Source organism: Flavobacterium granuli (assembly GCF_031456055.1).
Lineage (GTDB): Bacteria > Bacteroidota > Bacteroidia > Flavobacteriales > Flavobacteriaceae > Flavobacterium > Flavobacterium granuli_A.
Genome location: NZ_JAVDTX010000001.1, coordinates 461,370 through 692,055, shown reverse-complemented (window position 1 = coordinate 692,055; position 230,686 = coordinate 461,370). Strand labels below are relative to the sequence as shown.

Annotated in this window: 186 protein-coding genes and 5 tRNA genes (2 of these 191 only partly in view); 111 read left to right on the top strand and 80 right to left on the bottom strand. The window is 34.7% G+C overall.

The genetic code is table 11. The features are described 5' to 3' along the window. Window positions 1–977 carry the 3' portion of a molybdopterin molybdotransferase MoeA gene (locus tag J2W95_RS02975; RefSeq protein ID WP_310003797.1) on the top strand. 193 nt of this gene lie to the left of the window's left edge, so 977 of the gene's 1,170 nt are visible here — the last part of the coding sequence; its start codon lies off the left edge, out of view; its stop codon occupies window positions 975–977. Between the two features lie 58 nt (window positions 978–1,035). On the opposite strand, the gene J2W95_RS02970 is transcribed toward J2W95_RS02975, so the two are convergent. From J2W95_RS02970 to J2W95_RS02955, 4 genes are all read right to left on the bottom strand, one after another. Then, complete coding sequence (locus J2W95_RS02970) at window positions 1,036–1,467, bottom strand: putative quinol monooxygenase (protein WP_310003795.1); 432 nt, start codon at window positions 1,465–1,467, stop codon at window positions 1,036–1,038. 64 nt (window positions 1,468–1,531) lie between these two features. Beyond that, on the bottom strand, window positions 1,532–1,990 hold the full coding sequence (locus tag J2W95_RS02965) for a VOC family protein (RefSeq protein WP_310003794.1): 459 nt from the start codon (window positions 1,988–1,990) through the stop codon (window positions 1,532–1,534). A 91-nt stretch (window positions 1,991–2,081) separates the two neighbouring features. After that, window positions 2,082–2,495: a VOC family protein gene (locus J2W95_RS02960; RefSeq protein ID WP_310003792.1), complete on the bottom strand. Its 414-nt coding sequence runs from the start codon at window positions 2,493–2,495 to the stop codon at window positions 2,082–2,084. Between the two features lie 38 nt (window positions 2,496–2,533). Further along, window positions 2,534–3,631 carry an AI-2E family transporter gene (locus J2W95_RS02955; RefSeq protein ID WP_310003790.1) on the bottom strand — a complete coding sequence of 366 codons (1,098 nt, stop codon included), beginning with the start codon at window positions 3,629–3,631 and terminating at the stop codon, window positions 2,534–2,536. A gap of 271 nt (window positions 3,632–3,902) precedes the next feature. On the opposite strand from J2W95_RS02955, the gene glgA reads away from it, so the two are divergent. Then, window positions 3,903–5,129: a glycogen synthase gene (gene glgA / locus J2W95_RS02950; protein WP_310003788.1), complete on the top strand. Its 1,227-nt coding sequence runs from the start codon at window positions 3,903–3,905 to the stop codon at window positions 5,127–5,129. A gap of 64 nt (window positions 5,130–5,193) precedes the next feature. Here the strand turns inward: glgA and J2W95_RS02945 are convergent, their stop codons facing one another. Next, on the bottom strand, window positions 5,194–6,009 hold the full coding sequence (locus tag J2W95_RS02945; RefSeq protein WP_310003786.1) for a DUF5995 family protein: 816 nt from the start codon (window positions 6,007–6,009) through the stop codon (window positions 5,194–5,196). Between the two features lie 182 nt (window positions 6,010–6,191). On the opposite strand from J2W95_RS02945, the gene J2W95_RS02940 reads away from it, so the two are divergent. From J2W95_RS02940 to J2W95_RS02895, 10 genes are all read left to right on the top strand, one after another. Next, entirely contained in the window at window positions 6,192–6,521 is a 330-nt protein-coding gene (locus J2W95_RS02940) for a winged helix-turn-helix domain-containing protein (RefSeq protein WP_310003784.1), read from the top strand. Between the two features lie 9 nt (window positions 6,522–6,530). Further along, window positions 6,531–7,100: a molybdenum cofactor guanylyltransferase gene (mobA, locus tag J2W95_RS02935; protein WP_310003781.1), complete on the top strand. Its 570-nt coding sequence runs from the start codon at window positions 6,531–6,533 to the stop codon at window positions 7,098–7,100. Beyond that, window positions 7,097–7,339, top strand: a complete 243-nt coding sequence (locus J2W95_RS02930) for a MoaD/ThiS family protein (protein WP_310003780.1) — start codon at window positions 7,097–7,099, stop codon at window positions 7,337–7,339. Before mobA ends, J2W95_RS02930 begins: the two co-directional genes overlap by 4 nt. 28 nt (window positions 7,340–7,367) lie before the next feature. Continuing rightward, a complete protein-coding gene (locus tag J2W95_RS02925) occupies window positions 7,368–8,435 on the top strand; it encodes a ThiF family adenylyltransferase (protein WP_310003778.1) in 1,068 nt (355 codons plus the stop codon). Between the two features lie 31 nt (window positions 8,436–8,466). Continuing rightward, window positions 8,467–8,913, top strand: a complete 447-nt coding sequence (locus tag J2W95_RS02920; RefSeq protein WP_310003776.1) for a molybdenum cofactor biosynthesis protein MoaE — start codon at window positions 8,467–8,469, stop codon at window positions 8,911–8,913. A 73-nt stretch (window positions 8,914–8,986) separates the two neighbouring features. Then, a complete protein-coding gene (moaCB, locus tag J2W95_RS02915) occupies window positions 8,987–9,901 on the top strand; it encodes a bifunctional molybdenum cofactor biosynthesis protein MoaC/MoaB (RefSeq protein WP_310003774.1) in 915 nt (304 codons plus the stop codon). After that, a complete protein-coding gene (gene moaA, locus J2W95_RS02910; protein WP_310003772.1) occupies window positions 9,891–10,898 on the top strand; it encodes a GTP 3',8-cyclase MoaA in 1,008 nt (335 codons plus the stop codon). Before moaCB ends, moaA begins: the two co-directional genes overlap by 11 nt. Window positions 10,899–11,070: 172 nt before the next feature. Continuing rightward, window positions 11,071–12,054 (top strand): tRNA modification radical SAM protein MnmL/YtqA, encoded by a 984-nt coding sequence (mnmL, locus tag J2W95_RS02905; RefSeq protein WP_310003770.1) that lies wholly within the window; start codon window positions 11,071–11,073, stop codon window positions 12,052–12,054. A 297-nt stretch (window positions 12,055–12,351) separates the two neighbouring features. Then, window positions 12,352–13,878: an ArnT family glycosyltransferase gene (locus J2W95_RS02900; RefSeq protein WP_310003767.1), complete on the top strand. Its 1,527-nt coding sequence runs from the start codon at window positions 12,352–12,354 to the stop codon at window positions 13,876–13,878. A 105-nt stretch (window positions 13,879–13,983) separates the two neighbouring features. Then, the gene (locus tag J2W95_RS02895; RefSeq protein ID WP_310003765.1) at window positions 13,984–14,472 is read left to right on the top strand and encodes an SRPBCC family protein; all 489 of its coding nucleotides are present in this window, start codon (window positions 13,984–13,986) and stop codon (window positions 14,470–14,472) included. Between the two features lie 101 nt (window positions 14,473–14,573). Here the strand turns inward: J2W95_RS02895 and J2W95_RS02890 are convergent, their stop codons facing one another. Next, window positions 14,574–15,425, bottom strand: a complete 852-nt coding sequence (locus tag J2W95_RS02890; RefSeq protein WP_310003763.1) for an AraC family transcriptional regulator — start codon at window positions 15,423–15,425, stop codon at window positions 14,574–14,576. 137 nt (window positions 15,426–15,562) lie between these two features. Here J2W95_RS02890 and J2W95_RS02885 point away from each other — a divergent pair, with 137 nt between their 5' ends. Beyond that, the gene (locus J2W95_RS02885; RefSeq protein WP_310003761.1) at window positions 15,563–16,522 is read left to right on the top strand and encodes a phytanoyl-CoA dioxygenase family protein; all 960 of its coding nucleotides are present in this window, start codon (window positions 15,563–15,565) and stop codon (window positions 16,520–16,522) included. A 168-nt stretch (window positions 16,523–16,690) separates the two neighbouring features. On the opposite strand, the gene nadB is transcribed toward J2W95_RS02885, so the two are convergent. Both nadB and nadA read right to left on the bottom strand, forming a co-directional pair. Then, a complete protein-coding gene (gene nadB / locus J2W95_RS02880; RefSeq protein ID WP_310003758.1) occupies window positions 16,691–18,232 on the bottom strand; it encodes an L-aspartate oxidase in 1,542 nt (513 codons plus the stop codon). A 3-nt stretch (window positions 18,233–18,235) separates the two neighbouring features. Further along, window positions 18,236–19,162 (bottom strand): quinolinate synthase NadA, encoded by a 927-nt coding sequence (gene nadA / locus J2W95_RS02875; protein WP_310003756.1) that lies wholly within the window; start codon window positions 19,160–19,162, stop codon window positions 18,236–18,238. A 258-nt stretch (window positions 19,163–19,420) separates the two neighbouring features. On the opposite strand from nadA, the gene J2W95_RS02870 reads away from it, so the two are divergent. After that, on the top strand, window positions 19,421–21,247 hold the full coding sequence (locus tag J2W95_RS02870; protein WP_310003754.1) for a hypothetical protein: 1,827 nt from the start codon (window positions 19,421–19,423) through the stop codon (window positions 21,245–21,247). Window positions 21,248–21,310: 63 nt separating this feature from the next. On the opposite strand, the gene J2W95_RS02865 is transcribed toward J2W95_RS02870, so the two are convergent. The 9 genes from J2W95_RS02865 to ric form a co-directional block, all read right to left on the bottom strand. Then, window positions 21,311–22,054, bottom strand: coding sequence for a DUF3667 domain-containing protein (locus tag J2W95_RS02865; protein ID WP_310003752.1), 744 nt, complete (start codon window positions 22,052–22,054; stop codon window positions 21,311–21,313). Between the two features lie 159 nt (window positions 22,055–22,213). Further along, window positions 22,214–22,648 (bottom strand): RrF2 family transcriptional regulator, encoded by a 435-nt coding sequence (locus J2W95_RS02860; RefSeq protein ID WP_310003750.1) that lies wholly within the window; start codon window positions 22,646–22,648, stop codon window positions 22,214–22,216. Between the two features lie 246 nt (window positions 22,649–22,894). Continuing rightward, entirely contained in the window at window positions 22,895–23,344 is a 450-nt protein-coding gene (locus J2W95_RS02855) for a CopD family protein (RefSeq protein WP_310003748.1), read from the bottom strand. Next, window positions 23,341–24,552, bottom strand: coding sequence for a hypothetical protein (locus J2W95_RS02850; protein ID WP_310003746.1), 1,212 nt, complete (start codon window positions 24,550–24,552; stop codon window positions 23,341–23,343). Before J2W95_RS02850 ends, J2W95_RS02855 begins: the two co-directional genes overlap by 4 nt. After that, a complete protein-coding gene (locus J2W95_RS02845; RefSeq protein WP_310003744.1) occupies window positions 24,552–25,016 on the bottom strand; it encodes a hemerythrin domain-containing protein in 465 nt (154 codons plus the stop codon). The genes J2W95_RS02850 and J2W95_RS02845 overlap by 1 nt, the downstream gene beginning before the upstream one ends. Window positions 25,017–25,071: 55 nt before the next feature. Beyond that, the gene (locus J2W95_RS02840; protein ID WP_310003742.1) at window positions 25,072–25,788 is read right to left on the bottom strand and encodes an anaerobic ribonucleoside-triphosphate reductase activating protein; all 717 of its coding nucleotides are present in this window, start codon (window positions 25,786–25,788) and stop codon (window positions 25,072–25,074) included. Continuing rightward, window positions 25,742–25,909 carry an anaerobic ribonucleoside-triphosphate reductase gene (gene nrdD / locus J2W95_RS02835; protein WP_116763518.1) on the bottom strand — a complete coding sequence of 56 codons (168 nt, stop codon included), beginning with the start codon at window positions 25,907–25,909 and terminating at the stop codon, window positions 25,742–25,744. The genes J2W95_RS02840 and nrdD overlap by 47 nt, the downstream gene beginning before the upstream one ends. Window positions 25,910–25,962: 53 nt before the next feature. After that, window positions 25,963–28,068 (bottom strand): ribonucleoside triphosphate reductase, encoded by a 2,106-nt coding sequence (locus tag J2W95_RS02830; RefSeq protein WP_310003738.1) that lies wholly within the window; start codon window positions 28,066–28,068, stop codon window positions 25,963–25,965. Between the two features lie 29 nt (window positions 28,069–28,097). Further along, complete coding sequence (gene ric / locus J2W95_RS02825) at window positions 28,098–28,829, bottom strand: iron-sulfur cluster repair di-iron protein (protein WP_310003736.1); 732 nt, start codon at window positions 28,827–28,829, stop codon at window positions 28,098–28,100. 432 nt (window positions 28,830–29,261) lie between these two features. Between ric and J2W95_RS02820 the strand changes: the two genes are divergently transcribed. The 15 genes from J2W95_RS02820 (at window position 29,262) to J2W95_RS02750 (ending at window position 45,660) form a co-directional block, all read left to right on the top strand. Next, window positions 29,262–29,693 carry a c-type cytochrome gene (locus tag J2W95_RS02820; protein WP_310003734.1) on the top strand — a complete coding sequence of 144 codons (432 nt, stop codon included), beginning with the start codon at window positions 29,262–29,264 and terminating at the stop codon, window positions 29,691–29,693. A gap of 15 nt (window positions 29,694–29,708) precedes the next feature. Continuing rightward, on the top strand, window positions 29,709–31,049 hold the full coding sequence (locus J2W95_RS02815) for a cbb3-type cytochrome c oxidase subunit I (RefSeq protein WP_310003732.1): 1,341 nt from the start codon (window positions 29,709–29,711) through the stop codon (window positions 31,047–31,049). Window positions 31,050–31,155: 106 nt separating this feature from the next. Continuing rightward, entirely contained in the window at window positions 31,156–31,947 is a 792-nt protein-coding gene (locus J2W95_RS02810; RefSeq protein WP_310003729.1) for a CbbQ/NirQ/NorQ/GpvN family protein, read from the top strand. Between the two features lie 86 nt (window positions 31,948–32,033). Beyond that, window positions 32,034–33,809, top strand: a complete 1,776-nt coding sequence (locus J2W95_RS02805) for a nitric oxide reductase activation protein NorD (RefSeq protein ID WP_310003727.1) — start codon at window positions 32,034–32,036, stop codon at window positions 33,807–33,809. Between the two features lie 42 nt (window positions 33,810–33,851). Then, a complete protein-coding gene (locus tag J2W95_RS02800; protein ID WP_310003725.1) occupies window positions 33,852–34,817 on the top strand; it encodes a DUF438 domain-containing protein in 966 nt (321 codons plus the stop codon). A gap of 162 nt (window positions 34,818–34,979) precedes the next feature. After that, complete coding sequence (locus J2W95_RS02795) at window positions 34,980–35,561, top strand: cytochrome c oxidase subunit 3 (RefSeq protein ID WP_310003723.1); 582 nt, start codon at window positions 34,980–34,982, stop codon at window positions 35,559–35,561. Between the two features lie 12 nt (window positions 35,562–35,573). Next, window positions 35,574–35,816 carry a cytochrome C oxidase subunit IV family protein gene (locus tag J2W95_RS02790; RefSeq protein WP_310003721.1) on the top strand — a complete coding sequence of 81 codons (243 nt, stop codon included), beginning with the start codon at window positions 35,574–35,576 and terminating at the stop codon, window positions 35,814–35,816. Window positions 35,817–36,096: 280 nt separating this feature from the next. Further along, window positions 36,097–37,587 carry a copper-containing nitrite reductase gene (gene nirK / locus J2W95_RS02785; protein WP_310003719.1) on the top strand — a complete coding sequence of 497 codons (1,491 nt, stop codon included), beginning with the start codon at window positions 36,097–36,099 and terminating at the stop codon, window positions 37,585–37,587. Window positions 37,588–37,633: 46 nt separating this feature from the next. Next, window positions 37,634–38,011 carry a c-type cytochrome gene (locus J2W95_RS02780; RefSeq protein ID WP_310003717.1) on the top strand — a complete coding sequence of 126 codons (378 nt, stop codon included), beginning with the start codon at window positions 37,634–37,636 and terminating at the stop codon, window positions 38,009–38,011. Window positions 38,012–38,037: 26 nt separating this feature from the next. Beyond that, the gene (locus J2W95_RS02775; protein WP_310003714.1) at window positions 38,038–38,805 is read left to right on the top strand and encodes a formylglycine-generating enzyme family protein; all 768 of its coding nucleotides are present in this window, start codon (window positions 38,038–38,040) and stop codon (window positions 38,803–38,805) included. Between the two features lie 32 nt (window positions 38,806–38,837). Then, window positions 38,838–39,479: an SCO family protein gene (locus J2W95_RS02770; RefSeq protein WP_310003712.1), complete on the top strand. Its 642-nt coding sequence runs from the start codon at window positions 38,838–38,840 to the stop codon at window positions 39,477–39,479. 21 nt (window positions 39,480–39,500) lie between these two features. Continuing rightward, window positions 39,501–40,775 (top strand): alginate export family protein, encoded by a 1,275-nt coding sequence (locus J2W95_RS02765; protein WP_310003710.1) that lies wholly within the window; start codon window positions 39,501–39,503, stop codon window positions 40,773–40,775. A 191-nt stretch (window positions 40,776–40,966) separates the two neighbouring features. Beyond that, the gene (locus J2W95_RS02760; RefSeq protein ID WP_310003708.1) at window positions 40,967–42,586 is read left to right on the top strand and encodes an LVIVD repeat-containing protein; all 1,620 of its coding nucleotides are present in this window, start codon (window positions 40,967–40,969) and stop codon (window positions 42,584–42,586) included. A gap of 241 nt (window positions 42,587–42,827) precedes the next feature. Beyond that, window positions 42,828–43,853 carry a 2-hydroxyacid dehydrogenase gene (locus J2W95_RS02755; protein ID WP_310003706.1) on the top strand — a complete coding sequence of 342 codons (1,026 nt, stop codon included), beginning with the start codon at window positions 42,828–42,830 and terminating at the stop codon, window positions 43,851–43,853. 19 nt (window positions 43,854–43,872) lie between these two features. Continuing rightward, window positions 43,873–45,660: a DUF885 domain-containing protein gene (locus tag J2W95_RS02750; RefSeq protein WP_310003704.1), complete on the top strand. Its 1,788-nt coding sequence runs from the start codon at window positions 43,873–43,875 to the stop codon at window positions 45,658–45,660. Window positions 45,661–45,833: 173 nt separating this feature from the next. Here the strand turns inward: J2W95_RS02750 and J2W95_RS02745 are convergent, their stop codons facing one another. From J2W95_RS02745 to lysS, 3 genes are all read right to left on the bottom strand, one after another. Beyond that, window positions 45,834–46,436, bottom strand: a complete 603-nt coding sequence (locus tag J2W95_RS02745; protein WP_310003701.1) for a hypothetical protein — start codon at window positions 46,434–46,436, stop codon at window positions 45,834–45,836. Next, window positions 46,429–46,977 carry a hypothetical protein gene (locus tag J2W95_RS02740; protein WP_310003699.1) on the bottom strand — a complete coding sequence of 183 codons (549 nt, stop codon included), beginning with the start codon at window positions 46,975–46,977 and terminating at the stop codon, window positions 46,429–46,431. The genes J2W95_RS02745 and J2W95_RS02740 overlap by 8 nt, the downstream gene beginning before the upstream one ends. Before the next feature lie 184 nt (window positions 46,978–47,161). After that, entirely contained in the window at window positions 47,162–48,859 is a 1,698-nt protein-coding gene (gene lysS / locus J2W95_RS02735) for a lysine--tRNA ligase (protein WP_310003696.1), read from the bottom strand. A gap of 322 nt (window positions 48,860–49,181) precedes the next feature. Between lysS and J2W95_RS02730 the strand changes: the two genes are divergently transcribed. Further along, complete coding sequence (locus J2W95_RS02730; protein ID WP_310003692.1) at window positions 49,182–49,922, top strand: hypothetical protein; 741 nt, start codon at window positions 49,182–49,184, stop codon at window positions 49,920–49,922. A gap of 88 nt (window positions 49,923–50,010) precedes the next feature. On the opposite strand, the gene J2W95_RS02725 is transcribed toward J2W95_RS02730, so the two are convergent. Beyond that, window positions 50,011–51,021, bottom strand: coding sequence for a hypothetical protein (locus J2W95_RS02725; RefSeq protein WP_310003690.1), 1,011 nt, complete (start codon window positions 51,019–51,021; stop codon window positions 50,011–50,013). A gap of 14 nt (window positions 51,022–51,035) precedes the next feature. Beyond that, a complete protein-coding gene (locus J2W95_RS02720) occupies window positions 51,036–52,268 on the bottom strand; it encodes a hypothetical protein (protein ID WP_310003688.1) in 1,233 nt (410 codons plus the stop codon). Window positions 52,269–52,607: 339 nt separating this feature from the next. On the opposite strand from J2W95_RS02720, the gene lipB reads away from it, so the two are divergent. Continuing rightward, window positions 52,608–53,309 carry a lipoyl(octanoyl) transferase LipB gene (gene lipB / locus J2W95_RS02715; RefSeq protein WP_310003686.1) on the top strand — a complete coding sequence of 234 codons (702 nt, stop codon included), beginning with the start codon at window positions 52,608–52,610 and terminating at the stop codon, window positions 53,307–53,309. 18 nt (window positions 53,310–53,327) lie between these two features. Here the strand turns inward: lipB and J2W95_RS02710 are convergent, their stop codons facing one another. Continuing rightward, a complete protein-coding gene (locus J2W95_RS02710; protein WP_310003684.1) occupies window positions 53,328–53,987 on the bottom strand; it encodes a ribonuclease HII in 660 nt (219 codons plus the stop codon). A 428-nt stretch (window positions 53,988–54,415) separates the two neighbouring features. On the opposite strand from J2W95_RS02710, the gene J2W95_RS02705 reads away from it, so the two are divergent. The 5 genes from J2W95_RS02705 to J2W95_RS02685 all read left to right on the top strand — a co-directional run bounded on the left by J2W95_RS02705 (window position 54,416) and on the right by J2W95_RS02685 (window position 60,102). After that, window positions 54,416–56,371, top strand: coding sequence for a putative porin (locus tag J2W95_RS02705; RefSeq protein WP_310003682.1), 1,956 nt, complete (start codon window positions 54,416–54,418; stop codon window positions 56,369–56,371). Window positions 56,372–56,488: 117 nt separating this feature from the next. After that, window positions 56,489–57,850, top strand: a complete 1,362-nt coding sequence (locus J2W95_RS02700; protein ID WP_310003680.1) for a pyridoxal-phosphate dependent enzyme — start codon at window positions 56,489–56,491, stop codon at window positions 57,848–57,850. A gap of 70 nt (window positions 57,851–57,920) precedes the next feature. Next, a complete protein-coding gene (locus tag J2W95_RS02695; RefSeq protein WP_310004262.1) occupies window positions 57,921–58,403 on the top strand; it encodes a 3'-5' exonuclease in 483 nt (160 codons plus the stop codon). 107 nt (window positions 58,404–58,510) lie between these two features. Further along, a complete protein-coding gene (locus tag J2W95_RS02690; protein WP_310003677.1) occupies window positions 58,511–59,782 on the top strand; it encodes a DUF2851 family protein in 1,272 nt (423 codons plus the stop codon). Window positions 59,783–59,874: 92 nt separating this feature from the next. Next, on the top strand, window positions 59,875–60,102 hold the full coding sequence (locus J2W95_RS02685) for a PspC domain-containing protein (protein WP_310003675.1): 228 nt from the start codon (window positions 59,875–59,877) through the stop codon (window positions 60,100–60,102). 75 nt (window positions 60,103–60,177) lie between these two features. On the opposite strand, the gene J2W95_RS02680 is transcribed toward J2W95_RS02685, so the two are convergent. After that, window positions 60,178–61,629 (bottom strand): amino acid permease, encoded by a 1,452-nt coding sequence (locus J2W95_RS02680; RefSeq protein ID WP_310003672.1) that lies wholly within the window; start codon window positions 61,627–61,629, stop codon window positions 60,178–60,180. Window positions 61,630–61,885: 256 nt separating this feature from the next. Here J2W95_RS02680 and J2W95_RS02675 point away from each other — a divergent pair, with 256 nt between their 5' ends. From J2W95_RS02675 to J2W95_RS02580, 20 genes are all read left to right on the top strand, one after another. Next, window positions 61,886–62,770, top strand: coding sequence for a ComEA family DNA-binding protein (locus J2W95_RS02675; protein WP_310003670.1), 885 nt, complete (start codon window positions 61,886–61,888; stop codon window positions 62,768–62,770). 17 nt (window positions 62,771–62,787) lie between these two features. Next, complete coding sequence (locus tag J2W95_RS02670) at window positions 62,788–63,927, top strand: acyl-CoA dehydrogenase family protein (protein ID WP_310004260.1); 1,140 nt, start codon at window positions 62,788–62,790, stop codon at window positions 63,925–63,927. Window positions 63,928–64,121: 194 nt separating this feature from the next. Further along, window positions 64,122–64,319: a 30S ribosomal protein S21 gene (gene rpsU / locus J2W95_RS02665; RefSeq protein ID WP_024982054.1), complete on the top strand. Its 198-nt coding sequence runs from the start codon at window positions 64,122–64,124 to the stop codon at window positions 64,317–64,319. A gap of 70 nt (window positions 64,320–64,389) precedes the next feature. After that, window positions 64,390–65,289, top strand: a complete 900-nt coding sequence (locus J2W95_RS02660; RefSeq protein WP_310003666.1) for a tyrosine-type recombinase/integrase — start codon at window positions 64,390–64,392, stop codon at window positions 65,287–65,289. A 33-nt stretch (window positions 65,290–65,322) separates the two neighbouring features. Continuing rightward, window positions 65,323–65,625, top strand: coding sequence for a ribosome hibernation-promoting factor, HPF/YfiA family (gene hpf, locus J2W95_RS02655; protein WP_310003664.1), 303 nt, complete (start codon window positions 65,323–65,325; stop codon window positions 65,623–65,625). 91 nt (window positions 65,626–65,716) lie between these two features. After that, window positions 65,717–65,790, top strand: a tRNA-Thr gene (locus J2W95_RS02650). Window positions 65,791–65,820: 30 nt separating this feature from the next. Beyond that, window positions 65,821–65,901 (top strand) — tRNA-Tyr (locus J2W95_RS02645). Window positions 65,902–65,967: 66 nt separating this feature from the next. Next, window positions 65,968–66,039 (top strand) — tRNA-Thr (locus tag J2W95_RS02640). Between the two features lie 54 nt (window positions 66,040–66,093). Beyond that, the gene (gene tuf / locus J2W95_RS02635; protein WP_310003662.1) at window positions 66,094–67,281 is read left to right on the top strand and encodes an elongation factor Tu; all 1,188 of its coding nucleotides are present in this window, start codon (window positions 66,094–66,096) and stop codon (window positions 67,279–67,281) included. 56 nt (window positions 67,282–67,337) lie between these two features. Continuing rightward, window positions 67,338–67,408: transfer RNA gene (locus J2W95_RS02630), tRNA-Trp, on the top strand. Between the two features lie 18 nt (window positions 67,409–67,426). Further along, window positions 67,427–67,624: a preprotein translocase subunit SecE gene (secE, locus tag J2W95_RS02625; RefSeq protein ID WP_077370842.1), complete on the top strand. Its 198-nt coding sequence runs from the start codon at window positions 67,427–67,429 to the stop codon at window positions 67,622–67,624. A 9-nt stretch (window positions 67,625–67,633) separates the two neighbouring features. Beyond that, window positions 67,634–68,185, top strand: coding sequence for a transcription termination/antitermination protein NusG (nusG, locus tag J2W95_RS02620; RefSeq protein ID WP_077370832.1), 552 nt, complete (start codon window positions 67,634–67,636; stop codon window positions 68,183–68,185). A gap of 66 nt (window positions 68,186–68,251) precedes the next feature. After that, window positions 68,252–68,689, top strand: coding sequence for a 50S ribosomal protein L11 (rplK, locus tag J2W95_RS02615; protein ID WP_035639405.1), 438 nt, complete (start codon window positions 68,252–68,254; stop codon window positions 68,687–68,689). A 13-nt stretch (window positions 68,690–68,702) separates the two neighbouring features. Continuing rightward, entirely contained in the window at window positions 68,703–69,392 is a 690-nt protein-coding gene (rplA, locus tag J2W95_RS02610; protein ID WP_072944426.1) for a 50S ribosomal protein L1, read from the top strand. A 22-nt stretch (window positions 69,393–69,414) separates the two neighbouring features. Then, on the top strand, window positions 69,415–69,915 hold the full coding sequence (gene rplJ / locus J2W95_RS02605) for a 50S ribosomal protein L10 (RefSeq protein WP_310003655.1): 501 nt from the start codon (window positions 69,415–69,417) through the stop codon (window positions 69,913–69,915). A 93-nt stretch (window positions 69,916–70,008) separates the two neighbouring features. Continuing rightward, a complete protein-coding gene (gene rplL, locus J2W95_RS02600; protein ID WP_077370834.1) occupies window positions 70,009–70,377 on the top strand; it encodes a 50S ribosomal protein L7/L12 in 369 nt (122 codons plus the stop codon). 276 nt (window positions 70,378–70,653) lie between these two features. Then, a complete protein-coding gene (rpoB, locus tag J2W95_RS02595; protein WP_310003652.1) occupies window positions 70,654–74,466 on the top strand; it encodes a DNA-directed RNA polymerase subunit beta in 3,813 nt (1,270 codons plus the stop codon). A 247-nt stretch (window positions 74,467–74,713) separates the two neighbouring features. Continuing rightward, window positions 74,714–79,024, top strand: coding sequence for a DNA-directed RNA polymerase subunit beta' (rpoC, locus tag J2W95_RS02590; protein WP_310003650.1), 4,311 nt, complete (start codon window positions 74,714–74,716; stop codon window positions 79,022–79,024). A 65-nt stretch (window positions 79,025–79,089) separates the two neighbouring features. Then, window positions 79,090–79,401 (top strand): DUF3467 domain-containing protein, encoded by a 312-nt coding sequence (locus J2W95_RS02585; RefSeq protein WP_310003648.1) that lies wholly within the window; start codon window positions 79,090–79,092, stop codon window positions 79,399–79,401. A 260-nt stretch (window positions 79,402–79,661) separates the two neighbouring features. Further along, on the top strand, window positions 79,662–80,036 hold the full coding sequence (locus J2W95_RS02580) for a hypothetical protein (RefSeq protein ID WP_310003646.1): 375 nt from the start codon (window positions 79,662–79,664) through the stop codon (window positions 80,034–80,036). 81 nt (window positions 80,037–80,117) lie between these two features. On the opposite strand, the gene J2W95_RS02575 is transcribed toward J2W95_RS02580, so the two are convergent. Then, window positions 80,118–81,707 carry a peptide chain release factor 3 gene (locus J2W95_RS02575; RefSeq protein ID WP_310003644.1) on the bottom strand — a complete coding sequence of 530 codons (1,590 nt, stop codon included), beginning with the start codon at window positions 81,705–81,707 and terminating at the stop codon, window positions 80,118–80,120. A gap of 342 nt (window positions 81,708–82,049) precedes the next feature. Here J2W95_RS02575 and J2W95_RS02570 point away from each other — a divergent pair, with 342 nt between their 5' ends. The 4 genes from J2W95_RS02570 to J2W95_RS02555 all read left to right on the top strand — a co-directional run bounded on the left by J2W95_RS02570 (window position 82,050) and on the right by J2W95_RS02555 (window position 89,963). Next, complete coding sequence (locus J2W95_RS02570) at window positions 82,050–83,480, top strand: peptidylprolyl isomerase (protein WP_310003642.1); 1,431 nt, start codon at window positions 82,050–82,052, stop codon at window positions 83,478–83,480. A 79-nt stretch (window positions 83,481–83,559) separates the two neighbouring features. After that, complete coding sequence (locus tag J2W95_RS02565; RefSeq protein WP_310003639.1) at window positions 83,560–84,513, top strand: AAA family ATPase; 954 nt, start codon at window positions 83,560–83,562, stop codon at window positions 84,511–84,513. 288 nt (window positions 84,514–84,801) lie between these two features. Further along, complete coding sequence (locus J2W95_RS02560; RefSeq protein ID WP_310003637.1) at window positions 84,802–87,573, top strand: bifunctional aconitate hydratase 2/2-methylisocitrate dehydratase; 2,772 nt, start codon at window positions 84,802–84,804, stop codon at window positions 87,571–87,573. Window positions 87,574–87,695: 122 nt separating this feature from the next. After that, window positions 87,696–89,963: an aconitate hydratase gene (locus J2W95_RS02555; RefSeq protein WP_310003636.1), complete on the top strand. Its 2,268-nt coding sequence runs from the start codon at window positions 87,696–87,698 to the stop codon at window positions 89,961–89,963. Window positions 89,964–90,031: 68 nt separating this feature from the next. Here the strand turns inward: J2W95_RS02555 and J2W95_RS02550 are convergent, their stop codons facing one another. Further along, the gene (locus J2W95_RS02550; RefSeq protein WP_310003634.1) at window positions 90,032–91,384 is read right to left on the bottom strand and encodes a Kelch repeat-containing protein; all 1,353 of its coding nucleotides are present in this window, start codon (window positions 91,382–91,384) and stop codon (window positions 90,032–90,034) included. Between the two features lie 211 nt (window positions 91,385–91,595). Between J2W95_RS02550 and trhA the strand changes: the two genes are divergently transcribed. The 3 genes from trhA to J2W95_RS02535 all read left to right on the top strand — a co-directional run bounded on the left by trhA (window position 91,596) and on the right by J2W95_RS02535 (window position 95,432). Then, window positions 91,596–92,228, top strand: a complete 633-nt coding sequence (trhA, locus tag J2W95_RS02545; RefSeq protein WP_310003632.1) for a PAQR family membrane homeostasis protein TrhA — start codon at window positions 91,596–91,598, stop codon at window positions 92,226–92,228. 217 nt (window positions 92,229–92,445) lie between these two features. Continuing rightward, on the top strand, window positions 92,446–93,879 hold the full coding sequence (locus J2W95_RS02540; RefSeq protein ID WP_310003630.1) for a C40 family peptidase: 1,434 nt from the start codon (window positions 92,446–92,448) through the stop codon (window positions 93,877–93,879). Between the two features lie 146 nt (window positions 93,880–94,025). Further along, the gene (locus J2W95_RS02535; protein ID WP_310003628.1) at window positions 94,026–95,432 is read left to right on the top strand and encodes an APC family permease; all 1,407 of its coding nucleotides are present in this window, start codon (window positions 94,026–94,028) and stop codon (window positions 95,430–95,432) included. Window positions 95,433–95,627: 195 nt separating this feature from the next. On the opposite strand, the gene ald is transcribed toward J2W95_RS02535, so the two are convergent. Continuing rightward, window positions 95,628–96,752, bottom strand: coding sequence for an alanine dehydrogenase (gene ald / locus J2W95_RS02530; protein WP_310003626.1), 1,125 nt, complete (start codon window positions 96,750–96,752; stop codon window positions 95,628–95,630). 212 nt (window positions 96,753–96,964) lie between these two features. Between ald and J2W95_RS02525 the strand changes: the two genes are divergently transcribed. Then, window positions 96,965–97,423 carry an Lrp/AsnC family transcriptional regulator gene (locus J2W95_RS02525; RefSeq protein ID WP_077370209.1) on the top strand — a complete coding sequence of 153 codons (459 nt, stop codon included), beginning with the start codon at window positions 96,965–96,967 and terminating at the stop codon, window positions 97,421–97,423. Between the two features lie 171 nt (window positions 97,424–97,594). On the opposite strand, the gene J2W95_RS02520 is transcribed toward J2W95_RS02525, so the two are convergent. Continuing rightward, window positions 97,595–99,043 (bottom strand): glyceraldehyde-3-phosphate dehydrogenase, encoded by a 1,449-nt coding sequence (locus J2W95_RS02520; protein ID WP_310003621.1) that lies wholly within the window; start codon window positions 99,041–99,043, stop codon window positions 97,595–97,597. Window positions 99,044–99,199: 156 nt separating this feature from the next. Next, window positions 99,200–100,600: a trypsin-like peptidase domain-containing protein gene (locus tag J2W95_RS02515; protein WP_310003619.1), complete on the bottom strand. Its 1,401-nt coding sequence runs from the start codon at window positions 100,598–100,600 to the stop codon at window positions 99,200–99,202. Between the two features lie 140 nt (window positions 100,601–100,740). Here J2W95_RS02515 and dapF point away from each other — a divergent pair, with 140 nt between their 5' ends. From dapF to J2W95_RS02490, 5 genes are all read left to right on the top strand, one after another. Beyond that, on the top strand, window positions 100,741–101,523 hold the full coding sequence (gene dapF, locus J2W95_RS02510) for a diaminopimelate epimerase (protein ID WP_310003617.1): 783 nt from the start codon (window positions 100,741–100,743) through the stop codon (window positions 101,521–101,523). Between the two features lie 78 nt (window positions 101,524–101,601). Beyond that, a complete protein-coding gene (locus tag J2W95_RS02505; RefSeq protein WP_310003615.1) occupies window positions 101,602–101,955 on the top strand; it encodes a four helix bundle protein in 354 nt (117 codons plus the stop codon). Between the two features lie 21 nt (window positions 101,956–101,976). Next, the gene (locus J2W95_RS02500; RefSeq protein ID WP_310003612.1) at window positions 101,977–102,531 is read left to right on the top strand and encodes a GNAT family N-acetyltransferase; all 555 of its coding nucleotides are present in this window, start codon (window positions 101,977–101,979) and stop codon (window positions 102,529–102,531) included. Window positions 102,532–102,547: 16 nt separating this feature from the next. Beyond that, window positions 102,548–103,588, top strand: a complete 1,041-nt coding sequence (mltG, locus tag J2W95_RS02495) for an endolytic transglycosylase MltG (RefSeq protein WP_310003611.1) — start codon at window positions 102,548–102,550, stop codon at window positions 103,586–103,588. Window positions 103,589–104,012: 424 nt separating this feature from the next. Continuing rightward, entirely contained in the window at window positions 104,013–104,648 is a 636-nt protein-coding gene (locus tag J2W95_RS02490; RefSeq protein WP_310003608.1) for a peptidoglycan-binding protein LysM, read from the top strand. Window positions 104,649–104,725: 77 nt separating this feature from the next. Here the strand turns inward: J2W95_RS02490 and J2W95_RS02485 are convergent, their stop codons facing one another. The 7 genes from J2W95_RS02485 to J2W95_RS02455 form a co-directional block, all read right to left on the bottom strand. After that, window positions 104,726–105,262, bottom strand: coding sequence for a hypothetical protein (locus tag J2W95_RS02485; RefSeq protein WP_310003606.1), 537 nt, complete (start codon window positions 105,260–105,262; stop codon window positions 104,726–104,728). Window positions 105,263–105,816: 554 nt separating this feature from the next. Beyond that, entirely contained in the window at window positions 105,817–107,943 is a 2,127-nt protein-coding gene (scpA, locus tag J2W95_RS02480) for a methylmalonyl-CoA mutase (protein WP_310003603.1), read from the bottom strand. An 80-nt stretch (window positions 107,944–108,023) separates the two neighbouring features. Next, on the bottom strand, window positions 108,024–109,388 hold the full coding sequence (locus J2W95_RS02475) for a methylmalonyl-CoA mutase subunit beta (RefSeq protein WP_310003601.1): 1,365 nt from the start codon (window positions 109,386–109,388) through the stop codon (window positions 108,024–108,026). A gap of 35 nt (window positions 109,389–109,423) precedes the next feature. Continuing rightward, on the bottom strand, window positions 109,424–109,747 hold the full coding sequence (locus tag J2W95_RS02470; protein ID WP_310003599.1) for an FtsB family cell division protein: 324 nt from the start codon (window positions 109,745–109,747) through the stop codon (window positions 109,424–109,426). A 124-nt stretch (window positions 109,748–109,871) separates the two neighbouring features. Beyond that, on the bottom strand, window positions 109,872–110,480 hold the full coding sequence (gene udk / locus J2W95_RS02465) for a uridine kinase (RefSeq protein ID WP_310003597.1): 609 nt from the start codon (window positions 110,478–110,480) through the stop codon (window positions 109,872–109,874). Between the two features lie 225 nt (window positions 110,481–110,705). After that, entirely contained in the window at window positions 110,706–117,155 is a 6,450-nt protein-coding gene (locus J2W95_RS02460; RefSeq protein ID WP_310003595.1) for an Ig-like domain-containing protein, read from the bottom strand. 852 nt (window positions 117,156–118,007) lie between these two features. Beyond that, the gene (locus tag J2W95_RS02455) at window positions 118,008–118,502 is read right to left on the bottom strand and encodes a hypothetical protein (RefSeq protein ID WP_310003592.1); all 495 of its coding nucleotides are present in this window, start codon (window positions 118,500–118,502) and stop codon (window positions 118,008–118,010) included. Between the two features lie 893 nt (window positions 118,503–119,395). Here J2W95_RS02455 and J2W95_RS02450 point away from each other — a divergent pair. After that, window positions 119,396–128,746, top strand: coding sequence for an HYR domain-containing protein (locus J2W95_RS02450; RefSeq protein WP_310003590.1), 9,351 nt, complete (start codon window positions 119,396–119,398; stop codon window positions 128,744–128,746). Window positions 128,747–128,895: 149 nt separating this feature from the next. On the opposite strand, the gene J2W95_RS02445 is transcribed toward J2W95_RS02450, so the two are convergent. Next, window positions 128,896–128,970, bottom strand: a tRNA-Pro gene (locus J2W95_RS02445). A gap of 149 nt (window positions 128,971–129,119) precedes the next feature. Between J2W95_RS02445 and trxB the strand changes: the two genes are divergently transcribed. After that, entirely contained in the window at window positions 129,120–130,067 is a 948-nt protein-coding gene (gene trxB, locus J2W95_RS02440; protein WP_116795889.1) for a thioredoxin-disulfide reductase, read from the top strand. 97 nt (window positions 130,068–130,164) lie between these two features. Here the strand turns inward: trxB and J2W95_RS02435 are convergent, their stop codons facing one another. From J2W95_RS02435 to J2W95_RS02415, 5 genes are all read right to left on the bottom strand, one after another. Further along, window positions 130,165–130,998: a GIN domain-containing protein gene (locus J2W95_RS02435; RefSeq protein ID WP_310003587.1), complete on the bottom strand. Its 834-nt coding sequence runs from the start codon at window positions 130,996–130,998 to the stop codon at window positions 130,165–130,167. A gap of 83 nt (window positions 130,999–131,081) precedes the next feature. Next, entirely contained in the window at window positions 131,082–131,822 is a 741-nt protein-coding gene (locus J2W95_RS02430) for a head GIN domain-containing protein (protein WP_310003584.1), read from the bottom strand. A gap of 2 nt (window positions 131,823–131,824) precedes the next feature. Then, on the bottom strand, window positions 131,825–133,552 hold the full coding sequence (locus J2W95_RS02425) for a PspC domain-containing protein (protein WP_310003581.1): 1,728 nt from the start codon (window positions 133,550–133,552) through the stop codon (window positions 131,825–131,827). Window positions 133,553–133,557: 5 nt separating this feature from the next. Then, window positions 133,558–133,887, bottom strand: coding sequence for a PadR family transcriptional regulator (locus J2W95_RS02420; RefSeq protein WP_035640831.1), 330 nt, complete (start codon window positions 133,885–133,887; stop codon window positions 133,558–133,560). A gap of 134 nt (window positions 133,888–134,021) precedes the next feature. After that, window positions 134,022–134,477 carry a DUF4870 domain-containing protein gene (locus tag J2W95_RS02415; RefSeq protein WP_310003577.1) on the bottom strand — a complete coding sequence of 152 codons (456 nt, stop codon included), beginning with the start codon at window positions 134,475–134,477 and terminating at the stop codon, window positions 134,022–134,024. Window positions 134,478–134,938: 461 nt separating this feature from the next. Here J2W95_RS02415 and J2W95_RS02410 point away from each other — a divergent pair, with 461 nt between their 5' ends. The 10 genes from J2W95_RS02410 (at window position 134,939) to J2W95_RS02365 (ending at window position 143,711) form a co-directional block, all read left to right on the top strand. Further along, window positions 134,939–135,391 carry a DUF4442 domain-containing protein gene (locus J2W95_RS02410; RefSeq protein ID WP_310003575.1) on the top strand — a complete coding sequence of 151 codons (453 nt, stop codon included), beginning with the start codon at window positions 134,939–134,941 and terminating at the stop codon, window positions 135,389–135,391. A gap of 319 nt (window positions 135,392–135,710) precedes the next feature. Next, on the top strand, window positions 135,711–136,286 hold the full coding sequence (locus J2W95_RS02405; RefSeq protein WP_409025108.1) for a nucleotide exchange factor GrpE: 576 nt from the start codon (window positions 135,711–135,713) through the stop codon (window positions 136,284–136,286). Between the two features lie 81 nt (window positions 136,287–136,367). Further along, window positions 136,368–137,477, top strand: coding sequence for a molecular chaperone DnaJ (gene dnaJ, locus J2W95_RS02400; protein ID WP_310003572.1), 1,110 nt, complete (start codon window positions 136,368–136,370; stop codon window positions 137,475–137,477). A 119-nt stretch (window positions 137,478–137,596) separates the two neighbouring features. Continuing rightward, window positions 137,597–138,514 (top strand): ABC transporter ATP-binding protein, encoded by a 918-nt coding sequence (locus J2W95_RS02395; RefSeq protein WP_310003570.1) that lies wholly within the window; start codon window positions 137,597–137,599, stop codon window positions 138,512–138,514. Window positions 138,515–138,620: 106 nt separating this feature from the next. Further along, window positions 138,621–139,937: an ABC transporter permease gene (locus J2W95_RS02390; RefSeq protein ID WP_310003568.1), complete on the top strand. Its 1,317-nt coding sequence runs from the start codon at window positions 138,621–138,623 to the stop codon at window positions 139,935–139,937. A 48-nt stretch (window positions 139,938–139,985) separates the two neighbouring features. Further along, on the top strand, window positions 139,986–141,149 hold the full coding sequence (locus J2W95_RS02385; RefSeq protein ID WP_310003566.1) for a sigma-54-dependent transcriptional regulator: 1,164 nt from the start codon (window positions 139,986–139,988) through the stop codon (window positions 141,147–141,149). A gap of 63 nt (window positions 141,150–141,212) precedes the next feature. Continuing rightward, window positions 141,213–141,932, top strand: coding sequence for a DEAD/DEAH box helicase (locus J2W95_RS02380; RefSeq protein ID WP_310003564.1), 720 nt, complete (start codon window positions 141,213–141,215; stop codon window positions 141,930–141,932). Between the two features lie 109 nt (window positions 141,933–142,041). Then, a complete protein-coding gene (locus tag J2W95_RS02375) occupies window positions 142,042–142,260 on the top strand; it encodes a putative signal transducing protein (protein ID WP_310003562.1) in 219 nt (72 codons plus the stop codon). A 111-nt stretch (window positions 142,261–142,371) separates the two neighbouring features. Beyond that, window positions 142,372–143,184 (top strand): Cof-type HAD-IIB family hydrolase, encoded by an 813-nt coding sequence (locus tag J2W95_RS02370; protein ID WP_310003561.1) that lies wholly within the window; start codon window positions 142,372–142,374, stop codon window positions 143,182–143,184. Next, entirely contained in the window at window positions 143,184–143,711 is a 528-nt protein-coding gene (locus J2W95_RS02365; RefSeq protein ID WP_310003559.1) for a GNAT family N-acetyltransferase, read from the top strand. The genes J2W95_RS02370 and J2W95_RS02365 overlap by 1 nt, the downstream gene beginning before the upstream one ends. A 71-nt stretch (window positions 143,712–143,782) precedes the next feature. Here J2W95_RS02365 and J2W95_RS02360 read toward each other — a convergent pair whose 3' ends face one another. Continuing rightward, window positions 143,783–144,304: a hypothetical protein gene (locus J2W95_RS02360; protein WP_310003557.1), complete on the bottom strand. Its 522-nt coding sequence runs from the start codon at window positions 144,302–144,304 to the stop codon at window positions 143,783–143,785. A gap of 507 nt (window positions 144,305–144,811) precedes the next feature. Here J2W95_RS02360 and mtaB point away from each other — a divergent pair. Further along, window positions 144,812–146,140 carry a tRNA (N(6)-L-threonylcarbamoyladenosine(37)-C(2))-methylthiotransferase MtaB gene (mtaB, locus tag J2W95_RS02355; protein WP_310003555.1) on the top strand — a complete coding sequence of 443 codons (1,329 nt, stop codon included), beginning with the start codon at window positions 144,812–144,814 and terminating at the stop codon, window positions 146,138–146,140. A 141-nt stretch (window positions 146,141–146,281) separates the two neighbouring features. Here mtaB and J2W95_RS02350 read toward each other — a convergent pair whose 3' ends face one another. Then, the gene (locus J2W95_RS02350; RefSeq protein WP_310003553.1) at window positions 146,282–147,112 is read right to left on the bottom strand and encodes a DUF6929 family protein; all 831 of its coding nucleotides are present in this window, start codon (window positions 147,110–147,112) and stop codon (window positions 146,282–146,284) included. Between the two features lie 451 nt (window positions 147,113–147,563). On the opposite strand from J2W95_RS02350, the gene J2W95_RS02345 reads away from it, so the two are divergent. Together J2W95_RS02345 and J2W95_RS02340 are read left to right on the top strand one after the other, a co-directional pair. Then, window positions 147,564–149,018 carry a PhoX family protein gene (locus J2W95_RS02345; protein WP_310003551.1) on the top strand — a complete coding sequence of 485 codons (1,455 nt, stop codon included), beginning with the start codon at window positions 147,564–147,566 and terminating at the stop codon, window positions 149,016–149,018. Window positions 149,019–149,103: 85 nt separating this feature from the next. Beyond that, entirely contained in the window at window positions 149,104–150,867 is a 1,764-nt protein-coding gene (locus tag J2W95_RS02340) for a cytochrome-c peroxidase (RefSeq protein ID WP_310003549.1), read from the top strand. A gap of 54 nt (window positions 150,868–150,921) precedes the next feature. On the opposite strand, the gene J2W95_RS02335 is transcribed toward J2W95_RS02340, so the two are convergent. Then, entirely contained in the window at window positions 150,922–151,431 is a 510-nt protein-coding gene (locus tag J2W95_RS02335; protein WP_310003548.1) for a hypothetical protein, read from the bottom strand. 223 nt (window positions 151,432–151,654) lie between these two features. Between J2W95_RS02335 and J2W95_RS02330 the strand changes: the two genes are divergently transcribed. Both J2W95_RS02330 and J2W95_RS02325 read left to right on the top strand, forming a co-directional pair. Continuing rightward, window positions 151,655–153,064 carry an MATE family efflux transporter gene (locus J2W95_RS02330; RefSeq protein ID WP_310003546.1) on the top strand — a complete coding sequence of 470 codons (1,410 nt, stop codon included), beginning with the start codon at window positions 151,655–151,657 and terminating at the stop codon, window positions 153,062–153,064. A 65-nt stretch (window positions 153,065–153,129) separates the two neighbouring features. After that, window positions 153,130–153,360, top strand: a complete 231-nt coding sequence (locus J2W95_RS02325; protein ID WP_310003542.1) for a hypothetical protein — start codon at window positions 153,130–153,132, stop codon at window positions 153,358–153,360. A gap of 122 nt (window positions 153,361–153,482) precedes the next feature. On the opposite strand, the gene meaB is transcribed toward J2W95_RS02325, so the two are convergent. Continuing rightward, window positions 153,483–154,571, bottom strand: a complete 1,089-nt coding sequence (gene meaB, locus J2W95_RS02320) for a methylmalonyl Co-A mutase-associated GTPase MeaB (protein ID WP_310003538.1) — start codon at window positions 154,569–154,571, stop codon at window positions 153,483–153,485. Window positions 154,572–154,731: 160 nt separating this feature from the next. On the opposite strand from meaB, the gene J2W95_RS02315 reads away from it, so the two are divergent. Together J2W95_RS02315 and J2W95_RS02310 are read left to right on the top strand one after the other, a co-directional pair. Continuing rightward, entirely contained in the window at window positions 154,732–155,643 is a 912-nt protein-coding gene (locus J2W95_RS02315; protein ID WP_310003537.1) for an AEC family transporter, read from the top strand. Window positions 155,644–155,730: 87 nt separating this feature from the next. After that, complete coding sequence (locus J2W95_RS02310; RefSeq protein ID WP_310003535.1) at window positions 155,731–156,369, top strand: peroxiredoxin; 639 nt, start codon at window positions 155,731–155,733, stop codon at window positions 156,367–156,369. Window positions 156,370–156,443: 74 nt separating this feature from the next. Here the strand turns inward: J2W95_RS02310 and nudK are convergent, their stop codons facing one another. The 10 genes from nudK to J2W95_RS02260 form a co-directional block, all read right to left on the bottom strand. Beyond that, window positions 156,444–157,025 (bottom strand): GDP-mannose pyrophosphatase NudK, encoded by a 582-nt coding sequence (gene nudK / locus J2W95_RS02305; RefSeq protein WP_310003533.1) that lies wholly within the window; start codon window positions 157,023–157,025, stop codon window positions 156,444–156,446. A 57-nt stretch (window positions 157,026–157,082) separates the two neighbouring features. Beyond that, window positions 157,083–158,354: an adenylosuccinate synthase gene (locus J2W95_RS02300; RefSeq protein ID WP_310003531.1), complete on the bottom strand. Its 1,272-nt coding sequence runs from the start codon at window positions 158,352–158,354 to the stop codon at window positions 157,083–157,085. 18 nt (window positions 158,355–158,372) lie between these two features. Next, a complete protein-coding gene (locus tag J2W95_RS02295; protein WP_035637971.1) occupies window positions 158,373–158,852 on the bottom strand; it encodes a Fur family transcriptional regulator in 480 nt (159 codons plus the stop codon). Between the two features lie 343 nt (window positions 158,853–159,195). Then, window positions 159,196–161,415, bottom strand: a complete 2,220-nt coding sequence (locus tag J2W95_RS02290; RefSeq protein WP_310003528.1) for a RelA/SpoT family protein — start codon at window positions 161,413–161,415, stop codon at window positions 159,196–159,198. Window positions 161,416–161,545: 130 nt separating this feature from the next. Next, window positions 161,546–163,096 carry a serine hydrolase gene (locus tag J2W95_RS02285; protein WP_310003526.1) on the bottom strand — a complete coding sequence of 517 codons (1,551 nt, stop codon included), beginning with the start codon at window positions 163,094–163,096 and terminating at the stop codon, window positions 161,546–161,548. Between the two features lie 40 nt (window positions 163,097–163,136). After that, window positions 163,137–164,687 (bottom strand): serine hydrolase, encoded by a 1,551-nt coding sequence (locus J2W95_RS02280; protein WP_310003524.1) that lies wholly within the window; start codon window positions 164,685–164,687, stop codon window positions 163,137–163,139. Between the two features lie 55 nt (window positions 164,688–164,742). Further along, entirely contained in the window at window positions 164,743–166,293 is a 1,551-nt protein-coding gene (locus J2W95_RS02275) for a serine hydrolase (RefSeq protein ID WP_310003522.1), read from the bottom strand. A 105-nt stretch (window positions 166,294–166,398) separates the two neighbouring features. Then, window positions 166,399–167,736, bottom strand: coding sequence for a S41 family peptidase (locus tag J2W95_RS02270; RefSeq protein ID WP_310003520.1), 1,338 nt, complete (start codon window positions 167,734–167,736; stop codon window positions 166,399–166,401). 10 nt (window positions 167,737–167,746) lie between these two features. Then, on the bottom strand, window positions 167,747–168,175 hold the full coding sequence (locus J2W95_RS02265; protein ID WP_310003518.1) for a MarR family winged helix-turn-helix transcriptional regulator: 429 nt from the start codon (window positions 168,173–168,175) through the stop codon (window positions 167,747–167,749). A gap of 160 nt (window positions 168,176–168,335) precedes the next feature. Further along, entirely contained in the window at window positions 168,336–169,121 is a 786-nt protein-coding gene (locus J2W95_RS02260) for a TrmH family RNA methyltransferase (protein ID WP_310003517.1), read from the bottom strand. A 167-nt stretch (window positions 169,122–169,288) separates the two neighbouring features. Here J2W95_RS02260 and J2W95_RS02255 point away from each other — a divergent pair, with 167 nt between their 5' ends. The 5 genes from J2W95_RS02255 to J2W95_RS02235 all read left to right on the top strand — a co-directional run bounded on the left by J2W95_RS02255 (window position 169,289) and on the right by J2W95_RS02235 (window position 174,321). After that, window positions 169,289–169,894: a trimeric intracellular cation channel family protein gene (locus J2W95_RS02255; protein ID WP_310003515.1), complete on the top strand. Its 606-nt coding sequence runs from the start codon at window positions 169,289–169,291 to the stop codon at window positions 169,892–169,894. Window positions 169,895–169,981: 87 nt separating this feature from the next. Continuing rightward, window positions 169,982–170,959, top strand: coding sequence for a GNAT family N-acetyltransferase (locus J2W95_RS02250; protein WP_310003513.1), 978 nt, complete (start codon window positions 169,982–169,984; stop codon window positions 170,957–170,959). Window positions 170,960–170,992: 33 nt separating this feature from the next. Then, window positions 170,993–172,075, top strand: a complete 1,083-nt coding sequence (locus J2W95_RS02245; RefSeq protein WP_310003511.1) for a DegT/DnrJ/EryC1/StrS family aminotransferase — start codon at window positions 170,993–170,995, stop codon at window positions 172,073–172,075. 4 nt (window positions 172,076–172,079) lie between these two features. Next, a complete protein-coding gene (locus tag J2W95_RS02240; protein ID WP_310003509.1) occupies window positions 172,080–173,567 on the top strand; it encodes an oligosaccharide flippase family protein in 1,488 nt (495 codons plus the stop codon). Next, window positions 173,560–174,321, top strand: a complete 762-nt coding sequence (locus J2W95_RS02235) for an acyltransferase (RefSeq protein WP_310003507.1) — start codon at window positions 173,560–173,562, stop codon at window positions 174,319–174,321. Before J2W95_RS02240 ends, J2W95_RS02235 begins: the two co-directional genes overlap by 8 nt. A 14-nt stretch (window positions 174,322–174,335) precedes the next feature. Here the strand turns inward: J2W95_RS02235 and J2W95_RS02230 are convergent, their stop codons facing one another. Then, complete coding sequence (locus tag J2W95_RS02230; protein ID WP_310003505.1) at window positions 174,336–175,238, bottom strand: glycosyltransferase; 903 nt, start codon at window positions 175,236–175,238, stop codon at window positions 174,336–174,338. A gap of 52 nt (window positions 175,239–175,290) precedes the next feature. Here J2W95_RS02230 and J2W95_RS02225 point away from each other — a divergent pair, with 52 nt between their 5' ends. From J2W95_RS02225 to J2W95_RS02215, 3 genes are read left to right on the top strand one after another with little or no spacing between them, the layout of a single operon-like run. Next, window positions 175,291–176,388, top strand: a complete 1,098-nt coding sequence (locus J2W95_RS02225) for a glycosyltransferase (RefSeq protein ID WP_310003503.1) — start codon at window positions 175,291–175,293, stop codon at window positions 176,386–176,388. Between the two features lie 2 nt (window positions 176,389–176,390). After that, window positions 176,391–176,795 carry a sugar 3,4-ketoisomerase gene (locus J2W95_RS02220; RefSeq protein ID WP_310003501.1) on the top strand — a complete coding sequence of 135 codons (405 nt, stop codon included), beginning with the start codon at window positions 176,391–176,393 and terminating at the stop codon, window positions 176,793–176,795. Continuing rightward, window positions 176,792–177,886 carry a glycosyltransferase family 4 protein gene (locus J2W95_RS02215; RefSeq protein WP_310003499.1) on the top strand — a complete coding sequence of 365 codons (1,095 nt, stop codon included), beginning with the start codon at window positions 176,792–176,794 and terminating at the stop codon, window positions 177,884–177,886. Before J2W95_RS02220 ends, J2W95_RS02215 begins: the two co-directional genes overlap by 4 nt. On the opposite strand, the gene J2W95_RS02210 is transcribed toward J2W95_RS02215, so the two are convergent. After that, on the bottom strand, window positions 177,887–178,774 hold the full coding sequence (locus J2W95_RS02210; RefSeq protein ID WP_310003496.1) for a glycosyltransferase family 2 protein: 888 nt from the start codon (window positions 178,772–178,774) through the stop codon (window positions 177,887–177,889). It lies immediately after the preceding gene. Further along, on the bottom strand, window positions 178,774–179,457 hold the full coding sequence (locus J2W95_RS02205) for a cell division ATP-binding protein FtsE (RefSeq protein ID WP_310003494.1): 684 nt from the start codon (window positions 179,455–179,457) through the stop codon (window positions 178,774–178,776). The genes J2W95_RS02210 and J2W95_RS02205 overlap by 1 nt, the downstream gene beginning before the upstream one ends. Before the next feature lie 429 nt (window positions 179,458–179,886). Between J2W95_RS02205 and J2W95_RS02200 the strand changes: the two genes are divergently transcribed. The 3 genes from J2W95_RS02200 to J2W95_RS02190 are packed head-to-tail and all read left to right on the top strand — an operon-like array spanning window position 179,887 to window position 185,637. Next, window positions 179,887–182,901, top strand: a complete 3,015-nt coding sequence (locus J2W95_RS02200) for a tetratricopeptide repeat protein (RefSeq protein WP_310003493.1) — start codon at window positions 179,887–179,889, stop codon at window positions 182,899–182,901. Window positions 182,902–182,910: 9 nt separating this feature from the next. Then, window positions 182,911–183,774, top strand: a complete 864-nt coding sequence (locus tag J2W95_RS02195; protein ID WP_310003491.1) for a PhzF family phenazine biosynthesis protein — start codon at window positions 182,911–182,913, stop codon at window positions 183,772–183,774. Between the two features lie 51 nt (window positions 183,775–183,825). Beyond that, window positions 183,826–185,637 (top strand): TonB-dependent receptor, encoded by a 1,812-nt coding sequence (locus tag J2W95_RS02190; RefSeq protein WP_310003489.1) that lies wholly within the window; start codon window positions 183,826–183,828, stop codon window positions 185,635–185,637. A 105-nt stretch (window positions 185,638–185,742) separates the two neighbouring features. Here J2W95_RS02190 and J2W95_RS02185 read toward each other — a convergent pair whose 3' ends face one another. Continuing rightward, complete coding sequence (locus J2W95_RS02185) at window positions 185,743–186,288, bottom strand: DUF2911 domain-containing protein (protein ID WP_310003487.1); 546 nt, start codon at window positions 186,286–186,288, stop codon at window positions 185,743–185,745. Window positions 186,289–186,483: 195 nt separating this feature from the next. Between J2W95_RS02185 and J2W95_RS02180 the strand changes: the two genes are divergently transcribed. The 8 genes from J2W95_RS02180 (at window position 186,484) to secDF (ending at window position 200,450) form a co-directional block, all read left to right on the top strand. Then, window positions 186,484–186,933 carry a hypothetical protein gene (locus tag J2W95_RS02180; RefSeq protein WP_310003485.1) on the top strand — a complete coding sequence of 150 codons (450 nt, stop codon included), beginning with the start codon at window positions 186,484–186,486 and terminating at the stop codon, window positions 186,931–186,933. Window positions 186,934–187,022: 89 nt separating this feature from the next. Then, entirely contained in the window at window positions 187,023–188,648 is a 1,626-nt protein-coding gene (locus J2W95_RS02175; RefSeq protein WP_310003484.1) for an amidohydrolase, read from the top strand. A gap of 258 nt (window positions 188,649–188,906) precedes the next feature. Then, complete coding sequence (locus J2W95_RS02170; protein WP_310003483.1) at window positions 188,907–189,176, top strand: hypothetical protein; 270 nt, start codon at window positions 188,907–188,909, stop codon at window positions 189,174–189,176. Between the two features lie 3 nt (window positions 189,177–189,179). Beyond that, window positions 189,180–190,577, top strand: coding sequence for an amidase family protein (locus tag J2W95_RS02165; protein WP_310003481.1), 1,398 nt, complete (start codon window positions 189,180–189,182; stop codon window positions 190,575–190,577). After that, window positions 190,577–193,909 carry a bifunctional amidotransferase subunit GatB/aspartate--tRNA ligase AspS gene (gatB/aspS, locus tag J2W95_RS02160; RefSeq protein ID WP_310003479.1) on the top strand — a complete coding sequence of 1,111 codons (3,333 nt, stop codon included), beginning with the start codon at window positions 190,577–190,579 and terminating at the stop codon, window positions 193,907–193,909. Before J2W95_RS02165 ends, gatB/aspS begins: the two co-directional genes overlap by 1 nt. A 405-nt stretch (window positions 193,910–194,314) precedes the next feature. After that, complete coding sequence (gyrB, locus tag J2W95_RS02155) at window positions 194,315–196,258, top strand: DNA topoisomerase (ATP-hydrolyzing) subunit B (protein WP_310003477.1); 1,944 nt, start codon at window positions 194,315–194,317, stop codon at window positions 196,256–196,258. Window positions 196,259–196,318: 60 nt separating this feature from the next. Then, window positions 196,319–197,254 (top strand): malate dehydrogenase, encoded by a 936-nt coding sequence (locus J2W95_RS02150; protein WP_310003475.1) that lies wholly within the window; start codon window positions 196,319–196,321, stop codon window positions 197,252–197,254. 226 nt (window positions 197,255–197,480) lie between these two features. Then, window positions 197,481–200,450 (top strand): protein translocase subunit SecDF, encoded by a 2,970-nt coding sequence (gene secDF, locus J2W95_RS02145; protein WP_310003473.1) that lies wholly within the window; start codon window positions 197,481–197,483, stop codon window positions 200,448–200,450. 96 nt (window positions 200,451–200,546) lie between these two features. Here secDF and J2W95_RS02140 read toward each other — a convergent pair whose 3' ends face one another. Then, window positions 200,547–201,440, bottom strand: a complete 894-nt coding sequence (locus J2W95_RS02140; protein WP_310003471.1) for a LysR family transcriptional regulator — start codon at window positions 201,438–201,440, stop codon at window positions 200,547–200,549. A gap of 102 nt (window positions 201,441–201,542) precedes the next feature. On the opposite strand from J2W95_RS02140, the gene J2W95_RS02135 reads away from it, so the two are divergent. Together J2W95_RS02135 and J2W95_RS02130 are read left to right on the top strand one after the other, a co-directional pair. Beyond that, entirely contained in the window at window positions 201,543–202,136 is a 594-nt protein-coding gene (locus J2W95_RS02135; RefSeq protein WP_310003469.1) for an NAD(P)H-dependent oxidoreductase, read from the top strand. A gap of 2 nt (window positions 202,137–202,138) precedes the next feature. Beyond that, window positions 202,139–202,429 carry a putative quinol monooxygenase gene (locus tag J2W95_RS02130; RefSeq protein WP_310003466.1) on the top strand — a complete coding sequence of 97 codons (291 nt, stop codon included), beginning with the start codon at window positions 202,139–202,141 and terminating at the stop codon, window positions 202,427–202,429. A 58-nt stretch (window positions 202,430–202,487) separates the two neighbouring features. Here the strand turns inward: J2W95_RS02130 and lgt are convergent, their stop codons facing one another. The 6 genes from lgt to J2W95_RS02100 all read right to left on the bottom strand — a co-directional run bounded on the left by lgt (window position 202,488) and on the right by J2W95_RS02100 (window position 207,837). Then, entirely contained in the window at window positions 202,488–203,417 is a 930-nt protein-coding gene (lgt, locus tag J2W95_RS02125) for a prolipoprotein diacylglyceryl transferase (RefSeq protein ID WP_310003464.1), read from the bottom strand. A 77-nt stretch (window positions 203,418–203,494) separates the two neighbouring features. Then, a complete protein-coding gene (yidD, locus tag J2W95_RS02120; protein WP_310003463.1) occupies window positions 203,495–203,743 on the bottom strand; it encodes a membrane protein insertion efficiency factor YidD in 249 nt (82 codons plus the stop codon). Window positions 203,744–203,792: 49 nt separating this feature from the next. After that, window positions 203,793–205,271 (bottom strand): cysteine--tRNA ligase, encoded by a 1,479-nt coding sequence (gene cysS / locus J2W95_RS02115; protein ID WP_310003461.1) that lies wholly within the window; start codon window positions 205,269–205,271, stop codon window positions 203,793–203,795. 64 nt (window positions 205,272–205,335) lie between these two features. Further along, window positions 205,336–205,731: a four helix bundle protein gene (locus J2W95_RS02110; RefSeq protein WP_310003459.1), complete on the bottom strand. Its 396-nt coding sequence runs from the start codon at window positions 205,729–205,731 to the stop codon at window positions 205,336–205,338. 47 nt (window positions 205,732–205,778) lie between these two features. After that, on the bottom strand, window positions 205,779–206,450 hold the full coding sequence (gene folE / locus J2W95_RS02105) for a GTP cyclohydrolase I FolE (RefSeq protein ID WP_116795821.1): 672 nt from the start codon (window positions 206,448–206,450) through the stop codon (window positions 205,779–205,781). A 190-nt stretch (window positions 206,451–206,640) separates the two neighbouring features. Continuing rightward, complete coding sequence (locus tag J2W95_RS02100) at window positions 206,641–207,837, bottom strand: pyridoxal phosphate-dependent aminotransferase (RefSeq protein ID WP_310003457.1); 1,197 nt, start codon at window positions 207,835–207,837, stop codon at window positions 206,641–206,643. Between the two features lie 125 nt (window positions 207,838–207,962). Between J2W95_RS02100 and J2W95_RS02095 the strand changes: the two genes are divergently transcribed. Continuing rightward, on the top strand, window positions 207,963–209,294 hold the full coding sequence (locus J2W95_RS02095; RefSeq protein WP_310003456.1) for a PDZ domain-containing protein: 1,332 nt from the start codon (window positions 207,963–207,965) through the stop codon (window positions 209,292–209,294). A gap of 42 nt (window positions 209,295–209,336) precedes the next feature. On the opposite strand, the gene J2W95_RS02090 is transcribed toward J2W95_RS02095, so the two are convergent. Next, window positions 209,337–209,726 carry a DUF1573 domain-containing protein gene (locus tag J2W95_RS02090; RefSeq protein WP_310003454.1) on the bottom strand — a complete coding sequence of 130 codons (390 nt, stop codon included), beginning with the start codon at window positions 209,724–209,726 and terminating at the stop codon, window positions 209,337–209,339. 162 nt (window positions 209,727–209,888) lie between these two features. On the opposite strand from J2W95_RS02090, the gene J2W95_RS02085 reads away from it, so the two are divergent. Further along, complete coding sequence (locus tag J2W95_RS02085) at window positions 209,889–212,522, top strand: valine--tRNA ligase (RefSeq protein ID WP_310003451.1); 2,634 nt, start codon at window positions 209,889–209,891, stop codon at window positions 212,520–212,522. Between the two features lie 68 nt (window positions 212,523–212,590). On the opposite strand, the gene J2W95_RS02080 is transcribed toward J2W95_RS02085, so the two are convergent. From J2W95_RS02080 to J2W95_RS02025, 12 genes are all read right to left on the bottom strand, one after another. Next, window positions 212,591–213,916, bottom strand: a complete 1,326-nt coding sequence (locus tag J2W95_RS02080) for an APC family permease (RefSeq protein ID WP_310003448.1) — start codon at window positions 213,914–213,916, stop codon at window positions 212,591–212,593. A gap of 208 nt (window positions 213,917–214,124) precedes the next feature. Then, complete coding sequence (locus tag J2W95_RS02075; RefSeq protein ID WP_310003445.1) at window positions 214,125–216,425, bottom strand: TonB-dependent siderophore receptor; 2,301 nt, start codon at window positions 216,423–216,425, stop codon at window positions 214,125–214,127. Between the two features lie 392 nt (window positions 216,426–216,817). Beyond that, the gene (locus J2W95_RS02070; RefSeq protein WP_310003443.1) at window positions 216,818–217,813 is read right to left on the bottom strand and encodes an FAD:protein FMN transferase; all 996 of its coding nucleotides are present in this window, start codon (window positions 217,811–217,813) and stop codon (window positions 216,818–216,820) included. 96 nt (window positions 217,814–217,909) lie between these two features. After that, window positions 217,910–220,105, bottom strand: a complete 2,196-nt coding sequence (locus tag J2W95_RS02065; protein ID WP_310003441.1) for a PepSY domain-containing protein — start codon at window positions 220,103–220,105, stop codon at window positions 217,910–217,912. Between the two features lie 96 nt (window positions 220,106–220,201). Then, entirely contained in the window at window positions 220,202–220,684 is a 483-nt protein-coding gene (locus J2W95_RS02060) for a DUF2271 domain-containing protein (protein ID WP_310003439.1), read from the bottom strand. Window positions 220,685–220,737: 53 nt separating this feature from the next. Further along, window positions 220,738–222,255 (bottom strand): ankyrin repeat domain-containing protein, encoded by a 1,518-nt coding sequence (locus J2W95_RS02055; protein WP_310003438.1) that lies wholly within the window; start codon window positions 222,253–222,255, stop codon window positions 220,738–220,740. Between the two features lie 435 nt (window positions 222,256–222,690). Continuing rightward, window positions 222,691–223,821: a PepSY-associated TM helix domain-containing protein gene (locus tag J2W95_RS02050; protein WP_310003436.1), complete on the bottom strand. Its 1,131-nt coding sequence runs from the start codon at window positions 223,819–223,821 to the stop codon at window positions 222,691–222,693. 60 nt (window positions 223,822–223,881) lie between these two features. Further along, window positions 223,882–226,251, bottom strand: coding sequence for a TonB-dependent siderophore receptor (locus J2W95_RS02045; protein ID WP_310003434.1), 2,370 nt, complete (start codon window positions 226,249–226,251; stop codon window positions 223,882–223,884). Window positions 226,252–226,460: 209 nt separating this feature from the next. Next, the gene (locus J2W95_RS02040) at window positions 226,461–226,949 is read right to left on the bottom strand and encodes a DUF6265 family protein (protein ID WP_310003432.1); all 489 of its coding nucleotides are present in this window, start codon (window positions 226,947–226,949) and stop codon (window positions 226,461–226,463) included. A 253-nt stretch (window positions 226,950–227,202) separates the two neighbouring features. Continuing rightward, window positions 227,203–229,503, bottom strand: coding sequence for a type IA DNA topoisomerase (locus J2W95_RS02035; protein WP_310003429.1), 2,301 nt, complete (start codon window positions 229,501–229,503; stop codon window positions 227,203–227,205). 115 nt (window positions 229,504–229,618) lie between these two features. Continuing rightward, entirely contained in the window at window positions 229,619–229,810 is a 192-nt protein-coding gene (locus tag J2W95_RS02030; protein WP_310003427.1) for a hypothetical protein, read from the bottom strand. Window positions 229,811–230,100: 290 nt separating this feature from the next. Next, window positions 230,101–230,686 carry the 3' end of an amidohydrolase family protein gene (locus J2W95_RS02025; RefSeq protein ID WP_310003426.1) on the bottom strand. The gene runs 665 nt beyond the window's last position, so the window shows 586 of its 1,251 coding nt (coding positions 666–1,251); its start codon lies off the right edge, out of view; its stop codon occupies window positions 230,101–230,103.

Genomic DNA, 230,686 nt, shown 5'->3' with positions numbered 1-230,686 from the left:
AAATTGTAGGTGAAATAAAAGCGGGAGATTCTCATTTGGTAGATTTGATTCCTGGACAGGCGGTGAAGATTTTTACTGGTGCTGCCATACCGGATTCGGCACAAGCAGTAATCCAGATTGAATTAGTAGCTGCAAACGGAACGCAATTATTACTGGACGAATTGGTAGAACCAGAAACTAATGTTAGACCCATTGGAGAGCAAATTTTGGCTGGAGATTTGGCACTCGAAAAAGGAACTTTACTCAATTCAGCAGCAATCGGTTTTTTGGCGGGACTTGGTTTTACTCACGTAACGGTTTATAAGAAACCAAATATTGGAATTGTAGTCACTGGTAATGAGCTGACCAAACCTGGTACACCACTCGAACACGGAAAAGTTTATGAAAGCAACGGAATAATGTTGCAGTCTGCATTGATTGATGCTTATTATGATGCGGTGACCTTATATGAAGTCAATGATGATTTTGAAAACACCAAAAATATACTCCAAGATGCAATAACAAACAACGATATGATTTTGGTTTCTGGTGGAATATCTGTTGGAGATTATGATTTTGTGGCAAGGGCTTTAAAAGAACTTCACGTGCAAATATTATTTCATAAAGTCAATCAAAAGCCTGGAAAACCATTGTTTGCAGGTAAGTTACACAATAAAATGATTTTCGCATTACCAGGAAATCCTGCTGCTTGTCTAACTTGTTTTTATGTGTATGTTTTGCCCACATTGGCAATTATGTCGGGTGCAGAGGCTAATTACAAACAAGCTGTTTTGTTTTCTTTGGCACATGATTACGAAGTAAAAAATACCCGTTGTCAATTTTTGAAAGCGAGTATTAGTAATGGAGAAGCACAAATCTTGTCACATCAAAATTCGTCAATGCTTAATTCTTTTTCAGTCTCAAATGGATTGATTTATGTGCCTCACGGGCATTATGAATTAAAAAAAGGTGATGCCGTTGAGGTGTATTTGTTGTAGTTTTCTTGTGTTATGAGTGTTTTTAATTGAATGCAAATAACCAAGCAATTAGAAAATATTACATACCCTCTTTCTTGGCAGAGCCAATTAAACTAACATCGGTAAGTTCCAAAGATTTAACCATATCTTTAACTGTTTCTTTGTATTTCTTAAAATGTATAGTTTCTATATGTGATTTGTAAGCGGCTGTGTCAGCATATATTTCAAGTATTGTAATCTGTGAAGTGTCATTCTTGTCGGCAACAGCGTAATAGGTTAGAACACCAGGTTCAACACGAACAGCAGTCGTCATTTGTTCTTTTAACGCAGCATTATATTTGTCCAATTGTAATGGGTCAACTTTAATTTTTGCCAAGCGAACCATTTGAACTTTTTCCTGAGCCATAGTATTAGTACTAAATAAAAAGGTTAGTATAAATAAGAAAACTGTCGTACTGAGTAGTTTAATTTTGGCAAATTGCATTTTGTTAACTGGTTCAAGTATTTTCATTTTTTTTTATGTTTAAATTGAAAAAATCATCACCATTTATGGAGACAGATCTCTTAGGTCACTTTTACTTCTGTGCAACACTATTTACTTCAATCCAATAGCCATTTGGGTCCTGGAGATATATTTGTTTGATGCCGTCTGCACGAACGGTTATTTTATTTAGGTTGCCTTCCCAGTCATTATATTTTATTTTTAGTTTGTCCAATTTACTAACAAAAGAATCGAAGTTTGGAGTTGTCATTCCAAGATGTATTGCTTTGTTAATTGTCACACTTTCTTTTACGATTGAGATTAGGTGCAATTCCTTATCTTCTCCTAATGAAAACCAGCGGATTCCTTCCTTTTTAGTCCTGTTGGTGATTTCTTGTAGGCCAAGTGTGTTTTTGTAAAAATCACAGGTAGAGTCGAGATCTTTGACTGAAAATGACACATGATTAAAAGAAAAATTAAACGAAGTGTTATCCTGAGCCTGAATGGAAGTGGTAAAGGAAAGTACAATAATGAAAAGGAATATTTTACGCATGGTTATCTATTTGTTGGTTTAATGGTTACTCTTTTTATGGGGGTTGTTAATTTTTAAATTGGTTACTTATACTTATTTTGTTCTTTTGCTATTAACTGTCACTTGGTTCCCAAAGCTCTATCTTGTTTCCTTCAGGATCCATAATATGTACAAATTTTCCGTAGTCATACGATTCAATTTCATCAAGTATAGTCACGCCATTATCTCTTAACTTTTTGACAAGTTCTTCAATGTTCTGAACCCGATAGTTAATCATAAACTCTTTTTTGGATGGAGAAAAATAGTCATCTCCTTTTTTGAAAGGACTCCATTGAAGAGCATTTATCTCGTCAGGTTTGTTAATGTTTCTGGATTCAAAAGTCGAACCGTAGTCATTAATTTCTAGTCCTAGGTTTTGTTCATACCATTTTCTGGTCTGTTCTGGATTATCTGAAAAAAAGAAAATACCTCCAATTCCTGTTACTTTTGGGGTTGTGTTTTCGGTTTTGTTATTGTGATCTTCCATATTGTTTGTCTTTAGCGTTATAGACTGAATTATTATAATTATGCTTCTATGGTTTCTTCTTCTGTCATCTCTTTTATGTCTATCCAAGAGAGGAAAAATTTATAACCCAAAGTCAAGATAACCGCGCCGAGGAATAACCCAATGAATCCGTTGTATATGAATCCTCCAATGGCGCCAAGGAATATCACTAGCATTGGTGCTGGTGGATTGCCTCTTCCTAGGAAAATAGGTTTTAGAATATTGTCTGAAATCAAAGTGATGCCTATCCAGATAGCGAGTAGCGTTGCCGATGTGGTATCTGTGACTGAGTACATATAAATTACGACCGGAATGGCGATGGGGCCAATCCCGATTTGTATAATGGCAAGGACAAGACAGATAATGGTGAAGATTCCTGCGAAGGGAACTCCAGCAATGAAAAATCCAATACCTACCATCATCGATTGAATTAAGGCCACTCCCAAAAATCCTTTTACAACATTCCGGATGGTGGCAACGGTGATCAAAGCGTAGTGTTCGCCATTTTTACCTATTAATTTGGTGAAGATGTTTTTGGAAACCGTTGTAAGTGGATTGGAATATAGCAATAATCCCATTGCAATGATAATGGAGACTATGAATTGCAAAATTCCTTTGCCAATGCCAGCCAATGCCAATAAGAACCATTCGCCAATTGCTTTAAAATGATCGGAATATTTCATTATGACTTTGGAAACATCCTCAGAGGCCGTTTGCCATATTTCTAATATTGGTTTTGTAAAAGTTGGCCAGGTTTTGGTGTTTTCTCCCGGTGGTGGAATCAAATGTCCGTTTGCTTGATAGGTTTCGGTGAAGTTGTGGATTTCGTCGTACAAAGATTTGGTTACCAATATGCTAGGAACTACCAATATACTTATAACTGCCAAAGCCAAAAGAACGGTGGCCAGAATCTTTTTGCCTCTGAAAATTTTTACCATTGATTCGTAAACTGGGCTCAATGACACTGAAATAACAATAGCCCATACTATGATCAAAATAAAGGGTTTTAGGATGTCATAACACCAGCCAATTAGTAAAAACAATACGCCGAGGCGGATTAGGATGTCGGCAATTTTTTCGAAATTCAAACTGTTCAAATTTAGTTTGTTTTGATTCATACTCATTTTTTTTGATGAATAAAAAGACAATTGGTTTTGTTATGCTAATCTAGTTAAAATGTAGTAATTATTATTATTAAATAATGATGTCTTTTGTGGAAAGTTTAATTTTTTTTGAATCTTGATGAAAAAATGTTTTTAAAATAATGGTAGGTTTCCGTACGAATTAAATTGCGGTTTTGTATTTTTACTAAATTGATATTTTGATGCAGTTCAATATTTTAATGAGATGAAACTTGTATCGAATACTATGAATTAAAAAAAGTAGCAAATGAAAATAGCACTTTATACCAATGAATTTCCCCCAAACATTTATGGCGGAGCAGGAGTACATATTGATTTTTTAAGCCATGAATTGGCCAAATTGGCTCAAATCGAAGTTCGATGTTTTGGAGATCAAAAAGAAACTAAAAATTCCATGCATGTTGAAGGCATTAATTCCTGTTTGACAAAAATGGTGGATTCAGAAAACGAGCACATTAAGATGTTTCATAATTTAAGCAGAAATGTCGAAATGGCCCAGGCAACTCCAAAGGCAGATATTGTTCATTGCCATACTTGGTACACGCATTTGGCTGGTGTTTTTACCAGAGAATTGTTGCAGGTGCCGTTGATATTGACGACTCATAGTTTGGAAACGCACCGTCCTTGGAAAGTAGAACAACTTGGGAATGGTTATTTTATGTCCCGATGGATTGAAACCAACGCCTATAAATCTGCCGATGGTATTATTGCCGTAAGCGAACAAATGAAAACCGATGTGGTTGAAGCTTATGGTGTGGATCCTAAAAAAGTGACAGTAATTCACAACGGAATCGACCCTGAATTTTACAAGCCTACTTTTGATAATGATTTATTGAGAGAGTATGGAATCGACCCGAATATTCCATTTGTACTTTTTGTTGGCCGAATTACGCGTCAAAAAGGAATTTCGCAATTAATAGAAGCGGCCCAATATTTTAATGAAGAGTGCCAGATAGTGCTTTGCGCAGGCGCTCCAGACACTGAGGAAATTGCTCTTGAAACTTCAACACTTATCGACGAACTGAAAACTAAAAGAAAAGGAGTGATTTTGATTTCGGAGATGTTGCCACGCGACAAAGTCAAAGTACTGTACAGTCACGCCAGAGTTTTTGCTTGTCCTTCATTGTACGAGCCTTTCGGAATTATCAATCTCGAAGCCATGTCTTGTGAAACGCCTGTTGTGGGTAGTCATGTGGGCGGAATTCCTGAGATTATTGTCGAAGGCGAAACTGGGTATTTGATACCGCTAGAGAGTGTTTCAAGAACAAACTTCAATCCACTGGATCCAACTGCTTTCCAAAAATCATTTGCGGCTAAAGTAAATGCATTATTGAATAATGAAGAATTAGCAACCACAATGGGTAAAGCGGGTAGAGTGCGAGTTTTGAAAAAATTCAGCTGGGAGTCTATCGCCAAAACAACCTTTAATTATTATCAGGAAGTTATAACCAGATTTGAAAAAGAGCAGGCTTAAAACTAAAACATAAAGTAAAAAAGCAATCTTCTTTAGTAAGGAGATTGCTTTTTTGTTTCGTATACTAACTCTGTAAGACACATTCAGGAGTTATAATGGTTTTAGTTGTTGGGAGGTATTCTACTTTGCCTAATTCGATAATTTTTTGAGCCACAGTTCCTTTCTCAAATAATCGAATGAGCTTGAAAATACTGCTTACAAAATAACCCGGATTCGAAACCAATCGAGCTATTTTGGTAACTTTGATATCCCTTTCCTGTATGGAGGCTTCTCTTTGATTTTCTGGAAGAAGTACAAATTCAGTAGCATATTTCCATGCGCCATCTCTAGCAGTTTTCATACTAAAATCAATAAAGAAATTGTCTATTTTGCCAGATAATTTCAAGATATAGGTCAGTGTTGGCCAAATTTCAACTAAGCATTTTTCAACTCCTTCTACTAGATTGCTTAAAATTTCATTGATTTTATTATAGTCAGAATGTAAATCAAAAATGCTTTCTGGAGTACTGACTTGTGCGCAGGCGATTCCTAAATCTAAATTCACATGAGCGTTGATTCCCAGTAGTAAATGCTGTGCAACAATTGGCCAGTATTCTTCTCCTTTCGTAAAAGAAAACTCCCAGCATTCGGAGGGCTTTTCTTTGGTTTTAAATTGATAATAAGCTTTTAAATATCGATTGGCAAAAATCACATCTATTTTTTCCATTCGTTCGCTATCTTCAAACAGACCGTTTTCGATACCGTGTTTTATTTGCAACGTAACTTCTCTATATAAAGTGGTAAACAAGCCTATAGCACATTGTTCGAGTTTTGATGTTTCAATTATTTCATCCAAAAACTGAATGACTTCTTCAATAGTTGTGGCTTGTTTCATATTCATTTTTAATTGGTTATGGTTGTAAAGGAAGAGCGAATATAATTATTTTTATTATTTAGATGGATTTTTTGAAGTAATTATCTTGCTATTTTTTATAACAAAAAATATGCTGCGAAGTTGTTTTTTTATTTTTTTGAAATATTCATTTCGTTATATTTGTAAAAGTATAACGAAAAAGACCTGTTTTGAAAATCAAAAGTAAAATTTGGATTGAAACCGACGAGGGAATTCTCATCAGCGAAGGGCGTATTCAATTGCTAAAGTTGATAGAGTCAACAGGTTCGCTCAATAAGGCGGCCAAGGAAATGAATATTTCGTATCAAAAAGCCTGGAAATTAATAGACGCTTCAAACAAGGCTTCCGCAGAACCCTTAATTGCTACCCAAGTTGGTGGGAATAAAGGAGGAGGGACCGTTGTGACTCCGTATGGTAAATCGCTTATTGAGTCTTTTGAAAAAATCAATGTTGCCTGTTGGGAGTTTTTGGATTTGGAACTTAAAAAACACTCCTTATAAATCAAACTTATGGAAAATCAGATAACGGCAATAGTGTTGGCTGGCGGTAAAAGTCAACGAATGGGAGCTGAAAAAGGCTTGTTGGATTTGAACGGAAAGACGTTCATTCAGCATATTTGCGATGCTTTACTGCCAATTGTGGGCTCCAATATTTTGATAGTTTCGAGCAATAAAGAATATGATGTTTTGGGTTTTTCCAGAGTGGAAGACATAATCGAAAATAAAGGGCCAGTCGGTGGTCTTTACACTGGATTGAAAGAATCTAAAACCAAAGTTAATCTGGTTTTGAGTGTTGATGTACCTTTAGTTTCGACTGAATTACTGCAATGGTTGATAGAAAACCACGATGAAACTGATATGGTTACCCAAACGAAAAGTGGTGATAAACCTAGTCCGCTTATTGGGATTTACGACCGCTCGATGCGAATTGTTTTTGGCGAACATCTAGCCGGAAACCAATTGAAACTGCGAAAAGTGATTGAGGATGTCAAACACAAAACAATTGATGTTCCTGAAAAATGGACCAATCAAGTGCAGAATATAAACACACAAGAAGAATATCAAAATTTAATCAAATGACCATAACGCTAAAATATTTTGGTTCACTGGCTGATATCACTCAATTGAAAGAGGAGCAATTCACTTTCGATCAAGAGACGATTTCGGTTTCGGCATTAAAATCAAAAATAGAGAGTAGTTATCAAAATATGCAAAACACAAGCTACACCATTGCGGTTAACCAAACGATGAGCGATTTGCAAACGAAGATAAAAGATCAGGATGTAATTGCTTTTTTGCCACCATTTGCAGGAGGTTAGAAATAAGCATAATTCAGTTTTATAAAAAATGACAAATTCAAAACGCTATTCCAGACAAATCATTCTCCCAGAAGTAGGAAAAATGGGTCAGCAAAAATTACTGAATGCACGTGTCTTGGTAATTGGTGCTGGAGGTTTGGGCTGCCCGGTTCTGCAAAATTTAGCTTCTGCAGGAGTTGGCAATATCGGAATAGTAGATGGAGACGTGGTCGATGAAACTAATTTGCACAGGCAATTGTTATATAGCTTAAAAGATTGCGGAAACAGCAAAGCAGAGACAGCGAAGAAAGTCATTTTAGAATTGAATCCAGAAATTAATGTAACAGCTTTTTCAGAATTTTTCACTGCCAAAAATGCAACTCAGATAGTTGATGGATATCAAATCATCGTCGATTGCACAGATGCGATTGCTGTTCGTTATTTGATTAATGACATATCGGTTGCCAAAAGCATTCCGATGGTGTATGCCTCAATTCATAAATTTGAAGGTCAGGTTTCGGTATTCAATTATGAAAATGGCCCAAGTTATCGTTGTTTGTTTCCAGAGCAAGAAGGATTGAAAGCGGTTCCCAATTGCGCCGATTCTGGGGTTTTGGGAGTTTTGCCCAACACCATTGGAACGTTTCAAGCTACCGAAGTTCTCAAAATAATATTGGAAATCGGAACGGTATTGTCAGGAAAATTATTGATTTATGATGCTTTGAATTTTCAAACGCAGATCATCAGTTTTGCCAAGAATCCGAAGGCCATTGAAAAAGGTATAATAAATGGGAGATTGCTTCCAAATGGTAAAAAATCAGTGGAGGACTTAACTCCAGAAGGGTTTTTAGAAAAATGCAACCAATTAGGAATTGTTGTTATCGACGTTCGAGAATTGGATGAAACACCTGAGTTTAAAGGAGAAAATGTCATTCGAATTCCTTTGAGTATGTTGGAAGATTATAGAAAAAAATTGAATAAAAATCAGGAGATAGTTTTGTTTTGCCAAACGGGGCAACGCAGTTTAGCGGCCATGAATTATTTGCAAAAATCAGGATTTGTTGGAGTTTTTCATTTAGGAAAAGGAATCGAATCTTTGAAGAATCAATTGCAATAGCATTTTAGAAAATAAAAAATATACAATAAGTATGTCAACAGATAAACCCAAAAAAAGTTCTTTTATTCAGGGGCAAATAACATCAGAGTTCATTGGGAATTCGATTGCCAAGCATCAAAGTAAAACAACAATAGGTGCCCATAATATTTTCCTGGGTCAAGTTCGCGCCGATGTGATTGAAGGTAAAACAGTCGCCGCCATTGAGTACGCCGCTTACGAAGAAATGGCTGAACAAACGTTTTATGAAATTCGAGAAGCGGCTTTCGCCAAATATGAGCTTTCTTGTTTGCATATTTATCACAGTTTGGGAACGGTAAAAACAGGCGAAATATGTTTGTTTGTCTTTGTCTCGGCTCCAAGACGAAAAGTGGTTTACGAAGCTTTGGAGTTTTTGGTGGAAGAAATAAAAGAAAAAACTGCCATCTTCGGAAAAGAAATTTTTGAAGACGACAGTTATACTTGGAAAAAGAATACATAAAACTAGAAGCAAATTGAACAAAAAATTATCCGTAGAAATCTGTTTACTCTGTGGTCTATAAAATAAAAATCAAATGGTAGATATCACTCATAAAATAATCACACAACGCACGGCGACTGCCCAAGCAATCGTAAAAGTAGGTTCACCGGAAACAATGCAGGCCATTTTGAATAAAACTGTTCCAAAAGGCGATGTGTTGGAAGTTGCACGAACAGCGGGTTTGTTTGCCGTAAAAAACACTTCAAATTCCATTCCGGATTGTCATCCCATGCCGATTGAGTTCACGGGAATTGAATACGAACTACTAGAAGATTCAGTGCTGATAAAAGTAACTGTCAAAGCGATTTACAGGACAGGAGTGGAGGTTGAGGCTATGCACGGCGCTTCGATTGTGGCCTTGACTATGTATGATATGCTAAAGCCAATTGACAAGAAAGTCGAAATTTCGACCATAAAGCTGCTTCACAAAAAAGGAGGAAAATCTGATTATGGGGTTAAGGAAGATCTCGATTTATCTGTGGCGGTAATCGTTTGTTCAGACAGTGTTTCCAGCGGAAAAAAAGAAGATCGAGCCGGAAAAGTAATTTCGGATAAAGTCAAAAAACTTGGTTTAAGCGTTTCGAGTTATTCAGTAATTCCAGATGAGGTTGCCGATATTCAAGAAACGATAAACAAACTATGTTCAAGTAACAAAGATTTGATTATCCTCACTGGCGGAACAGGCCTATCCAATCGCGATGTAACTCCCGAAGCCATTATCCCAATGCTTGACCGACGCATTCCGGGAATTGAAGAAGCCATTCGCTCTTATGGGCAGGATAGAACGCCTTATGCGATGTTGTCGCGAAGCGTGGTCGGTTTCAAAGGCGATACACTGATTATGGCTTTGCCGGGTTCAACAGCTGGAGCCAGCGAATCTATGGATGCCGTATTCCCGTCTATATTGCATTTGTTCAAAATATTAAATGGTTTCAACCATGGAAAATAAAACAAATCCAATGCAGGACAGCCACGGCAGAGCGCACAATTACCTCCGCATTTCAATTACGGAACACTGTAATTTGAGATGCACTTATTGTATGCCGGCCGAGGGGATTGCGCTTACACCAAGGGCACATCTGATGACTGCAGACGAAATTGTTACCATCGCCAAAACTTTCGTAAAACTCGGAGTGACCAAAATCCGATTGACAGGTGGCGAGCCTTTGGTACGAAAAGATGCTAAAAGCATCATCGAACAATTAGGTAAATTGGGAGTCGAACTGACATTGACGACCAACGGAATCCTGGTTCACGAATTCATAGATACGTTCAAGGAAGCCGGAATCACCACTTTGAACGTGAGTATCGACAGTTTGAAAAAAGACAAATTCAACCAAATTACCCGCCGTAATTATTTTGAGAAACTGATTGAAAATCTCGATCTGCTTGAGAAAAATAATTTCAAGGTAAAACTGAATGTGGTCGTTATCAAAGGATTTAATGACAACGAAATTGTTGATTTCATCGAGTTGACCAAAGACCGAAATATTCAGATTCGGTTTATTGAGTTCATGCCTTTTGACGGCAATCAATGGAACAAAGAAAAATTGGTGAGTTATGCTGAAATCCTCGGGCAAGTAAATACTTTTTATAGTGAACAAAAAGTAGAACGCGCCCAAGATAAACCGAATGATACAGCCAAAAATCACAAGATTGACGGCTATCAGGGAAGTTTTTCGGTAATCAGTTCCGTGACCAATCCATTTTGCAGTACTTGTAATCGCATCCGCCTAACCGCCGACGGTAAACTGAAAAATTGTTTGTTCTCGAATACCGAAACTTCTTTACTTGACACCTTGCGTGCAGGAGATTCAATCGAACCGCTTATTTTTCAAAACATAAAATCAAAATTCGCCATGCGTGGCGGTATGGATGATGATGCTAAATTCCAGAATCCGCTTATTTTTTCTCAAAATCGGAGTATGATTAAGATTGGGGGTTAAGTGAAGTAAAATTATTTCACGAAGATTCGCTAAGAAAAAACACAGAGATTCACGAAGAATATTATTTTTTTACTGAACCTTTGCGATTCTTTGCGTGTCTTTTGCGAACTTTCGCGAAACAAATCTTTAAAGTGCTTAGAACCGATTATAAAATCCCTGATAAAAGTCATTGTTGGCACTATATAATAGTGAATACCTTTGCAAAATGAATGCAAAAACAGAATCCAACAGAAAAGGGTATAATAATTACGGCACACATCTTCGCGAAAAATACAACGGAAAAAAAGTTTTCAAAGTAATAGTCGATGGCAATTTTAGTTGTCCCAACCGCGACGGACTCAAAGGCTACGGAGGTTGTACCTATTGTAATACAGATTCGTTCACGCCAGATATTTCAAGAAAAGCACCCACGATAGAGGATCAATTGCTTCAAGGAATGGAGCGCGCCAAAAAATCATACAAAGCTGATAAGTTTATTGTCTATTTTCAGCCCAATACCAACACTTATGCTCCTGTCGATTATCTAAAAGTAATCTACGACCGGGCTTTGTCTTTCAATCCCGAAGAGGTAGTTGGATTTTCGGTTGGGACGCGTCCAGACTGTATTGATGCCGAAAAAGTGGCTTTGCTCGAAAGCTACTGCGACCGCTTCGACGTTGACCTCGAAATGGGAATGGAGTCCATGTACGACGAAACTTTAGAAAAAATAAACCGTGGTTGTACCCACGCCGAGTTCGTATCCGCAGTAGAATTATTAAAGGACAGCCCGATTGATTTATGCGTGCACACTGTTTTCGGATTTCCTTGGGAAACCCGAGAAATGATGCTCAATTACGTCAATGAAATCAATCGTTTAACGCAAATAAAATTCGTAAAATTCCATCATCTGCACATCGTCGAAGGTTCGATCATGGGTGTACATTACAAGCGAAACCCGTTCCCGCTTTTCACTTTGGAACAATACACCGACTTGCTTTGCGATCTCATTCCGCTCCTGCGTCCCGACATCGTCATTCAGCGCCTCTTCGGAATCTCCGATTGGGACTTGCTCATCGCCCCAAACTGGGGACTCAAAAAAACCGAAATCCAACATTATATCGACTCCACAATCGAAAAAAGAGGGGTTATCCAAGGTTCAAAATACAATAGTATATGAAATATATTCGTCATTAGGGCGTGCCACCATAAAGGAGCGGGGCCAAATCATCGTGACGGTGATTTGGCCCCGCTCCTTTATGCTGTCGGGCTATACGCGCTACTTCGGTAGCTAGCTGCTATCCCTCACGCAGTTTTACAAGATGTTTTGGGAAAATGAGATACAAATCCTTTTCATAAGATGCTCTTATTGGTTGAGTTAAATCTATTATATTTACTGTAGAATTAGCAAAAATCGGTTTAATTAAAGGTTTTTTGTAGAACCTACAGTAATGATAATACTAACGAACTGCATCCAATGAACAAAAAAACTTTACTATTACTCGGATTTATCATACTGAAATTTGTTCTGCAATATTCATTGATAAGCGCCGACTACGACTTACAGCGGGATGAATATTTGCACCTCGATCAAGCCCGCCATTTGGCTTGGGGATATCAATCGGTACCACCATTTACGTCTTGGATTTCGTATCTTATTTATCTTTTGGGGAATTCGGTTTTTTGGGTCAAATTTTTTCCTGCATTGTTCGGTGCCTTGACAATCGTGGTTGTTTGGAAAGCAATCGAAGAAATGAAAGGCAGTTTGTTTGCCTTGGTTTTGGGAGGAACTTGCGTGTTTTTTTCGGCACTTTTAAGACTGAATACTTTATACCAACCCAACTCTTTTGATGTGTTGTGTTGGACAACTTTTTATTTTGTTTTAATCAAATACATTAATACCGAAAACATCAAATGGCTTTTCGTTGGAGCAACCGTATTTGCTTTTGGTTTTCTGAATAAATACAATATCAGTTTTCTTATTATTGGATTGATACCTGCTTTTGTTGCGACCAAACAACGTAAAATCTTTACCCAACCTAAATTGTATGTTGCGCTTGTTTTAGGATTGTTATTAATCTTACCAAATCTTTTATGGCAATACAATAACAAATTTCCGGTGATTCATCATTTAAAGGAATTGGCCGATACACAATTGGTCAATGTGGATAGGTTTGAATTTTTAAAGTCACAATTACTATTTTTTATAGGTTCTTTTTTTGTTATTCTATCCGGATGGTTAGCTTTGTTATTGTACAAACCGTTTCAGAAGTACAGACTTTTCTTTTGGAGCATAATTTTTACGCTTGTTGTTTTTATGTATTTCAAAGCCAAAGATTATTATGCTATTGGACTTTATCCTATTTACATTTCCTTTGGTTCCGTTTATTTGGCAGAGCAATTAAAAGAAGGTTGGAAAAGATACTTGCAACCAGTTTTAATCCTATTGCCAATATTGCTTTTTATTCCGATGTACAAAGCTTTTTTTCCAAACAAAAGCCCTGAATACATAGTAAATCATGCAAAAGCATATCAAAAATTTGGCTTGCTTCGATGGGAAGACGGCAAGGATCATTTGTTGCCACAAGATTTTGCCGATATGCTGGGCTGGAAAGAATTGGCTATAAAAGTAGATTCTGTTGCAGCAACACTGCCAGATTTGGAACACACATTAATTCTTTGTGACAATTATGGACAAGCCGGCGCCATCAATTATTATACAACCAATAAGAAAGTGGTTGCCCATTCTTTTAATGCCGATTATATAAATTGGCTTCCTTTGGACAAAGAAATTAAAGATGTGATTTTGGTAAAAGAGGATGACGATGATGACAAAGGTAGATCAAGAGAAATTCCAATATTCGACACTGTGTATTTGGCAGGCAAAAGAATTAATAAATATGCCAGAGAGCCCGAAATTTCCATTTATGTTTTGCGAGGAGCAAAAATAGATATCAGCAAAAGGATAAAGGTCGAAATGGAAGAGAAGAAAAATTATAAATAAAAAATATTCGATTGAAATCAATCTGTTAAAATGTTCTTAGGTTGTGTAACTATTTGATAATTAGTATTTAAATTTATTGTCCGAAATTTTTAAAATCATTTACCAATGGAGACAACAGATTTTATCACAACCATATTAGTTGACCAAACTCCCGAAGAGGCATTCAATGCCATCACTAATGTTCGTGGATGGTGGTCCGAAGAAATTGAAGGCAGTACAGAGAAACTTGATGATGAATTTACATACCATTATGAAGATGTTCATTATTGCCAAATCAAATTGACTGAAGTCATTCCAAACAAAAAAGTGGTTTGGTTTGTGAAGTACAACTATTTTAAGTTTACCAAAGATAGAAGTGAGTGGACAGGGACGAAAATGAGTTTTGAAATTTCTGAAAAAGACAATAAAACAGAGATTCGTGTTACGCATCATGGGTTGGTTCCAGAATTTGAGTGTTACAATATTTGCAGTAATGCCTGGACCCAATACATTCAACAAAGTTTAAAGAACTTAATTACTACTGGAAAAGGGCAACCAAATGCCACTGGAAAACCAACAACAGAAGATGAAAAGAAATTTAGTGCTACGAAGTAATTAGCTATAGGCAAATTTTTCAACGAGTATGAAAAATAGGAAGCTCTGAACTATAAATATTTCAGGGCTTTTTTGTTTTATAAACTGTCTGTAATAATTACCTAATTCGCCGGAACAAGAATTGTTTTTTTGAATGATGAAGGAGTTTGTCCAACCAATGATTTAAAAAGTTTATTAAAGTATGACATACTTTCAAACCCAACGGCATATCCTACTTCTGATACATTATGATCTTTTAAAAGTAAAGTTTTGGCTTGAGTAATTCGGTATTGATTTACAAATTCAGTGAATGTCATGTTCGTCTGCTTTTTGAAATAACGGCAAAAAGCAGCTGTACTCAAATTTGTAATAGAGGCAATGTCATTAACATCTGGTTTTTTGTCATAATTCTTATGAATGTAATCGTATATGGTTCCCATTCTGATTTTATCATTCATGAACATCTTTATTCTCGTGTCTTCGGTATTCAATTGATGCACTTCAGAAGATCCAGCCATTATGTTCAATATTTCAAAAAGGACCAGTAAAGAATTGAAATTATTCTGAGACTGCATTTCTTTGAGTTTGGCTACCACTTGTTCTTTTGTCTTTCCATAAAAAGACAGACCTAAATAGGCTTTGTCAAAAAGAGTACGGATGTCAGTAAACTCGGCGGTAGGGACAATCAGATTTGATAAAAAATCTTCTTTGAGCTGAACTACAATTTGTTTGTACTCCGTTTGCAATCCATAGTCGAAATTTAGATGAGGAACATTAGAGCCAATTAACACGAGATCACTTTCTACAAAACTTGAAATGTTTTTGCCGACATGACGAATACCCGCAATAGCTTCAACATAGACCAATTCGAACTCTGGGTGATAATGCCAGAAAAAAAAATTCCGTAAACTAGGTGTAAAAACACGAAATGATTTTCCTGGTTGGATTGTAATTTCTTCTTTCTTTATTTTCATTGTAGCTTCACGTTAACTATATGTTGGTGTAAAATTAGTTAAAAATGTCAATATAGAGCGCATATCGATCATTTTAGAATTTATTCACTGCCGATATTACGCTGAACTTTGCTTTATCAATTTTAAATAATAAAAAAATGGAAACAATGACAATGAATAATGGGTTGAATGAAGCACATAAAGAAATTCCTGGAAACCCATCAGTTGCAACAAGCAGTAAAGTAAAATTAAGCGATCGTAGTAATGGCGAAAAACTGCGCGTATTAACGGAAGAAGAATGGACTTTCTGGATTCATAATGGCTATGTAGTGGTTAAAAATGCAGTGCCAAGGGAGCAAGCAGAAAAGCTGGCTGATTATCTATGGGAATATGAAGGGAAAAAGGCTAATGATCCTGAAACTTGGTATAAGCCTACACTTTCAATGAAAATGTCAGAACTCAACAATACTGGGATGGTAGAGATATATAATCATCAGTATTTGTGGGACAACCGTCAATTTCCTAAAGTTCATCAGGCTTTTGCTGATATCTGGGGAACCGAAAAATTGTGGGTCACTATTGATCGTGCCAACCTTAACTTACCTATTCGACCAGGTCATGAATATAAAGGTTTTATTCATTGGGATTATGATCCAGAAACGAAACCACAAAATGTTCAGGGTGTATTGGCATTGGCAGATCAAAATGACGAAAACATGGGAGGTTTTCAATGTATTCCAGAACTCTTTAGAACTTATGATACCTGGAAATTAACACAACCTGAAGATCGTGATCATTTCAAACCTGATACGACTGGTTTTGAAATGGTAAAAGTCAAAATGAATGCAGGTGATCTGTTGATTTTCAATAGCTCACAACCTCATGGTATTAGGCCAAATAATAGCGAAAATACAGTTCGTATTGCTCAATATATTGCTATGATACCCGCTGAAGAAGACAATGAAGAAATGCGTGAATGGAGAATAAATGCATGGAAAAATAAACACGTGCCAGAAGGTTATGCTTTTCCAGGTGATCCTTTGAAACGAGAGAGTAAACAACCAGTTGCGGAGCTTTCGGAACTTGGAGAAAAACTTCTTGGACTTAAAAAATGGTAAAATTTCTGATTTCAGTCAACTTCAAAATTATTTATAACTCAATATAGTTTTTGCAATAGTTAATAGATAGCTATTGCTTTACTATTTGTCATTGAATAGCAAATTAAAAGCTAAAAAGTCCCTAAACATAAACTGTCAAGGGACTTTTTAAAATTTATTTTTAAACGTTTATTGTTTAATATCCTTAGATTCAAATTTCACAAATCCACCAGCATTGCCATTACGGTCAATCGATTGCTGAACAATAAGGTTTCCAATATCAATCATATTATTCAATTCGTATAAATCGGTGCAAGGAAGATAATTTTGTATCTTCTCGTCAATTTCGTTTTGGAGGTTTTTGAGTGCTTCTTTTGCTTTCAATAAATCTGAATCAAATCGAACGATTCCTGCGTTCTGACGCATCAACAATTGTAGTTTAGCCTTGGTTTGGGCAACGTATTCAGGATCGATTTTTGTTTTGTTTTGGAACGGCCAAGCTGGTATGGTACTAGTAGTTTTTGGTTCAATAAAAGGATTTTCTGCCAAGTAATGATATATTTTATCCGAATATACCAAAGCTTCCAAAAGTGAGTTTGAAGCCAGTCTGTTGGCGCCGTGCAAACCTGTTCTAGAACATTCGCCACAAGCAAATAAATTTTCTATGGATGTTTTTCCGTTGATGTCAACTGCTATTCCGCCACACAAATAATGTTGGGCAGGAACAACAGGAATCCAATCTTTTTCAAGATCAATACCAATATTTTTACAGTGTTGATAGATCATTGGAAAATGATTTTTGAACCCTTCCATGTCTAAATCCGTGCAATCCAAATACACACATTCGTCACCCGATTTTTTGAGTTCCAAATCAATGCTCTGCGAAACAATATCTCTTGATGCTAAATCGCCTCTTGAGTCATAATTGAGCATGAAAAATTCTCCTTTTTTGGTTCTCAAACGAGCTCCAAAACCACGAACAGCCTCGGATATTAAAAATTTGGAACCAACACTTTTGTCAAATAAAGCCGTTGGGTGAAATTGGATAAATTCCATATCCTGAATGGTAGCATTGGCACGATAAGCCATCGCAATTCCATCTCCAGTGGCAATAATTGGGTTAGTAGTGTGTCCGTATATATGTCCAATACCGCCAGTGGCCAGTAATGTAAAATCGGATTGGTAGGTGATTACCTCGTTTGTTTTTTCGTCAAGGGCATAGGCGCCTATGCAACGATTTTCGTTTGTAATTAATTCTAATGCAAAGTGATGATCAAGAACTGTAATGTTTTCTTTTTGCATTACCTGTTCCAAAATGGCACGTTGGATCTCATGACCAGTTTGGTCTTTATGATGTACCACTCTATTTTCAGAATGGCCTCCTTCTTTACCTAAATCAAAAGTTCCTTTGGCATTTTTATCAAATTGAGCGCCCCATTCAACAAGTTCTTTCAATCGTTTGGGACCTTCGGTAACAACCATTTTAACTACGGTTTCGTCGCATAATCCATCACCGCAAATCAAAGTATCTTCAATGTGTTTTTGATACGAATCTTCGGTTTTATCGGTAACAATAGCGATACCTCCTTGTGCGTATTTGGTATTGGATTCGTCTGCGGTTGCTTTAGTGATAATGGTAACAGTTCTCTCAGGAAAACGATTGGCCATTTTGAGTGCAAAAGTTAAGCCTGCCACTCCGGAACCTATAATTAAATAGTTGGTTGTAATCATTGATTATGATAATTCGAGCATGCGTTCGATGGGGATTAGTGCTTTTTCTCTAATGTCGTCTGGAACATTGATTTCCGGAGTTTCATTCAGCAAGCAATCATATACTTTTTGAAGAGTGTTCATTTTCATATACCCACATTCGCTGCAAGCACAAGTGTTATCCTCGTTTGAAGGTGCCGGTATCAGTATTTTATTAGGAACCTCTTGTTTCATTTTGTGCAAAATACCCGCTTCGGTGGCAACAATAAATTTGTTACTTGGACTGGTTTTTACATGATTGATCATTCCTGCGGTAGAACCAATGTAGTTGGCCGTTTTTAGGATATGTGTTTCAGATTCTGGGTGCGCAATGATTTCGGCATCTGGATTTTGTTTGTACAAAGCCACAAGTTTGTCCAATGAAAAAGCTTCGTGAACCACACAAGAACCATCCCAAAGCAGCATTTCTCTACCCGTTTGTTCCATTACATATTTTCCTAAATTTTTATCGGGAGCAAAAATGATGGGTTTGTCTAATGGGATCGATTGTACAATTTTAACAGCATTTGAAGAGGTAACTACAATGTCTGTCAATGCTTTCACTTCGGCAGAACAGTTTACGTAAGTGATTACGATATGATCGGGATGTGCTTCTGTAAATTCTTTGAATGAATCTGCAGGGCAAGACTCGGCTAGTGAACAGCCGGCTTTCAAATCTGGCAAAATTACTTTTTTGGTGGGGTTTAATATTTTGGCAGTTTCGGCCATAAAATGAACTCCTGCGAAAAGGATAATATCGGCATCTACTTTCATTGCTTCTTGGGATAGACCCAAACTGTCTCCTACATAATCTGCCACATCTTGAATATCGGATTCTTGATAATAATGCGCTAAGATTACCGCATTTTTCTCTTTTTTTAATTCCAATATACGTTCTTTAAGACTTTTCATTTTTTAAAAACTTTAATGGTGTTTTTTTAATTGAAGATTAATTTCTATGCAAATATAAGGTAAAACTTTGAAGCTACACGTTTCTGAAAGCTTTCTAAAAGTCTCAAAAATAATGTTTTTGTTAAAAAACTGGCCTTGTGGTTTTTGCAACCTGCAAATTTAACGGAATATGTTTCATAGGAATATGATATTTATCAGGTTTTGAGCGAATTAGTATAGTGATCTTTGCATAAAGTTTTTAAACCAATTATTAAGCTTATGACTACTGCTAAAAAACAACTACACACTTTCCATATTCCAGTGATGGGATTGGCTTATACTATTGACAGTCCGATACGTGTGGCTCAATATGGAATTTCATCTGTCGTATCTATCATTGATGATGATTTGATTGAAAGAATGAACGCTTTTTACAGCGAAAAATTCAAAATGCCGTATCAGGAAATCACAGAAAAGATCCATGATTATCGTGCAGAACGTGTTACATCTTATTTGAATTTGATGGACACTATCGTGAAAGATAAATTCGAAAAATTCAAAGCTGAATTGACAGAAAGCAAACAAGCTTTGGATAATTATATCGCGATGTTACCAAATAAATCCGAAATAAAAAAAGGACTTCAAGATTTAATCGACAACGGAATCGCATTTAAAGATACTATCAAAAATTATCTTGAAGAGAATCTTTCTCCTGGTGAAATTGATGTTAATATCATGACGAAAGTCGATAAAGACAATTTTGTTAAAAACGAACAATTACCAGTTGAGTTTAATGATGCTCATGCTTCTCTTCGTGGTTTTGCAAACAGTAATTTGTCATCATCAGTAGTACTTTCTGCAGGGATGAATCCTAGACTGTATGCTTATTTTGAAAATTTCCCTGTTTTTTATCCGGATGCCAATAATAAATTGCAAAAGAAAATTATCTTGAAAGTAAGTGATTTTCGCTCGGCAATGATACAAGGAAACTTCTTAGCCAAAAAAGGGCTTTGGGTTTCTGAATATAGAATCGAATCAGGTCTAAACTGTGGAGGACACGCCTTTGCTACCGATGGATATTTGTTGGGACCTATTTTGGAAGAATTCAAACAAAAGAAAGAGCAATTAATCCAATCAGCACATGAGTTGATGATAAAAGCTTTGGAAATAAAAGGATTGCCAGTTCCTGAAACACCATTTGAATTAAAAATTACTGTTCAAGGTGGTATCGGAACTGCCGAAGAACATGACTTTTTGTTAGAACACTATCAAGTGGATTCTGTGGGTTGGGGTTCACCATTTTTATTGGTTCCCGAAGCTACTTCTGTAGATGCCGAAACTAGAGCATTATTGGAAAAAGCCAAAGAAGACGATTTTTATTTGAGCCATATTTCGCCTCTTGGAATTCCTTTCAATGCGGTGAAAGGAACCACGAATGAGTATTACAAGCAAAAACGTATCGAGGAAGAAAAAGCGGGAAGTTCTTGCCCTAAAAAATTCTTGGCTTTGAGTAAAGAATATGGACCAAAAGGAATGTGTCCAGCTTCTAAAAGTTATCAAGATTTAAAATTGGAAGAGTTGGATGCCATAAAGGATACATTGACCAATGAAGCTTTTGATAGAAGAAAAAATAGCATTACCGAGAAATCTTGTCTTTGCGTAGGTTTGGCGAATGCCTCATATCTTGAAAATAACATAAAAATAAAAGGGCAGCCTCAAGGAGTTGTTATTTGTCCAGGTCCAAATTTGGCTTATTTCGATAAAGAAGTTTCACTTTCTGATATGGTAAAACACATTTATGGGAATGCTTCCGTTCTTGGAAACAAAGAGCGTCCAAATGTAATTATCAATGAATTGAAAATGTACATGGATTATTTGAAAAAAGAAATCAATGAATTTTCAGAACAAATCACTGCGCCTCAAGCCAAAAAACTGAAAACTTTCAAAAGTAATCTGAATGAGGGAATCGAATATTATCAATCATTAATTGCTTCGAATAATTGGTTTGTGAAAGGTAAGCAAAACATCGAAAAACAATTGAAACAATATAAAGATGAACTGATTGATCTTTGTATTCCTGAACAAGTAGTAGCAGTAGCGGTTTAAAAACTATTTGAAATTAAAAAAAAGGCTTGATGAAAATCAAGTCTTTTTTTTATGGATTTTAGTTTAAACCTTACCCATAATGAATAGTACACAGATAGCAATAAAAAAAACAATAAACCAGAATATGATATGGGTTAATAGTGTTAAAAAGAACGTTTTAGTTTTTGACAAATGATTAAAAAACTGCACATTGGTCCAAAAATACAAGACAAAATCTATGAGAACTATTATTTTGGTTATTGTATTGATTGCTGGAGTTCCACTATAATAATAGAATACCGGGATAAATAATAAGGAAATATATAATTTTTGTGCAGCCTTGTAAGTGTTGAGGATAAAATATTCAAAAAAGTTATAGCCTTGTTTTCTAAAAGTAATAACAGTGCCGATAGTATGTATGGGTATAAACGCTATCGTGATCCAAGCAAAATGGGATTGTATCCATTCCCCAATTTTTACAGGATCAATATGGACATTGGGGTCGACTGGGGCATTTGTTTTTACAATTAACTCAATGTGAAGCAAATGAATTAAAGCCACATAAGCTGTTGCCAATACCATCACCAGCGAAAGGGGTTTGAAATGTTTTACCCTTTTTCCCTCTATAAATTCTCGAATCGAATGACCTGGTCTGGTGAAAAGTTGCTTGCCTGTGTAAGTTATTCCATTGTCAAAATGGAATAATCCATGCTGAATATCATGCCATAAAAAGTGTAAGTTTATAGGATGAGTCTCTGCAGTTTGTCCGCAGTTACTACAATAATGACCCTTATATGTTTGATGGCAGTTTTTGCAAATGGTAGTCATTTTTTTTGTTTTTTAGCTTTTGTAAAAAAATGGAAGCAAAATTTTTATCAAGTAAATATACTAGATTTTTACATAGTTTTAAAAAAGTAAGGATAACTGACAGTAAATTAGTTTATAAGGGATGTTTTTCGTGTTATGGAACTCGATAATTACGATCTATCAATATCTTAAAAAAGTATCCCCAGTCTTAATTCCCAAAGCCAATTCCTCGAGATTGGTGTTTTCGAGCATAAAGGCCAATTCGTTTCGGATAGACTTGAACTTTTCATGCATGGGACAGGGATGATCTTCGGAGCAATGGGCGAGACCCAAACCACAACCAGTAAAAACACGGTCGCCCTCCAGAGCATTCACTATTTGTGCGAGTTTGATTTCTTTCATTGTCTCCCTTGGAATTTCGAAACCACCACCAACACCTTTTATGGAATTTATAATGTTGTCTTTCGATAAAATTTGAAGAATTTTGGCAGTAAAAGCCTCAGGGGAATCAATCTTTTTGGCAATGTCTTTGAGTCCGACTCTTTTGTTCTGATAAGATTCAGAAGCGATAAAAATGGTGGCTCTAATGCCGTATTCACAAGTTTTTGAAAACATAATTCGTTTTTTACAAATTTAAGGAATAAGTTTTATTCTATTAATATGAATGACTTTAAATGTCTGTGTTTTTAATCAAATTTTTCTTTTTTTGGGCGTGTCCCTCCGTAAAAACTACGGGTCGGGTTTTACGTTCCCGCTTTTTTTTATCCCATAAAAAAATGGTATAAAAAAAGAGCTCCACTTCAATCCCTCACGCAAGCAACAGCTGAAAAAAAATTATCGTAACCAAAGAACTTTGCAAAATCAAAACCCTCCAAAACGCACAAAAGATCCAAAAACAAGCATCAAAACTCCAATCAAAGTAACAGATATAATATGGAAAGTCATTTCGGGAAGTTTACCGGGATTGTTTTTAAGTTTTGGCAATACGCGGAATTGAGCGCTCAATGCAAAAAGCACGGTCAGCAAAAGCAAAAGCAATTTTGTTGAAACCACTTTTTCGATTGGCGTTTCAAAATGAAACCAATATTCAATGCTAACACCATATTTATAAGCCATCATAATTCCGGTAACTACTAGCAAAACCAATGCAGTCATTCCAACCGGTTCGTATTTTCGCTCATAGTCGAGGATTATATTTTGATTTTTTTCCCTAAGAGCCTGTGGCAAATGGCCAAAGACAAGCAATACATGTCCTCCAACCCAAATGCTCGCACACAAAAGATGAATGATTAACAATAAATGATGGCTCATATAATTTTTGATTTAAGTTTAGAAATACCAATTGTCAATAGCAAAAGTCCCGTTGGTAAAAAGATGCTTGACAGAAATAAATTTAAATAATAATCTGGGAATGATCCTTTGTTCAAAAATAGCCAAATCCCCTGAAGGAACAAAAGGATTTCGGTAGCCACAAATCCTAATAAAAACAAGAGTGTTCCCCATTTTTGAATCACGCTTTTCGAGTCTATAAAACCATTTTGAAAAGCAAAACCAAACAAAAAACCAGTAATAATTCCTAACATCGTCAAATGGATGTATCCAATCACAAAATTCCGAATCTGATGTGAAACATGTGCTAACTCAGGAACTAAAACAACCAACTGAATAACTATTTTTAAGGCTAATGAAAAGAAAGCAAATTGGTAAACCGTTTTTTCCAATGAAGAAAGCGGAGCAAAAAACGCTTGAAATTGAGGTTGAATAAGCTGAATAAAAAGCACGGCCGAAAGCAATTGAATTACAACCCCAACTGCATTTATCCAATAAAAAATTGCATTTTGAAGATACCAGCTCACCGGTAATGCCAATGTCAATACCGTTCCTATAACAAATAAATTATAGAACATGTTGAATTTTTTCTCATTGATATTTAACTTGACTTGTTTGAAAAACAGAGCTAAAATCGCAAATAGAAACCATCCGTTAAATTGAAAGTGAAGGAAAAACTGAATCGCAATTTGATAAAATGCACTTGCTTTTCCCAATAATCCTACTGCAGGCCCAAGGCACCAAACTCCCAATGTGGAGAACATCATAAAAAACAAAGACGTTCGCAACATTTTTTTTTCAGGGAAAGTGGCAGGTTTGGCATCTTTCCAAATTAAGTAGCAGAAATAGTAACTGCAAAAAATATGTAAAGTCGAAAAGAGTATAGACACAAAAGCGTATCCCTGTGCTGGAAAATCGATCATCATCCCGACTACGGCCAGTTGGGTCACCCAAAACAATCGGTTGTAAATAGTTTTTTGTTGCGCTTCTTTTGGAATAAAAAAATGAAAAATCAAACAGTACAACATCAAATATACCCAACCCAACATCGCAACGTGCGAATGTCCATGCATCAAAAACTGAAAGTTGACTCCTTCAATCGGGGCGACATACATCCATCGAAGCAACAGTCCCATTAGCGAAGCAATGAAAAAATTAACGAAACAAATTAATATCCAATATTTCCTCATTAGCTCCAAAAATTAGCATCTTCATTTTCTAAAAAAGCTTCTTTTGAATGAACTTCTTCAATTGTTTCCAATTGTGCTTTTGTAGCCGATTTTTGAATTTCGGCAAATAAAATACGTTCCTCAAAACGAATATGTGCTTCAAGTTCTTTCTCGATGGATTTTAAATTTGTTTCCAAATCTGATGTGGCTTTGAATAAATCATTTAAACGTTTGTGTTCTTTCAATGCTTGTTGAATGTGTTCATTATCTGCATCCAGAATAGAGAAAATGTATTTTTCTTCCAATTCAAAATGCGTTTGCAGATGGCTTTGATAAAACCAATTTACATATTCCTTGATTCGTTTCAGTTCGATGTTTTTCGCCATTCCGGTTTTAATTTTCCAACAGAGAAGTAAACCATGGTGGTGATCGTGACTAAATGCTTTTAACTCAGGAGCTCTTTTTAATGGCGTAGTTGGTTTCATTTGATTAAAATTTATGCATTTAATAGTTTCAAAATAATGCATTTGGTTTTAGGAACTATCCTCTAAAATGCACTTTTATTTTTTCTGTCGAAAGATTTTCGTTTTCCAATTCCTTGAATGAATGCCCCAGTTTTTCTATGGTTGGAACTCCATTCACAAAATGTTGGATATAATAATTTCCGATATAACCGATTTTCTCCAAATAGGAAATCATCTGTTGAATATCATTTTTCTTTAATAATTCAGAATGCACCGTTGTGCGAACTTCAAATTGAATTTTGCTTTGGAGCAATAAATGTAATGACTTTTCGAAGGGAATAAAAAGTTTTGACTGGGTTATCTTCTCGAAATTCGTTGGCATTGCCTTAAAATCCAGTGCCACATAATCGATAAGTTCTTTCGTGATAAGTTCTTCCAATACTTTGGGTTGGGAACCATTGGTGTCAATTTTAACTAAAAAGCCCATTTTTTTGACTTCGGCAATAAATAAAATACTCTTTTTATGAAGTAAACATTCGCCTCCGCTAAAAACAACAGCATCCAGCAAATGGCTTCTGCCTTTCAAAAATTGAAGGACATTTTCAAATGAGATGATTCCTTTCCCAAAAACTATTTCGGGATTGTAACAATAAAGACAACGCATATTACAGCCTGCAAACCAAAGTATGCAAGCTGATTTATGCGGGTAATCCAATAATGTAAATGGGGTTAAGCTATAAATTGGCTTAACAGCACTTTCCTTCAGTAAAATGAGTTCGTTGTTTGTGTTCACCTTTTTTTCCTATGTTAAAACTTTCCACGGGTCTGTGATAGCCCATTACTCTTGTGTACACCAAACATTTGGTGCGCAATTCTTGATTTTGTTCCAGAATCTGGTTTGTCGTTAGTTTCATATATTTCGGATTTTTAGTTATTAATTATTTGAACTTTTCGGTTAAATGAATTTCTAAGATTCTATAAATTTCGCTTTCTCTTCAATTATAATTTCGTCGCATTTCGGGCAATATTCGTGTTCTCCGTTTAAATAACCGTGCACTGGACATACGCTAAATACTGGTGTAACGGTAATGTATGGCAGTCTGAAATTGGTGATCACTTTTTTGACGAACTGTTTGCAGGCTTCTGGAGAGCTTATTTTTTCGCTCATATACAAGTGTAAGACAGTTCCTCCCGTGTATTTGCATTGCAATTGATCCTGAAGCATTAAGGCTTCAAATGGATCTTGTGTGAAATCCACTGGGATTTGTGAGCTGTTTGTGTAATAAACATTTTCATCTTGTCCAGCTTGTATTATGTCATCAAAACGTTTTCTGTCTTCTTTTGCAAAACGGTATGTAGTTCCTTCGGCTGGTGTTGCTTCCAGATTGTAAAGATTTCCAGTTTCTTCTTGGAATTCTTTCATTCTGTTTCGAATATGATCCAAGATTTCAGAAGCAAATTCAATACCGGTTTCTGAGGTTACATTGTCATCGTCATTGCTGAAATTTTCAATCATTTCATTCATTCCGTTCACGCCGATAGTCGAAAAGTGGTTTCTGAAATGTTGTAGATAACGTTTGGTGTACGGATACAATCCACGGTCATACATATCTTGAATAAATACTCTTTTTTTCTCCAAAGTCGATTTTGCGATATATAAAAGAGTATCTAGCTCACTATATAATTTTCCTTTATTTCCTTTATTCAAATAGCCCAATCGAGCCATGTTGATGGTTACCACACCAATGCTTCCAGTCATCTCGGCACTTCCAAAAAGTCCATTACCGCGTTTCAATAATTCTCGTAAATCCAATTGCAGACGACAGCACATACTGCGAACCGCATTAGGTTTATAGGCATTCTCGTTTTCAACCTGATTGCCGTTTTCGTCCAAAACATATTGGCTTCCGATGAAATTCTGGAAATAAGAAGAACCTATTTTGGCGGTGTTTTCAAAAAGCAAATCGGTATTTTCTCCATCCCAATTAAATTCTTCGGTGATGTTAACCGTTGGAATTGGAAAGGTGAATGGCTGTCCGTTGGCATCGCCTTCAGTCATTACAGTATAATATGCCTTGTTTATGAGATTCATTTCTTTTTGGAAATGCTCATAACGAAGGTCGGTTACTTTAGATACCCCTCTTTTTTTAGCTCTGACCAATAAATCGGAAGTAATGCAGTCTTCGAAGATATGATGATCATTTTTGGTTGGAATTTGTGTTTTTAAATCCTCTGGCGCAATCCAGTCCAAAGTGATATTGGTAAATGGCGATTGACCCCATCGTGCTGGAACATTCAGGTTATAAACAAAGCTTCTTACCGCTTTTAGAACATCGTCAAAACTTAAATTATCCTTGAAAACGTAAGGTGCCAAATAGGTATCGAAAGAACTGAAAGCCTGGGCTCCTGCCCATTCGCTTTGTAGAATTCCCAAGAAATTAGCCATTTGACCAAGTGCTTCTCTAAAATGAGAAGGCGCCTTACTTTCCACACGGCCTCTCACACCATTGAAACCTTCGTTGAGCAACACGCGCAAACTCCAGCCTGCACAGTAACCAGTTAGACAATCCAAATCGTGAATGTGGATATCGCCATTTCGGTGCGCAAAGCCTTCTTCTTTGGTATACACTTTATCCAACCAATAATTAGCAATAATCTTTCCTGCCACATTGTTTACCAATCCCGCATTAGAATAAGAAGTATTGGCATTGGCATTGATGCGCCAGTCAGTTTGTTCTATGTATTCTTCAATTGTCTGCGTACTGTCTACATAAGTGGTGTCATCATTTAGGCCTTCAATATGCTCGCGCTGCAATTTTCGGGTGTGACGATACAACATGAAAGAACGCATTACGTCAAAGTATTCCTTTTCGTAAAGTTTCTTTTCAATCATGTCCTGAATCTCCTCAACTGACCATACTTCCTGCTCTTCCAGCTGAATAATAATACTTTGAAAAACACTTTCATCAACAACTACCGAGACACTTTTGAAACTTTTTTCAATTGCATCTTTGATTTTATAAGTTTCAAATGGTCTGTACTTTCCATTTCTTTTGATAACATAATTCCCCATAGTTGTTGATTTTTGTGTTTTTACATTGTTTATAATTGTGCCGAAAATTCTTTTTCGAGCGTAGTTGCTTTTGGAAACAAAATGTTGTTTTCCAAATGGATGTGTTTGTGCAAATCCTGTTCAAATTCCTGTAACATAGCAAATGTTACTTTATAAGTATTGCATCCATCTGCAGGTGGTGTGTAATTGTTGCTTAATGAAGCTATTGTTCTAAAACGTTCACCTTCGGCATCATGTTCGTGCATCATCATTGCAATCGGGTTTTCTACCGTTCCAAAATGTGGTTGCTCAATTACGCCATCAGTGATAGTGGCATTGACCATTTTTTTGACAAAAGGGAACAAAATCAGCTCTTCTTTTTTCATATGTTGTGCCAATTCTCCTGCACATCCTTTGAAAAGTTCGTTTATTTCCAATAATTCTGGATGATTGGCTCCATGCACTCTGCTTAATTTGTCCAAAAATTGAAGCAATACGGGTGTTTTTTCCACTACATAACGGTGGTGCGTTTTCTCTATATAATCGGCTAATAAATCGATTGGCCATGAATTAAAATCAATTCCAGAATCACTTTTTAATGCTAATACTGTTTCAATTTCTTTTAATAAATCATTAGAATTTACTGCTTTTTTCTCGCAAGCTTCTTCAATACTTCTATTGCCATTGCAACAAAAATCAATACCATATTTTGAAAATAAAGCTGCTGTTCTAAAGTCTTTTGCTACGTATTCACCTATTGTAATTTTCTCTAAAGTTTCCATAATGTTGTTTTTAATAATTAAAATTTAGAATACAAATTTAAGTGGTTTTTTAATAAAAGACAAGTTTATCCTTAATTAAATATGTTATTTTTTTATTTGTGTAAATATTTGAATAAGAAATGAATGAGGCTTGGTGGGTCTGCTGTTTTTGTCTTTGTAATTTTACGATTAATTGAAAAGTAGGAACATGATATAAATCATATTTCAGGTATGACTTAAGAACATTCTATTGTTGAAAACTTATCGAGTTATCAATTTTCATAGTTCACTTATATATAGTATAGGTCGAAAAATATTTAATGTTTTATTTGAAAAAAATGATCAAAAATTACATAAAAGACAAAAACATCTTTTATATTTGCATTTAAATAAAAGACAAACTTGTCCTTTATTTAAAAATGAAATTTATTAACTAACAAAAATCAGATTATTATGCTTTCAAAATCACAAGCACGAGCATTTTTTCTGGGAGGAACTTTGGTCACCTTTTTAATCTTTATAGGATTGACTATTTATTCGTTTATGCCCAGAAATGATCAAACCAACTACAAGGCTATTGACAAACAAATAGTGAGAGGAAAAGAAATTTGGGAACAGAACAATTGTATGGGATGTCATTCCATTATGGGCGAAGGAGGCTATTATGCTCCAGAACTGACAAAAGTACTCGACCGCAGAGGCGAAGGCTATGTCAAGGCTGCGTTGATGTCACCAATTCCCTGGGCACCAAACGGACGAAAAATGGTCGCCTATAATATGAGCGAGCAAGATGCAGATGCGATGGTTGCCTACTTCAAATGGATCGGAAAAATCGATCTGAATGGGTTTGACCGTATCGTTTCGCCATTAGCTAAAGAAGAATAATTAAATTATACAAAAATGAAATATAAATCACAAAAAGTAGCCTATTGGTTTTTTGCACTGTGCATGCTATTGTTCTCACTGCAGATTGTCTATGGTTTTATCATGGGTTTTGACCGAATAGGTATCCAAGGATTACACGATATTATCCCTTTTAACGTTGCCCGAGCGGTGCATACCAATTTGTTGGTCGTTTGGCTGCTGACAGGTTTTATGGGAGCCGCCTATTACATTATCCCCGAAGAAGCGCAACGCGAACTGATAAGCGTAAAATGGGCTTATGTACAATTAATTTCCCTTGCCGTTGTTGGAGTTGTAGCCATTATAGGCTTCCACTTGAACCACTGGGAAGGAAGAAAATTTCTTGAAATCCCGAGAGAACTGGATTTTCTGGTAGTTATCAATGTATTGCTGTTCTTAGGATTGATTTTAGGAACGCTTTACAAAGGAAAACGCAGAACGACAACGGCTTTGGTACTGACAATGGGATTGCTATTTGCGGCCTTGTTATATCTTCCAGGAATGATTTGGTTTGACAGTCAGGTAATGGACTCGTTCTTCCGTTGGTGGGTAGTTCACTTGTGGGTTGAAGGTGTTTGGGAGTTAATTATGGGAGGTATTCTTTCATATTTATTGATCAAATTGACTGGTGTTGACAGAGAAGTAATCGAAAAATGGTTATACGTAATCGTTGGATTGACATTCCTTTCAGGAGTTTTAGGAACAGGACACCATTATTATTATATAGGAGTAAATAAAATTTGGTTAATCGTAGGCGGTATTTTCTCTGCGTTGGAGCCATTGGCTTTCTTGGCAATGGCATTGTTTGCTGTCAATATGTACCGCAAAGGCGAAAAAAGCCATCCTAATAAAATCGCTTTATTCTGGACAATCGGTTCTTCGATAGTGTCATTTGTTGGAGCAGGATTACTAGGATTCGCACACACTTTACCACAAACTAATCTTTATACTCACGGAACTTTAGTAACTGCGATGCACGGACACTACGCTTTCTGGGGTGCTTATGCAATGATTGTTTTGGCAATAATCAGCTATGCATTGCCGAATTTAACTGGACGAAAAAGATACCAAAGTGCAACAGGAATGGCCGCTTTCTGGCTATCCAACATCGGAATGTTAGGAATGACAGTTGCTTTTGGAGTAGCCGGAGTGGTGCAGGTTTATTTGGAACGAAAAATGAAAATGGAATTTATGGTCGTGCAAAACGAAATCAGTATTCACTTTGTGGTATTGTTGATCTGCGCCACGATGTTCGCCACAGGAATAGGTATGTTCATATTTGATTTCTTTAAATATGGACGACCAACCGACGAAGCTTTAGAAATAAAAAAAAACTAACCGAGCCCTTTTTTTAAACCGGAACGTTTAGACAACAGTTTTTGAATTTCCATTTCCATAAAAACTATTGTTTTACGTTTCGGTTTTTTTCAAAAAATCTAAAAATATGTTAGTAGATACTTTAATACCCGTACCCTATTACCACGCCGTAGGCAAAGAAATAGAAGTCTTTGAACATTCCTATAAAAATAAAATTCCCTTTTTGTTGAAAGGTCCTACTGGAACAGGGAAATCCCGTTTCGTGGAGTATATGGCGCATCAATTGGAAAGAAATCTTATTACGATCAGTTGTCATGAAGAAACATCTTCAACGGATTTAATTGGCCGATTTATCATCAAAGGAGCAGAAACAGTTTGGCTTGACGGACCGTTGACCACTGCCGTAAAAGAAGGTGCGATGATCTATCTAGATGAGGTTGCAGAAGCCCGTCCCGATGTGATTGTGGCGATTCACTCCCTGACCGATCACCGACGTATACTGTATATTGATAAGTTGGGCGAAACCATCAAAGCGCACGAAAATTTTATGTTGGTTGCTTCTTTTAATCCTGGCTACCAAAGAGGTTTTAAGGAATTGAAACCTTCCACACGCCAACGATTTATAGCTTTTTCTTTTGATTATCCAGAACCAAAAATTGAAACTGAAGTTTTGGTTAAAGAGACCAATATTGACCATGACACAGCCAAAAAACTTGTAGCTATTGGTAATAAAATTAGAAATTTAACCGAATTGGGATTGACCGAAACGGTTTCAACAAGACTTTTAGTTGATGCCGCCAAAATCATCCACAGCGGTTTACCAAAACGATTGGCCGTTCACGTGGCCGTTGTAGAACCGCTGACTGATGATCTGCAAACAATCGAAGCACTGAAAGATTTGTGCAATTTGATGATATAAGAAAATAGTTGTCAGTTATCAGTTTGCAGTTATCAGTTAGCTCTGAGACTGAATTCTGAAATCTGAAAACTGTAAACTGAAAAATTATGGGTTTCGAGATAGATGAATACTTAGTTGGGAAGTTTTTCAAGCATTTAAAAAGCCGAAAAAAAATAAATCCCGAAATTGAAGCCAGAACGGTTACGCTTGCTGATATAAAACCGCGTCTGACTATTATGGCGCGTGCTTTGACTGGAAATCCAATCGAGATATTTCCTGCCGAAAGGGAAGGAGGATACAAAAACAATAATTTTTTCCTTCCGATTTCGTTTGCCGAATTCCCTACTCTGGAAGAGAATCTTACTTTTTATCATTTTCGAATGTTGTATCTCAGCGTGCAACAGCGCTTAAATTACAATTGGACTTCCGAAGATGTTGAACCGGAATTATCTTTTTCACAGCAAAAAGCATTGGAAACATCCGATGATGTTCTTGCCATTTTGTTTAAAGAGTTTTCTATTGGCGAACCTTTTTTGGCAAATGCAAAAAATCATTTTATCCAAAAATCTGATGCTAAAAAAGGCCCTGACTTCTCTTGGCTTTTTGGCAAATGGATGAAAAATGAACCGCAAATCGATAGTGACAATGTGTTGCAAAACTTCTCGGACAAGACCAAAAAACCAAATGAGATTCAGCCTTTAACAACGCTTAAAGCAAAAGCCGTTGAGGAAGTAATCACAGTCGAACTCGACAAAAAGCAACAGGAGGATTATGTGATGCTGCATAATTTTGAAAAAGTGGAAACCGCCGAAGAATTCAACGGAAACTGGCGAGATTTTGACGGTTCGGATGAATTGGAAGACCATCAAGACGCGTTGGAAGAGTTGAATATGAAATACACCGTTCGCGTTGACGATACGGCACATTCCGTTTACCAATCCGATTTTATGGAAAACACCACCATTTCCGAAAGTGCTTCTGTGGATGACAAAGGTTTTCATCACAGTTATGATGAATGGGACTGCAGTAAAAACAGCTACAAAGAAAATTTTTGTAAAGTCTATCCAAAGTTGCAATTAAAAACTGATCCTGATTATTACAAAAAAACAATAACAAAAAATGCATCTACGTTGATGGGATTGCGCAAAATGCTGACGAATGTCGACAACAAAATGCTGCAGCAAAAAAGACAAACCCAAGGCGATGAATTTGACATCGATGCGATAACCGATTTGTATGTCGATGTGCATTCCCGCAGAACGCCTTCGGATAAAATTTATGTTTCGAATCGGAAAAAGGAAAAAGATTTGTCGATTCTGATTCTGCTTGATATAAGCCTTTCAAGCGACGGGTATGCTGCCGGAAATCGAGTGATTGATGTGGAGAAAGAAGTTTCCATTTTGTTTGGGGAAATTCTTAACGAGTTCAATATTGATTTTTCGATTGACAGCTTTTATTCCAAAACCAGAAATTATTCGACTTACCTAACCATCAAAGATTTTGATGAAAATTGGAATGTTGCCAAACATAAAGTAGGCGCAGTGGAACCAAGTGGTTACACAAGAATTGGAGCAGCACTGCGGCACGCAGGAGTTCGCCTCGACAAACGAAGCACAAAAAACAAATGGGTGATCCTCATTTCGGACGGAAAACCCAACGATTACGATAAATACGAAGGGAAATATGGAGTGAATGATGTGAAGCAAGCCCTTCGCGAACTCAATTCGAAAAACATCAATTCCTATGCATTGGCCATCGAGGCCGAAGCCAAATATTATTTGCCTCAAATGTTTGGGCAAAACCACTATCAAATTTTGACCACTCCTGTTAAGTTGCTGCAATCGTTAGTGAAATTATACGAAAAGATAAAACACCAGAAATAAGAATGAATAAGCCATTTTTAATGGTTTTAAAATTTAATTGAAATGACAGAAACAATTCAAATACCCGAATTACAAGAAGGTCATCCAGTTTGGAATTACTTTCAGGAAAAAGAATTAATAGTGTCTCTTTTAGAAGAGATAAAAAATGTTGACCCATCGATTGATTTGCCAAAATACACCAACATATTCAATCAATTGCTTACAATAGAGAAACGATTTGCCCGCAAAGAAAATCAGCTTTTTCCTTTTTTGGAAAAGAAAGGCTGGGTTGGACCATCTCAGGGAATGTGGTCGTTTCATGACAATTTGAGAGAGCAATTTCGCTTGATTCAGTATTATCTCAAAATGGATAACCCCAATAATGCTGCAACAAACACTCCATTTTTAGTGGATGGAATTTACAGATTAATGGGAGTTGAAGAAAGCGTTTTGTTCCCAAATGCATTGGACATCCTTACCGAAAATGATTGGATAGAAATGCGAAAAGGGGAAGAAGAAATCGGTTGGATGCTGTCCCAAACGCCACCGCCTTTCCCAAAAGTTGAATACATACATCCGAGCGAGGATTTCACCATTAGGGAAATGCCTTTTTCATTAGAAAACACTTCTCATTTTGATGAAGGATACATGACGGTGGATCAGGTGAACTTGCTTTTCAGAACGATGCCGTTGGATTTGACTTATGTGGACGAAAACGACAGAGTGATTTTTTATAATAGGGGTGAAGAGCGCGTGTTTCCTAGAAGTGCCGGAATTATTGGCCGTGAAGTTAAATTTTGTCATCCTCCAAAAAGCGTGGGAACGGTTCTCAAAATCTTGGAAGAATTCAGAAAAGGAACCCAAAACGAATCTTCTTTTTGGATCAACTACAAAGAACGCCTGATTTACATCCGTTATTTCGCAGTAAGGGATGCCGATAAAAATTACAAAGGCGTGATCGAAATGTCTCAGGATATTACGGATATCAAGAAAATTGAGGGCGAAAAACGATTGTTGGATTGGGAGTAAATAGAATTAAGATTGCAGATTTCAGATTTTGGAGCGGAAAAATTTTGCTTTTTTGCCATAATATAAAAAGAAAGCAATAATAATCAAACATAAGTTTTCAACATCTAAAATGTCTTGCTTCATAAATCTAAAATCTGCAATCTGCAATCTAAAATTTAAAAAATGGAAACTCTAAAAATAAATTATAAAAGTATCTACTATCCGCCGGGAGGAATCCTGATGTGGATTATCATTTTTCTCGAACTCATTACTTTCGGAATGGCGTTAGTTGCATTCGTGTATTACGGAAGTGAAAACACAGAAGTATTTCACCAATCCAGAATGGAATTGAATACAGCGTTTGGCGCCGTAAATACTGTTTTCTTATTGACAAGCGGACTTTTTATGGCCAATGCAGTGCATCTGTTTAAAGAAAACGAAGTCAAGAAATCATCGGTATATTTTAAATTGGCTATGTTGGGAGGATTTCTATTCTTGGCACTCAAAAGCGTTGAATATTACCATAAAATAGAAAGTGGCATTTCATTGGACACCAATATGTTTTACACTTTTTATTGGCTGTTGACAGGATTTCACGTAATCCATGTGATTATGGGATTGGTTATTCTGGCTTGGACAAACTACGGAATGAAAAAGAAAAACTCTGATACCGCTGTTGAAGACGTCGAAGCCTGTGCTGCTTTTTGGCACATGTGTGATTTGATTTGGCTGTTGTTGTTTCCAATTCTTTATTTATTGTTTTAATAATATAGACCGATGAAAAAATCACTCATTTTAATTTATGGATTGTTGCTAATTGCAACTATGGCGACATCTTTTATTGCCAATTCTTCTGTTTTTCGTGAAAGTGTAGTTGCTTTGATAATGATTTTGGCCACATTTAAATTTCTTTTGGTTGCTTTCCAATTTATGGAATTAAAAAAGGCTCATTCGTTTTGGAAAATCAGTTTGGCGCTTACTTTGGGACTGATTGTGATTTTGATTATCGGGATAAAATAAAGGTATATATGAAGCACTAGGATTCTAAGATGACGAAGCAATATTTTGTAGTATAATTAATCGTATAAGTATTGAAGAAAGATTTAAATGTTTTATATTTGAGATTGAATATCAGTTATTTATAGTCTTTAAAAATTCAAAAGACATAATTCTTAAAAAATAGTTAAGAAACATGATATTTATCAGTATTTTTTAAGAGCTCATATTTTAATTTTACAGGACAATTAAAAAAGATAAAAATATCCTTTATATAAAAAACCACTTTTAAAACGAACCAATTATGAAAAAACCATTCCATTTTAGCAAGCCTTATAAAATTATTGCTTTTGCATTATTTGTGGCTGTTACTATTTTTTCTTGTGCCAAAAAAGAAGAAGCACATGATGCCGATTATTACGAGAACATTAAAATGGTAGGCCAAAAAGAAGCCGAATTGACTGCTCCGCCACTTGTTCCAAAACCAGTTGGAGATCGTCCACCAATGAAACTAGTTGTGAATATGGAAATCAAAGAGCAGGAAGGTGAAATGGTCGATGGAGTAAAATACACCTATTGGACATTTGGAGGGTCAGTTCCCGGAAGTTTCATCAGAACTAGGGCTGGTGATGAAGTGGAATTTCATTTGAAAAACCACCCAGATAACAAAATGCCCCACAATATCGATTTGCATGCGGTAACAGGACCAGGAGGTGGAGCGACATCATCTTTGGTAGCGCCAGGACACGAAAAAGTATTTAATTTCAAAACTTTAAATCCAGGTTTATACGTATATCATTGTGCTACCGCTCCAGTTGGAATGCACATTGCAAACGGAATGTATGGTTTGATTTTGGTTGAACCAGAAGGAGGATTACCTCCAGTGGATAAAGAATACTACATCATGCAAGGGGATTTTTATACCAAAGGAGCATACGGAGAACAAGGTTCCCAACCGTTTGACATGAATAAAGCAATTAAAGAACAACCTGATTATGTGGTTTTCAACGGAAAAGTTGGTGCTGTGGCTGGAGATAAAGCGATCACTGCAAAAGTGGGGGAAACAGTGCGTATCTATATGGGTAACGGTGGACCAAACTTGGTTTCTTCATTCCACGTAATTGGTGAGATTTTTGATAAAGTCCATATTGAAGGAGGTGACATGATTAACAAAAATGTTCAAACAACTTTGATTCCTGCAGGTGGTTCAGCCATAGTAGAGTTTAAAGTGGATGTTCCTGGCACTTTTATTTTGGTGGATCACTCTATCTTTAGAGCATTCAACAAAGGGGCTCTTGGAATGTTGAAAGTAGAAGGAGAAGAAAACAAAAAAGTATATTCTGGTACAACTCAAGAAGGAATTTATTTGCCTGAAGGAGGAACTATTCAAAACATGCCAAAAGAGAACGGCGTAGTAAAAAGTACGGTTGCCAAAACGGTTCCAGAATCGATTAAATCAGGTAAGGAATTATACGGAAGAACCTGTTTTGCCTGTCACCAATCAGAAGGACAAGGGGTTCCAAACGCTTTCCCTCCATTGGCGAAGTCAGATTTCTTGAATGCTAACCCAGATAGAGCCATTGGTGCTGTATTACACGGATTAAGCGGAGAAGTTACCGTAAACGGCAAGAAATTTAACAACGTGATGACCAGTCAAAATTTGACAGACGACGAAGTTGCTGATGTATTGACTTATGTTTATAACAGTTGGGGTAATAATAAAACTGTCGTAACGCCAGCTATGGTAAAAGCAGTTAGAGCAAAACCAGCTCCAAAAGCAACAGCAAGTCATTAATATTAGAATAAAAACAATAAATAATAATCAATAATTTAAAATAATAATGAAAAAGTATATTCTTTGCATCGCAATGATTGGATTAGGTTTGAAAGGCTTTAGTCAAGATGTAAATAAAGGAAAAAGTGTTTATACAAAAACTTGTATCGCTTGTCACCAAGCTACAGGTGCAGGAATTCCGGGAGCATTTCCTCCATTGGCAAAATCGGATTATTTGAATGCAGATGTGAATCGTGCCATTAAGCAAGTAATCAAAGGGTCAAATATTCCAATGACCGTAAATGGAAAAAAATATACTACGGCTATGCCTCCTCAGGCTTTGAGTGATCAACAAGTTGCTGACGTGCTTACTTATGTTTATGCAAATTGGGGAAATACCAAAAAAGTAGTGACACTAGCAATGGTGAAAGCCCAAAGAAAATAATAATTACTAAAGCAAAAAGAACAGTAATGTTTACACAAATAAAAATAACGACTTTCTTTTTATTATTTATAAGCAGTGTTCTTTGTGCTCAAGAAGTTAAGATGGCATCTATTAATGGGGGGACTTTTGTCCCCCTTTATGGTGCTACCAACAAAAAGCCAGTCAAAGTTGAGCTTTTTAAATTGGATGTTTATCCGGTTACCAATGCGCAATATCTTGTTTTTGTAAAAAAGTATCCAGCATACAGCCGTTCGAAAATGAAAGGCCTTTTTGCTGATAAAAGTTATTTGTCCCAATGGGAAAGTGATTTCAGTTACGGAAAAAATAATCTAAGCGATGCTCCCATAACCAATGTTTCTTGGTTTGCAGCTAAAAAATATTGCGAGTGCCAAGGTAAACGTTTACCATCGATGGACGAATGGGAATATGTGGCTATGGCCGATGAAAAAAGAGTAGATGCCCGTACCAAAGAAGAATTTAATAAATACATCATGTCTTGGTATGAAAAGCCAAAAGCCTATGCGAATCCGATAGGAAAGACCTTCAAAAATTATTGGGGTGTTTATGATATGCATGGACTCGTTTGGGAATGGACTTCTGATTTCAACAGCATTTTTCTTTCGGGCGAATCCAGAAAAGATAAGGACACCGATAAGAATCTCTTTTGCGGAAGCGGATCAGTAAATGCCACCGATTTAATGAATTATGCCGCTTTTATGCGCTATGCTTTTAGAGGTAGCCTGAAAGCCAACTATACTACAAAAAACTTAGGTTTTCGATGTGCCAAAGATTAATGGCAGTTTAAGCCTTACCAAAATTTAAAAACATGAAATCAAAATTCAACCAAAACCAAAAAGAGATCCTGAAAAAAGGATGGTCTTATTTACTTGTTTTGCCAGTATTTGTTTTGCTTTTTGCTCTCCAAGGATGCAATAAAAAAGAAGCTGTAGATAAGGACAAACCAATTTCGGAATTGTCTATTTATAATTTGCCTTCCAAATGGACCAATCAAAATGGTCAGCATATTGAAATGGTAGATTTGAGAGGTAAAGTGCTTGTAATGGTCATGATTTATACTTCCTGCAAATCTGCTTGTCCTAGACTGGTGGCAGATATGCGTAATATTGAATCTCGTTTGCCGGATAATATTAAGGAAAATGTAAAATTGGTATTGGTGAGCATTGATCCTGAAGTGGATACTCCAAAACGACTCAAAGCCTTTTCAATTGAAAATAAAATGGAAGGAGACCAATGGGAGTTTTTGAGATCTACAGAAGAAAATACAAGAGAATTTGCAGCAGTTTTGGCTGTGAATTATAAAAAAATATCTCCGATGGATTTTTCACATTCCAACATCATAAGTGTTTTTAACGCCGAAGGAGAATTAGCTTATCAGCAAGAAGGATTGGGAGTAAACTCAGACGCAACCATCAAAAAAATAACCGAAGAAGCGGTTAAATTAAACTAACCTAACCCAAAAAAATACCAAATGAAAATATTTAAATTAACGGCATTGGCAGTTTTGCTAATGGCCAGTGGGAATATTTTTGCCCAAGAATTTGATGCCAATTTGCAAATTAGGCCCCGTTACGAATTCAGAAATGGTTATAAAGCACCAATTCCTTACGGAGAAACGCCAGGTCAGTTCATATCAGGCAGGACACGTTTGAACTTGAACTTCAAGCAAGAGAAATTTGTTACAAAACTTACAATACAAAATGTCCGTGTTTGGGGCGATGTTGCGACAAATACCAAATCGGATGTGAACGGAATCCAATTGTATGAAGCTTGGGCACAATACAATTTTAATGAAAATTGGAGCTCCCGTTTGGGACGTCAAGTGATTTCGTATGACAATCAGCGTATCCTTGGTGAAGTTGATTGGGCTCAACAAGGACAAAGTCATGATGCAGTTATGGTTACCTATAAAACTAAAAAAAGTCAATTAGATCTAGCATTTGCCTATAATGCCAATGGAGAAACAGACATCGCAACACCTTATACGGTTCCTAATTACAAAACGATGCAATATGCTTGGTATCATACTGAGTTGGGTAAAATAAATATGAGTTTACTGTTTTTAAACACGGGTTACGAAAATAAACTTGTTGCTCCAATTCCAACACCAACACCAGAATTAAAAGTAGATTATATGCAGACTTTTGGAACGTATATGAATACCAAAGGAAAATCATGGGATGGGAATCTATGGTTCTATGGTCAAACAGGGAAAAGCGCGACTAATACAGTAAGTGCTTTTGATGCCGCAATTAATTTTAATTTTGTATTAACTGATAAATTCAAAGTGGGTTTTGGTTATGAATTTCTGTCCGGAAAAAGCCAAGCCAATACCAGCACCGACATAAAATCGTTTAGTCCTCTTTTTGGGACGAATCATGGATTCAATGGGTATATGGATTATTTCTATGTGGGGAATCATAAAAATTCGGTTGGCTTACAAGACGCTTTTCTGAAATTTGGATACGTGGTTAATAAATGGCAGTTTGGGTTATTGCCACATGCTTTTACTGCCGCCAATACTGTATTGGATGCCACAGGAAATGAAATGGACAGTTATCTTGGGACGGAAATTGATTTTACGGCCGGTTATGCCGTTCACAAGTTTATCAATATTACTGGTGGATATTCACAAATGTTTGCCACAGATACCATGCAGAGACTGAAAGGCGGTGATGTTGATCACACCAACAATTGGGCTTGGGTCATGATTAATGTGAATCCCCAGATTTTTTCTTTTAAATAATTATTAATTTCTTGTATTGAAAAAGGGGCTTCACTTGGGGCTCCTTTTTTTGTGAATATGGTAATAAAAATCGATTTCGTAGATGGTTTTATGCTTATTTGTTAAATAACATTATTGATATATCGATTTTAATTAAAAAAGGCGTACATTTGCACCCCCCAAAAAAATAATAATTTACAATAGTTTAATTTATGAAAAAAAGTATTTTTGGGCTGCTTGCCTGTTCTTTTTTGGTTTTTCAAAGTTGTCAAAATGATGGTGATAACGTTAATGAAGATCAAAATGAAAAAGTTATTTTAAACACAAATTCTCAAAATTTGTCAAGCAGAATGAATAACGATAATCTTGGTGTTATCGGTTTGGTTACAGGTAAAATTACTGGTAAAGCAAATGAAACTTCTTCTGATTTCCCAATGGCACTATTGGCAGAGTTTAATCCTCCTACTTATAACGGCTTGACTTTGAAAGCGACGCATGTTGATGTTAAGGACAATTATGTGTATGTTTCTTATAACACACAAGGGGAAACTTATTTAGGAGGTATAGATGTAATCGATATTTCTCAACCTAATAATCCACAGTTGATTGTACAGGCGATTTTGCCGAATGTTGATATTAGCACTGTTGTTTACGATAATGGAAATCTTTTCTTGGCTGGAGCAATGGATGTTGATAAAGATGCAAAGTTAAGCAGTCCAGCATTTGTTGGAAAAATGCCGCTTCAAGCTGGAAAGTTGACTGATACCTATAATACAGTTTTTTTAGAAAGTAATGTTGGTACTGGAGTTGCGGTTGCAGATTCTAAATATTATGGCATTTCTGGAAGTAATGGTGTTGTTGCAAAAATTGACAAAGCCACAAATACTATAGAGACAACCATTCATATTGCCGATTTACGTGCATTGAGACGTATCGATAATAAAATTGTAGTTTTAAGTGGTACCGATGGTGTGAAAGTATTTAATGCTGATAATTTAAGTCCGCTTTTATCATTTTCAACTTCTAAAGATGTTGCAGATGCTAAAAGAACAATTGATTTTCAAGGAAATAATTTGTTGGTTTCTGAAGGATATCAGGGTCTAAAAGTATATAATTTAAACTCAGGAAGTTTACTTCAGAGTTTGTCATTGCCAACTAATTTAGCTGATGTTGATGCTGGTGATGTAGTTACTAATGCGGTATCTGTAAACGGTGATTTTGTATATGTTGCCAATGGAGCTGCGGGTGTTTCTGTTTATAAAAATGTAAATAGCAGTTTATCTTTTTTAGGGTCAATTCAATTAGGAGGTTCTGCAAACTATGTGAAGAGTGTTGGAGACTATATTTTTGTAGCTTCTGGAAATGGAGGATTAAAAATTATCAAGAAAATTAGCAGTGGCCCTCAATCACTTGCTTGTGATGGTTTTATTGCTTATCCAGGTTCTGCTTATTTGAACGTAAACTCAGGAGAAACATTTAATTATAAAGGTGATCAGTCACTTTATAATGTGAATGTTAACCAAAATCTTAATTGGTGTGGAGTTCTTGCTGCTGCTCAAGGAGTGACAGTAAACAGTAATGGTGTTTTTTCTATAAAAGGAGGTTTATTTATTGGTACTACAAGAAATTCATCTACGTTAATTGTTAATGGAACTCTTATCATAGAAGGTGATTTAATGGTTTATGGTAATGTGATTTTGAATAGTGGAGCCAAAATTAAATTTTTAGGTACAGGCGGGCACATGATAATTACTGGAACTGTAACAAAAAATAGTGGTGTTGAGATCACAGGAAATTTCATTGATGATAGAAATGAAGGTAAATTGAAATAATAAATTAGCTTTAGGCTGAAAATAGTAAGAGGCTGTCTAGTATTAGACAGCCTCTTTTTTATTTTATAGGTATGTACTTTTGTTAGTTTCAGTTGGCTTTCAAGATTGTTTGTTTAATGTCGTTATTAATTGACTTGTAAAATTATAAGTAATTGTTTTATTGGTGATTTTAGTATTTTAAGAACACTTGATTCAATTGTAATTTGTAATTTTAGAATCATAAAAAAACAAACTTATTATTATGTCTACGAAGGAAATATCAGTTACCGCTAAAGTTGCTTTTTTTTCAACCCAGGCTTACGACAAAGTCTTTTTTGAAAAACACAACATTGATTTTGGTTACAAATTAGAATTTTTTGACACTCAATTAAATGAGCAAACGGCAAAATTAATTCAGGACACAGATGTTGTTTGTGTTTTTGTAAATGATGTTGTTAACGAATCTGTAATTAAAAAATTAGCTAAAAAAAATGTAAAAATTATTGCTTTGAGATGTGCAGGTTTCAATAATGTTGATTTGGAAGCGGCTAAAAGATTTGGAATTAAAGTTTGTCGTGTTCCAGCCTATTCGCCTGAAGCTGTTGCTGAACATGCTATTGCGATGATTTTGACTTTAAATCGTAAAACACATAAAGCCTATAATCGTGTTCGGGAACAAAATTTTTCTTTAAACGGATTATTAGGTTTTGATTTACGCGGAAAAACAGTTGGGATTATTGGAACAGGAAATATAGGGAAAGCGTTTGCTAAGATAGTGAAAGGTTTTGGCTGTAATATCTTGGCTTATGATATTGTTACAGATTCTGAAATGGAGAAGGATGGAGTAACTTTTGTTTCATTAGAGACTATTTTCAAAGAATCGGAGATCATTTCGCTGCACTGTCCTTTAAATGAACAAACCAAACACATTATCAACAAAAAATCAATTGCGTTGATGAAAGATCGCGTAATGATTATCAATACGAGTCGTGGTGGATTAATTGAAACAGCGAGTGCTATTGAAGGTTTGAAAGAAGGAAAAATAGGTTATTTGGGAATTGATGTTTACGAACAGGAAGAGAAACTTTTCTTCAGAGATCTTTCAGCTGATATTATTCAGGATGATGCAATCCAGCGTTTGATGAGTTTTCCAAATGTTTTGGTTACTGCGCATCAGGCGTTTTTTACGAATGAAGCATTAACGCAGATTGCTTTGGTAACATTTGGAAATATTCAAGTTTTATTAGAGAATAAGGAAATTGAAAATAAAGCGGCAATATTAATTTAAATAAAAATAAAAATAAAATATGAAAAAAACACTACTAACGTTTACCCTGTTTCTAATTTTAGTTTCTTGCAAGAACGAACCAAATAAAACAAATGAAAGTAAAAGTCCAATAAGTGTAAACTTCAATAAAATGCTAACGGCGTATTCTGAGGAAGAGTTGAAGTTAAATCCAATTGACGCTACCTATCGAGGAGATGAAAGGTATAATAATTCTTTTCCAAATTTCTTATCAAATGAATATATAAATCAAAGAAAGGCTCATTATGCCAAATATTTAAATCAATTAAATGAATATGATGATTCAGATTTAAGTGAAAGCGAAAAAATGAGTAAAGAAGTTTTAAAATGGGAATGCGAAATAAACTTAAAAGGTTATGATTTTAAACAAGAATATTTACCATTAGACCAAATGTGGACTGTTAATTTAGTAATGGGGCAATTGGCAAGCGGATCAGCAGCACAGCCATTCAAAACAGTTAAAGATTACCAAAACTGGTTGCAAAGAGTAAATGAATATCTTGTTTGGCTAGCAACAGCTAAAGAAAAAATGAATGAAGGAATGGCTTTAGGATATGTTTTGCCTAAATCATTAATTGTGAAAATGATTCCGCAATTTGAAGCCATTGCAGAAGGAACTGTAACATCAAATTTGTTTTATAGCCCTATAAAATTAATGCCAGAATCCTTTTCGGAAAAAGATAAAAAAGCATTGACCGAGGCATATTCAAATCAAATTCAAAATCAAATAATTCCAGCATATGCCGATATGTATTTGTTTTTAAAGAATGATTATATCAAAAAAGGAAGAACATCAAGCGGTATAGAAGGAATTCCGAATGGAAAGGAATTTTACGATTATCAAATTAAAAAATATACCACCACCACTATGACTGCTGATGAAATTCATCAACTCGGATTAAAAGAAGTTGCCAGAATTCTATCAGAAATGGAAAAAGTTAAAAGTGAAGTTGGTTATAAAGGAGACTTAAAATCATTTTTTAATTATGTAAGAACTAATAAGGAATTAATGCCTTTTACAAAGCCGCAACAGGTAATTGACAATTTTTATGCGATTTATGAAAAAATGAAACCACAACTGGAAAAATTATTTGATGTTGTGCCAAAATCAAAATTTGAGGTAAAACGAACCGAAGCTTTTAGAGAAAATTCATCGAGTGCAGAATATAATTTGGGATCAATTGACGGGAAGCGACCAGGTGTGTTTTATGTTCCGATTCCTGATGTAAAAACATATAATACTGTAAGCGATGAAGCATTGTTTTTGCACGAAGCCATACCTGGTCATCATTATCAAGGTTCCTTGCAACAAGAAAATCCAGAACTGCCTGATTTTAGAAAAACATTGACTTATAGTGCTTATGCCGAAGGTTGGGGATTATATACAGAATCACTAGGTAAAGAATTGGGTTTATATACAAATCCATATCAATATTTTGGAATGTTAAGCATGGAGATGCATCGTGCCATACGATTGGTTGTTGATACAGGACTGCACTCTAAAGGATGGACAAGAGAAAAAGCTATTCAATATTCATTAGACAATGAAGCCCAAAGCGAGGAAGGAGTTATTTCAGAGGTGGAACGTTATATGGCAAATCCAGGACAAGCGCTTTCCTATAAAATTGGGCAATTAAAAATTTTAGAACTTCGAGCAAAAGCAACAAAAGAATTGGGAAATAAATTTGAAATCAAGCAATTTCATAACCAAGTTTTATCTACAGGTTGTATTCCATTGTATTTATTAGAAGGAAAAATAAATAATTGGATTGAAATTTCTAAAAAATAGTTTGTTATAGTATAAAAAAAGGAGCTTCATATTGAAGCTCCTTTTTTAAAATATATTTAGAATAAAAATTACCCTTTCAATCGACAAGCTTTTACATCCCCATCAACAACAACCTCAGTCAAGCCAAGAGCCGAAAGATTCGTCGTCGTTTTGTTTCTTTTTTATTTTATAATTTAATTTTTTGATATATGTTGTGGAACAACCCATAGTTTTTGTGTAGAGCCTTTTTCTCTAACGATGGCATAAGTGATACCATTGCCTCCTAATAAATATAATTTGGTGCCTTCAGGCAGAATTATTAAGTCCTCATTATACAATAATTGATTAATTACTTCTTGATCGTTTACTCTAAAATATTTAAACATATTATGAAAGGTTTCTTCACTAGTTGCGGCGTATGTAACTTGAGTAACCTGATAGGTATTTGATGATTCTGATCGATTGCTATTATATTTGGAATTGCTGGATTGATTTGAGTCAGACCATCGGAGAAACCATATAGTGCATCCTGTCATAGCTAAAAATAATATTATTATAAGTGAATAGGAAATAATAGAATCTAATATTGTTGTTTGTTTTGATTTTTTTGGATATTGTGTTGCTCTGTTAGTTTTGTTCTTAATTTTACAATGTGGGTTTTTAAATTTTTTATCACAATTGTAACACTCAAAGAATTGCAAATTTTCTACACCAACAGGAAGACCAAGATCGGTGTAACATTTAGGGCAAAATATATTTTTTCTAGTATCGATGTCTATTTTTATGTGTTTACTCATTATCGTGTTTTTTGAAGTAGTCCATGTTATCAAAGTCCCCAGCATCGAATTTCTTTTTGTCGCTAGGTGTTAGCTCCCAATACCATGTAGGACGTTCTATTTTTTCCTCCTCGTACTGTTCTTTTAACCATCGTTCATGAGCTTTAGAAGATGCAATACTATCTTGTTTCTCTTTTGTAGGATTGGTTTTGCTTTTGTATGTTTTATTTATTGTCTTGGTTTGAGTTTTCTTTGTTGTAGCTTTTTTAGTAGAAGCTTTCTTAGAGTTTTCTTCTGTAATCTTTCTGTACATTTCAACTTCAGACATTTGTTGCCAGTTGACAGTCTTTGCTGGTCTCCTAGTGTAATGTTTGCTTTTGTCTTTGTAATATGAAGATCTCTGAATTATATAATCAGGATAGGCTTTTCGTAAACCATTAAGATATGAATCAGACATCATATCGATTTGGGTTTGAGTAAATTTAGTTGGAGGTGGGTAATAGATCTGAGCCTGAATTTGAAATGATAAAGCTAGAGCTGAAATTATAATTAGTTTTCTCATGATTTAAAAGTTATGCAGAGTGTGTTTTTGTTGCAGATTCTTTATGAAAATATGGTTTTACTTATAATTTATTGTTTACCAAAAATCACACCAATTTTTTATAATCTTGATAATAAAATAATTATATATAAAAAAGGAGCTTCAGTTTTGAAGCTCCTTTTTTAAAATATATTTAGAATAAAAATTACCCTTTCAATCGACAAGCTTTTACATCCCCATCAACAACAACCTCAGTCAAGCCAAGAGCCGAAAGGTTCTTCATCGCTTTGTCCCATTTTTTTCCACTCAATTCCGATTTGATTTTTAATGAACCAAATTCCATTTGGTTTTCATTTAGCTGCAAAAGAGTAACAATTAATTTTTCATCTTCTTCAAGTTGAACCTGTTTCTTTTCTGGACGCATTTGCGGGAACAATAAAACTTCCTGAATCGATGCATTGTTAGTCAAATACATAATCAAACGATCCATTCCAATTCCCATTCCAGATGTTGGAGGCATACCGTATTCCAAAGCTCTTAAGAAATCTTCATCGATAATTCCGTTTGCTTCATCATCACCTTTTGCAGCCAAACGCATTTGGTCTTCAAAACGCTCACGCTGATCAATCGGGTCATTCAATTCAGAATAAGCATTTGCGATTTCTTTACCGCAAACCATTAATTCAAAACGCTCAGTCAAATCTGGATTATCGCGGTGTTCTTTACACAAAGGAGACATTTCTTTAGGATAATCTGTAATGAAAGTTGGCTGAATATAATTTCCTTCGCATTTCGCACCAAAAATTTCATCAATCAATTTTCCTTTACCCATTGTATTATCAACGTCGATTCCCATTCCTCTTGCAGCTTCAAAAAGCTCTTCTTCACTTTTTCCGGAAATATCAAAACCAGTAAAATGTTTGATAGAATCTGTCATTGTAACACGAGCGTAAGGCGCTTTAAAGTTGATTTGATGCTCGCCAAAAGTAACTTCGCTAGTTCCATTTACGGCAATTGCACAATGCTCAAGTAAACCTTCCGCGAATTCCATCATCCAGTTGTAGTCTTTGTAGGCTACATATATTTCCATTGCGGTAAATTCAGGATTATGCGTTCTGTCCATTCCTTCATTACGGAAGTTTCTGGAAAACTCATACACACCGTCAAATCCACCAACAATTAATCTTTTTAAATACAATTCGTTTGCAATACGCATATAAAGCGGAATGTCAAGCGAATTATGATGTGTAATAAAAGGTCTTGCCGAAGCACCACCAGGAATTGACTGCAAAACCGGAGTGTCAACTTCAAGATAACCTGCATCGTTAAAATAACCTCGCATTGCGGTGAATAACTTTGTACGTTTGATGAAAGTTTCTTTCACGTTTTGGTTCACCGTCAAATCCACATAACGCATTCTGTAACGCAATTCAGCGTCGTTGAAAGCATCGTGCACTTTTCCGTCTTCATCCACTTTTGGCAATGGCAACGGACGCAACGTTTTACTCAGAAAAGTAAAACCACTCACACGGATACATTTCGCACCAACTTGGGTAGTAAACAATTCCCCTTCAATACCAATGAAATCTCCCAAATCGGTTAATTTCTTGAATACTTGATTGTATAAAGTTTTATCATCACCTTCACACAAAACATCACGATTCACGTACAATTGAATACGCCCTTCGCTATCCTGTAATTCAGCAAAACAAGCTTTTCCTTGATCTCTCACACTCATCAAACGCCCAGCAACAATCACCTTTTTACCTTCTTCAAAAGACTCCTTTATTTGCTTCGAAGTATGATTTACAGGAAAAAGATTGGCAGGATAAGGATTGATTCCCAAATTGCGTAAAGATTGAAGTTTTTCTCTTCGGATGATTTCTTGTTCTGATAAGGCCATTATGTTCTGTTTTTTAAGTGCGCAAAGATAACAAATAGATTGCAGATTTCAGAAAGCAGATTTTAGATTTTTTGGAGCAGAAAATTCACGTGTTTTCAAGAGCATTTCTCCCGCTTTCCGCTGCAATCTTTTGTGTCACGCCGAAAAGGCGTGACACAAAAGGATTTCCACTTCAATCGGGGCTAGTTTACAATTTTAGTTTTTCATAAGATCTTTACCAAAGCTGCATTTTGATGTATAACTGTTAATTATTTAAAAACAACAATAACAGATGTAAGAAAAGTAATTAACTTCGTTTTTCAAAACTTAGAAACCTTTAAAAATGAAAAGATATTTCTTCCTGCTCTCAATTCTCCTAAACGTAAGCTGTCAGGTCACGGAAACCATTCATCTCAACACTGATGGAAGCGGAACAATTGAAGTAGCTAAGCTAAGGGACGAAAATAGTTATATGCAAATTGTGAAAGAAAACTATTCGAAGGAAGATATCTACAGAGACACAACTTATGTCTTTGGAGATTATATCAAGAAACATCAGGAAACATTTTCCAGAACACCAGTTGCTGACCAAAAAGTGTTTTTGAGATATTCAGATGTGAAAGTTCATAGGAAAGCCAGTTCCTACGATAAGGAATTCCGAACTACTTATACCCAGAATTTTCAAAAAGCATCCGATATTGTTGATCTTTCAAAAACCGATCATTATCTAGACGATATAAAAAATAATTATGCCTTAAGTGCCGAAGAACATTATTATAAAGTAAGCTACAATTACGCCGGAAATCGTTTCAATAGGACCGTAGCGATTATTGATACATTGCATCTAAAAAAGGAATTTGATAAAATTGAAGAAATAAAAGCAAAATACAAAGGGTATAAACTAGTTCAGAATTACGTTTTGAATTATAATTTTCCTCGAAAAATTCAATCAGTTTCCAATCCACTAGCAAAAATAAGTGATGACCGTAAATCACTGTCAATACAATTTCTATTAACCGATTGTCTGCAAAATCCATTGAGCACAAACTTGGAAGTGGTTTTAGAACCTGAGGAAGTCGATTAAAAAAAAACACCTAACAGGTTTCAATAACTTGTTAGGTATTTTTATTGATCGAATTAGGCACAGACGAGTCTAGCTATTATTTTCAGTTTTATTTTTGTTCAGCGATTGTTGCTTTATTAAGTTTAATAATTCTAATTTTTTGGTTTGTGTTATCCACCAAAAAAACACGATCCTCCAGTTGTACAACGCTGACAATACTTCCAAAAGGATTTGCACCCATAATATCTGAAGCATTTATTCTTGCATTGTAGGTTTTGTTGATAAACTCTTCTTTAGGATATATACGGAGAGAATTTAAGCTTCCGTCGTTTTCTGCGGTAACAGCCCAATCAGTGCTAAAAGTTATAGCAATAGGTTTTGTGTTTGTAAAAGGCGTTGTTGTTGGGGTTATTGGGGTAGTCAGCGAGCTTGTGGCGTTTTTTCGGATGTCTGCAATGTTGTAATATAAATAACCTTTTGCATCTCTTCCTGCAATAACTAAATTCCCGGAAGCTACATCCATCGAATAGATTTCGTCAAAACCTTTTAACGTATTTAATTTGGCAATGGGAGCCAAATTCCAATTGCTAGTTTCGGTGATTTGAGATGTCTCAAAAATTTTAATAGTCGTTTCTTTTTCTTTGACAAATACGAGTCCGTCTTTTACTACAACCGCAAAGACATGAACAAAAGTATCCCACCATTTGCCATTCCCTACAGTATTTATTCCTAAGTTGGTGATCTCATCGATTACAAAAATTCTAGAATCAACGCTTCCTAGATATATACGTCCATTGTCAATGCATACTGATGAAAGTCTGGTTAATGGAATCGTGGTGGTTCCTTTGGTATAATCTTTAATTGTTTTTATGTAAGCCAAAGTTTTAGCATTAAAAACCTCCAGAACATCACCATTGCAGATGTATAATTTATCATTTGCAATTGCTATTCCTCTGGGATCTAGTGTTCCGGTTCCGTCCCCAATTTGCTTGGCTGTTATAATTGCTTCATCTGATGGATAGTAATAGTCATAATTTGTTGGCTCGACTGTCTCATAAGAATCTTTACTGCAATTTGTAAAAACACATAGAAACAGTATAAAAAAAGTGATTTTTTTCATGTAGGTATATTTTGTTAGTTCCATTTTCCTTCTCCTTTATATTTTAATAAGAAAGGGTTTTTTGGATCAATTTTAAAAACTGGTTTTGAGTAAATTTTTGAGAGGTAACTGGTTTTTGTCCATCCTTTTAATATTTCAGGATCGGTAAAAGGGAGATCGTTTAGATATATTAGGTATTTATAGAAATCGGTAAGCATTCCTTGTTGACCGCCGCCTTCTCCGCTATTGGCTAAATTGCTGTCATGATTGTAGCCGGTGTGATGTGAATATTCGTGTGACCAAACAGACATTTCACCTTTCCAGTGTCCTGTAATATAATCGGATTCCCATTGCGAGGCTAAATTCCCGCCTCCCAATGCAGAAGCTCCAGTTACCATTGCCATCCAGAGTGTTCTGTTGTCAACATATTTCAAATATTGTTGCTCAATTTCGGATTTCGAAAAATAATCATAAACTCCGTTGGAGTCAGCAGTATTTCCATGCCAATCAGTTGCTCCGCTTACTGGAGTTCCGGCTAGAGTGGCTTGTTCTTGTTTGTATCTGTCAAAATGTATAAAAGTATCGTAATACATAGGATGGCTCAGAGCATAGGAATAATTTATGATCATTGTAATTGCCTCTTTGGCCAAAACGGGGTTCATTGGTAAAAACTTATTAGGTTCATTCAAATGATACCCATCGTTAAATTGAACTAACTGCGAAGATTTTATTTTTTTAAATTTTGAAAATAAAGGATCGGTTGATTCTATCGAAAATTCGATTGCTCCAGTAGAGAAGCCATCAATTTTATCAATTGTAACCGTATTGCCTGTTTCCAGTAAATAATCATTTTTCCCGGCTACTAACGGAATTTGATGAGTGGAACGATGAAACGCAGGGATTTTTGTAAAATGATAGAGTACAAATCGTTTGTCATAGTTACCTAATTTAGCATAGATTTTTACATCAGTAAGTCCAACTGGCGAATAAAGAGATATTTGAACTGAATCTTTTCCTTTTTGGATTATTTGTAACGGTTGATTTACCCGAAACCAACGATCATTTTTGTTATACATTTTTGAAGGGCTTTCAGCATCTTCAAACATGGTCATCGGTCGATTTCCTGAGGGTAAATTTGTTGCATCAAGACTTGATGCATAATTGGGTTCGTAGTCTATGGTTTGGGTTTCGTTTTCACAGCTTGTAAGAATGATAAAAGTAGCTAACAGTAGGTTGGAAAAGAACCGTCTTTTAATGTTTGGAGTCATTATAAGTAGGATTTAAATAGGTTGTTTGAAATTTTAGGGGGAATTGTTTTTAGATTTTAAAATGCGAATATACTTATTTCTTTTTGAGAGTTTGGCTAGAATTAATTCTAGAGGAGGGTAGTTTTTTTGAATATAAGTATTTAAAAGTTTAAGATTGTTAGTAGTAAAGTCTTAACGCCTTTTGATCTGAATTATTTTTCATATCAGAAATTTTAACCCTTTTTACTTTGTAACTTTGCCATTAAAATTGGAAAAATGGAATTGGGATGATTCAAAACGACAAATCTTGATGAAGAATGAAGAATGGATGTAGCCAATAAAAAAGAATAAATTCTATATATGAATAAGAAAATTATCTTTCAGGAATTAGGAAATAAAGATTACCAAGAAACTTGGAAATACCAAGAGGAATTATTCAAGGGAATTGTGGATTTGAAGATTCAAAATAGGAGAGAGGAAACTTCTGTTGAAACGCCCAATTATTTTCTGTTTGTAGAACACCCTCACGTTTATACTTTAGGTAAAAGCGGTGATTTGAGTAATTTGCTTTTATCCGAAAAACAGTTGGAAGCTAAAGGAGCCACTTTCTATAAAATCAATCGCGGTGGTGATATTACCTATCACGGGCCAGGACAAATTGTGGGTTATCCTATTTTGGATTTAGAAAATTTCTTTTCGGATATTCATAAATACTTGCGTTTTCTGGAGGAAGCTATTATTCTGACTTTACAAGAATACGGCTTGGAATGTGGCCGAAGTGATGGAGAAACTGGAGTTTGGCTTGGAGTAGGAACACCTTTCGCCCGAAAAATTTGCGCTCTTGGAGTTCGTGCTTCCCGTTGGGTAACCATGCATGGTTTTGCACTAAATGTCAATGCTGACTTGGGGTATTTTGACAACATCATTCCTTGCGGAATCCGTGGCAAAGCGGTTACTTCATTGCAGGTAGAACTTGGTGTCGACAAAGTGGATGAACAAGAAGTGAAAGAAAAAATCTTAAAGCATTTCTCTAATTTGTTTGAATGCTCGATTGTTCGATAATTGGATGCTTCTAAAAATCTAAATATCCAATTTCAACTGCTCTGGCAATAACCTGAAACTCATTCTGTGGTATTTTGTGGTACCGTATTTTCGGATGGCATCACGGTGTTCTTGGGTGGGATAGCCTTTGTTTTTCTTCCAATTGTACATGGGGAATTCTTCATGAATTTTGTCCATATATTCATCACGATATGTTTTTGCTAATATCGATGCGGCAGCAATGCTTAAATATTTTGAATCTCCTTTTATAATACTTTGATTCGGAATTGATTTCAATAATTCTATTTCGGCTTTGGAGAATTTTTTTCCATGACTGTTCTTCAAACCCAATTTGGCGTTCAATGCTCTATTACCATCAACAATAATAAATTCGGGAGTTTGTGTTAATTTCAAGACGCATTCCTGCATTCCTTTCATCGAAGCATTTAGAATATTTATTTCGTCAATTTCATTGGGATGTAAATGGGTTACGGCAAATGTAATGGCTTCCTGTTCGATAATAGGTCTTAGTTTTTCTCTTGCTTTTTCGGATAATTGCTTGCTATCATTTAGGATAGTATTTTTAAAATCAAATGGTAAAATCACTGCTGCTGCAGTAACTGGGCCGGCAAGACAACCTCGTCCGGCTTCGTCGGTGCCGGTTTCGAGCTGGAAAGTGGAGAAATTATTAAGAAGCATATTGAAATCTTTTCGTATGGCAAATATTGTGATTTTTTCTTGATTTTCTTTTTGTGTGGTAAATTGATTTCGTGGAAAATAAAAGATGTTGAAATTGCTTTAAGGTTGTTGCGAGCGCGAGAGGGATTACTTCACTATATATTTATTTTCATAGGAGTTCAGTGAACTTCGTTTGCAGCAAGCTACCGAAGTAGCGTGTATAGCCCGACAGCAATAGAAAAAGGGGCGTATGAACTGTACTGTGAGTTTGCCCCTTTTTCTACTGGTGGCTCGCCCAAGTTATGTGGAATAGATATGTTGTGGTTTGTAACTAAATTATGTTTTGTTGTTTGTTCTATAAATTGAGGTGTTTTTTTATTTATAAGTTTTTATCCTTTACCTTTGCTCGGTATATCAGTAAAATAATTGCCTAATTATAACCTTTTCAAATGAGAATTTACTTTTCGTTACTTTTTTTAGCTTTTCCAATTCTCCTATTTTCTCAAGTAAATAGTGCTAAAGAAATTGATTATAATACTAAATACAATTCTTCGGATTCCATAAAGAAGAAAAAAGCGCCAGAGGCAACTATTGATATGTATCAGATTATTTCGTTGAATAAGGATACAACTTATATTGATACAACGCAGTCTATCCGAAAGGCATATGGCCATAATTATTTAAGAAAAGATAACTTTGGTCTTTTGAGTTTTACTAACATTGGCCAAACTTATAATACACTACAATATGGACTTAATGGGTTTTCACCTTATCCTGGATTTGGATTTACTGCAAAACAATTTAATTATAGCAAGGCAGAGGAAATAAGATATGCCAATGTTGCCACTCCAGTATCAGAGTTGTATTTTAAAACTACAATACAGCGAGGTCAATCGACTGATGTTTATTTTACCGTAAATACGTCTCCAAGACTGAATTTTTCTATTGCCTACAAAGGGTTGCGTTCGGAAGGTAGATACATTAATCAGGAATCCAAAACGAGTAATTTTAGATTTACCACTAGTTATAATACCAAAGATGGACGTTATGTTGTCAATGCACATTATGTTGGTCAGAAGATTCAGAACGAAGAAAATGGAGGAATTAGCAATGTAAGTGAATTTGAAAGTGATGATCCTGAGTTTGATAATAGAGATCGTTTGGGCGTTTATTTTGAAGATGCGATGTCTGTGTTAAAAGGAAAGCGTTTTTTTGTGGATCAAACTTTTAGAATAAATCCAAAAAAAGGTGACAATAATTTATACGTTACGGAACAATTCAATTACGAGGATACTTATTTTAATTATACGCAAGAAACGGTGCCTTCTTCCGTTGGAGGAGAAATAGTGGATCGTTATGGAGAATCTTTTGTTACCAGTGGGATCAACGACAGAACTTCTTATAATAAAATGTACAACAAAGCGGGATTGGTTTATGAGAATATGACTTTAGGGGCTTTTACTTTTTTTATAGATGACTTGCATTCCAATTATTTCTACAATAATATTTTGTATTTAGATTCGGAAACTGTTCCTAATTTGTTAAGTCAAGCTATAAACACCATAGGAGGACAATATAATTATCGCAAGGGCAAATGGAATGGGAAGTTTTTATATTCAAAATCAATAACGGATCAAAATTTATCCAACCTTGATGCTTCGGCGGTGTATGATATTAATGATGAGAATCAAATCTCTTTCCGATATCAAAACATGAATAAACTGCCTAACAATAATTATAATTTGTACCAAAGTAGTTATAGAAAGTACAATTGGTCGAATGATTTTGTAAATGAAAAAATAAACTCGATCAGTGTTAATGCCGATACTAAGTGGGTTTCGTTGTCTGTGCAGTTAAATTCGATTAATGACTATTTGCATTTTGCTGATATTTCAACAGATGCTGAAAGTGCTGCAGGAACTCAAATTGTGGCTCCAGCTCAATATGGTAAAGCGATTAATTATGCATCGCTTAAGATTGCAAAAGAGTTTGTGGTGGGTAAATTTGCATTGGATAATACTTTGTTATTCCAAAAAGTGGATCAATCAGATCTTATTTTGAATGTTCCTGAATTTGTAACCCGAAACACATTGTATTTTTCGGATTATATGTTTTCAAAAAGACTTTTTATCCAAACAGGATTTGAACTGAATTATTTCACTAGTTACTACAGTAATAGCTACAACCCATTGATTGGTGAGTTTTTTGTTCAAGACAAAGTAGAAATTGGGAATTTTCCACTTGTAGATTTCTTTATAAATGCAAAAATTCAACGCACTCGATTTTATTTAAAAGCAGAACATTTCAATTCGTTGTTTTCAAAAAACAATTATCTTTCAGCACCAGATTATCCGTATCGTGATTTCTTGATTCGTTTTGGAATAGTTTGGAACTTCTTCAATTAATTTAGAAATTAGTCATTTAAAATTTAAGTTTAAAACTGAAAAAATAACTAATTTCGCTTTTATAATAAACTATATAGGAATAGTGTGGTTTAAAAATAACCCCCAAAAAAACACAAAATGGAATATTCAGAGAATATATTAGGAACTATTGGGAATACTCCATTAGTGAAACTCAATAAAGTAACAGCAGAAGTAGATGCTTTGGTTTTGGCCAAAGTTGAGACATTCAATCCTGGTAATTCGGTTAAAGACCGTATGGCTGTAAAAATGATTGAAGATGCCGAAGCTGACGGACGTTTGCAACCAGGTGGGACTATAATCGAAGGAACTTCTGGAAATACTGGGATGGGACTTGCATTAGTTGCAATCATCAAAGGATACAAATTGATCTGTGTGATATCCGACAAACAATCCAAAGAAAAAATGGATATTCTTCGTGCAGTTGGAGCCAAAGTAGTGGTTTGCCCTACTGACGTGGAACCAACAGATCCACGTTCATACTATTCGGTTTCCAAAAGATTGGCCGAAGAAACACCCAACTCTTGGTATGTGAACCAATATGATAATTTATCTAATTCACTGGCGCATTACGAACAAACGGGTCCAGAAATTTGGAAACAAACAGAAGGGAAGATTACTCATTTTGTAGTTGGAGTAGGTACAGGAGGAACGATTTCTGGAGTTGGGAAATACTTAAAAGAGAAAAACCCAAACATCAAAATTTGGGGAATTGATACCTATGGTTCTGTGTTCAAGAAATATCATGAAACAGGAATTTTTGACGAAAATGAAATTTATTCCTATATCACAGAAGGTATTGGGGAAGATATTTTACCAAAGAATGTGGACTTCTCTCTAATTGATGGATTCACTAAAGTAACCGATAAAGATGCTGCTGTATATACTCGAAAAATTGCTCTAGAAGAAGGAATATTCGTTGGGAATTCAGCAGGAGCGGCCATAAAAGGATTGTTGCAACTTAAAGAACACTTCAAACCGGAAGATGTGGTTGTAGTGTTGTTTCATGATTCTGGAAGTCGTTATGTGGGTAAAATGTTCAATGACGACTGGATGCGTGAAAGAGGATTTCTTGAGGAAGACTTCGCTAAAGCCGAAGATGTTGTCAAAGATCATGTGGATAAACAATTGGTTGTGGTTCGTACAGAGGAATTGGTTTCGCATGCAATAGACCGTATGCGTAAGCACGATATTTCACAAATCCCTGTAGTTGATATCACTGGATTTGTTGGTTCTGTTGACGAAACCGATTTGTTTAGAAGTTATATGGTCGATAAAAATGTAATAGATAAACCTATCAAAGAAGTAATGGGGAAACCCTTTCCTATTGTGAAATTAAGTACTTCTATCGAAGAAGTATCCAGATTTTTCTCTAAAGATAATGATGCCGTTTTGGTGGATCTTGAAAATGGAAATCATCAAATCATTACGAAGTCTGATATTATTAGATTGATGAAATAACTTTATAAGGATTGCAGATTTTATATTAATCATGAAATCTGCAATCTATAATCTGCAATCTAAATTCCACATGACTTTCACTGCTATAGATTTTGAAACTGCAACTGCTTATCATCCGTGTTCGGTAGGTATCGTTACCGTTGAAAACGGTGTTATTGTAGATGAGTTTGTGACTTTAATCAAGCCACCTAATAATGAATATAATCCTTTCACTATTCGGGTTCACGGGATATATCCAAGAGACACTGTAAACGCCAAAACGTTTGTGGAAGTATTTCCCGAAATTCGGAAAAGACTTGAAAACAGAGTCGTGGTGGCTCATAACGAAAGCTTCGACCGTAATGTTTTGTCCAAATCAATGGCACTTTATGGGTTGAACTACGAAGATTTGAATATTGGTTCTCGTTGGGAATGTACCGTGAAAATATATAAATCCAAGGGTTTAAAACCTACAACTTTAAGTGATTGTTGTAGAGCCATGAAAATCCAACTAAATCATCACGAAGCTTTATCAGATGCTCGTGCGTGCGCCAAATTGTATTTATTGAGATAATTTTTTTAATATAGTAGAAATATCTTTCTTTTTTGTTTTGTAAGTTAAGTTGTTGATTTTTTTTATTACTTTAGTCTAAATGTCTAATAATCTAAGAAATCTGAATTATGAAAGAAGATTTTCTCCACTATCTTTGGAAGTTCAAGAAATTCGATGCTTTAAATCTTAAAACTTGTAATCAAGAGGAAATTACGATCAGTAATGTGGGGCAATATTTAGAATTAGCTGGACCAGATTTTTTTAATGCCCAAATTACTATTGGCAATCAAAAATGGGCCGGTAATGTCGAAATTCATGTCAAATCTTCCGATTGGTATGTGCATCATCATGAGAAAGATGCGGGTTATGAAAATGTAATTTTGCATGTAGTTTGGGAACATGATTCCGAAATTTTCAGAAGTAATAACACCAAAATTCCAGTACTCGAACTCAAAAACTATGTCAGTACTGATATCCTAAGCAATTATCAAAAGTTGCTCTCTCCTAAATCTTGGATTTTTTGCGAAAAGCAACTTAAAGAGATTCCTAATTTTGTACTGATAAATTGGCAGGAGCGTTTATTTTTTGAACGTTTAGAAAGAAAATCAAAGCCTATTTTGGATTTGTTGGAGTCAACTAATAATGATTGGGAAGCAGTTTTGTTTTGTCTTTTGGCGAAGAACTTTGGTCTGAATACGAATGGAGGAATATTTCTGAAAATCGCTCAGTCTATTCCTTTTTCTGTGATTCGGAAAGAATGTTTTGAAGAAGAAAATTTGGAAGCATTATTATTTGGCTTTGCTGGACTGTTGGATGCAGATAAAGAAGATAGATATTTCAAAGATTTAAAATTCAGGTTTTTTTATCTGCTTCATAAATACCAAATGGAGAAGGGGTGTATTGAATCCGTTCAGTTTTTCAAACATCGTCCGGATAATTTCCCCACGATTAGGCTTTCGCAATTAGCCAATTTGTACAACAAACATCAAAATCTATTTTCGAAAATAAACGACTTGAATTCTGTTGAAGCTATTTATGAGGTTTTTAGTGTTTCAGTAGCTTCCTATTGGGAAACGCATTATCAATTTGACAAAGAAAGTCCGAAGAAAAAGAAAGCATTGACCAAATCGTTTATGGATTTGATTATTTTGAATACGGTTATTCCACTTCAATTTGCATTTGCCAAAAGTCAGGGAAAGGAAATCTCTGAAGCTTTAATCGCTATTTTAAATGATGTTGAGTCTGAAAAGAATTCAATTATAGATAAATTTAGTTCTTTTGGATTAAAAGCTAAAAATGCATTTGAAACTCAATCCTTATTACAACTCAAAAATGAATATTGTAATAAAAACAAATGTTTGGATTGCGCTATCGGAATGGAGTTGCTGAAGAATAATTAATCGAAGAAAGCAATTGTTTTGAACTTCTTTACATTAATTGATTGTATTAAAAGTTTATGTAAATTTGTCCTAACTCATAAATGACAAAAACTATGCGAGGAATAATGCGATTGAAATTCTTTTTAGAAAAATACGGTTTCCATGTGTCTTCCCGTTTGGCTGACAAATTAGGGATGCGTGTTACAAGTGTTCGTTTGTTCTTTATCTATATTTCTTTTGTAACGGTGGGTTTGGGATTCGGAGCTTATTTAACATTAGCTTTCTGGATTAAGCTAAAAGATTTAATAAGAGCAAAAAGGACTTCAGTCTTCGATTTGTAGAAAATAATATAACAAAAAAGGGATTTTAAAGCTTAAACACTTTAAAATCCCTTTTTTTATTCCCAGAAAAAAAAATTATTTTTCTGGATTGTTCAATTTACTGTTTTTCTTTCCATATATGAAGTAGATTGCAACTCCTAATGCCATCCAAACTACAAGTCTAACCCAGCTTTCGTTTGGTAATGAATACATTAATGCTAAACAAATTACGATTCCAGCAATAGGAACAAACGGAACTAATGGAGTTTTGAATGATCTTGGAGCATCTGGCATTTTTTTACGCATAACCATAACACCAATACATACTAATACGAAAGCTAATAAAGTTCCAATACTTACCATATGACCTAAATCACTTACAGGTACAAGACCCGCAAATATGCTTACGAAAAGTAAAAAGAAAAGATTTGTTTTCCAAGGTGTACGGAATTTAGGGTGGATAGAGCTGAAAAAAGGAGGTAATAAACCATCTTTACTCATTGTATAAAATACACGGCTTTGTCCCATAAGCATTACTAACATTACTGAAGTATAACCAGCTAAAATGGCTACGATTAAACCAGTTTGTAAAAAGTCATATCCTGTTTTTGCAAAAGCAGTTGCAGCAGGTTTTGCATCACCAGCAAATTCTGAATAGTTTACTAGACCTGTCATTACGTGAGCAAATAATACATACAATATAGTACAAATTACTAATGAACCTAAAATACCAATTGGCATTCCTTTTTGAGGGTTTTTTGCTTCTTGAGCCGCTGTAGATACAGCGTCAAAACCAATAAAAGCAAAAAATACTGTTCCTGCACCTGCAGCAATTCCTGTCCATCCGAATTCTCCAAAAACACCAGTGTTTTCAGGAATATAAGGAGTATAGTTTGCAGTGTCAATAAAACTCCATCCTAAAACGATGAAAACAATAACTACGGCTACTTTTACAACAACTAAGAAATTATTTAATGATGCTGATTCTTTTGTTCCTCTAATTAATAATAAAGATAACATCGATACAATGAAGATCGCTGGCAAGTTTACAATTCCACCCTCTATTATTGTACCATCACTAAGTTTTAATGTTTCCCAAGGCGAACATATATAATCATGTGGGAGATGTATACCGTATTTATTTAATAACTCTAGTAAATAACGCGACCAGCTCACACCGACTGTTGCGGCCCCTAATGCGTATTCTAAAACTAAATCCCAACCAATAATCCAAGCCATAAATTCACCCATAGTAGCATACGAATAAGTGTAAGCACTACCTGCAACAGGAATCATTGAAGCAAATTCTGCATAACAAAGTCCTGCAAAGGCACATCCAACGGCTGCTAAAATAAATGATAAAGTAACTGCCGGCCCAGCATGTTCTGCCGCTGCAATACCTGTTAATGAGAATAATCCGGCTCCAATAATGGCGCCAACTCCCAGTGCAACAAGTGATCTTGAAGATAAGGTTCTTTTTAATCCTTTTTCAGATTCGGATGCTTCATCAAGCAATACCGAAAGTGGTTTAGTTTTCCAAATTGACATACTATAATATTGGTTAATTGTTATTAAGTGCCAAATGTATTGTTTTTTATAAAAAATAAAAACTATAATTTCATTTAACTAACAAATTAATTATGAATTTGGTTTTTTTATTTTGAAAAAAAATGCAAGGAATGTATTCTGAGTAATTTAAATAATAATTTAAATTAATATTTTTCTTATAAAAAATTTTTGGTATCAAATAATTTTTATATTTTTAGAATTCAAATATTTTGCTCAAAAGCATGTAATTTCACCTATGACTCTCAAACAGATTAAAGATTGTTTTAAATTTTCTCGTGAACAGCGAACGGGTATTGTTTTCTTGTTTGGAATTATAATAATCCTTCAGTCAGTATTTTTCTTTCTTGATTTTAATGCAATTGAAAAAGAATATCCAGACAAACAAAAATGGCTTTCTCTACAATCGGAAGTTGATGTTGCTAAAATGAATGATTGGGATGATAAACCTAAAATGTACCCTTTTAATCCCAATTTTATTTCTGATTACAAAGGCTACAAAATCGGGATGTCTGTTCAGGAAATTGACCGGCTTCTAGATTTTAGAAAACAAAATAAATTTGTAAATTCTGCCAAAGAATTTCAAGTTGTAACAAAAGTTTCAGATTCGTTGTTGAATATGATTGCACCATTCTTTAAGTTTCCAGATTGGGTAAATCGTAAAAAAGAATTTAAGGATTATAAATATGATCAGAATTCGGCTTTCTCTAAAAAAGAAAAAATAGCTTTAATCGATATTAATCAAGCAACGAAAGAAGATTTGATTAAAATAAATGGGATAGGAGAGGTGATTTCGCTTCGGATTTTAACTCAAAAAGAAAAATTAGGTGGATTTGTTTCCATGGAACAGCTTAAAGATGTTTGGGGATTGTCTCCTGAAGTAATTCTGAATTTAAATACCCATTTTCAGATTGGAAAACTTTCAAATTTGAATAAAATTGATATCAATAATGCTTCAATAAAGGAGCTTTCTCAGTTTTTTTATTTCAAATATGACTTAGCAAGACAAATTGTAAAATATAGAAGTATGAATGGTGATTTTGAAAATATTGAGGATTTGATAAAAATTAACGGCTTTCCTGTTGAAAAATCAAATTTTATTGCCTTATATTTGGACTTTTAATATAAAAGACATTTATGATGAATTTTGATTACAACGAAACGCAATCTTTAATAGCTCAATCTATAAAAGATTTTGCCGAAAAAAATATAAGACCTTATATAATGGAGTGGGATGAAGCTCAAATCTTTCCAATTCCGCTTTTCAAAAAGCTGGGAGAAATGGGATTTATGGGGGTTTTGGTTCCAACTGAATTAGGAGGCTCAGGATTAGGATATCATGAATATATCACGATTGTGGAGGAAATTTCAAAAGTTGATCCTTCTATAGGATTGTCAGTTGCAGCTCACAATTCTTTATGTACTAATCATATTTTGACTTTTGGAAATGAAGAGCAAAAGAAAAGATGGATTCCAAAATTAGCCACCGCCGAACATATTGGTGCTTGGGGTTTGACGGAACACAATACAGGATCTGATGCAGGGGGAATGAATACAACTGCTGTTCGTGATGGAGATTTTTGGGTGGTAAATGGAGCTAAAAACTTCATTACGCATGCTATTTCTGGAGATATTGCAGTGGTAATTGTTCGTACTGGTGACAAGGGGGATTCCAAAGGGATGACCGCATTTGTGTTCGAAAAAGGAATGCCTGGATTTACATCGGGTAAAAAAGAAAATAAATTAGGAATGCGTGCTAGTGAAACTGCCGAATTGATTTTCGATAATTGTCGTATTCCGGATGCTAATAGATTAGGTGAAGTTGGGCAGGGATTCATACAAGCTATGAAAATTCTTGATGGCGGACGTATTTCAATTGGAGCTTTGTCATTAGGGATTGCAAAAGGGGCTTATGAAGCGGCTTTGAAGTATTCTCAAGAAAGGCATCAGTTTGGTCAGCCTATTTCTGAATTTCAAGGAATATCTTTTAAATTAGCTGATATGGCTACCGAGATTGAAGCTTCAGAATTATTGTTGCACAAAGCGGCTTTCCTTAAAGAGCAACATCGACCTGTAACCACATTAGGTGCTATGGCCAAAATGTATTCATCAGAGGTTTGTGTAAAAGTGGCTAACGAAGCTGTGCAAATACACGGAGGTTATGGTTATACTAAAGATTATCCAGTAGAAAAATTCTATAGAGATTCGAAATTATGTACCATAGGGGAAGGAACTACCGAAATTCAAAAAGTAGTAATTTCTAGAAATTTATTGAAATAAATAGTATGGTGGCAAGTCGTTCGCCTTTACTTTGATAGCTAGCTTTTGCTCTTCACATGTGACCAAGAGTATTTTTGGTTTGAATCAAACTTGGTTGTTGTTGTGAAATAAACTAAAAAAAAATAAAAATAAAGCGCTCAAAATTCAAAATAATGTTTACTTTTGCGCACTTAACGAAAGGGGGTGATAAAATTATGTTAATTATACCAATTAAAGACGGAGAAAATATCGATAGAGCACTTAAGCGCTACAAAAGAAAATTCGATAAAACTGGAACTGTAAGACAACTAAGAGCACGTACTGCTTTTATTAAGCCATCAGTTATCAATAGAATGAAGTTTCAAAAAGCAGCTTATATTCAAAACATGAAAGATGGTTTAGAGAATATCTAGTCGAATTCTATTAAAATAAAATTACCGTTAGTAATTAAAGTTTCTTAACTTTGATGCTAACGGTTTTTTTATGGCTACAAATAATAAAGATGCATTTAGAGATTATCTGCAATTAGAAAAAAAATATTCCCCACATACCATAAATGCTTACTTAAATGATGTTGCTTATTTTGAGTCATTTAATAAGGGGTGTTTTGAACAAGATTCAATTGAGCAGGTTAATTATAGTCAGATTAGAAGTTGGATTATTTCTCTTGTTGAAGATGGTGTTTCAAATGGTACTGTAAATAGAAAGATAGCTTCCTTAAAAGCTTTTTATAGGTTTCTCTTAAAAATAAAACAAATCCAGATTAATCCGTTGTTGAAGCATAAGGCTTTAAAAACAGAAAAAAAACTTCAAATTCCCTTTTCCGAAAAAGAACTTACTGAGGTGTTGTCTCAAAATTTACATTCTGAAGGGTTTCAGGAAATAAGAGATAAGCTTATAGTAGAGTTGTTTTATACTTCAGGTATACGGAGGACAGAACTTATTCATTTGAAATATTCTAATGTTAATATAGTTGGGAGTACTTTAAAGGTGTTGGGGAAAAGAAATAAAGAGCGTATTCTTCCGGTTTTGCCTATAGTAGTTCAGCAGTTGTTGTTGTATATTAAGGAGCGTTCCTTATTGGAAGCAATAGTGGATGAGGATTATTTATTTCTAACAAAAAAAGGGTTAAAATTGAGTGATTCTTTTGTGTATCGTTTAATAAATTCATACTTTAGTAGTGTCTCCGAGAAGGTAAAAAAAAGTCCTCATATATTAAGACATACGTTTGCGACTCACTTATTAAATAACGGAGCTGATTTGAATTCAGTTAAAGAGTTATTAGGACATTCTAGTTTGGCTTCTACGCAAATTTATACCCATAGTAGTTTGTCTGAACTCAAAAAGGTGTATCATGAGGCGCATCCTAGGAATAAAAAATAATTCTGAAATGTTTAACCATTAAATAGATTGATTATGAAGGTAAATGTTCATGCAGTTAACTTTACTGTTGACAAAAAGCTGGTTGATTTCGTTCAAGAGAGAATGGATAAATTGGAAAAGTATTATGACAGGGTTGTTTCTTCGGATGTTTTTTTGAAGGTGGAAAAGACAAGTGAGAAGGAAAATAAAATCGTCGAAATAAAGATTAATGTTCCTGGAGATGATTTTTTGGTTAAAAAGCAGTGCAAGTCCTTTGAGGAAGCAGTGGAACAATCGGCCGAATCTTTAGAGCGATTACTGGTAAAACGTAAAGAAAAGTTAAGAACACATATTTAATTAAATTTTTTTTCAAAAAATGTTTTGATTAAAAGATAAAATCTCTACATTTGCAGTCCGTTAGAAATAGCGGACTTTTTTTATTGATATTGCCAGCGTAGCTCAGTTGGCTAGAGCAGCTGATTTGTAATCAGCAGGTCGTGGGTTCGAGTCCCTCCGCCGGCTCAAAAGGCGAAAGTTTTGATATAAAAAGTTGGGGAGATACTCAAGCGGCCAACGAGGGCAGACTGTAAATCTGCTGTGTGAACTTCGCAGGTTCGAATCCTGCTCTCCCCACTAAAGCTAGATGGCAGATTTTAGTTAGCAGATTTTTAAAGTCTGCGATCTGTAGTCAAAAAAACTGCCGACTTAGCTCAGAGGTAGAGTGCTTCCTTGGTAAGGAAGAGGTCACGGGTTCAATTCCCGTAGTTGGCTCAAGTAAGTAGGAAATTGAAATAAATATATAAACTAGATTAAAAATTAAGTAAAATGGCAAAAGAAACCTTTAACCGTTCGAAACCACACTTAAATATTGGTACGATCGGACACGTAGATCACGGTAAAACTACTTTAACAGCAGCAATCACAAAAGTGTTATCTGATGCTGGTTACTGTCAAGCAAAATCATTTGATCAAATTGATAATGCTCCTGAAGAAAAAGAAAGAGGTATTACAATTAATACATCACACGTAGAGTATGAAACGGCTAACCGTCACTATGCACACGTTGACTGTCCTGGTCACGCGGATTACGTAAAAAACATGGTTACTGGTGCTGCTCAAATGGACGGTGCTATCCTTGTTGTAGCTGCAACTGACGGACCAATGCCACAAACACGTGAGCACATCCTTTTAGGTCGCCAAGTAGGTATTCCTAGAATGGTAGTTTTCATGAACAAAGTGGATATGGTTGATGATGCTGAGTTATTGGAATTAGTTGAAATGGAAATTAGAGACTTGTTGTCTTTCTACGAATATGATGGTGACAACTGTCCAGTTATTCAAGGTTCTGCTTTAGGTGGATTGAATAATGATGCTGCATGGGTACCAAAAATTCTTGAATTGATGGAAGCTGTTGATGCTTGGATCGAAGAGCCAATTCGTGATACTGAAAAACCATTCTTGATGCCAGTTGAAGATGTATTTACAATTACAGGTCGTGGAACTGTTGCTACAGGTCGTATCGAAACTGGTATTGCTAATACAGGAGATGCTGTTGAAATCATTGGTATGGGAGCTGAAAAATTAACTTCTACTATTACAGGAGTTGAGATGTTCCGTAAAATCCTTGATAGAGGTGAAGCTGGAGATAACGTAGGTTTATTGTTAAGAGGTATTGATAAAGAATCTATCAAAAGAGGAATGGTTATCATTAAGCCAGGATCAGTAAAACCACACGCTACTTTCAAAGCTGAGGTTTATATCTTGAAAAAAGAAGAAGGTGGACGTCACACTCCATTCCATAATAACTACCGTCCACAGTTCTACGTACGTACAACTGACGTAACAGGAGTTATTACTTTGCCAGAAGGTGTAGAGATGGTAATGCCAGGTGACAACTTAACAATCAATGTTACTTTGTTAAGCCCAATCGCAATGAGCGTTGGTTTACGTTTTGCTATCCGTGAAGGTGGTAGAACTGTAGGTGCAGGTCAGGTAACTGAAATTGTAGCTTAATACTATAATAAATACCAAAACCAGTGTCGTTTTGACGACGCTGGTTTTTATTAACTACGGGCGTAGTTCAAGGGTAGAATAGCGGTCTCCAAAACCGTTGATGGGGGTTCGAATCCCTCCGCCCGTGCAAAATAAACTAATCACTATGACAAAAGTTGTTAATTACATATCAGAATCATTTGAAGAATTAAAATCAAATGTAACTTGGCCAGCTTGGGCTGAAGTACAACGTCTTACGATTGTTGTTGCTGTATTTTCAGTGGTATTCGCTTTAGCAACATGGGGAGTAGATGAGGTATTTGCAAATCTATTAGAGAAATTTTTCACCTGGATAAAAGCATAATTTTTTCTAATGGCAGATAATAATATAAAAAAGTGGTATGTCGTTCGTGCAGTAAGCGGACAAGAAAATAAGGTAAAAGCTTATATCGAAACGGAAATTGCTCGTTTGGGTATGAGTGATTATGTTTCACAAGTTCTTGTGCCAACTGAAAAAGTAGTTACTGTGAAAGAGGGTAAAAAACTATCGAAAGATAAGGTTTACTTTCCGGGATATGTTATGTTGGAAGCCAATTTAGTTGGAGAGATTCCTCATATTATTAAGTCTATTACAAGTGTTATCGGATTCTTGGGGGAAACCAAAGGTGGAGAGCCTGTTCCGTTAAGAATGTCTGAGGTAAATAGAATGCTAGGTAAAGTGGATGAGTTGGCTGTTAATACAGATACTCGTTCTATTCCTTTCAACTTAGGTGAAACTATTAAAGTGATCGATGGTCCTTTTAATGGCTTTAATGGAACGGTTGAAAAAATTAATGAAGAAAAGCGTAAACTTGAGGTGATGGTGAAAATTTTCGGAAGAAAAACACCTTTGGAATTGAGTTTTATGCAAGTTGAAAAAGTATAATTTTTGTTACATCTATAATAACCACTGCAATCGCTTCCAATGATTGTCGTGTTAAATTTTTTAAAAATGGCTAAAGAAATTAGTAAGGTAGTTAAACTACAAGTTAAGGGAGGTGCTGCGAACCCGTCGCCACCGGTTGGACCTGCTTTAGGAGCTGCTGGGGTAAACATCATGGAGTTCTGTAAGCAATTTAATGCTAGAACTCAGGATAAACCTGGCAAAATATGCCCAGTACAAATTACTGTGTATAAAGACAAATCATTTGATTTTGTTGTAAAAACTCCTCCGGCGGCTGTCCAGTTATTGGAAGCTGCAAAGCTAAAGTCCGGATCAGGTGAACCAAATCGTAAAAAAGTAGCTAGCGTTACTTGGGATGTTATCAAAGCAATTGCTGAAGATAAAATGGTAGATTTAAATGCATTCACAATCGAATCTGCTATGAGCATGATTGCTGGAACAGCTAGATCTATGGGTATAACTGTATCAGGAGATTCTCCTTTTTAATTAAGAGAAAGACATGGCAAAATTGACAAAAAAGCAAAAAGAGGCTGCTTCAAAAATTGAAAAGAACAAATTATACTCTTTGAAAGATGCTGCTGCATTAATCAAAGTTATTGCTTCTGCAAAATTTGATGAGTCTGTTGATATCGCTGTTAGATTGGGTGTAGATCCAAGAAAAGCGAATCAAATGGTGAGAGGTGTTGTAACGTTACCTCACGGTACAGGTAAAGATGTTAAAGTATTAGCATTGGTTACTCCAGATAAAGAAGCGGAAGCTTTGGCAGCTGGTGCAGACTATGTAGGTCTTGACGATTATTTACAAAAAATTAAAGACGGTTGGACAGATGTTGATGTAATTATCACTATGCCTGCTGTTATGGGTAAATTAGGTCCATTAGGTCGTATTTTAGGACCTAGAGGTTTAATGCCTAACCCTAAAACAGGTACTGTAACTATGGATGTTGCAAAAGCTGTTGCAGAGGTAAAAGCTGGTAAAATTGACTTTAAAGTTGATAAAACTGGTATTGTACATGCAGGAATTGGTAAAGTTTCTTTTGGAGCTGAGCAAATTTATGACAATGCACACGAAATTATTCAAACATTAATCAAACTTAAACCAACTGCTGCTAAAGGTACCTACATTAAAGGTATTCACCTTACAAGCACTATGAGTCCTGCAATTGCATTGGACCCTAAAGCAGTATAATTGGTAGTTAATAATTTTTAGTATGACTAGAGAAGAAAAATCAATCGCGATTGAAGATTTAACTGCACAGTTAGCTGGTACAAATATTGTTTATGTATCTGATATTTCTGGACTGAACGCAGAAACTACTTCAAACTTGAGAAGAGCTTGCTTTAAAGCAGGTATAAAATTAGAAGTAGTTAAAAATACTTTGCTTGCAAAAGCAATGGAAGCTTCTGATAAAGATTTTGGTGATTTACCAACGGTATTGGCTGGAAATTCTGCAATCTTTATTGCTGATGTTGCTAATGCACCTGGAAAAATCATTAAAGATTTCAGAAAAAAATCTGATAAGCCTGTATTAAAAGGTGCTTATATTAATTCTGAAATTTACATTGGTGATAATCAATTAGAAGCATTAGCTACTATTAAATCTAAAGAAGAGCTTATCGGCGAAATCATTGGATTATTGCAATCACCTGCACAAAGAGTTATTTCTGCTTTACAAAACCAATTCGCTGGTAGCGAAGAGGCTGAAGCATAATACTCAAAACAGGGAATTTAGTTTCCTTGTTGCTTAAATAGCGCACAATAAATAAATTATATTTTTACAAATCATTTTAAAACGATAGAAAAAATGGCAGATTTGAAACAATTCGCAGAACAATTAGTTAATTTAACTGTAAAAGAAGTTAACGAATTAGCAACAATATTAAAAGATGAGTACGGAATCGAACCAGCTGCTGCAGCTGTAGTAGTTTCAGGTGGTGGAGAAGCTGCTGCTGAAGAAGCTCAAACAGAATTCACAGTTGTATTGAAAGAAGCTGGAGCTTCTAAATTAGCTGTAGTAAAATTAGTTAAAGAACTTACAGGTTTAGGTTTGAAAGAAGCTAAAGATGTAGTTGATAGCGCTCCAAGTAACGTTAAAGAAGGTGTAACTAAAGAAGAGGCTGAAGGTCTTAAAAAATCTTTAGAAGAAGCTGGAGCTGTTGTTGAGCTTAAATAATAAAACTCAGTTTTAAAAACTAGGTTTAGGTCTTGGGTTTAGTCGCCCAAAGACCTAAACCATTTTTAGTATTATAAATGTTTATTTTTGTTTAGCATAAAATAGCCTTATAAACTAATTCCTTTTTACCCATTTACGAGGAAAAAAAATTAACAGATAATAAGAAAGTAGTTATCTTAAATTGATTTTTAAAGATGTAATGGTCGTAAAATAAAAGTATAAATAAAATTGTATTTATACACAAAAAATACTTTTTAATCAAAATTTTATCCATAGATGATAACTAATCAGACTGAAAGATTGAATTTTGCCTCTACAAAAAACATTCCTGACTATCCGGATTTCTTGGATGTTCAGGTTAAATCGTTTAAAGATTTCTTCCAATTGGAAACTAAATCTGACGAAAGAGGCGACGAAGGTTTATATAACACCTTCATGGAAAATTTTCCAATTACAGATACAAGAAATAATTTTGTATTGGAGTTCCTCGATTATTTTGTAGATCCACCACGTTACACAATTCAAGAATGTATTGAAAGGGGACTTACTTATAGTGTGCCTTTAAAAGCAAGGTTGAAGCTATATTGTACAGATCCAGAACACGAAGATTTTGAAACTATTGTTCAAGATGTTTATTTAGGTACTATACCTTATATGACTCCTAGTGGTACTTTTGTAATCAATGGCGCTGAGCGTGTTGTTGTTTCTCAATTGCACCGTTCTCCTGGGGTTTTCTTTGGACAATCATTCCATGCTAATGGAACAAAATTATATTCTGCGAGAGTTATTCCTTTTAAGGGATCTTGGATAGAATTTTCTACAGATATTAATAGCGTAATGTATGCTTATATCGATAGAAAGAAAAAATTACCTGTTACAACTTTATTCCGTGCTATTGGGTTCGAAAGAGATAAGGATATCCTTGAAATTTTCGACTTAGCTGAAGAAATTAAAGTTTCTAAAACAGGTCTTAAAAAATATATTGGTAGAAAATTGGCTGCTCGTGTTTTGAACACTTGGCATGAAGATTTCGTTGATGAAGATACTGGCGAAGTTGTTTCTATTGAACGTAACGAAATAATCCTTGATAGAGATACTATTATCGACAAAGATAATGTGGAAGAAATCATTGATTCTAACGTTAAATCTATTTTGTTGCATAAAGAAGATAATAATCTAGTTGATTATTCTATCATTCATAATACACTACAAAAAGATCCAACAAACTCTGAAAAAGAAGCTGTTGAGCATATCTACAGACAATTGCGTAATGCAGAACCGCCTGATGAAGAAACTGCTCGTGGTATTATCGATAAATTGTTCTTCTCTGACCAACGTTACAACTTAGGTGAAGTAGGTCGTTATAGAATTAATAAAAAACTTGGTCTTGATACTCCAATGGAAAAGCAAGTGCTTACCAAAGAAGATATCATTACTATTGTTAAGTATTTGATCGAATTGATCAACTCTAAAGCGGAGATTGATGATATTGACCACTTATCAAACCGTCGTGTTAGAACAGTTGGAGAACAATTGTCTCAACAATTCGGTGTTGGTTTGGCTCGTATGGCTAGAACCATTCGTGAGAGAATGAACGTTAGAGATAACGAGGTGTTTACACCAATAGATTTGATTAATGCTAAAACATTATCATCTGTTATCAACTCTTTCTTTGGAACAAACCAGTTGTCTCAATTTATGGATCAAACGAATCCATTGGCTGAGATTACGCACAAAAGAAGATTATCTGCACTTGGACCAGGTGGACTTTCGAGAGAAAGAGCTGGATTTGAGGTTCGTGACGTTCACTATACGCACTATGGTCGTTTATGTCCAATTGAAACTCCTGAGGGACCAAACATTGGTTTGATATCTTCTCTTGGTGTTTATGCTAAAGTAAACGGAATGGGATTCATTGAAACACCTTACCGTAAAGTAAATAATGGTGTTGTTGATTTAGATGCTACTCCTATTTATTTAAGTGCTGAAGAAGAAGAAGGAATGTTAATTGCACAAGCAAACATTAAAATGGATGCTACTGGTAAAATCACTGCCGAAAACGTAATTGCGCGTCAAGAAGGTGATTTCCCTGTAATTGACCCTGCTCAAGTACATTATACAGACGTTGCTCCGAACCAAATTGCTTCGATTTCTGCATCTTTGATTCCTTTCTTGGAACATGATGATGCGAATAGAGCCTTGATGGGATCTAACATGATGCGTCAGGCCGTACCATTGATACGCCCTGAAGCTCCAATTGTTGGTACCGGATTAGAGCGTCAAGTGGCTTCAGATTCTAGAGTTTTAATTAACGCAGAAGGAAATGGAGTTGTAGAATACGTGGATGCAAATATCATCACTATCAAATACGATCGTTCTGAGGAAGAAAGAATGGTAAGTTTTGAATCTGATGAGAAAACATACAACTTAATTAAATTTAGAAAAACCAATCAAGGAACAAGTATCAACCTTAAACCTATCGTAAGAAAAGGGGACAGAGTGATTCCTGGTCAAGTATTGTCTGAAGGATATGCTACTCAAAATGGAGAATTAGCTTTAGGTAGAAACCTTAAAGTTGCATTTATGCCATGGAAGGGTTACAACTTCGAGGATGCGATTGTTATTTCTGAGAAAGTGGTTCGTGACGATATCTTTACCTCTATTCACGTTGATGATTATTCATTAGAAGTTAGAGATACTAAATTAGGTAACGAAGAGTTAACGAATGATATACCAAACGTTTCTGAAGAAGCTACTAAAGATTTGGATGAAAATGGTATGATTAGAATTGGTGCCGAGGTTAAACCTGGTGATATTCTTATCGGTAAAATTACTCCAAAAGGGGAATCAGATCCTACTCCAGAAGAGAAATTGCTTCGCGCAATCTTCGGGGATAAAGCAGGTGATGTAAAAGATGCTTCATTAAAAGCTTCTCCTTCTTTACATGGTGTTGTTTTAGATAAAAAATTATTTGCAAGAGCAGTAAAAGACAAACGTAAACGTACTCAAGATAAAGATGCTTTAGGAGCACTTGAAATGGAGTTTGAAGTGAAGTTTGTTGAGCTTAAAGATAAATTGATTGAGAAACTTTTCAATATTGTAAATGGAAAAACTTCTCAAGGTGTAATGAATGATTTGGGTGAAGAAGTTTTACCAAAAGGTAAAAAATATACTCAAAAAATGCTTTATGCTGTTGAAGATTTCGCTCACTTAAGTAAAGGTCAATGGGTTGCTGATGATGTGACTAATAAAATGGTTAATGATTTGATTCATAACTATAAAATTAAATTGAACGATTTACAAGGTGCTTTACGTAGAGAGAAATTCACAATTACTGTTGGTGATGAATTACCATCAGGAATTTTAAAATTAGCTAAAGTATATATCGCTAAAAAACGTAAACTGAAAGTTGGGGATAAAATGGCGGGTCGTCACGGTAACAAAGGTATTGTTGCTCGTATCGTTCGTCATGAAGATATGCCTTTCCTTGAAGATGGAACACCAGTTGATATCGTGTTGAACCCACTTGGGGTACCTTCTCGTATGAACATTGGACAAATCTATGAGACAGTTTTAGGTTGGGCTGGTATGAATTTGGGTAGAAAATTTGCTACACCAATTTTTGATGGAGCAACTCTTGATCAAATCAATGAATTGACTGATGAAGCTGGAGTGCCACGTTTTGGACATACACATCTTTATGATGGTGGTACTGGAGAGCGTTTCCATCAAGCTGCAACTGTGGGTGTAATTTACATGCTTAAATTAGGACACATGGTTGATGATAAGATGCACGCACGTTCTATCGGTCCATACTCGTTGATTACTCAACAACCACTTGGAGGTAAAGCTCAATTTGGAGGTCAGCGTTTTGGAGAGATGGAGGTTTGGGCACTTGAGGCTTATGGAGCATCAAGTACACTTCGTGAAATCTTGACTGTTAAATCTGATGATGTTATAGGTAGAGCCAAAACTTACGAGGCAATCGTAAAAGGTGAGTCTATGCCAGAACCAGGATTACCAGAATCATTCAACGTATTGATGCATGAATTGAAAGGTCTTGGACTTGATATTCGTTTAGAAGAATAAATTAAAGTTTAGTAGTAATCAGTCCGATTTTTTTCGAGACTGATTACTCATTTTTACGAGTTTTTAGGATTTATGCCCGTCACCCGTTCCGATTTTTCATTTAACCTTTAAGGTTTCGTGATTAGCACTTCAGAATTTAATTTGAAGTTTAGAGAAGTAATTCGAGGTAGTGTTAATAGTCGCAAGTGAAAATTTCGACTTAAACAAAAATCAATTTTTAATTGCAAATAAATCAATAGTAAAAACTATGATGAATAATAGAAATAATAATAAAGATAAGAATCCTGTAAAAAGATTTGATAAAATTTCAATAGGTCTAGCTTCTCCTGAATCGATCTTGAAAGAGTCAAGAGGTGAAGTTTTGAAACCTGAAACTATCAATTACAGAACTCACAAACCAGAGCGCGATGGTCTTTTCTGCGAAAGAATTTTTGGACCAGTAAAAGATTTTGAATGTGCTTGTGGTAAATATAAAAGAATACGTTACAAAGGGATCATCTGTGACCGTTGTGGTGTTGAAGTTACTGAGAAGAAAGTACGTAGAGATAGAGTAGGACACATCAACCTTGTTGTGCCTATTGCTCATATCTGGTATTTCCGTTCACTTCCTAATAAAATTGGTTATATACTTGGTCTTCCATCTAAGAAATTAGATATGATTATCTACTACGAAAGATATGTAGTTATTCAGCCGGGTATCGCCAAAAATGCAGAAGGTGAATCTATACAAAGATTAGATTTCTTGACAGAAGAAGAATATTTGAATATCTTAGATACTCTTCCTGCAGATAATCAATATTTAGATGATTTTGATCCTAACAAATTTGTTGCCAAAATGGGAGCAGAGTGTATTATGGATTTATTGGCTCGTATTAATCTTGACGAATTGTCATATGATTTAAGACATAAAGCTAATAATGAAACATCTAAACAACGTAAAACTGAAGCGTTAAAGAGACTGCAAGTTGTAGAATCTTTCCGTGAGTCTACGTTAAACAGAGAGAATCGTCCTGAATGGATGATCATGAAAGTAATTCCGGTAATTCCACCAGAATTGCGCCCTCTTGTGCCTCTTGATGGAGGTCGTTTTGCAACTTCGGATTTAAATGATTTATACCGTCGTGTAATCATCCGTAATAACCGTTTGAAAAGATTAATCGAGATTAAAGCTCCTGAAGTAATCCTTCGTAACGAAAAACGTATGTTGCAAGAATCTGTAGATTCACTTTTCGATAATACTCGTAAAGCTTCTGCAGTAAAAACAGAATCAAACAGACCTTTGAAATCATTATCTGATTCGTTAAAAGGTAAACAAGGACGTTTCCGTCAAAACTTACTTGGAAAACGTGTGGATTATTCTGCTCGTTCGGTAATTGTTGTTGGACCTGAATTGAAATTGTTTGAATGTGGTTTGCCAAAAGATATGGCCGCTGAATTATACAAACCTTTCGTTATCCGTAAATTGATAGAAAGAGGAATTGTAAAAACAGTAAAATCTGCTAAGAAAATAATTGACAAAAAAGAGCCTGTAGTTTGGGATATCCTTGAAAATGTTATTAAAGGACATCCAGTATTACTTAACCGTGCTCCTACTTTGCACAGATTAGGTATTCAAGCTTTCCAACCAAAATTAATTGAAGGAAAAGCAATCCAATTGCACCCTTTAGTTTGTACGGCGTTTAACGCGGATTTTGATGGGGATCAGATGGCGGTTCACTTACCATTAGGACCAGAAGCTATTTTGGAAGCACAATTATTAATGTTGGCTTCTCACAATATCTTGAACCCTGCGAATGGTGCTCCGATTACTGTACCTTCTCAAGACATGGTACTTGGTCTTTATTATATGACCAAAGAGCGTTTGTCTACACCTGAAAAAACTATTTTAGGGCAAGGAATTACTTTCTACTCTGCAGAAGAGGTTAATATTGCTTTAAATGAAGGAAGATTAGAATTGAATGCTCAAGTAAAAATTAGAGCAAAAGATTTTAATGAAGAGGGTCAATTAGTATATAAAATTATTCAAACTACTGCTGGACGTGTATTATTTAATGAAGTAGTACCGGAAGCAGCTGGATATATCAATGACGTATTGACTAAGAAAAACCTTAGAGACATTATTGGACACGTATTGAGTTCTACTAGTGTTCCTGAAACAGCGGCTTTCTTAGACAATATGAAAGATATGGGTTATAAATTTGCATTCAAAGGAGGATTATCATTCTCTCTAGGTGATATTAGAATCCCAGAACAAAAACCACAATTAATTGCAGATGCTAGAGAGCAAGTTGAAGGTATTTCTGCGAATTATAATATGGGTCTTATTACCAATAACGAACGTTACAACCAAGTTATTGACGTATGGACTTCAGCAAATGCTCAATTGACAGAGTTGGCAATGAAAAACATTAGAGAAGACCAACAAGGTTTCAACTCTGTGTATATGATGCTTGATTCTGGAGCGAGGGGTTCCAAAGAACAAATTCGTCAGTTAACCGGTATGCGTGGTTTGATGGCTAAGCCTAAAAAATCTACTGCTGGTGGTGGTGAAATTATTGAAAACCCGATTCTTTCCAACTTTAAGGAAGGTCTTTCTATCCTTGAGTACTTTATCTCTACTCACGGTGCTCGTAAAGGTCTTGCGGATACGGCTTTGAAAACGGCTGATGCTGGATACTTGACTAGAAGGTTACATGACGTTTCTCAAGATGTTATTGTTAACATCGAGGATTGTGGTACTCTTAGAGGTATTGAAGTTTCTGCTTTGAAGAAAAATGAGGAAATTGTTGAATCATTAGGAGAGAGAATCTTAGGACGTGTTGCATTGCAAGATGTAATTAATCCTTTAACAAGTGAAATTTTAGTTCATGCTGGTACTCAAATCACTGAAGCATTAGTGAAAGGTATTGAAGCTTCTCCAGTTGAGAAAGTGGAAGTGCGTTCACCATTAGTTTGTGAGGCTACTAAAGGTATTTGTGCTAAATGTTACGGTAGAAACTTAGCTACTGGTAAAATGACTCAAAGAGGTGAAGCAGTTGGTGTAATTGCAGCACAATCTATTGGGGAGCCAGGTACACAGTTGACATTACGTACTTTCCACGTTGGAGGGGTTGCGGGAGGTATTTCTGAAGAGTCTAGTATTGTAACTCGTTTTGCAGGTAAACTAGAAATTGAAGATTTGAAAACTGTAAAAGGTGAAGACAGTGAAGGTAATGCAGTTGATATTGTAGTTTCTCGTTCAACAGAATTAAAATTAATTGACGAAAAAACAGGTATTTTATTGAGTACTCACAACATTCCTTACGGTTCAAGTATTTTTGTTGGTGATGGACAATCAGTAGGAAAAGGAGATGTAATCTGTAAATGGGATCCATATAACGGGGTTATTGTTTCTGAGTTTACCGGTAAAATTGCTTATGAAGATTTAGAGCAAGGACAATCGTTCATGGTAGAAATTGATGAGCAAACTGGTTTCCAAGAAAAAGTAATTTCTGAATCAAGAAACAAAAAATTAATTCCAACTTTATTGGTTTACGGTAAAGAAGGAGAGTTAATCCGTTCTTACAACTTGCCAGTTGGTGCTCACTTGATGGTTGACAACGGGGAGAAAATTAAAGCTGGTAAAGTTTTGGTGAAAATTCCACGTCGTTCATCTAAATCTGGGGATATTACAGGAGGTTTACCAAGAATTACAGAGTTGTTAGAGGCTCGTAATCCTTCGAATCCAGCTGTAGTTTCTGAGATTGATGGTGTTGTTTCTTTTGGAAAAATCAAAAGAGGTAACCGTGAAATCGTTATTGAGTCTAAATTTGGTGATGTTAGAAAATACTTGGTTAAATTGTCAAGCCAAATTCTAGTTCAGGAAAATGACTTCGTAAGAGCTGGTGTTCCTTTGTCTGATGGTGCAATCACTCCAGATGATATTTTGAGAATTCAAGGACCTGCTGCTGTTCAACAGTATTTGGTAAATGAAATTCAAGAGGTATACCGTCTTCAAGGGGTAAAAATCAACGACAAGCACTTTGAAGTAGTAATACGTCAAATGATGCGTAAAGTTAGAGTTCAAGATCCAGGAGATACTTTATTCTTAGAAGATCAATTAATTCATACTAAGGATTTTATCGTTCAAAACGATAATTTATATGGAATGAAAGTAGTTGAAGATGCTGGAGATTCAAGTATTTTAAAACCAGGTCAAATCATAACACCACGTCAGTTGCGTGATGAGAATTCATTATTGAAGCGTACAGATAAAAACCTTGTTGTTGCACGTGATGTAATTACAGCAACTGCAACACCTGTATTACAAGGTATTACTAGAGCTTCTCTTCAAACTAAATCATTTATTTCTGCTGCTTCTTTCCAAGAAACAACAAAAGTATTAAACGAAGCTGCTGTTGCAGGAAAAGTTGATTTATTAGAAGGATTGAAAGAAAATGTAATTGTAGGACATAGAATCCCTGCCGGTACTGGTATGAGAGAATATGATAATGCAATTGTAGGATCTAGAGAAGATTATAATGATATGATGGCTAATAAAGAAGAATACATTTATTAATTCTTTTTACAATATTTCTCTCTTTGCGTAGGTAAGGAGAGAATGTTGAAAAAACATAAATTTTTATGAGCAATTCTAAACCACAACAAGAACAGATTAACATAGAATTAGATGAAACCATAGCTGAAGGGATTTATTCCAACTTGGCTATAATTAATCATTCTTCATCTGAATTTGTATTAGATTTTGTATGTATTATGCCAGGTGTTCCAAAAGCAAAAGTGAAATCAAGAATTGTTTTGACTCCGCAACATGCTAAAAGATTACTCAAAGCTTTAGGTGAAAATATTCATCGTTTTGAAGTAACTCATGGTGAAATTAAAGAGGTTGAACAACCTGCAATTCCCATTAATTTTGGTCCCACAGGGCAAGCATAATTTAAAAAAGAAGACTCCAAAAATGGAGTCTTTTTTTATTTAGAATGAATGTTTTTACCATTAAATTAAAAATAAGCATTCGAATTTCATGTTGAATTTTTATATCTAAATTTTGGTTGTTTTTGCTTGTTGAATTCAACTTCGTCATTCTTGCAGTTAAACGACTTTTTTTACCATTTAACGACTATTTTTTTTCTAGCTTATCTATTCAATTAGTTTCGCGCTCAGTTGATGAACCTTAATTCATCGCACACGGAAAAATGAATAGAGTAATTAAAATTGTAAAAACGAATAATAGCAAAATGCATTTTTGGGTTTTGGTTATGTTTGCTTTTTTTACAAGTTCAGTTGCTTTTGCTCAAAAGTCAGATGTTGAGATTTCTTTAAATGAAGTTTCTATTAATCAAAATGATTATACTATTGACACACCTCCTGTGAAAGTATCAACTTCAGAATTGAATTCAAATATGAATTTCATTTTGTGGTTTATGGGAACTAAAGAAGATTTGAACAGTAATAATAAGTCTAAAGAATCATTTTATTCTAAAAAAAGTATTATAACTTCTGGTAGAGAACCAAATCATTTGTTGCTTAAAACGCTTTTGAAAAAAGCTATTAATAGTAAAGCTTGTTAATATTTAAGGTTAAATTTAATTTGTATATATAAAAAACGCCAACTTAAAGTTGGCGTTTTTTTGTGTATTTCCATTTTGAATTTAATCAAATTCAGAAGTGAAAAATAATTTGACACTTGGGTATTTACTCTGTGTCATTTGAATTGTAAAATCAGAATCTGCTAAAAATACTAATTGATTGTATTTGTCTTTAGCGAGGAATTTTTGCTTTATACGTTTGAATTCTTTAAACTCTTCATTTTTTGCATCGTCTGGTTTTACCCAACAAGCTTTGTGAACTGGGAAGTTCTCGTAAGTACATTTTGCGCCATATTCGTGCTCCAATCGGTATTGAATAACTTCATATTGTAACGCACCTACAGTTCCAATAACTTTTCGGTTGTTCATCTCTAATGTGAATAATTGGGCCACACCTTCATCCATCAATTGATCAACTCCTTTGTCAAGCTGTTTGGCTTTCATTGGGTCAGCATTATTAATGTATCTAAAGTGTTCTGGAGAAAAACTTGGAATTCCTTTGAAACTCATTAATTCACCTTCAGTCAAAGTATCACCAATTTTGAAATTTCCGGTATCATGTAATCCAACGATGTCGCCAGGATATGAAATGTCAACTATCTCTTTTTTCTCCGCAAAGAATGCATTTGGACTTGAGAATTTCAAGTTCTTTTTTTGGCGTACGTGATAATACGGTTTGTTTCTTTCGAAAGTTCCAGAAACAATTTTTATGAAAGCCAAACGATCTCTATGTTTTGGATCCATATTGGCGTGTATTTTGAATACAAAACCAGACATTTTTTCTTCTTTCGGGTCTACTAGTCTAGTTTCAGAATCTTTTGGTCTAGGAGATGGTGCTATAGCTACGAAACAATCTAGCAATTCTCTAACTCCAAAATTATTTAATGCAGAACCAAAAAAGACAGGTTGTAATTTTCCGTCCAAATAATCTTGGCGGTCAAATTTAGGATAAACTTCGTCTATTAATTCCAGTTCCTCACGTAAACGGTCAGCTGGTTTTTGGCCGATTATTTTTTCTAATTCAGGATTTTGTACATCTGAGAAAGCAATTGTTTCTTCAATGTTTTTGCGGCTATCACCACTAAATAAGTTGATGTTTTGTTCCCAAAGATTGTAAATACCCTGGAAATCATATCCCATTCCGATTGGGAAACTTAGTGGAGTAACTGTTAATCCAAGTTTTTGTTCCACTTCGTCCATTAAGTCAAAAGCGTCTTTTCCCTCTCTGTCTAATTTATTGATGAAAACAATGATTGGAATTTTACGCATTCTACATACGGCAACAAGCTTTTCAGTCTGTTCTTCGACCCCTTTGGCAACATCTATAACAACAATTACACTGTCTACTGCGGTTAAGGTTCTAAAAGTGTCTTCGGCAAAATCCTTGTGACCAGGCGTATCAAGAATATTTATTTTTTTTTCTTTGTAATTAAAGGCTAGAACAGAAGTAGAAACCGAGATTCCTCTCTGACGTTCAATTTCCATGAAATCGCTCGTCGCTCCTTTTTTTATTTTATTATTTTTAACTGCACCAGCTTCTTGAATAGCTCCTCCAAAAAGAAGTAATTTTTCAGTTAGTGTCGTTTTTCCAGCATCGGGATGTGAAATAATCCCAAAAGTGCGTCGTCTTTGTATTTCTTTTAAAAAACTCATATTTTTATATCAATAGTTTGCAAAAGTACTATTTATAAATTCTATATGAAAAAATATATAGTTATAAAAAGATACGCTTTTTTGTTTGGGACTTATCTTATTTAATGAACTTAATAATTTTTTGTTAATAGTATTGCGGAAACTTGTTTAATGCATTCGAATTGTTATTTTTGTTCGGTTTAAATTCGGAAAATTGTAAGTATTTTGTTGAATTAATGCGTTTTAATTCTTAGGACTTTAAATTAAATAAACTTGATTTGCTTTAAAGTGTTCTATTTAAGTAGGATGCGTTTTATTTGAAACAAATTCTATTTGAAATAATAATAATATAAAATATAAAAAATGCCTTTAAAAAATGTACAAATGAAATCCATAACTAATAAAGTTATGTTGACTTTTTTTCTTTTGTTTTCTACTTTAACTGTTGTAAATGCTCAAGAAGTTATAAAAGATAGTGTTGTTGCTGTTGCAAATCCGACTGCTCCTTCTGGAAAAAAACTTAAGATTGATGGAGTAGTGGGTACTGTTGGGGATTATATTATTCTTGATTCTGATATTGATAAAGGATTTCTTGAAATTACAGCTTCAGGAGGATCTGCAAAAGATGTAACTAGATGTCAAATCTTGGGTAAATTGTTAGAGGATAAATTGTATGCGCATCAAGCTGTTCAGGATAGTATTATAGTAAGTGATTCCGAAGTAAAAGGGCAGATGGATGAAAGGTTAGGCTATATGCTGGAGCAAATAGGATCAATGGATAAGTTGATTAAATATTATCAGAAAGATTCAGAGGAAGAATTTAGGACTTATTTCTTTGATGTATTGAAAGAGCAACAGCTTACTAAAGAAATGCAAAAGAAAATTGTCGAAAAGGTTGAAATAACACCAGAGGAAGTTCGTGAATTTTTTAAAAAAATACCAACTTCGGATTTGCCTGTTTTTGGTGCAGAATTAGAAGTTGCTCAAATAGTAATAAAGCCTAAGATTACTGATGAGGATAAGAAAAAGGTTATTGATAAACTGAATGGTTTTAGAAAAGAATGTCTTGAAGGCTCGAGTTTTGCGACCAAAGCTGTATTGTACTCAGAAGATCCAGGATCCAGTAAAAATGGGGGATATTATAAAATGACCCGTAAAACAGCTTTTGTAAAAGAGTTTAAAGATGTAGCATTTAGTCTTGCTGAAGGTGAAATTTCGGAACCTTTTGAGACTATTTTTGGTTATCATATTATTTACGTAGAAAAAATTAAAGGTCAGGAAATAGAATTAAGACATATAATTATATCGCCTGTTGTTAGTCAGGAATCATTAAAGGAAGCTAAAGAGAAAATTACTTTGATCAGAAAGAAGATTGAGGATAAAGAAATTACTTTTGCGGAAGCGGCAAGAACAATGTCGGATGAAAAAGAAACAAGAGCTAATGGAGGAACTTTGGTGAATCCAAAAACACAAGATACACGTTTTGAATTAACTAAAATGGATCCTTCTATTTACAGTCAGGTTTCTAATTTGAAAGATAACGAAATTTCGATGCCGTTTTTAGAAGATGTTCAAGGGAAAAAAGATTATAAAATTATGATTGTAACCAATAGAATAGATTCTCATACTGCTGATTATGCTAAAGATTATATCAAAATTAAAGATTTGGCTTTAAAAGAAAAACAATTTAGAGCTATTGGAAAATGGTTTGACGCAAAAATAAAGGATACTTATATTAAGATTGTTGATGAGTATAAAGATTGTCCTTTTACTAATAATTGGGTTAAAAAATAATTTTCATTAAATAGATAAAAAGAGTTAGTTTTATGTTTTCATAGAGCTAACTCTTTTTTAATTTTAAAAAAAATAGAAAATGTCGGATGTAACAGCGATACAGAATTTAGTTGAAAAACGTAACGAATTAAAGAAAGAAATAGCCAAAATAATTGTTGGTCAAGATGCCGTTGTTGATCAAATTTTGCTATGTGTTTTTTCGGGAGGTCATGCTTTATTAGTTGGAGTTCCTGGACTTGCTAAGACTTTGTTGGTAAATACATTGGCGCAGGCTTTAGGATTGGATTTTAAAAGAATTCAATTTACGCCAGATTTAATGCCATCGGATATATTAGGAAGTGAAATATTAGATGAAAGCAGGCAATTTAAATTTATAAAAGGTCCTATATTTTCCAATATTATTTTGGCTGATGAAATTAATAGAACTCCGCCAAAAACTCAAGCTGCTTTATTGGAAGCAATGCAGGAGAGATCGGTTACTATTGCTGGCGTTAATCATAAATTAAGCTTGCCTTATTTTGTATTGGCTACTCAAAATCCAATTGAGCAAGAAGGGACTTACCCTTTGCCTGAAGCACAATTAGACCGATTCATGTTTGCCATAAAATTAGAATATCCTTCTTTTGAGGAAGAGGTACAAGTGGTGAAACGAACAACTGCAGATTCTGATACAAAAGTCAATGCATTGTTTACTGCTCAAGAAATTATAGATTTTCAGCATTTGATTCGTCGTATTCCTGTTGCAGATAATGTGGTGGAATATGCTGTGTCATTGGTTAGTAAAACACGTCCCGATAATGCTCTTTCTAATGGGTTTGTGAAAAACTATTTGGATTGGGGTGCAGGTCCAAGAGCATCGCAGAATTTAATTTTGGCAGCTAAAGCTAATGCAGCTTTTCATGGTAAGTTTTCTCCAGATATAGAAGATGTAAAAGCTGTTGCAACTGGAATATTGCGACACAGAATCATCAAAAATTACAAAGCTGATGCTGAAGGAATTTCTGAGGAAATGATAATTGATAAGTTGATTTAAAAGAAAAAAATAATAAATTATTGAAAAGTGTTATGTTCTAATGGGAATGTAGCACTTTTTGTTTTAACATTAGTTTTTATTTTTGTTAAAATCTAATTTACGAATTGCTAAATATTTAAAATTAGCATGCTAAATATGCTTATTTATCATTTTAACGCATTGAAATCTTTTATTTTGCAATAATAATTTTTTGAAAACGGACATCCATTAAATTATTTCAAATTATCGGCTTTAATTCCTAAATTTGCGTACAAAAAAAATAAAATTACATTACAAAAGACTTCTGCTATGAATACTTATAAGGATTATATTCAAGAAATTGAAGAAAGAAAAGGTCAAGGGCTTAACCCAAAACCAATTGATGGAGCTGAATTGTTAAGCGAAATCATTGAACAAATTAAAGATTTGAATAACGAGTACAGAGCAGATTCTTTGAACTTCTTTATTTATAATGTTGTTCCAGGAACGACTCCTGCGGCTACTGTGAAAGCTAATTTTTTAAAGGAAATTGTTCTAGGTCAATCAGTAGTTGCTGAAATTACACCGGCTTTTGCTTTAGAATTATTATCTCATATGAAAGGTGGAACTTCTATAAAAGTTTTACTTGATTTAGCTTTAGGTAATGATGCTGCAATTGCTAAACAAGCTGCGGAAGTTTTAAAAACACAAGTTTATCTTTATGAGGCTGATACAGATCGTTTAGCTGAAGCTTTCAAAAGTGGTAATGAAATTGCTGCAGCTATTTTAGAGAGTTATGCTAAAGCTGAGTTCTTTACTAAATTACCTGAAATTGCAGAAGAAATTAAGGTAGTTACTTTTATTGCTGGTGAAGGAGATATCTCAACTGATTTACTTTCTCCAGGAAACCAAGCGCACTCTCGTTCAGATCGTGAATTGCATGGAAAATGTTTAATCTCTCCTGAAGCACAAGCTGAAATCAAAGCGTTAGCAACTGCTAATCCTGATAAGAGCGTGATGTTAATTGCTGAAAAAGGTACTATGGGTGTTGGTTCTTCAAGAATGTCAGGTGTAAACAACGTGGCACTTTGGAGTGGTAAACAAGCAAGTCCATATGTTCCATTTATTAATATTGCTCCAATCGTTGCGGGAACAAATGGTATTTCTCCGATTTTCCTAACAACTGTTGATGTTACTGGTGGTATTGGTCTTGATCTTAAAAACTGGGTAAAAAAATTAGATGAAAATGGTAACGTTCTTCGTAATGAAAGCGGTGACCCTATTTTAGAAGAAGTATACTCTGTTGCTACTGGTACAGTTCTTACAATCAACACAAAGACTAAGAAGCTTTATAACGGCGATAAAGAATTAATTGATATTTCTAAGGCATTCACACCTCAGAAAATTGAATTTATAAAAGCGGGTGGATCTTATGCAATTGTGTTTGGAAAGAAATTACAAACATTTGCTTCAAAGACTCTTGGTATTCCTATTGTTCCTGTTTATGCTCCTTCAAAAGAGGTTTCTGTTGAAGGGCAAGGTCTTACAGCTGTAGAAAAAATATTTAATAAAAACGCGGTTGGTACAACTCCAGGTAAAATTTTACACGCTGGTTCAGATGTTCGTGTTACCGTAAATATTGTTGGTTCACAAGATACCACTGGTTTGATGACTTCTCAGGAGTTAGAGTCTATGGCTGCTACTGTGATTTCTCCAATTGTTGATGGTGCGTACCAATCGGGTTGTCATACAGCTTCAGTTTGGGATAATAAATCTAAGGCAAATATTCCTAGATTGATGAAATTTATGAACGACTTCGGATTGATCACAGCTCGTGACCCGAAAGGCGTTTATCATTCAATGACAGATGTAATTCATAAAGTACTTAATGATATTACTGTAAACGAGTGGGCTATCATCATTGGTGGTGACTCTCATACAAGAATGTCTAAAGGTGTTGCTTTTGGTGCTGACTCAGGAACTGTTGCTCTTGCATTGGCTACTGGTGAAGCTTCAATGCCGATTCCAGAATCTGTGAAAGTAACTTTCAAAGGAGACATGAAAGGATACATGGATTTCCGTGATGTGGTTCATGCTACACAAGCTCAAATGCTTAAAACATTTGGTGGAGAGAATGTATTCCAAGGAAGAATTATTGAGGTTCACTTAGGAACTCTTAATGCGGATCAAGCGTTTACGTTTACAGACTGGACTGCAGAAATGAAAGCGAAAGCTTCTATCTGTATTTCTGAAGATTATACTTTGATTGAATCATTAGAGATGGCTAAAGGTAGAATTCAGATCATGATCGACAAAGGAATGGATAACAAAAATGAAGTTCTTAAAGGATTGATTGCCATAGCTGATAAGAGAATAGCTGAGATCATTTCAGGTGAGAAACCAGCCTTAAGACCAGATGCAAATGCTAAGTATTATGCAGAAGTTGTTGTAGATCTTGATGTGATTGCTGAGCCAATGATTGCAGATCCAGATGTTAATAATGCAGATGTTTCTAAAAGATATACTCACGATACCATCAGACCTCTTTCTTTCTATGGAGGAGTTAAAAAAGTAGATCTTGGATTTATCGGATCTTGTATGGTTCACAAGGGAGATATGAAAATTCTAGCTCATATGCTTAAAAATATTGATGAGCAAGAAGGTAAAGTAGAGTTCAAAGCGCCACTAGTTGTAGCTCCTCCTACTTATAATATTGTTGATGAATTAAAAGCAGAAGGTGATTGGGAAATTTTACAAAAATACTCTGGTTTCGAATTCGACGATAATGTTCCTAAAGCTGCGGCACGTACATCATACGAAAACATGCTATATCTAGAGCGTCCAGGTTGTAACCTTTGTATGGGTAACCAGGAAAAAGCTGCCAAAGGAGATACTGTAATGGCAACATCTACACGTCTTTTCCAAGGAAGAGTTGTTGAGGATACTGAAGGTAAAAAAGGAGAGTCATTACTTTCTTCTACACCAGTTGTGGTATTATCTACAATCCTTGGTAGAACTCCAACTATTGAAGAATATAAAACTGCGGTAGAAGGTATCAATCTAACTAAGTTTGCGCCATCACATAAGTTATTAGTTAAATAATTTACATATTTAGTTAATTATAGTTTAAAAGCCTGAGTCTTATGATTCAGGCTTTTTTTTATACTCTATTTTTTTGTAACTTGTAGTGTTTAAATTATTAATAACAAATAACTTAGGACATTATGGCTTTTGATATTGAAATGATTAAAAAAGTGTATGACAACATGAAAACTCGTGTTGACGCAGCACGTGAGATAGTTGGTCGTCCACTTACTTTAACGGAGAAAATTTTATACAGCCATCTTTGGGATGGAACTGCCAAGAAAGCTTATGGAAGAGGAGTTGATTATGTTGACTTTGCTCCGGACAGAGTTGCTTGCCAGGATGCAACTGCCCAAATGGCATTGTTGCAATTTATGCATGCTGGAAAGAAAACAGTTGCGGTTCCAACTACCGTTCATTGTGATCACTTAATTTTAGCTAAAAACGGCGCTGAATCAGATTTGGCTGTGGCAAATACACAATCAAAAGAAGTTTTTGATTTCTTGTCTTCTGTATCTGATAAGTATGGAATTGGTTTCTGGAAACCGGGATCAGGAATTATTCACCAAATCGTTTTGGAGAATTACGCTTTCCCAGGAGGAATGATGATTGGTACCGATTCACATACTGTAAATGCAGGCGGATTGGGAATGTTGGCTATTGGTGTTGGTGGTGCTGATGCGGTAGATGTAATGTCCGGAATGTCATGGGAATTGAAATTTCCTAAATTAATCGGTGTAAAATTGACAGGAAAATTATCGGGTTGGACAGCTCCAAAAGATGTTATTCTAAAAGTAGCCGATATTCTTACCGTAAAAGGAGGAACCGGAGCTATTGTAGAATATTTTGGTGAAGGAGCCACTTCGATGTCTTGTACTGGAAAAGGAACTATCTGTAATATGGGTGCCGAAATTGGAGCCACAACTTCAACATTTGGTTATGATGATTCTATGCGTAGATATTTAACGGCCACAGATCGCCAGGATGTGGTTGCTGCTGCTGATAAAGTGGCTTCATATTTGACGGCAGATCCAGAAGTATATGCTAATCCAGAACAATATTTTGATCAGCTTATCGAAATTAATTTATCAGAATTAGAGCCACATATCAACGGACCTTTCACGCCAGACCGCGGAACTCCAGTTTCAAAAATGAAAGCGGAAGCCGCTGCAAATGGATGGCCAATTAAAATTGAATGGGGATTAATTGGTTCCTGTACTAACTCTTCTTACGAAGATATGGCGCGTGCCGCGTCAATCGTAAATCAAGCTGTTGAGCATGGAATTACCCCAAAAGCAGAATTCGGAATCAATCCAGGCTCGGAACAGATTCGTTACACTATCGAGAGAGACGGTATCATCGCTACTTTCGAAAAAATGGGAACTAAAGTGTTTACCAATGCTTGTGGACCATGTATCGGGCAATGGGATAGAGCAGGTGCAGATAAAGAAGAGAAAAACACCATCGTGCATTCATTCAACCGTAACTTCTCTAAAAGGGCAGACGGAAACCCAAACACACACGCTTTTGTAACTTCGCCAGAAATGGTGGCTGCGTTGGCTATTTCAGGAAGATTGGATTTCAATCCATTGACTGATACTTTATTAAATGATAATGGAGAAGCCGTAAAATTAAACGCTCCTTATGGCGACGAATTGCCAAAAAGAGGTTTTGATGTGGAAGATGCAGGTTTTCAAGCACCAGCCGAAGATGGTTCAAGCGTTAAGATTGTGGTAAGCGAAACTTCAGATCGTTTGCAATTATTGGCGCCATTTGAACCTTGGGATGGTAAAAACATTACTGGGGCTAAATTGTTGATCAAAGCTTTCGGAAAATGCACTACAGACCACATTTCTATGGCGGGACCATGGTTGCGTTTCCGTGGACATTTAGATAATATTTCAAATAATATGCTGATTGGAGCAATCAATGCATTCAACCAAAAGGCAAATTCTGTTAAAAACCAGTTGACAGGCGCTTATGACGCAGTTCCTGCTGTGGCACGTGCCTACAAAGCTGCTGGAATACCTTCAGTAGTTATTGGAGATCACAATTATGGTGAAGGATCTTCTCGCGAGCATGCCGCTATGGAACCTCGTTTCTTGGGCGTAAAAGCAGTGTTAGTAAAATCATTCGCCCGTATCCACGAAACGAATCTTAAAAAACAGGGATTGTTAGGATTGACATTTGCAAACGAAGCAGATTATGACAAAATCCAAGAAGACGACACAATCAACTTCACTGATTTAGTTGATTTTGCTCCAGGGAAACCATTAAGTATAGAATTCGTTCACGCTGATGGTAGTAAAGATATCATCTTGGCTAACCACACTTACAACGCAAGTCAAATTGGTTGGTTTGTTGCAGGCTCTGCATTGAACTTAATCGCAGCTGAAGCTAACGCATAAACTTTTAAAATTTATGAATCAAAACTCTCAAGGAAACTTGGGAGTTTTTTGTTTAGAAAGAAAATGAGTTATAAAATTTTGACTCTGTTTGGTTTTGTGTTTTCAAATTCACTGATTTCAATGCTAAAGAGATTCGGTGAAGGATATTGGGAAAAACAGTTCTCTATGTAACCGCCAATTAAATATAATTTCTCGTCACAATAATACAGTTTTGAACCTTTAAAAGGCAAATTGATTAGGTATTCTTTTAGTTCTTTTGTGTTTGTGTTTAGTGTGTATATTTTTTCGTTTTCAAAAATATATATCACATCATCTTTATGGGTAATTGCCGGGTAGCCCAAGGTGTTGAATAATTCACCTTCGTTTTTCCAAGTTTCTGTTACTAAATCAAAACTTTCAAAAGAGGAGAGAGGTTTTCCATTAAAACCTCCAATTAAATATATTTTGTCTTTAATCAAAATTCCATTAACTTCTTTTGCCGTAGGCATATTTGTTAATTCATACCAATAACCAGTATTTAAATCGTAAGAATGAACTTTGTTGGTATATTCTTTTGATCCGTTTTCACTCTTTTTTGTTGATCCTCCAATTGCTATTATTGTATTTTTATAATTGAAGGAAGCAAAATCGGCGGCTTGATGTGGATTTGTGTTGTCTATAGTTATAGTTTCTTTACTTGTATCAAATACTTCAATTTTATCATCCAAATATTCGAATTTGCCATTTACAGAAACTCTTTTTCCTCCTAAAACATAAATGATATTGTTGTAAATATTTAAATTATGATTGGCTCTTTTTCTGAATTTTAATTTAGAAGTTGTCCATTGATTTGTTTTTATGTCATAAATCAGTAAATCACCTTTGTAAAATTGACCGGAAAATTGAAATTGAAGCTCTTTAAGATAATCATTCAAAGTAAAGTCTACTTTCTCATATTGTAACTTTTTCCAAGCATCTGTTTTGAATGAACCGTCACCACCTATTACATATATTTTGTTATTATTTAAGATAGAACCAAAAGAAGAAATTGCGTATTTTAATGGAGCTAATTTTGTAAAAGCTAGTTTTGATTTTAATTCTTTAGTTACAGATGTAAGGGTTAAGCCATTTAAATTTTCTGTTTTTTCATCAAGAAAAATCAAACAATCACTTTTGTTTAATTCTGTGAGACTGATTTTTTTTGAAGTATATCTAATATGGGAAATATTTAAAGAATCATTTTTTTGAAATTCTCTTGAAGTCTTTAAATTGAATTTGCCTTTTTCGTCGGTTGTGGTGCTAACATTAATTGGACTCAGAGATATATTAACATCTGAAATAGGAAGATTGCTTTTTTTGTCTAAAATGGAGCCTTTAATGTTTTGTGCAAATGCAAAAAAAGGAAATAAAACTAGGGCTAATATTAAGTTTTTTAAAGGCATAAGCTTTTTTATGGCTAGTTGATGATATAAAAGTATTGTTTTTCGGGCTTAAGAACAATTTTATTGAGCTATTTTGTAGTATTAATATTAATGATATTTTGTGGTTTTAATTCGATTTAAAAAATCAAAAAAATGTTGAAAAGTATAAATAAAGTCATCATTGAAATGATATCTTTAGTTTGATATTAAAGATTTATATAACTGAATAAATATGACAAGTAGAATTCAAACGCGTAACGAAGAATTGGCCAATGGAATTTCACATATTCTTGGGGTACTTTTTTGTTTGATGGCAATGCCTTTTCTTATTGCAAAAACAAGTGAGGAATACAATTTAATCACTGAATCAGCCGTTATTACTTTTGGAATAGGAATGTTATTAGTGTATTCGTTTTCGTCATTGTATCATTTGGTGCAAAAAGAGAAAATAAAACAACTTCTTAAAATTGCAGATCACATCAGTATTTATTACCTCATTGCAGGAACCTACTCGCCACTGATGGTTATTTATTTGGATAAAGAAACAGCATTGATTTTTTTGGGGATAATGTGGACCATCGTTTTGTTGGGAACTTTTTTTAAAGTTTTTTATGTTGATCGTTTTAAATTTGTTTCTGTCGCCCTTTATTTATTGATGGGTTGGATGATTGTTTTTGTGATTAAACCTTTGTGGGGAGTAATTCCTTTATCTGTTTTTTTGTGGATTCTTGCTGGAGGATTAAGTTATACTGTCGGAGTCTTTTTTTATGTAAAAAGTTATAAAAGTTACTTTCATGTCATTTGGCATTTCTTTGTACTTTTTGGTACGATATTCCATTATGTAGCCATTTTGGAAAGTTTATGAATGGCTTTAAAAGTCTAATAAAAAGTTAATATAAACGATGAAAGGAAGGTAATTGTGATTTTTTTAAGAATTTTAGCGATATTTTAGTTTTCGTTTCTACTTAATGAGCTATATTTGCAATTCTTCAAAAAATTATTTTTGAAACACAAACACAGCAAATTTAATAAACCCCTCAAAAATGCGTGTATTGTTAGAGATGAGGAAAAAATAAAAAAGGATGAAGTATTTTAGATTAACTGTTATAGCACTTTTTTTATGCAGTATTAGTGTTTTTTCGCAAGAGAATAACATCAAACATGCCATTGTAAAAGGAGAAACAATTTCTAGTATTGCTCAAAAATACAATGTTTCGATTGCTTCTATTTACAAGCTAAATCCTAATGCTAAAAAAACCTTGCAGCTTAATCAAGTTTTGCTGATTCCAAATTCTGAATCTAAAAAAATGAATGATTTGGAAACTGCCAATTCTGAAAAAACAATAGAAATTAATCACCAAGTATTAACAAAAGAAACATTATACGGAATTACTAAGCAATTCAAAACGACTACAGAGTTGCTTTATAAAGCCAATCCAAAATTAGAAGCTGAAGGGTTAAAAGTTGGTCAGACGATTATTATTCCTTCGACTTTGACTAAAAAAGAAATAGCAAATTTATCAAATTCAAAGACTCAAGAAGTTGTTGAGACAGCAGTAGCTCAAACGATTCCTTTGACGCACGAAGTGGAACCTAAAGAGTCTTTGTATGTCATTGCTAAAATGTATGGTGTTTCGTTAAAAGAATTGCAAAGTGCCAATCCAAAAATAGGAAAGAAAGGGTTAAGTATTGGACAGACAATTGAGATTCCAAGTAATGGTAAAATAGCTGAAAAGGAAGTTGTCATAGAAGGAAAAAATACCGAAATAAAAGAAGTTGCAGAAAATAAAGAAACTGTTCCTGTTGCTGAAACCGTAGTTAAAGCAAAAGATGTAAAAACAGATTCTCAAATTCAGACATCAGAAATTATTCATGAGGTTTTGACTAAAGAAACCAAATATGGAATTGCCAAAAAATATGGAATTACTGTCGCAGAATTAGAAAAGCAAAATCAGGCTATTCAACAAAAATTATTGGTTGGTTCAAAACTGACTATTCAAGTTCCAACTGATAAAATTGAAATTGCAACCAAAACTGAAGTTGTAGAAACTAAAGTTATTGAAGTCAAAGATGAAGCTCAAGCAGAAAAGAAAGTAGAGATAGTAAACGCTTCTGTAAGTGGAGAAAATTCTAATTTGATTGATCAGATTATTGAATTCGCATCAGATAAAATAGGAACAAGGTATAGAAGTGGTGGCACATCAACCGCTGGGTTTGATTGTTCGGGTTTGATGTATACTGCTTTTGGCGCTTTTGATATAAAATTACCTAGATCGTCTATTGAACAATCTTCGATAGGAGAAAAAATTGATGATGAGAATGCTCAAAAAGGAGATTTGATTTTCTTTAAAACTAATGGCAGACGTCATATTAATCATGTTGGAGTGGTTATTGAAGTAGCTGAAGATGAAATAAAATTTATCCATTCTTCGACGCATTCAGGAGTGATTGTTTCTTCAACTAAAGAGCCATATTACCAACGTAATTTTGCACAGGTGAATCGTGTTGTCAAATAGACTCTAAAATAATAATTTAATTGAACTCTTAAGGAAACTTAAGAGTTTTTTGTTTTTCTTAATTTATTTTTTCCGTGTAAAGAGTATTATTAGTCATTTTCAAAAAAAAGTATATCTTTAGCCAACCAAAAAAATAAACCTATAAAATGGAAGAAAATAAACCTGAAGAATTTAAAAGGGAACTCGGATTACTAGACGGAACGATGCTTGTTGTGGGATCGATGATAGGATCAGGGATATTTATTGTGAGCTCCGATATGGTGCGACAATTGGGTTCTGCTGGCTGGCTGATTGCTATGTGGGTGCTTACCGGATTAGTAACCGTGATTGCTGCAGTAAGTTATGGCGAGTTGAGCGCGATGTTTCCCAAAGCGGGCGGACAATATGTTTACATAAAAGAAGCTTACGGAAAACTGATTGGTTTTTTGTACGGTTGGAGCTTTTTTGCCGTGATTCAAACAGGTACGATTGCTGCTGTTGGTGTGGCTTTTTCTAAATTTACTGCTTATTTGTGTCCTGTTGTGAGCGAAAAAAATATTATTTATGAACTAGGTGATTTCAAACTCAGTGCTGCCCAAATTGTTTCGATAATCACTATTGTTTTATTGAGTTATATCAATAGTCGTGGTGTAAAAAACAGCAAAATTTTGCAAACGGTCTTGACGGTTATTAAAATTGCCTCGATTTTTGGATTGATTATTTTTGGATTCTTTGCTGCTAAATCTGAAGTTTGGGATGCCAACTGGGCAAATGCTTGGACTTCTCAATCATTGAATACTGATACGGGTTCTTGGCTTCCAATCAGTGGAGTGGCTTTAATTTCGGCAATGTCAGCGGCATTGGTGGGTTCATTGTTTTCGAGCGTGGCTTGGGAAGGTGTGACTTTTATCGCTGGTGAAATCAAAAATCCAAAACGTAATGTAGGATTGAGTTTGTTTCTAGGTACCTTGATTGTTAGTTGTATTTATATTTTGACCAATGTGATGTATTTAGCTGTGGTTCCTTTGCAGGATATTGCTACGGCAGAATCGGATAGAGTGGCTGTTGTGGCCTCACAAAATATTTTCGGAAATATTGGAACTTTAATTATCGCCTTGATGATTATGATTTCTACTTTTGCTTGCAATAATGGTTTGATTATGTCTGGAGCAAGAGTTTATTATACGATGGCACAAGACGGTTTGTTTTTTAAAAAAGCTTCTCTTTTGAATAAGGCAAGCGTTCCGGCTTGGGCATTATGGGCACAATGCTTTTGGGCTTCGGCCTTGTGTTTGACTGGGAAGTATGGCGATTTATTGGACTTCGTTGTAATTATTGTTATGGTGTTTTATATCCTGACCATTTACGGGATTTTTATTCTTCGCAAGAGAATGCCAGATGCAGAAAGACCGTATAAGGCTTTTGGTTATCCTTTTTTGCCAGCACTTTACATTTTAATTGCGAGTGCTATTTGTGCTGCTCTTTTGTATACAAAGCCTAGCACTTGTGGTTGGGGTGTTTTTATAATGTTGATTGGGATTCCAATTTATTATTTGACTAAATCGAAGGAATAAGTGTTCAGATTGCAGATTTCAGAACTTAGATTGTTTCGAGAATTCTGAATTAGGATAAAGATTATAGTTTAAAAAAGGTTTTTTAAAAATCCGTCTCGATTCATGAGACGGATTTTTTTGTTCTTGGTATAAAACAGAAAACCCGTTTTGATGAACAAAACGGGTTTTTCTAGTGTAGTAAGCACTTATTTAATATTAGCAAACAGCGTTTTCTAATACTAACTCTTCATTAAAAGGAAGGTTCCAAGCTTCGGCTACTCCTTTGTAAAGGATTTTTCCGTTGGCTATGTTTAATCCTTTTTTTAATTCTTCGTTATCAGCACAAGCTTTTTGCCATCCTTTGTTTGCCAATTGTACAGCATAAGGTAATGTAGCATTTGTAAGCGCTAAAGTTGAAGTATAAGGAACTGCTCCTGGCATATTAGCCACACAGTAATGTACGATATCGTCAATGATAAAAGTTGGGTTTTCGTGAGTTGTAGGAGTACAAGTTTCGATGCATCCTCCTTGGTCAACTGCAACGTCAACAAGAACTGTTCCTGGACGCATTGCTTTTAGCATATCACGTTTAATTAAGTGAGGTGCTTTTGCTCCTGGGATTAATACAGCTCCAATAATTAAATCAGTGTCTAAAATTGCTTTTCTGATGTTGTAATCGTTAGACATTTGCGTCATAACGTTAGCAGGCATAATATCGTCTAATTGACGTAAACGTGGCAAACTAACATCCATGATAGTTACTTGAGCTCCTAGACCAGCAGCCATTTTTGCAGCTTGAGTTCCTACGATTCCACCACCAAGTACTAATACTTTAGCTGGAGGAACACCTGGAACACCGCCAAGAAGAATTCCTCTTCCTTTTAATGGTTTTTCTAAGTATTTTGCACCTTCTTGAATAGACATACGACCTGCTACTTCAGACATTGGAACTAATAATGGTAAGCTACGGTCTGTTTTTTCAACAGTTTCGTAAGCCAAACAGATAGCTTGACGCTCAATCATTGCATGAGTTAATGGCTCTGATGATGCAAAGTGAAAGTATGTGAAAAGTAATTGATCTTTTTTAATAAGTGGGTATTCTGAAGCGATTGGTTCTTTTACTTTGATAATCATTTCGGCAATACCGTATACCTCTTCAATAGTAGGTAAGATTACAGCTCCGGCTGCAGTATATTCTTCATCAGCGAAACCACTTCCTTCACCTGCAGTTGCTTGAACATAAACACTATGGCCGTTGTTTTTCAACTCAGCAACACCTGCTGGAGTTAGAGCAACACGATTTTCGTTATTCTTAATTTCTTTTGGTACACCGATTATCATAACTGTTGTATTTAGTGATTGATTTAAAATTCAATTACAAATTTAGCAGATAAAGAAAAATTTTGTTCATTGTAAATCAAAATAGGAAAATATTATTTTTATTTAGTAATTTAGCATGAAATAATTCTTTTTTTAGTGCTTTTTTTATTTGTAAAAAGAAAATTAATCGGATTACTTTGTTATAAAACAATTTTATAAAACCTCTTTTTGTTATGATTTTAGATGAAAACGACAGAAAAATATTGCGCCTCCTGCAGGAAGATGCCCATTTAACATTAAAAGACATTTCAAATCGTATAAATCTTTCGCTAACTCCGGTTCATGATCGGGTGAAACGTCTTGAAAAAGAGGGTATTATAGAGAGATATGTTTCTATTTTGAATAAGAAAAAATTAGGTAAAAACCTCACAGTTTACTGTCAAGTGACCTTGGTGAAACAAACTTTTGATATTTCGGATAGTTTCAATCAAGCGATATTGAATTTGCCTGAAGTGGTGGAGTGTAATTTTGTTTCGGGAAGTTTTGATTATATGCTCAAAATTGTATTGCCCGATATGGAAAGTTATCATCATTTTCATCAAATGAAATTGTCGATTTTGCCAGAGGTGTCTTTGATAAATAGTTTTTTTATTATTTCGGAAGTGAAGAGTACGACGGTTTTACCAATTTAGATTATTGGATTGTTCGGTTTTAGATTTAAGAATTCAGATTTTAGAAAATAAAAAAATCCGCCAAGTTGTAAAACGAGGCGGATTTCTGTTGAATTCAGGCTGGGGGCAATTTATTATCTAAAAAACTAAAACTAAAACTAAAAAAGCTTTCCCAACCTGTAAATGGAAGTGCTAGTAGTAAGTGAAACGTCTTACTTTGGCAATATATTTAGCTAGTCTTATTACTTGGTGACTGTAACCGTATTCGTTGTCGTACCAAATGTAAAGCACTATGTTTTTTCCATCTTTGGAAACAATGGTCGCATTGCTATCATAAATTGAAGGCGCCGAAGTTCCTACGATGTCTGAAGATACTAATTCGTTATTCAATGAATATTTGATTTGTTCAACCAATTCACCTTCAAGGGCATACTTTTTCATGATAGTGTTGATTGCTTCTACAGAAGTTTCTTTGTTTACTTCAAGATTCAATACAACCAAAGAACCATTTGGAACTGGTACACGAATTGCATTTGAAGTTAATTTACCTTCAAGAGATGGCAATGCTTTGGCAACTGCAGTTCCGGCACCAGTTTCTGTGATGACCATATTGAGCGCTGCCGCTCTACCACGACGGTATTTATTGTGCATATTGTCAACCAAATTTTGGTCATTTGTATAAGCGTGAATTGTTTCTAGGTGACCTTTTACGACTCCCAAAGTGTCTTCGATTGCTTTTAGGATTGGAGTAATCGCATTGGTAGTGCATGAAGCAGCCGAGAAAATGTCGATTTCGTCTGGGTTATATTCGTTTTGATTAACACCATGAACGATGTTTGGAATACCTTTTCCTGGTGCAGTAAGTAATACTTTATCAACTCCTTTTGAAACTAAATGACGGCTTAATGCTTCTTTAGTTGTGAAAGCACCTGTATTGTCAATCACTAGGGCATTGTCAATTCCGTATTTAGTATAGTCAATTTCCTCTGGAGTGTTTGCTGTGATGATATGAACGGTAGTACCGTTGATGATTAAGGCATTGTTTTTAGTATCGGCAACAACAGAACCTTGGAAATTCCCGTGAATGGAATCGTAACGCAATAATGAAGCTCTTTTTTCTAGGCTTGTAGCATCGTTTTTATCTCTAGTAACGATAGCTCTCAAACGCATTTGCTCTCCTTTTCCTGTTTTAGACATTAGCTCTCGTGCCAATAAGCGTCCAATACGACCAAAACCATAAAGAATTACATCTTTGGGTTGGATTTCTTCAGAGAATTTAGCTTCTTTTAATTTGTCTAAAACAAAATGTCTTGCATCTGGGTATTTTTCATCTTCTAGACGGTACTCGTAAGTAAGTTTTCCAATATCCAATTTTGATGGTGGTAAATCCAAAGTAAGAATTACATTGGCAATTTCAACTGAATCTGAAACTGAAATCGGTTTGCCAACAAATTTACCTGCGTATTCATGTAAGTTGATAATTTCGCTTACGTTTCTATCTATTAATTGATTTCGGAACAAAACCAATTCGATTGATTTGTCATACCATAAATCACTAATAATTTTAATTAATTCTACTCCTGAACGTCTTCTGTCGGCTTGAAACGAAACCTCTTTTTCGTATAAATCCATGTTATTCATGTTGAAGATTTGTGTGTTAAATTAATGGGGTTTTTTGTAAATTTTGTGCAAAAGTAATTATTTCAATCGATTTCGTAACTTTTTTTATAAGTTTTTTGGAATAAAAAAAGCCGACTTGCATTTGCAGGTCGGCTTTAAATTTATCGTTTTAACTTTTTAGATAATGATTCTCATGACCTCTCCGTTTTTATTTATCATTTCGATACGGATGCTTTGTTTTTCATCTTTATTATTCAAAAGTTTGGTAACAGCTTCTACATTTGTTGCTTTGACATTGTCAATGCTTAAAATGATATTTCCGACAAGTTCATCGCTATATTGAGCCAAGTTTTCATTGGAAATGGATTTGATTTTCACTCCATAATCTAATTTGAATCTCTTTTTGTCCGATACATCAATATTTTCTAGTTCGATTCCTTTGAATTCGGTATTGAAATTTTCTGTTTTGCTTAATACAACAGGTACAATTAAATTTTTGCCATCTCTAATGATAGTAACCTGTACTTTGTCATTTGGTCTTTTGGTATTTACATAACCCGAAAGATCTGCAAAAGTGGAAATGTCCTGATTGTCTAATTTGATGATAATATCTCCTTTTTGCAATTTGGCTTTTTCTGCACCAGAATTTTTGGAGACTTTGTTAATGTAAAAGCCTTGAGTTTGTGTAACTCCCAATTCTTTGGAAGCGGTTCCGTTAAGTTCTCCGCCTTCAACGCCCAGAATTCCTCTTTGTACATTTCCAAATTCCATGATGTCCTCGATTATTTTTCGAGCATTATTGGAAGGGACTGCAAACGAATAGCCTACATAAGAACCTGTCATTGACGAAATCATGGTATTGATTCCTATCAATTCTCCACGAGTGTTTACCAATGCACCACCACTATTTCCTGGATTTACTGCAGCATCAGTTTGTATGAAAGACTGAATTCCTCTAGTATCCAGATTTCTTGCTTTGGCCGAAACAATTCCTGCTGTTACGGTGGATGTCAGATTGTATGGATTGCCTACTGCCAATACCCATTCACCCACTTTAACCGAATCGGAATTGGCAAATGTGGAATACGGTAATTTTTCGTCGGCATCAATTTTCAGTAAAGCAATGTCCATTTTAGAATCAGTTCCGATGATTTTTGCTTTGTATGTTTTTTTGTTGTTTAGAGTGATTTCTACATCACTGGCATCTTTTACTACGTGATTGTTGGTCACGATATAACCGTCTTCAGAAATAATAACGCCTGATCCTGTTCCAATCTGTTCTTGCTGTTGTTGTCCTCCATAGCCATAAAAGTATTCCATTATGGGGTTAGAAATCGTTCTCACGGATACATTTTTTACGTGTACCACAGTGTGAATTGTTTTGTTTGCAGCTACAGTGAAGTCTACGTTTTCGGCACCGAAACTAGTTTGTCTGGCATAGGATTCGGGAGCAAGTGTAGTAATTCCATTTTTGTTGGAAGAAAAATAACCGTTGTTGTCAAATAATAATTTGTATGCGCCAAGGGTTGTAGCGCCACTCAACAAGGATACCAAGAATAATTTTGAAATTTGTCTCATAATAAAAACGTGTTTTACTTAGTTATTTGATAACGAATTTAACAGAATTTTTTTTTCGAACAATATGGTTTAACGCTCTTTAACAATGATTAACAATTCATTAATAGTTTGTACTTTTGTGTGATAAAATGGAACTAAAAATGCGATTAGAATTTTATAAATACCAAGGTGCTGGAAACGATTTTGTTATGATTGACAATCGTTCTGGATTTTTTCCAAAAGAGAATACGCAATTGATTGCTCATTTGTGTGACAGACGTTTTGGAATAGGCGGAGACGGCCTTATTTTGTTGGAAAATGACTCAGATACTGATTTTAAAATGGTTTATTATAATTCAGATGGGAATCAAAGTTCGATGTGTGGTAATGGAGGGCGTTGTTTGGTGGCTTTCGCCAAAGATTTAAATGTGATTACCAACGAAACCACATTTATAGCGACCGATGGTTTGCATCATGCTTCATTTGAAGATAATGGATTGGTTTCTTTACAGATGATTGATGTTCCGACTATTGATATTAAAAAAGACCACTCTTTCTTGAATACAGGTTCCCCACATCATGTTCAAATGGTGGAGGATTTAGAGCATTACAATATAAAAGAGAAAGGCGCTGCGATTCGTTATGGCGAACTGTACGGTGCGGCAGGAAGCAACATTAATTTTGTAAAAAAAATTGATAATACTACTTTTAGACTTCGAACCTACGAAAGAGGAGTTGAAGACGAGACTTTGGCTTGCGGAACTGGAGCTACAGCAGTTGCAATTGCTATGAATGCCACAGGACAAACAAACGCCACAGCTATTAATATAAATGTCGAAGGCGGAAAACTGGTTGTTTCTTTTGATAAAGATCAAACTGGTTTTACGAATGTTTTCCTGAAAGGTCCTGCTGAATTTGTGTTTAAAGGAACAATAGAAGTATAATTACGAATTGTCAATTATGAATTATGAAATTATGTAATTCATAATTTGTCATTTCAAATCCATAAAATAATTATATAAATGAAGTCAGACAATGTAGTTCAAAATAAAAGTTATGATTTTGCTTTGAGGATTGTTAAAGTTTATAGATACTTAAGTCAGGAGAAAAAAGAATTTGTTTTGTCTAAACAGTTGTTGAGAAGTGGAACTTCAGTTGGAGCTAATATTGAAGAAGCTATAGGAGGTCAATCAAAAGCTGATTTTTTTGCGAAATTAACAATTGCTTATAAAGAGGCTAGAGAGTCAAAATATTGGATAAGACTTTTGAGAGATTCTGATTATTTAACGATAGAACAGTCGGATGATTTATTAAAAGATGTTGAAGAGCTTTTAAAAATAATAGGTTCAATTCAAAAATCAATTCGTAATTCATAATTTCAAATTCGTAATTCTAATATGAGGACATTAAAAGGCGACAACATTTATATCCGAGCACTTGAACCCAATGATTTGGAGTTTATTTATTGCATAGAAAATGACCAGACTATTTGGGAAGTGAGTAATACACATACGCCTTATAGTAGGTTTTTGGTGAAGCAGTATTTGGAAAATGCACATCAGGATATTTATGAAGCCAAACAATTGCGATTGGCAATTTGTCAAGATGAAGATTTTCCAGCTTTGGGACTGATTGATTTGTTTGATTTTGATCCAAAAAACAATAGAGCAGGTGTTGGGATTGTTATTCAGGGCGAAGATAATAGAAATCAGAATATTGGGTCTGAAGCATTGGACTTACTTATTCAGTATGCATTTTATAATCTTAATTTACATCAATTATATGCAAATATTGGATGTGAAAATAAGGCTAGTATTGCTCTTTTTACTAAATTTGGTTTCCAAAAAATAGGCGTAAAGAAAGATTGGATTTTGATAAATGGAGTTTACAAAGACGAAGCAATTTTTCAATTAATTAATAATCATACGAGCGACAGCGAACTGGCGCAGTAATTTAAATTTTTTTATTTTGAATCTAAAAAAAATAGTATCATTAGTATCCGTAGCATTGATCTCAATATTAATTGTTTACGGTTTTGTTTTAATATATCAAATTTTTAGTGGTAACACTAAATTTTCAGAAAAAGAGATGTACGTCTATGTACCTACAGGATCCGATTATGAGCAAGTAAAGAAAATAATTGCTCCTTATGTAAATAATATGGATCGTTTTGAAATGGTAGCAAGTAAAGCAAGCTATTCAGAAAATATAAAACCTGGACGTTTTTTGTTTAAAAAAGATATGAACAGCTACGAATTGGTCAAAGCATTGCGATTTAATGATCCCGTAAGTTTGGCTTTTAATAATCAGGAGCGTCTAGAGAATTTTGCTGGGCGAGTTGGTTCTCAGATTGAACCTGATAGTTTAGAATTATTAAATACTTTTAAAGACACTGTTTTCTTGAAAGAAAATGGATTTACCGATGAGAATGTTCTAGTGATGTTTATTCCTAATACATATGATATTTACTGGAATATTTCGGCAGAGAAGTTTCGAGATAAAATGATTAAAGAGTATAATAAATTTTGGAACAAAGAACGTACTGCTAAAGCTTTAGCACAAGGTCTGACTCCGATTCAAGCTACGATTTTGGCTTCGATAGTGCATAAAGAATCAGTTAAGAAAGATGAGCGACCAAGAATTGCAGGTGTTTATTTGAACAGAATGAAATTGGAAATGCCATTGCAGGCTGATCCAACCGTAATTTTTGCAATAAAAAAGAAGTCTAATGACTTTGATCAAGTTATCAAAAGAGTATTCTACAATGATTTGTTTTTGAATAGTCCTTATAACACTTATAAGAATATTGGACTTCCTCCAGGACCAATTGCAATGCCTGATATTACGGCGCTAGAAGCAGTTTTAAATCCTGAAAAAAATAATTTTATCTATTTCTGTGCAAGTGTAGATCGTTTTGGATACCATGAATTTGCGGCTACTTTGGCTGAGCATAATGTAAATGCCAAAAAATATTCAGATTGGATTGTTAGTCAAGGAGTGAAACGTTAGGGTTTAATACATAAATAGTATTTTAAAAAAGCTTCAAAATTGTTTTAAGAACAGTTTTGAAGTTTTTTTATATATCGAATTCGTCCAAAATGGAAATAATACTTGATAATTCTTATTTTTTTGTTTCAAACGTTATCGTAAAATGAGGATTTTGTAATTAATTCATTGTTATTTTGCTTTTTAAAGACGTTTTTGCTTTTTTTAAACAAGAATAAGCTTATGTTTTAATGCTGAATAAGTTATGTTTTTTAAATTATTTCAATTTATTTTCAAAACTCGAACGCCCGCACAATTAGTAACTTAAGTGGGTGAAAATTTAAAAAGTTGATAAGTTTAAAGCCTTGATTTTCAGCTTTATTTTTTAAGTCGTATCTTTGAGCATAGAAATTTCATAACGGGACAGCGTTTTGAAGAAAACCCAAATATGATAAAAAAATGGTATTTTTACACAAGTTTGATTGTTGTAGTAGCTTTTTTAAGCTTAGGTTTTAAACCCTCCAAATTAGAATCTACCCCATGGTTTCTAATTAACGAAACAGATGATACATCCTACTTATTACCATCATTAAATGTGAGCGATTATACCAATTCTGAGATTCCCTATACTGGAACCTTTTTTATTGGATATAAAGAAGCAATCGGCTTCAAAGAATCACAAGGAAAATACAGAAAAATTAATTCTCTTGGCTATTTAGGAAAATACCAATTTGGTATTGAAACTTTAAAAACTATTGGGGTTCACAATTGCGACGCATTCTTGAACAGCCCCAGAATGCAAGAAAAAGCTTTTATTGCCCTTTTGTCAAAAAACAAATGGGAATTAAGGGCAGTTATTGAAAGGTATGATGGAACTGTTTTGAACGGAATCCGTATTACTGAGTCAGGAATTTTGGCAGCGGCGCATCTTGCTGGTGTGGGATCTGTTAAAAAGTATTTCAGATACAAAGGGAAGCGTTTTATTAAGGACGCGTACGGAACTTCGTTAAGAAGCTATCTGAAAAGATTTGGTGGTTATGATACTTCCTTTATTGTTGCTGACAGTACTGCAAAAGTGATTTAAATTGTATTGAACCTTGAATTTTATTATTAAGAGGCGGTTTGGGATTATTTTCCAAACCGCCTCTTAAATTTTTTTATTTAGCTTTTTCCAATAATTTCTCCTTTCGGATCTACTTTTAATTTAATTGTTTCTTTGTCTTTTTTGAGTTTTAAATTGTATTCTTTTTTTGTAACATCTCCGTTTTCTTGTGTGTAGAGATATTTATCATTTACAATTTGCCAACCAGGATATGCTTTGTATACAGAGTAAATAACAGCATGAGGTAATGTAGTGTCAGTATATTTTTCAACAACACTAGTAAGTTTACCATTCACGTCATAAGTTGCAGATAATGTTCCTTTTCCAGCTGTTAAAATGACAAGATAGTTTTCATATCCTTCATAGTCTTTCCCTAAATCATAAGCTATAAATTCTTTTTCAAGTTTAGTAACTGTAGGGTCTGAACTTTTGTCTGGTAAATAATAGGAAAAATCTTTTCCTGCATTTTTAATGACAATCTCAGGTAGATTTACTGTGTTCATGTTTCCTTCGTCATTACCTTCTTCTATTTTATTTTGCGAATATGAGGCAATATGAATCCCAAAAACTAATGCAATAATTAAAACTGTTTTCATAATATTCTATTTAAGTTAATATTATATTTTGAAATTTTATTTTTAAAACAAATGTCAAGGCTTGTTCATTGTTGCTCCCCCTTTTTGTTATTTTATTTATTTTAAAGACTGTTATAAAAGTAGGTTAATTATAAAACTATGATTGTTAACAACTTGCTTAATAGGTGTTAATTTAAAGGAGCCTTTTTTATTCAGATTGAGAGTTATAAAATTTTAATTATTAAGCAAGTACCTCCAAATTTTAAATTTTAAGGTAGAAAATTGGAGAATTATTTTAAAAAATAAATTAAGACTATATATTCTATAGGAATAGTTTTTTTTGGATGATTGGATTTTTGTTTGTGTAGATGGAAAACATTTAATAAAAAAAGAAAAAATAACTTTTCGGTAAAAATGAAGAGACTGAATATACATGTTGATATTGCTTTTAGAAAAGCAAACAGAAGATTTTTAATATAGTTATTCAGCACTTTAATAAGTAGCTAAAGCCTGAATAACTATAGGAAAAGAAGTGTCAATAATGATGACGATAAATTCTTTAAATGGAGTACTTATTAATCAATTAAAATTTCTAAAATTTGAATAGCGGCCTCACTTATTTTCGTTCCTGGTCCAAAAACTGCTACTGCTCCAGCATCAAATAAAAACTGATAATCTTGTGTAGGTATTACTCCGCCAACGATGACCATAATATCTTCCCTTCCGTATTTTTTTAGTTCTTCAATTACTTGTGGAACCAATGTTTTATGACCTGCTGCAAGCGAGGAAACACCAAGAATGTGCACATCGTTTTCTACGGCTTGTTTGGCTGCTTCGGCTGGTGTTTGAAATAGTGGGCCAATATCCACGTCAAAACCCACATCAGCATAACCTGTGGCCACTACTTTGGCACCACGATCGTGTCCGTCCTGTCCCATTTTGGCAATCATGATTCTTGGTCGACGCCCTTCTTGTTTGGCGAAGGTGTCTGCCAGTTGTTTTGCTTTTTCAAAGCTTTTGTCGTCTTTCATTTCTTTGCTATACACTCCGCTAAAAGATTTAATTTGTGCTTTATATCTTCCGAAAACAGTTTCCAATGCATCGCTAATTTCTCCTAATGTACAGCGATTTCTAGCTGCTTCGACTGCAAATTCCAGTAGATTTCCTTCTCCTGTTGCGGCACAAAGCTTCAATTTTTGAAGGGATGCCTGTACTTTATTGGAATCTCTGGATGCTTTAATTCTGTCTAATTGTTCGAGTTGTTGTTGTCGAACCATTTGATTGTCCACATCAAGAATTTGTAATGGATCTTCTTTTTCCAAACGGTATTTGTTGACCCCAACAATAATATCTTGACTACTGTCAATTCGAGCTTGTTTGCGTGCTGCGGCTTCCTCAATTCGAATCTTAGGAATTCCGGTTTCAATGGCTTTGGTCATTCCACCCAATTCTTCAACTTCTTCTATGAGTTTCCAAGCTTTTTCGGCAATTTCATTGGTTAGGCTTTCTACATAATAACTGCCTGCCCAAGGATCTACGGTTTTGGTGATTTTGGTTTCTTCCTGTAGATAGATTTGGGTGTTTCGGGCAATTCGAGCCGAAAAATCAGTTGGCAAAGCAATCGCTTCATCCAGTGCATTAGTGTGTAAAGATTGTGTCCCTCCAAAAGCTGCTGCAGTAGCTTCGATACAAGTACGTGCCACATTATTGAAAGGATCTTGCTCAGTTAAACTCCAGCCAGATGTTTGGCAGTGAGTTCTCAGGGCTAATGATTTATCGTCTGTTGGGTTGAATTGTTTAATCAATTTGGCCCAAATCATTCTTCCAGCTCTCATTTTGGCAATTTCCATAAAATGGTTCATCCCAATAGCCCAGAAAAAAGAAAGGCGAGGAGCAAAATCATCAATTTTCATTCCCGTGGCCAATCCTGTTCTAATATATTCCAATCCATCGGCTAAAGTGTAGGCCAATTCGATATCAGCCGTTGCTCCCGCTTCCTGCATATGATATCCCGAGATGGAAATGGAATTGAATTTTGGCATTTTGTTGCTGGTGAATTCAAATATGTCGGCGATGATTTTCATCGACGGAGTAGGTGGATAGATATAAGTATTACGCACCATAAATTCTTTCAAGATGTCATTCTGAATGGTTCCTGAAAGTTGTTCCGGTTTTACACCCTGTTCTTCGGCAGCAACAATATAAAAGGCCATAATTGGTAAAACGGCACCATTCATAGTCATTGAAACCGACATTTCATCAAGCGGAATCTGATTGAATAATACTTTCATATCTTCAACAGAGTCTATGGCTACCCCCGCTTTTCCGACATCGCCAACAACACGTTCGTGATCCGAATCATAACCTCTGTGTGTAGGTAAATCAAAAGCGATTGAAAGCCCTTTTTGGCCTGCAGCCAAATTTCGTCTGTAAAAAGCATTACTTTCTTCGGCAGTAGAAAATCCTGCATATTGACGTATTGTCCAAGGTCTGCGAACATACATTGTAGCGTAAGGGCCTCTTAAATTAGGAGCGAATCCTGCACCAAAATCAAGATGCTCGATAGATTCTATATCTTTTTCAGCATATGTTTTGTGGAGTTCAATTCCTTCAGCGGTTAGGAAGTTTTCAGACTGCAGACTGCAGACTGCAGTCTGGAAGTCTTCTTTAAGTGTTATATGTTGTAAATCTTTTCTTTTCATTTTTTTGCCTTTAATCAATTTGTAATTTTATTACCAAATTGATTTTTATTGTTTGGTGAAGACTGAATTCTGCAATCTGATTACTCTCCTGAAAGTCGTTCTTGCTCTAATTTTTCTGCCAATCTTTTTTCAATTATTGGTGTGATTAAAGTTTTTCTAGGTTTAATTTTTACAAAAGGAAATAACTCTAAATCATGTTTCATTTTATCGTTCTTGTTGGGATATTTGTTGGTTCCCAAAAGCGTTTCTTTTCCAGAATCAAACAAGCTTTGTTCAGCATCCGCACTTTCCTGTATTTTTCTTTTAATTAGACCTTCATTCAGCTGCTTTAAAAAACCTCCGTTGGCTTCGATGTCTTTGAATAATACTAATGCTTTTTCAGCTAATTGATTGGTTAGGCTTTCGATATAATAACTTCCATCGCCAGGATTATCCACTTTGTCAAAATAACTTTCCTCTTTTAGAATCAGCAATTGGTTTCTGGCAATTCTGTCGCCAAATTCATTGTCTTTATGATATAAAGCATCATAGGGTAAATTTGCAATTGCATTTGCTCCACCAAGAATAGCACTCATACATTCGGTTGTTGTTCGCAACATATTTACATTGTAATCGTAGATAGTTTTGTTGCGCTTTGTTGGGGTAACTAGTAAATGACAATCCAGATTGTGATTATATTCTTTGGCTATAGTTTTGAAAAGGATTCGAAAAGCACGAAGTTTTGCGATTTCGAAAAAATAATTTCCTCCAACCGAAATTTGAAAAACGATAGGTTGATCTATATCTGGGATTCTGTTGAAATATTCATTGGCGTGAGCCAGACTGTAAGCGATTTGCTGTACCATAGTGGCACCTGCATTTTGATACAATCCACCGTTAATACTTATGATCGAAATGGATGAGGTTTCTTTGGAAAGTATATTTAAGGTATCAAAGTTGTTTTTTTCTGGGGTTTTGTACCAATTTCCGTCTTTGGCCAATTGTCCGATTGGATCCAAAAGGCAGTAGATGGTCGCTTTTTTTTCTTTTGCAATAACATTAACCTTTTTAACGAAATCGATTGAAATAAAATTGAAATGAAAGTAAACGGAAATTTTTTCTAAGGGAAGTTTTTCCAATAGTTTTCCAATGTTTACGGCTTCTTCTGGAATAGTAAAACGTAGACTTTCGGCACCACGATTAATGGAATCCAACGCTTTTTCAATTGATTTTTCTATATCAAAGACATAAATGTTTTGGCAAATTTTGAATTGCGAAGCTTTTGTGACAACACTATGCTTTTTGGCAACATCTTCTTTATCGTAAAATGGTTTTACTTTGATGTCTTCGGGAGAATTCCAGATTACGGTTTCATTATAATCGGCTCCCTTGAGTTCAAATTGAATTTTTTGTTTCCAAAGTTTTGCAGAAACGGGGCTGAAATCGTCGAATAAATTCTTGGCCATTTTTTAATTGTAATTAGATTTGAAATGCGATAGGATTATTTTTTTTTGACAGTATCACCATCGAATTCGATGATATAAATATCTTCACTATCTTTTTTCATATAGTATTTTTCTCGAGCATACTTTTCGATTTGAAGAGGATTTTTTAGCTGTTTGATGTTTTCTTCGTCTTTTTTTATTTCGCCTTGATAATAAGTGGCATTATCTTCCAATTCGTTGATTTGTTTATCCAAAAAGCGATGTTCAAAATAAGAATAGTTGTCTAAAAAAATCATCCAAGTTAAAAATGATAACGAGACCCAAACGTACTTGTTACTTAAAAATTTAAACCAAGATTTGTCTTTAAAGGGGTTTTTCATTGGGAATATTTTTTAATCCAAATTTAATGGGAACGACTATTTATTTTTATAACTTCTTAATTTACATTTTACAAAAATGCATTAAAGAATATTGAGAATTAAACACGATAAAATTACAACAAAATTATAAAATACGTTGATTAATTACGGCACGAACCACATCAATTGCAACAGTGTTGAATTTGTCATTTGGAATTATAATATCCGCAAAGGCTTTTGAAGGTTCAATAAATTGCTCATGCATTGGTTTTAGAGTGCTTTGATAGCGGTTTAGCACTTCGTGCATATCTCTTCCACGCTCTGCAATGTCTCTTTTCATACGACGAATTAATCGTTCGTCTGAATCGGCATGAACAAATATTTTAATATCAAAAAGGTTTCTTAATTCGGGATTTGTCAGGATTAATATTCCTTCCACTATCATTACTTTTCTGGGATGCGTAACAACGATGTCATCTGTTCTGTTGTGTTGTACAAAAGAGTATACAGGTTGATTAATTGTGTTTCCAGCCTTTAATTCTTTGAGGTGTTCTACCAATAATTCAAAATCAATAGCTCTCGGATGGTCAAAATTGATATTGGAACGGTCTTCGTAACTCAGGTCGTGCGTTTGTTTATAGTAAGAGTCTTGAGCAATAATCCCAACTTCCGCTTCCGGCAATTCGTTCATGATTTGATGTACCACGGTTGTTTTTCCTGATCCTGTTCCTCCTGCGATTCCTATGATGAGCATAAAATAGTTTTATTTTGTTTTAAGGTGCAAAAATAGGAATTTATATTTTTAAAAATAGAATTGATTTGTCCTGAATAGTTTTTCATAGATAAATCAATTAACCAGTACTTGAATCAAATAACCAGTGGCTGCTTGAGAATAGTATCTTTCAAAAAAACGTGAGGTTGTCCTTTTTTGGACAACCTCACGTTTTTAAGATAAATGGGAGTATTACTTTTTTATCGACTAAAAAACAATTTTTTCTGTAACCCATTTGCCATTTTTTAAACGGATTTGCACCATTAAAAATTGATTGGTCGAACTAAAACTAGGAACATTAAATTCATTACTATTGATGTTTTCCCTTTCATAAAGTTTTCTTCTACTCAAATCATAAATTGTCACATTTTCAATAGTTTGGTCAAAAGAATTGATTTTTATATGATGGTTTTTGACAGAGACCAGCACTTTTTTATTTATTTCATTTAAAATATGTGCATAATCACTTATTTTAATAGAACTATTAATGTATCGTAGGACAAAACGATCATCAAATGTACCTATAGCTGTAGTAAAACTATAGGCTCCATTTTTAAGATTAACAGTAGTTCCTGTCAATTTGTCTTCTAAATAAACAGGCAGACTGGCTAAAATCCCATCAACTTGGTCAATATTTATCGAAAAAGTTCCTTCTATGGTTGTTCTGAATCCCAAAGGTACCTGATCCATTATGTCAAAGGGTAATGCGCGTCCTTGAATTGAAAATTTCTTATTGTCATTAATACTATAAAAATTGACATATGAATTTGAATCCATATTTGCACCATCAAAACGATTGTCTAATCCATTGGTAGCATCGGTAACATATCCAACGAGCAATTGTTTGAAAGCACCTTCAGTATTTGAAAAATTTAGCCAAATTCGATGTTTTTTAATTGCTGAAATGTTTGATTTTGTTTTCGTTCCTTTGAAAAACTGAGAATTATCGAGTATTTCCCCTACAGGACCTAATCGCATCGTATTTTCAAAAGTAACTGTACCTGCAGCGTTTGATGTTGTAAAAAATGATTGTCCAGCTGCAATTTTTCCTGACGGAATAGATTCGTTAATACCAGGATTTAATGCGGCTTGGGTTGCAGTACCGCCCACTCCATTATAAGAGGCATAATCATCAGAATCATAAACATAAAAAGCACCGCTTTGAGTAATAGGGGTGTTATGCGTCCAAAAATAAATAGTTCCGTCTAAAATAGGATTTGCCTCTAAGAAAGCATCTGCACTCAAGGCCGATGGATATGGGTTTCCAATAAGGTAATCCAATCCTGGGCCAGCTATTGAAATAGGAACGGAGCCATTGTTTGGAACACCAATAAAACTGGCATTATAAACTGCTGGAGACAAATTCCCTTGTGGACCACGAATAGCATATCCAATCCCTTCTTTCATTGTATTTCCTGGAGTTTCTTTTATCCAGACCTTATTAACGGCATCCCAAGAAACATATTTATCGGATAATGTCGTAGGAGAAAGATTCAATAATGTTTGTGGGGAAACAGGTGAAGACCAATAGGTAAAATCAAATTTACCCACTTCAGTAGTATTTCTTTTATAAGTTATATTTCCTGTATTGTCTACATCATTGGTTTGGATCAAGCTTGAACTGTCTTCAAAAATTATTGATCCAGATCCTGTAATATCCAAACCATTTTCTAGGAATAAAGAAATTCCTGAATTAACGGTTACTGTTCCAGAATTCACTTCACAGGAACAGGCATGTAGGTCTCCCGTAAGTGTGTAGTTATATGCAAAAATTGCTTTTGTAAGTGGAGTTGGGGTTCCATTGGACCAACCTATTGAGGAATAAGTAGTTGTAGTAGCAGGATCTAAAATAACTGTTGTCGCTAAAGTTTCGCAGCCATTAGTATTTTTCACTCTTACTTTATAAGTTCCCGCAGCCAATAAATTTTTCGTATTCGATGCTTGATACGTTACGCCATCATCAAAACTATATTGGTCGGCAGGGTCAACAGCTGATTCGTTAACGGTTATTTGTCCAGTTGCTGTTACACAATTTGGTTGCACTAAAGTAGTACTGAAAGCAGTAGGGCTTGCACCGGTTGTTATTGTAATTATATTAGAATCATTACTTGGACCACAGCTGTTTTCTGCACGTACCCTTATATAGAAAGTTAGTCCAGATGCTAATCCAGTTACATTTTGAGTGGCGGCTCCACTACCCAGTAATAAATCATTGTAGGCAGGTAAAATATCTGTAAAAATATTATCTCTTGCAACGTCTATACGATAACCTGTTACATTAGGTATTGTCGTCCAATTTGCTGTAGCATTATTACAGGTAATTGTTCCGGCTGTAAGTGAGGGAACTGCTGGGACGGTCGGTTGTGGATTTACCGTTAGGCCTAATGCACCTGAAACACATCCTGTAGCAGTATCGGTTGTTTTTACCGAATAATCTCCAGGAGCTAAGTTTGCGAATGTAGCTCCCAGGTGTGTTACCGCAGTCACTGCAGGAGAAGGTCCTATTACAGTATAAGTAATATTAGCTGCTGGTGCAGGCATCGTTACCACTATTGTTCCTGTTGGTGTGGTACAGGTTGGTTGTGGATTTACACTGGCAGTAGGTAATGCTGGATTTGCTGGTATTGTATTTACCGTTAGAGCTAATGCACTTGAAGTACAGCCTGTAGTTGAATTAGTGGTTGTTACCGAATAATTCCCGGGAGCTAAATTAGCAAATGATGTTGTCCCCTGTGTTACGGCAGCTACAACTGGTAAAGTTCCTGTTACGGTATAAGTAACATTTCCTGCCGGAACCGGAGCAGTGATTACTATGGTTCCTGTTGTCACTGTACAATTAGGCTGTACAGTGACACTGGCGGTTGGAACGGCAGGGGGTAGTGGTACTGCATTTACCGTTAGGCCTGCTGTTAATACGCTTGAAGTACATCCTGTAGTAGCATTGGTGGCAGTTACCGAATATGTTCCCGGATTTAAGTTAGCGAATGTTACTCCCCCTTGCGGTACTGCAGTTACTGGTGGAGATATTCCTGTTAAGGTATACGTAACATTAGCTGCTGGAGCAGGGGATGTTATTACTATTGTTCCTGTTGTCACCGTGCAGGTAGGTTGAACAGTTACACTGGCTGCAATTGGCGGAGGTGCTGGTACTGGACCTACGGATAGGGGTATTGAGGTTGTAGTACATCCTGAGGTCGTATTGGTTGCGGTTAGTGAATATGCTCCCGGATCTAAGTTTGGGAATGTTGTCACCGCTTGCGTTACTGTAGATACTGGCGCAGTTGTTTTGTTTAGGGTATAAGTGATGTTAGCTGCTGGTGCTGGGACAGTTACCACTATTGTACCTTTTGGAGTGGGACAGGTAGGCTGTGCGGTTGTACTTGCCACAGGTGTAGCAGGTGTCACTGGCTGTGGATTAATAACCACATTAGCTGATGGTCCCGAAGGCGAAGCACATCCCGGCGCAGTCACCGTAAAATTATAAGTTCCGGGAGCAAGTCCAGTAAGTGTCTTAGTCGTGGTAGTGCTTGTAATTCCTCCTGGGTTAATGGTCGATGTTCCTGAAGGTAAGCTGCTTAACTCCACATCGCCAGTAGCTACTGTACAAGTGGGTTGTGTAATGAGTCCTACCGTTGGAGGTGCCAGAGCCCCAACCAAGACAGTAATGGTATTGCTGACCTCACTACAGCCACCGCCTGCGGATCCATAAATTGCATAGCGGCGGTAGTATGTTGTTACACTAATTCCTGGGGCCGGGACATTGTAAGTAGTTCCAGTAGCACCAGTAATATTAGTGAAGTTGATATTATCTGTTGAAGATTGCCATTGATAAGAAAAGCCATATCCACCTATTGGAGTTCCAACCGCTGCAGCAGCTGTCTGGGTAAATCCTGCAGGGTCAAAAGGTGCTGTACAGGAACTTTGGTTCCCGGCAACAGAACCTGGGGTTAGAGTAGGGTTACCAACTACGGTTAATGTAATGACATCACTGATGCCAGGACATCCATTAACAGTAATGATTAATCGGAAATGGTAAGTTCCTGGAACGGACTCAAAAGTGGTGTAAGCAGGTTCAAATATATATTGTGGTTTAGTGCTTGAAGGACCGGGGGCATCCACCCAAGTTACTTGATTATCATAACTTACCTGCCATTGTCCTGTTCCGGGGGAAAATGATGTGGCATTTGATCCGCCAACGGGATTGGGATTGCCAGAAAAGACATCAATATCATTTTCTCCTGTAGCAATATGACCACAAATATTTATGGTATAATTATCATCATTTCGACCTTCTGTAAATTCAATATTAGGAACTGGTGTTTGGGTTACAGTTATTGTTGCTGTTGCTGTTCGGGTAGTGCTATTACAGCCTGCGGCGCGTGCTTCCGCATAATAAGTAACTGTGCTTGTAGATGTCACTGATAAATTAGCGCCGCTTGCAGAGTTTCCAAAACTAGTACCTCCTGTGGCAACCGTGTACCAATATATTGTATTGCCCGCAGAAGTGGCATTCAGATTAATAGTTCCTGAACTATCGCAAAATGAAGCTGCACTGCTGGGTGTTACTGCAGTTGGTGCTGAGGGTATCGCATTTACCGTTAAGGTAACTAGGCTAGAGGTAACTGGGCAGGTTGCGTTAGCATTATTGAGTACCACATCAAAAGTGGCGTTATTATCACCTATAGGTGGATTGGTTATGGTAAGGGTTAAGGTGTTTCCAACAACGCTTGTTGAATATGGAGGTGCAATGGTAAAATTTGCTCCATTTTTTCTCCATTGGAAAGTAGTTACTCCTGTTGCGACTACATTAATAGCTATTGTTCCAATTCCAACACAAGCAGTAGCAGTAGGTGCTGGTTGCGTAGTAATGACAGGAAGAACATTTGATGTGACTGAGGCAGTGGCGGTTCGACTCGAACTGATACAGCCAGTTGCTGCATTACGGGATTCGGCATAATAAATTGTTGCTGTTGGTGCAGATACTGGAAAACTGCCTCCACTTCCTACTGATCCAAGAGAAGTACCTCCAGTTGGTACTGTGTACCAATAAATCGTATTGCCAGCTGATGTTGCATTCAAAGGGGTACTTCCGTTTGTTGTGCATACTACTACTGCTGCACCATTTGGTGTAACTGAAGGAGGTGTAGGAAGGGCGTTTACTGTTAAGGTTGCATTGTTTGAAACAAGTCCGCATGTTGAACCATTTAGCATTACACTATAATCTCCACTGTCTGTAGTGGCAGGATTAGTAATGGTTAAAGTTACCGTATTAACCCCGCTAAAGGTGGCGCTATTATTTAAGTCCACGCCATTTCTTCTCCATTGATATGTATTGACCCCACTAGCTGTTATAGTAATAGTTCTTGTCCCAGATCCTTCGCAAACGGTATTAGAAGGAGTTATAGCGGGTTGGGTATTTATAGTAGGGGGAGCACTTGTAGTTATTGCACCGGTTGCTGTTCGTGTAGCAGCAAAACAGCCTGTTGTTGTGTTTCGCGCATCAGCATAATACGTTGTAGTGCTATTTATTGTTGGTGTTCTTAGGAAATCGATACCACTTGGAACATTTCCAAGGTTAGTTCCTGCTGTAGCTGCTGTGTACCAATAAATTTGATTTCCTGCGGAAGTAGCGTTTAAGTTGATATTCGATCCGTTGCAAATATTTGTAGGAACACTAGGTGTAGCTATTATAGCAGTTGCAGGCAAAGGATTTACGGTTACTAAAGCAGTTGCAGTTCGGGTGACACTAACACAGCCTGCGGGTGATACCGCTTCAGCATAATAAGTTGTGTCAGCCGTAGGAGATACCGAAAAAAAAGCTGCACTTGCTGATGATCCGATAGTGGTGCCTCCAGTAGAGACTGTGTACCAATTAATCGTATTTCCAGCAGAAGTTGCACTCAAGTTGGTGCTTTTGCCGCTACATATAGATACGGCACTTGAAGGGGTAACCAGAGAGGGAGCAATGACAACAGGCTGGGTATAGGTTATTTTAATTTGGCCATCGGCTCCGTTTCCGCCCAGAGAGGGACCAACTCCAGAAAGCAGTAAGCCGCCTCCGCCTCCGCCTCCAGGAACTATTCCGTTGTTTCCATTTGATTCTGCAATGACTGCTGGGCCACCAGTTCCAGCGACGGTGCTATTTCCTCCGGCTTGACCTGTAGTTGTAGTTCCTAATGTACCATTGCCACCAGTAGTATTCGTAGTTCCGCCGGTAGAAGCTCCACCAGCGCCGACTGTACCCATGTTTTGACCACCACCATCTCCGCCATTGGCAGTCAATGCAAGAATTGTAGTTGTACCGCCATTGCCACCATTTCCTATTCCTCCTGCTGCTCCAGATCCAATGGTGTAATTTATAATTTGGCCTGAAGTAACTGTGACAACATAGGAACTATATCCGCCGCCGCCGCCGCCGGAACCTCCACTTGGGATTATTGTAGCAGCACCGCCAGCACCACCACCTCCCCAAGCCTCAACGGTGAGCGAAGTAACGCCACAAGGAACTGTCCAAGTACTCGCACCAGGAGTTGTAAGATTTACAGTTGTTGTTTGGGCAGAAACAGAATTTCCAAAAGCAAAAACAAGTAAAACAGTCCAAAGTTGAACGACTGTTTTTGATACATATTGTTCCAAGTTAAGATAGAATTTTTTCATGCTACACTTTTTTTAGGATTGTTTGGTTAAATTAAAAAAGGGAATTACTTATCCTTAATTTTAATTGTAGAGTGTAGGTTAAAAAGAAGATTTTGGGTAAGGGGTCAATTATTTGATAATCAATATTATCAGGGGGTAAAATATTGATTTTTATTGCGCTAAATTAACAGATAAATATACAAATAGAATTATCAAAAAATAAATTAAGTCGTTGAAATTCAGTTTTATCCGTTGTTGTGATGCTTTTTTTAAACACCTATTTTTAATAGAAGTTTTTATGGGTTAAATTGGTATTGTTTTTTTTAAAGCGGATTTTCCTTAAAAATTACACCTCGTATTTTTTTAATGATTGATGGGGGTAATCCTAATTTAGGTATAGATAAAGTACTAACGATACGAATTGATTTTTACTGCATAAGACCTGTAAATTATAGTATGTAACTATAGGTAATCCATATTAAGAATCGAATATTTTAAAATTGAGTTTGTGTCTTTGCGAGGCCTCATTTTTTAAACAAAAAAGAAATATAATGGAGTATGAATAGCTGATGACACAGTGTCTGTGCGCAATATTGTCATTTCTGACAAGTTTGGGGATAATTGTTAAAAAAAGAGATTGGCCAAAATTATAGGTATTAACGTCATACATGACGTTGTTTGCCTCATATATGAGGTTGTTGACCTCAAATTTGACGTTGTTGACGTCAAATTTGACCCTCAAGACGTCATTTTTGACGTAAACGATGCCAAAAATGACGTTCCTTTTCCCAAAAATGACGTTTTGGCCTATTTGCAAAAAAAATCCCTTTCGGAATTTGACTTCCAAAAGGGATTCCAAAAGGATATTGACAATTATTCTGCCGATACAGTAGATGTTGATACCTCTTTGGTAGTTCCTGTTCTGTTAAAAAATTGGGACAGATCATTTACTTTGGTCTCAAAGCCTGCAACTTTGGTGCCTACTTTGTATTTGCTGTAATCATAATCAGTCAATGCCGCTTGGTAGCAATCGTAATCGTGCATGATTTTGTTGTTATTCAGGCTTTGAACCAAACTTTCCAAGCGGGCAATAACAGCTTGAATAAAATCACGGGAATCCACATCGCTCTGGAACTCAGTCCAATCGATATCGGGGCTGCTTAAAGCAGGTTGACTGTTTCTAAAATCTTTTACTTTGTTGATGATGAGTTTGTTTTGTTCCTGAACGCTTCCAAATTTACTTCTTTCTTCAGGCGAAAGATTTCTGAATTTTGTTGCAAGAGCTGTTTCAATTGCCGTTAAGCTAGTTCCTACCGCAGTTTTTTCGGCAGCTGTGTAATGCAGTCCATTTAAATTTTCTAATGGCATAATTAAGTTTTTATTTGTTAATATTGTTTAGTTTTCAAATCTAGATAATTTAAAACGTAAATAAAATCACTATAAACAGTGATTTTTAGTATGAAATAAGTTATGTTACTTTTAAAAGAAAACCTCTGATCGATATATTCGAATGAAGTAAACTCTTCATTAAATATGACTTTGTTTTTGAATATACCAACGGAGATTGCTTCGCAAGTTCTATATCGCCCGTGTCCTCTTTTATTTGGAATGACTAGATTTCGGCGAAAAAATCCTATTTTTCAATCTTGTCCTGCTGACGGAGGAAGCATCTCCACAGCACTATTCTGGACTTTATAAGACTTTGTTTGTAGATTTTTGTTGTGATAGAATTGCCAATTCACTTTCACTCGTACGAGTTAATCTTTAATTTTTCTCATAAAAGGGGAAGCAATTTTTTAGCGACTCCTATGTATAAATTATAATTTCATAAATTACAGCTATAATTTAATACTTAAGTGGTTTAAAATTAACTATGTAAGAAAAAATTGAATAACTAGATTAAAAAAATAGTTTTTGATTCATTTAAATTTTAAGAAAGTGTAGTTTATAGTTTTTTTTAACACTTATGTCGAAAATACCATTAAAACAGTGTTTATATTTTAAGAATAATATAACTTAGTGCTGTAAATTTATAATTGATTTAACATTTTTTTAGATTTTAAAAAGCCTATTTTTTTCTAAAAAAAATCAATTACAAGAATTTACGAAATAGAAACCCCAAATCTATATTTTTTTATTCTGATAGATACCCCAAATTCTATCGATTTATTTGATTACTCACAGATACCCCATTCTGCCGATTTTAGTCTATTTCGTTAAGCATATCGTATTCGTTATTAATAAATTTAATTTGATAAAATATGAAAGCATTTCTACCTAAAACCGGAATTTTTACCGTTGTTTTTTTAATTGCAAATTTGTTTTTTATTAGTAGTTCATTTGGACAAGATACAGGACTTTTGCCTCCATCAACTAGTTTAAGTGTAAGTAGTGTAACTACTGTCGCAAATGGTTTGACATCTAATAATGCTTATGCTGTTTTCGACTCAAGTGGAGATCAAGCAGATTATGGAGGATTTAATGTTAGTATACCTGCAGGATCTATTATTTTGGGTATAGAAGTACAATTGGAAGGTAATCGTCCTGCTGGTGGTGGTAGGGATTTAAATGTTCAACTTACTTGGAACAATAAAACCACCTTTTCGGCTAATAAAACAATGGCAGTATTTGCAACGACCGATGCTCTTCGTACTGTCGGTACTCCAACAGATACTTGGGGACGTACTTGGGCAGTTAATGAATTTGCTAATACTAGTTTTTTCGTAAGAATTACTTCAACAACAGGTGGTGGATCTATAAACTTGGATCAGGTTCTAGTAAAGGTTTATTATTGTACATCACCGACTATTATAACTACTGGGGCAGCTACAGCTGTTTGTTTTAGCGCTAGTTTACAAACTACGACTTTACCATATACGGCAACTACAAATAGCCCAACATCTTATAGTATTGCATGGACAGGAATGGCTAATCAAGGTTCAACTCCATTTGCTTTTAGTGCAGGAGGCGGTACAATCACAGGTATTAATATACCTGCTTCAACAGCTGCAGGTACTTATAATGGAATCCTTACCATCAATGCTGGTGGTTGTTCTTCTACGAATCCAATAAGTGTTACTGTAAATGCATTACCTACTGCTAATGCCGGCTCTTCTCTAAGTCCCATATGTCAAGGAGGAACCTCAGCTGCATTAGGAGGTTCCGTAGGAGGTACCGCCACTGGTGGAACATGGTCAGATGGTGGAATTGGAGGAGCATTTAGCCCAGGAGATACTGATTTGAATGCTACATGGACACCACCTCCCGGATATAGTGGTACTGCAACATTGACTCTGACATCAAGTGGAGGGTTATGTGGTACTAAAACAGCTTCAAAAACTCAAGTAGTAAATATCCAACCCACAGCATCAGCAGGAGTAACTCAAACGATATGCTCAAATAAAACTGCTATTATAAACGGAACAGCAACAAATGGGACTATAGTCTGGACAGTAGATGGAGGAGCAACTGTAGGTACACTTGATAATCCAAATATAGAATCGCCTGTATTTACACCAGATCAATACTTTGAAGGGACAGCTACTTTAACCATGACCGTTACCAATGCGGGTTGTACAGCAGTTTCCGTAACGTCTGTTGTAATTGTAAATGGCGGTGCTGCTACCGTAGATCAAGGAGCTGATGTTACAGTTTGTATGTCAACTCCGGAACAGGTGCCATTATCAGGTATAGTTGGGGGAGGTGCTTCATCAGGAACATGGTCAGGTGGAAGCGGACAATTTTTGCCAAATAATACAGATATGGCATCAAGTTATACACCAACTCAATCCGAAATAGATTCCGGTTCAGTGATTTTGACTTTGACTTCTGAAGATCCAGGAGGGCCATGTCCTGGAGCAGTAGCAAAGTCTAGAACCATTACTTTCAAGAAAGCACCCACAGCAACTGCAGGTGGAAATATAGGTATATGTCCAGGAGGCAGTGCAATGGTGAACGGAGCATCATCCAGTAATGGAACGATAGTATGGACTCACAACGGAAGTGGCTCATTAAGCAATGCAGATACTTTGACACCAACATATACATCGGTGGCAGGTGATGCAGGCAACACAGTTACTTTAACTTTGACCGTTTCTAACAGCCCTTGTCCAGATGCTATAGCAACCTATACTGTAGTGGTTAATCCATTGCCAATAAATAGGAGTTTGCTTGGAACAGGGACAATTTGTTCAGGATTCAGTACAAATATTCAAGTTATCGATTCTGAGTATGAGGGGAATTTTGGGATTAGCTACCAATTGAGGAATAATGCTAATAATGCACTTGTAGGAGCTCCCTTGGCAGGTACTGGATCAACAATTGATTTACCTACTGGTGCCTTGACAAGTACGACCACATTTAATGTATTGGCGACTAATTTGACAACGAATTGTTTTGTACAAATGTCGGGAACAATTACAATTAGCGTGAATCCGGCACCACTTGATAGAACAGTTGGTCCTGCCACTATTACTCCAATATGTTCGGGATCATCAACAAATATTACTGTGGCAACATCTACCAATGCAACCACCACCTATCAATTGAGAAATGATGCAGATGACAGTCCTGTGGGGCTTCCAGTTACGGGTACGGGAGGTACTATCAATTTGCCTACAGGTATTTTGACTAATATAACTGATGATCCAATTGTTATAACCTACAATGTGTTGGCAACTATTACAGCAACAGGTTGTACTGCCCAAATGGCCATAACAAAAGCAGTAACTGTAAATCCTCTAATTTCCGACAATATAATCAGTGGAAATCAATCTATTTGTAGCGGTTCAACACCTGCGGCTTTGACCGGAGAACCTCATGGAGGTAACGGAACTTATACTTATGGCTGGTTTCAAAGTACGGACAATTTTGTAGTCAACAATGCTAATGCTAGCACAGCTAATGGTTCAAGAACAGCTCAAACCTATACACCACCATCATTAACCCAAACCATGTGGTATAGAAGAACAGTATCATCAGACGCATGTGCTGCCGATACTTCACCAGCAGTCAAAATAACAGTTAATCCATTACCAACAGTATTTACAGTTACAGGCGGTGGTGCTTATTGTGCAGGAGGAGTAGGTTTGCCTATTGATTTAAGTGGATCACAAATCGATGTGAATTATCAATTGCTTTTAGGAGGAATTGCCGATGGAGATCCAATAGTAGGAACAGGATCTGCAATTACTTTTGGAAACAAAACTGCAGCAGGTACTTACACTGTAGTTGCAACTGCAACATATGATATTACTACAAATTGTAATTCGAATATGACTGGATCGGTTACCATCACTGTGAATCCAGTGCCTGAAACAACAGGCGTTACTATTTGCCCAGAAGGAAGCGGGGAGTTGATTTCTTCTTGCCCTAACCCAACGTTAAGTGCAGGACCAAAAGATCCAGGAACTGGCGCTAGTGCAACTGGAACTGGAACGGTTTGGGCTAACCCAACTAGGGTTGTTTTAGATGATGCCAGTTATTCAACTGCAAGTACTACTGCTTTAGGGGGTAATATACTAACAAATAGTCTTCACGCAACAAATTTTGATTTTTCAGCAATTCCAAATAGTGCTACTATTCTAGGGATTGAGGTTACTATTAATCGATTTTCTAGCGTAGATACTCCAAGCGATAACGTAAAGGATAATATAGTTAGTTTGTTGAAAGCAGGAGTTGCAACAGGAAGTAATTATGCAGTTACAACAACTAACTGGCCGATAGCGAATACGACCGTTGTTTCTTATGGTGGAGCTTTAGATTTGTGGGGAACAACTTGGACTCCAGCCGAGATTAAAGCAATAAATTTTGGAGTCGCTTTAACTGCATTTGTCAGTAAATCTGGTTTTAACACCAGTACAGCTTCTGTAGATAATATGAAAATTAAGATTTACTATCTAGCGAATGGTACTCTCAATTGGTATACAGTAGCGTCAGGACCGGAACCATCAATTGGTTCAGGTTCACCTTTTAACCCAGTTGGGGTTTTGAATTCAGGCTTGCCTGATACGAATACTGCCGGTACCACTACTTTCTATGCAGAATGTACTTCGGTTCCGGGTTGTCGTACTGCAACTGATTTTGTCGTGTATCCTTTGCCAACTTTAAGCTGTCCGTCTGATTCAGCAGTGTGTATAGATACTCCTGCATATACTTTAACAGCCACTCCCGCAGGTGGAACTTACAGTGGGACTGGTGTTACTGCTAGCACTTTCGATCCGGCTACAGCAGGTGTTGGTCCTCATCTTATAACATATTCCTATACAGATGGCAATGGTTGTAGTAACACGTGTACATTTACAATTACAGTGAATGCAACAGTAGTTGCCAGCGGAACCAAAATAGATGCATTGTGTAAAGGGGCTTCAAACGGATCAATCGACTTGAGTGTTACCGGAGGAAGTGGCTCTTACACCTATTTATGGAGTAATGGTGAAACCACAGAGGATATTAGTGGATTAGCTGCGAGTGTGATTCCTTATAGCGTAACGATAACCGATATTAATTCTGTTGCCAATAGTTGTGTGGTAACAGGCACTACCAGCTTTACAATAGGAGAACCAGATGAAGTAATTGCCAGTGGTACACCAGTAAATGTCTTATGTAATGGAACCTCAACTGGTTCTATAGATTTAACCGTTACTGGCGGAAGCGGTACATACACTTATTTATGGGACGATAACGGAAGCACAGATGCAGATCGTACTGGATTGGCTGCGAGTGCGATTCCTTATACCGTAACAATAACCGAATCTAATGGTTGTACTGTAGCAGGTACGATTGATGGCAAAATAGAATTTACAATTACAGAACCAGTAAATCCATTAGAAACAAACATAACAGCGAGTACAAATGTGGATTGTTTTGGCAACCACACCGGTTCGGCTACAGTTGAGGCCACGGGGGGAACTCCTGGATATACTTATTTGTGGAAAGATGGGGATGGAAATAGTATTGGACAAACCACCGCGACAGCTAGTGGTTTAGCAGCCGGAAACTATACCGTAACCGTAACAGATGCAGATGGGCTTGGTTGTGTTTCAACTGAGGAGGTTACAATTGAAGAACCAATAAAAGTTACAGTAAGCGCTTCTGCGACTAATCCGGTTTGTTCTGGATCGGCTCCAGGAACTATTACCATTAGTGATGTGAGTGCAGGAGCTACCACAATAATTCAGTTAAATGGTGTAGGTGATGATTTAAGTGCTCAGACCTCTTTTGCGCCAGGTACTTATATAATCACAGCTTCGGCACCAAATTGGAATAATGATGGAAACTGTACAGCAACTGCTGAGGTAACCATTGCAGAACCGGTAGAGGTGACTGTTGATGCCTCATCAACCGATGTATCCTGTCATGGAGAGGCTGATGGAACTATAACAATCACCAATTTGAGTCCGGGAGCCAGCGCTAAAATCCAGTTAGATGGTATAGGAGATGATTTAAGTGCTCAGGATACTTTTGGGCCTGGTACTTATTTAATCACTGCATCCGCACCAAACGGGAATGCCGATGGATATTGTACAGTAACTGATGAAGTAACCATTACAGAACCAGACGAATTAACGGCATCCATAACAGCACAGGAAAATGTGGATTGTTTTGGTAACAGTAATGGTTCTGCAACAGTAACTCCTATAGGAGGAACTCTTGATTATACTTACGAATGGAAAGATGGAAGTAATCAGAGTATTGGGCAAACTACTGCTACAGCTAGTAATTTAGTCGCCGGTAATTATAGTGTAACCGTAACCGATGGACATGGCTGTACAACAACTGCCACTGCAAATATTATAGTAGCAGACACTGAACTGCCTACCGTTATTACAAAAAATATCGAAGTTGAGTTGAATCCAACCAGTGTAAGTATTGAAGCTTCGGATGTTGACAATGGTTCGCATGATAATTGTGCTATTCAATCGATGAGTGTTTCACCGAATGAATTCACTTGTCTTAATGTAGGTCCGAATATAGTGACCTTAACCGTAACGGATACCAATGGTAATGTAAATACAGGAACAGCTACTGTAACCGTAAAAGATCTTATTAAACCAGTAATTAGTGGCATGCCAGCGAATAAAACGGTTTATATTTCTGGAAGTAATTGTTCTGCTTTAGTTAAGTGGATTGCTCCAACAGCAACAGATAATTGTGGAATGTTAAGCCTAGTAAGCAGTGAAGGAAATGATCCAGGAGACCCTGTATTGTTGGGTGTAGGAGTACATACAATTGTGTATACAGCTACTGACGTGAATAACAATTTCGACACAGCTAGCTTTACCGTAACAGTGATTGATCAAATAGTGCCTACTATAACCAATTGTCCAAGTAATGTAACAGTTAATACAGAAAACAACATTTGCGGAGCGAGAGTGTTCTACGTACAGCCAAATGTAAATGATTGTAATGGCGCAAGCTTAAGCATTAACAATGTGGCGTACTTATCCGGCAATATCTTCCCTTTAGGAACTACTACGGTAATTTGGACTGCGACTGATACATCACCTAACCATAACCAAAGTTCTTGTAGCTTTACAGTAACTGTTGAAGACCATCAGGCTCCAGTTCCAAATGTTGCTTCTTTGCCAACAGTAAGCGGTGAATGTTCGGTATCAGTGACAGCACCAACAGCTTTGGATAACTGCTTCGGAACTGTTACAGGAGAGCCAGATGGCGTTACAACTTTCAATACTCCTGGAGAGCACACTATTTTGTGGACTTACAATGACAATAATGGAAATAGTTCGTCTCAAAGCCAAATAGTTAATGTTACTGCGACACCGCCTATTATCAATAGCCAACCGGTTACTTTGACTAAGTGTGAAGGACAGTCAGCAACATTTAGTGTTAGTGCTTCGGGAATTGGATATCAATGGGAAGTTAATTCTGGCAGTGGATGGGAAAATCTTGTCTCAGAGACTAGTAGCAGTTTAAATATTACTTCAGTTACAAATGCGATGAATGGAAATCTGTACAGAGTGATTGTCAACGGTTCATGTGGTAATACAACTTCTAACGAAGTGGCATTAACGGTATATAGTATGCCAATAGTAAGTGATCAGGCAGATCAAAACTTGTGTAACACTTCAAGTTTTACAATGACACAAACTACACCATCAGTTGGAACAGGAAAATGGACTTTAGTAAGCGGAAGTGGAAGTATTACAGATGAAAACTCTCCAACCACAACCATTACAGCAGTGGCAGTAGGAACAAGTGCAAAAGTAAGATGGACAGTAACAAATGGCTCTTGCAGTGCTTCTGATGAGGTAACGGTAATAAATACCATATTACCATTTGTAAGTAATAAGCCAGATCAATCTTTATGTAATACATCAAGTTTTACGATGGTACAAAATACACCATCGGCAGGAACAGGTAAATGGACTGTAGAAAATGGAACTGCTATTATTACAAATGAAAATTCACCAACAACAACTATTACAGGAGTGCCAGTGGGAACTAGTGCAACGGTAAGATGGACGGTTACGAATGTGAATTGTAGTAATTATGACGATGTAATAGTAACTAATACTCAATTGCTTCCTGTTACTGATCAGCCAAATCAAACTTTATGTAATACTTCTAGCTTTCCGATATCACAAAACTCGCCAACCATCGGAAGCGGATCGTGGAGTTTAATAGCAGGAAGTGCGAATATTACATCATCAAATTCTCCAAGTACAACGGTAACTGGAGTGGCAATAGGGGCAAGTGCAACTGTTAGATGGACAGTAACTAGTGGTTCTTGTTCTTCTTATGATGACATAGTAGTATCTAACACAGCGCCACCAACAGTTAGTAATCAGCAAGATCAGATACAATGTAATACATCAACCTTTACAATGTCACAAAGTGGTTCAGGCACATGGGCATTTGTAGGCGCCTTTGGAAGCGCAATGATTACAACACCAAGTTCTCCAATCACAACGATAACAGGAGTGGCAGCTGGAACAAGTGTAACAGTAAGATGGACAGCCGGCACTGGTTCTTGTACTGCGTCTGATGATGTAATACTAACTAATAATACTACAGCTCCAACTGTAAGTAATCAGCAAGACCAAACTTTATGTAGCACATCAACCTTTACGATGACACAAAGTGGTTTAGGTACATGGACATTTGTGGGTAGTAGTGGAAGCGCAATTATTACAACGCCAAGTTCTCCAACAACAACAATAACTGGAGTGGCTGTGGGAACAAATGTAACAGTAAGATGGACAGTTGGAAGTGGTTCTTGTACTGCTTATGATGATGTGAAACTAACGAACAATGGAGGAGGAGCTTCATTTGCGGCATCGATAGCTACTAGTAGTCCTGATGCATTCTGCAGTGGTTTGATACTAACAGCGAATCCTTCTGTAGCGGGAACTTACACTTATTTGTGGAGTCCTGGAGGGGCAACAACGCCAAGCATTACCTTGTATAATTCAGCTAGCGTTGGTACATATACAGTTACAATGACTAAACAAGGAGGTTGTGGTGAAACTGCTCAGGCTAATTATAATTTCCAACCGCAAAACCTTATTAATGACTACACTATTCTTGGTTTTAATCAAGTGGATTTGGGTAACGGAAACTATGTTCAATCTGGAAGCGTCGGTGTTACAAAACCTTTGGGTTATGCGAAAATTGGAACAAATAGTACAGTGGCAGCGCCAGGAGCATTTGTGAAAGCAAGGTTTATTACAGTTCAGCCTATGTCTAATGTTCCAGTGAGAATATTTAATCCAGCTGTAGTAGTATTGCCTAACATGTTGGTAAATAACACCAGTACGACAGGATTACAAGATAAGAGTATTCCAAATAATACCACGACGACTGTGACTGGCAATTGGAAAAATGTGACAATTGGTACCAATTGTAATGTGACCTTTACTACGGGAACAATTTTTGGTAAGATATCTATCGGTAAAAGTAGTCAGGTTAAGTTTAATGCTAACAACACAGGTGTTTTGAATGTTGTAAGTATAAATATGGCAGATGGAACAGATGCTTTGCCTACGAAATTGCTCTTCGCTTCCAATATATCAGTGAGAGTGAAAGAGACGGTGAATATTGGTAAATCGTCCTTGGTAAACCCAACAGGAGGTTATAAAGCGGTATTCTTTGTCAGTGGTAATGAATTCCATGTATTACCTGGTGGTAATGTAACAGTAAATGCCAGTGTATTTGCACCGAATGGAACAATCAAAGTTGATGGTGATGCTGCTAAAAACACCAATATGAAAGGTGCTTATATAGCTAATTATGTTACTTCTACAAATAAAAATGTTTTTTGGAACCAATTCGATTGTTCAAATCCTAGTGCTAAAACTGGTGAGATAGAGAATATTATAGCCAAAGAAATAGAGCCAACAGTTGACCAAGTTCTTTTCGATGTGAAAGCATATCCTAATCCAAGTAATTATCAATTTACTCTTGAAGTGGAAGGCGGCAGCGTTGAAAAAGTTGAAGTTGAGGTATATGATATGGTTGGTAGACATATCAAACATATTGAAAGTGACTTCAACCAACCAATTGTGTTTGGAGAGGAATTGCCGGCGGGTACTTATCTTACAATAGTAAATCAAGGATCCAACCGAAAAGCACTCAAACTTATTAAAAAGTAATTTAAATAATTTGATTAGTAATTGTTAAAACAAAGCTATCTCATTTAATTGGGATGGCTTTGTTGTTTTAAAATATTGGATAATTATGATCTAAACTTGATTTTAATTTTTTAAACAAAAAAAGCCGAACATTGCTGTTCGGCTTTTTGTCGGGGTGGCAGGATTCGAACCTGCGGCCTCCTGCTCCCAAAGCAGGCGCGATAACCGAGCTACGCTACACCCCGTAAATCGAGTGCAAATATAAGGTTTAATTCTGCTTTTCAAAACATTTTAGGGAAATAATTAAAATTTATTTAGGCATCAGTTTTTTGAATTTATTTGAGTGTGTATTTTTTATAATAAAGATTACATTTGCAATTCAAAAATCAAAAATATGTCAGATACAATAGAAAAAATAAAATGCCTTATTATAGGTTCTGGCCCAGCAGGTTATACTGCGGCCATATATGCAGCAAGAGCTAACATGAATCCTGTGCTATACCAAGGAATGCAACCAGGAGGTCAATTGACAACAACGAATGAAGTAGAAAATTTTCCTGGTTATGTTGATGGAGTTACCGGGCCAGAAATGATGGTTCAGTTGCAAAGCCAAGCTCAACGTTTTGGTGCTGATATCCGTGATGGTTGGGCTACCAAAGTAGATTTCTCAGGAGATATTCACAAAGTTTGGATCAATGATAAAATAGAATTGCATTGCGAAACTGTGATTATTTCTACGGGGGCTTCTGCTAAATATTTGAATATTGCATCAGAACAACATTATTTGAAAATGGGAGGTGGAGTTTCGGCTTGTGCCGTTTGTGACGGATTCTTTTATAGAAATCAAGAAGTTGTTATTGTTGGAGCAGGAGATTCAGCTTGTGAAGAAGCACATTATTTGTCTAAATTATGTTCTAAAGTAACAATGTTAGTTCGTAGCGAAAAGTTTAGAGCTTCTAAAATTATGGAAGCGCGTGTTCGTAAAACGGAAAATATTACCATTTTGATGAACCACGATACAGTAGATGTATTAGGAGATGAGCAAGTGGTAACTGCTGTAAAAGCAAGAAACAAAACTACTGGAGAGGTGTTTGATATTCCAGCTACAGGTTTCTTTGTCGCGATTGGACACCAACCAAATACTGAAATTTTCAAAGACTATTTAACATTAGATGAAACTGGTTATATTGTAAATACACCAGGAACTTCAAAAACTAATGTAAATGGTGTATTCGTAGCAGGTGATGCTGCAGATCATGTGTATCGTCAAGCAATTACAGCTGCAGGTACTGGTTGTATGGCTGCTCTTGATGCCGAAAGATATTTGGCTTCTAAAGATTAAATTTTTCTTTATAAAATGAAAAGTCCCAATTTTTTAAGTTGGGACTTTTTTTATGTACTGAAATCTTAAAACTTTGATTGAAAACTCAATTTTGGGATTACTTCGGTTTTTTTATCAATTGAGCTTCGCCTAGAAATTTTCTAACTTCTATTTTGGGAGTTCCAAGCAAGTAGATTTTGGATGTATTATCTGCATCAACAATAAGTGAGGTATCCGCCATTAGATTGCATATTGCGCTGCTTTCTGCGGTTACATCAGCATTTTTTATAGTAAAATTAAAACCTGTAAAAACACTGTTATTGTCTTGTCTAATAACTGCGTTGGTAGCATCTCCCTCTATTATTGCTGTCGCTTTTTGGTCCAAATCAAATTCAATATCCGTTGTTGTAACTAGAGCTTTGATTTGAGTATTTTTACTTAATTGAATTTTAGCTTTGTCAGCTTTTAAATTCAATTCAATCTTAGATTTGTCATCAGATATTAATGTGAAGTTTTTTGAATTGACATTCAAGTATAATTTTGCAAAATCCAATGAGCTAAAAGTGATGTCATCTAGCATTACAGCTTCGAGGGCATTTACAATAGTTACATTTTTGGCAATAATAGATTTTAAATCATTTGTATATATAATTTTTACGACCAATTTTTTGAAACTACTGATTTCTTTAGAAGTGTAGATACGAAGTGTTTTTTCTTTTATGTCAAAAGAAATATTGTCGTGAAGATTATCGTCAGCATCAATTTTTATTTCGTTTTTTGTGCCTTTTTCCAAGAAAATAGTGAGGTTGTCTTCAATTTCCAATGCAGTAAAATCACCTATTTCTTTTGATTTTTCGACCACGATTTTCGAGCCTTTTATTTTTTCTTTATTTTGACCAATGGTCATAGTTGTTGTTAGTAAGAACAATACAACTAGGAATGAGTATTTCATTTTATAGAATTTGGTTGAGCACAAATATAAAAAAATCACCCATTTTTGATGGATGATTTTTGAAAATTTTAATTTTGAATTACTTATTCTTGACTGATACTTCCTCCAGAACTCTCTTCTTTTTGAATCGATTTCGGTGTTCCATTATAGGTAATATTTCCACCGCTGGAAGCTTCAGCTTTAAGACTTACGATAGGATGGACCTTTATCGATCCACCGCTAGATGAACTGGCTACCACATCGTTTGCCAGTAAGTCAGTAGTGTTGATTACACTTGCACTGGAGGTAGACGCTTCTAATTGCAGTGCCTTTCCATTGATGATTTGGTTACTTGCACTACTGCCAGTTAATTGTACAGTTTCGTATTCTACAGTCAGATTAACATTCGCTGCACTTGATGACTCCAAAGTTAGGTTACTCCCTTTTAGTGTCGTGTTCGAATTAACAGTTGATGCTGATGAAGCTTCAATTCCTTCAATAACAGGCATTTTTACAGTAATTTTTTTGGAAGAAATATTGTTGAAGTTACCAAACTTACAGGAAATAACCAATACACCATTTTCTACTTTTGTCGTTATTTCTTTTTGTAAATTATCATCAGCTTCTACAATGATTTCTGTTTTGTCAGATTGTTCAATAACAAGGTCTAAAGCATTACTTACTTCTACACTTTTAAAATCGCCGGTAACCGTTCTGTTTTCGATAGTTACATGACCACTTCCAGTTATTGCATTAATGTTTCCTATCTGATTACAAGATCCAAAAAATAGCGCCATTAAAGTAATGACAATGAATTTAGTGATTAATGTGATGACTTTTATCATGGCTATTCAGTTTTAATGATTATACCGTCTTTGTTAATTTTTAATTCCTTAAAATTCTTTTTAGTTTTTACTACTGAATCACTTTCTATAGTAACACCATTTTCATTAATAGTTATATTACTTTCATTATCACTCTCATCTACATCATTGTGTTCATTTTCATCGGCTGGACAATCCAGACATTTTACTTTAGAACCTTCTACTTTGTAAGTGTAGTTGTCTGAGCTATAGTGCAGGTTGAAAAATTCATCATTGGACCAATCATAATCTTGTACGCTAGAGTCTGTTTTAAACAAAGTTCCCTCTGGTAAGTACAAAGTTATTTCAATTTCTTGATCGCGGAATTTGTTTTTAGCATCTGTAATAAAATAATTGTCTAAAATTAATTGGTTTCCGATGATTTTATATCCGTAACGAATTGCTTCCGATCTTTTTTTGGCTTCAGTCAATGATTTTCCTTTTGCTTCTTTGTCGATTTGAATGTACGCATATTTTTCGTCTGATTTTTCAATTCTAATATGAACATCATTAGAATAAATAATATCGTTATTCAAAGAATCTTTTGTAACCATGAATTCATTTCGATCATTTACATCCTTTGCAAAATAATCATTGTGCTTGAATTTAATCAAAAGTGTATCTGTTGGTTTTAAGTTCAGCGTTTCTTTTTGAACTGTTCTACCGTTTACAGCAAATGCTGTGGCTTGTTTTATTCCAATAGAAATTGCAATTGAAACAGCGATCAACCAAAGGGCTAAAAGAGTATATTTTGCAATATTTCCGATAGAGTTCATATTAGGAGCTAATAATTTAAAACCTAATAAAGTCATGAAAAAGAAAGGGATACCAACAGCTAAGAACATTAACAAACCAAAAGACCAGATTGGATAATCGGTAAAATTTCCTGCTTCAATAAAACTTTGCCAAGGAAAATCCATAGACACGCTAGTTCCCAATGTGAATACTCCAATGAACAGTAAAACTAATACCGTTAAGCCTCCCATTATTAGAATCACTCCTAAGAATTTTGCGAAAATCTTGAAAACTGTCGTGATAAAATCACTAAAGCCACTACCTAATCTTTCGGCTCCTGTTTTTACTTGATTACCAAATTTATCGTAATCAGCATTTTTTATTTTTCCAGAAACGTTTTCAAATTCCTCACGAACTTTTTTTTCGATATTTGAAATTGTAACAGGTTCTCCAGTCATTTCTAGTTTTTCGGATGTAGTTATAGCTTCTGGCATCACTATCCAAAGAATAATGTAAGCAAGAACTCCAGTTCCCCAAGCAAGTACTAGGATTAAAAGAAATATTCGCAACCAAACTTTATCAATTCCAAAATAATGTCCTAGTCCAGCTAATACACCTCCCACCATTCCGTTGTCTTTATCACGGTATAGTTTTCTAGAACTTGTTGGCGCAGAATAATTATTATAATTATTTGTTGTATTTGGACCATCTTCTTCGATAATGTAATCCTCAGGTTGTCCCATAACGGTAATAACTTCGTCTACTTCTCTAAGAGTAACTACATGTTTCTCTGTTTTTTGTTTCTCTGTCAATAATTCCGAAACTCTCATTTCGATATCCTTGATAATTTCTTCTTGTCCAGATGATTTTGACAGTGATCGTTTTATGGCGTCAAAATAACGTGTTAATTTTTGGTATGCATCTTCGTCAATATGGAAGAACATTCCGCCTAGATTTATATTTACAGTTTTGTTCATGACTATTATTTTTGGTTGGTTATTAGGTTTACGGCATCAGACAATTCCGTCCATGTGCCATCTAGTTCTTTTAAAAAGGTTTGTCCAATTTCAGTCAAACCGTAATATTTTCTAGGTGGTCCCGATGTAGACTCTTCCCAACGATAGTTGAGCAATCCATCATTTTTTAATCGAGTTAAGAGCGGATAAATGGTTCCCTCTACGACCAACAATTTAGCGTTTTTCAAAGTGTCTAATATTTCTGAGGTATAAGCGTCTTTCTCTTTTAATACTGATAAGATACAAAACTCAAGAACACCTTTACGCATCTGGGCTTTTGTGTTTTCAATGTTCATAATTTTTTAATTTGAGTTGATTAGATTTGTTGATGATACTGTTCATTTTTGATTGATGATTGAATGATTAATTAATTTTGTGATATTATGTTTTTTATATTTTATTTAAAATTGATTTGATCATGATGATTTCCTTATTTAAGGAAAGGTATTGTCAAAGGATAACTGTATTCTTCTCCATTAGACGCTTTGATTGAAGCGTAAATAACCAAAAAGAATTCTGCTATTTTCATACAAGCAAATACCAAAAGTGTTAAAACACCTACTGTCAAAATTCCAATGCTGTTGCCGTAATCAAAATTATTTAAAATAATTTCATCGTTGTTTATCAAATCATTGAATGAGATGTTTTTCAAAACGGTATATAAAAATATTGGAATGGCTATCATGGCCAATATCAAAGAGTAAATTAAAATACTCAATTGAAAGTTCAAAGCTTGCTTACCATTGTGATCTACAAATTCCGATTGCTCTTTTTTGGATGTCCAAAGGATAATTGGAAATATATAATTCCCAAACGGAATGATATATTGGCTAAAAGTGCTCAAGTGTGTAAATGCTGCAAAGTTTCTTTCGGTTGAAGTTTCCATTTTTTTTGATTTTTTGATTACGTTTTTTGATTGATGATTGATGACAGAAATTGATAAAATGACTTACCTAGTAATTTCTTATACAAATATATGTTCAAAAGAGAGTATCTTGTATCGCATAGTAGTATATATTAACACAATATTAACAAAATAATCTATTTTGAAAGAAAAACACTTCTTTTTAGTGATAAATTGCTACTTTGGTTTACTCTATGATGTTAATGTGCAGTGAGCGTGAAGGATAGAAGCTAGCTACCAAAGTAGTGCGGATAGCCTGACAGCAATAGAGAAAGGGGCTGTATATGCGTGACTATTGTTTAGCCCCTTTTTCTAGTGGTGGCACGCCCAGAGATTTGAGAAAATTGTTTTTTATTGAAGAGGAAAAGATGTGTGATAAAGTAATTATTTATTTTTATATGTACGCATAGTATTTTTTGTATTTTAGCAAAAAAATATACCTAATGGAATTAACAGTATCTAAATTAAATCGATTCGTATTTTTCAAATTACCTTCTGCATTTATATGTGGGGTTAGGGTGAAATCTATAGACAAAGATAAATGTGTGGTCACAGTAAAACACAGATGGATTAACCAAAATCCTTTTAATTCTATGTATTTTGCCGTTCAAGCAATGGCCGCCGAGTTGACAACAGGAGCGATGGTAATTGCTAAAATCCAACAAAGCGGGAAGAAAATATCGATGCTTGTTGCTAATAATAAATCTAATTTCTCCAAAAAAGCTACAGGTCGAATTACTTTTGAGTGTAAAGACGGTCATTTGATAGAGGATGCGATTCAAAAGACAATTGCTACTGGCGAAGGACAAACATTTTGGATGAAATCTATTGGAACCAATGAGGAAGGTGTGCAGGTTTCCGAAATGGATTTTGAATGGAGTATTCGAATAAAATAAGGCTGTTTAAAAAAATAAAAAAAAGCTTCGTTAACTAGAAACGAAGCTTTTTTTAATATAAGGCAATAGTGAATTAATAATTATATAGAAAACAACCTTACTTTCAATATTTTAGAGTTGTATCCTTGGGGGAACGAATAAAAATCTGTTCCCAAAATTAAACAAAACCATAACGTTATAGTCTTAAAATTATATTAAAGTTTTGTCTAAGAAAGGAGGATGTTTTCTCTGGTAAATTTTTATTCTTAAAAAAAGATGACAATTTGACATTTTATAAGTTTTGGCAGTACTTTTGCAATCGAATCTAATGAATAAAACTATGTTTAAGAATTTTTTTAAAAATAAAAGTAATATGACTACAGAAAATACAGAATTCGATCAAGAAATAGATGATGTGACATTAGAGAATAATGCAAATGGTGAGCAACTTATTATTGAAGAATTAAGTGTTGAAGAGCAATTAACACAAGACTTAGCCAAAGAAAAAGACAAGTTTTTGAGACTATTTGCTGAATTTGAAAATTACAAAAGACGTACTACAAAGGAAAGAATCGAGTTGTTTAAAACTGCCAATCAAGAAGTATTGCTTGCAATGTTACCTGTACTAGATGATTTTGACAGAGCGATCATTGAAATCAGCAAATCGGAAGATGAATCGTTGGTTAAAGGTGTGGAATTGATTTTCGAAAAATTGAAAGGTACATTGGTTGCCAAAGGATTGGAGCAAGTTGATGTGAAAGCGGGAGATGCATTTGATGCTGATTTTGCTGAAGCAATTACTCAAATTCCAGCAGCATCAGATAAGATGAAAGGGAAAATTGTGGATGTTCTTGAAAAAGGATACAAACTAGGGGATAAAATTATTCGTTTCCCAAAAGTGGTAATTGGTAACTAAAAAATCAAATTGCAAATCATAAATTTTAATGTGTTGAACATTTGGAGTTTATAATTCGATTATTTGGAATTTATTTTAATTATGAAAAAAGATTTTTACGAAATATTAGGCATTTCAAAAGGTGCAGATGCTGCCGAAATTAAAAAGGCATACAGAAAAAGTGCATTGAAATACCATCCTGACAAGAATCCTGGCGACAAAGAGGCAGAAGAAAAGTTTAAATTGGCTGCCGAAGCATATGAAGTATTGAGTGATCCTGCCAAAAAAGCAAAATACGATCAATATGGACATCAAGCATTTGACGGATCTGGAGGATTTGGCGGTGGTGGTCATGGCGGAATGAATATGGACGATATCTTTAGTCAATTTGGAGATATCTTCGGTGGTGGTTTTGGTGGATTTGGCGGAGGCGGAGGTCCTCGTCGCGTAAAAGGAAGCAATTTGCGTATTAAAGTAAAATTGACTCTGGAAGAAATCGCTAATGGTGTTGAGAAAAAAGTAAAAGTAAAACGTAAAGTTCAAGCTCACGGTGTATCGTACAAAACCTGTTCTACCTGTAATGGTCAAGGTCAGGTAATGAGAGTTACAAACACGATTTTGGGTAGAATGCAATCGGCTTCAACTTGTCCTACTTGTGGTGGTTCTGGTCAAATTTTGGACAAAAAACCAAGTAATGCAGATTCTCAAGGAATGGTTGTGGAAGATGAAACAGTTTCTATAAAAATTCCTGCAGGTGTTGTGGATGGAATGCAATTGAAAGTTTCTGGTAAAGGAAACGATGCTCCAGGAAACAGCGTTCCGGGAGATTTGATTGTAGTTATTGAAGAAATTGAACATGAATTCTTGAAACGTGAAGGTGAAAACTTGCACTACGATTTATATATTAGTTTTGCAGAAGCCGTTCTTGGAATTTCAAAAGATATTGATGCCGTAAATGGAAAAGTGAGAATCAAACTGGAAGAAGGAATTCAATCAGGGAAAATTCTGAGATTAAAAGGTAAAGGTATTCCAAGTATCAATGGTTACGGAAGTGGAGATTTATTGGTTCACGTAAATGTTTGGACTCCAAAAACCTTAAACAAAGAACAAAAACTGTTTTTTGAAAAAGCGTTGACAGATGAAAACTTTATTCCGAATCCAGAGAAATCAGAGAAATCATTTTTTGAAAAAGTAAAAGATATGTTTTCATAACTTTTATAAACAATAAAATACAAACCCATCCTTTATTCGTTAAGGATGGGTTTTTTAATGTATAATTAAGAGAAATTAGGCTTGAAATTTTTTACTTTTACGCCAATTAAAAAAGTAGCATGAGTAATATACTTGAAGTAAGTAAAGTCGTAAAGCAATATGGTGATTATGTAGCGCTTAACGAAGTGTCATTGACCGTTCCCAAAGGAAGCATATATGGGCTTTTAGGTCCAAATGGAGCAGGGAAAACTTCACTAATTCGAATTATCAACCAAATTACGATGCCCGATAGTGGCGAAATCATCCTTGATGGTGAAAAACTTCAGCCCAAACACATACAATACATTGGATATCTCCCAGAAGAAAGAGGATTGTATAGCTCTATGAAAGTAGGCGAGCAATGTTTGTATTTGGCACAAATGAAAGGATTGTCCAAAGCCGAAGCTAAAAAACAACTGGAATATTGGTTCGACCGCTTGGGGATTCAAGGTTGGTGGAATAAAAAAATCCAAGAGTTATCCAAAGGAATGGCACAGAAAATCCAGTTTGTGGTTTGTGTTTTACATAAACCAAAATTGTTGATTTTTGATGAACCTTTTTCTGGATTTGACCCTGTAAATGCCAATGTCATCAAAGACGAAATTTTGGCATTGAAAGATGATGGTGCCACTATTATTTTTTCTACCCATAGAATGGAAAGTGTGGAGGAATTGTGTGATCATATTGCACTTATCCACAAATCGAATAAGCTGATAGAGGGCAAACTGATTGATGTCAAAAGACAATTCAAGACTAATAGTTTTGAAGTAGGAATCCTATCTGACAATGTTGAAGGTTTGATGTTTGATATTACCCAAAAATTCAAAGTGGGACAGGCCAATTTTAAATCATTAAATGATGAAATAAAACTGGAGATTCAACTTGGAAATGCAACACCAAACGAATTGCTAAATGTTTTGACGCAACGCGGTCAGGTAATGCATTTTGTCGAAAAAATCCCTAGTGTGAATGATATTTTTATACAAACAGTAACATGATAGATTAATTGAATTGTTGGATTTTTATACCTTTTCGAATAAAAATCCAACAATCCAACCAACAATCGAATGAACAAATAATCTAAAAATCGAATAATCTATATAAATGAGTATTATTTCATTAATCATAAAAAGAGAGTTTATTGCCAAAGTCCGCAACAAGTCATTTGTTGTTATGACTTTTTTAAGTCCGTTGTTGTTTGTGGCGATTGCGGGTTTTGTAGCGTATTTGAGTTCTATGAAAGCCGAAACAAAACGTATTGCAATTCATGATGAATCAGGTTTGTTTGTCAACGAATTTGTAGCTCAAAATAATAAAGACAGTGAATACAGATATTTGGATTTGACTGCAATTGATGTCCAAGCTCTTAAAGATAGTATTGCTAAAGAAAATTTTGAAGCCTTACTTTATGTTCCAAAAAGCAATACTAACAAAGATTTGGAACATAATATTGAACTGATATCCAATGACAGCCCAAGCATTATTTTTATCGAAAAAACTCAGGGAATAATTGCAAATAAGTTGACTGAGAATAATCTTGAAGCAGCACATTTGGATACTTTGGCCATAAAAAATGCCCAAGCCCAAGTGGTTTTGAATTTGAGCAAGACCTCTGGAGAAGAAAGTGTTAGGGGGTTAAATGAAATAAAAATTGCGATAGGCGGTGCTTTTGGTTACCTTATTATGATGTTTATAATCATTTATGGAAATATGGTTATGCGATCAGTAATCGAAGAAAAAACGAACCGTATTGTAGAGATTATAATTTCTTCGGTAAAACCGTTCCAACTTATGATGGGGAAAATTATCGGAACTTCATTGGCAGGTTTACTGCAGTTTTTAATTTGGACCATTATCGGTTTGTCGTTAATGTTTGCAGCTTCTGCATTTTTTGGTGTGAATATTGGGCCTACATCCAGAGTTTCTCCTGAAATGATGCATGTTGCTGAGCAAGAATTTTCGGGGACAGCCCAAATGTATATCAAAGAAATATGGAGTCTGCCTATCGCAAGTATTTTGATTAGTTTTGTGGTTTATTTTATCGGAGGATATTTTCTTTATAGTTCTTTTTATGCCGCAATTGGAGCTGCTGTTGATAATCAAACAGATTCGCAACAATTTCTTTTGCCTATCATAATGCCGTTAATGCTTAGTGTTTATATTGGTTTTTTTACGGTTATTAATGATCCGCACGGAACAATCGCCGTGGTTTTTTCAATGATTCCTTTGACATCACCAATTGTAATGTTAATGCGTATTCCTTTTGGAGTACCGTGGTGGCAAATTGCAATTTCCGTATCTTTGTTGTTCGCCACGTTTTTTGGTGTAGTTTGGTTTGCTGCCAAAATCTACCGTGTTGGAATTTTGATGTATGGAAAAAAGCCGAGTTGGAAAGAGTTGTATAAATGGTTGAAATATTAAAGGTTATTTGAATAGTTAAGTTATAAAGCCAAAATAAAAAAGTTATTTATGTCGAAAATTCTGATTATCGAAGACGAAGAAGCTATTAGAAGAGTATTAGCCAAAATACTTTGCGAAGAAAATGAGTCTTATGAAGTTGATGTAGCCGAAGATGGTGTTATAGGGCTTGGGAAAATAAAGGAAAACGACTATGATTTGGTTTTGTGTGACATAAAAATGCCAAAAATGGATGGTGTTGAATTGCTCGAAGCCGTAAAAAAGATTGATACAGAAATTCCTATTGTAATGATATCTGGTCATGGTGATATGGAGACAGCAATCAATACTATGCGTCTTGGAGCTTTTGACTATATCTCAAAACCGCCTGATTTGAATAGATTGCTAAATACTGTTCGAAATGCATTAGACAGAAAAAAACTGGCCGTTGAAAATAAAATTCTAAAGAAGAAAGTTAGCAAAAAATATGAAATTGTTGGGGATAGCGAATCGATCAATCTGGTGAAAGTCATGATTGATAAAGTGGCTAAAACTGATGCAAGAGTTTTAATTACTGGTCCAAATGGAACTGGAAAAGAATTGGTTGCTCATCAATTGCATGACAAAAGTGATCGTTCTAGTGCTCCAATGGTTGAAGTGAATTGCGCTGCCATTCCAAGTGAATTGATAGAAAGCGAATTGTTTGGACACACAAAAGGAGCCTTTACATCGGCGGTAAAAGATCGCGCAGGGAAATTTGAAGTGGCCAATAAAGGAACTATTTTTCTGGATGAAATTGGAGATATGAGTTTGTCAGCCCAAGCCAAAGTTTTGAGAGCTTTACAAGAAGGAATCATAACAAGAGTAGGAGCAGACAGTGATATAAAAATTGATGTGCGTGTTATCGCAGCCACCAATAAAGATTTAAAAACAGAAATCGCAGAAGGCCGTTTCAGGGAAGATTTATACCATCGTTTGGCGGTTATTCTCATAAAAGTTCCTTCCTTAAACGACAGGAGAGAAGATATACCTTCTTTGATTGAGCATTTTACAAATAAAATTGCAAGCGAACAAGGTAATGCAGTAAAGCACTTTTCGGTAGAAGCCATTCGTTTATTGCAAGAGTATGATTGGACAGGAAATATTAGAGAATTACGCAATGTAGTAGAGCGCTTGATAATCCTTGGAGGAAACGAAATTTCCGAAAGTGATGTTACCGCTTTTGCAAGCAAATAAAAATTAAACACAAATTAGGAATTGATTTGCAGTAAAACTGTAATCAGAAATCTAAAATTTATAATGAAACTAAAGAAAATAAATCAAGTATTGCAAGAAGCCTTAATCGATAGTGGGTTGACGGAAGCGAATGAGATGCAAAAAGAAACTTTTTCGACTATAAAAAGTGGTGCAGATGCAATTGTTGTTTCCCCAAAAGGTTCTGGAAAATCTACAACTATTGTACTGAATGTTATTCAGCAATTGGTTTGCGAAGGTGAAGAATCACCTCGAGCCTTAATTATTGTTGAAGACAAAACTAAGGTTCTTGAAATGGAAGAACTTTTCGAAAAGTTTGGAAAATTTACCAACCTGAGAGTGTATGGTGTTCACGATAAAGGTGATATGGAATATGATAAAAATTACATTTCAACAGGTATTGATGTTCTTATTGGGACTCCAAATAAATTGAGTGATATGTTTACTACTGCGGGTTATAATGTAAACCGATTGAGAATGTTCATTCTAGATGATGCAGATCCGATTTTGAAACTGCGTCATGAAACAAAAATCATGCGAATTTCAAATAGTATTGCCAAAACGCAACGCATTATTTTTACTGACCAATTGACCGAACGAATTGAAATTTTGGCTGATAAAATGTTATTAGAACCTTATGTTTTTGATTTTGAAGAAGAATATGATGAGGATGAAGAAGATTTATACGAGGAAGAATCAGTTAACCCAGATGTTGACGATTTCGAAGAGGAAGATGAGGAAATTGATGGTGATGAAGAAGAATAAAATTTAAAAAGAAATCAGAAGACAGGAAGCAAGATTCATTACGAACAATATTCAAGGTGCTTTTTAGTTTAATGATTGAGATAACAATAATTTAAAAAATAAAGGCATCATGGGATTAATGAAAGTGTTTTCGGGAAGTGAAATTTTGGCATTGGCGTTACAGGAAAAAATAGAGGCTGCAGGAGTAGAAACTACAGTTAAAAATAATATCCAATCGGCTAGAATGTCAGGTTTTCCAAATTTGGACTCAGCTGTTGAGGTTTTTATACAAGAAACTGATTTTGCAAAAGCAAATCCGGTTATCGAGGAATTTAGGTTGAATATCTAGTTAAAATAAAGGATTTTTTTTAAACCTTGAGACTTATTAGTGTCAAGGTTTTTTAATGGCATAATAATTGTAATTTATTGAATGAAAAGTTATTAGCTGAAAATTTATATAATGAAAGAAGTGAAATACAAAATGATTGTTTTAGATATGGATGACACGTTGTTAACCGACGACCATATCATATCTGATGAAAATAAGGAAATGATTTTTAAAGCCCAAGAAATGGGAGTTTATGTGGTTTTGGCTTCTGGAAGGCCTACTTCTGCAATGACAGCTTACGCCAAGGAATTGAAAATGGACTACTATAATTCATTTATGCTTTCTTATAATGGAGCAGTAATTACTGATCTGAAAGAAGATAAAATTATTTTTGAGCAAACCTTAACTAAGGAGCAAATTCATGAATTGTATGATTACAGTCTGAAAAGTAATACACATATAATTACTTATGTAAATGATGAAATTGTTAGTGAAACCGATTCGGAATACATTGATGTTGAAAAACATATTACAGGTTTGGTACATAATAAAGTAGAGAGCTTCAAAGATGCTGTACAATCGAATGCTGTGAAATGTATTTTGCTTGAAGAGCCCTCTTATCTCAAAACAGTTGAAGACGATTTGAAGCTGGCTATGCCACATTTGAGTGTGTCAATGTCAAAGCCTTTCTTTTTAGAAGTAGCCCAGCAAGGAATTGATAAAGCCTATAGCTTGAAAAAATTGGCCGAGAAGCTAGCTATCCATCAAAGTGAAATTATTGCTGTAGGAAATGCAGGTAATGATTTGACAATGGTAGAATACGCTGGTTTAGGTGTTTGGGTTGACAATGTAACCCCTGAATTAAGAGACAAAGCGGATTTAATTGTGGCTTCGAATAATGATCATGGCGTTGCCGAAGTAATCAAACGTTATATTTTGAATTAATGGAATCCTATATAGAAACCGAAAGATTGATTTTAAGGGAAATGATTCCATCAGATGATGAAGGAATGTTCGAATTGGATTCGAATCCCGAAGTTCATCGTTTTTTAGGAAATAAGCCTGTAAAGCATATTGATGAAAGTAGATTATATATAGAAAGTTTAAGGCAGCAATATGTAGATAATGGAACTGGTCGTTGGGCTGTAATTCTAAAAGAAACTAATGAATTTATTGGTTGGTCTGGTATAAAATTAATTAAGGAATCTATCAATAATCATCAAAATTTTTACGAGATAGGGTATCGTTTTATACAAAAGCATTGGGGAAAAGGGTATGCTACCGAAGCTGGATTGGCTTTTGTAGATTTTGCCTTTAATGAAATGAAAGTAGAAGCACTTTATGCTTACGCAGATGCTCGAAATGAAGGTTCAAGAAATATTCTAGAAAAACTGGGAATGCATTATGTCAATTCCTTTGAATACGATGGAGGAGAAGAAGTTTGGTATGAAATGAAAAATCTAAATCTATAATTTTCCTTTTTTTGTAAAATAAAAAATCCGTCTCGTTGTTGAATGAGACGGATTTTTTTGTTAATTCTAGATTATTTTTTGGCAACCGAAATGAAATAATTATTTCCATCACCCATCGTAAGTTTTACTCTTTCATCACACACATCGATTACGAATTTGTTATTGTCATAACAAGTACAAGTTGTTTTCTTGTCTTTTGACATTTCGTTGTCACATTTTCCTGTTTTATAACCTGCCAATTGTGGAGTATAAAAAGATACCAAATCCGTTGAAGCTGTTACTAATGAAATGATGCTTGCAGAGTTATCATTTGCAATTCTGTAAACGATTCTGTCTGTATAGTTGATGTTATCCACTGAAACTTTTCTGATATAAGTATAAGAAGTTGAAGCCGTTTCAACTGATTTTTCTTCAAATTTGAAACCAAGACCTCTGATGTCAAGATTGAATTTCTCTTGTGAATTATAGCTTGCCCAAGCAGTTAAAGTACTTATAGTTGGGAAAGGATTTTTTGTCGCTATTGACGGTGCATTTTGAGCTTGTAAGCAAAGTGTAATAAATAGTAGGGAGATTGTGAGGTAGAATGATTTCATTTAGTTTTTGTTTGTTTATTATTGACCTACTCTTTATGGTTTTCGGCGATCCCATTTACTGTTATTAATAATATGATTTTTTGAAAGATTAAGGAAACATCAAATGCAAGAAATGTAATGTCATTAATTTAATCCATTTTTAAACAGATAAAATCATGTATTATTACTTTTCCACTGAATTATTTTTTTGAAATAATTAGTTTTTGATATTTCGAATGATGGATCACAGCAACTTTATTTGGTATAAGATAAAGTTAGTGCTGTTGAATTGTTTTTGGAAGTGTGAAAATAGTATTTATATAAATAAGAACAAAACCTTGAAGAGAAAAATAAAGCTTTTTTAAAGTACATAACATCGTCTGTTTAAATAATAATGTTACGGTATTGATCCTAAAGGTTGGGAATGATATGAATATAAATAATCATCAGCTTTATAGTGTAAATTTTTGTTCGTAAATTTGCGCACTTAAATTTTTTGACAACGATTTCATTAATTTAAGGTTAATTATGGAGAATAGAAAAAAAGTTGCTTTTTACACGCTTGGTTGCAAACTGAATTTTTCGGAAACATCGACCATTGCACGTAATTTGGAAGATGAAGGTTTTGATCGAGTTGATTTTGAGGATGTAGCTGATATGTATGTAATCAATACTTGTTCGGTTACAGAGAATGCAGATAAGCAATTCAAACAAGTGGTGCGCAAGGCGATGAAATTGAATGATAAGGCTTTTGTCGCTGCAGTAGGTTGTTATGCACAGCTGAAACCAGAGGAATTGGCCAATGTTGATGGAGTGGATTTGGTTCTTGGAGCTACAGAGAAATTCAAACTGGCTGATTATATCAATGATTTATCGAAAAATGATTTCGGTGAAGTTCATTCATGTGAAATAGCCGAAGCCGATTTCTATGTTGGCAGTTATTCGATTGGAGATAGAACTCGAGCCTTCTTGAAAGTTCAGGATGGGTGTGATTATAAATGTACTTATTGTACAATTCCGCTTGCTCGTGGAATTTCGAGAAGTGATGAATTGGAAAATGTATTAAAAAATGCTTACGAAATCTCGAAACAAAATATCAAAGAAATTGTACTGACAGGTGTCAATATTGGAGATTATGGTAAAGGGGAATTCGGGAATAAAAAACACGAACATACTTTTTTGGAATTGGTTAAGGCATTAGACGAAGTGGAGGGAATTGAAAGGTTGCGTATTTCTTCGATTGAGCCTAATCTATTGAAAAATGAAACAATAGAATTTGTTTCGAAAAGCAGAACTTTTGTACCGCATTTCCATATTCCGTTGCAATCGGGAAGCAATGATATATTGAAATTGATGAAACGTCGTTATTTGCGTGAAGTATATACGGAACGAGTGAATAAGATTCGCGAAGTAATGCCTCATGCCTGTATTGGTGTGGATGTTATTGTTGGTTTTCCCGGCGAAACTGATGAGCATTTCTTGGAAACCTATCATTTCCTGAATGAAATGGATATTTCGTATTTACATGTTTTCACTTATTCAGAGCGTGATAATACAGAGGCTGCCGAAATGGATGGTGTTGTTCCAGCCAATGTTCGTGCAAAGCGAAGCAAAATGCTAAGAGGTTTATCGGTTAAAAAACGTCGTGCTTTTTATGAAAGCCAGTTGGGAACTAATAGAACTGTACTTTTTGAAAGCGAAAATAAAGAAGGTTACATTCACGGTTTTACCGAGAATTACATAAAAGTGAAAACACCTTGGAATCCAGAATTAGTAAACACTTTGCACGAAATTAATTTGACAAAAATTGATGAGGACGGTAGTGTGAGAATGGAATTTAATACACAATTAGTTTAGTCTAATAAAAAAATAAAAATAAGAAAAGCTGCTTGGTTGTTTTAACTGAGCAGCTTTTTTTAGGTCTAATATATTCTAAAGATAAAATCGGCGTGCCTAACTTTATGTTTCCAAATTGTGGACAATGAGTATTGGAATTGATTATTTACGCAAGCTCAATTTATAGATTCTTGTTTCCAATAGTTCGGTATCATTATCCTCACAAAGGAGAAATTCGATTGTTTCTGATGAATTTTTATAAACTGTTAGTCCTTCAAATTTGTGAGTGTCACTGATTTTTTTGGTGAAATCAATTTTCATGGTTTTAGTGTCAATACAACCAATGAAACTTCCCAGAATTTCACCATCGTTATAAGTGGAATCAGTGTCTTCGGCAGTGGACAAAAAGTAAATTTTATCATCTAGAGCAACAGCATCTGTGAAACTACTGCGGACTCCTTTTATTTTTGGTAATTTATAATTATTGGAAAGAATGTTGAATTCGTTAACCAAGTTTTTTCCTTGGATGGTAAACAATACATTTTTAGCTGATTTTCCGTTGCCGCGATTGAATAAATACCATTCTTCACCAGTGTAAATAGCGCCTTCTATATTGAAATCTTCGGGTTTTATTTCGCCAAAACTTTGCATAACTGAATACAAATCAGTGAGGTCATTTGTTCTTATTTCTTTTTCAAGCGTGTTGATTTCAACCATATTATTCCTTTTTACAGTTGACCCAGAACCAAAAACATAAAGATTCTCACCAAAATGAGTGATGGCCTCAAAATCGGGTTTTTCACTTTTGGTAATATTTTCGGTTGCGTTTTCTATGATTTCATGACGTTGAAGGTTTTTGGATTCTATGTTGTATTCATATAGAAATCCGCTGTTGTCGCCTATGATAAATAAATTGTTGTCCTTGTAAATGAGTCCCGATGCTGAACCAATTCCGATAATGTGAAAAAGGATTTCAAGTGTGAATTTTTCCATGAAAAGTTGTTTTGAAAATGAATGCTCTAGCCCAGATGGAAGTGGAAATCCTTTTGAAAAGAACAACTATTTTTTTTTGTACAGGCAAAGCGACCAGAGGAAGCTCTTGCAAGTGCTTTGAAAAAAGCAGTTCTTGAAAAAGATTATCTCACATTATATTTGTTTCAATTGGAGTTCGATGAACTTCGTTTGTAGCGAACAGCTGGATTAGCTCGTCAAAAATAGTCTTTTTTGATGGGAGAGGAAAATGGAATCTTTGTTTTGAAAGGGATTACAGCGGAAACTGATGGTTTTTTGCAGCTTTGTTTTCTTGTGTATTTTGACTGTTTGTGTAAAATAATTGACATTTAGTATGTTTAAATTGATTTTTATTGAAGTTTTGTTAATATTTAGTTCATTTTCAGTTAAAAATATGGAGGTTTCTTTGTGTTGAATTTAAACAAATAACCAAATGAAAAAAATTATCCTATCGATGCTTGCAGTTGCATCATTAGTATCATGTAACAATGATAAAAGTGCAGAAGAAAATCCAATCAATAGTACTGTTTTGGCAACCAATCAATCAGTAACTCCAGTTTTGTTGAAAAAACAAGCAGGTTTTGAAAAACTTGAATTATTTTCTGTTATTAGTTCTGACGATGTTTTAGCGGGAAGTCCAAATTATGTTTTTGGAGGTTCTGCAGATGGTTCTGGATTATTAAAAAATGAAGACGGGACTTTTACATTTTTAGTAAATCAAGAAGATAACTTTTCGGTATCTAGAATAACATTGGACAAAACATTCAAGCCAGTAAAAGGAGAGTATTTATTGAATTCAAAAGGGGGTACTTGGAGATTATGTGGAGCAACAATGGCTACTCCAGCTGAGCATGGTTTTGGGCCAACTTACTTGACTTCTGGTGAATCTGGTGAAGAGTCTCGTACTCATGCTTTGAATCCATATGGAGATGTTGGAACAGCAAGTGTTTCTAAGGAATTGGCTGGTTTTGGACGTTTAAGCGCCGAAAATGCTTTGCCTTTGAGAAAAACAGCTTTTGCTGGAAAAACTGTGGTAGTTATTGGTGATGACGATTCTGGAACTTATGGAGGTCAGGTATTTATGTATGTGGCTAATACTGTTGGTGATCTTACAAACGGTTCTTTGTACATGATGAAAAGAACGGATGGTAACCAAAGAGAAAAAGATATGGTTACCGGGAAGGATTATGCTGTTTCTTTTGTGAAAATTGAAAATCATACTACTTTGACTGGAGCTCAAATTAATGCTGCTGTAAATACTTTATCTGCCATAAAATTTGGTAGAGTAGAAGACCTTGATTACAGAAAAGGTGGTGATGCTGCCGATCGTGAAATTTACTTTAATGTTACAGGTCAAAATATGACTGGAACAAATGCAGATGCTTCCAGAACAAAATACGGTAGAGTTTATAAATTGAATTTGGATGCTGCAAATCCTTTGGTTGGTACTTTGCAGGTGTTGCTTGATGGAGATGACCGTACAGGGATTGCCGGAAAATTTCAAAACCCAGATAATATTTGTGTAACTAAAAACTATGTTTATGTAGAAGAAGATGCCAATGGTTATGGTGATGAAACACATGATGCTTATATTTATCAGTACAGTATTGCCACAAAACAGTTAAAAGTAGTAGTGGAATTAGACCACCGTCGTACAGCAACTGATGCTGACAAATATAATGTTGGTGGGACTTCTAAATTTGGTGATTGGGAATATGGAGCTTTAATAGATGTGTCTGAGCAGTTGGGTATAGATGATACTTTTTTATTAAGTGTTCAGCCTCATACTTGGACTGGAGATAAATACAAGAATATTGATGGAGGCGGAGGTCGTCCAAATGAAAAGCAAGCAAGCCAAATTGTATTAATCAAAGGATTAGCTAGATAATTTGTAGTTTTTTTATTTTTTTTCAGAAGCTCACGGTTTCATTTTTTGAAGCCGTGATTTCTGTTTTTTATTCTTACACTTTTATATGAAAAATATTGTTTTCCTTTTAATTTGTTTCTTACTGTTTTCTTGTTCCGATTTTAAATCCAAGGCTGAGAAAATTAATGATTTGTACCTTTCGGATTTGGTTGTTTTGCGAGAAGATGTTATCCAATTGCAGCGTTTTGTTGAAGACGGAGCAACTCAAAAACAACTGAAAAATCAATTTTTAAAAGCACATCAAAGTTATAAAAGGGTCGAGTCTATTAGCGAATATTATTTTCCGACAGTTTCCAAAGCCATAAACGGACCTGCTCTTGATGAGTATGAGTATGATGATGGAATTACGGTTCCTCCTGCAGGTCTTCAGGTAATTGAGGAATATTTTTTTCCAGTGTATGATAAGAATTCCAAAAAAGAAATCTTAAAAGAAATTGGGATTCTCAACGCTAATTTATACCGTTTGGAAATGGTTTCAAAAAACAATGAACTAACAGATTCTTCTGTTTTTGATGCGATGCGACTGGAGGTTTTTAGAATAATTACTTTGGGGATAACGGGATTTGATTCTCCGATTGCTCAAAATTCTTTAGCGGAAGCCATAACTTCATTGGAAATTATCGAAGAGCAGCTTATTATTTATCAGGAAGACGAAGAAAGTCCCAAAACTTTCGCAATACTTGAAGGAGGGAAGGATTATTTGAAAAAGAATTTGAAGTTTAATGAATTTGACCGAGCCTATTTTATTAAAAATTATTTGAATCCTTTGAGTAAAGCCATTTATGAAACGCAATCAGATTTAAAAATTCCTTTTTTTAAGGAAAGCCGAGGATTGAAAGTTTCAGCTCAAACATTATTTGATAAAAATGCTTTTGATACAGAAGCTTTTTCGGGTTTTCCAGATTACAAAACAACAAAAGAGAAAATAGAATTGGGTAAATTGTTGTTTAATGATCCTGTTTTATCGGGCAATAATACCCGTTCTTGTGCTTCCTGTCATTATGCCGACAAGGCTTTTGCCGATGGTTTGGAAAAAGCAGTCACATTGGATGGGAAACAAATGATAAAAAGGAATACGCCGACGCTTTCCAATATTGCTTTTCAGCGTAACTTTTTTTATGATTCGAGAGTGAATTATCTCGAAGACCAAGCAGTTGCCGTTATCACAAATGAGAACGAAATGCACGGATCTTTGGAGAAATCAGCTTCGGATTTAAAAAAGAGCAAAAAATATGCAGCTTATTTTGATAAAGCCTTTCCAAGCAAAGAAATTACCGCTTTTGAGATTAAAAATGTTTTGGCATCTTATATTCGGTCTTTGAGTAATTATGATTCTAGATTTGATGGTTTTATGAGAGGAGAAGAAAAATTTAATCTCGATGAAATAGCAGGGTTTAATCTTTTTGCTGGCAAAGCCAAATGTGCAACTTGCCATTTTATTCCGCTAACAAACGGAACGATTCCTCCGAATTTTGACAGATCAGAGAGCGAAGTTCTGGGAGTTCCCGGAAAAGACAAAAAGATAGATGGAGATTTAGGAAAATTTGATTTGACTAAAGCTGAAGTGAATCGCTATTCGTTTAAAACACCTACGATTCGAAACATTGAATTAACAGCTCCTTATATGCACAATGGTGTTTTTAAAACTTTGGAAGAAGTTGTAGATTTCTATGATTGCGGTGGTGGAAATGGTTTGGGATTTAATTTGCCAAATCAAACGTTGCCAATCGATAAATTAAATTTAACGCCAATGGAAAAGAAACAGCTAATTGCTTTTATGAAGACTTTAACCGATAAAAAGCAATACTAAAGAACAAAAAAAAAGCCCTGAATTTCAGGGCTTTTTTTAGAGGTACTAATTCTATTACAAATCAAATCCATAGGCTACACGCAATGCAATTTGATTGGTATCATAATCAGTGTAAGCTTCATAGCGTAAACTTACATCAATATTGTCGTGTGCATATCCAATTCCAGGAGACCAGATATATGTGTTTTGGTCATAACCGTTTGTTACAGCAAAACCACCACCTACTTCACCTAATACATAAAATTGATCTTCCCAAACGAATGCTTTAAATCCAATTTTTGCAGGAATAAAACCTAAATCTTTAATATTTTGATCAATAAATAAATTGGTGAATCCCGTTGTAAGAGTTAAAGACGCTTTTGGAGTTAAATCATATTGAAGACGAACATCTCCACCTAGCGACCAGTCGTATGTGTCATTGTTTGTAGGCATCCCTCCGTTAAGACCAATTCCTAATCGGAATCCTTGGTCGAAGCTTTTTGCTTCTTGAGCTTGTGAATTGTTTGTAAATAATAATGCGATTGCGAATACAGATAACATTTTAATTTTTAATGTAGTTTTCATAATTGAATTTAGGTTGATGTTTTTTGATTGTTCTGTTTATTTGTTTCAGAACAACAGGGCAAATGTAGGGTCATGACTTGCCGAAATTGTTATAGAATTATGATGGACTGTTGCAGAATTACTTCATTTACGTAAAAAATATCGAATAAAAGGGTGTTATATTTTTAATAGTATTGATGCAATTGAAAGCTTCTATTTATATTTGCTGACTTAATAAATTAAAATGAACTTTTCCCAGTACACCAAAGAATTCTCGTATAATATTAAATTGGCTTATCCAGTAATCTTAGGAATGCTTGGACATACTTTAATAGGGATTGTGGACAATTATATGATTGGAAATTTGGGTTCTACCGAGTTGGCTGCAGTTTCCCTAGGCAATAGTTTTATTTTTTTGGCTATGGCTGTTGGAATTGGATTTTCTACAGCGATTACACCTTTGGTAGCAGAAGCAGATGCTGAGAAAAATGATAAAAAAATCCGAACTACGTTTCATCATGGGTTGTTATTGTGTACTATTCTTGGAGTGTCGCTGTTTTTGGTAACGGTGCTGTCCAAGCAATTGATGTATTTTATGGATCAGCCAGAGGCAGTTGTGTTATTGGCAGCTCCTTATATTGATTGGGTTGCTTTTTCTTTGATTCCAGTTGTGATGTATCAGGGGTATAAACAATTTGCAGATGGGTTGTCTTTGACTAAATATTCAATGTATTCTATAATTTTGACGAATATCGTGCATGTGATTTTTAATTATATATTGATTTATGGTTTTTGGATTTTTCCAAAATTAGGAGTAACAGGTGCAGCATTAGGAACTGTAATTTCTAGAATTTTTATGGTGGCTTTCATGCATTATTTGATGAAGCACAATCCTGTTATGAAAAAGTATTTTAAAAATTTCACCTTTAAAGAAATCAAAAAATCAATAATTAAAAAGATCGTTGATCTAGGAATTCCTTCGGCTATGCAAATGCTGTTTGAGGTAACTTTGTTTACGGCAGCAATATGGCTTTCGGGATCTTTGGGAAAAAATAGCCAAGCGGCCAATCAAATTGCTCTTATATTGGCCTCGTCAACATTTATGGTTGCTATGGGATTGAGTGTTACTGCGATGATTAGGGTTGGGCATTCTCGAGGAGTGGCAGATTATAAAAATTTAATTGTCGTAGCACGGTCTATCTTTTTGTTAGCAGTAATTACCGAGGCATTTTTTGCATTGATCTTTGTGGTTTTTCATAATTTTCTGCCTCATTTATTTTTAAATATGCATGATCCAACGCAGGTTGTGGATAACAATGAAATCATTATGATTGCTTCAAAGTTGTTATTGATAGCTGCAATTTTTCAAATTTCTGATGGAATTCAGGTGGTCGTTTTGGGTGCTTTGAGAGGCTTGCAGGACGTGAAAGTTCCAATGTATATTACTTTTGTGGCATATTGGATTGTAGGTTTCCCGATTTCTTTTTATTTGGGGAAATATACAGAATTAAAAGCGGTTGGCGTTTGGATTGGTCTATTGGCTGGACTGACTGCTGCAGCTTTGTTTTTGTATATTCGGTTTGCGCGTTTGACAAGAAAGTTGGTTATGGAGCATTCAGGTGATAAAAACGAAGTAATTTTGTCAGACAAATAGAAAATAAATAATAACTTGCGGACTTTGCATAAAACTTTGCGAACTTTGCGATCAAATATACAAACATGGAATTACCAAAATTTTTACTAGGAGACAATACTGATTTTCCAGATGATATTTTTATCATCCACTTGGATTACCCAAGATTCATCATCAATCTAAAAGACGATGAGGTTGAATTTATGGAAGAAGCTGAAGACTTGGATGAAGCAGAATTGAACGCCGAAATGGAAGGACTTATTGTTCTTGCTAATGAATTTTATGATAGAGAAATGGATCGCTACGAGAAAGAATAATTATTTCTTTTAATAATTGCTTATTTTTTTAGAAATAAAATATCTGTTGAATAAAAATTAAAACTGCAAAAGTTGTCAATCGGCTTTTGCATTTTTTATTTTTTTGAATAAGACTGAAAATGTTATTTTTTAAAATAACTATCTAATAAAATTTGTGCTGCTGCAAAAGGAGATATCTCATTATTTTGAACTGCTTTTTTAGTGGAATCTAATAACTGGATAATGTTTGGTTGATTGTAGAAATGATTTTTCAATTTTTCGTCAATGCTTTCCATCATCCAAAATTGATTTTGTTCCTTCCGTTTTTCTACGAAATAATGGTTTGAATTTACTAATTCAAGATAATTTAAAATTGTTTGCCAAACTGAGTCAATTCCTTCTTGGGTCAAAGCACTACAGGTTGCTGTAGTTGGAATCCATCCTGATTTTTTTGCTGGAAAAAGATGCAATGCTCTGTTGAATTCCACTTTTGCCAATTGTGTTTTTTTAATGTTGTCACCATCGGCTTTATTGATAATAATTGCATCGGCCATTTCCATAATACCACGCTTGATGCCTTGAAGTTCGTCACCCGCACCTGCAATTTTTAGAAGTAAAAAGAAATCGACCATGCTGTGAACAGCCGTTTCACTTTGACCTACACCTACAGTTTCAATTAGTATAATATCAAACCCACATGCTTCGCAAAGTGTAATTGTTTCTCGGGTTTTACGAGCAACGCCTCCCAAAGTTTCTCCAGATGCCGAAGGTCGAATAAATGCATTTTTGTCTTTTACCAATTCTTCCATTCGGGTTTTGTCTCCCAGAATACTTCCATGTGAAATAGTACTGCTTGGATCGACTGCTAGAACGGCTACTTTCTTTCCTAAACTTGTTAAGTGTTTACCGAAAGCTTCAACAAAAGTACTTTTACCAACACCCGGTACTCCTGTGATTCCTATTCGAATTGATTTGTTGGCATGAGGCAAACATCCGTTTATAACATTGTTTGCTTTCTCTAGATGGGTAATACTTGTACTTTCAATTAATGTGATTGCACGGCTGAGCGCCGTTATATTTCCCTCCAATATCCCATCGATTAGTTCTTTTTCAGAAGGTTGTTTCTTCCTGGATACTTTGATTTGTTGTATAGCACTTGTGCTGATGATTTCAGGAGGTGAAATACCATCTTTTTCATTTAAGGCGCTTGGGTTGTTTTTTTTGATGGACAAAATATTTCTTTTGAAAGTAAAAGTAATCAAAACAATAACAGTTTCAAAAGACGAATTCTTGAAACTGTTTTTATTGCTGAAACTTTTTTTGTCAAATATAAATTACTCGGTTTTGGGTTAAAAATGTTTTTAGTAGTATTTTTGTATTCTATTTCATGTGATGAACAACTTTATTCTCATTTTTGTTTTCTTGTTTTTAGGTCTTGTTTTACAAAGGATAAAGCAAATCCCTAAGAATACTCATAAGATTTTAAATTGGATTGTCGTTTATATTTGCCTTCCCGCATTAGCATTATATTATATTCCGAAGATTAAATGGGACAATCAATTGTTGTTTCCTATTGGAGTGGCTTGGATTGGATTTGTAATTTCATATTTCTTTTTTAGTTACTTGGGTAAAAAAAGAGGTTGGCCCAGAAAACTAATTGGTTGTTTGATTATTTGTGCGGGACTCAGTAATACTTCTTTTTTAGGGTTTCCAATAATTGAAGCTTTGTATGGAGAGGAAGGCTTGAAAACTGCAATTATAGTGGATCAGCCTGGAACATTTGTGGTGCTTTCTACTTTAGGTGTTTTAGTAGCAACAGTATATTCTAAGGGGAATTTGAATAGTGTACAAATTGCTAAAAAGATTGTTTTTTTTCCTCCTTTCGTTACTTTTTGTATTGCTTGTTTGATGAATGTTTTCCAAATTGATTTTTTTGAGTGGGGACAATTGTTCTTGAAATCGATGGGTAGTGCTGTGACACCTTTGGCATTACTTTCGGTGGGTTTGCAATTGCGTTTTGAAAAACGAAGTATGCACTGGAGTTTTCTAGGACTGGGTTTATTCTATAAATTAATTTTATTTCCTGCTATTATCTGTTTTCTTTATGTGGTGGTGTTTCATCAGCATGGAAAGGATATTGAAGTGGCTATTTTGGAATCAGCAATGGCACCAATGATTACAGGTTGCATTTTGACTTCGACTTATGGTTTGAAACCTAGATTGTGTAGCATGATGATTGGTTTTGGAATTCCCATTTCATTTATAACCTTGATTTTTTGGATTTTTTTGATGCGTTTTATCTAATAAGACTTTGATATATATTCTTTGTTGAACTAGTTGTTTTTTTATTTAATTTTAAAAAAAACTAAAATATATTAAAACTATAGAATTATGGGAACATTACGATTAGGAGACTTAGCTCCAGACTTCAAGGCAGAAACATCATTGGGTACTGTACAATTTCATGAATGGTTAGGCGATTCGTGGGGAGTATTATTTTCGCATCCTGCAGATTTTACGCCTGTTTGTACTACTGAATTAGGTACAGTGGCGAATTATTATCCTGAATTTGTAAAGAGAAATGTAAAAGTCATTGCTTTGAGTGTTGATGGATTAGAGTCTCATAAGGAATGGATAAAAGATATAAATGAAACTCAAAATACTACAGTTAATTTTCCAATTATAGCAGATGAAAATAGGGAAGTGGCAGTGCTTTATGATATGATTCATCCTAATGCAAGCGAAAAATTTACTGTACGTTCGGTTTTTGTTATTGGTGCGGACAAGAAAATTAAATTGACGCTGACTTATCCTGCATCAACCGGAAGGAATTTTGAAGAATTGCTAAGAGTTATTGACAGTTTACAATTGACAGCTAATTATAGTGTTGCTACACCAGCCAACTGGAAAAGTGGTGAAGATGTTGTTATAATTCCAGCTATTCCGGATAGTGATATTCCAACTAAATTTCCTAAAGGACATACTCGCGTAAAACCGTATTTGCGACTGACACCACAGCCTAATTTATAAGTTTACAATTAAAAATTGAAAGAGCACCATTTAGTTATAGTGCTCTTTTTTATTTTTTATTATTTCTCTTTGTGTTAAACCAAATTATGGATTTTGGCATACTGCAATAACATGATGGTCTTGGCATCTTTTATCTCGCCGGATTCTATCATAACATAAGCTTGGACAAAAGGGATTTCGATAACGTCTATCTCTTCGTGTTCATTTGCTAATCCGCCACCAGAACTTACTTTCATGCTAGAATCATATTCTCCTACAAAGTAATGCAGAATTTCGGTTACAGCTCCAGGAGACATATAGGCTTCAAAAACTTTTTTAACCGAATCCAAGCGATATCCCGTTTCTTCTTCAGTTTCACGGATGATACAGGCTTCAGGGTTGTCTTCGTCTAGCAATCCTGCGCAAACTTCAATTAATAAGCCACTTTTATTTCCGTTTAAATAGGTTGGTAATCTAAATTGTTTGGTTAAAATGACAGTCCCTTTGGTTTTATTGTATAGCAAAATTGCCGCTCCATTACCTCTGTCATATACTTCTCGCTGTTGAGTGTCCCAAGAACCATCTTTTTTTTGATAGTCAACGGTTACTTTATTTAGGATGTACCAATTGTCGGATAGTAATTCTGTTTTCTGAATTTTGTATTTAGGATTTGACATAGTATTAGCTAATTAATATTAAAAAGAAACGTCCCGGTTTATCGGGACGTTAGTTTATTATTTAAGAATTGTTTGTTTTCTGTCTGGTCCGACAGAAACAATTTTTATAGGAACTTCTACTTCCTTCTCTATAAATTCGATGTACTCTTTTAACTCAATAGGCAATTGATCATAAGTAGTCATACCTGTTAAATCTTGGTGCCATCCTTTGAATTCTTTGAATACAGGAGTCACATTTTCTGGTTCGATGTTATAAGGGAAATGTGAAATTGTTTTTCCTTTGTAGTTGTACTCAGTACAAACTTTCAACGTTTCAAAACCTGAAAGAACATCACCTTTCATCATCATTAATTGTGTAACTCCGTTGATTTGAACAGCATATTTTAATGCTACTAAATCCAACCATCCACAACGTCTTTGTCTTCCTGTAACCGATCCAAATTCGTTTCCTACTTTGGCCATTGTAGCTCCATCTTCGTCAAAAAGTTCAGTAGGGAAAGGTCCGCTACCAACACGAGTTACGTAAGCTTTGAAAATTCCGTAAACTTCTTTGATTTTATTAGGCGCAATTCCTAAACCTGTACAAGCACCAGCAGCAGTAGTGTTAGAAGAAGTTACAAATGGATAAGTTCCAAAATCAACGTCTAATAATGAACCTTGTGCACCTTCGCAAAGAATTGATTTCCCTGCTCTTTGAGCTTGGTTTAAGTATTCTTCGCTGTCAATAAAATCTAATGTTTTTAAAACTTCGATAGATTCGAAAAATTCTTTTTCCATTTCAGCCAAATTGTACTGAATGTTAACATCGTGAAATTTAATCATTTCTTCATGTTTGTCAGCCAAAGCTCTGTAACGTTCTTTGAAGTCTTCTAATTCAGTATCTCCAACACGCAATCCGTTTCTACCAGTTTTGTCCATGTAAGTTGGACCAATTCCTTTAAGTGTAGAACCAATTTTTGCTTTTCCTTTTGAAGCTTCAGAAGCTGCGTCAAGTAAGCGGTGTGTTGGTAAAATTAAATGTGCTTTTCTAGAAATTATTAATTTGCTTTTTATGTCCAAATTAAATTTTTCAAGACCTTCAATTTCTTTTTGAAAAACTACTGGGTCAATTACCACTCCGTTTCCGATAATGTTTATGGCTGTTTTATGAAAAATTCCAGAAGGAATAGTTCTAAGAACGTGCTTTATTCCATCAAATTCTAAAGTGTGTCCTGCGTTTGGACCTCCTTGAAAACGAGCAATTATATCATAATTTGATGTAAGAACGTCAACAATTTTTCCTTTTCCTTCATCTCCCCATTGTAATCCTAATAATAAATCTACAGTCATTCTAAGTTTTATTTGCAGTTAATTTTCTATTGTATTTTCTGTGTTTGTTTTTTTCTTGTTTCCGTATAAGTATAGGGAATGATTGGTGATTTCGATATCAAAAATCTCTTCGATTGTTTTTTTGATGGTTTGAATTCGTGGGTCACAAAATTCAATTACTTCACCAGTATCGGTCATGATGATATGATCGTGCTGTTTGTCGAAATAAGACTTCTCGTAGTGTGCTTGATTTTGTCCAAACTGATGTTTACGAACCAAGGCACAATCCAATAATAATTCGATTGTATTGTAAAGGGTGGCTCTACTGACACGGTAGTTTTTGTTTTTCATTTTGAGGTATAGATTTTCTATATCAAAATGTTCCTCACTGTCGTATATTTCTTGAAGGATAGCATACCGTTCTGGGGTTTTGCGGTGTCCTTTGTTTTCGAGATACATTGTAAAAACATTTTTTACAATCTCCTGATTTTTGTTGTTATCTGTGGAAATGAGTGTCATATCTTGCAAAGATAAATTATTATTTTAAAAGTATAAAAATTTAGAGTTTTAATTCTGAATCTAGTATTTTATTTTTTAGGCTTTAACGACGGAAAATAGATGCTGTTTTTATGAAAACATAAAGATCTTGTGGTTTGCGTGAGGGATAGGAACTAGCTACCGAGGTAGCGCGAATAGCCCGACAGCATTAGGGAAAGAGGCCGAATCGACGGTTTGTTAAGTTGGCCTCTTTTCTTAATGGTGGCACGCCCAAAAGATTTTTGAAACTATTTATTTTTGTCTTTTGGATGCGATTATCACAATTTTGACTTTTAAAGTTTGTTTTTGTATTCGATGTTTTTTGTTAGTTTTTATAAACTCGAGTTACTTTGTCAATTCCGTCAATTTTTTTGATGTTGTCCATTAACTTTTTCAGAATGGTGATGTTGGGTACAATTACTGATACTTGACCTTTGAAAATACCTGCTTCACCGTTAAGAGAAATGCTTTGAATGTTGACATTCATGTTGTTGGAAATCACTTTTGTCAATTCGTTTGTAAGTCCCAAAGTGTCCATTCCCATAATGTTAATGGTTGCTTTGAAGTCTTGCTGAGTGGAATCGATCCATTTGGCCTGCATGATTCGGTACGCATAATTGGATTGAAGGGAAATTGCGTTTGGACAGTCTTTTTTATGGATTTTGATACCGTCATTTATGGTTACAAAACCAAAAACTTCGTCCCCAGGGATTGGGTTGCAGCAACTGGAGAGTTTGTAATCGAGTTTGTCGTGTGTTTTTCCAAAAACGAGCATGTCGTAATTGCTGCTGATAACTTGTTTGTGAATATCTTCGTCGGCAGTGCTATGTGAACGCTTGATTTTGTTTTTGAAAAAGTTGATTAAAGTGTTGCTTTTTTGGGCAGCATAATCTTTTAATTGTTGGTTGTCAATGGAGCCCACACCGACTCTATAAAACAAATCCAAACTTGTTTTTAGTCTAAAAAAGTTGACCAGTTCGTTGATGCTTTGCTCGTTTAGTGTGACTTTAAGGTGTTTTAATTTACGAGTAAGCAGTTCTTTTCCGTCTTCGGCAATTTTCTTAGTGTTCTCGTTGAGGACATTTCTAATTTTGTTTTTTGCTCTTGAAGTGGTTACGTAATCAAGCCAGTTGATTGTTGGTTTTTGGTTGGGAGAGGTGATGATTTCTACCTGATCCCCGCTTTTTAGTTCATAATTTAATGGGACTAATTTTCCGTTGACTCTTGTTCCTCTTGTTTTTATTCCAATCTCGGAGTGAATGCTAAAAGCAAAGTCCAGTGATGTGGCGCCTTTTGGTAGGGATTTGATTTCTCCTTTTGGGGTAAAAATATAAATCTCTTTGGAATACAAGTTCATTTTGAAATCTTCTACAAAATCGACTGCACTCGCTTCTGAGTTTTCAAGGGCTTCTTTCAAAAGATTTAACCAAACGTCGAGACCATTTTCTTCGGTGGCTCCGTTTTTGTATTTGTAATGTGCTGCATATCCTTTTTCGGCGATTTCATCCATACGCTCGCTTCGAACCTGTACTTCTACCCAACGACCTTTTGGTCCCATGACGGTTATGTGCAATGCCTCGTAACCAGTTGATTTTGGTGAGGAAATCCAGTCACGCAAACGACTTGGGCTGGGTCTGTAATGATCGGTTACTATGGAGTAAATTTTCCATGCTAGAAATTTCTCATCATGTGGATTTGATTTATAGACGATGCGTAAAGCAAATTTATCGTAGACTTCGTCAAAGCTTACATTTTGTGCCAACATTTTTCTATTAATCGAATAAATAGACTTTGGTCGGCCTTTGATGATGTAATCTACATTTTCTTCATCTAATGCTTTTTGGAGTACTTCGGAAATGTCTTTTATGTAAAGATCTTGTTCTTCCTTGGTTTCTCTTATTTTGCTAACAATAGAGTTGTATCTTTCTGGTTCAGTATATTTTAGTCCTAAATCCTCAAGTTTGTTTTTGATTTTATAAAGCCCTAATCGATGTGCTAATGGAGCGTAAATGTATAAGGTCTCAGATGCGAGTTTGACTTGTTTGTGGTCTTCCATCGAGTCCATAGTGAGCATATTATGCAATCTATCGGCTATTTTTATAAGGATTACCCGAACATCATCATTGAGGGTCAAAAGCATTCTACGGAAATTCTCTGCCTGCATCGATACATTAAGGTCTTTTTGTACCAATGAAATTTTAGTTAATCCTTCAACCAATTGGGCAATTTTGGGATTAAACATTTTTTCAATGTCTTTGACGGTGATTGGAGTATCCTCAACAACGTCGTGCATTAAGGCTGCTGCTATAGATGTTGCTCCCAAGCCAATGTCAGAAGCTACAATTTTGGCAACCGCAATAGGGTGGAAGATATAGGCTTCACCCGATTTGCGACGTTGATCTTTGTGGGCATCAACGGCTACATCAAATGCCTTGCGTATCAGTTTTTTATCTTCTGCGGTTAGGGTTTGGTAACTGATGCGCAGTAACTCTTTATATTCTTGTGCAATTGCTTTATTTTCTTTTTCTATATCGATTTCTATCATAGCGGCATGGTTCAAGTCCTAAAAATAACAATTTTTCAGGAGATGTGCAAGGGAGAGAAAGGGATTTTAGAATTTAGATTGTAGATTTTAGAAGGCAGAATTCAGTAATTTGAATTCTGCCTTCTGTATCTTAAAATACTTTTTTTAAATCCAAATCCTGAAAATCGTAACTAAAATCGGTTAACTCAGAAATTGGTTTCATTTTGATTGCAATTGCTTTTCCGTTTGAATCAAATTCAAAAAACAGATGTGCATCGGCATGGAAATAGGCATTATTCCATTTTACAACAAGGTTTTTGTCTTTGTGAAGAAATAATTCTCCTGTAAGTCCAGGAGAACGTTTGGAAGCAAAAAATAACTTCCCTTTCTTTTCACTAATAACAATTTCTCCAAACCATACATCTTTGTAAGTACCAACGTAATTGTTGAAATCGATTTTAGTATTTTCTTTTTTGTTTTTAGCAACCAATGCCCAAACTTCGTCAGTGGTTTTATCCCCTGCTTCCTCATCTTCTTTTTCCCATTTTCTGTAAATAGTAACATAATCATCCGATTTTACACCCAGATAACTGTCTTTTATAGTGTTAGATATCGCGTAAAAAGCATCGCCAGATTGCTGATTAGTCAAAACTATAATTCCTAAATTAAGCTCTGGAAGTAGAGTAACTAAAGTGACAATTCCTTCCAAGGCTCCAGAATGTCTCACTTGTTTGTATCCTTTTACATCAGTTAGATACCAACCCAATCCATAAGAACTAAAATGGACATTGTACGGTGGTCTTGTTGTTGCAGGCATTATAGTTTGTGGAGTCCACATTTCATTGTGTTCTTTCTCTGAAAATAATTGTTTGTTTTCTGTTCCGTATTTTCCATTGTTCAATTGCATTAGCAGCCATTTACTCATATCGTTCACACTCGAATAAATACCACCCGCAGCATCCAATACTTGACTTTTGCCTCTTGTGGTTACTATTAGTTTTCCATTGACGGGAATGTGGGGAACAATAATATTGCTGGTGTCTTTTAATCGGACAAAGGAAGCGGCAGTATTTTTCATCTCCAATGGTTTCATAATTCGGGTTTCGACAAAATCACACCAACTCATACCGCTTACTTTATGGACTACTTCGCCGGCAACGATGTATAATAAATTGTCATAATCATATTTGGTTCTAAAAGCCGAAACCGGTTTTAGATATTTTAAATTTTCTATGATATCCTGAGTTGTAAAATCGGTGCCACCAGGCCAAACCATCAAATCACCTGCGCCAAGCCCCAATCCGCTTCTGTGAGTCAACAAATCACGAATCGTAAATTCATTGGTTACATAATCATTATACATTTTAAAATTTGGCAGATATGTAATGACTTTATCATCCCATTTTACTTTGCCTTCGTCCACTAAGATTGCTAAAGCGGCAGATGTAAAAGCCTTGGTGTTGGAAGCAATCGCATAAAGAGTGTTTGCATCTACTTTTTCATTGGTTAGTATAGATTTTACTCCGTAACCTTTTGCCAGTACCACTTTTCCGTCTTTAACTATTGCTACTGCAATTCCGGGAACATTAAAAGTGGTCAAAGTTCTATTGACTAAATTGTCCACTTCCTGTTCTGTAATTTGAGCAAAAGAATGGATGCTAAATGCAAGAAAAACTAAAAGGGAAATGCTGATTTTTTTCATACTATTGGATTTGATTTGTTTCTATTCTAAAATCTGTAATCTACATTTCTCTCTTGAAATCCAAATCCTGAAAATCATAACTAAAATCAGTTATCTCAGAAATCGGTTTCATTTTAATTGCAATTGCTTTTCCGTTTGCATCAAATTCAAAGAACAAATGTGAATCTGCATGGAAATAAGCATTATTCCATTTTACGACCAAGTTTTTATCTTTGTAAAGAAATAATTCTCCTGCAAGTTTCGGAGAGCGTTTTGAAGCAAAAAACAATTTTCCTTTCTTTTCGCTAATTACAATTTCACCGAACCATACGTCTTTGTATGTCCCCACGTAATTATTAAAGTTGATTTTAATATTGTCTTTTTTGTTTTTGGTTACCAATGCCCAGACTTCATTAGTAGTTTCATCTCCCGATTTTTCATCCTCTTTTTCAAAATCCCGGTAAATCGATACATAATCATCTGATTTGATTCCCAGATAACTGTCTTTTATAGTATTAGATATTGCATAAAAAGCATAACCAGATTGTTGATTAGTCAAAACTATAATACCTAAATTAAGTTCAGGAAATAAGGTAACCTGGGTAACGTTTCCTTCTAAACCTCCCGTGTGAGTTACTTGTTTGTATCCTTTTATATCACTCAAAAACCAACCCAATCCATAAGAACCGAAGTGTGTGTTATAAGGTGGCTTTGTAGTTACAGGAATTATAGTTTGTGGAGTCCACATTTCGTTATGTTCTTTTTCGGAGAATAATTGTTTGTTTTCAGAACCGTATTTTCCATTGTTTAGTTGCATTATTATCCACTTGCTCATATCGTTAACACTTGAACAGATACCACCAGCCGCATCCAATATTTGACTTTTGTCTCTCGAAATCACTTTCAATTTTCCATCAATGGGTACGTGGGGAACAATGACATTACTGGTGTCTTTTAATCGGACAAACGAAGCAGCACTGTTATTCATTTCCAATGGTTTCATGATTCGGTTTTCAACAAAATCGCACCAATCAACACCACTTATTTTATGAACTACTTCTCCAGCAACCATATATAATAAATTGTCGTAGTCATATTTCGTTCTAAAACCTGAAACTGGTTTCAAATACTGCAAGTTTTGTATAATATCCTGTCTTGTAAAATCGTTTCCGTCGGGTATAAACATCAAATCTCCTGCGCCAAGACCCAATCCACTTCTGTGAGTCAACAAATCCCGAATCGTAAATTCATTGGTTACATAGTCGTTGTACATTTTGAAATTCGGCAGATACGTAATGACTTTATCATCCCATTTTAGTTTGCCTTCGTCCACTAAGATTGCCAAAGCAGCAGATGTAAAAGCCTTGCTGTTGGAAGCAATCCCATAAAGAGTATTAGCATCTACTTTTTCGTTTGTTAGGATAGATTTTACTCCATATCCTTTTGCTAAGACCACTTTTCCATCTTTTACTATTGCTACTGCAATTCCGGGAACATTAAAGGCGGTTAAAGTTCGATTGACTAAATTATCCACTTCTTTTTCTGTAATTTGAGCAAAAGAATGAAAACTAAATGTAAGTAGGGCTAAAAGGGAAATGCTGAATTTCTTCATACTATTTTATTGAATTTGTATTAAAATCTAAACCTGCATTTTTATATTCTAAAATCTACATTTCTCTCTTGAAATCTAAATCCTGAAAATCGTAACTAAAATCGGTCAGCTCAGAAATGGGTTTCATTTTGATTGCAATTGCTTTTCCGTTTGCGTCAAATTCAAAAAACAAATGTGCGTCGGCATGGAAATAAGCATTATTCCATTTTGCGACCAAATTTTTGTCTTTGTGAAGGAATAATTCTCCTGAAAGTTGTGGTGAACGTTTGGAAGCAAAATACAATTTTCCTTTCTTTTCGCTGATTACAATTTGTCCAAACCAATTGTCTTTGTATGTGCCAACGTAATTATTGAAGTCAATTTTGATGTTATCCTTTTTATTTTTTGCAACCAATGCCCAAACTTCGTCGGTTATTTTATCTGCTGATTCTTCAGTGGCTTTTACTCTATTGCTGTAAATCGTAACATAATCCTCCGATTTGATTCCAAGATAGCTGTCTTTTATGGTGTTAGTTATCGCATTAAAAGCAGCACCTGATTGCTGGTTAGTCAATACTATAATTCCTAAATTCAGCTCAGGAATTAAGGTTGTCTGAGTAACTATTCCTTCTAAACCACCAGTGTGAGTTGCTTGCTTGTATCCTTTTACATCACTTAAAAACCAACCCAATCCATAAGAACTAAAATGAGTATTATAAGGTGGTTTTGTCTTTGCAGGAATTATAGTCTGTGGAGTCCACATTTCGGTATGCTCTTTTTCAGAGAATAATTGCTTGTTTTCAGAACTATATTTTCCATTGTTCAATTGCATGATTGCCCATTTGCTCAAATCGTTTACACTTGAGTAAATCCCTGCTGCCGCATCGAATAATTGATTTTTATATCTCGAAATTACCTTTAGTTTTCCGTTAATAGGTACGTGAGGAGCTATTACATTGCTAGTGTCTTTCAAACGAACAAACGAAGCTGCACTGTTATTCATTTCTAGTGGTTTCATAATTCGGCTTTCAATAAAATCACACCAACTCATACCGCTTACTTTGTGGACTACTTCTCCAGCAACGATGTATAATAAATTATCATAATCATATTGCGTTCTAAAAGCAGAAACTGGTTTCAGATACTGCAAATTTTGGGTGATATCCTGCGCCGTAAAATTGCTTCCATCAGGCCAAATCATCAAATCTCCAGCGCCAAGTCCTAATCCGCTTCTATGAGTCAATAAGTCTCGAATGGTGAATTCATTGGTTACATAATCATTGTACATTTTGAAATTCGGCAGATAGGTAATGACTTTATCATCCCATTTTAGTTTGCCTTCGTCTACTAGCATAGCCAAAGCAGCGCTTGTAAAAGCTTTACTGTTGGAAGCGATTCCAAAAAGTGAATTTGCATCTACTTTTTCATTGGTTAGAATAGATTTTACTCCGTAGCCTTTTGTTAGAACCACTTTCCCATCTTTTACAATTGCTATCGCAATTCCAGGAACATTAAAGGCGGTTAGAGTTCGATTAACTACATTGTCCACTTCTTTTTCGGTTATTTGTGCAAAAGAATGGATACTAAATGCAAGAAGGGCTAAAAGGGAAATACTAAGTTTTTTCATGCTATTCGATGTTAATTTGTTTTGGTTTAAAAATCTGAAATTTAATACTATAATTTGGATTCTTTAATCTATGTTTTCTCGTTAAATTCAAATAAGGATTAACGTTTAATTCTTCTCGTAACTTTTTGTAGTTCCGTTTGCATTAACAACTGTGATGCCTGAGATTTTGTTATTTACTTTTTTAAATTCTACTCGTATCATGTTATCTTCTAAGTCAAAAATGTCTTTTTCAAGAGGCAGCATCTTGGATTTACGAATTGAATCCACTTGATAATATAAATTACCGTTTTCATAAGTTATGATTCTTGAACCAAATTTACCAATATAATTTTCGGATTCCTTCGGTTTTAATACCAAAGGATGTTGTTTTGCTTTTATTGAAGTCAATAGCCATGTATATTTTTTATTTGAATTTTGATATTCTTTTGCTGTCAATTTTTCCAAAGCTTTTATTTGTGCAGTTAATAGTGCATCATCTGCTGGTACTTCAATATCAGGCTGTACACCTGTTCCTTCCCAATTTGTTTTAGTTATTGGATTAATTGCTCTTCCAAATGGGACAAAGATTGTGAAACGGTCTGTTGCTATTTCTTCTCCACCGGGATTAGCGCCGCCGCCTGTATTCTCGCCTATAATTGTGGCACGATGCAAGTTTTTTAAATCATAGCTAAATTCTTCTGCAGCCGAAAAAGTTCGTTTACTTGTTAAAACATAAACATCTACATTAGGCATACGTTTTCCGCTTATATAAGGCAAAGTCCATGTTTGCGTATTTGAGTCAGTTGGTCTGTAATAAAAATTATTTAAATGAACAGGTTCTGAATTATAAAGGTAACTGATGATCAGCTGAATCATTTCTGATGATCCACCACCGTTTTTTCTTAGATCAATAATTAGAGCATTGGTGTTAGAAAGAAAATTCATTGCAGCAACTGCAGTTTCACCTCCAAGTGAAGGATCGCTAAAGTTACGCAAATCAAGATACCCAATATTACCTTCAAGTATTTTGACTTCTTTAAAACCGTAGTTGTTTGCTTTCCATTGTTCAAGAACAGATGCAGGAAGTTCATCTTGACCTGGATTTTTATTTGTTTCTTTTAATTCTTTAATAAGTGTGGGATTAAATTTAACGTGTATGTGTTTATCCTTGCTTATGGACAATAGATCTGTGGTTAATCTTTCGGAAAATAAAACGGGGTCTGTGATAGAGGAATATAAGCCGCTTTTGAAATTTGATAAAATCAATTCACTCATTTTTTTTGCCACTTCTGGAAAAACGTATTTTTTATTCAATAATAAACTGATTGAATCAATGACCTGCTCTTGTTCTGCTGCTGTTACTGGATCAGGATTGTTTTTTTGATTCATTACAGATTGCGACATTGATTTTATCGGAATCATTAGCAAAAAATAAAAAATAATTAAGATTGTTTTTTTGTTCATTTTTTGTGATTTAATTGATGTTTGAGATTATTTTTAGAAGAGTTGATTGGAGATTCATTATTTCCTCATTGGTTATATTTTTTAGCGCTTGAGATCTATTTATTTGGATATAAGGCTGCATTTTTTCAATAATTACATTTCCCTCATTTGTTAAAGTCAAATCAAATCTTCTTCTGTCTTCAGACTTTAAATTTCTTGATAAATACCCTTTCTGTACTAATAATTCAATGATTCGGGTTATAGAAGCAACATCTTTAAATGTTTTATGAGCAATATCTTTTTGCGATATTGAATTGTCTTCTTCAATAGTTTTCAAAACAAGCCATTGGTCAATGGTTATTTCAATACCTGCTTTAGATATATTTTTTTGTGCGAATTGCCGATAAGCTTTTATTGATTTTTCAATTGAATAAAAAATGATGTCATTTAGCTTTTCCATGTATTTTTATTTAAAATATTGATGCAAATATAATTGATATGTCAATTAAATAAAATGAAATGATGTTTTTTATTCAATTTTTTTAATAATATGAATTTCATTCGTAATTGGTGAAAAAAAATGTTAGGTAGGTGATATTTTTAATTCCAAAATCTGCAATCTAAAACCCCCTTTGTCTTTTGGCTTCAAATATCAAAATTGCTGCGGCTACTGATACATTCATGCTGTCTATTTCTCCTTGCATTGGGATGATAATGTTTTGGGTGGCAGCATCACGCCATTCCTGTGTAAGTCCTGTGGCTTCAGTTCCTACAACCAAAGCTGTCGGCGAAGTGTAATTTTGGGTGTGATAGGAAGTAGAGTTTTGGAGAGTGGCGCAATAAAAATTGATGTTTCTTTCTTTCAAAAACATGATGATCTCAGTAGTTGTTCCCGTTGCAATCTGATTGGTAAACAAACAACCTACGCTCGAGCGGACTACATTAGGATTGTATAAATCACTTTTTGGATTAGCAATAATCACGGCGTCTAGATTTGCTGCATCGGCAGTGCGTAATAAAGCGCCAATATTTCCTGGTTTTTCGGGAGCTTCTGCAATAATAATTAATGGATTTTCGGATAATTGTAAATCCGATAACTGCATCGATTTGGCTTTGGCTATTGCCAAAATCCCTTCAGTAGTGTCTCGATACGCTAGTTTTTGATAGACATCTTTGTTGATTTCTATCAATTCAGCGTTATTTGATAATTTACGGGTTTCCGTTTCCGAACAAACTTCTGGTAAAAACAAAATCGTTTCTATTTCATATCCTCCTTTTAAGGCAAGTGAAATTTCGCGTTTTCCTTCAATCAAGAACGTTCCCGATTGTTTGCGGGCTTTTGATTTTTCCTGTAATAATACCAAGGATTTAATAAAAGGATTTTGGATGGAAGTGATTTGTTTCATGGGAATTTCAAAGGAAAAAATACAAAGTTGCTAAAGTGCTAAGGTACTACCATTTTTTAAATTCTTAAAATAATCAACAGTAAGTCCTTATTTTATTTAATTTTGAGCACGAAATCCTAACCGTAATCTGCAATTTAAAATCTGCAGTCTAAAAATCTACAATCTCAATGTTTCACCTACTCGACATTATTGGAACTATGGCTTTTGCAATGTCTGGCGCATTAACAGCGATGAGTAAAAAGCTAGACCCGTTTGGCGTTTTTATCATTGCATTTGTGACCGCAGTTGGAGGTGGAACCCTGCGTGATGTAATGATTGGCCGCACACCGGTAGGTTGGATGCAGGATCTGACTTATGTTTATGTGATTATTTTAGGTTTTGTTTTAACAATATTATTTAGAAAAAGATTAGATAAACTTCGCACTTCATTAGCATTATTTGACACTATTGGATTAGGTGTTTTTACCTTAATCGGAATTCAAAAAGGAATAGATTACCAACTTCATCCAGTTATTTGTATCGCTTTGGGAACTATGACAGCTTGTTTTGGAGGTGTCACTCGAGATATTTTATGCACCGAAATCCCCGTGATTTTTCGCGAAGAAATTTATGCGACCATCTGTATTCTGGGTGGAATCGTATTTTTTATCCTAAAAAAATGGAATGTCGAGGACGATGTTTTATACCTAATTACCTCTTTAGTTATTATTGTGGTTCGCATATTAGCCAAACGATACAATTGGCATCTGTCTCCAATAGAGCATGGAAAATAAAAGCAATTTTTGGTTTTTAAGTTTTTCGCCATTCGTATTTAGAATATTACTCTAATTGTGTACTTTTCCAGTCCTTAATACTCAATTTTGAAAAACTACACCGTAAAACGATATCAAGAAAAGGATTATGCAAATTGGAATGCTTTTATAAGCGTAGCCAAAAATGCTACTTTCTTGTTTCATCGTGATTTTATAGAATACCACAAAGACCGGTTTGATGATTATTCTTTGATGGTTTTTGAAGGTGAAAAGTTAGTCGCAATATTACCTGCAAATAAAGTTGATGAATGTGTCTATTCACATCAGGGGCTAACGTATGGTGGTTTGGTTTATAATGAGAAAATAAAATTAGCATCAGTTATTGAAATTTTTAGGAGTATATTGTTTTTTTTGAATGAAAATAAAATTCAAAAAATGCAGTTGAAATTGATTCCTCCGATTTACCATCAAAAGCCTGCCGAAGAATTAAATTATACTTTGTTTTTGGCAGAAGCCCAGTTAATTAGACGAGATGCTTTAGCTACTATTAATTTGTCTGAAAATGTATTTATTGCATCTGGAAGAAAAGAGGGGATTGTGAAAGGGAAAAAGAATAAATTACAAATAAAAGAAGTTGATGATTTTGAGTTATTCTGGAATGATATTTTAATTCCAAATTTAGCTTCTAAACATCAAGCGAAACCGGTACATAACTTAGAAGAAATTACAAAATTGAAAGTTTTGTTTTCTGATGAAATTAGACAATTTAACGTTTATGAAAATGGAACTATTGTTGCTGGAACTACTATTTTTGAAAGTTTGAATGTAGCTCATTGCCAATATATTTCTGGTATAGAAGGTAAAAACGAATTGGGAGGAATAGATTTTCTATTTCATCATTTAATTACTGATGTTTTCAAAAATAAACGCTTCTTTGATTTTGGAACTTCCAATGAAAATCAAGGAAGATTACTCAATAGAGGATTGTCTTTTTGGAAAGAAAGTTTTGGTGCAAGTACTTTTGTACAGGATTTTTATGAAGTGGAAACAATTAATTATTCAAAACTGGATTCCGTTTTCAAGTAGTAACTGCTAACTCATAATTCATTAGCTTATTCAATGATAAAATTCTTAGACTTAAAAAAAATAAACGAACCTTACGAAACTGCTTTTCAAGAGAAATTGAAATCGGTTTTGTCCAGTGGTTGGTATATTTTAGGCAAGGAGGTTCAAGAGTTTGAAAACAATTTTGCTAAATATTGTGCTTATAATTATTGTGTAGGAGTTGGGAATGGTTTGGATGCCCTAACACTTATTTTTAAAGGATATATTCAATTAGGGAAACTACAAAGAGGAGATGAAGTTATTGTACCTGCGAATACTTATATCGCCAGTATCCTTGCAATACTTCAAGCTGATTTAGTGCCTGTTTTAGTGGAGCCAAAGTTGGAAACCTACAATATTAATCCAGGTTTAATTCAAAGTAAAATAACATCTAAAACCAAAGCTATTCTAGCAGTGCATCTTTACGGTCAATTGGCCGAAATGGATATAATTCATGATATAGCAAAGCAAAATAATTTGATTGTGGTTGAAGATGCAGCCCAATCGGCTGGTGCAATCAGCAATCTAAAGTCAAACGCAGTAGCATATAGTTTTTATCCAACAAAAAATCTTGGTGCTCTTGGTGATGGAGGTGCTGTAGTTACAAATGATTTCGAACTCGCCAAAACGATTCGGTCCCTTCGTAATTACGGTTCGGAAACAAAATATCAGAATGATTTTATAGGTGTCAACTCTAGATTGGATGAGTTGCAAGCTGCATTTTTGAATCTAAAATTACCCACCTTGAATGCTGATAATGAAAAGCGAAAAGCTATTGCCAAACGTTATTTGTCCGAGATAAAAAATGATAAAATTATATTGCCTTTTTGGGATTTGTCTAATAATCACGTCTTTCATCTTTTTGTTATTCGCACCAAAAACAGAAATGATTTGCAAAATTATTTAGAAGCAAACAATATCGAAACTGTAATTCATTATCCGATCCCACCACATAAGCAAAAAGCTTTGGAATCCTGGAATGATTTGTCTTTCCCAATAACTGAAAAAATACACAATGAAGTATTGAGTTTGCCTATAAGTCCTGTTATGACAATGGATGAGGTAAGTTATGTAATTTCAATTTTAAATAAATATTGAAATAGTGACCGAAAGCAAATCTTCATACCTGCAAATTGTAAGAGCAACATCTATTTTTGGTGGAGTTCAATTTTTTAATATTCTTATTTCAATTGTCAGAACAAAATTGATCGCGATTTTTATTGGACCTGCAGGGATGGGGATTATTTCGCTATTGAATTCGGCACTGAATACGGTTAGCGGAATTACGGGTTTAGGAATTGAAACCAGTGCCATAAAACACATTTCAGAACAGTATAACGAGGAAGATTTAAAAGCGGTTTCTCCAATAATTACCATTGTTAAAAAAATAGCATTTGTAACGGGGATTTTTGGAACATTGATTGTTGCATTATTTTCAAGTTGGTTGAGTGAACTTACTTTTGGTAATTCAGATTATACCTATCTGTTTATTTACCTGTCAATAACTTTATTGTTTAAGCAGTTGTCTGTTGGGCAAATGGTAGTTTTTCAAGGTTTGCGAAAGCTGAAAATATTAGCCAAAGCTAATTTTTATGGAAATTTGATAGGATTATTATTTTCCATTCCCTTGTATTACTTTTATCGAATTGACGCCATTGTACCAACAATTCTGGTAATCTCAGTTTCTTCTTTGTTGGTGTCTTTTTATTATTCGAGAAAAATTAAAATTGAAAAAAGTACTATTTCAAATTCTGAATTATTCGGTGAAGGAAAAAGCATAATCAAACTCGGATTAATGCTGACGTTAAGTGGATTACTGACATTGTTAGCATCTTATATCATTCAGATTTATGTTGGAAAAACTGGAGGATTAAAAGAAGTAGGATTTTATAATGCGGGTTTTACATTACTGAATTCGTATGTCGGAATTGTTTTTACAGTAATGAGTACCGACTATTTTCCAAAATTGTCCTCTATTTGCAATGATAACAAGAAAATCAGAATAAGTGTTATGGAGCAATCCTATATGTCTATTTTTATTATAACTCCAATAATAATTTTATTTTTAACGTTTGTTCCGCTTATTATAAAAATCTTGTACACAATCAAATTCATTTCGATAATTCCAATGGTGTGTTTTGGAATATTGGCGATGTTGTTTCGGGCAGTTTCATGGTCAATGGGATTTATATTGATAGCCAAAGGAGATTCGAATATATTTATTAAAACGGCTTTTGGATTTAACTTTTTATCAGTGGTTTTGAATATACTTGGGTATTATTTTTATGGATTAGAAGGACTCGGTTTTAGTTTTTTGATTTACTATTTGATACATTTAGTGGTGATAAAAATAATTACAAAGAGGAGGTATGATTTTTACTTCGATATTGCATTTTATCGTGCTTATATGATTTGCATATTGATGTGTGTTGCCACTTTTTTTATGCGATACATTCCAAATCCATTTTTAAAATACAGTTTGATGGCGGTAATGATAGCTTTGTCTTTAGGATTTGTTTTGTATCATTTGAATGAAAAGATAGGTTTGAAATTTTTATTTAATTCAATAAGAAAGAGAAGAAATGATTGATTTTGCGAAAAATAAATATAGAAAACTGAGAACGATTTATCATAAAATCAAGTTTTATTATTCTGTAAATTGGATAAAAACAATTTATTTTAATTTTAAAAAATTTCCTTTTCAAACAGCAAAAAAGCTTCCTGTCTTTTTTTATGGGAAAGTTCATTTTCAAAGTATTCAAGGTGAAATCATAATAAACGGACCAATTAAAACAGCGATGATTGGCTTTGGGCAACAATTTGAAATAGAAATTAAGTCTAAAGGAATTGCGCAACTTTCACTTTATGGGAAGCTAACATTTAATGGATATGCACATATGGGGAAAGATGTTATTTTGTATGTTGGTCAAAATGCAGACTGTGAGTTTGGGTATATGACTTGTTTGGGGTCTAGCGTTAAGGTTATTTGTACTCATAAACTTCTTGTTGGAGAATGGTCTAGAATAGGGCATGAATCGCAAATAATGGACACAAATTTTCACCCTATGATAAACACATTAACAGGTGAACAGTATCCGCTAAAAGGCCCAATTCATATAGGTAGTTATAATTCATTTTCTAATAGAATTTCGATAATGCCGAATACTAAAACCCCTGATTATTGTGTTATTGCTTCAAATTCTTTGTGCAATAAAGATTACACAAATTTTGGAAGTAATATTTTATTGGGAGGAATCCCAGCCAAACTCTTGAAAAATAATTATAGCCGTGATTGGGAAAATGAAAAAGAGCCTTTAATGAAATACTTGATTGTTCAGTTTTAGGATTAAATCGATAATTAATTTTTAAAGAACTTTCTCTTAATCAACAAAACCCGCAATCCGATAAGCTTCAAAAACAAACCAAAATCATTTATTTTTAACGTGTGAATAATTTCATTATGTATTCTTTTTTGAATAGCTAAATCTTCGTTTCTCGTTCGGTTTAATTCGATTGCTTTTTTTAGAATTAAGTAAGTTGAGTGATTTATTTTCTTTGCTCGGCTATCCTTTTTTTTGAAGAAGTCACTTCCTAAGGAATTAGTAACTGTTCTTTTTTGAACTAAAGGTTCATCTATAAAGTCAAACTCATATTGGCGGGAAGCTCGAATCCAAAAATCCAAATCTTCATAAGCCAGTGTTTCATCATAACCTTGTAAATGATCGAATACCGTTTTCTTTATTATTGCAGATACGGAACAAATACTATTGCCACCAGAAAGAACAGATTGATAAATGTCTCCTGTAATTCTATTTTCGATTATTTTTTTTTGATCGTTTACAGGGAAATAATAAGATTCGAACACACCATTTTCTGAAATTAATTCAACATTGCCATAAACCACACCAAGGTTTTTATGGTGGCTGTTTTTGAAGCCTTCAAGTTGTAATGTCACGCAATTGGGTAATAAAATATCATCTGCAGCCAAGTCGATTATATATTCTCCTTTGGCTATTTTTAGTGCTTTGTTAAAGGATTTAGTATTGCCTAAATTGGTTTCATTGGTTATAAACTGAATTTGAGGATTTTTTTCTAGCCAAGTTCTAATAATTGTCTTCGAAGAATCAATGCTGAAATCATCAACGATGATGAGTTCAATAAATGGGTATGATTGATTAATAACAGAATTTAAACTCTCAACTACGTAGGCTTCGTGGTTGTAGCACAAACAAATAATAGTAACGAGTGGATTGTTCTGCATTATTTTTTAAAATAGCTATATTTGAGACGAAAATAACAAAACGAAAATGATATTGCCCCACAAAAAATATAAAATTGCATTAGTCGGTTATCGATTAAGTGGTGGTGGCAGTGATAAAGTAATGGCCAATTTATCTATTTTCTTTGCAAAAAATAATATCGATGTTCATATTATTATTGTTTTGGATGAGGTCTCTTATCCTTATTCCGGAAAACTGATTAATTTAGGTTTGTTGAAGAATAAAACTAACGGAATATTCAATAAAATTAAGCGGCTGATTTCGTTGCGAAAGTATCTAAATGATAATGATTTTGATTTTATAATTGATTTTCGTTTTCGAACCAAAGTCATTCAAGAATTAATTTTAGCCAGATTTATTTATAACACTAAAACAATTTTTACAATCCATAGTTTTTTGATTGATCATTATATGCCAAATAATTCTTGGTTGACACGATTAATGTACAGTCACTGTTATGCCAATGTCGCAATAACGAAGCAAATGGAAGAATTGATTGTCAAAAAGCATCAATTGAATAATGTGGTGACAATTTCAAATCCTGTTAATTTAGAGGAGATTTATGAAAAGTGTGATGAACCAATTACTATTGATTTCGAATACATAATTGCAATCGGGCAATATGAAAATAGTATAAAACAGTTTGATAAATTGATTTTGAGTTATGCCAATGCTGTTTTAATGGATAAACAAATTCATCTTGTGATAGTAGGAGAAGGCGATAGCAAAGAATTAAAAAAAGTAGCAAAAGAGTGTAATGCCATTGATTTTGTGCATTTTTTAGGGTATCAAAATAATCCTTTCAAATATTTAAAAAATGCTCGATTTTTAGTTTTGAGCAGTAAAAATGAAGGATTGCCAAATGTTATTTTAGAGTCATTGGCTTGTGGTACTCCAGTAGTTTCATTCGATTGTCCTTGTGGCCCAAAAGAAATTATCAGTAATTTAAAAAATGGAATTCTGGTTGAAGATCAGAATATAGAAAAACTGACTGAAGCGATGAACACATTGGTTGAAGATGAAAAATTATATCAATATTGCAAGCAAAATGCAAAAGAAAGTGTTACTCCATTTTTGTTGGATACAATTGGAAAACAATGGTTGGATTTAATGCAGATTAATACGATTTAAGAATGGGGACACTAAATGCTATTCAGTTATTAAAAATACCTGTCGTTGAAGATGTAAGAGGGAATTTAGGAATTATTCAAAGTGATTTTTTACCCTTTGAATTCAAGCGTGTCTATTATCTTTTTGATGTCCCAAGTAGTGCATTTAGAGGTGGACATGCTCATGTCGATCAGCAGGAAGTTCTAATTGCTTTAAGCGGAAGTTTTGAAGTAACCGTAAATAACGGAACTGAAAAAAAACGTTATTTGTTAAACAAACCGAATGTCGGGTTGCTTATTCCCACTGGTATTTGGCGTGAATTGGAAAATTTTTCTTCGGGTGCTGTTTGTTTGGTTTTGGCTTCTGATGATTTTTTGGAAGAAGATTATATAAGAGATTTTGATGAATTCCTGAGCACCAAAAAATGAAATTATTTTATATAGTTCCTAAACTGAATAATGAAGGTGGAGTTGCTAGAGCTCTATCACTAAAGCTGAATTACCTTGTCGAAATGCTTGGTTATGAAGTTCATATTCTTACTCAAAATCAAGGAAACTTTCCGTTGTTCTATTCTTTTCATGAAAAGATTGTTTTCCATGATATGATTCTGGAAGGATCGGTTTTTAATTTTTTCAGCTCTTTTCGTAAGTCTTTAAAAAGTAAAATAGAAAGCATTCAACCAGATGTTATTATTGTTTGTGATAATGGTTTGAAAGCCTATACAATTCCTTTTGTTCTGTCTGATGTGATTCCGATTATTTTTGAATGCCACGGTTCAAAATATATTGAAGAAAAACAATTGAAATCGGATTTTATTTTAAAATTCAAAAGCTCACTTAAATATAAATTCAAAGATTTTGGAGCAAATAAATTTTCAAAATTAGTGGCTTTGTCCAATGAAAGTTTGAATGAATGGAATGTAGAAAACGGTTTGGTAATATCAAATCCTACTTGGATAAAAAGTGATAATAGAGCTGATTTAAAATCCAAAAAAGTAATCGCAGTTGCTCGAAATTCTTATGAAAAAGGACTAGACAGATTATTGGTAATTTGGCAGAAAGTGAGTGTGAAATACCCAGATTGGACTTTAGATATTTATGGAGAATCGGTGACAAATTTGAAAAAAGAAGTTCTTGAGTTGGGAATGGAATCCAATGTGAATTTAAGCGAACCTGAAAAAAATATTTCTGAAAAATATTTGGCTTCATCTGTATATGTTATGACTTCTCGTTCCGAAGGATTTCCAATGGTATTGCTTGAGGCGATGGCTTCTGGTCTGCCTTGTGTTGCCTATGATTGCCCGACTGGTCCAAGAGCCATTATTGAAGAAGGGGAGAATGGTTTTTTGATTGAAGATGGAAATGTAGATTTATTTGTTCAAAAACTGGAATTGCTTATTGAAGATGAAAATTTGAGAATAAAAATGGGTCAAAATGCTCAAGAGAGTGTGAAAAAATATGATTTGGATAGCATAATGCAACAATGGAAATCACTTTTTGAAACCTTGGTAAACAAATAATTATTTGGATTGAATTTTACAATAATAACCCAATTTGTAAAGATCAAAAAGGAAAAGAGAAGGTTTTTTAGAAAGTAGATTAGAAATTATCTTTGATTCTGTTTTATTGAAAATGTAAGCTGATATCACAACTAGTTTTAGTTTTTTTAAAACAACATAAGCGGAATTGATTTTACTTTCGATAGTAGGAAACTTTCCAGAATTGATAATGTAAACTAGATTCTCTATAGCTGTTTTTGTTTTTTCTAAAAAAAGAATAGAAGTTTCCAAATTCAAATGATAGGTTGGGTTATCAATATGAGAAACTTTAATGTTTTTGGTTTTTAATAAAGATAAAAAGCATAAATCTTCATAACCATATTTTGTAATAGTTGTGTCAAAAGGATATTGCGTGATGATTTCTTTTTTAATTAATAAATTGGAAGTCAGTGTATTGTTGTTTGGGTTTTTATTCCTATTTTCCAGCGAAATAGCTTCTCTTTTATTTCCATAAACCCAACGTAAAAGTTGTTTCTTGTTAGGTGTTTTTTTTTCGTATTGAATGCCTCCAAATACGACTGATACTGTTGGAATTACATCACAATATTTTTGAATAAAATCATTTTGGGTTGGAAAAGTATCACAATCCATTAGGAGTAAAACCTCATATTTTGATTTTTCTACTAATGAATTGATGTTATTTCCCCTTCCGAGGTTGGAATTATTTATGAAAAAAGTACAATTATCTAGGGAATTTATTTTTTGATTCTCAATATTCCATTTTGAATTTGAAGCATCATCTTGACACAAAATTTCATATTGAATTTTACAATCCAAACATTGCTTATGTAATTCTAAAACAAGCGGAAATGTATTGTAATTGTAAGCAGGAATAAGAATAGATAACATTACACCGTTCTTTGTACCACTTCAAAAATGGTTGCATCCTCACATTTTAAGGTTTTGTATGGGTATTTCATCAATAAGGCATAATCGTGGGTAGCCATAATGACTGTTTTACCGTTGGCATTGATTTTTCTTAAAACTTCAAGAACTTCAGTGCTAGTTTGTGGATCCAAATTCCCTGTAGGTTCATCGGCAAGGATAAATTCAGGATCATTCAATAATGCTCTTGCGATAGCAATTCGTTGTTGTTCTCCACCTGAAAGTTGGTGCGGCATTTTGCTTGCAAAGTCTTTCATATTTACCTTGTCAAGTACTTCGTTTATTTTGGCATCCATTTCGTTTACATCCGTCCATCCGGTAGCTTTCAAAACAAAAAGCATATTGTCTTTAACGCTACGGTCTGGAAGTAATTTAAAATCTTGGAAAACAATACCAAATTTTCTTCTCAAAAACGGTATGTCATCTTCTTTTAAAGTAGCCAAATCAAATTCTACAATTTTACCTTCTCCTTCCGTTAATGGCAAATCGGCGTATAATGTTTTTAATAAACTACTCTTTCCAGAACCAGTTTTTCCAATGATGTAAATGAATTCGCCGTGATTGACTTCCAGATTAACATCAGATAAAATGATTTTTCCTTCTTGATATATGTTTACGTTTTTTAAAGACAGTACAGATTGTGACATAATAGAATTTGTTTATTGGGTAAAAGTAAAAAGATAAAATCCAAATACAAAAGTAAAATGCAAAAATTAAGTTTCAAACCTGTATTCTATATTATTAATTTTTGGAGCAGAAACATTTTGCATTTTTATCAGCATCGTCCCGTTTTCCGTTTTAATCTTATAAGCCAAACCCTGGCTTATAAGGATTTTCACTTCAACCGGGGCTAAAAGGTGATATTTTGTTTTTTTTTCATCATTTCAAAAAAGGAAAAATTAAAAATCGAACTCAGTTTCCAAAATAAAACAAAATTCAAATTCCAACAAAGCGCTTCACCACAAAGGAGATAGACCGGCTGTGGGTTTTTGTTTAAAAATAGTTTATAATAAAAACCTCAGGGCTTCCGTTATAAAAGACATAAACAATATATTTGACTTATAAAAAAAACGACAATGCGTAAACTTCCCGGACTTTTTTTAATCCTTTTTACTGTTCAAATAACGTCCCTTTATTCACAAGAATCGACCATTTATACTTACCCATTAAAAGACTTCGATAAAGCACTTTCTTTATATGAGGACAAACAATATGCTTCGGCGCAAATCATTTTCAAGAATGTTCAAGATGTTGCCACGACCGAAGGATTGGAATCTGATTGCGCTTATTACATTGCAAATTGTGCGATTCGTACCGATCAGGATAATGCGGAGGAACTGATTAATCGTTTCGTGGAGGAATATCCTGCAAGTCGCAAGCAAAATCAAGCTTTTATTGATGTTGCTTATTATTATTTCGATCATAGGGATTATAAAGAAGCCTTGTTGTGGTTTAATAGGGTAGATGAAAGTGTTCTGAGAGACAGTGAACGTAATAAGTATAATTTTCAAAAAGGATATGCTTATTTTGATTCAAAAAAAACAAAAGAAGCCCAAAAATATTTTAGTAAAGTTGCCAATACCGATGAATACGGAACACAAAGCAAGTATTATATGGGTTTTATGGCCTACGAATCTGATGATTATGTAGAGGCCAATAAACAATTTGACCAAGTTTCGGGTAATGAAAAATACTCTGAGAAATTATCTTACTACAAATCGGATATGAGTTTCAAATCGGGAGATTTTCAAAAAGCCATCGATTTAGGAATCAAAGCAATGCCGAATTCTACTCCTGAAGAAAAATCAGAATTGAATAAAATTATTGGTGAAAGCTATTTTAATCTAAAGCAATACGACAAAGCAATTCCTTATTTAGTTGGATATAAAGGAAAAAAAGGGAAATGGAATAATACCGATTTCTATCAATTGGGCTATGCCTATTATGTGCAAAAGGATTATGAAAATGCGATTTCGCAATTCAATAAAATTATTGATGGAAATGATTTTATAGCCCAAAATGCTTATTACCATTTGGGAGAAAGTTATTTGGAATCGGGTAAAAAACAACAGGCTTTGAATGCTTTCAAGAATGCTTCCGAAATGAATTTTAATTTAAAATTACAAGAAGACGCCAGTTTTAATTATGCAAAATTGAGTTATGAAATTGGAAATTCGTATCAAAGTGTTCCTGAAGTTTTATTAGGGTTTATCAATAAATATCCAACGAATCCAAATAATGAGATTATTGAGAAATTATTGGTTGACTCTTATATTTCATCCAAGAACTATAAAGAAGCATTGGTTTTATTAGAAAAAAATAAAACTCCAGAAAATAGAATTGCTTATCAAAAAGTAGTTTTTTATAGAGGATTGGAATTATACAACGAAGGAAATTATTTTGAATCTTTATCGATGTTTGAAAAAGCATTAAAAGAACAAAAGGATGCGACTATTACAGCACGTGCCACTTTTTGGAAAGCGGAGTCAGATTATAGTTTAGAAAATTATAAAGAAGCCTTATCGAGTTATCAGCAGTTTTCTGATTTGGCAAAAGCCAAAGAAACTCTTGAGTTTAAAAACATCAATTACAATATCGCTTACGCTAATTTTAAGTTGAAAGAATATGATGCTGCGGGGAATTCTTTTCAAAGCCAAATCGACAATAATAAAGAAGACAAGTTTCGTTTGAATGATTCCTATTTGCGTCTTGCCGATTGCCGATTCGTGACGACCAAATATCAATCAGCTCTTGATGCTTATCTTAAGGTAATTGAATCCAAAAGTGTAGATGCTGATTATGCTTATTTTCAAAAAGCACTTTGCTACGGATTTCTTTCGAAAAACAGCAAAAAGATAGAAGAACTCAATTCATTTTTGACATTGTATCCAAAATCAGATTACCAAGATGATGCTTTGTTTGAATTAGGAAATACCTACGTGGCCGATAACAAACAGGATTTAGCCATAAAATCCTATGATAAATTAGTGACAACTCTAAAAAACAGTTCGTATACCTCAAGAGCTATTTTGCGTCAAGGATTGATTTACTATAATTCGGATCGTGATGATTTGGCTTTAGCCAAATTTAAAAAAGTGGCTTCCGATTTTCCTAAAACTCCAGAAGCTTATGAAGCAGTTTCTACAGCTCGATTAATTTATGTAGATAACGGAAAAGTAGATGAATACGCCACTTGGGTAAGAACATTAGATTTTGTGGCAGTTACTGATTTGGAATTAGATAATGACACTTTTGAGGCCGCCGAAAAACAGTTGGGGCAGGGTAACAATAAACAGGCTATTTCGGGATATAGTAGTTATGTTTCAAAATTTCCAAATGGAGTTCATATCCTTAAAGCTAATTTTCAATTGGCACAATTGCTTTACGCCGAAGGTTCGGAAAGTAAATCGGTTACTAATTATGAGTATGTAATAAGTCAACCTCGTTGTGAATATACGGAGCAGTCTTTGGTTCGATTGGCTCAAATATTTTTGAAAGATAAAAATTGCGACAAAGGAATTCCAGTTTTGGTTCGAATAGAAAATGAAGCCGATTTTCCACAGAATAAGACTTTTGCGCAAGCGAATTTGATGAAATGTTATTACGAAGCAAAGGATTATCCAAATTCTGTGATTTATGCCGATAAGGTTTTGGCGAATCCAAAAGCGGAAGAAAATGTAAAAAGTGATGCCCAAATAATTGTTGCACGTTCTGCGATGCAATCTGGAGATGAAGCCAAAGCCAAAGTCGCTTACGCAAAATTGCTAAGTGTAAGTAAAGGAGAATTGGCTGCGGAAGCGTTGTATTATGATGCTTATTTTAAAAATAAAGACGGAAAATTCGAGATTTCAAATACTGCGATTCAAAAATTAGCCAAAAACTATTCAAGCTATCGCTATTTTGGAGCCAAAGGTTTGATTCTAATGGCAAAGAATTATTATGGTTTGAAAGACAGTTATCAGGCCACTTATGTTTTGGAAAATGTAATCGAAAACTTCACCGATTATTCGGATGTGGTTGAAGAAGCGAAAACAGAACTGAACAGAATAAAAACGGAAGAAGCCAAAACAAATTCATCAGTAACTAAATAAAAAAGCAGAATGAAATTACCTTTTTATATAGTCGATGTTTTTGCAGAGGAAAAATATGCTGGAAATCAACTGGCAGTTTTTCTAGATGCTGATGGACTGAATACAGAACAGATGCAAAAAATTGCACGCGAAATTAACTTTGCAGAAAGTACTTTTATTACTGCCATTAAAGCAGAAAATAAGAGCGCATCAATTCGAATTTTTACCGCAGAACATGAAATGCGGTTCGCAGGTCATCCAATTATAGGGACATCTTGGGTTTTGATGAATAAAATAGTTGAAAGTCAACCTCAAAATTTTAAATTATCGGTTCCAGTTGGTGAAATTCCAATTCAGCAATCGGGAGATTTAGTTTGGTTACAGGCGGCTCAACCTCAATTTTGGGATGTTTTTTCAAAGGAAGATTTTTTGTCTTTCAGTAATTTAAAGACGGACGATTTTGATGATAAATTTCCGATTCAGGAAGTGACCACAGGAAGTGCATTTGTGATTGTTCCGCTTAAAAGTAAAAAAGCATTAGAGAATTTAAATCTTGATTTGGTAAAAATGAAAGAATGGTTAGAGGCTCATTGTAGAACAAATCATAGAGCATTGTATTTCTATTGTTTTGATGAAGGGAAACTTTATAGCAGAATGTTGTGCATTGAACATAATCAGATTATAGAAGATGCTGCTACCGGTAGTGCAAGTACTTGCCTGCAAGCTTTTCTTTTGAAATACCATTCCTCAGAAATTAAAACAGTCAATCATCAAGGGGATTTTATCAATAGACCTTCGAGAATTTATTTTGAAGGGAAATTGTCAGAAGATTATTTTGATATCAAAATAGGAGGAAAGACACAATTCATAGCAAAAGGAGAATGGGAAGTATAGTGCAGATGGCAGAAAATAGAAATCAGAAATAGAAGTTCAAAAAACAGAAAGATGATAATCAAAAACATAAAAGCATTCATAAATAAACAATCAATATCCTCGATTGAAGGGATTAGAGGGCAGATTACAATGGGGATTTTTCTCTTATTACTTTCGCAATTGTCTTTTGCACAAGACAAAAAAGACAATATAGGAACGGAAGTAGTAAATGTTGTGAAACCTTATACACCGACAATTTCTGATGCTTTCAAAGTAAAAGAAGTTCCAGTAATTACGAATGATGAAAATGCCAAAAAAGAAAGTGTGAAATATTCAATTTTGCCTTTTCCTGTGGCTTCCACTTTTTCTCCTTCAAAAGGAAATGCTCAAGGAGTTGATAAAGCTAAGCAAGAACGCCTGTTTAAAAATTATGCAACATTCGGAATTGGTAATTATGGGTCTTTGAATGCAGAATTGTATGTGAACGAAGATCTTAATAATAATGAATATATAGGAGGAATGTTTCGACATAATTCTTCTCAAGGAGATATAAAAGATATTACGCTGGACAACTTTTATTATGATACGAAAATCGATTTGATTTATGGGTCAAACGAACAGGAAATGTCTTGGAATGTTAAGCTTGGGTATCAAAATCAAATTTACAATTGGTATGGATTGCCCGCTAACTTTGGAAGTACAGTGACATTTGAGGAAAGTATTACATTGATTAACGGAATTGATCCGCAACAATCTTACAATACAATTACTGCCGGTGGGGCTCTGGCTTTTGAAGAAGCTTTTGTTAAAGATGTTAAACTTGAGTTGACTCATTTTTCGGATGCATATAGTTCGGCTGAGAATCGATTTTTATTAGCGCCAACTTTTAAGTTTGATGTTTTGGATGAAGCAATAAAAACAAAAGTATTTGTAGATTATGTTGATGGCAGTTTTAAGAAAGATTATTCAGGGACCAATACTACAGACATTAAGTATGGCTTTACAAATTTGGGGATAGTGCCAAGTTTTGTAATGAGAAGAGATGATTGGACAATTGATATTGGAGCAGGCTTGGTTTATAGTATGGGTAAGGATAACTCCAGCAACAAGTTTTATGTCTATCCATCGGTTACGGCTTCCTATAATTTAGTAGGTGATTTGATGGTGTTTTATACAGGTGCCATTGGGAATTTGGAACAAAATACCTATAAAGATTTTGTTGATGGAAATCCTTTCCTTTCTCCTACATTGGAGATTAAACCGACGAATGAGATGTATGATGTTCATATTGGTTTAAAGGGGAAATTAGCGAGTACAGTAAGTTATGACGTCAAAGCTTCATTTTTGCAGGACGAAAACAAAGCCTTGTTTAAAAGCAATGACTACACAGAAATAAACACGAATGCAAATTACGCATACGGAAATTCATTTCAGGTTGTTTATGATGATATGAATATTATGCATCTTTATGGAGAAATCAAAGCAGATTTAGCCAAAGGCATTACTGTGGAAGCAGATGCGACCATTAGCAGTTATACCAATAAATTTCAGGAAGAAGCTTGGAATTTGCCAACGATTCAATTGAACTCTAAAGCTGATTTTACGATTACGGAGAAATGGTTTGCTGGTATAAATTTGTTTTATGTAGGAGAACGCAAAGACCAACAGTTGAATACTGATATTGTTTATGTTACATATCCTGGGCCAATCACATTGGATGGTTATTTCGATTTGAATGCTAATATTAGATATAAACACAACGAAAGGTTTTCCGCCTTTTTAAAAGCCAACAACATTTTGAATAACGAAAATCAAAAATGGATGAATTTTCCGGTTCAAGGTTTTCAAGTGATGTTGGGAGGAAATTATAAATTTGATTTTTAAGGAAATAGTTTTAAAATAAAAAAACGCTAAGTTTAGCAGAGTTGGCAATATTGTTTTATTGCTTTTCCTACGAAACCTTAGCGTTTTTTGCTTTAAAAGAAAATATTATTCTGTAAAAGGTACAGCTACACGTACTTTATCCCAGCCTAAATTTAAAATAATACCAGTATCCCCTTTGGTGAAAACCATTGAGAAAGCTTCAAGAGCTTCATCACCTTCTGTTACCGGAACTTTTAAACGAGCCACATCATTCGCTTCTTTGTAAGTAGAACTTCCCGAAACGTTTATGTCTTTGTTAATAATTATAGTATAAGAATCTTTTTCTGGAATTGTGAATAAAGAGTAAGATCCTGCTTTAATTGTTGTTTTGCCTAATTTTACATCCTTGTAAAAAGTAATTTCAGGAGCTTCATTAGCACCCGTTCTCCAAAGCTTTCCTGTTGGAGTCAATTCGCTCAAAGCACGACCTTTAAGTTGTGGTCTTCCATAAATAATTCTTGCAGTTTTGTTAGCATCTTTGTAATCATTAGGATAAGCAGCCATATCCATTGGGCTTTTATCTAAACCAGGAAATTTTTGCGCATTTGCGTTAGATGTGCAAACCATCATAATTCCAAATGCCATAGTTGCAATAATCGAAGTTTTTTTCATAATAAGTTATTGAATTAATTAAGAAGTTAAAAATATAGATTGTAATACTAAAATTAGATAATAGCGTGTTAAATTTTAAAATAGATATTGTAAATAATTTTAATTTTATTAAAATTCCTGTTCAAATCACTATTTTAGTTTCTTTGATCCTTTGTATATTAGCAATTCATAATTTTTTAGCTTCTTTAAAACAAAATGACTTTCAAACAAAAAATATACCAGCATTACAATCAATTAGTTCAAGATAGAATAGATGCTTTCAGAGACATGATTGCGGCTTTGACGGAAGATTCTAAAAATGATGCCAAAGGTTCGGCAGGCGATAAGCATGAAACAGCCTTGTCTATGATGCATATTGAACAGGAAAAATTCAATGCGAAACTCAAAGAAGTATTGATTCAAAAAGCAGTTTTAGATAAGTTAGACTCTTCTGTTGTGGCAGAAACTATTATTTTGGGTAGTTTGGTCAAGGCAAATGGAATATATTTATACTTAAGTCTTGCTCTTCCTAAAATCAATGTTGATGGTATTAATGTTATAGCTTTGTCTCCACAATCTCCGCTTGGAAATAAATTGATGGGAAATAAGGTGGGATTTACTTTTGAGATTAATACAACTAAATACATAATAGAAAAAGTTTTATAGTCCTACTCTTTCACATAATTCATTTTATAATTTACAAGGTTTATTGGAGCTCTTTTTTTATATTAGCTACAATAATTAAACTATTTATTATGAAGAAAATTACTTTTTTGCTTTCACTGATTTTATTGGTTTCTTGTAATCAAAAAAATAAAATTGCTGTAGATATTATTGTTGCGAATGCTAATATTTATACCGTAAATAAAGATTTTGGTAAAGCCTCGGCTATGGCGATTCAATCTGGTAAAATTGTGGCTATTGGTTCCAATGATGAAATAGTAAATTTGTATGAATCCAATAATACTATTGATGCAAAAGGGAAATTTATTTACCCGGGTTTGTATGATGCACATTGTCATTTTTATAGTTATGGATTGAGTCTGCAAGAAGTAGATTTACGAGGAACCAAAAGCATGGCGGAAGTAATTGATAGAATCAAGGAATATCAAAAAGAAAGAAAATCTACTTTTATTATTGGAAATGGATGGGATCAAAATGATTGGCAAGTAGCTAAATTTCCAACCAAAAAAGATTTGGATGAAGCTTTTCCAACTATTCCTGTAGTTTTAAATCGTATAGATGGTCATGCAATTGTTGTGAATAGTGTTGCTTTGAAATTGGCAGGAATTACAAAATCTACAAAAGTCTCTGGTGGAGAGATTGTTTTGGAAAATGGAGAACCTAATGGAATTTTAATTGACAATCCAATGGAGTTGGTTTTTAAAATAATACCCAAACCCAATCGTAAAAAACAAATTGCTGGATTATTGGATGCCGAAAAAGTGATGTTTCAATATGGATTGACAACTGTCAATGATGCTGGCTTAGATCCAGATGTTATTAATTTGATAGATAGTTTGCAAAAAGCAAAAGCCTTAAAAATTAATGTGTATGCTATGATTACGGCAAACCAAAAAAATATCGGTTTATACTTGAAAAAAGGAATTTACAAAACGGATAATTTAAATGTATGTTCTTTTAAAATGTATGGAGATGGCGCATTGGGCTCACGTGGTGCTTGTTTGCATAAGCCATATTCAGATAGTCATAAACAATATGGAGCATTGCTTTCTTCTGTGGAAGAATTGAAAAAGGTCGCCAAACAAATTGCCAATTCTCCTTTTCAGTTGAACTCACATGCTATCGGAGATTCGGCAAATACTGTTTTGTTGAAAATATACAAAGACGTATTAACCAGTAAGAAAGATAGAAGATGGAAAATTGAACATGCTCAAGTGATTCAAGAAGTTGATTTTGATTATTTTGCAACAGGAATAATTCCTTCTGTACAACCTACTCATGCCACATCTGATATGTATTGGGCAGGTGAAAGATTAGGTAAAGAACGATTGAAAAATTCTTATGCGTATAAAAAATTACTTCAAAAAGCAGGAATTGTTGCTTTGGGAACGGACTTCCCTGTAGAAGAGGTAAATCCGATGCTTACTTTTCATGCAGCTGTAGCCAGAAAGGATGTTAAAAATTATCCTAAAGAAGGTTTTCAAATGGAAAATGCATTGACAAGAGAGGAAACTTTAAAAGGAATGACTATTTGGGCAGCCTATTCTAATTTTGAAGAAAAAGAAAAAGGAAGTCTAGAAGTAGGTAAATGGGCAGATTTTGTGATTTTTGATCAAGATTTGATGAAAGTTGAAGAAAATGAAATGGTTAAATTAATACCTACACAAGTGTTTTTGAAAGGAGATAAAGTGAAATAATTTTTTTAGCAAAAAGTGAAAATTTGCAATTTTTAACTCAAAAACTGGATTTGATTCTTTTGAAATTTTGCTAAATTCTATATTGTACGTTAACTATTTTGAAATACTGTTATATATTATAATTAAATTTAACATAATGTTAAAATGTTGTTCTTTTCTGTTGAGAACCGTCGAAATCATTAAAATAAACGTGATTCCCTAATAAAACTTTTGTAAATTCGCCACCTTAAAAGTTTGACTTTAAAACTAAATGAAATTATGAGCAAAACAATGACAGTCGACATCTTGTCGAGTATTAAAGGAGCACAGCCCTCAGAGTCTGTGAACCAATTATTTGATGTAATTAAAAATGCAATCCCAACAAATAATAATGCTGCAAATACTGTCAATCGAAATTGTGTGTCTGTAAGTAATTTAAGAGAAGATGTTGTGATAGAGAGTTCGGCTATTGAGAAACAAATAATTTTGGAAAACTTCCCGAACAAGAAAAATGGTTTTTTAGTTGTTGCTAAAGTTATAGAAGGATAAAAAATGGATTCTCAAATAAAAAAAATACACCAACAATTGGTGTCAAAACAAATAACTTGTACTGCTTTGGTACAAGAAAAATTAGACTTACTTAAACAAAATACTTATAATTCAGTAAATTCTTTATTAGATACTTTGGCTCTTGATTTAGCGGCTAAGGTTGATGCTAAAATTGAAAAAGGAGAAGTAATAGGTTTGTTGGAAGGAATTCCTTTTGGAATTAAAGATGTATATATGGTTCAGGGAACTTACACTACTGCAAGTTCTGATTTGTTGAAAAATTATAAATCGCCTTATACCGCTACAGCGATTCAAAAATTATTGGATGCAGGTGCAATTCCATTAGTAAAAGAAAATTGCGATAGCTTTGGTCATGGATCTTCTAGTGAAAACACTATTTTTGGAGCAGTAAAAAACGCTATCGATCCGACATTAGTTGCCGGTGGTTCAAGTGGAGGTTCTGCGGTAAATGTTGCCAAAGATTACACTGTGTTTTCTATTGGTGGAGATACAGGAGGTTCGATTCGTCAGCCTGCGGGTTATAATCATATTTACGGTTTTAAACCAACTTACGGAAGAGTTTCAAGATATGGATTGATGGCTTATGCATCTTCTACGGATTGCGTTGGTCCATTGGCAAAATCAATTGAAGATATTCGAATTGTGCTGAATGTAATGAGTGGGAAAGATCCAAAAGATCAAACTTCAATTCCATCATCAGAAATTAGTGAAGAGGCAATTGCAACTTCGGCTGTAAAGACAATAGGGTATTTTAAAAACTTTATTGAAAGTGATGCTATTGATGCTCAAATAAAAGCTGATTTTTTAGCGAGTATTGAAAAAATAAAAGCGAAAGGAATTGAAGTAAAAGAGTTGGATTTTTTCAAATCTGACATTTTAGTTTCAACGTATTATACATTGGCAATGGCAGAAACGGCTTCTAATTTATCTCGTCTTGACGGAACAAATTACGGAAACCGTATCGAAGCTGAAAATTTAATTGAAACCTATGCAGTAACGCGTTCTGAAAACTTTTCGGAAGAAACAAAACGCAGAATTATAGGAGGAAACCAAGTGTTGTCTCAAGGTTTTTCAGATGAAATATATTTAAAAGGATTGGCTTTAAGAGATCAGATTTCTGAAAACTTCAGTAAAGATTTTAAAGAAGTGGATATCATTTTGTCACCAGTTACACCAAGTACTCCTCCTAAAATTGGAGACAGTTTAAAAGATCCGTTGGCGATGTATTTATCCGATGCTTATACGGTTGGATTTAGTTTGGGACAATTACCAACTTTAACAGCGCCTCAAGGAACAAGTACTGGACTGCAAATTTCTGCGGCCAAAAATAATGATGAATTAGTGTTGAAGTTTGCAAACTTCTTAAAAGATACAATATAATGGAATTGGAGCAATTAACTGCGGCTATTAAAGCCCACGATTTAGAATTGGTAATTGGACTTGAAACTCACGTCCGATTGAATACCAAAACCAAGTTGTTTTGTTCTTGTCCAAATCAAGAAATTGAAACACCTAACGAAAATATATGTTCTGTTTGTACGGGACAAATGGGCGTTTTGCCTGCCTTAAATAAAGAAGCAATTACAAAAGCAATTTATTTTGGAAAAGCGGTAGATTCGTCATTTAGCAACGAAGTGATATCTTGGGATAGAAAGCATTACGAATATCCAGATAACCCAAAAAATATTCAAATTACGCAATATCACAATCCAATAATTCCTGACGGACACGTTTCTTGTTACCGAAATGACGGTTCTCAATTTACTGTGAATTTAACTCAGGTTCATATTGAGGAGGATGCTGCGAAATTGATGCACGAAAAGAAGATTTCTTTAGTCGATTTTAACAAAGCTGGTGTGCCATTGATTGAAATTGTTACAGAACCTTGTATCAGAAATATTGAAGATGCTTCAACCTACGCGCAATATATTCAACGTATTGTTCAAAACTTAGGAATCTCTGAAGCGAATCTTGAAAAAGGGGAATTTAAATCGGATGTTTCTGTGTCTTTGCGCAAAAAACATAGTTATGATTTAAATCCAAGAACGGAAATCAAAAACTTGAACTCGTTTAAGTTTATGGTGGAAGCTTTGAAAGAAGAAGTAGAGAAACAGTTCAATTATTTTATTGAGCACAAAGAGTTCAGACCTGATCAAACGACTGTATTATGGGATGCTGATTTAAAGCAGACCAAAGTAATGCGTAAAAAAGAATTTGAAGCGGATTATCGTTTTATTTCTGAGCCAGATTTACCTTTTGTAAATATTAAAGCTGAAATTGAAGCAATTAAAGTAGATACAAGCGCTTTGCCTTACGCTGTTGAATCTATTTTGATTAATGGTGGAGTTTTGCCACAAGATGCTAAATTTTTCACAGCTGATAAGTTGCGTTCGCAAACATTTGTAGAGATAAATAACGAAATTAAAGACCCTTCATTTGTTGCCAAAACTTTGGCGAACAATATTAAGGCTGAAGATTATTCTGAAATCCATAGCATTGCTCATTTAACTGAAATTTTTCAATTGTTTAAAGCTGAAAAAATCACAGCGGTTTTAGTTCAAAATGCGATTGTTGGTTATTTAAAAGATAGAGCTTTTGATTACAACAAGTACTTTGAAGAAAATACCATTTCTGAGGATAAAATCCAAGAAGTTATTGCTAAAGTGCTTTCAGAAAATGAGGCTGTTGCCAATGATATTAAAGCAGGAGACCAAGGAAAAGCAGGTATTTTAGTTGGTAAGGTTTTAGGTGTTATAGGAAAAGGCGCTAATGGTAAAGTAATTCGTCAAATTATTTTAGATAAATTAGGAGCTGCTGCTGTTTTAGAAAATAAAGAAGCTGCTGAAAAAGTTTCTAATGAAACAGTTGTAGAGAATAAAGAGGCTCAAGAAGAATCACTTCCTGAAATTCCAATTATTATAAAAGATACTTATAGAACGCATAAAATTTCACAGCTATCAGAAGAAAGTATCAGTGAAGAAGTGTTGCTGTCTGGTTGGATTGCGAGTGTGCGTGACCACGGTGAATTAATGTTTATTGATTTGCGTGATTCAAGTTATGAGATTTTTCAAGTACGAATCAGTAGAGAATCATTTCCTAACATCGATGAGTTGGTGAAATTGAAACCAGAATCGGTAATTTCTGTAAAAGGTATTGTAGTAGGTCGTAATGAAGATGATTATAATGCAGGTTTGCGTACAGGTAAAATAGAATTAGAAACTTCGGTTTTAGAAATTTTGAATTTATCTAAAACATTGCCTTTCGAAATTAAAAGAGCGGCTAAAACGAACGAAGCAATTCGTTTTCAATATAAGTTCTTGGATCACAGAAACGAAGAAGTTAGAAGAGCAATCGTAAACCGTCATAAAGTAATTAAGTTATTGCGTGACATTTTAGATGAAGAAGAATTTTTAGAAATTGAAACTCCGATTTTAAGTGCTGGAACCGACGAAGGAGCACGTGAATTTATTGTTCCTACACGTAAAGGTTCAGGTATGTTTTACACACTTCCGCAAGCACCACAGCAGTTTAAACAGATGTTGATGGTGAGTGGTTATGAAAAGTATTTCCAAATTGCGCGTTGTTTTAGAGATGAAGATTCTCGTGGAGATCGTCAGCCTGAATTTACGCAGTTGGATATGGAAATGGCCTACGCAAGTATGCAGCAGATTATAGATTTGAACACCAAAATGTTTAATGAGGTAGTTAAAAAAATATATGGCAACAAGTGGATTTTACGTCCGTTTGAAGTGATTACCTATAAAGATGCAATGGATTTTTATGGCTGTGACCGACCTGATTTGCGTTACGGATTGAAAATGCAAGACATTACCGATATTGTAAAAGACACGACTTTTCAAGTATTTAGCAAGCCTATTGAAGACGGAGGAATTGTGAAATGTATCAAGGTTTCGGCCAAAGAACAAGGAAACAAACGTATGTCTAAAGGTCAAATCGAAAACCTTACGGCTATTGCTCAACAGCACGGTCTAGGTGGATTGGCTTATATTATTGTAAATGAAGATGAACTGCAATCGCCAATTATTAAATTCTTAGGTGAAGAAATTGCAGCAGGAATTATAAAAGCGACTGATGCACAAGTTGGGGATATTGTTTTCTTCTCGGCGGCAGATTATGCTACGGCTAACAAAGCTTTAGATGCTGTTCGTCAAGAAATGGGTAAAATGTTGCACTTGATTAATCCAAAGGAATTATGTCCGGCTTGGGTGGTTGATTTCCCTATGTTTGAAAGAACAGATGAAGGAAGATGGACATTTACACACAATCCGTTCTCAATGCCTGCGATTTACGATTTGCAAAAGCATATGAAAGGTGATGATGAAGAAATCGGAACTATCATTGCACAGCAATACGATATAATCTTAAACGGTTACGAAATTGGAGGAGGATCAGTTCGTGCACATAAATCAGAAATTCTAGAAGCTACTTATAGAAATATGGGTTACAATAGAGAAGAAATGATAAAAAGCGTTGGAACCATGCATAAGGCCTTTCAATACGGTGCACCACCACACGGAGGAATTGCTTGGGGGATCGATCGTTTGATGATGATTTTAGAGAAAAAAGCATCGATTCGTGAAGTTATGGCTTTCCCTAAAACAGGTTCTAGTGAAGATTTATTATTTGGAGCACCATCTCTTTTATCTGATAAAAAGGTAGAAGAAATGAATGTGAGAATTATTAAGAATTAGATTTTATAATCTAAAACATTTAAAAAGCGGATTTGTATTGAAAAATATAAATCCGCTTTTTTATTCCATTCTCGGTAAAAAAGCAAAATCTTCCCTTTTAGCCCCGATAGCAGTGGAAATCCTTTTTGTTTTTTCTTTAAAAATAAAAAGATTGCAACGGATAGCGGGACCGATGTTGTTAAAAAGTCTAATCTTTCTGCTTAAAATTTATAATCGAATTTCGATGGTATGAAGTACTGATAATCATATTTTAGAAAATTGATTTTTCTATTGAAATTGCCATTGAAATTGATGTTATTTGTTAATAACTTAAATGCTTATAAATGGAATAAAGTGCTTATATAGATTACATTTTTATATATTTGCGTGTTAGACGAAAATCACATTTTTTTTAGATTAAATTATATGAGCGAAGAAATCAAGAAGGACAATTATTCAGCAGATAGTATTCAGGCATTAGAAGGAATGGAGCACGTGAGAATGCGTCCATCGATGTACATTGGAGATGTTGGTGTAAGAGGGTTACATCATTTAGTTTATGAAGTCGTAGATAACTCTATCGATGAGGCAATGGGAGGTCATTGCGATACGATTAGAGTGGATATCAATGAAGATGGATCTATTTCTGTTGAAGACAACGGACGTGGTATTCCAGTTGGTATTCACAAAAAAGAAGGTGTTTCTGCATTAGAGGTCGTAATGACCAAAATTGGTGCAGGAGGTAAATTCGATAAAGATTCTTACAAAGTTTCTGGAGGTCTTCACGGTGTTGGGGTTTCTGTCGTAAATGCATTGTCAAATCATTTAAGAGCAACAGTTCACAGTAGTGATGGAAAAGTCTACGAACAAGAATACGAAAAAGGAAAAGCGCTTTATCCGGTAAAACAAATTGGAGAAACCACTAAAAGAGGTACGATTGTTACCTTTTATCCAGATCCTTCCATTTTTACCCAAACAATAGAATATTCTTATGATACTTTATCTGCTCGTATGCGTGAGTTGTCCTTTTTGAATAAAGGAATCACGATTACATTTACAGATAAAAGAGAACTTGATAAAGACGGAAACTTTCTTTCTGAAATATTCCATTCTTCTGAAGGATTAAAAGAATATATTAGATATTTAGATGGAAATCGTGAGCCAATTATTGCACACGTAATTTCTATGGATAACGAAAAAGGAGAAATTCCTGTTGAAGTAGCTTTGATTTATAATACAAGTTACTCTGAGAATATTTTTTCTTATGTAAATAATATCAATACACACGAAGGTGGAACGCACCTGCAAGGTTTTAGAACTGGTCTTACGAGATCTCTGAAGAAATATGCAGATGCTTCTGGAATGTTGGATAAATTGAAGTTTGATATCGCTGGAGATGATTTCCGTGAAGGACTTACTGCAATTATTTCAGTAAAAGTGGCTGAACCTCAGTTTGAGGGGCAAACCAAAACTAAATTAGGAAATCGTGAAGTAGTTTCTCCTGTAAGTCAAGCGGTGAGTGAAATGATTGAAAATTATTTGGAAGAAAATCCAAATGATGCTCGAATTATTGTTCAAAAAGTAATACTTGCAGCTCAAGCACGTCATGCAGCTAAAAAAGCGCGTGAAATGGTACAGCGCAAAACTGTTATGGGTGGCGGTGGATTACCAGGGAAATTATCGGATTGTTCCGAGCAAGATCCTGCAAAATGTGAGGTGTATCTTGTCGAGGGAGATTCGGCAGGGGGAACGGCTAAGCAAGGTCGTGACAGAGCTTTTCAAGCTATATTACCATTACGTGGTAAGATTTTGAACGTTGAAAAAGCAATGCATCACAAAGTATTCGAAAACGAAGAGATTCGAAATATATTTACTGCACTTGGAGTAACTGTTGGTACAGAAGAGGATAGTAAAGCTTTGAATATTTCAAAATTAAGATACCATAAAGTAATCATCATGTGTGATGCCGATGTCGATGGTAGTCATATTTCAACTTTGATTTTGACATTCTTTTTCCGATTTATGAAAGAACTAATTGAAGAAGGGCACGTATATATCGCAGCTCCTCCTTTATATTTAGTTAAAAAAGGTAATAAAAAAGAATATGCTTGGAATGATGTTCAACGTGATCAAGCAAATGAAAGAATGGGTGGAAGCGCAGGAATTCAGCGTTATAAAGGTCTTGGAGAGATGAATGCAGAGCAATTGTGGGAAACTACAATGGATCCAAGTTTCAGAACATTGAGGCAGGTTACAATAGATAGTTTGGTGGAAGCAGATAGAGTTTTTTCTATGTTAATGGGAGACGAAGTGCCACCAAGAAGAGAGTTTATTGAGAAAAATGCAGTTTACGCAAATATCGATGCGTAGTTTTTAGAGTAACTGTATTTTTCTTTTTTGGTTTGCTATTAATAAAAAAATAAATATAAAATGAAAGTTACCATTGTAGGAGCAGGGAATGTGGGAGCATCCTGTGCGGATTCAATTTCTTATAGAGGAATTGCAAGTGAAGTAGTATTGTTGGATATTAGAGAAGGTTTTGCTGAAGGTAAAGCGATGGATATTATGCAATGTGCTACAAATACTGGTTTTAATACTAATGTTTCTGGGGTTACTAATGATTATTCTAAAACAGCAAACAGCGATGTGGTTGTGATTACTTCAGGAATTCCTAGAAAGCCTGGAATGACTAGAGAGGAATTAATAGGAATCAATGCTGGGATTGTTAAGACTGTTGCAGAGAATGTATTGGCACATTCGCCAAATTGTATTGTAGTAGTAGTTTCTAATCCAATGGATACAATGACTTATTTGGCATTGAAATCTACGGGATTGCCTAAAAATAGAATTATCGGAATGGGTGGAGCTTTGGATAGCTCTCGTTTTAGATATTATTTGTCTAAGGCATTGGATAAACCATCTAATGATATTTCTGCTATGGTTATTGGAGGACATGGTGATACTACTATGATTCCTTTGACAAGATTGGCTGCTTATAATGGTATTCCGGTTTCTGAGTTTTTATCTCAAGAGGAGTTGGATAAAGTTGCAGCTGCTACTATGGTAGGTGGAGCTACACTGACAGGTTTATTGGGAACTTCAGCTTGGTATGCACCAGGTGCTTCTGTTGCCTATTTGGTAGATAGTATTTTGAATGACCAAAAGAAAATGATTGCTTGTTCAGTTATGGTGGACGGAGAATACGGACAAAACGATATTTGTATCGGTGTACCTTGTATTATAGGTAAAAACGGAATAGAACAAATTGTTGATATTAAATTAAATGATGCTGAAAAAGCTGCTTTTGCAAAAAGTGCAGATGCTGTAAGAAGCATGAATGCTGATTTGAAAACTGTTTTGGCATAATAATTTACGTATAAAAAAAGAAGGCTGCAATTTCTGCAGTCTTTTTTTTGATTTTAATTAATAAATAAATTGGTTAATCTTTCCGTTAATTATATATTTGCTCGGTTTAAAAAAAATGACATAAATCGTGGTGTTCTTTTTTGTTTTTCAAAAATGACGTAATGGCTTATTTTATAGGGTTTAAAACAAAAAATAAATAAATAAAAATAATTAATTTTTAGTAATAATGCAGAATAAAGGACTTATTAAATTTTTCGCAATTCTATTTGCATTGGTAAGTATTTACCAACTTTCTTTCACTTTTGTCTCAAGTAAAGTTAAAAGTGATGCAAAATCTTTTGCTGGAGGAAATCCGGAAAAAGAAGTAAAATATTTGGATTCAATTGGTAAAGAAAAAGTGTTTAGCTTAGGTTTTACTGATTTTACATTCAATGAAGTAAAAGATAAACAAATCAATAAAGGACTTGACTTAGAAGGTGGAATCAATGTGACTCTTCAAATCTCTGTTAAAGACATTTTGAAAGGATTATCAAATAATTCGAAAAATCCTATTTTTAATAAATCTTTAGCGGATGCTACTGCAAATCAAAAAGGAAATCAAACTTATATTGATGCATTCTTCGAAGCTTTTGAAGCAAATTCTAATGGAACTATAAAATTAGCTTCTCCTGATATTTTTGCTAATAAAACTTTGCAAGGCGAAGGAGGAATTGATTTCCGCATGACTGATTCTGAAGCTAAAAAAGTGATCAGAAGAAAAGTTGATGAATCTGTTGATAGTGCTTTTGGAGTTTTGAGAGAGCGTATCGACAAGTTTGGTGTAACTCAACCTAATATTCAAAAACTTGGTGAAACTGGAAGAATTCTTGTGGAACTTCCTGGAGCAAAGGATGTAGATAGAATTAAAAGATTATTGCAAAGTACTGCTCAATTGGAGTTTTGGGAAACTTATAAAGTTGAAGAAATCGGTAATTTCATCATGGCTGCTAACGAAGCTTTGAAAAAAACTGAAATTGCTAAAGTTGAAACTAAATCAGTTGCAAAAGATTCATTGAGTGCTTTATTGACAGATGCAAAAGATTCTACAGCAACTAAAAAAGGTAATAATCCTATCATTGATAAAATTGTAGCTCAAGGTGGTGGAGCTGTTTTGGGTCTTTTCGCTCCAAAAGATACAGCTACAATCAATTCTTATTTTAAAAGAGCTGATATTAGAATTTTATTGGCAGGTGAACAACGTTATGCAAAATTTGTATGGGGTAAACCAACAACAATTAAAGATGCTAAAGAAAAAGATGTTGAAGTTGTTGAGTTGTATGCCTTAAAAGGAAACAGAGATAATGCAGCCTCAATGGGTGGTGGTGTTGTAACTGATGCCAGCGATACTTTTGATCAAATGGGTAAACCAGCTGTTTCTATGCAAATGAATAGCAAAGGAGCAAAGGAATGGGAAGAATTAACAGGAAGAGCTTATACTCAAAAAGGTTTTATTGCTATTGTTCTTGATGATATTGTATATTCTGCACCTGGGGTTTCTAGTGGACCGATTGCAGGAGGTAGATCTGAGATTTCTGGTAATTTTGATGTAACAGAAACTAAAGATTTAGCAAACGTATTAAGAGCTGGTAAATTACCTGCAGCGGCTGAAATAATTTCATCTGAAGTTGTTGGACCATCCTTAGGTCAAGAAGCTATTGATAATGGTACGAATTCTGCTGTAATTGGATTGCTTTTAGTATCTCTTTGGATGATGATCTATTATGGTAAAGCTGGTTGGTATGCAAATATTGCTTTGCTAGTTAACTTATTATTTATGTTTGGTATTTTGGCAAGTTTAGGTGCTGTGCTTACTTTACCTGGTATTGCAGGTATCGTTTTGACAATGGGTACTGCGGTAGATGCTAATATCATTATATATGAAAGAGCTAAAGAAGAATTAAGGGCTGGTAAAAATTTGGACGAAGCTGTAAAAGCTTCTTATAGTTGGACAGGAGCTATGCGTTCTATCGTTGATGCAAACGTAACTCACGTTTTGACAGGTGCTGTATTGTTTATTTTCGGATCTGGACCAATCAAAGGATTTGCTACTACTTTATTAATCGGTATTGTAACCTCTTTGTTTACTTCTATCTTCATTGCTAGAATCTTCATTGATAGAAATATTGCAGGTAAAAACGATTTGTCTTTTGTGACAAAATTCTCTAAAAATTTCTTTACTAATTTCCACTTTGATTTCTTGGGAATTAAAAAATGGACTTACCTTTTCTCTATCGTTGTGACTATTGTAAGTATCGCATCGATTGCAACTCATGGTTTTGACCAGGGTGTGGATTTTGTTGGAGGAAGAACTTTCCAAGTTCGTTTTGACAAATCAATGAAGCCAGAAGAAATTAAAGAAGAATTGACTGCTGTATTTGGAAGTGCCGAGGTTAAAATATTTGGTAAAGATGATCAGTTGAAAATTACCACTAAATACAAAATCCAAGAAACGGGTACTGGTGTTGACGAAGAGGTAAATAAAATATTATTCCAAAGTTTGAAAAAGCACTATGCTGCTGATATGACTTATGATAAATTTGTAAATACTTATGAAGGTAAAAAACTTGGTGTTGTTCAAGCATCAAAAGTTGGACCTACAGTAGCAGAGGATATCAAAACAAATGCTTATTGGGCTGTACTTGGTGCAATGGCAATTGTGTTCTTGTACTTAATGATAAGTTTCAGAAAATGGCAATATAGTTTAGGTGCAATCGCAGCGGTAGCACATGACGTTATATTCGTATTGGGAGTGTACTCATTACTTTGGAAGTACATGCCTTTCGGAATGGAAATTGATCAGCACTTTATTGCAGCTATCCTTACCGTTATTGGTTATTCTATGAATGATACCGTAATTGTATTTGATAGGGTTCGTGAGTTCTTGGATGGTAAAACAAAAGGATCATTCTCTGAAATTGTAAATAAATCTATTAATTCTACAATGTCAAGAACCATAAATACTTCATTGGCAATGATTTTGGTGTTGTTAATCATGTTTGTTTTCGGAGGAGAATCTATTAGAGGATTTATTTTCGCAATGCTTGTTGGTATAGTTATCGGTACTTACTCTTCATTGTTTATTGCTACTCCAGTATTGGTTGATACCATTTCTAGAGAAGAGAAGAAAAATGTTGAAATTAAGCATCAAGAAGCTTAATTAATAGCAAAATATATTTAAAAAAAAAGATTCAACGAAAGTTGAATCTTTTTTTTTGTTCTAATAAATAGTTGTTTTTTCTGTATACAATCCCAGTTACATAATCTTCATAAAGGTTTCTTTTATTAATTGTATTTCATCTGAGTAAATGGTTTTCTTTTTATTTGCAAAGTAAAGGGTGTTTTTTAAAGGAGTTTTTCCTTCCCACAAAAGCTTTATTTTTCCACTTTCTAGTTCTGTTTTGCATAAGAAATCTGGAATTACTGCTAGGCCACTACTATTGCTTAAACAACGCACTATGGAGTTTAAATTTGGAACAATGTAGTTGGGTCTAAAATCGGCATGTTTATTGAAATTAAGCTGCCAAAAGCGTCTCAAATGCTCCATGTCGCCAGTAGTTCCATACCATCTTTGTTGTTTTAGCCATAGTTCTATTTCTCCCATATCACTTAGTTTTTTTAAAGTGTCAAAGCTTTCCGAATCGGTTTCGTTGCCACCAATGAGAACAATCGTTTCCGATGAGAAGGCTTGATAATCGATATTATTCTTGACAATCATTTGTGGCGTGATGATTAAGTCTAAAATTCCTTTGTCCAAGTTTTCAACCATTTCAGGATATTCACCAAATTGGATAATCACATTAAATGGAAAAGTTGCTAAATACGGTTCTAAAGTAATCTGAAAGGTTTCAAAACACATTCCAATGCTAATGGTTGGTGTATTTTTTTCTGTACTTCGTTGAAAGTTTTTTTCTGCTTCTTCTAATTTTGATAATGCATCTGTTATAAAATTATAGAGCACTTTCCCTTTTTCGGTAGGAATCATTTTTCTGCTGGTTCTATCGAATAATTTATAACCAACATAATTTTCGAGCGAACTTAAATGCAAACTGACTCCAGGTTGTGAAATATACAATGTGTCGGCCGCACCAGTTAGGGTCCCAGTTTTGTAAATATATTTGAAAGTTCTATACCATTCTAGATTTACCATTTCATTAAGTATTATAATTATGATGCAAAGGTATGAATTATGTTATTTTAATAATGAGTTAATTGGTTGTAAATTTGCACTATCAAATTAAAAGAAGATAAGATGAAAAAAATATTTATAATAAATGGGGGACAAAAGTTCGGACATTCAGGCGGGAAATTTAATCAAACAATAGCCAATACCACTGCAGATTTTTTTTTAAACAATAAAAATTTTGAAGTGAAAAGCACAGATGTAAATGATGAGTATGATCCAGCGCAAGAAGTAGAAAAATTTGTTTGGGCTGATGTCGTTATTTATCATACACCAATTTGGTGGTTTCAATTGCCACATGCTTTCAAGAAATATATTGATGTAGTTTTTACTGAAGGCCATGCTAATGGTATTTACAAAAGTGACGGGCGTTCTTCTAAAAATCCTGCGATCAATTACGGTACAGGAGGGATGTTGCACGGGAGAAAATACATGGTTACTTCTTCTTGGAATGCGCCGAAAGAAGCTTTCACCTTGCCTGGTGAATTCTTTGGAGAAACAAGCGTTGACGATGGAGTGTTATTTGGATTTCACAGAATGAATGCTTTTACTGGAATGAAACCTTTAGAAAGCTTGCATTTTCATGATGTTATGAAAGGGGCTAACGTAGATAGTGATTTAGAAATGTACCGAAATCATTTGACTCAATTATTTTTGAACTAATTATGGAAATAAATTTGACAGTAATTATCAAAAGTAAACCTGAATATAGAGAAGAATTGAAGGCAATCTTGATAGATTTATCAAAAAATTCTAATGAAGAAGCTGCCTGTCTTCAATATGATTTACATCAAAATTTAGAAGACCCGAATTTATTTATTCTTCACGAAGTTTGGAAAAATCACGAAGGATTGGATTTGCATAAAGAACAATCGCATTTCTTGAAATTTAATGAGGTTTCTGAACTTTTTTTAGAAGAAAAAATAACAGTTTTTAAGACTTCAAGAATTGGGTAATCAAAAAAAAGCCACTGAATTTTTCAGTGGCTTTTTTTTGTTTTTGATAATATTCAATTTATATTTCATTTGTCTTCTTAGCAGTAATTACAAAATATAATCCCACTATTATAAATGGAATGCTCAACCATTGTCCGGTTGATAATATGTTTCCTAAATCGCTTTCGAAACCACCTTGACTTTCTTTTACCGATTCCACAACTATACGTACAGAGAATAATAATACTAAGAACAAACCGAATAAAAATCCTGATTTTTTACGAGTATCTGTCTTCCAATAAAGGAAAAATAATACCGAAAATACAAATATGTAGCAGAAAGCTTCATATAATTGGGCTGGGTGTTTGGCAGGAACCTGTTCCAATAAGTTGGCATACTGAGGATTTGTTGCAATAGCGTTGTAAGCTTCTTTTGGCGTAGGAAGTTGAGTCGTATTTACAGCTTCTCTTGGGGTAAATTGATCTCTAATAAAACGAATCCCAAACGACGAAGTTGTTTCTTTACCTACAATTTCCGAATTGAAAAAATTCCCCAATCTTACAAAAATTGCTCCACTGGCAACAGGAATTACTACTCTGTCCAATATCCATAATAATGGTTTTTGAAGCACTTTTTTGCTAAAGAAATACATGGCAACTATAATCGAAATTGCTGCTCCATGACTCGCTAATCCTTGGTATCCTGTAAATTCAAATTTGGGGCTGAATCGGAATGGTAAAATGATTTCGGCCAAATTATTACGGTAATACTCCCAATCGTAAAAGAAAACGTGTCCCAATCGCGCACCAACTAATGTCGCTAGTACAGTCCAAACAAACAAAGAATCTAATTTTTCAATAGAAATATTTTCCCTTTCAAAAATATGTTTCATGATGTACCAACCCAATCCAAAAGCGATTACAAACATTAAACTATAAAAGCGAATAATGAAAAAACCTAAATCAATACCTTCGGAAGGATTCCATACAATGTTTAAAGCGTGTGTCATTTATTTTTTTATTTTATGTGAAAATACTATTTTGATTTGATTGATTGTGTTAATTAAAAGGTAAGAATTTTTCTTTTTTAGTGAGTGTGATCGCATTTTTTTTCAGGGACTGGATCATAGCCTTTTCCACCCCAAGGGTGACATCTCAATATTCTTTTTATTCCTAAATAACCTCCATAAAATAATCCATGAATTTGCAAAGCTTGAATCATATAGCTTGAACAAGTCGGTTCAAATCGGCAAGCAGCGGGAGTAAAAGGGGAGATGGCTCCCTGATAAAATCGAACGAGTAAAATAAAGGGATAAACTATTATTTTTGAAAACATTTGAAATGTTATTATCGAAATTCTAAACGCCTTGCAATCTGTTTTCTGCCTACTGAATACTAAAACTAGTGCCTTCTTTTCCGTCTTTCAATTGAATACCCAAAGCTATTAATTGATCACGAATTTGATCCGATAATGCAAAATCTTTATTGTCTCTGGCTTGTTTACGCATACCGATAAGCATATTTACTACACCTTCTAATTTATCAGTGTTGCCATTCGCTTTTTCTTCTTCCAATCCCAAAACATCAAATACAAAAGCTTGCATAGTTACCGTGAACAATTTTAAATCGGCTGTATTTAAAGTCTCTTTTTCGTCTTTTAATAAATTAATAAAACGAACTCCTTCAAATAATTGCGCAATAAGAATTGGCGAATTGAAATCGTCATTCATGGCGTCGTAACACAATTGTTTCCAACCGGCAATATCTATTGAGCTAGTTGCGTTTGCAGAAATACTTTTTAAAGATTCCATCGCTTCCATCAATCTTTTATATCCTTTTTCGGCTGCAATGATGGCTTCGTCAGAGAAATCAAGAATACTTCTATAATGGGCTTGTAGCATAAAAAAACGTGCTACTGATGCTGAAAAAGCTTTACTTAAAAAAGCATTGTCTCCCGTCAAAATCTCTCCAGGCAAAATATTATTCCCAGTAGATTTTGCCATTTTTTTGCCATTCAAAGTAAGCATATTGGCATGCATCCAATAATTTACGGGAGTATGTCCAGTACAAGCTTCATTTTGTGCAATTTCACATTCATGATGTGGGAATTTCAAATCCATTCCGCCACCGTGAATATCAAAATGATTGCCCAAATATTTCGTACTCATAGCAGTACATTCTAAGTGCCAACCCGGAAAACCATCGCTCCAAGGTGAAGGCCAACGCATAATATGTTGTGGCTCGGCTTTTTTCCAAAGTGCAAAATCCTGAGGGTTTCTTTTATCCGATTGTCCGTCAAGATCACGGGTATTTGCCAGCATATCTTCAATATTGCGACCGCTTAATATTCCGTAATGATTGGTTTCATTGAATTTGACCACATCAAAATAAACAGAGCCGTTAGCTTCGTAGCCAATGCCTTTGTCAATAATAGTTTTTATGATTTCAATTTGCTCAATAATATGACCCGTTGCTGTTGGTTCGATACTTGGAGGTAAAAAGTTAAAAGCATTCAAAATATCATGAAAATCTACCGTATAGCGTTGTACCACTTCCATAGGTTCCAATTGTTCCAAACGTGCTTTTTTGGCGATTTTATCTTCCCCCTCATCCACATCGTCCACTATATGTCCCACATCCGTAATATTTCGAACATAACGAACTTTATAATCCAAATGCAATAAATACCTAAAGATTACATCAAAAGACATAAAAGTTCTCACATTTCCTAGATGCACATTACTGTAAACTGTCGGTCCGCACACATACATCCCCACATTTCCTTCGTTAATTGGCGTAAATGTTTCTTTTTCTCCCGAAAGAGAATTGTATATTTTTAAGGTCTGACTTTTATATAAGGACATGAAGTTTTGTTTAATCGTTAATTTGTTTAATCGTTAATTTGTTTAATCGTTAATCCGTGTAGGCTTATTGATTTAAAATTTTATTGGTTGATGTTGATTCTTGTGAAAGATAATATTTTTTTAAGCTATTAATTTGATTGCAAATTTTTTCAAGTTTTTCTCTACAAAGTAAATATTCTTCCTCAGAAATGTAATCAAGGTCTTTTGAAATTATTAAATGATTTAATGTTTCTGTGGCTGAAGAATATGAAATAGTAAGAAAATGAGCTTTATCTTTATTTGTGTTTCTAGAAGTTCCTTCTGCTATATTTGTCGCAATAGATGACGAACTTCTTTTTATTTGAGAAGTTATGCCATAAATTTCACTTGATGGAAAATTATTAGTTAGTTTATAAATTGTTAAAACAAAATCTCTAGAATTTTGCCAAACATCAAGTTTTTCGAATGAAAAAATATACATATTTAATCCGATTTAACAATTAAACAAATTAACGATTAAACAATAATTTAGAATTTAGTATCTAATTTGATATAGTCCAAAAACTCTCTTTTTGTTTGTGGGTCTTTGAATTTTCCGCCAAATTCAGAAGTTACAGTACTACTTTCGATATCTTTGATTCCTCTTGAATTCACGCAAAGGTGTTTAGCGTCAATCACACATGCAACATCTTCTGTGCCAAGGGCTTGTTGAAGTTCTTGAACAATTTGCATTGTTAAACGTTCTTGTACTTGGGGTCTTTTCGCGTAATGTTCTACAATACGATTCATTTTTGAAAGACCAATTACTCTTCCACTAGAAATGTAAGCGACATGTGCTCTTCCAATGATAGGTAATAAGTGATGTTCGCATGTAGAGTAGAGTGTAATGTTCTTTTCGACTAACATTTCTCCGTATTTGTAATTGTTTTCAAAAGTGGAGGCTTTTGGTTTTTTGTCAGGATTTAATCCACCAAAAATTTCTTTTACAAACATTTTGGCTACACGATTGGGAGTTCCTTTCATGCTATCATCTGTCAAGTCCATCCCCAATGTCAATAGAATGTTTTCAACATCTTTTTTTATTTTTTCAATCTTTTCTTCATCTGTAATGGCAAAGGCGTCCTCTCTTACTGGATTTTTGGCATTGGTACTAATATGATTGTTTCCTATTTCGTCTTGAAATTCTTCGTTGTTTATCATTAAAAGGTACTATTATTATGAGTGTCTATTTTTAAGGGGTAAAGATAATTAATAAAAAGGAAACATTTTCTATCGTTTTGGCTTTTAATTATAGCAAAAAGTGATGAAAAGATTGATTAATTTGATATCAAAACAAAAAAGGCAATACCATCTGAATGGTATTGCCTTTTGAGAATTGTGAATTTATTCTTTATTTCGAATTATAAACAGTAATTGCTTCTTTCAAAATATGAACGGCACTGATTAAATCTTCTTTTTTCAAAACATAAGCTATACGAACTTGATTTAGTCCTACTCCCGGAGTTGAATAGAACCCTGCAGCAGGCGCAATCATTACCGTTTCACCATTTAGATCGTATTTTTCCAAAAGCCATTGTGCAAAATTATCGGCATTATCAATAGGTAATTGAGCGATGCAATAAAATGCAGCTTTTGGACTCTTTACGATCACGCCATCTATTTTGTTCAATTCACTGATTAAAATATCTCTTCGTTCTTTGTATTCAACTATAACTTCGTCAAAATAACTTTGAGGAGTGTCAATTGCAGCTTCACAGGCAATTTGCTCAATTGTTGGCGGGCATAAGCGAGCTTGTGCAAATTTCATTGCAGCAGCAATAACTTCTCTGTTTTTAGTTACCATACAGCCAATTCGTGCGCCACACATACTGTATCTTTTAGAAACCGAATCAATCATAATCACATTTTGTTCGATTCCTTGTAAGTTCATCACAGAAAAGTGTTTGTCTCTTTCGTCATATATGAATTCACGATATACTTCGTCTGCGATTAAAAATAAATCATGTTTTTTAACCAGTTCTCCGAGTTGATTAATTTCAGATTCTGAATATAAATATCCGGTTGGATTATTTGGGTTGCAAATTAAGATAGCTTTTGTCTTAGACGTAATTGCTTTTTCAAATTCCTCAATCGTCGGCAGTGTAAATCCGCTTTCAATATTAGAAATTACAGGTACAACTTTTGCACTTGATTCTTCCGAAAAAGCACTGTAATTGGCGTAAAAAGGTTCAGGAATTATAACTTCATCTCCTGGATCCATGATACTTCCAAGAGCAAATAAAAGTGCTTCAGAACCTCCTGTAGTTATCATTATATCTTCATAGCTGACTTTTACATCCTGTTTTGTGTAAAATTGAGCTAGTTTTTTTCGGTAACTTTCATATCCCGCAGAAGGGCCATATTCGATGATAGTTAAATCAATGTTTTTTATTGCTTGGATGGCAATTTCAGGGCTTTTTATATCTGGTTGTCCAATGTTTAAATGATAAACCTTACGGCCATTTTTTTTTGCGGTATCTGCATAAGGTGCCAATTTTCGGATTGGCGATTCCGGCATTCTTCGACCTCTGATTGAAATTTCAGGCATGATTGTAAAATTTGAGGTGCAAATTTGCGATTTATTTTCGAAAATCATTGTAAACAATATATGTATTTTGTTGTTTTTAGTGTATTATTATCGTAAATTGGATAATAATATAGAAATATAACTAAATGAAAAAAAAATGTGCATTTTTTCTTTTATTAATATCAATAATACCTGTTTTTGCCCAGGGTGATTTTGTATTTGACAAAGGAATTGAAAAAGTAACTGTACCCATGGTCTTAATTAATAATTTAGTTTTTATCCCGATAAAAGTTAACGGGGTAGAGTTGAATTTTCTTTTGGATACTGGTGTAGAGGAAACTATTCTTTTTAGTTTGGAAGATAATCCGGAAGTTAATTTTTATAATACTGAAAAAATAACATTGAGAGGTTTGGGTAGCGAAGAGGCTATAGAAGGTTTGAAAACTACCAATAATATTCTAGAATTAGATGGTTTGACATCTGATCATCAGCTTATTTATGTTATTTTGGATCAGAGTTTTAATCTGTCTTCTCAAATTGGAATTCCTGTAAATGGTATTATAGGTTACCAATTTTTCAAAGATAATTTGGTTCGTGTCGATTACGCCAGTAAAAAGGTAATCATTTATAAAAATGATACGGAAAAAAGGGAAAAAATCGAAAAAAAGTATACTGCAATCCCCATTACAATTGAGAAGTTTAAACCTTATTTGATGGGTAACGTTGTTATAAATAAATCAAATGTGGACGTGAAATTATTGATCGATATTGGGAATAGTGATTCGATTTGGCTTTTTCAAAATTTATCGGATCAAATTAAAGTTCCAGCAAAAAATTTTGAGGATTTTTTAGGAAAAGGTTTTAGCGGTGATATAGAAGGTAAAAGAGCCAGAATTTCAGAGTTCTCATTTGATAAATATGATTTTAAATATCCGATTGTTTCATTTCCAGATTCCAGTTCCATAAAAAGTGTTCGTATGGTTCAAAACAGAATTGGGTCTATTGGAGGCGAAATTTTAAAACGGTTTTCGGTAATTTTTGATTATAAAAATAAAAAAATGTATTTAAGGAAAAATTCTTATTTCAGTGAGCCATTTAACTATAATAAGAGTGGTATTGAAATAAAACACAATGGTTTGCAATGGGTGCAAGAAACGGTAAAGTTGGAAACGGTTCCTATCTCTGGTGCAGTTACATTTGATAGTAGTGGAAAGAATATTACCAATGATTTTAAATATAAGTTTCAACTCAAACCTATATACGAGATTGCCAACATTCGAAAAAAATCACCAGCAGCTAATTCTGGTTTGCGGGAAGGAGACGTAATCATTTCTGTTAATAAATCACCAGCTTATCGATACTCATTGCAAAAATTGAATGAAATGTTTAAATCAGAAGAAGATAAATGGATTTATTTGGAAGTTGAACGAAACAATCAAATATTAAAATTTTCTTTCCAACTTGAAGATATTTTATAAAAAAAAAACGCTTTTGAAATAAAAGCGTTTTTTAATAATATTTTAATTTGTGAGTATTTCTCCTTTAATTTTCAACGGTACTCGACCTTCTTCGTAATTTACCGCATTTGTTTCTAAAGTAATGGTTTTACGAATTGGCCCAGGAACCATGTTGTATTTTATATCAATTCGGTCCGATTTTCCTGGAGCAATTGCCTGGCTAGGTTTGTACAATATGGTGCAACTTGCTGTAGATTGGATTCCATTTATGTTTAGCGGAGCATCACCATTATTGGTAAATGTAAAACTTCGAACACCATTGTCGCTAGATTTGTACACTTTTCCATAGTCAACAGTGTTTTCTGCCTGAAGAATTTTGATTTTTGGACCACTTTGTGCAAAGCCGACGTTGCTTAAAAATAGCAATACGATAAAAGCTGTAATATTTTTCATTTCCTTGTTTTTTTAGTAGGCTTAGTAAATATAGTATCTTTTAATTAATGCACAATTTTTTATTTCTCTTTTTATACTGTGCTTAATTATTTACTTTTGTCCTTTATATGAATATCAAAAATCAAACCAAAGTCTAATTTTGGTTTTAACAGTTGCTTTTTTATGACAATTCCCGCACAATTTGACGCTAAAACTATTGAGAATAAATGGTATGAGTATTGGATGAAAAATAATTATTTTCATTCGGAGCCAGATCATAGAACACCTTATTCCATCGTAATTCCACCACCCAATGTAACTGGAGTGTTGCATATGGGGCACATGCTTAATAATACGATTCAAGATGTATTGATTCGAAGAGCACGCTTAAAAGGTTTTAACGCTTGTTGGGTTCCGGGAACGGATCATGCTTCTATTGCTACAGAAGCTAAGGTGGTTGCTAAATTGAAAGCGGAAGGGATTAATAAAAATGACTTGACTCGCGAAGAGTTCTTGAAACATGCTTGGGAGTGGACTGACAAGTATGGTGGAGTTATTCTTGACCAATTGAAGCAGTTGGGCTGTTCTTGTGATTGGGAACGCACTAAGTTTACTATGGATCCGGACATGTCAGCTTCTGTAATTCGATCTTTTGTGGATTTATACAACAAAGGTTTGATTTATCGTGGATACCGAATGGTAAACTGGGATCCAGAAGCAAAAACGACTTTGTCTGACGAAGAAGTAATTTATGAAGAGCAACAAGGGAAATTATATTTCCTGAAATATAAAATTGAAGGAAGTGAAGATTTCTTAACAATAGCAACAACACGTCCAGAAACTATTTTTGGAGATACGGCTATTTGTATCAATCCAAATGATGAACGTTTTACACATTTAAAAGGAAAAAAAGCGATAATCCCTATTTGTGGTAGAGTGATTCCGATTATCGAAGATGAATATGTAGATGTTGAATTTGGAACGGGTTGTTTGAAAGTGACTCCAGCTCACGATATGAATGATAAAACGCTAGGGGAGAAACACAATTTGGAAATTATTGATATTTTCAATGATGATGCTACGCTAAATAGTTTTGGATTGCATTATCAAGGGAAGGATCGTTTTGTAGTTCGTGGCGAGATTGTTAAAGAATTGGAATCGGATGGTGCTTTGACTAAAACTGAAACTCATCTGAATAAAGTAGGAACCTCGGAAAGAACGAAAGCGGTGATTGAACCTCGTTTGTCTGACCAATGGTTTTTAAAAATGGAGGATTTAGTAAAACCAGCTATCAAATCGGTATTGGAAGACGGGGATATTAAATTGCACCCAAAACGTTTTGATAATACTTATGCGCATTGGTTAAACAATATTCGTGATTGGAATATTTCCCGTCAATTGTGGTGGGGTCAACAAATTCCTGCTTATTTCTACGGAGATGGAAAAGAAGATTTTGTAGTTGCAGAAAACATAGAAGAGGCGTTAAAATTAGCACAAGCCAAAACTAAGGACTTTGGACTTTTGACTAAGGACTTAAAGCAAGATGCTGATGCACTTGATACCTGGTTTTCTTCTTGGCTGTGGCCAATGTCGGTTTTTGGTGGAATTATGGATCCAGAAAGTGAAGATTTTAAATACTATTATCCAACCAATGATTTAGTTACTGGACCAGATATTTTGTTTTTCTGGGTTGCGAGAATGATTATTGCGGGTTATGAATATACTGGAAAAAAACCTTTTACGAATGTGTATTTGACAGGATTGGTTCGTGATAAACAACGTCGTAAAATGTCTAAATCTTTAGGAAATTCACCTGAACCTTTAGAATTAATTGAAAAGTTTGGTGCCGATGGAGTTCGTGTGGGATTGCTTTTGAGCGCTTCTGCGGGGAACGATATCATGTTTGATGAAGAATTATGCAATCAAGGAAAAGCATTTTCTAATAAAATATGGAATGCCTTCAAATTGATTAAAGGTTGGGAAGTATCTGATGCAATTCCACAACCGGAATCATCAAAAGTGGCGATTGAATGGTACGAAGCCAAATTGCAACAAACACTTCTTGAAATTGAGGATAATTTTGAAAAATACAGAATCTCAGATGCCTTGATGGGAATTTACAAATTGGTTTGGGACGATTTCTGTTCTTGGTTCTTGGAGATGATTAAACCAGCTTACCAACAACCAATTGACAGCGTGACTTTTGCGAAAGCGATAGAAATGTTGGAAAACAACATGAAATTATTGCATCCATTTATGCCTTTCTTGACAGAAGAAATTTGGCAAATATTGGCTGAAAGAACGGCAGAGGAAGCTTTGATTGTTTCGACTTGGCCAGAAATGAAACCTTTTAATGCGCAATTAATTACTGATTTTGAAAATACAATCGACGTGATTTCTGGAATTAGAACTATTCGTAAAGACAAGAACATTCCGTTCAAGGATACGATTGAATTGAAGGTGGTAAACAATGATAAAACTTCTGCTTATTTTGATTCGGTTGTAACCAAATTAGGGAACATTACTTCATTAGAATATGTTTCGGACAAAGTGGATGGAGCGTTGTCATTTAGAGTAAAATCGAATGAGTATTTTATACCAATCACAGGAAGTATCAACGTGGAAGAAGAAATTGCGAAACTTACTGCTGAGTTGGTTTATACCCAAGGTTTCTTGAAATCAGTTCAAAGCAAATTGTCTAACGAGAAATTTGTGAACGGAGCGCCGGAGAAAGTTTTGGCAAACGAACGACAAAAAGAAGCTGATGCACTTTCTAAAATTGCTACGATTGAGCAGAGTTTAGTGAGTTTGAAATAATAACTTCTTTTTTCTAAAATGTAAAATCCCAATGCTGAAATTTTCAGCATTGGGATTTTTTAGTTTTACTATTTATTCTTTTTATTTCTACGATTTAAAACCAAAAACAACGGATAGGAAATTAACGATAGGATTAATATGATTGCAAAGTTTTTGGTGTCGCTATAAATGAAACCAATCAATAATCCGAATGTTGCTGTAATTGCAATTACAGTTGACCAAGGGTACCACCGAGAGCGATAGGGTCTAAGTAAATCAGGCTCTTTGTTTCTTAATTTTATCAGTGAGCAGTAAGCCAATCCCCAAACAATAACAGACATAAAGGTTCCAAATGAAAACAATACCTCAAATGAACCGATACTAATTAGGAATAAACTAAATAAAGAAGAAATTAAAAGTGTTACTATTGGAGTACCACCTTTGTTGATAGTTGTTCCTTTTTTAATAAAAAAACCATCTCGGCTCAAACCATACAATATTCTTGCTGGTATCATCATATAGGCATTAAGAATGCTAATTAAAGATAGTATGGCAATGACGGTTACTATAACGGCACCTTTATTTCCAAAAACCACATTGGATACATCTGCGGCTGCCAAATGGGAATTGGCCAATGACCCGATTGGTAAGACGTGGAAAAATGCCATGTTGATTAAGACATAAATCAATATGACAAGTATGGCTCCAGTGTATAAAGATTTCGGAATGTTTTTGCTTGGGTTTTTGTCTTCTTCGGCGAAAAAACAAACGGAATACCAACCATCATAAGTGCCAACAATAAGCTGTAGTGATTTGAAAAAACCAAACAAAATTCCAATTTCAAAAAAAGAACTGTTTTTTTCGATGGGATTTAATTTTATCCCCGAATACATAAAGCAAGCCACAATTAATGCGACAAAACAAATGACTTTAATCAAACTGGTTATCTGCTGAATAAGACTACCGTTTTTTACACCGCTTGCATGTATAAGTACAAAACCAATTAAAAAGGCGATTGCAATGATTGTTGAGTAGCTTTCCAAATTAGGAAATAAAATAACAATATATTCGCTAATCACAATACAGTAAAAAGCAGGTGGAACTACATTGGTTATGTAATCAAACCATCCCGATATAAAACCTGCATAATCTCCAAAAGCTCTTTTGATATAATTGTATGAGCCACCAGCTTTTGGTAACATTGTTGCTAATTCGGCATAGGAATTGGCGCCAATTAAAATATATAATCCTCCAAAAATCCAGCACATTATTATAAGCCAATAATTATCTAGCATTCCAGCAATAGCTCCTGGCGTACGAAGAATACCAACCCCAATTGTGCCTCCAATCAAAACAGCAATATTAAAACTTAATCCTAGAGTTTTTGTCAATTGGTTCTTCTTGGTTTCTGTCATTGGATTTGTTTTTTATGATTGTTGATGAGTAAATGTAATTAAATAATATGGTGTTTTTATCAAATGAAAAACCTCATTTATTTCTAAATGAGGTTTTAAAGATGCTTACTGATTTTATTATTAAAAAACCAAAAACTTTTTCTGTATTTCAAAAAGATGAAAGTGACAGAAAAAGTTTTGGAAAAAAAATATAACTAAACTTAAGATTTTACAACCTATATTTTATACTAGCCATTACCTGACGTGGAGCGATTGGGTTAACACTATAATTTTCGTGTACTGTATAATTCAACTCGTCTGTAATGTTTGATAATTTAAATAGGAAAGATAATTTTTCCCAAGTATAACCTACAGATGCATCAATAGTGGTATATCCGTCCAATGGAATTTCTCTGTGGTAGATTCCGTCAGGGTACTTAGGATCAGTACTGTTTTGGTTATTCCATCCTGCAATTCTTTCACCAATATAATTTCCTATTGCTCCTACAGAAACTCCTTTTAGGAATCCAGATTGCACTGTATAGAAAAAGCTTAAGTTAGCAGTGTTTGCTGGTGTTCCAACCAAACGATCACCTTCTACAGGACTACCGTTTAAACCTGATGTTTTGCTGTAACGCATATCATTATAACTGTATCCTGCAATGATGCTTAAACCATCGACTGGTCTTGCTGTAAGATCAACTTCAACACCTTTACTTTTTGTTTCTCCATTTAAAACTTTTATGCTTGTGTCAGTGTTAGGAGATCCATCGGCTTTGAATTCTGCTGTTTGAGCCAAATTTGTATTGGTAATTTGGTAAACAGTAACATTTGTGCTAAACAACCCTTTCAAGAAATCGGTTTTAATACCAGCTTCGTATTGGTCAATGATTGACGGTTCAATTGGTTGTAAATCTACAGTTGTTCCTGTGTTTGGTGAAAATGAATTAGAATAACTAGCAAATAATGATACATCAGTTGAAGGTTGGTAAACAATTCCAAGTTTTGGAGAAAAAGCATTGTCTAATTTTTTGGCACCCACCACTGGAATACCATCTTCTGGATTTCCTGCTCCTGCAACTGTTTCTTTGTAAGTTGTAACTTCTGATTCTTGCCAAGACCAACGTATTCCAGCTAGTACTTTAATTTGATTTGTTACTGAAATCAAATCTTGAAAATAAACACCAAAACGGTTGGTATCTGTATTTGCTATTTGAGTATTTCTAGTAGGGTAAGGTGATTCAGTACTTTGATTGCTAAGGGCTTCATAGTCATAAAGATTAATAGGATCTTTTTCGGTAGTTACAGTTTTTCCATTTGTAGGATCAAAAAATACATAAGTATAAGAAGCAGCAAATGAATTTTCCCAATCTGCACCTGTAAATATTTGATGTTTGATGCTTCCAGTATTAAAGTTTCCTTGTAAACTTAATTGGTCTCCATAGATTTTTTCTAAATTCTTTCCTTCAGTTAATCCTCTTTTCCAATCACCATTTGGTTGAACAGTTGATAATTGGGCAGTTGATTTTGAATAACGATCATAATTTTGGAAAGAAGAATTGAAATTCAATTTCCAGTTTTTGTTGAAATCATGGTTAACGAATACCGAAGCACTAGCCGATTTTGTTGTTCCAGTTGACCAAAGAGCACCATAAAAATTACTACGAGGTACATCAACAATTTCTGAATATAAAGGATAAGTAATCGCTCCAGTTCCAAAATCTGGAGTCCAATCAGCATCCAAATAATCTCCTTGTAATGTAATTTGTGTTTTATCACTTACATTAAAAAGAAATGAAGGATTAACGTATAAACGCTCATTTTTTACAACATCTCTAAAGCTTTCTGAATTTTCGTAAGATCCATTGATTCTATAAGCTATTGATTTACTCAAAGGCCCGTAAAAATCGATAGAAGGTTTGTAGTAAGCATAGCTTCCGGCTTGCATTGATACCGATCCTCCTTGTGTGAAAGAAGGCGCTTTTGTTACTAAATTTAAGATTCCTCCAGGAGCAACGTTACCGTATAATAATGCCGAACCTCCTTTAAGGAATTCTACTTTTTCTAACCCAGAAACATCAGGAATAGAGCCAGAATTATAACGGAAACCATTTTTTAGCATATTACTTGCTCCCATTCCGTATCCTCTTGAAGAGAAAGACTCTTGAGCTCCACCACGTGCAGAACTTACGTTAATACCATTGGCATTTTTTAGTACTTCGCTCAAGCGGATAGCTTGCTGCTGTTCGATTACTTCAGAGCCTATTACTTGTACACTTTGCGGAGTATCCATTGGTTTTAACCCAGAACGCAATGCAGTAACTTTAGGTAATTTATTTCCAGTAACAATCACTTCATTCAATTCTTCTCCTTTTCTTTTCTTAACAGTGTCATTTACTGATTTTATGCTATCAGAAGAAAAATAATAAAGGCTATTGTCTTTTGTATTATTTGAGTTACTTGCAACGTCTTGTGCTTGACTGTTGTAGCAGAATGCAAGAAACGTTAGGGGGAGTAAAAACTTTTTCATGTCGTTTATTTGGAATAATTAAAAATAACGATGCAAATGTAAGTCTCAAGTTCGGATTTACAAAACTTATTTAGATTAAATATTAATAATATTTTTGTAATCATTTAACTTATTGTTATTCAGTCTTTTGATATATCTAAAAAGCTTTTGTTTCTATAAAAAATGTCATTTTTGAGCAGATTTTTCATTAAAACTAATCTGTTTTTACTTCTAAATTTGTGAGATTTTGTACAGAAATATGAGTAGGACTCCTTTTTTTGTTTAAACAATTAATCTCTGAAAATTATTGTCTAATTGACGAGTTTTAAAAAAAAAGTCTATAAATCGAAAACGTATTTTATAGTTACTAAAAATAGGTTGATTATTTTTTTAGTAAATCAACTAAAGGAATTTTAAAGATGTGGATGGAATTTTTTGATTCTAAAGTTTTTCGATTTCACGATTTTTCCATCGTCTGTAATCATTAAGCAACTGTATTCAGGGAATTGAATGAGCAATTCTAGTCCAGCTTTTTTTCCTAATACCATTAATGAAGTACTCAATCCATTGGCGGTTTCGGCATTTGGACCTAAAACAGTAACACTGCAAAGACCGGTTACGGGATATCCAGTTGCAGGATTGATAATGTGCGAATAGCGTTTTCCGTCAAAAACTACAAATTTTTCATAAGAACCAGATGTTGTAATCGCACCTTGTGTAAGCGGAATTACGCCTAATAAATCATCAGGATGAAAAGGATTCGTAACGCCAATATTCCAAGGTTTTCCATTGGGCTGTTTTCCCCAAGTACTCATATCTCCAGTACCATTTACAATTCCGGCTTTGATTCCTTTTGCAAGCATCATTTCTTTGCATTTGTTGGTAGCATAACCTTCTCCCAGCGCCCCAAATCCAATTTTCATGCCTTTTAGTTTCAAGAAAATGGTCGAATTTACGCTATCCAAAATGATATTTTTGTAGCCTACTTTTTCTACCGATTTTTTTATGGCTTCCGCAGAAGGCATTTCGGTCATGGAACCGTCAAATTTCCAGATTCGATCCATAGCGGCAAAACTAATATCAAAACCTCCATTCGTAATTTCTGAAAACTGCAGTGCTCTTTTAGTTAATTCAAAAACTTCTTTATCCACTTTTACAGGTCGGATTCCTGCATTTTGATTCACTTCCGAAATTTGTGTGGTAGGTTTCCAGTCAGAAATTAGATATTCGATTCGGGTAATTTCGGCAATGACTTCGTCTATGCTTTGTTCTGCTGAAAGTGAATCCTTTGCTACAATGGTTATATCAAAGCGACCTCCCATAAGCATGGTGGTTCTTTTTCGCAAGACTTGGCTGTTGCCTGTGAAGGAGCATATTATTAAAAGAAGGAAAAGGAATTTGGAAGACATAATTTTTGTTTTATTCCTGCAAGGTTTCCCAAACTTTGTAGGTGTTTTTTTAAATAACTACAAGGTCAAAAAAGACCTTGCAGCAAATAGCAATGATTAGTAACAATCAGTTAATATTTGTCCTTTGGCTTTATAATCGGAGATTGTTAAGGATGTTTTGGCAAGTAATTCATCAAGGGAAAATTCTACGTCTTTTTGCATAGCAAGAGAACCACAAATCATGACTACTCCTCCATGAGTTAGTAAATCAATAAAGAATTCAGCATCTCGTTTGATGAGGTTCATAACATAATTATGGTCAGCTTCTCTTGATAATGCCAAATGAAAACTTTGGAGCTGTTGCTTTTCTATCATTTCATTGGTGAATTCTTTATAGCCGGAAACTGTTTTGGTTTCGGTTCTAAATCCGCAATAAAAATGAGTTTCTGTTTTTGTCTTATTTTGTTCTATCATTCCAAGGAAAGGAGCAATCCCAGTTCCGTTAGAAATTAGTGCGACTTTAGATGCTTTTTTCGGAAAATGAAATGTAGCGTTCTTGATGATTCGAGCTTTTATAACTTGACCCGTTTCTAGACTATTTAAAAATTCTGAACCCAATCCGTTAGGGTGAAGTTTTACAACCAATTGTATGTTTCCAGAATGATTTCCGATAGAGTAGAGGCGTTCCCGAGTGTCGTTCGCGGGATAAATGGCCAGTAAATCTCCTGATTGAAATTTAGCTCTTGCATTTGCGCGAAGCGTGAGTATAAAAGTATGCTCAGTATCAGAAACTGCAGTTTTGTCCAGTACCATAAGTTTTTGCAGTCCTTTTGGAACATGATTGTATAAAGATGGAGTGGCAGAAAGAGGAATTCCAGTTTTCGCAGTCCATAATTTTATCCAATCTACAAACTCTTCAGCTGATTTATCGTTTATAGTTTGCAATTCTAAAATAGGTTTAGCCCATTTTTGTTTTACTAATAAAGTGTCAATCTCACGGGCATATCCGCAAAAATCAGGATAGGCTGTCGAACCAAAACCTACTACCGAAACGTTGATTTTTTGCTGTTGTTGGATTGAGTTAAGAAGTGAAATGAATTTTGTTGCATTCGATGGTGGATCGCCTAATCCGTGTGTTGAAGCAAATATAATAAGGTGTTCTGCTTTTGGGTAAACCGAATAATTATTCATTTCTGTAATAAATACTTTTTCTCCATGTGCCATCAGTTGTTTGTGAATGGCATTGGCAAATCGAAGTGTACTGCCGTTTTCGGAACCGACCAATAAAATGAATTTACTTTCTTCGGCTTTGAATTTGTTTTTGATTCGAGTTGATCTGCGTTTCAAGGTCATTGCAAAACCCGAGTAGATAAAAAACAGAATATTTAAACTCGCTATTCCTAAGATTATAGCCCATAAAATATTGGTTCTTCCTGTATGTAAATCAAGACTTAAGTCAGACAAAAGTGTTGTCATCGGAAAAAGTTTTTCGCTTTCGACAGCACCTGTAACTTGATTGACTTCAATTTCTCGGTCATTTAAAGTGATGATATAATATTCTTCGGGATCGTCTGAAAAAGGAAATTCTATTTTTTTAATATCAGTTAGAAGCGTATTTTTTAATACAGAAGTAACAGCACCATTTTTTTCAATTGGTGTGGTTTTTACAATTTCGGTATTTTCTTTTGAGTCTGTTTTTGGTATAAAAAAATTAAATTTTTCTAAGGTCAAATACGTTCCAGAGACAGCAATAATCAGAATTGGAATTAAAGCCAATCTCCCCAAAACCACATGATAATATTGAGCAAAATATTCTTTAATTACTTTAGAAAAGAAATTTCGAATGCCTCTTTGTCTTTTTAAAACAAGAACAAAGCCAGAAATAGAAATTAATACTAAAAGAAAAGAAATAAAACCTACTATAAAACGCCCTGTTTCTTTGAGAAATAAAGAACGATGAAGAGCTATAGTCCAATTAATGAACTCACCTTTTTTGATGGGTGTGCCTAATATTTTACCAGTTCTTACGTCAATATAAGCATTGACATCATTGTCGTCTTGATCCAAGCCTTCTAAGGTTACAAACTGATTGTGGTCAATGGTAACTTGTGTTATTTCTGGATAGTTCTTTTTTAGAATCGGTAAGGTTTCCCCAAGCGTTATTGCGTTAAAATTTTCTACTTTGTACGGTGGTGTTTTTTCTTGTATGGCATCAACTGCCAATATTGTACCCGTTACGGATGCCAATATTAAAAATAGGGAAGAAAACAAAGCCAAAGCCAAGTGTGAATAACGCCAAAAAGAAAGAGTCATTGATGAATTATTTTTTAAAATATTTACCAGATAAGGCATAAAAGAACTTGATTATTAGGTTCTTATATGCCTTATGTAGTTAAAAAATGATGTTTTTTAGATTTTGCTTAATCTCACATAACGGATATATCCTTTTCCTTCAGTTTTGTCTGCAATTCCTTGTGTAGTCAGAGGAACTTCAATATCAGTTACATAATATTTTTGATCTTCTACGGCAGTTTCAAATCTTAATTTATATCCTTTGTTAATTTTGGAATCATCAATTTCCAAAGTTGTCATACTGCGATCACCACCAGTAACAGAAGCTCCAGTTTTGGCACTGATATCTGTAGGCTTTTTAGAATAAAATTTATGCCACTCTTTTATAGTCTTGTACCATTTTTTGTCATCACCCATCACATAAAGTGTTTTTTCATATTCTCCTTTAGGATTGATAAGTGATACCACTACATAAGCGCCTTCTCCAGCATAGTTAGACATTTGTAGCATGCATTTGTATTTACTGCTTTGTGCCGTTGCTTGAAATGATAAAAGGCAGATTAGTGCAGCAGTTAGGCTTATTTTTAATGCTGATTTCATGTTGAATTATGAATTGTTAGTTATGAATTATAAGTTTGATTGAGTAAGAATTGTTATTTCAAAAATTCTAGATCAGTTTTGTTTTTTGCTAATGACTCATTCTCTTTTGCTAAGTCAAAAGTACTTTCTTTAAAATCGGTGGTAATTTCTTTTTTTGCTCCAATAGAAATTAGATATTTCAAAATTTTATCGTCTTTTGCAATCATTGTAGCTCTGTGTAAAGCGGTAAGACCATCATTGTTTTTTGCATTGATGTCAATGTTTAAATCGGCGATCTTTTTTAGCAAAGCCAAATCATTTTTGGCTACTGCTAAGTGATAAAGGGTATTTCCGTCTTTTTGTGGAGTCGCAAGATTCAATCCTTTCTCTTGAAGTAACTTTGCTTTAGCGGCAAAAGGATCTTGTTTTGGTCCATTGCCAGCTTCTGGGCCACGAGCCATTCCTCCCGCTTGAGGACGGTAAGATTCGATTAGATAAAACCCTAAGTTGTTTCCGTCTTTGTTGGTAACTTTAACATCTGCACCTTTCTCCAAAAGTAGTGCTACTGCTTCAGGACTTCCTGATTTAACAGCGATAGTTAATGCAGATTCTCCTTTTGTATTCTGTGTATTATTGTTTTTTACAAGCGGTAAAAGTTGCTCCAATGTAGCGATTTCTTTAGCTGAAGCCGCAACCATCAAAGCTGTATTTCCTTCGTTGTCAGCTTTATTAACATCTACTCCTTTAGCCAGAAAATAGTTTATGATTTCAGTTTGATTCGATTTATTTGCTAAATAATGAAGAACTGTTTGTCCTTCTTTATTAGTTACGGTTGGTTTCAATTTTAAATCCTCAACCAAGTATTTGTAAGTCTCAATTGAGTTTGTTTCTCTTCGGGAACCTTGTGCAGCAAAAATAAGTGCATTGTCAGTTGGTTTTACTCCTTTTTCTAAAAGTGTTTTTATCAAAGTAACATTACCTGTTTTAGCAGCATAGTTAATTGCAGTATTACCTTCGTTATCAACGTCTTTTAGTGACATCCCTTTGGAAACAAAATAGTTGGAAAGCGTAAGGTCTTTGTCGTATGGGATTGCCATAAGCAGTAAGTTTACGCCGTCCTGATATTTTCTTTTTGGGTCAATTCCTGCTTTAAAAAAAGCATCGTAAATTGCTGTGCTTTTTTGTCCGCTACTCGCTGCTGCCATAATTGGGAAACTGCCATGGCTGTCTTCCAGATTGATGTTTGATCCTTTGGCTATAAGATATTCTACAATTTCTGTATTCCCTTTACCCGAAGCCCAGTGTAGGTAAATACGATTGTCGTGAGTAGATTTATTTACATCATTTCCAGGTTGCTCCAAAAGGAATTTTATGGTGGCGTTTGGAGCATCGTTATTTATGGCCAAAACAACCGGGTCAAACGATCTATCGTTGTATTCCGATGGGCTGTTGCCTTTTGCTATTTCGGCTTGGAGAGCGGTAACATCTGGTTTTGTTTTCCAGAAAGATTGTTCAAGAAGCGAGTTTTTTTGTTGAGCGCTGACAAAAAAAGCACCCATTAGGGCAAATGAAATAAAGAAATTCTTTTTCATAAATTCTTTTATAAAGGTTGTGTGTATTAGTTGGTTTGTATATTTTTATTCTCTTTCATTATTTAGATTAAATAAAAATAATGCAAATATAAAAATTAATATTACAAATTCACATTAATTTTCTTCTTTTAAAGTGAGTTCGATTATTATTGTTTTCTTTTTTTTTGGGTGAATACAAAAATGCAATATGCTTGCTTTTAGCCCTGATAGAAGCGGCATCCCAGCTCGTTTTTTTACGAGATGGAATATAGCGGATAGCAGGAACACTGTTTGCTGATAAAGCCTAATCTTTCTGCTCCAAATAATAATTGAACTTCATTTTAGATGGAGTCTGTATTATTAGTTGAAGTGTGCTTGAACTTAGATAGTAAAAACATTGAAAGGTTTAAAGCAATTGCTTTAAACCTTTCGGAATCTGTAAATTATTTAAGGTGTCTAAGTGACTTTGTTTTTCTGTTTCTTATTTCGTCCCCACCAAATATAAAATCCAGATATGGGAAGGGTTGCAATAAGAAGACTGAATAAAAAGGCAAAAATCTTTCCAGCTAGTCCGAATACTGCTCCAGTGTGGAGGTCATAGTTCATACGCATTAATTTATCGGCATTGTTGGCATTACCGTATTTTCCGTAAATGTGATCGACTTCTTTCTCTTCCAAAGTATATTGGTCATAATAGCGGTAATCCATTTTCCAAAAAGTTCCTTCTTCCGGATTGGCATTGGCAGCAATGGCTGTGCTGTCATTTTCTGGCGGATGCACTTCAATGGATTTTGCTGTTGGATATTCTTTTTTCATTAATTCCCAAACTTTATCCACAGGATTTTCTGTAGCGAGTTTGGTTTTCTTAGAGATTGGATCTACATAGACTAATGATTTTTCGCCTCCAAGTCCCGTGTAATAGGAGTAGGCAAACCATTGAAAACCCCAAACTAGTCCTGTTATGGCAAATATAAGTGCAATCAAAAGGATGTAAAAACCAGTGATATTATGTAAATCATAGTTTTTGCGTTTCCACTTTGTGCCTTTTTTCCATTTGAATTTAAAGCGTTGTTTGGTAGCGTTTTTATTTCGAGGATACCAAAGATACAATCCAGAAAGCAGAAGCGTAAGAAAAACTAAAGTAAACGAAGCAACAACGGGTTGCCCAATTTCAGGAGGAAGCCAAAGATAGAAATGCCCGTCGAGTATGAATCTAAAAAAACCATCCTCCATATTTATAGTTTCTATCACTTTTCCCGAATAGGGATTTAGATAGACAATATGATAATAAGTGGGTTCATAATGGAAAAATATAGCTTCTACTGATTTTTCGCTTCCATTGTATTTGATGGCATGTAAGGCTTTGTTCGGAAGTTCTTTTTTAGCAATTTCTTCCAATTGAGAAGGAGGTAGGAAAGGTTTGTCTTGTTTTTCGACAAAACGGTATTCTTCAGTGATGTTTTGGATTTCTTCTTGAAATGCATACAAACAGCCAGTGATGGCAATAATAAATACAATTATCCCCGAAGACAATCCGAGCCATAAATGTAGTTGCCCAATAAGTTTTTTTAAGCTATATTTTTTCATTAAAAAAGGATAAAACTCCTCACATTAAGGAGGAGTTTAGTTAAAAGGAACAAAAATAAATTAAAATTTATAACTAACAGTTACTCTTGCATTAGTTCCTGCTTCAGCTTGCCAGTAATACATATCTGTATAGCTATAATATCCTCCAGAATACAAGTATTTGTTAAGTATATTGTTAACAATAAGGTTTATATATACTTTCTTAATTTGATAAGATACACCACCATCCAAACGGAAATAATCAGGTAGTGAAGTAGTATTGTCAGGTGAAATATACCAAGGAGCTCTATCAACTTGATATTGATATCCTAATGAAAGTCCTAATCCGTTCAGTACTCCGTTGTCTACTTTGTAATTTAACCAAGTGTTTTGAATATGTTTTGTACTTCCTGGAATTTGATTTCCTACTATATTTGGGTCGGTATCTTTGGTGATTTTTCCTTCTGTGAAAGCATAATTTACAACAACGTCTAAGTTTTTAAAGATTTCACCTCTAATGTCAACTTCAAATCCTTTTACTTTTTGTTGTCCACCTTCTTTGCTATATTGCATTGAACCATTAGAATGCTCAGCATCCAATGTTAGAACATTGTCTGTGGTAATTTGGTAGGCAGCGAACGTAGAATTCCATTTTCCGTTTAACCAGTCTCTTTTGAAACCTAATTCTAAGTTCGTTCCAGTTTGTGGGTCAAAACTTTTACCTTGCCAATCACTACCATAATTTTCTGTAAAAGATTCATCTCTTACAAAATAAGCAGATGTGTTTTTGTCAATTGAGTAGCTCAATCCAATACGGGGAGTAAATTTTTCGTTTTTTGAACCACCAGAATATACATCACCAGCTTTTAGAACAGTATATCTTCCAGCCAATGTTAAACGTAGATCATTATCTAAGAATCCTAATTCATCCTGTACATAAAAACCTTTGTAATTATTATAATATTTTACGCCTCTATCTTCAATGTCTTTACTTCTGTCAAATTTTGGAGAAGAAGGGATACCATGAACTGGATTATAAATATCTAAATCAGGTAAAGTGAAATATTGTGACCAGTCGTGATAATAAGTTTTGTCACTCATGTCCAGTCCTCCTAATATTTTGTGAGAAACAGATCCGGTTTGAGCCTGACCATTTACATAAGCTTGTCCAACATATATTTTTCCTAAAATATCCCAGTTGTTACCAGCTCTTTTAAGGATAGCATCATTTGCAGGATCAAAACCACCAGGCCATAAAGACATTCCTTCTTGTTCGTAATTTAAGTACGAACCTTGGGCAGTAATTTTCCATTTGTCATTAAAATTGTGTTCAAAAATACCCAAAAGACTTCTTTCTAACATTTGAGTAGGATCTAATTCTTTCTCTGATGTAGTAAAGCTTCTAGGTAATTCTTCATAACCATGTTTTGCATAAACATAGTTGCTACCAATTGCATTTACTTTAGAAAATTGTTGAGTATATTCAAGTGTTGCAGAAGTTTTATCTGAAAATAAATATTTCAACACAGGTGCAAAAGTATAACGGTCATTAAAGTCAAAATCACGGTAACTGTCTTTCTTTTCTCCCATTGCATTGAAACGGTACAAAAGTTTTCCATTTTTAGTTAATTTACCGTCTAAATCTAATGTACCTCTATACATTTCATTACTACCTAGAGATAAACTAGCTTCTGCTTTGTTTCTTCCGCTTGGTTTTTTTGTTACCACGTTATAAAATCCACTTGGATTTCCGTTAGATAACATAAATCCTGCAGGACCTTTAACAAATTCGATACGCTCTACCAAACTCATGTCTTCCGTCAATGGACCCCAAGTTGTACTTACGTTCATACCATTTCTAAAAGCAGCAACTTGGCTACCTCTCATAGTAATATTAGCGTAATTATCCCAATGCTCTACTCTTGTAGCACCACTCACGTTACGAGTAACACCTTCAAGCATATTATTAATTTGTTGATCTTGAATTAGTTTTCCTGTTACAACTTGTATGTTTTGTGGGATCTCTATAATAGGAGATTGTAAACGAAGTGAAGAAGAAACACGGTTTGTTTTAAAAACACTTTTGTTACTTAAAACAACCACTTGATTCAATTGATTATTGGATAAAGAAAGATTGATGTCTACGGTTGCTGTTTCACCAGCCACTATTGTTACGTTTTGTTGAACATCGGAGTTACCAACTAATGTCAGTATTAAAGTATAGCTGCCAGCTGGTATGCTTTTGATAGTATAAACACCATTATTATCAGCGATAGTTGTTCTGTTTAATTCTTTTACAGTAACAGAAACTCCTTCTGCGGGTTTGTTGTCACTCGTTTGAACGGTTCCTTTTAGGCTTCCATTGCTTTGGGCAAATGTGGTAGCTGTAAAAAGAATAAAGAGACATAAGAACAATTTAAATGGGGGTAATTGTTGATTCAAATATTTCATAGATTAAAATGTAAATGTTTTTAAAACCTTTCTGTTATTATTTAGAACAAATAAGAATAGTGCAAATGTAAAAATTATACTTAATTTAACAATGTTTATTTAGATTAATTACAAATAAAAATCATAAATCGATGATTTAGCTAGTTTTAGAAAATGAAAAAAACCTTGCTGGTTTAGGGCAAGGTTTGTTATTTGTAAGTAAAATATAGTTATTTTGCTATTGAATCTTTCTTCATTCCGAATTTTTCTGAGCTTGGTTTCCCGAGCTGGACTCCAGATATGGATGCGACAAGGCTGTCTTTGTTAACTAGCGTATAGGTGATTTTTTGTGGATAATCGTGTTTTGGGTTTTCAAAAACCAATTGTTTTTCGGTTTTTGTAGTAAGTTTAAAAGGAACGGCTTTATTCTCGTTTTGTCCTTTAACGGTAGCGTTATAAAATAAATCTTCTCCCTTTTGCTGTAATATAATGGATTCAAAATGCAAAGTGTCTTTGGCCTTTATGAAAAAGGATTCTCCTTGAAAAGTACTGTCGTTAAGTTGTTTCCAACTCTCGGAAAGATTTCCGTCAGCTGTTTTGGTACTCCATTGTCCCAATAACCATTTGGCGGATTTTATTTGGTCTTTTTCGTTTGTTTCAGTTTTTTTACAAGAAACAATGGTTAACAAAAGCAGTATAAGAGTCGTTTTTTGAAACATTTGCGTGAATATTTGGTGTTATTTTGAATAAGCTAATTTATGAAAAAATAGAATAGTGTTTTAAAAGCAACCGGAGATTCGCAGATTTAATATTTTTAAAAGATGTGTGTTTTGTAATTTTAGAAAATCAAATTAGCGCAAATGCTGCTGAAAGCAATTAATTTAAAGATAGATATTTAAAAGAAATCTGTGAATCTGCGGTAAAAAAAACTTATTTTTTTTTGAAGCTTTCAATAATAATGATTTAATGCTCTTAAATACTTTCATTCAAAATAGAATAAACCAGTTCCTTAGTAGGCTTTTGATCTTTGAGTTTTTCTCGAACCACATCAAAAGTCACTTTAAAATCACAGCCCAATTTATAGTCGCCACAACCGTAAGCAGTTTTTCCTTTTAGAACAGTTCCTTTTTTACATTTCGGACAGGATAATGAATCGGATGTTGTTTTTCCGGCTGTCTTTTCAGTTTTCTTTGGTTCTAATTTGAGTTTGAAATTTTCGTCAAAACGGAGTAATCCTTCCACAGTGCCAGAATCGGTTTTGAAGTCTTTCAAATTTACAGTAGATCCTTTTTGCAGTAAGCGCAAGTATTGATTCTCCGATATTTTTTTCTCGGCAAAAGCATAAGGTAACACAAAATTACAGCCTGCTTTATAATCAGTACATCCATAGGCGGATTTTCCTTTTAGTAGCGTACCTTTTTTGCATTTCGGACATACTTCTGCCAAAATTCCGGCGATTTTCTTTTTTTCAACGGCGACTTCTTGTTTTTGAATGCTTCCGGCGTGCGAAATATTGGCTCGTCTGGTTTCGCTTCGTACTTCATAAACCAAAGCTTCTACCATCCGTTTCATATTGCCGATAAATGCACCGGCAGTAAATTCACCTTTTTCAATGTCTTTCAATTGCTTTTCCCAAGAACCCGTCAATTCAGCCGATTTTATTAATTCATTCTGAATGGTGTCAATCAGTTGAATTCCCGTTGGAGTAGGCAAAACCTGTTTTTTGTTTCGAACGATGTATTGGCGTTTGAAAAGGGTTTCAATAATATTGGCTCGCGTTGACGGACGGCCAATACCGTTTTCTTTCATCAATTCCCGTAAATCTTCATCGTCTATTTGCTTACCTGCAGTTTCCATAGCACGTAATAAGGTTGCTTCAGTAAACTGATTGGGTGGTTTGGTTTCTTTTTCTAAAAAGGAGGGTACATGCGGTCCTTTTTCGCCTACAACAAAACTCGGCAAGATATCAGCTTCTTTTTCTTTGGCATTTGGGTCTTCAAAGACTACGCGAAATCCCTTTTTCAGGATTTCTTTTCCAGTGGTTTTAAACATTACATCGGCAGCTTTTCCAATTACCGTGGTATTGGCCACCAAACAATCGTCATAAAATACGGCAATAAAGCGTTTCACTATGATGTCATACACTTGTTGCTGATTGTACTGCAAATTGTTTTGTACTCCCGTTGGAATAATAGCATGGTGATCAGTTACTTTTTTATCGTTGAAAACCTTTGGTGATTTTTTTATTTTTTTTTCTAAAAGCGGTTGCGTCAACTCTGAATAATTGGTCAGCTTTTGCAGAATCCCCGGAACTTTCGGGTAGATATCGTTTGGTAGAAATGTAGTATCGACTCTCGGATAAGTTACTACTTTTTGTTCGTACAATGTCTGCACAATTTTAAGTGTTTCATCTGCCGAAAAACCAAATTTTTGATTGCAATACACCTGTAAACCTGTTAAGTCAAACAGTTTTGGGGCATATTCATTGCCGTTCTTTTTTTCGACAGAAACAATTTCGAATTCACTTTCTTTGACTTTATTGGCCAAAATTTCTCCATCTTCTTTTTTCAAAAAGCGTCCTTCCTCATAGCTGAAAAGCGTTTCTCTGTACAAGGTTTGCAGTTCCCAATAAGGCTGCGGTTTGAAATTCTCAATTTCCTTGAATCGATCCACCACCATGGCAAGGGTTGGAGTTTGCACCCGACCAATAGATAATACCTGTTTGTAACCGCCATGTTTTACGGTGTACAAGCGGGTAGCATTCATGCCGAGTAGCCAGTCGCCAATGGCTCTGGAAAATCCTGCGTAGTATAAATTATCGTAGTTAGCGGATGGTTTTAGGTTTTCAAAACCCTCTTTGATTGCTTCGGTGGTTAGGGACGAAATCCATAGACGCTGTACTTCACCTTTATAATTGGCTTCATTCATCACCCAGCGCTGAATGAGTTCTCCTTCTTGCCCGGCATCCCCGCAGTTGATGACCAATTCTGCTTTGTCAAATAAACCTTTTACGATTCTAAACTGCTTTTGAATTCCCGAATTTTGAACCACTTTGGTCTCAAATTTTTCGGGAAGCATAGGTAGGTTGTTCAAGTCCCAACTTTTCCAATTAGGCTTGTAATCGTTAGGTTCTTTTAAGGTGCATAAATGCCCAAAGGTATAAGTAACCTGATAGCCATTGCCTTCAAAATATCCATCGTGTTTGGTATTGGCTCCCAGAACGGATGCGATTTCGCGTGCTACACTTGGTTTTTCGGCAATACAGACCTTCATTTCTTCTACTGATTTGAAGGCGCAAATTAGGAATTTAGAATTTGGTATTGAAAAGAAATTTTATGGAGTTATGAACGGTTGCTTCATATATCCTTCATTAAAACTGACTGCCCTTTTACTTTTCAGCTCTATTTTTTTTGTTTTTTATCAGTGCATAAATTGAGAACACAAAAACTATCAGATATAGCGCGTCTAACAGCGGTTTTTGAAAGCTAAAATCTTCAAAATCGAAATGCTTTACCAATGTCCACCCTAAAATGATTGCTACTACACCAAAAGCAAATGAAGGTATTTTTTTATTTTCCATGTTTTTTAATGTTTTATTATTATGTCAATTGTTATTTCTACTTGTAATTATTAAAATAAAGAATGTTATCATTTCCAATAAATGGTAAATCAATGCTTTGAAATAATTAGCTATTTCCACGCTTTGCAAAGTCATGAGAGTTTGCAAAGCGGGGCAAATTAGGAATTTAGAAATTGGTTAAAAAGAAATTTTATGGAGTTATAAACGGGGACAAGTAGTGGTGGAGTGGGCATCATGAGGAATGAGCTGTTTGTTGAAGTCAATACAATTACATTTAGTTTGTGATTACATTAATCTCGTCTTATCACTTTCCCTTCTTTCATCACAAACTGAACTGTTTTGATTGCTTCAATATCGTCGATAGGATTGTTTTTAAGTGCAATAATATCAGCGTAGTAGGATTGTTCCAGTACACCTCTTTCTTTTTCTATACCCAATAATTCAGCGGCATTGATTGTCATTGTTTGTAAGATGTAAGAGGAAGGAATTGCTGCTGCTTTCCATGTATTTAATACTTTGAGGTTCGATTGTACGCGGTTTAGGCCTTGGATATCTACAATTATATCTGTTCCAAAAGCCATTTTTGTCCCAATTTTATAAGCTCTTTTTAGTCTGTCTGTAACCATGCCTGAGTATGTAGTAGCCATTTCCGAGTCCATGCCATAAGCGTACCAATTGTCATATGAAAAATCTGTGCCTACTAAAAAAGTTCCCTTGTCTTTCATTAGTTTCAATTGTGTGTCATCAAGTTCAAAGCCATGCTCAATAGCTGCTGCACCGCCCAAGATTACATTTGTTGCTGATTTTGTATCATTATTTGTATGCACGGTAACTTTTAATCCATATTTTTTTGCTTCGTCAACGGCAGCTTTTATA

Bases quoted from the DNA above. Each gene is read 5' to 3' on its own strand.
- J2W95_RS02970 (WP_310003795.1), bottom strand. From the start codon at position 1,467: ATGAAAATACTTGAACCAGTTAACAAAATGCAATTTGCCAAAATTAAA.
- J2W95_RS02965 (WP_310003794.1), bottom strand. From the start codon at position 1,990: ATGCGTAAAATATTCCTTTTCATTATTGTACTTTCCTTTACCACTTCC.
- J2W95_RS02960 (WP_310003792.1), bottom strand. From the start codon at position 2,495: ATGGAAGATCACAATAACAAAACCGAAAACACAACCCCAAAAGTAACA.
- J2W95_RS02955 (WP_310003790.1), bottom strand. From the start codon at position 3,631: ATGAATCAAAACAAACTAAATTTGAACAGTTTGAATTTCGAAAAAATT.
- glgA (WP_310003788.1), top strand. From the start codon at position 3,903: ATGAAAATAGCACTTTATACCAATGAATTTCCCCCAAACATTTATGGC.
- J2W95_RS02945 (WP_310003786.1), bottom strand. From the start codon at position 6,009: ATGAATATGAAACAAGCCACAACTATTGAAGAAGTCATTCAGTTTTTG.
- mobA (WP_310003781.1), top strand. From the start codon at position 6,531: ATGGAAAATCAGATAACGGCAATAGTGTTGGCTGGCGGTAAAAGTCAA.
- J2W95_RS02930 (WP_310003780.1), top strand. From the start codon at position 7,097: ATGACCATAACGCTAAAATATTTTGGTTCACTGGCTGATATCACTCAA.
- J2W95_RS02925 (WP_310003778.1), top strand. From the start codon at position 7,368: ATGACAAATTCAAAACGCTATTCCAGACAAATCATTCTCCCAGAAGTA.
- J2W95_RS02920 (WP_310003776.1), top strand. From the start codon at position 8,467: ATGTCAACAGATAAACCCAAAAAAAGTTCTTTTATTCAGGGGCAAATA.
- moaCB (WP_310003774.1), top strand. From the start codon at position 8,987: ATGGTAGATATCACTCATAAAATAATCACACAACGCACGGCGACTGCC.
- moaA (WP_310003772.1), top strand. From the start codon at position 9,891: ATGGAAAATAAAACAAATCCAATGCAGGACAGCCACGGCAGAGCGCAC.
- J2W95_RS02900 (WP_310003767.1), top strand. From the start codon at position 12,352: ATGAACAAAAAAACTTTACTATTACTCGGATTTATCATACTGAAATTT.
- J2W95_RS02895 (WP_310003765.1), top strand. From the start codon at position 13,984: ATGGAGACAACAGATTTTATCACAACCATATTAGTTGACCAAACTCCC.
- J2W95_RS02890 (WP_310003763.1), bottom strand. From the start codon at position 15,425: ATGAAAATAAAGAAAGAAGAAATTACAATCCAACCAGGAAAATCATTT.
- J2W95_RS02885 (WP_310003761.1), top strand. From the start codon at position 15,563: ATGGAAACAATGACAATGAATAATGGGTTGAATGAAGCACATAAAGAA.
- nadB (WP_310003758.1), bottom strand. From the start codon at position 18,232: ATGATTACAACCAACTATTTAATTATAGGTTCCGGAGTGGCAGGCTTA.
- nadA (WP_310003756.1), bottom strand. From the start codon at position 19,162: ATGAAAAGTCTTAAAGAACGTATATTGGAATTAAAAAAAGAGAAAAAT.
- J2W95_RS02870 (WP_310003754.1), top strand. From the start codon at position 19,421: ATGACTACTGCTAAAAAACAACTACACACTTTCCATATTCCAGTGATG.
- J2W95_RS02865 (WP_310003752.1), bottom strand. From the start codon at position 22,054: ATGACTACCATTTGCAAAAACTGCCATCAAACATATAAGGGTCATTAT.
- J2W95_RS02860 (WP_310003750.1), bottom strand. From the start codon at position 22,648: ATGTTTTCAAAAACTTGTGAATACGGCATTAGAGCCACCATTTTTATC.
- J2W95_RS02855 (WP_310003748.1), bottom strand. From the start codon at position 23,344: ATGAGCCATCATTTATTGTTAATCATTCATCTTTTGTGTGCGAGCATT.
- J2W95_RS02850 (WP_310003746.1), bottom strand. From the start codon at position 24,552: ATGAGGAAATATTGGATATTAATTTGTTTCGTTAATTTTTTCATTGCT.
- J2W95_RS02845 (WP_310003744.1), bottom strand. From the start codon at position 25,016: ATGAAACCAACTACGCCATTAAAAAGAGCTCCTGAGTTAAAAGCATTT.
- nrdD (WP_116763518.1), bottom strand. From the start codon at position 25,909: ATGAAACTAACGACAAACCAGATTCTGGAACAAAATCAAGAATTGCGC.
- J2W95_RS02830 (WP_310003738.1), bottom strand. From the start codon at position 28,068: ATGGGGAATTATGTTATCAAAAGAAATGGAAAGTACAGACCATTTGAA.
- ric (WP_310003736.1), bottom strand. From the start codon at position 28,829: ATGGAAACTTTAGAGAAAATTACAATAGGTGAATACGTAGCAAAAGAC.
- J2W95_RS02820 (WP_310003734.1), top strand. From the start codon at position 29,262: ATGCTTTCAAAATCACAAGCACGAGCATTTTTTCTGGGAGGAACTTTG.
- J2W95_RS02815 (WP_310003732.1), top strand. From the start codon at position 29,709: ATGAAATATAAATCACAAAAAGTAGCCTATTGGTTTTTTGCACTGTGC.
- J2W95_RS02810 (WP_310003729.1), top strand. From the start codon at position 31,156: ATGTTAGTAGATACTTTAATACCCGTACCCTATTACCACGCCGTAGGC.
- J2W95_RS02805 (WP_310003727.1), top strand. From the start codon at position 32,034: ATGGGTTTCGAGATAGATGAATACTTAGTTGGGAAGTTTTTCAAGCAT.
- J2W95_RS02800 (WP_310003725.1), top strand. From the start codon at position 33,852: ATGACAGAAACAATTCAAATACCCGAATTACAAGAAGGTCATCCAGTT.
- J2W95_RS02795 (WP_310003723.1), top strand. From the start codon at position 34,980: ATGGAAACTCTAAAAATAAATTATAAAAGTATCTACTATCCGCCGGGA.
- J2W95_RS02790 (WP_310003721.1), top strand. From the start codon at position 35,574: ATGAAAAAATCACTCATTTTAATTTATGGATTGTTGCTAATTGCAACT.
- nirK (WP_310003719.1), top strand. From the start codon at position 36,097: ATGAAAAAACCATTCCATTTTAGCAAGCCTTATAAAATTATTGCTTTT.
- J2W95_RS02780 (WP_310003717.1), top strand. From the start codon at position 37,634: ATGAAAAAGTATATTCTTTGCATCGCAATGATTGGATTAGGTTTGAAA.
- J2W95_RS02775 (WP_310003714.1), top strand. From the start codon at position 38,038: ATGTTTACACAAATAAAAATAACGACTTTCTTTTTATTATTTATAAGC.
- J2W95_RS02770 (WP_310003712.1), top strand. From the start codon at position 38,838: ATGAAATCAAAATTCAACCAAAACCAAAAAGAGATCCTGAAAAAAGGA.
- J2W95_RS02765 (WP_310003710.1), top strand. From the start codon at position 39,501: ATGAAAATATTTAAATTAACGGCATTGGCAGTTTTGCTAATGGCCAGT.
- J2W95_RS02760 (WP_310003708.1), top strand. From the start codon at position 40,967: ATGAAAAAAAGTATTTTTGGGCTGCTTGCCTGTTCTTTTTTGGTTTTT.
- J2W95_RS02755 (WP_310003706.1), top strand. From the start codon at position 42,828: ATGTCTACGAAGGAAATATCAGTTACCGCTAAAGTTGCTTTTTTTTCA.
- J2W95_RS02750 (WP_310003704.1), top strand. From the start codon at position 43,873: ATGAAAAAAACACTACTAACGTTTACCCTGTTTCTAATTTTAGTTTCT.
- J2W95_RS02745 (WP_310003701.1), bottom strand. From the start codon at position 46,436: ATGAGTAAACACATAAAAATAGACATCGATACTAGAAAAAATATATTT.
- J2W95_RS02740 (WP_310003699.1), bottom strand. From the start codon at position 46,977: ATGAGAAAACTAATTATAATTTCAGCTCTAGCTTTATCATTTCAAATT.
- lysS (WP_310003696.1), bottom strand. From the start codon at position 48,859: ATGGCCTTATCAGAACAAGAAATCATCCGAAGAGAAAAACTTCAATCT.
- J2W95_RS02730 (WP_310003692.1), top strand. From the start codon at position 49,182: ATGAAAAGATATTTCTTCCTGCTCTCAATTCTCCTAAACGTAAGCTGT.
- J2W95_RS02725 (WP_310003690.1), bottom strand. From the start codon at position 51,021: ATGAAAAAAATCACTTTTTTTATACTGTTTCTATGTGTTTTTACAAAT.
- J2W95_RS02720 (WP_310003688.1), bottom strand. From the start codon at position 52,268: ATGACTCCAAACATTAAAAGACGGTTCTTTTCCAACCTACTGTTAGCT.
- lipB (WP_310003686.1), top strand. From the start codon at position 52,608: ATGAATAAGAAAATTATCTTTCAGGAATTAGGAAATAAAGATTACCAA.
- J2W95_RS02710 (WP_310003684.1), bottom strand. From the start codon at position 53,987: ATGCTTCTTAATAATTTCTCCACTTTCCAGCTCGAAACCGGCACCGAC.
- J2W95_RS02705 (WP_310003682.1), top strand. From the start codon at position 54,416: ATGAGAATTTACTTTTCGTTACTTTTTTTAGCTTTTCCAATTCTCCTA.
- J2W95_RS02700 (WP_310003680.1), top strand. From the start codon at position 56,489: ATGGAATATTCAGAGAATATATTAGGAACTATTGGGAATACTCCATTA.
- J2W95_RS02695 (WP_310004262.1), top strand. From the start codon at position 57,921: ATGACTTTCACTGCTATAGATTTTGAAACTGCAACTGCTTATCATCCG.
- J2W95_RS02690 (WP_310003677.1), top strand. From the start codon at position 58,511: ATGAAAGAAGATTTTCTCCACTATCTTTGGAAGTTCAAGAAATTCGAT.
- J2W95_RS02685 (WP_310003675.1), top strand. From the start codon at position 59,875: ATGCGAGGAATAATGCGATTGAAATTCTTTTTAGAAAAATACGGTTTC.
- J2W95_RS02680 (WP_310003672.1), bottom strand. From the start codon at position 61,629: ATGTCAATTTGGAAAACTAAACCACTTTCGGTATTGCTTGATGAAGCA.
- J2W95_RS02675 (WP_310003670.1), top strand. From the start codon at position 61,886: ATGACTCTCAAACAGATTAAAGATTGTTTTAAATTTTCTCGTGAACAG.
- J2W95_RS02670 (WP_310004260.1), top strand. From the start codon at position 62,788: ATGAATTTTGATTACAACGAAACGCAATCTTTAATAGCTCAATCTATA.
- rpsU (WP_024982054.1), top strand. From the start codon at position 64,122: ATGTTAATTATACCAATTAAAGACGGAGAAAATATCGATAGAGCACTT.
- J2W95_RS02660 (WP_310003666.1), top strand. From the start codon at position 64,390: ATGGCTACAAATAATAAAGATGCATTTAGAGATTATCTGCAATTAGAA.
- hpf (WP_310003664.1), top strand. From the start codon at position 65,323: ATGAAGGTAAATGTTCATGCAGTTAACTTTACTGTTGACAAAAAGCTG.
- tuf (WP_310003662.1), top strand. From the start codon at position 66,094: ATGGCAAAAGAAACCTTTAACCGTTCGAAACCACACTTAAATATTGGT.
- secE (WP_077370842.1), top strand. From the start codon at position 67,427: ATGACAAAAGTTGTTAATTACATATCAGAATCATTTGAAGAATTAAAA.
- nusG (WP_077370832.1), top strand. From the start codon at position 67,634: ATGGCAGATAATAATATAAAAAAGTGGTATGTCGTTCGTGCAGTAAGC.
- rplK (WP_035639405.1), top strand. From the start codon at position 68,252: ATGGCTAAAGAAATTAGTAAGGTAGTTAAACTACAAGTTAAGGGAGGT.
- rplA (WP_072944426.1), top strand. From the start codon at position 68,703: ATGGCAAAATTGACAAAAAAGCAAAAAGAGGCTGCTTCAAAAATTGAA.
- rplJ (WP_310003655.1), top strand. From the start codon at position 69,415: ATGACTAGAGAAGAAAAATCAATCGCGATTGAAGATTTAACTGCACAG.
- rplL (WP_077370834.1), top strand. From the start codon at position 70,009: ATGGCAGATTTGAAACAATTCGCAGAACAATTAGTTAATTTAACTGTA.
- rpoB (WP_310003652.1), top strand. From the start codon at position 70,654: ATGATAACTAATCAGACTGAAAGATTGAATTTTGCCTCTACAAAAAAC.
- rpoC (WP_310003650.1), top strand. From the start codon at position 74,714: ATGATGAATAATAGAAATAATAATAAAGATAAGAATCCTGTAAAAAGA.
- J2W95_RS02585 (WP_310003648.1), top strand. From the start codon at position 79,090: ATGAGCAATTCTAAACCACAACAAGAACAGATTAACATAGAATTAGAT.
- J2W95_RS02580 (WP_310003646.1), top strand. From the start codon at position 79,662: ATGAATAGAGTAATTAAAATTGTAAAAACGAATAATAGCAAAATGCAT.
- J2W95_RS02575 (WP_310003644.1), bottom strand. From the start codon at position 81,707: ATGAGTTTTTTAAAAGAAATACAAAGACGACGCACTTTTGGGATTATT.
- J2W95_RS02570 (WP_310003642.1), top strand. From the start codon at position 82,050: ATGCCTTTAAAAAATGTACAAATGAAATCCATAACTAATAAAGTTATG.
- J2W95_RS02565 (WP_310003639.1), top strand. From the start codon at position 83,560: ATGTCGGATGTAACAGCGATACAGAATTTAGTTGAAAAACGTAACGAA.
- J2W95_RS02560 (WP_310003637.1), top strand. From the start codon at position 84,802: ATGAATACTTATAAGGATTATATTCAAGAAATTGAAGAAAGAAAAGGT.
- J2W95_RS02555 (WP_310003636.1), top strand. From the start codon at position 87,696: ATGGCTTTTGATATTGAAATGATTAAAAAAGTGTATGACAACATGAAA.
- J2W95_RS02550 (WP_310003634.1), bottom strand. From the start codon at position 91,384: ATGCCTTTAAAAAACTTAATATTAGCCCTAGTTTTATTTCCTTTTTTT.
- trhA (WP_310003632.1), top strand. From the start codon at position 91,596: ATGACAAGTAGAATTCAAACGCGTAACGAAGAATTGGCCAATGGAATT.
- J2W95_RS02540 (WP_310003630.1), top strand. From the start codon at position 92,446: ATGAAGTATTTTAGATTAACTGTTATAGCACTTTTTTTATGCAGTATT.
- J2W95_RS02535 (WP_310003628.1), top strand. From the start codon at position 94,026: ATGGAAGAAAATAAACCTGAAGAATTTAAAAGGGAACTCGGATTACTA.
- ald (WP_310003626.1), bottom strand. From the start codon at position 96,752: ATGATAATCGGTGTACCAAAAGAAATTAAGAATAACGAAAATCGTGTT.
- J2W95_RS02525 (WP_077370209.1), top strand. From the start codon at position 96,965: ATGATTTTAGATGAAAACGACAGAAAAATATTGCGCCTCCTGCAGGAA.
- J2W95_RS02520 (WP_310003621.1), bottom strand. From the start codon at position 99,043: ATGAATAACATGGATTTATACGAAAAAGAGGTTTCGTTTCAAGCCGAC.
- J2W95_RS02515 (WP_310003619.1), bottom strand. From the start codon at position 100,600: ATGAGACAAATTTCAAAATTATTCTTGGTATCCTTGTTGAGTGGCGCT.
- dapF (WP_310003617.1), top strand. From the start codon at position 100,741: ATGCGATTAGAATTTTATAAATACCAAGGTGCTGGAAACGATTTTGTT.
- J2W95_RS02505 (WP_310003615.1), top strand. From the start codon at position 101,602: ATGAAGTCAGACAATGTAGTTCAAAATAAAAGTTATGATTTTGCTTTG.
- J2W95_RS02500 (WP_310003612.1), top strand. From the start codon at position 101,977: ATGAGGACATTAAAAGGCGACAACATTTATATCCGAGCACTTGAACCC.
- J2W95_RS02490 (WP_310003608.1), top strand. From the start codon at position 104,013: ATGATAAAAAAATGGTATTTTTACACAAGTTTGATTGTTGTAGTAGCT.
- J2W95_RS02485 (WP_310003606.1), bottom strand. From the start codon at position 105,262: ATGAAAACAGTTTTAATTATTGCATTAGTTTTTGGGATTCATATTGCC.
- scpA (WP_310003603.1), bottom strand. From the start codon at position 107,943: ATGAAAAGAAAAGATTTACAACATATAACACTTAAAGAAGACTTCCAG.
- J2W95_RS02475 (WP_310003601.1), bottom strand. From the start codon at position 109,388: ATGGCCAAGAATTTATTCGACGATTTCAGCCCCGTTTCTGCAAAACTT.
- J2W95_RS02470 (WP_310003599.1), bottom strand. From the start codon at position 109,747: ATGAAAAACCCCTTTAAAGACAAATCTTGGTTTAAATTTTTAAGTAAC.
- udk (WP_310003597.1), bottom strand. From the start codon at position 110,480: ATGCTCATCATAGGAATCGCAGGAGGAACAGGATCAGGAAAAACAACC.
- J2W95_RS02460 (WP_310003595.1), bottom strand. From the start codon at position 117,155: ATGAAAAAATTCTATCTTAACTTGGAACAATATGTATCAAAAACAGTC.
- J2W95_RS02455 (WP_310003592.1), bottom strand. From the start codon at position 118,502: ATGCCATTAGAAAATTTAAATGGACTGCATTACACAGCTGCCGAAAAA.
- J2W95_RS02450 (WP_310003590.1), top strand. From the start codon at position 119,396: ATGAAAGCATTTCTACCTAAAACCGGAATTTTTACCGTTGTTTTTTTA.
- trxB (WP_116795889.1), top strand. From the start codon at position 129,120: ATGTCAGATACAATAGAAAAAATAAAATGCCTTATTATAGGTTCTGGC.
- J2W95_RS02435 (WP_310003587.1), bottom strand. From the start codon at position 130,998: ATGAAATACTCATTCCTAGTTGTATTGTTCTTACTAACAACAACTATG.
- J2W95_RS02430 (WP_310003584.1), bottom strand. From the start codon at position 131,822: ATGATAAAAGTCATCACATTAATCACTAAATTCATTGTCATTACTTTA.
- J2W95_RS02425 (WP_310003581.1), bottom strand. From the start codon at position 133,552: ATGAACAAAACTGTAAATATAAATCTAGGCGGAATGTTCTTCCATATT.
- J2W95_RS02420 (WP_035640831.1), bottom strand. From the start codon at position 133,887: ATGAACATTGAAAACACAAAAGCCCAGATGCGTAAAGGTGTTCTTGAG.
- J2W95_RS02415 (WP_310003577.1), bottom strand. From the start codon at position 134,477: ATGGAAACTTCAACCGAAAGAAACTTTGCAGCATTTACACACTTGAGC.
- J2W95_RS02410 (WP_310003575.1), top strand. From the start codon at position 134,939: ATGGAATTAACAGTATCTAAATTAAATCGATTCGTATTTTTCAAATTA.
- J2W95_RS02405 (WP_409025108.1), top strand. From the start codon at position 135,711: ATGTTTAAGAATTTTTTTAAAAATAAAAGTAATATGACTACAGAAAAT.
- dnaJ (WP_310003572.1), top strand. From the start codon at position 136,368: ATGAAAAAAGATTTTTACGAAATATTAGGCATTTCAAAAGGTGCAGAT.
- J2W95_RS02395 (WP_310003570.1), top strand. From the start codon at position 137,597: ATGAGTAATATACTTGAAGTAAGTAAAGTCGTAAAGCAATATGGTGAT.
- J2W95_RS02390 (WP_310003568.1), top strand. From the start codon at position 138,621: ATGAGTATTATTTCATTAATCATAAAAAGAGAGTTTATTGCCAAAGTC.
- J2W95_RS02385 (WP_310003566.1), top strand. From the start codon at position 139,986: ATGTCGAAAATTCTGATTATCGAAGACGAAGAAGCTATTAGAAGAGTA.
- J2W95_RS02380 (WP_310003564.1), top strand. From the start codon at position 141,213: ATGAAACTAAAGAAAATAAATCAAGTATTGCAAGAAGCCTTAATCGAT.
- J2W95_RS02375 (WP_310003562.1), top strand. From the start codon at position 142,042: ATGGGATTAATGAAAGTGTTTTCGGGAAGTGAAATTTTGGCATTGGCG.
- J2W95_RS02370 (WP_310003561.1), top strand. From the start codon at position 142,372: ATGAAAGAAGTGAAATACAAAATGATTGTTTTAGATATGGATGACACG.
- J2W95_RS02365 (WP_310003559.1), top strand. From the start codon at position 143,184: ATGGAATCCTATATAGAAACCGAAAGATTGATTTTAAGGGAAATGATT.
- J2W95_RS02360 (WP_310003557.1), bottom strand. From the start codon at position 144,304: ATGAAATCATTCTACCTCACAATCTCCCTACTATTTATTACACTTTGC.
- mtaB (WP_310003555.1), top strand. From the start codon at position 144,812: ATGGAGAATAGAAAAAAAGTTGCTTTTTACACGCTTGGTTGCAAACTG.
- J2W95_RS02350 (WP_310003553.1), bottom strand. From the start codon at position 147,112: ATGGAAAAATTCACACTTGAAATCCTTTTTCACATTATCGGAATTGGT.
- J2W95_RS02345 (WP_310003551.1), top strand. From the start codon at position 147,564: ATGAAAAAAATTATCCTATCGATGCTTGCAGTTGCATCATTAGTATCA.
- J2W95_RS02340 (WP_310003549.1), top strand. From the start codon at position 149,104: ATGAAAAATATTGTTTTCCTTTTAATTTGTTTCTTACTGTTTTCTTGT.
- J2W95_RS02335 (WP_310003548.1), bottom strand. From the start codon at position 151,431: ATGAAAACTACATTAAAAATTAAAATGTTATCTGTATTCGCAATCGCA.
- J2W95_RS02330 (WP_310003546.1), top strand. From the start codon at position 151,655: ATGAACTTTTCCCAGTACACCAAAGAATTCTCGTATAATATTAAATTG.
- J2W95_RS02325 (WP_310003542.1), top strand. From the start codon at position 153,130: ATGGAATTACCAAAATTTTTACTAGGAGACAATACTGATTTTCCAGAT.
- J2W95_RS02315 (WP_310003537.1), top strand. From the start codon at position 154,732: ATGAACAACTTTATTCTCATTTTTGTTTTCTTGTTTTTAGGTCTTGTT.
- J2W95_RS02310 (WP_310003535.1), top strand. From the start codon at position 155,731: ATGGGAACATTACGATTAGGAGACTTAGCTCCAGACTTCAAGGCAGAA.
- nudK (WP_310003533.1), bottom strand. From the start codon at position 157,025: ATGTCAAATCCTAAATACAAAATTCAGAAAACAGAATTACTATCCGAC.
- J2W95_RS02300 (WP_310003531.1), bottom strand. From the start codon at position 158,354: ATGACTGTAGATTTATTATTAGGATTACAATGGGGAGATGAAGGAAAA.
- J2W95_RS02295 (WP_035637971.1), bottom strand. From the start codon at position 158,852: ATGACACTCATTTCCACAGATAACAACAAAAATCAGGAGATTGTAAAA.
- J2W95_RS02290 (WP_310003528.1), bottom strand. From the start codon at position 161,415: ATGATAGAAATCGATATAGAAAAAGAAAATAAAGCAATTGCACAAGAA.
- J2W95_RS02285 (WP_310003526.1), bottom strand. From the start codon at position 163,096: ATGAAAAAAATCAGCATTTCCCTTTTAGTTTTTCTTGCATTTAGCATC.
- J2W95_RS02280 (WP_310003524.1), bottom strand. From the start codon at position 164,687: ATGAAGAAATTCAGCATTTCCCTTTTAGCCCTACTTACATTTAGTTTT.
- J2W95_RS02275 (WP_310003522.1), bottom strand. From the start codon at position 166,293: ATGAAAAAACTTAGTATTTCCCTTTTAGCCCTTCTTGCATTTAGTATC.
- J2W95_RS02270 (WP_310003520.1), bottom strand. From the start codon at position 167,736: ATGAACAAAAAAACAATCTTAATTATTTTTTATTTTTTGCTAATGATT.
- J2W95_RS02265 (WP_310003518.1), bottom strand. From the start codon at position 168,175: ATGGAAAAGCTAAATGACATCATTTTTTATTCAATTGAAAAATCAATA.
- J2W95_RS02260 (WP_310003517.1), bottom strand. From the start codon at position 169,121: ATGAAACAAATCACTTCCATCCAAAATCCTTTTATTAAATCCTTGGTA.
- J2W95_RS02255 (WP_310003515.1), top strand. From the start codon at position 169,289: ATGTTTCACCTACTCGACATTATTGGAACTATGGCTTTTGCAATGTCT.
- J2W95_RS02245 (WP_310003511.1), top strand. From the start codon at position 170,993: ATGATAAAATTCTTAGACTTAAAAAAAATAAACGAACCTTACGAAACT.
- J2W95_RS02235 (WP_310003507.1), top strand. From the start codon at position 173,560: ATGATTGATTTTGCGAAAAATAAATATAGAAAACTGAGAACGATTTAT.
- J2W95_RS02230 (WP_310003505.1), bottom strand. From the start codon at position 175,238: ATGCAGAACAATCCACTCGTTACTATTATTTGTTTGTGCTACAACCAC.
- J2W95_RS02220 (WP_310003501.1), top strand. From the start codon at position 176,391: ATGGGGACACTAAATGCTATTCAGTTATTAAAAATACCTGTCGTTGAA.
- J2W95_RS02215 (WP_310003499.1), top strand. From the start codon at position 176,792: ATGAAATTATTTTATATAGTTCCTAAACTGAATAATGAAGGTGGAGTT.
- J2W95_RS02210 (WP_310003496.1), bottom strand. From the start codon at position 178,774: ATGTTATCTATTCTTATTCCTGCTTACAATTACAATACATTTCCGCTT.
- J2W95_RS02205 (WP_310003494.1), bottom strand. From the start codon at position 179,457: ATGTCACAATCTGTACTGTCTTTAAAAAACGTAAACATATATCAAGAA.
- J2W95_RS02200 (WP_310003493.1), top strand. From the start codon at position 179,887: ATGCGTAAACTTCCCGGACTTTTTTTAATCCTTTTTACTGTTCAAATA.
- J2W95_RS02195 (WP_310003491.1), top strand. From the start codon at position 182,911: ATGAAATTACCTTTTTATATAGTCGATGTTTTTGCAGAGGAAAAATAT.
- J2W95_RS02190 (WP_310003489.1), top strand. From the start codon at position 183,826: ATGATAATCAAAAACATAAAAGCATTCATAAATAAACAATCAATATCC.
- J2W95_RS02185 (WP_310003487.1), bottom strand. From the start codon at position 186,288: ATGAAAAAAACTTCGATTATTGCAACTATGGCATTTGGAATTATGATG.
- J2W95_RS02180 (WP_310003485.1), top strand. From the start codon at position 186,484: ATGACTTTCAAACAAAAAATATACCAGCATTACAATCAATTAGTTCAA.
- J2W95_RS02175 (WP_310003484.1), top strand. From the start codon at position 187,023: ATGAAGAAAATTACTTTTTTGCTTTCACTGATTTTATTGGTTTCTTGT.
- J2W95_RS02170 (WP_310003483.1), top strand. From the start codon at position 188,907: ATGAGCAAAACAATGACAGTCGACATCTTGTCGAGTATTAAAGGAGCA.
- J2W95_RS02165 (WP_310003481.1), top strand. From the start codon at position 189,180: ATGGATTCTCAAATAAAAAAAATACACCAACAATTGGTGTCAAAACAA.
- gatB/aspS (WP_310003479.1), top strand. From the start codon at position 190,577: ATGGAATTGGAGCAATTAACTGCGGCTATTAAAGCCCACGATTTAGAA.
- gyrB (WP_310003477.1), top strand. From the start codon at position 194,315: ATGAGCGAAGAAATCAAGAAGGACAATTATTCAGCAGATAGTATTCAG.
- J2W95_RS02150 (WP_310003475.1), top strand. From the start codon at position 196,319: ATGAAAGTTACCATTGTAGGAGCAGGGAATGTGGGAGCATCCTGTGCG.
- secDF (WP_310003473.1), top strand. From the start codon at position 197,481: ATGCAGAATAAAGGACTTATTAAATTTTTCGCAATTCTATTTGCATTG.
- J2W95_RS02140 (WP_310003471.1), bottom strand. From the start codon at position 201,440: ATGGTAAATCTAGAATGGTATAGAACTTTCAAATATATTTACAAAACT.
- J2W95_RS02135 (WP_310003469.1), top strand. From the start codon at position 201,543: ATGAAAAAAATATTTATAATAAATGGGGGACAAAAGTTCGGACATTCA.
- J2W95_RS02130 (WP_310003466.1), top strand. From the start codon at position 202,139: ATGGAAATAAATTTGACAGTAATTATCAAAAGTAAACCTGAATATAGA.
- lgt (WP_310003464.1), bottom strand. From the start codon at position 203,417: ATGACACACGCTTTAAACATTGTATGGAATCCTTCCGAAGGTATTGAT.
- yidD (WP_310003463.1), bottom strand. From the start codon at position 203,743: ATGTTTTCAAAAATAATAGTTTATCCCTTTATTTTACTCGTTCGATTT.
- cysS (WP_310003461.1), bottom strand. From the start codon at position 205,271: ATGTCCTTATATAAAAGTCAGACCTTAAAAATATACAATTCTCTTTCG.
- J2W95_RS02110 (WP_310003459.1), bottom strand. From the start codon at position 205,731: ATGTATATTTTTTCATTCGAAAAACTTGATGTTTGGCAAAATTCTAGA.
- folE (WP_116795821.1), bottom strand. From the start codon at position 206,450: ATGATAAACAACGAAGAATTTCAAGACGAAATAGGAAACAATCATATT.
- J2W95_RS02100 (WP_310003457.1), bottom strand. From the start codon at position 207,837: ATGCCTGAAATTTCAATCAGAGGTCGAAGAATGCCGGAATCGCCAATC.
- J2W95_RS02095 (WP_310003456.1), top strand. From the start codon at position 207,963: ATGAAAAAAAAATGTGCATTTTTTCTTTTATTAATATCAATAATACCT.
- J2W95_RS02090 (WP_310003454.1), bottom strand. From the start codon at position 209,726: ATGAAAAATATTACAGCTTTTATCGTATTGCTATTTTTAAGCAACGTC.
- J2W95_RS02085 (WP_310003451.1), top strand. From the start codon at position 209,889: ATGACAATTCCCGCACAATTTGACGCTAAAACTATTGAGAATAAATGG.
- J2W95_RS02080 (WP_310003448.1), bottom strand. From the start codon at position 213,916: ATGACAGAAACCAAGAAGAACCAATTGACAAAAACTCTAGGATTAAGT.
- J2W95_RS02075 (WP_310003445.1), bottom strand. From the start codon at position 216,425: ATGAAAAAGTTTTTACTCCCCCTAACGTTTCTTGCATTCTGCTACAAC.
- J2W95_RS02070 (WP_310003443.1), bottom strand. From the start codon at position 217,813: ATGTCTTCCAAATTCCTTTTCCTTCTTTTAATAATATGCTCCTTCACA.
- J2W95_RS02065 (WP_310003441.1), bottom strand. From the start codon at position 220,105: ATGACTCTTTCTTTTTGGCGTTATTCACACTTGGCTTTGGCTTTGTTT.
- J2W95_RS02060 (WP_310003439.1), bottom strand. From the start codon at position 220,684: ATGAAATCAGCATTAAAAATAAGCCTAACTGCTGCACTAATCTGCCTT.
- J2W95_RS02055 (WP_310003438.1), bottom strand. From the start codon at position 222,255: ATGAAAAAGAATTTCTTTATTTCATTTGCCCTAATGGGTGCTTTTTTT.
- J2W95_RS02050 (WP_310003436.1), bottom strand. From the start codon at position 223,821: ATGAAAAAATATAGCTTAAAAAAACTTATTGGGCAACTACATTTATGG.
- J2W95_RS02045 (WP_310003434.1), bottom strand. From the start codon at position 226,251: ATGAAATATTTGAATCAACAATTACCCCCATTTAAATTGTTCTTATGT.
- J2W95_RS02040 (WP_310003432.1), bottom strand. From the start codon at position 226,949: ATGTTTCAAAAAACGACTCTTATACTGCTTTTGTTAACCATTGTTTCT.
- J2W95_RS02035 (WP_310003429.1), bottom strand. From the start codon at position 229,503: ATGAAGGTCTGTATTGCCGAAAAACCAAGTGTAGCACGCGAAATCGCA.
- J2W95_RS02030 (WP_310003427.1), bottom strand. From the start codon at position 229,810: ATGGAAAATAAAAAAATACCTTCATTTGCTTTTGGTGTAGTAGCAATC.